The 230,686-nt window shown below is 53.7% G+C and carries 212 protein-coding genes, 2 tRNA genes and 8 pseudogenes (1 of these 222 cut by a window edge); 93 read left to right on the top strand and 129 right to left on the bottom strand.

Going from position 1 to position 230,686, the window contains the following annotated elements; translation table 11 throughout:
- Window positions 1–183 precede the first annotated feature (183 nt).
- The 4 genes from htpX to NR195_RS05850 all read right to left on the bottom strand — a co-directional run bounded on the left by htpX (window position 184) and on the right by NR195_RS05850 (window position 4,667).
- Complete coding sequence (gene htpX, locus NR195_RS05835; protein ID WP_003852678.1) at window positions 184–1,065, bottom strand: protease HtpX; 882 nt, start codon at window positions 1,063–1,065, stop codon at window positions 184–186.
- A 244-nt stretch (window positions 1,066–1,309) separates the two neighbouring features.
- A complete protein-coding gene (gene prc / locus NR195_RS05840; protein ID WP_010670770.1) occupies window positions 1,310–3,349 on the bottom strand; it encodes a carboxy terminal-processing peptidase in 2,040 nt (679 codons plus the stop codon).
- A 19-nt stretch (window positions 3,350–3,368) separates the two neighbouring features.
- Window positions 3,369–4,070 carry an RNA chaperone ProQ gene (proQ, locus tag NR195_RS05845; RefSeq protein WP_010258776.1) on the bottom strand — a complete coding sequence of 234 codons (702 nt, stop codon included), beginning with the start codon at window positions 4,068–4,070 and terminating at the stop codon, window positions 3,369–3,371.
- Between the two features lie 96 nt (window positions 4,071–4,166).
- Window positions 4,167–4,667 (bottom strand): GAF domain-containing protein, encoded by a 501-nt coding sequence (locus NR195_RS05850; protein ID WP_033787649.1) that lies wholly within the window; start codon window positions 4,665–4,667, stop codon window positions 4,167–4,169.
- Between the two features lie 214 nt (window positions 4,668–4,881).
- Here NR195_RS05850 and yebS point away from each other — a divergent pair, with 214 nt between their 5' ends.
- From yebS to rsmF, 3 genes are all read left to right on the top strand, one after another.
- Complete coding sequence (yebS, locus tag NR195_RS05855; RefSeq protein WP_022625536.1) at window positions 4,882–6,126, top strand: membrane integrity lipid transport subunit YebS; 1,245 nt, start codon at window positions 4,882–4,884, stop codon at window positions 6,124–6,126.
- Window positions 6,095–8,728 carry a PqiB family protein gene (locus NR195_RS05860; RefSeq protein WP_010258767.1) on the top strand — a complete coding sequence of 878 codons (2,634 nt, stop codon included), beginning with the start codon at window positions 6,095–6,097 and terminating at the stop codon, window positions 8,726–8,728. The genes yebS and NR195_RS05860 overlap by 32 nt, the downstream gene beginning before the upstream one ends.
- A 162-nt stretch (window positions 8,729–8,890) precedes the next feature.
- Entirely contained in the window at window positions 8,891–10,318 is a 1,428-nt protein-coding gene (gene rsmF, locus NR195_RS05865) for a 16S rRNA (cytosine(1407)-C(5))-methyltransferase RsmF (protein ID WP_256844282.1), read from the top strand.
- A gap of 1 nt (window position 10,319) precedes the next feature.
- Here rsmF and NR195_RS05870 read toward each other — a convergent pair whose 3' ends face one another.
- The 4 genes from NR195_RS05870 to NR195_RS05885 all read right to left on the bottom strand — a co-directional run bounded on the left by NR195_RS05870 (window position 10,320) and on the right by NR195_RS05885 (window position 15,154).
- Entirely contained in the window at window positions 10,320–10,967 is a 648-nt protein-coding gene (locus NR195_RS05870; protein WP_010258760.1) for a metallophosphoesterase, read from the bottom strand.
- A 305-nt stretch (window positions 10,968–11,272) separates the two neighbouring features.
- Window positions 11,273–11,485 carry a DUF1272 domain-containing protein gene (locus tag NR195_RS05875; protein WP_010258758.1) on the bottom strand — a complete coding sequence of 71 codons (213 nt, stop codon included), beginning with the start codon at window positions 11,483–11,485 and terminating at the stop codon, window positions 11,273–11,275.
- A 147-nt stretch (window positions 11,486–11,632) separates the two neighbouring features.
- Entirely contained in the window at window positions 11,633–12,982 is a 1,350-nt protein-coding gene (locus NR195_RS05880; RefSeq protein ID WP_167423287.1) for an MFS transporter, read from the bottom strand.
- 141 nt (window positions 12,983–13,123) lie between these two features.
- The gene (locus tag NR195_RS05885; RefSeq protein WP_033757898.1) at window positions 13,124–15,154 is read right to left on the bottom strand and encodes a choline transporter; all 2,031 of its coding nucleotides are present in this window, start codon (window positions 15,152–15,154) and stop codon (window positions 13,124–13,126) included.
- A gap of 255 nt (window positions 15,155–15,409) precedes the next feature.
- Between NR195_RS05885 and betI the strand changes: the two genes are divergently transcribed.
- From betI to NR195_RS05925, 8 genes are all read left to right on the top strand, one after another.
- The gene (gene betI, locus NR195_RS05890) at window positions 15,410–16,003 is read left to right on the top strand and encodes a transcriptional regulator BetI (protein ID WP_010258750.1); all 594 of its coding nucleotides are present in this window, start codon (window positions 15,410–15,412) and stop codon (window positions 16,001–16,003) included.
- 14 nt (window positions 16,004–16,017) lie between these two features.
- Window positions 16,018–17,490 (top strand): betaine-aldehyde dehydrogenase, encoded by a 1,473-nt coding sequence (gene betB / locus NR195_RS05895; protein WP_010670776.1) that lies wholly within the window; start codon window positions 16,018–16,020, stop codon window positions 17,488–17,490.
- A 23-nt stretch (window positions 17,491–17,513) separates the two neighbouring features.
- Window positions 17,514–19,196: a choline dehydrogenase gene (betA, locus tag NR195_RS05900; RefSeq protein WP_010258743.1), complete on the top strand. Its 1,683-nt coding sequence runs from the start codon at window positions 17,514–17,516 to the stop codon at window positions 19,194–19,196.
- Window positions 19,197–19,625: 429 nt separating this feature from the next.
- Entirely contained in the window at window positions 19,626–19,976 is a 351-nt protein-coding gene (gene mdtJ, locus NR195_RS05905; RefSeq protein WP_010258741.1) for a multidrug/spermidine efflux SMR transporter subunit MdtJ, read from the top strand.
- Window positions 19,963–20,292 carry a multidrug/spermidine efflux SMR transporter subunit MdtI gene (gene mdtI / locus NR195_RS05910; protein ID WP_010258739.1) on the top strand — a complete coding sequence of 110 codons (330 nt, stop codon included), beginning with the start codon at window positions 19,963–19,965 and terminating at the stop codon, window positions 20,290–20,292. The genes mdtJ and mdtI overlap by 14 nt, the downstream gene beginning before the upstream one ends.
- A 200-nt stretch (window positions 20,293–20,492) precedes the next feature.
- Window positions 20,493–21,635 carry an acyltransferase gene (locus tag NR195_RS05915; RefSeq protein ID WP_010258734.1) on the top strand — a complete coding sequence of 381 codons (1,143 nt, stop codon included), beginning with the start codon at window positions 20,493–20,495 and terminating at the stop codon, window positions 21,633–21,635.
- A gap of 151 nt (window positions 21,636–21,786) precedes the next feature.
- Complete coding sequence (locus NR195_RS05920) at window positions 21,787–22,047, top strand: hypothetical protein (protein WP_010258727.1); 261 nt, start codon at window positions 21,787–21,789, stop codon at window positions 22,045–22,047.
- 102 nt (window positions 22,048–22,149) lie between these two features.
- Window positions 22,150–22,335 (top strand): hypothetical protein, encoded by a 186-nt coding sequence (locus tag NR195_RS05925; RefSeq protein ID WP_256844283.1) that lies wholly within the window; start codon window positions 22,150–22,152, stop codon window positions 22,333–22,335.
- A 97-nt stretch (window positions 22,336–22,432) separates the two neighbouring features.
- Here the strand turns inward: NR195_RS05925 and NR195_RS05930 are convergent, their stop codons facing one another.
- From NR195_RS05930 to NR195_RS05940, 3 genes are all read right to left on the bottom strand, one after another.
- The gene (locus NR195_RS05930; RefSeq protein ID WP_010258717.1) at window positions 22,433–22,570 is read right to left on the bottom strand and encodes a hypothetical protein; all 138 of its coding nucleotides are present in this window, start codon (window positions 22,568–22,570) and stop codon (window positions 22,433–22,435) included.
- A gap of 213 nt (window positions 22,571–22,783) precedes the next feature.
- Window positions 22,784–23,806, bottom strand: a complete 1,023-nt coding sequence (adhP, locus tag NR195_RS05935; protein WP_010258714.1) for an alcohol dehydrogenase AdhP — start codon at window positions 23,804–23,806, stop codon at window positions 22,784–22,786.
- Between the two features lie 630 nt (window positions 23,807–24,436).
- Window positions 24,437–24,745, bottom strand: a complete 309-nt coding sequence (locus NR195_RS05940) for a hypothetical protein (protein WP_256844284.1) — start codon at window positions 24,743–24,745, stop codon at window positions 24,437–24,439.
- 25 nt (window positions 24,746–24,770) lie between these two features.
- Between NR195_RS05940 and NR195_RS05945 the strand changes: the two genes are divergently transcribed.
- From NR195_RS05945 to NR195_RS05960, 4 genes are all read left to right on the top strand, one after another.
- Window positions 24,771–25,229: an STM2901 family protein gene (locus tag NR195_RS05945; RefSeq protein ID WP_256844285.1), complete on the top strand. Its 459-nt coding sequence runs from the start codon at window positions 24,771–24,773 to the stop codon at window positions 25,227–25,229.
- Complete coding sequence (locus NR195_RS05950; protein ID WP_033771984.1) at window positions 25,223–25,522, top strand: DUF1493 family protein; 300 nt, start codon at window positions 25,223–25,225, stop codon at window positions 25,520–25,522. The genes NR195_RS05945 and NR195_RS05950 overlap by 7 nt, the downstream gene beginning before the upstream one ends.
- 619 nt (window positions 25,523–26,141) lie before the next feature.
- Window positions 26,142–26,321, top strand: coding sequence for a hypothetical protein (locus NR195_RS05955; RefSeq protein ID WP_256844388.1), 180 nt, complete (start codon window positions 26,142–26,144; stop codon window positions 26,319–26,321).
- 563 nt (window positions 26,322–26,884) lie between these two features.
- Window positions 26,885–27,898 carry a hypothetical protein gene (locus NR195_RS05960; RefSeq protein WP_256844286.1) on the top strand — a complete coding sequence of 338 codons (1,014 nt, stop codon included), beginning with the start codon at window positions 26,885–26,887 and terminating at the stop codon, window positions 27,896–27,898.
- A 28-nt stretch (window positions 27,899–27,926) separates the two neighbouring features.
- Here NR195_RS05960 and NR195_RS05965 read toward each other — a convergent pair.
- Window positions 27,927–28,954 (bottom strand): annotated as a pseudogene (locus tag NR195_RS05965) (phage portal protein).
- A gap of 192 nt (window positions 28,955–29,146) precedes the next feature.
- On the opposite strand from NR195_RS05965, the gene NR195_RS05970 reads away from it, so the two are divergent.
- Window positions 29,147–29,506, top strand: a complete 360-nt coding sequence (locus NR195_RS05970) for a phage virion morphogenesis protein (protein WP_256844384.1) — start codon at window positions 29,147–29,149, stop codon at window positions 29,504–29,506.
- Between the two features lie 4 nt (window positions 29,507–29,510).
- Here the strand turns inward: NR195_RS05970 and NR195_RS05975 are convergent, their stop codons facing one another.
- Complete coding sequence (locus NR195_RS05975) at window positions 29,511–30,737, bottom strand: DUF3644 domain-containing protein (RefSeq protein ID WP_256844287.1); 1,227 nt, start codon at window positions 30,735–30,737, stop codon at window positions 29,511–29,513.
- A 105-nt stretch (window positions 30,738–30,842) separates the two neighbouring features.
- On the opposite strand from NR195_RS05975, the pseudogene NR195_RS05980 reads away from it, so the two are divergent.
- Both NR195_RS05980 and NR195_RS05990 read left to right on the top strand, forming a co-directional pair.
- Window positions 30,843–31,431 (top strand): annotated as a pseudogene (locus NR195_RS05980) (phage baseplate assembly protein V).
- A 427-nt stretch (window positions 31,432–31,858) separates the two neighbouring features.
- The gene (locus NR195_RS05990; RefSeq protein WP_235188721.1) at window positions 31,859–31,924 is read left to right on the top strand and encodes a hypothetical protein; all 66 of its coding nucleotides are present in this window, start codon (window positions 31,859–31,861) and stop codon (window positions 31,922–31,924) included.
- A gap of 53 nt (window positions 31,925–31,977) precedes the next feature.
- On the opposite strand, the gene NR195_RS05995 is transcribed toward NR195_RS05990, so the two are convergent.
- The 5 genes from NR195_RS05995 to copC all read right to left on the bottom strand — a co-directional run bounded on the left by NR195_RS05995 (window position 31,978) and on the right by copC (window position 35,312).
- Window positions 31,978–32,418 (bottom strand): hypothetical protein, encoded by a 441-nt coding sequence (locus tag NR195_RS05995; RefSeq protein ID WP_256844288.1) that lies wholly within the window; start codon window positions 32,416–32,418, stop codon window positions 31,978–31,980.
- 21 nt (window positions 32,419–32,439) lie between these two features.
- Window positions 32,440–33,186: a hypothetical protein gene (locus NR195_RS06000; RefSeq protein WP_223565383.1), complete on the bottom strand. Its 747-nt coding sequence runs from the start codon at window positions 33,184–33,186 to the stop codon at window positions 32,440–32,442.
- 491 nt (window positions 33,187–33,677) lie between these two features.
- A complete protein-coding gene (locus tag NR195_RS06005) occupies window positions 33,678–34,025 on the bottom strand; it encodes a YebY family protein (protein ID WP_010258700.1) in 348 nt (115 codons plus the stop codon).
- A gap of 28 nt (window positions 34,026–34,053) precedes the next feature.
- The gene (gene copD / locus NR195_RS06010) at window positions 34,054–34,929 is read right to left on the bottom strand and encodes a copper homeostasis membrane protein CopD (RefSeq protein WP_256844289.1); all 876 of its coding nucleotides are present in this window, start codon (window positions 34,927–34,929) and stop codon (window positions 34,054–34,056) included.
- A 5-nt stretch (window positions 34,930–34,934) separates the two neighbouring features.
- Window positions 34,935–35,312 carry a copper homeostasis periplasmic binding protein CopC gene (copC, locus tag NR195_RS06015; RefSeq protein ID WP_022625524.1) on the bottom strand — a complete coding sequence of 126 codons (378 nt, stop codon included), beginning with the start codon at window positions 35,310–35,312 and terminating at the stop codon, window positions 34,935–34,937.
- A gap of 151 nt (window positions 35,313–35,463) precedes the next feature.
- Between copC and NR195_RS06020 the strand changes: the two genes are divergently transcribed.
- Both NR195_RS06020 and exoX read left to right on the top strand, forming a co-directional pair.
- Window positions 35,464–35,697, top strand: coding sequence for a DNA polymerase III subunit theta (locus NR195_RS06020; RefSeq protein ID WP_256844290.1), 234 nt, complete (start codon window positions 35,464–35,466; stop codon window positions 35,695–35,697).
- Window positions 35,694–36,365: an exodeoxyribonuclease X gene (gene exoX / locus NR195_RS06025; protein ID WP_022625523.1), complete on the top strand. Its 672-nt coding sequence runs from the start codon at window positions 35,694–35,696 to the stop codon at window positions 36,363–36,365. The genes NR195_RS06020 and exoX overlap by 4 nt, the downstream gene beginning before the upstream one ends.
- Here the strand turns inward: exoX and NR195_RS06030 are convergent.
- Window positions 36,359–38,422, bottom strand: coding sequence for a prolyl oligopeptidase family serine peptidase (locus NR195_RS06030; protein WP_256844291.1), 2,064 nt, complete (start codon window positions 38,420–38,422; stop codon window positions 36,359–36,361). The two genes, exoX and NR195_RS06030, sit on opposite strands and share 7 nt — an antisense overlap.
- A gap of 126 nt (window positions 38,423–38,548) precedes the next feature.
- Complete coding sequence (locus tag NR195_RS06035) at window positions 38,549–39,205, bottom strand: tellurite resistance TerB family protein (protein WP_010258682.1); 657 nt, start codon at window positions 39,203–39,205, stop codon at window positions 38,549–38,551.
- Window positions 39,206–39,371: 166 nt separating this feature from the next.
- Between NR195_RS06035 and purT the strand changes: the two genes are divergently transcribed.
- A complete protein-coding gene (purT, locus tag NR195_RS06040) occupies window positions 39,372–40,550 on the top strand; it encodes a formate-dependent phosphoribosylglycinamide formyltransferase (protein WP_010670798.1) in 1,179 nt (392 codons plus the stop codon).
- A 34-nt stretch (window positions 40,551–40,584) separates the two neighbouring features.
- Here purT and NR195_RS06045 read toward each other — a convergent pair whose 3' ends face one another.
- Together NR195_RS06045 and zwf are read right to left on the bottom strand one after the other, a co-directional pair.
- Window positions 40,585–41,223, bottom strand: coding sequence for a bifunctional 4-hydroxy-2-oxoglutarate aldolase/2-dehydro-3-deoxy-phosphogluconate aldolase (locus NR195_RS06045; RefSeq protein ID WP_010258674.1), 639 nt, complete (start codon window positions 41,221–41,223; stop codon window positions 40,585–40,587).
- Between the two features lie 214 nt (window positions 41,224–41,437).
- On the bottom strand, window positions 41,438–42,913 hold the full coding sequence (gene zwf / locus NR195_RS06050) for a glucose-6-phosphate dehydrogenase (RefSeq protein ID WP_010258671.1): 1,476 nt from the start codon (window positions 42,911–42,913) through the stop codon (window positions 41,438–41,440).
- 364 nt (window positions 42,914–43,277) lie between these two features.
- Here zwf and NR195_RS06055 point away from each other — a divergent pair, with 364 nt between their 5' ends.
- The 3 genes from NR195_RS06055 to NR195_RS06065 all read left to right on the top strand — a co-directional run bounded on the left by NR195_RS06055 (window position 43,278) and on the right by NR195_RS06065 (window position 47,023).
- The gene (locus tag NR195_RS06055) at window positions 43,278–44,156 is read left to right on the top strand and encodes a MurR/RpiR family transcriptional regulator (protein WP_167430293.1); all 879 of its coding nucleotides are present in this window, start codon (window positions 43,278–43,280) and stop codon (window positions 44,154–44,156) included.
- Window positions 44,157–44,263: 107 nt separating this feature from the next.
- The gene (gene pyk / locus NR195_RS06060; protein WP_033757915.1) at window positions 44,264–45,706 is read left to right on the top strand and encodes a pyruvate kinase; all 1,443 of its coding nucleotides are present in this window, start codon (window positions 44,264–44,266) and stop codon (window positions 45,704–45,706) included.
- 84 nt (window positions 45,707–45,790) lie between these two features.
- Entirely contained in the window at window positions 45,791–47,023 is a 1,233-nt protein-coding gene (locus NR195_RS06065) for an MFS transporter (RefSeq protein ID WP_256844292.1), read from the top strand.
- 119 nt (window positions 47,024–47,142) lie between these two features.
- Here NR195_RS06065 and lpxM read toward each other — a convergent pair whose 3' ends face one another.
- The 3 genes from lpxM to znuA form a co-directional block, all read right to left on the bottom strand.
- Window positions 47,143–48,117 (bottom strand): lauroyl-Kdo(2)-lipid IV(A) myristoyltransferase, encoded by a 975-nt coding sequence (lpxM, locus tag NR195_RS06070; protein WP_045139891.1) that lies wholly within the window; start codon window positions 48,115–48,117, stop codon window positions 47,143–47,145.
- Between the two features lie 125 nt (window positions 48,118–48,242).
- A complete protein-coding gene (gene mepM / locus NR195_RS06075; RefSeq protein WP_256844293.1) occupies window positions 48,243–49,574 on the bottom strand; it encodes a murein DD-endopeptidase MepM in 1,332 nt (443 codons plus the stop codon).
- Between the two features lie 13 nt (window positions 49,575–49,587).
- Window positions 49,588–50,535, bottom strand: coding sequence for a zinc ABC transporter substrate-binding protein ZnuA (gene znuA, locus NR195_RS06080; protein WP_256844294.1), 948 nt, complete (start codon window positions 50,533–50,535; stop codon window positions 49,588–49,590).
- 77 nt (window positions 50,536–50,612) lie between these two features.
- On the opposite strand from znuA, the gene znuC reads away from it, so the two are divergent.
- Window positions 50,613–51,368 (top strand): zinc ABC transporter ATP-binding protein ZnuC, encoded by a 756-nt coding sequence (gene znuC / locus NR195_RS06085; RefSeq protein WP_010258646.1) that lies wholly within the window; start codon window positions 50,613–50,615, stop codon window positions 51,366–51,368.
- The gene (gene znuB, locus NR195_RS06090) at window positions 51,365–52,150 is read left to right on the top strand and encodes a zinc ABC transporter permease subunit ZnuB (RefSeq protein ID WP_010258643.1); all 786 of its coding nucleotides are present in this window, start codon (window positions 51,365–51,367) and stop codon (window positions 52,148–52,150) included. Before znuC ends, znuB begins: the two co-directional genes overlap by 4 nt.
- On the opposite strand, the gene ruvB is transcribed toward znuB, so the two are convergent.
- From ruvB to aspS, 6 genes are all read right to left on the bottom strand, one after another.
- Window positions 52,151–53,155, bottom strand: a complete 1,005-nt coding sequence (ruvB, locus tag NR195_RS06095; protein WP_052270583.1) for a Holliday junction branch migration DNA helicase RuvB — start codon at window positions 53,153–53,155, stop codon at window positions 52,151–52,153.
- A gap of 8 nt (window positions 53,156–53,163) precedes the next feature.
- Window positions 53,164–53,778: a Holliday junction branch migration protein RuvA gene (ruvA, locus tag NR195_RS06100; RefSeq protein ID WP_003849207.1), complete on the bottom strand. Its 615-nt coding sequence runs from the start codon at window positions 53,776–53,778 to the stop codon at window positions 53,164–53,166.
- A gap of 96 nt (window positions 53,779–53,874) precedes the next feature.
- Complete coding sequence (gene ruvC / locus NR195_RS06105) at window positions 53,875–54,402, bottom strand: crossover junction endodeoxyribonuclease RuvC (protein ID WP_003849205.1); 528 nt, start codon at window positions 54,400–54,402, stop codon at window positions 53,875–53,877.
- Window positions 54,403–54,439: 37 nt separating this feature from the next.
- Window positions 54,440–55,183, bottom strand: a complete 744-nt coding sequence (locus NR195_RS06110) for a YebC/PmpR family DNA-binding transcriptional regulator (RefSeq protein WP_010258633.1) — start codon at window positions 55,181–55,183, stop codon at window positions 54,440–54,442.
- A 284-nt stretch (window positions 55,184–55,467) separates the two neighbouring features.
- On the bottom strand, window positions 55,468–55,899 hold the full coding sequence (nudB, locus tag NR195_RS06115; protein ID WP_256844295.1) for a dihydroneopterin triphosphate diphosphatase: 432 nt from the start codon (window positions 55,897–55,899) through the stop codon (window positions 55,468–55,470).
- The gene (gene aspS, locus NR195_RS06120) at window positions 55,899–57,677 is read right to left on the bottom strand and encodes an aspartate--tRNA ligase (RefSeq protein WP_010258624.1); all 1,779 of its coding nucleotides are present in this window, start codon (window positions 57,675–57,677) and stop codon (window positions 55,899–55,901) included. The genes nudB and aspS overlap by 1 nt, the downstream gene beginning before the upstream one ends.
- 211 nt (window positions 57,678–57,888) lie before the next feature.
- Here aspS and NR195_RS06125 point away from each other — a divergent pair, with 211 nt between their 5' ends.
- From NR195_RS06125 to cmoB, 4 genes are all read left to right on the top strand, one after another.
- Window positions 57,889–58,710 carry a DUF72 domain-containing protein gene (locus tag NR195_RS06125; RefSeq protein ID WP_256844296.1) on the top strand — a complete coding sequence of 274 codons (822 nt, stop codon included), beginning with the start codon at window positions 57,889–57,891 and terminating at the stop codon, window positions 58,708–58,710.
- Window positions 58,711–58,779: 69 nt separating this feature from the next.
- Window positions 58,780–59,175, top strand: a complete 396-nt coding sequence (locus NR195_RS06130; protein ID WP_010258617.1) for an MAPEG family protein — start codon at window positions 58,780–58,782, stop codon at window positions 59,173–59,175.
- Between the two features lie 81 nt (window positions 59,176–59,256).
- Window positions 59,257–59,985, top strand: a complete 729-nt coding sequence (gene cmoA / locus NR195_RS06135) for a carboxy-S-adenosyl-L-methionine synthase CmoA (RefSeq protein ID WP_010258614.1) — start codon at window positions 59,257–59,259, stop codon at window positions 59,983–59,985.
- Window positions 59,982–60,950 (top strand): tRNA 5-methoxyuridine(34)/uridine 5-oxyacetic acid(34) synthase CmoB, encoded by a 969-nt coding sequence (gene cmoB / locus NR195_RS06140; protein WP_010258611.1) that lies wholly within the window; start codon window positions 59,982–59,984, stop codon window positions 60,948–60,950. The genes cmoA and cmoB overlap by 4 nt, the downstream gene beginning before the upstream one ends.
- Window positions 60,951–60,954: 4 nt before the next feature.
- On the opposite strand, the gene NR195_RS06145 is transcribed toward cmoB, so the two are convergent.
- The gene (locus tag NR195_RS06145; protein WP_256844297.1) at window positions 60,955–61,575 is read right to left on the bottom strand and encodes a LysE family translocator; all 621 of its coding nucleotides are present in this window, start codon (window positions 61,573–61,575) and stop codon (window positions 60,955–60,957) included.
- A 154-nt stretch (window positions 61,576–61,729) separates the two neighbouring features.
- On the opposite strand from NR195_RS06145, the gene NR195_RS06150 reads away from it, so the two are divergent.
- Window positions 61,730–62,827, top strand: a complete 1,098-nt coding sequence (locus NR195_RS06150; RefSeq protein WP_033778995.1) for a glycerol dehydrogenase — start codon at window positions 61,730–61,732, stop codon at window positions 62,825–62,827.
- A gap of 30 nt (window positions 62,828–62,857) precedes the next feature.
- Here NR195_RS06150 and NR195_RS06155 read toward each other — a convergent pair whose 3' ends face one another.
- Together NR195_RS06155 and cutC are read right to left on the bottom strand one after the other, a co-directional pair.
- Entirely contained in the window at window positions 62,858–63,706 is an 849-nt protein-coding gene (locus NR195_RS06155) for a hypothetical protein (protein ID WP_010258604.1), read from the bottom strand.
- 422 nt (window positions 63,707–64,128) lie between these two features.
- Window positions 64,129–64,881, bottom strand: coding sequence for a copper homeostasis protein CutC (gene cutC, locus NR195_RS06160; RefSeq protein WP_064691404.1), 753 nt, complete (start codon window positions 64,879–64,881; stop codon window positions 64,129–64,131).
- An 85-nt stretch (window positions 64,882–64,966) separates the two neighbouring features.
- Here cutC and NR195_RS06165 point away from each other — a divergent pair, with 85 nt between their 5' ends.
- The gene (locus NR195_RS06165) at window positions 64,967–66,112 is read left to right on the top strand and encodes a MalY/PatB family protein (RefSeq protein ID WP_167423299.1); all 1,146 of its coding nucleotides are present in this window, start codon (window positions 64,967–64,969) and stop codon (window positions 66,110–66,112) included.
- On the opposite strand, the gene NR195_RS06170 is transcribed toward NR195_RS06165, so the two are convergent.
- Entirely contained in the window at window positions 66,109–66,699 is a 591-nt protein-coding gene (locus NR195_RS06170) for a VOC family protein (protein ID WP_197979775.1), read from the bottom strand. The two genes, NR195_RS06165 and NR195_RS06170, sit on opposite strands and share 4 nt — an antisense overlap.
- 284 nt (window positions 66,700–66,983) lie before the next feature.
- Here NR195_RS06170 and NR195_RS06175 point away from each other — a divergent pair, with 284 nt between their 5' ends.
- The 6 genes from NR195_RS06175 to NR195_RS06200 all read left to right on the top strand — a co-directional run bounded on the left by NR195_RS06175 (window position 66,984) and on the right by NR195_RS06200 (window position 72,086).
- Window positions 66,984–67,106 (top strand): hypothetical protein, encoded by a 123-nt coding sequence (locus NR195_RS06175; RefSeq protein ID WP_009089698.1) that lies wholly within the window; start codon window positions 66,984–66,986, stop codon window positions 67,104–67,106.
- A 210-nt stretch (window positions 67,107–67,316) separates the two neighbouring features.
- Window positions 67,317–69,047 (top strand): arginine--tRNA ligase, encoded by a 1,731-nt coding sequence (gene argS, locus NR195_RS06180; RefSeq protein ID WP_010258588.1) that lies wholly within the window; start codon window positions 67,317–67,319, stop codon window positions 69,045–69,047.
- A gap of 87 nt (window positions 69,048–69,134) precedes the next feature.
- A complete protein-coding gene (locus NR195_RS06185) occupies window positions 69,135–70,070 on the top strand; it encodes a LysR family transcriptional regulator (protein ID WP_256844298.1) in 936 nt (311 codons plus the stop codon).
- A 212-nt stretch (window positions 70,071–70,282) separates the two neighbouring features.
- Window positions 70,283–71,281 (top strand): aldo/keto reductase, encoded by a 999-nt coding sequence (locus NR195_RS06190; RefSeq protein ID WP_060680400.1) that lies wholly within the window; start codon window positions 70,283–70,285, stop codon window positions 71,279–71,281.
- A gap of 74 nt (window positions 71,282–71,355) precedes the next feature.
- Window positions 71,356–71,673, top strand: a complete 318-nt coding sequence (locus NR195_RS06195; protein ID WP_010258579.1) for a type II toxin-antitoxin system RelE/ParE family toxin — start codon at window positions 71,356–71,358, stop codon at window positions 71,671–71,673.
- A gap of 80 nt (window positions 71,674–71,753) precedes the next feature.
- Window positions 71,754–72,086, top strand: a complete 333-nt coding sequence (locus NR195_RS06200; protein ID WP_010258577.1) for a HigA family addiction module antitoxin — start codon at window positions 71,754–71,756, stop codon at window positions 72,084–72,086.
- 162 nt (window positions 72,087–72,248) lie between these two features.
- Here NR195_RS06200 and NR195_RS06205 read toward each other — a convergent pair whose 3' ends face one another.
- From NR195_RS06205 to otsB, 18 genes are all read right to left on the bottom strand, one after another.
- A complete protein-coding gene (locus NR195_RS06205) occupies window positions 72,249–72,641 on the bottom strand; it encodes a flagellar protein FlhE (protein ID WP_050679619.1) in 393 nt (130 codons plus the stop codon).
- The gene (gene flhA / locus NR195_RS06210; RefSeq protein ID WP_010258569.1) at window positions 72,641–74,734 is read right to left on the bottom strand and encodes a flagellar biosynthesis protein FlhA; all 2,094 of its coding nucleotides are present in this window, start codon (window positions 74,732–74,734) and stop codon (window positions 72,641–72,643) included. The genes NR195_RS06205 and flhA overlap by 1 nt, the downstream gene beginning before the upstream one ends.
- A complete protein-coding gene (flhB, locus tag NR195_RS06215; protein WP_010258565.1) occupies window positions 74,727–75,878 on the bottom strand; it encodes a flagellar biosynthesis protein FlhB in 1,152 nt (383 codons plus the stop codon). Before flhB ends, flhA begins: the two co-directional genes overlap by 8 nt.
- A 188-nt stretch (window positions 75,879–76,066) precedes the next feature.
- Window positions 76,067–76,708, bottom strand: coding sequence for a protein phosphatase CheZ (cheZ, locus tag NR195_RS06220; protein WP_003849160.1), 642 nt, complete (start codon window positions 76,706–76,708; stop codon window positions 76,067–76,069).
- A gap of 9 nt (window positions 76,709–76,717) precedes the next feature.
- Window positions 76,718–77,107 carry a chemotaxis response regulator CheY gene (gene cheY / locus NR195_RS06225; protein WP_010258559.1) on the bottom strand — a complete coding sequence of 130 codons (390 nt, stop codon included), beginning with the start codon at window positions 77,105–77,107 and terminating at the stop codon, window positions 76,718–76,720.
- A gap of 39 nt (window positions 77,108–77,146) precedes the next feature.
- A complete protein-coding gene (locus NR195_RS06230) occupies window positions 77,147–78,196 on the bottom strand; it encodes a chemotaxis response regulator protein-glutamate methylesterase (RefSeq protein WP_010258555.1) in 1,050 nt (349 codons plus the stop codon).
- Window positions 78,196–79,068, bottom strand: coding sequence for a protein-glutamate O-methyltransferase CheR (cheR, locus tag NR195_RS06235; RefSeq protein WP_010258551.1), 873 nt, complete (start codon window positions 79,066–79,068; stop codon window positions 78,196–78,198). Before cheR ends, NR195_RS06230 begins: the two co-directional genes overlap by 1 nt.
- A gap of 80 nt (window positions 79,069–79,148) precedes the next feature.
- Window positions 79,149–80,825 (bottom strand): methyl-accepting chemotaxis protein, encoded by a 1,677-nt coding sequence (locus tag NR195_RS06240; RefSeq protein ID WP_010258548.1) that lies wholly within the window; start codon window positions 80,823–80,825, stop codon window positions 79,149–79,151.
- A 106-nt stretch (window positions 80,826–80,931) separates the two neighbouring features.
- Window positions 80,932–82,494, bottom strand: a complete 1,563-nt coding sequence (locus NR195_RS06245; protein ID WP_010258545.1) for a methyl-accepting chemotaxis protein — start codon at window positions 82,492–82,494, stop codon at window positions 80,932–80,934.
- A 194-nt stretch (window positions 82,495–82,688) separates the two neighbouring features.
- Window positions 82,689–84,362: a methyl-accepting chemotaxis protein gene (locus NR195_RS06250; RefSeq protein WP_010670819.1), complete on the bottom strand. Its 1,674-nt coding sequence runs from the start codon at window positions 84,360–84,362 to the stop codon at window positions 82,689–82,691.
- 161 nt (window positions 84,363–84,523) lie between these two features.
- On the bottom strand, window positions 84,524–85,021 hold the full coding sequence (cheW, locus tag NR195_RS06255; protein WP_010258541.1) for a chemotaxis protein CheW: 498 nt from the start codon (window positions 85,019–85,021) through the stop codon (window positions 84,524–84,526).
- A 23-nt stretch (window positions 85,022–85,044) separates the two neighbouring features.
- Window positions 85,045–87,027 (bottom strand): chemotaxis protein CheA, encoded by a 1,983-nt coding sequence (cheA, locus tag NR195_RS06260; protein WP_181955347.1) that lies wholly within the window; start codon window positions 87,025–87,027, stop codon window positions 85,045–85,047.
- Between the two features lie 11 nt (window positions 87,028–87,038).
- Window positions 87,039–87,980, bottom strand: a complete 942-nt coding sequence (gene motB / locus NR195_RS06265; RefSeq protein WP_010258536.1) for a flagellar motor protein MotB — start codon at window positions 87,978–87,980, stop codon at window positions 87,039–87,041.
- Window positions 87,977–88,864 carry a flagellar motor stator protein MotA gene (motA, locus tag NR195_RS06270; protein ID WP_003849139.1) on the bottom strand — a complete coding sequence of 296 codons (888 nt, stop codon included), beginning with the start codon at window positions 88,862–88,864 and terminating at the stop codon, window positions 87,977–87,979. The genes motB and motA overlap by 4 nt, the downstream gene beginning before the upstream one ends.
- Before the next feature lie 133 nt (window positions 88,865–88,997).
- On the bottom strand, window positions 88,998–89,576 hold the full coding sequence (flhC, locus tag NR195_RS06275; protein WP_010258532.1) for a flagellar transcriptional regulator FlhC: 579 nt from the start codon (window positions 89,574–89,576) through the stop codon (window positions 88,998–89,000).
- Window positions 89,573–89,932, bottom strand: a complete 360-nt coding sequence (gene flhD, locus NR195_RS06280; RefSeq protein ID WP_060680403.1) for a flagellar transcriptional regulator FlhD — start codon at window positions 89,930–89,932, stop codon at window positions 89,573–89,575. The genes flhC and flhD overlap by 4 nt, the downstream gene beginning before the upstream one ends.
- A 1,019-nt stretch (window positions 89,933–90,951) precedes the next feature.
- Window positions 90,952–92,388, bottom strand: a complete 1,437-nt coding sequence (gene otsA / locus NR195_RS06285) for an alpha,alpha-trehalose-phosphate synthase (RefSeq protein ID WP_256844299.1) — start codon at window positions 92,386–92,388, stop codon at window positions 90,952–90,954.
- Window positions 92,385–93,173, bottom strand: a complete 789-nt coding sequence (gene otsB / locus NR195_RS06290; RefSeq protein ID WP_064691411.1) for a trehalose-phosphatase — start codon at window positions 93,171–93,173, stop codon at window positions 92,385–92,387. Before otsB ends, otsA begins: the two co-directional genes overlap by 4 nt.
- Window positions 93,174–93,626: 453 nt before the next feature.
- On the opposite strand from otsB, the gene eptA reads away from it, so the two are divergent.
- From eptA to NR195_RS06320, 6 genes are all read left to right on the top strand, one after another.
- A complete protein-coding gene (eptA, locus tag NR195_RS06295) occupies window positions 93,627–95,255 on the top strand; it encodes a phosphoethanolamine transferase EptA (RefSeq protein WP_256844385.1) in 1,629 nt (542 codons plus the stop codon).
- Window positions 95,255–95,935: a two-component system response regulator PmrA gene (gene pmrA / locus NR195_RS06300; protein WP_010670822.1), complete on the top strand. Its 681-nt coding sequence runs from the start codon at window positions 95,255–95,257 to the stop codon at window positions 95,933–95,935. The genes eptA and pmrA overlap by 1 nt, the downstream gene beginning before the upstream one ends.
- A complete protein-coding gene (gene pmrB, locus NR195_RS06305) occupies window positions 95,932–96,990 on the top strand; it encodes a two-component system sensor histidine kinase PmrB (protein ID WP_010258517.1) in 1,059 nt (352 codons plus the stop codon). The genes pmrA and pmrB overlap by 4 nt, the downstream gene beginning before the upstream one ends.
- Window positions 96,991–97,300: 310 nt before the next feature.
- Window positions 97,301–97,867 carry a flavin reductase family protein gene (locus NR195_RS06310; protein WP_031594590.1) on the top strand — a complete coding sequence of 189 codons (567 nt, stop codon included), beginning with the start codon at window positions 97,301–97,303 and terminating at the stop codon, window positions 97,865–97,867.
- A 59-nt stretch (window positions 97,868–97,926) separates the two neighbouring features.
- Window positions 97,927–98,460, top strand: a complete 534-nt coding sequence (gene msrA / locus NR195_RS06315; RefSeq protein WP_031594591.1) for a peptide-methionine (S)-S-oxide reductase MsrA — start codon at window positions 97,927–97,929, stop codon at window positions 98,458–98,460.
- A 264-nt stretch (window positions 98,461–98,724) separates the two neighbouring features.
- A tRNA-Ser gene (locus NR195_RS06320) sits at window positions 98,725–98,812 on the top strand.
- A gap of 170 nt (window positions 98,813–98,982) precedes the next feature.
- On the opposite strand, the gene phoH is transcribed toward NR195_RS06320, so the two are convergent.
- From phoH to putP, 5 genes are all read right to left on the bottom strand, one after another.
- Window positions 98,983–99,771 (bottom strand): phosphate starvation-inducible protein PhoH, encoded by a 789-nt coding sequence (gene phoH, locus NR195_RS06325; RefSeq protein WP_010258505.1) that lies wholly within the window; start codon window positions 99,769–99,771, stop codon window positions 98,983–98,985.
- 571 nt (window positions 99,772–100,342) lie between these two features.
- Window positions 100,343–101,620: an iron uptake transporter deferrochelatase/peroxidase subunit gene (gene efeB, locus NR195_RS06330; RefSeq protein ID WP_033778976.1), complete on the bottom strand. Its 1,278-nt coding sequence runs from the start codon at window positions 101,618–101,620 to the stop codon at window positions 100,343–100,345.
- Window positions 101,621–101,622: 2 nt separating this feature from the next.
- Window positions 101,623–102,738 carry an iron uptake system protein EfeO gene (gene efeO, locus NR195_RS06335; protein WP_256844300.1) on the bottom strand — a complete coding sequence of 372 codons (1,116 nt, stop codon included), beginning with the start codon at window positions 102,736–102,738 and terminating at the stop codon, window positions 101,623–101,625.
- Window positions 102,739–102,790: 52 nt separating this feature from the next.
- Window positions 102,791–103,615, bottom strand: coding sequence for an iron uptake transporter permease EfeU (efeU, locus tag NR195_RS06340; protein ID WP_031593440.1), 825 nt, complete (start codon window positions 103,613–103,615; stop codon window positions 102,791–102,793).
- A gap of 189 nt (window positions 103,616–103,804) precedes the next feature.
- The gene (gene putP / locus NR195_RS06345; protein WP_064691416.1) at window positions 103,805–105,289 is read right to left on the bottom strand and encodes a sodium/proline symporter PutP; all 1,485 of its coding nucleotides are present in this window, start codon (window positions 105,287–105,289) and stop codon (window positions 103,805–103,807) included.
- A gap of 450 nt (window positions 105,290–105,739) precedes the next feature.
- Here putP and putA point away from each other — a divergent pair, with 450 nt between their 5' ends.
- On the top strand, window positions 105,740–109,687 hold the full coding sequence (gene putA, locus NR195_RS06350) for a trifunctional transcriptional regulator/proline dehydrogenase/L-glutamate gamma-semialdehyde dehydrogenase (protein ID WP_256844301.1): 3,948 nt from the start codon (window positions 105,740–105,742) through the stop codon (window positions 109,685–109,687).
- 1,438 nt (window positions 109,688–111,125) lie between these two features.
- Here putA and NR195_RS06355 read toward each other — a convergent pair.
- From NR195_RS06355 to NR195_RS06400, 10 genes are all read right to left on the bottom strand, one after another.
- On the bottom strand, window positions 111,126–112,211 hold the full coding sequence (locus NR195_RS06355; protein WP_010247569.1) for an acyltransferase family protein: 1,086 nt from the start codon (window positions 112,209–112,211) through the stop codon (window positions 111,126–111,128).
- A 464-nt stretch (window positions 112,212–112,675) separates the two neighbouring features.
- Window positions 112,676–113,428 (bottom strand): L-cystine ABC transporter ATP-binding protein TcyN, encoded by a 753-nt coding sequence (gene tcyN / locus NR195_RS06360; RefSeq protein ID WP_256844302.1) that lies wholly within the window; start codon window positions 113,426–113,428, stop codon window positions 112,676–112,678.
- A complete protein-coding gene (tcyL, locus tag NR195_RS06365; protein ID WP_003854540.1) occupies window positions 113,425–114,093 on the bottom strand; it encodes a cystine ABC transporter permease in 669 nt (222 codons plus the stop codon). The genes tcyN and tcyL overlap by 4 nt, the downstream gene beginning before the upstream one ends.
- Window positions 114,093–114,893 carry a cystine ABC transporter substrate-binding protein gene (gene tcyJ, locus NR195_RS06370; protein ID WP_256844303.1) on the bottom strand — a complete coding sequence of 267 codons (801 nt, stop codon included), beginning with the start codon at window positions 114,891–114,893 and terminating at the stop codon, window positions 114,093–114,095. Before tcyJ ends, tcyL begins: the two co-directional genes overlap by 1 nt.
- A gap of 113 nt (window positions 114,894–115,006) precedes the next feature.
- A complete protein-coding gene (locus NR195_RS06375) occupies window positions 115,007–115,993 on the bottom strand; it encodes a D-cysteine desulfhydrase (RefSeq protein ID WP_010670829.1) in 987 nt (328 codons plus the stop codon).
- 218 nt (window positions 115,994–116,211) lie between these two features.
- A complete protein-coding gene (gene fliZ, locus NR195_RS06380; protein ID WP_010247591.1) occupies window positions 116,212–116,715 on the bottom strand; it encodes a flagella biosynthesis regulatory protein FliZ in 504 nt (167 codons plus the stop codon).
- A gap of 50 nt (window positions 116,716–116,765) precedes the next feature.
- Window positions 116,766–117,488 (bottom strand): RNA polymerase sigma factor FliA, encoded by a 723-nt coding sequence (locus tag NR195_RS06385; protein ID WP_003854529.1) that lies wholly within the window; start codon window positions 117,486–117,488, stop codon window positions 116,766–116,768.
- Window positions 117,489–117,632: 144 nt separating this feature from the next.
- Window positions 117,633–118,601, bottom strand: a complete 969-nt coding sequence (locus NR195_RS06390; RefSeq protein WP_010247595.1) for an HNH endonuclease signature motif containing protein — start codon at window positions 118,599–118,601, stop codon at window positions 117,633–117,635.
- Between the two features lie 305 nt (window positions 118,602–118,906).
- On the bottom strand, window positions 118,907–120,109 hold the full coding sequence (gene fliB / locus NR195_RS06395) for a flagellin lysine-N-methylase (protein ID WP_022625487.1): 1,203 nt from the start codon (window positions 120,107–120,109) through the stop codon (window positions 118,907–118,909).
- Window positions 120,110–120,268: 159 nt separating this feature from the next.
- Complete coding sequence (locus NR195_RS06400) at window positions 120,269–121,468, bottom strand: FliC/FljB family flagellin (protein ID WP_137227759.1); 1,200 nt, start codon at window positions 121,466–121,468, stop codon at window positions 120,269–120,271.
- Between the two features lie 335 nt (window positions 121,469–121,803).
- Here NR195_RS06400 and fliD point away from each other — a divergent pair, with 335 nt between their 5' ends.
- The 4 genes from fliD (at window position 121,804) to amyA (ending at window position 125,583) form a co-directional block, all read left to right on the top strand.
- Window positions 121,804–123,216: a flagellar filament capping protein FliD gene (gene fliD / locus NR195_RS06405; protein WP_256844304.1), complete on the top strand. Its 1,413-nt coding sequence runs from the start codon at window positions 121,804–121,806 to the stop codon at window positions 123,214–123,216.
- Window positions 123,217–123,227: 11 nt separating this feature from the next.
- Window positions 123,228–123,635: a flagellar export chaperone FliS gene (gene fliS, locus NR195_RS06410; protein WP_010247609.1), complete on the top strand. Its 408-nt coding sequence runs from the start codon at window positions 123,228–123,230 to the stop codon at window positions 123,633–123,635.
- Window positions 123,635–124,000 (top strand): flagella biosynthesis regulatory protein FliT, encoded by a 366-nt coding sequence (fliT, locus tag NR195_RS06415; protein ID WP_010247612.1) that lies wholly within the window; start codon window positions 123,635–123,637, stop codon window positions 123,998–124,000. The genes fliS and fliT overlap by 1 nt, the downstream gene beginning before the upstream one ends.
- Window positions 124,001–124,101: 101 nt before the next feature.
- Window positions 124,102–125,583, top strand: a complete 1,482-nt coding sequence (amyA, locus tag NR195_RS06420; protein WP_061901356.1) for an alpha-amylase — start codon at window positions 124,102–124,104, stop codon at window positions 125,581–125,583.
- 100 nt (window positions 125,584–125,683) lie between these two features.
- Here the strand turns inward: amyA and yedD are convergent, their stop codons facing one another.
- Window positions 125,684–126,157, bottom strand: coding sequence for a lipoprotein YedD (yedD, locus tag NR195_RS06425; protein ID WP_010247616.1), 474 nt, complete (start codon window positions 126,155–126,157; stop codon window positions 125,684–125,686).
- 254 nt (window positions 126,158–126,411) lie between these two features.
- Here yedD and NR195_RS06430 point away from each other — a divergent pair, with 254 nt between their 5' ends.
- Window positions 126,412–126,735, top strand: a complete 324-nt coding sequence (locus NR195_RS06430; RefSeq protein WP_061703845.1) for a DUF6388 family protein — start codon at window positions 126,412–126,414, stop codon at window positions 126,733–126,735.
- Window positions 126,736–126,937: 202 nt separating this feature from the next.
- On the opposite strand, the gene iraP is transcribed toward NR195_RS06430, so the two are convergent.
- Window positions 126,938–127,237 carry an anti-adapter protein IraP gene (gene iraP, locus NR195_RS06435; protein WP_010247621.1) on the bottom strand — a complete coding sequence of 100 codons (300 nt, stop codon included), beginning with the start codon at window positions 127,235–127,237 and terminating at the stop codon, window positions 126,938–126,940.
- A 175-nt stretch (window positions 127,238–127,412) separates the two neighbouring features.
- Here iraP and NR195_RS06440 point away from each other — a divergent pair, with 175 nt between their 5' ends.
- Window positions 127,413–127,652, top strand: a complete 240-nt coding sequence (locus tag NR195_RS06440; RefSeq protein WP_003854508.1) for a DinI-like family protein — start codon at window positions 127,413–127,415, stop codon at window positions 127,650–127,652.
- 38 nt (window positions 127,653–127,690) lie between these two features.
- Here NR195_RS06440 and NR195_RS06445 read toward each other — a convergent pair whose 3' ends face one another.
- The 3 genes from NR195_RS06445 to NR195_RS06455 all read right to left on the bottom strand — a co-directional run bounded on the left by NR195_RS06445 (window position 127,691) and on the right by NR195_RS06455 (window position 128,820).
- Window positions 127,691–127,957 (bottom strand): hypothetical protein, encoded by a 267-nt coding sequence (locus tag NR195_RS06445; protein WP_010670837.1) that lies wholly within the window; start codon window positions 127,955–127,957, stop codon window positions 127,691–127,693.
- Between the two features lie 151 nt (window positions 127,958–128,108).
- On the bottom strand, window positions 128,109–128,450 hold the full coding sequence (locus NR195_RS06450) for a hypothetical protein (RefSeq protein ID WP_010670838.1): 342 nt from the start codon (window positions 128,448–128,450) through the stop codon (window positions 128,109–128,111).
- On the bottom strand, window positions 128,437–128,820 hold the full coding sequence (locus NR195_RS06455) for a hypothetical protein (RefSeq protein WP_010247627.1): 384 nt from the start codon (window positions 128,818–128,820) through the stop codon (window positions 128,437–128,439). Before NR195_RS06455 ends, NR195_RS06450 begins: the two co-directional genes overlap by 14 nt.
- A 136-nt stretch (window positions 128,821–128,956) precedes the next feature.
- Here NR195_RS06455 and NR195_RS06460 point away from each other — a divergent pair, with 136 nt between their 5' ends.
- Window positions 128,957–129,589 carry a helix-turn-helix domain-containing protein gene (locus tag NR195_RS06460; RefSeq protein ID WP_022625481.1) on the top strand — a complete coding sequence of 211 codons (633 nt, stop codon included), beginning with the start codon at window positions 128,957–128,959 and terminating at the stop codon, window positions 129,587–129,589.
- Window positions 129,590–129,654: 65 nt separating this feature from the next.
- Here the strand turns inward: NR195_RS06460 and NR195_RS06465 are convergent, their stop codons facing one another.
- Window positions 129,655–129,903 (bottom strand): hypothetical protein, encoded by a 249-nt coding sequence (locus NR195_RS06465; RefSeq protein WP_010247633.1) that lies wholly within the window; start codon window positions 129,901–129,903, stop codon window positions 129,655–129,657.
- A gap of 319 nt (window positions 129,904–130,222) precedes the next feature.
- On the opposite strand from NR195_RS06465, the gene NR195_RS06470 reads away from it, so the two are divergent.
- On the top strand, window positions 130,223–130,423 hold the full coding sequence (locus NR195_RS06470; protein ID WP_010247636.1) for a hypothetical protein: 201 nt from the start codon (window positions 130,223–130,225) through the stop codon (window positions 130,421–130,423).
- Window positions 130,424–130,461: 38 nt separating this feature from the next.
- Here the strand turns inward: NR195_RS06470 and NR195_RS06475 are convergent, their stop codons facing one another.
- Window positions 130,462–131,349 (bottom strand): benzoate transporter, encoded by an 888-nt coding sequence (locus tag NR195_RS06475; protein WP_256844305.1) that lies wholly within the window; start codon window positions 131,347–131,349, stop codon window positions 130,462–130,464.
- 467 nt (window positions 131,350–131,816) lie between these two features.
- Here NR195_RS06475 and NR195_RS06480 point away from each other — a divergent pair, with 467 nt between their 5' ends.
- Window positions 131,817–132,173, top strand: a complete 357-nt coding sequence (locus NR195_RS06480) for a hypothetical protein (RefSeq protein ID WP_256844306.1) — start codon at window positions 131,817–131,819, stop codon at window positions 132,171–132,173.
- 177 nt (window positions 132,174–132,350) lie between these two features.
- Here the strand turns inward: NR195_RS06480 and NR195_RS06485 are convergent, their stop codons facing one another.
- On the bottom strand, window positions 132,351–132,692 hold the full coding sequence (locus NR195_RS06485; RefSeq protein WP_033787594.1) for a hypothetical protein: 342 nt from the start codon (window positions 132,690–132,692) through the stop codon (window positions 132,351–132,353).
- A 381-nt stretch (window positions 132,693–133,073) separates the two neighbouring features.
- Window positions 133,074–133,397: a phage repressor protein gene (locus NR195_RS06490; RefSeq protein ID WP_033787592.1), complete on the bottom strand. Its 324-nt coding sequence runs from the start codon at window positions 133,395–133,397 to the stop codon at window positions 133,074–133,076.
- A 519-nt stretch (window positions 133,398–133,916) separates the two neighbouring features.
- Between NR195_RS06490 and NR195_RS06495 the strand changes: the two genes are divergently transcribed.
- Both NR195_RS06495 and NR195_RS06500 read left to right on the top strand, forming a co-directional pair.
- A complete protein-coding gene (locus NR195_RS06495; RefSeq protein ID WP_256844307.1) occupies window positions 133,917–135,080 on the top strand; it encodes an acyltransferase in 1,164 nt (387 codons plus the stop codon).
- 20 nt (window positions 135,081–135,100) lie between these two features.
- Window positions 135,101–136,165 carry an acyltransferase gene (locus NR195_RS06500; protein WP_256844308.1) on the top strand — a complete coding sequence of 355 codons (1,065 nt, stop codon included), beginning with the start codon at window positions 135,101–135,103 and terminating at the stop codon, window positions 136,163–136,165.
- 1 nt (window position 136,166) lies between these two features.
- Here NR195_RS06500 and NR195_RS06505 read toward each other — a convergent pair whose 3' ends face one another.
- The 5 genes and pseudogenes from NR195_RS06505 to NR195_RS06525 form a co-directional block, all read right to left on the bottom strand.
- On the bottom strand, window positions 136,167–136,631 hold the full coding sequence (locus NR195_RS06505) for a tail fiber assembly protein (protein ID WP_256844386.1): 465 nt from the start codon (window positions 136,629–136,631) through the stop codon (window positions 136,167–136,169).
- Window positions 136,632–136,655: 24 nt separating this feature from the next.
- A pseudogene (locus NR195_RS06510) lies at window positions 136,656–137,766 on the bottom strand (IS3 family transposase).
- Window positions 137,767–137,827: 61 nt separating this feature from the next.
- A complete protein-coding gene (locus tag NR195_RS06515) occupies window positions 137,828–138,703 on the bottom strand; it encodes a hypothetical protein (RefSeq protein ID WP_256844309.1) in 876 nt (291 codons plus the stop codon).
- Window positions 138,704–138,744: 41 nt separating this feature from the next.
- A complete protein-coding gene (locus NR195_RS06520; RefSeq protein WP_256844310.1) occupies window positions 138,745–139,467 on the bottom strand; it encodes a hypothetical protein in 723 nt (240 codons plus the stop codon).
- A gap of 7 nt (window positions 139,468–139,474) precedes the next feature.
- A pseudogene (locus tag NR195_RS06525) lies at window positions 139,475–140,197 on the bottom strand (hypothetical protein); the annotation flags it as partial.
- Here NR195_RS06525 and NR195_RS06530 point away from each other — a divergent pair.
- Complete coding sequence (locus NR195_RS06530) at window positions 140,138–141,469, top strand: Arm DNA-binding domain-containing protein (RefSeq protein ID WP_256844311.1); 1,332 nt, start codon at window positions 140,138–140,140, stop codon at window positions 141,467–141,469. The pseudogene NR195_RS06525 and the gene NR195_RS06530 sit on opposite strands and share 60 nt — an antisense overlap.
- A 28-nt stretch (window positions 141,470–141,497) precedes the next feature.
- Here the strand turns inward: NR195_RS06530 and fliE are convergent, their stop codons facing one another.
- The gene (gene fliE / locus NR195_RS06535) at window positions 141,498–141,809 is read right to left on the bottom strand and encodes a flagellar hook-basal body complex protein FliE (RefSeq protein ID WP_003854485.1); all 312 of its coding nucleotides are present in this window, start codon (window positions 141,807–141,809) and stop codon (window positions 141,498–141,500) included.
- A 232-nt stretch (window positions 141,810–142,041) separates the two neighbouring features.
- Here fliE and fliF point away from each other — a divergent pair, with 232 nt between their 5' ends.
- From fliF to NR195_RS06610, 15 genes are all read left to right on the top strand, one after another.
- Window positions 142,042–143,781: a flagellar basal-body MS-ring/collar protein FliF gene (gene fliF, locus NR195_RS06540; RefSeq protein WP_010247649.1), complete on the top strand. Its 1,740-nt coding sequence runs from the start codon at window positions 142,042–142,044 to the stop codon at window positions 143,779–143,781.
- The gene (gene fliG, locus NR195_RS06545) at window positions 143,778–144,770 is read left to right on the top strand and encodes a flagellar motor switch protein FliG (RefSeq protein WP_010670853.1); all 993 of its coding nucleotides are present in this window, start codon (window positions 143,778–143,780) and stop codon (window positions 144,768–144,770) included. Before fliF ends, fliG begins: the two co-directional genes overlap by 4 nt.
- Entirely contained in the window at window positions 144,763–145,458 is a 696-nt protein-coding gene (fliH, locus tag NR195_RS06550) for a flagellar assembly protein FliH (protein ID WP_010247652.1), read from the top strand. Before fliG ends, fliH begins: the two co-directional genes overlap by 8 nt.
- A complete protein-coding gene (gene fliI, locus NR195_RS06555; protein WP_010247655.1) occupies window positions 145,458–146,819 on the top strand; it encodes a flagellar protein export ATPase FliI in 1,362 nt (453 codons plus the stop codon). The genes fliH and fliI overlap by 1 nt, the downstream gene beginning before the upstream one ends.
- A gap of 28 nt (window positions 146,820–146,847) precedes the next feature.
- A complete protein-coding gene (gene fliJ / locus NR195_RS06560; RefSeq protein WP_003854478.1) occupies window positions 146,848–147,291 on the top strand; it encodes a flagellar export protein FliJ in 444 nt (147 codons plus the stop codon).
- Window positions 147,288–148,556, top strand: a complete 1,269-nt coding sequence (locus tag NR195_RS06565; protein ID WP_256844312.1) for a flagellar hook-length control protein FliK — start codon at window positions 147,288–147,290, stop codon at window positions 148,554–148,556. Before fliJ ends, NR195_RS06565 begins: the two co-directional genes overlap by 4 nt.
- 127 nt (window positions 148,557–148,683) lie before the next feature.
- Window positions 148,684–149,172: a flagellar basal body-associated protein FliL gene (gene fliL, locus NR195_RS06570; protein WP_033778945.1), complete on the top strand. Its 489-nt coding sequence runs from the start codon at window positions 148,684–148,686 to the stop codon at window positions 149,170–149,172.
- Between the two features lie 4 nt (window positions 149,173–149,176).
- On the top strand, window positions 149,177–150,184 hold the full coding sequence (gene fliM / locus NR195_RS06575; RefSeq protein WP_003854473.1) for a flagellar motor switch protein FliM: 1,008 nt from the start codon (window positions 149,177–149,179) through the stop codon (window positions 150,182–150,184).
- Window positions 150,177–150,584: a flagellar motor switch protein FliN gene (gene fliN / locus NR195_RS06580; protein ID WP_010247669.1), complete on the top strand. Its 408-nt coding sequence runs from the start codon at window positions 150,177–150,179 to the stop codon at window positions 150,582–150,584. Before fliM ends, fliN begins: the two co-directional genes overlap by 8 nt.
- A gap of 11 nt (window positions 150,585–150,595) precedes the next feature.
- Window positions 150,596–150,994 (top strand): flagellar biosynthetic protein FliO, encoded by a 399-nt coding sequence (gene fliO / locus NR195_RS06585; protein ID WP_033769337.1) that lies wholly within the window; start codon window positions 150,596–150,598, stop codon window positions 150,992–150,994.
- On the top strand, window positions 150,994–151,725 hold the full coding sequence (fliP, locus tag NR195_RS06590; RefSeq protein WP_010247675.1) for a flagellar type III secretion system pore protein FliP: 732 nt from the start codon (window positions 150,994–150,996) through the stop codon (window positions 151,723–151,725). The genes fliO and fliP overlap by 1 nt, the downstream gene beginning before the upstream one ends.
- A 26-nt stretch (window positions 151,726–151,751) precedes the next feature.
- Complete coding sequence (fliQ, locus tag NR195_RS06595; protein WP_003854466.1) at window positions 151,752–152,021, top strand: flagellar biosynthesis protein FliQ; 270 nt, start codon at window positions 151,752–151,754, stop codon at window positions 152,019–152,021.
- Window positions 152,021–152,806: a flagellar biosynthetic protein FliR gene (gene fliR / locus NR195_RS06600; protein ID WP_010247683.1), complete on the top strand. Its 786-nt coding sequence runs from the start codon at window positions 152,021–152,023 to the stop codon at window positions 152,804–152,806. Before fliQ ends, fliR begins: the two co-directional genes overlap by 1 nt.
- Before the next feature lie 628 nt (window positions 152,807–153,434).
- A complete protein-coding gene (rcsA, locus tag NR195_RS06605; RefSeq protein ID WP_010247685.1) occupies window positions 153,435–154,070 on the top strand; it encodes a transcriptional regulator RcsA in 636 nt (211 codons plus the stop codon).
- Window positions 154,071–154,211: 141 nt separating this feature from the next.
- Window positions 154,212–155,918, top strand: a complete 1,707-nt coding sequence (locus NR195_RS06610; protein ID WP_256844313.1) for a methyl-accepting chemotaxis protein — start codon at window positions 154,212–154,214, stop codon at window positions 155,916–155,918.
- Between the two features lie 108 nt (window positions 155,919–156,026).
- Here the strand turns inward: NR195_RS06610 and dsrB are convergent, their stop codons facing one another.
- Window positions 156,027–156,221: a protein DsrB gene (dsrB, locus tag NR195_RS06615; RefSeq protein WP_256844314.1), complete on the bottom strand. Its 195-nt coding sequence runs from the start codon at window positions 156,219–156,221 to the stop codon at window positions 156,027–156,029.
- A 62-nt stretch (window positions 156,222–156,283) separates the two neighbouring features.
- Window positions 156,284–156,442 (bottom strand): YqaE/Pmp3 family membrane protein, encoded by a 159-nt coding sequence (locus tag NR195_RS06620; protein WP_010247691.1) that lies wholly within the window; start codon window positions 156,440–156,442, stop codon window positions 156,284–156,286.
- A 315-nt stretch (window positions 156,443–156,757) separates the two neighbouring features.
- Between NR195_RS06620 and NR195_RS06625 the strand changes: the two genes are divergently transcribed.
- The 3 genes from NR195_RS06625 to NR195_RS06635 all read left to right on the top strand — a co-directional run bounded on the left by NR195_RS06625 (window position 156,758) and on the right by NR195_RS06635 (window position 159,387).
- Entirely contained in the window at window positions 156,758–156,991 is a 234-nt protein-coding gene (locus tag NR195_RS06625; protein WP_010247694.1) for a DUF2525 domain-containing protein, read from the top strand.
- Between the two features lie 353 nt (window positions 156,992–157,344).
- Complete coding sequence (locus NR195_RS06630; protein ID WP_256844315.1) at window positions 157,345–158,136, top strand: mannosyl-3-phosphoglycerate phosphatase-related protein; 792 nt, start codon at window positions 157,345–157,347, stop codon at window positions 158,134–158,136.
- 30 nt (window positions 158,137–158,166) lie between these two features.
- Entirely contained in the window at window positions 158,167–159,387 is a 1,221-nt protein-coding gene (locus tag NR195_RS06635) for a glycosyl transferase (protein ID WP_010247700.1), read from the top strand.
- Window positions 159,388–159,472: 85 nt separating this feature from the next.
- Here the strand turns inward: NR195_RS06635 and NR195_RS06640 are convergent, their stop codons facing one another.
- From NR195_RS06640 to NR195_RS06660, 5 genes are all read right to left on the bottom strand, one after another.
- On the bottom strand, window positions 159,473–159,652 hold the full coding sequence (locus NR195_RS06640) for a YodC family protein (RefSeq protein WP_010247703.1): 180 nt from the start codon (window positions 159,650–159,652) through the stop codon (window positions 159,473–159,475).
- A gap of 191 nt (window positions 159,653–159,843) precedes the next feature.
- A complete protein-coding gene (locus NR195_RS06645) occupies window positions 159,844–159,975 on the bottom strand; it encodes a hypothetical protein (protein WP_003854444.1) in 132 nt (43 codons plus the stop codon).
- A gap of 33 nt (window positions 159,976–160,008) precedes the next feature.
- Window positions 160,009–160,920 carry a DUF808 domain-containing protein gene (locus NR195_RS06650; protein ID WP_033758176.1) on the bottom strand — a complete coding sequence of 304 codons (912 nt, stop codon included), beginning with the start codon at window positions 160,918–160,920 and terminating at the stop codon, window positions 160,009–160,011.
- A gap of 10 nt (window positions 160,921–160,930) precedes the next feature.
- Window positions 160,931–161,206: a hypothetical protein gene (locus tag NR195_RS06655; RefSeq protein WP_010247711.1), complete on the bottom strand. Its 276-nt coding sequence runs from the start codon at window positions 161,204–161,206 to the stop codon at window positions 160,931–160,933.
- A gap of 52 nt (window positions 161,207–161,258) precedes the next feature.
- Window positions 161,259–161,738, bottom strand: coding sequence for a very short patch repair endonuclease (locus NR195_RS06660; RefSeq protein WP_010247714.1), 480 nt, complete (start codon window positions 161,736–161,738; stop codon window positions 161,259–161,261).
- A gap of 190 nt (window positions 161,739–161,928) precedes the next feature.
- Here NR195_RS06660 and dcm (NR195_RS06670) point away from each other — a divergent pair.
- The 3 genes and pseudogenes from dcm (NR195_RS06670) to NR195_RS06680 form a co-directional block, all read left to right on the top strand.
- Window positions 161,929–163,036 (top strand): annotated as a pseudogene (gene dcm / locus NR195_RS06670) (DNA (cytosine-5-)-methyltransferase); the annotation flags it as partial.
- Between the two features lie 227 nt (window positions 163,037–163,263).
- Window positions 163,264–165,429: an ATP-binding protein gene (locus NR195_RS06675; protein ID WP_167423374.1), complete on the top strand. Its 2,166-nt coding sequence runs from the start codon at window positions 163,264–163,266 to the stop codon at window positions 165,427–165,429.
- Entirely contained in the window at window positions 165,429–166,889 is a 1,461-nt protein-coding gene (locus tag NR195_RS06680; protein WP_256844316.1) for a hypothetical protein, read from the top strand. Before NR195_RS06675 ends, NR195_RS06680 begins: the two co-directional genes overlap by 1 nt.
- A gap of 43 nt (window positions 166,890–166,932) precedes the next feature.
- Here the strand turns inward: NR195_RS06680 and dcm (NR195_RS06685) are convergent, their stop codons facing one another.
- Window positions 166,933–168,342 carry a DNA (cytosine-5-)-methyltransferase gene (gene dcm / locus NR195_RS06685; RefSeq protein WP_305848813.1) on the bottom strand — a complete coding sequence of 470 codons (1,410 nt, stop codon included), beginning with the start codon at window positions 168,340–168,342 and terminating at the stop codon, window positions 166,933–166,935.
- A gap of 420 nt (window positions 168,343–168,762) precedes the next feature.
- Between dcm (NR195_RS06685) and NR195_RS06690 the strand changes: the two genes are divergently transcribed.
- Both NR195_RS06690 and NR195_RS06695 read left to right on the top strand, forming a co-directional pair.
- Window positions 168,763–169,593: an HNH endonuclease gene (locus NR195_RS06690; RefSeq protein WP_167423376.1), complete on the top strand. Its 831-nt coding sequence runs from the start codon at window positions 168,763–168,765 to the stop codon at window positions 169,591–169,593.
- 343 nt (window positions 169,594–169,936) lie between these two features.
- A pseudogene (locus tag NR195_RS06695) lies at window positions 169,937–170,200 on the top strand (DNA cytosine methyltransferase); the annotation flags it as partial.
- 181 nt (window positions 170,201–170,381) lie between these two features.
- On the opposite strand, the gene NR195_RS06700 reads toward NR195_RS06695, so the two are convergent.
- From NR195_RS06700 to NR195_RS06710, 3 genes are all read right to left on the bottom strand, one after another.
- Window positions 170,382–171,362 carry an IS110 family transposase gene (locus NR195_RS06700; RefSeq protein WP_191921152.1) on the bottom strand — a complete coding sequence of 327 codons (981 nt, stop codon included), beginning with the start codon at window positions 171,360–171,362 and terminating at the stop codon, window positions 170,382–170,384.
- Window positions 171,363–171,686: 324 nt separating this feature from the next.
- Window positions 171,687–171,968: an Arc family DNA-binding protein gene (locus tag NR195_RS06705; protein WP_010247717.1), complete on the bottom strand. Its 282-nt coding sequence runs from the start codon at window positions 171,966–171,968 to the stop codon at window positions 171,687–171,689.
- Window positions 171,969–172,039: 71 nt separating this feature from the next.
- Window positions 172,040–172,744: a phosphohydrolase gene (locus tag NR195_RS06710; protein WP_060680449.1), complete on the bottom strand. Its 705-nt coding sequence runs from the start codon at window positions 172,742–172,744 to the stop codon at window positions 172,040–172,042.
- 611 nt (window positions 172,745–173,355) lie between these two features.
- Between NR195_RS06710 and NR195_RS06715 the strand changes: the two genes are divergently transcribed.
- The 3 genes from NR195_RS06715 (at window position 173,356) to NR195_RS06725 (ending at window position 175,167) form a co-directional block, all read left to right on the top strand.
- Window positions 173,356–174,033 carry a hypothetical protein gene (locus tag NR195_RS06715; protein ID WP_010247721.1) on the top strand — a complete coding sequence of 226 codons (678 nt, stop codon included), beginning with the start codon at window positions 173,356–173,358 and terminating at the stop codon, window positions 174,031–174,033.
- Between the two features lie 178 nt (window positions 174,034–174,211).
- Window positions 174,212–174,988 carry a DgsA anti-repressor MtfA gene (gene mtfA / locus NR195_RS06720; RefSeq protein WP_171820333.1) on the top strand — a complete coding sequence of 259 codons (777 nt, stop codon included), beginning with the start codon at window positions 174,212–174,214 and terminating at the stop codon, window positions 174,986–174,988.
- Between the two features lie 103 nt (window positions 174,989–175,091).
- Window positions 175,092–175,167: transfer RNA gene (locus NR195_RS06725), tRNA-Asn, on the top strand.
- Window positions 175,168–175,412: 245 nt separating this feature from the next.
- Here the strand turns inward: NR195_RS06725 and NR195_RS06730 are convergent.
- Window positions 175,413–175,670: a LysM peptidoglycan-binding domain-containing protein gene (locus tag NR195_RS06730; protein ID WP_187491495.1), complete on the bottom strand. Its 258-nt coding sequence runs from the start codon at window positions 175,668–175,670 to the stop codon at window positions 175,413–175,415.
- Between the two features lie 156 nt (window positions 175,671–175,826).
- Here NR195_RS06730 and NR195_RS06735 point away from each other — a divergent pair, with 156 nt between their 5' ends.
- Window positions 175,827–176,087, top strand: a complete 261-nt coding sequence (locus NR195_RS06735; protein WP_187491539.1) for a GlsB/YeaQ/YmgE family stress response membrane protein — start codon at window positions 175,827–175,829, stop codon at window positions 176,085–176,087.
- A 26-nt stretch (window positions 176,088–176,113) separates the two neighbouring features.
- Window positions 176,114–176,494, top strand: a complete 381-nt coding sequence (locus NR195_RS06740; protein WP_010670866.1) for a YidB family protein — start codon at window positions 176,114–176,116, stop codon at window positions 176,492–176,494.
- A 364-nt stretch (window positions 176,495–176,858) separates the two neighbouring features.
- Here NR195_RS06740 and NR195_RS06745 read toward each other — a convergent pair whose 3' ends face one another.
- From NR195_RS06745 to NR195_RS06760, 5 genes and pseudogenes are all read right to left on the bottom strand, one after another.
- Window positions 176,859–177,152: a barstar family protein gene (locus NR195_RS06745; RefSeq protein ID WP_256844317.1), complete on the bottom strand. Its 294-nt coding sequence runs from the start codon at window positions 177,150–177,152 to the stop codon at window positions 176,859–176,861.
- A 211-nt stretch (window positions 177,153–177,363) separates the two neighbouring features.
- On the bottom strand, window positions 177,364–177,759 hold the full coding sequence (locus NR195_RS06750; RefSeq protein ID WP_256844318.1) for a barstar family protein: 396 nt from the start codon (window positions 177,757–177,759) through the stop codon (window positions 177,364–177,366).
- 7 nt (window positions 177,760–177,766) lie between these two features.
- Complete coding sequence (locus tag NR195_RS22945) at window positions 177,767–178,048, bottom strand: ribonuclease domain-containing protein (protein ID WP_256849119.1); 282 nt, start codon at window positions 178,046–178,048, stop codon at window positions 177,767–177,769.
- A 243-nt stretch (window positions 178,049–178,291) separates the two neighbouring features.
- The gene (locus NR195_RS06755) at window positions 178,292–178,753 is read right to left on the bottom strand and encodes a hypothetical protein (protein ID WP_143789079.1); all 462 of its coding nucleotides are present in this window, start codon (window positions 178,751–178,753) and stop codon (window positions 178,292–178,294) included.
- Window positions 178,740–179,627, bottom strand: a pseudogene (locus NR195_RS06760) (polymorphic toxin type 25 domain-containing protein). The gene NR195_RS06755 and the pseudogene NR195_RS06760 overlap by 14 nt, the downstream one beginning before the upstream one ends.
- Before the next feature lie 335 nt (window positions 179,628–179,962).
- Here NR195_RS06760 and NR195_RS06765 point away from each other — a divergent pair.
- Window positions 179,963–180,205 (top strand): SymE family type I addiction module toxin, encoded by a 243-nt coding sequence (locus NR195_RS06765; RefSeq protein WP_256844319.1) that lies wholly within the window; start codon window positions 179,963–179,965, stop codon window positions 180,203–180,205.
- A 41-nt stretch (window positions 180,206–180,246) separates the two neighbouring features.
- Here NR195_RS06765 and NR195_RS06770 read toward each other — a convergent pair whose 3' ends face one another.
- From NR195_RS06770 to NR195_RS06795, 6 genes are all read right to left on the bottom strand, one after another.
- Window positions 180,247–180,582 (bottom strand): hypothetical protein, encoded by a 336-nt coding sequence (locus NR195_RS06770; protein WP_256844320.1) that lies wholly within the window; start codon window positions 180,580–180,582, stop codon window positions 180,247–180,249.
- Window positions 180,582–193,178: a hemagglutinin repeat-containing protein gene (locus NR195_RS06775; RefSeq protein WP_256844321.1), complete on the bottom strand. Its 12,597-nt coding sequence runs from the start codon at window positions 193,176–193,178 to the stop codon at window positions 180,582–180,584. The genes NR195_RS06770 and NR195_RS06775 overlap by 1 nt, the downstream gene beginning before the upstream one ends.
- A gap of 15 nt (window positions 193,179–193,193) precedes the next feature.
- The gene (locus tag NR195_RS06780; RefSeq protein ID WP_256844322.1) at window positions 193,194–194,861 is read right to left on the bottom strand and encodes a ShlB/FhaC/HecB family hemolysin secretion/activation protein; all 1,668 of its coding nucleotides are present in this window, start codon (window positions 194,859–194,861) and stop codon (window positions 193,194–193,196) included.
- Between the two features lie 412 nt (window positions 194,862–195,273).
- Window positions 195,274–195,429 carry a hypothetical protein gene (locus NR195_RS06785; RefSeq protein WP_010670871.1) on the bottom strand — a complete coding sequence of 52 codons (156 nt, stop codon included), beginning with the start codon at window positions 195,427–195,429 and terminating at the stop codon, window positions 195,274–195,276.
- Window positions 195,430–195,576: 147 nt separating this feature from the next.
- Window positions 195,577–196,689, bottom strand: a complete 1,113-nt coding sequence (locus NR195_RS06790) for a beta-propeller fold lactonase family protein (RefSeq protein WP_191922938.1) — start codon at window positions 196,687–196,689, stop codon at window positions 195,577–195,579.
- Window positions 196,690–196,885: 196 nt separating this feature from the next.
- Window positions 196,886–198,295, bottom strand: a complete 1,410-nt coding sequence (locus NR195_RS06795) for an EmmdR/YeeO family multidrug/toxin efflux MATE transporter (protein WP_010247740.1) — start codon at window positions 198,293–198,295, stop codon at window positions 196,886–196,888.
- Between the two features lie 465 nt (window positions 198,296–198,760).
- Between NR195_RS06795 and NR195_RS06800 the strand changes: the two genes are divergently transcribed.
- Complete coding sequence (locus tag NR195_RS06800) at window positions 198,761–200,215, top strand: AMP nucleosidase (protein ID WP_031591057.1); 1,455 nt, start codon at window positions 198,761–198,763, stop codon at window positions 200,213–200,215.
- A 103-nt stretch (window positions 200,216–200,318) separates the two neighbouring features.
- On the opposite strand, the gene NR195_RS06805 is transcribed toward NR195_RS06800, so the two are convergent.
- Together NR195_RS06805 and NR195_RS06810 are read right to left on the bottom strand one after the other, a co-directional pair.
- Complete coding sequence (locus tag NR195_RS06805; RefSeq protein ID WP_022625462.1) at window positions 200,319–201,863, bottom strand: methyl-accepting chemotaxis protein; 1,545 nt, start codon at window positions 201,861–201,863, stop codon at window positions 200,319–200,321.
- Window positions 201,864–203,066: 1,203 nt separating this feature from the next.
- The gene (locus tag NR195_RS06810; protein WP_256844323.1) at window positions 203,067–203,384 is read right to left on the bottom strand and encodes a hypothetical protein; all 318 of its coding nucleotides are present in this window, start codon (window positions 203,382–203,384) and stop codon (window positions 203,067–203,069) included.
- Between the two features lie 294 nt (window positions 203,385–203,678).
- Between NR195_RS06810 and NR195_RS06815 the strand changes: the two genes are divergently transcribed.
- Together NR195_RS06815 and NR195_RS06820 are read left to right on the top strand one after the other, a co-directional pair.
- Window positions 203,679–203,915, top strand: a complete 237-nt coding sequence (locus NR195_RS06815; protein ID WP_256844324.1) for a hypothetical protein — start codon at window positions 203,679–203,681, stop codon at window positions 203,913–203,915.
- Window positions 203,916–204,016: 101 nt separating this feature from the next.
- Window positions 204,017–204,535, top strand: coding sequence for a hypothetical protein (locus tag NR195_RS06820; RefSeq protein ID WP_256844325.1), 519 nt, complete (start codon window positions 204,017–204,019; stop codon window positions 204,533–204,535).
- 1,892 nt (window positions 204,536–206,427) lie between these two features.
- Here NR195_RS06820 and NR195_RS06825 read toward each other — a convergent pair.
- Entirely contained in the window at window positions 206,428–207,726 is a 1,299-nt protein-coding gene (locus NR195_RS06825) for an NCS2 family permease (protein ID WP_256844387.1), read from the bottom strand.
- Between the two features lie 422 nt (window positions 207,727–208,148).
- On the opposite strand from NR195_RS06825, the gene NR195_RS06830 reads away from it, so the two are divergent.
- Window positions 208,149–208,892, top strand: coding sequence for a response regulator (locus NR195_RS06830; protein ID WP_010247750.1), 744 nt, complete (start codon window positions 208,149–208,151; stop codon window positions 208,890–208,892).
- On the opposite strand, the pseudogene NR195_RS06835 reads toward NR195_RS06830, so the two are convergent.
- The 4 genes and pseudogenes from NR195_RS06835 to NR195_RS06850 all read right to left on the bottom strand — a co-directional run bounded on the left by NR195_RS06835 (window position 208,893) and on the right by NR195_RS06850 (window position 213,170).
- A pseudogene (locus NR195_RS06835) lies at window positions 208,893–209,591 on the bottom strand (D-lyxose/D-mannose family sugar isomerase).
- 44 nt (window positions 209,592–209,635) lie between these two features.
- Window positions 209,636–210,574 carry an ABC transporter substrate-binding protein gene (locus NR195_RS06840; RefSeq protein ID WP_010247755.1) on the bottom strand — a complete coding sequence of 313 codons (939 nt, stop codon included), beginning with the start codon at window positions 210,572–210,574 and terminating at the stop codon, window positions 209,636–209,638.
- A gap of 90 nt (window positions 210,575–210,664) precedes the next feature.
- On the bottom strand, window positions 210,665–211,645 hold the full coding sequence (locus tag NR195_RS06845) for a ribose ABC transporter permease (protein ID WP_010247757.1): 981 nt from the start codon (window positions 211,643–211,645) through the stop codon (window positions 210,665–210,667).
- 10 nt (window positions 211,646–211,655) lie between these two features.
- Window positions 211,656–213,170, bottom strand: coding sequence for a sugar ABC transporter ATP-binding protein (locus tag NR195_RS06850; protein WP_256844326.1), 1,515 nt, complete (start codon window positions 213,168–213,170; stop codon window positions 211,656–211,658).
- 147 nt (window positions 213,171–213,317) lie between these two features.
- Between NR195_RS06850 and NR195_RS06855 the strand changes: the two genes are divergently transcribed.
- On the top strand, window positions 213,318–215,936 hold the full coding sequence (locus tag NR195_RS06855) for an ATP-binding protein (protein ID WP_256844327.1): 2,619 nt from the start codon (window positions 213,318–213,320) through the stop codon (window positions 215,934–215,936).
- Here the strand turns inward: NR195_RS06855 and phnE (NR195_RS06860) are convergent.
- The 14 genes from phnE (NR195_RS06860) to phnF form a co-directional block, all read right to left on the bottom strand.
- Window positions 215,890–216,774: a phosphonate ABC transporter, permease protein PhnE gene (phnE, locus tag NR195_RS06860; RefSeq protein ID WP_010247767.1), complete on the bottom strand. Its 885-nt coding sequence runs from the start codon at window positions 216,772–216,774 to the stop codon at window positions 215,890–215,892. The two genes, NR195_RS06855 and phnE (NR195_RS06860), sit on opposite strands and share 47 nt — an antisense overlap.
- The gene (gene phnE / locus NR195_RS06865) at window positions 216,771–217,631 is read right to left on the bottom strand and encodes a phosphonate ABC transporter, permease protein PhnE (RefSeq protein ID WP_010670882.1); all 861 of its coding nucleotides are present in this window, start codon (window positions 217,629–217,631) and stop codon (window positions 216,771–216,773) included. Before phnE (NR195_RS06865) ends, phnE (NR195_RS06860) begins: the two co-directional genes overlap by 4 nt.
- A 93-nt stretch (window positions 217,632–217,724) precedes the next feature.
- Window positions 217,725–218,651 (bottom strand): phosphonate ABC transporter substrate-binding protein, encoded by a 927-nt coding sequence (gene phnD / locus NR195_RS06870; protein ID WP_010247773.1) that lies wholly within the window; start codon window positions 218,649–218,651, stop codon window positions 217,725–217,727.
- Between the two features lie 26 nt (window positions 218,652–218,677).
- Window positions 218,678–219,508, bottom strand: a complete 831-nt coding sequence (gene phnC, locus NR195_RS06875) for a phosphonate ABC transporter ATP-binding protein (protein WP_010247776.1) — start codon at window positions 219,506–219,508, stop codon at window positions 218,678–218,680.
- A 78-nt stretch (window positions 219,509–219,586) separates the two neighbouring features.
- Complete coding sequence (gene phnP, locus NR195_RS06880; protein WP_187511827.1) at window positions 219,587–220,357, bottom strand: phosphonate metabolism protein PhnP; 771 nt, start codon at window positions 220,355–220,357, stop codon at window positions 219,587–219,589.
- Window positions 220,358–220,422: 65 nt separating this feature from the next.
- Complete coding sequence (phnN, locus tag NR195_RS06885; RefSeq protein ID WP_033788396.1) at window positions 220,423–220,959, bottom strand: ribose 1,5-bisphosphokinase; 537 nt, start codon at window positions 220,957–220,959, stop codon at window positions 220,423–220,425.
- Complete coding sequence (gene phnM / locus NR195_RS06890) at window positions 220,959–222,095, bottom strand: alpha-D-ribose 1-methylphosphonate 5-triphosphate diphosphatase (RefSeq protein WP_010247783.1); 1,137 nt, start codon at window positions 222,093–222,095, stop codon at window positions 220,959–220,961. The genes phnN and phnM overlap by 1 nt, the downstream gene beginning before the upstream one ends.
- The gene (gene phnL, locus NR195_RS06895; RefSeq protein ID WP_022624938.1) at window positions 222,092–222,805 is read right to left on the bottom strand and encodes a phosphonate C-P lyase system protein PhnL; all 714 of its coding nucleotides are present in this window, start codon (window positions 222,803–222,805) and stop codon (window positions 222,092–222,094) included. Before phnL ends, phnM begins: the two co-directional genes overlap by 4 nt.
- Window positions 222,806–223,567 (bottom strand): phosphonate C-P lyase system protein PhnK, encoded by a 762-nt coding sequence (gene phnK, locus NR195_RS06900; RefSeq protein ID WP_033767653.1) that lies wholly within the window; start codon window positions 223,565–223,567, stop codon window positions 222,806–222,808.
- The gene (locus tag NR195_RS06905) at window positions 223,557–224,405 is read right to left on the bottom strand and encodes an alpha-D-ribose 1-methylphosphonate 5-phosphate C-P-lyase PhnJ (RefSeq protein WP_010247794.1); all 849 of its coding nucleotides are present in this window, start codon (window positions 224,403–224,405) and stop codon (window positions 223,557–223,559) included. The genes phnK and NR195_RS06905 overlap by 11 nt, the downstream gene beginning before the upstream one ends.
- The gene (locus NR195_RS06910) at window positions 224,398–225,474 is read right to left on the bottom strand and encodes a carbon-phosphorus lyase complex subunit PhnI (RefSeq protein WP_256844328.1); all 1,077 of its coding nucleotides are present in this window, start codon (window positions 225,472–225,474) and stop codon (window positions 224,398–224,400) included. The genes NR195_RS06905 and NR195_RS06910 overlap by 8 nt, the downstream gene beginning before the upstream one ends.
- Window positions 225,474–226,049 carry a phosphonate C-P lyase system protein PhnH gene (gene phnH / locus NR195_RS06915; protein ID WP_010247799.1) on the bottom strand — a complete coding sequence of 192 codons (576 nt, stop codon included), beginning with the start codon at window positions 226,047–226,049 and terminating at the stop codon, window positions 225,474–225,476. The genes NR195_RS06910 and phnH overlap by 1 nt, the downstream gene beginning before the upstream one ends.
- Complete coding sequence (gene phnG / locus NR195_RS06920; RefSeq protein ID WP_010247802.1) at window positions 226,049–226,495, bottom strand: phosphonate C-P lyase system protein PhnG; 447 nt, start codon at window positions 226,493–226,495, stop codon at window positions 226,049–226,051. The genes phnH and phnG overlap by 1 nt, the downstream gene beginning before the upstream one ends.
- Window positions 226,495–227,208: a phosphonate metabolism transcriptional regulator PhnF gene (gene phnF / locus NR195_RS06925; RefSeq protein WP_010247805.1), complete on the bottom strand. Its 714-nt coding sequence runs from the start codon at window positions 227,206–227,208 to the stop codon at window positions 226,495–226,497. The genes phnG and phnF overlap by 1 nt, the downstream gene beginning before the upstream one ends.
- A gap of 225 nt (window positions 227,209–227,433) precedes the next feature.
- Here phnF and NR195_RS06930 point away from each other — a divergent pair, with 225 nt between their 5' ends.
- Together NR195_RS06930 and NR195_RS06935 are read left to right on the top strand one after the other, a co-directional pair.
- Entirely contained in the window at window positions 227,434–228,063 is a 630-nt protein-coding gene (locus NR195_RS06930; RefSeq protein WP_029519617.1) for a Vat family streptogramin A O-acetyltransferase, read from the top strand.
- Between the two features lie 140 nt (window positions 228,064–228,203).
- Window positions 228,204–228,737: an AAA family ATPase gene (locus NR195_RS06935; RefSeq protein WP_201499527.1), complete on the top strand. Its 534-nt coding sequence runs from the start codon at window positions 228,204–228,206 to the stop codon at window positions 228,735–228,737.
- Window positions 228,738–228,826: 89 nt separating this feature from the next.
- Here NR195_RS06935 and NR195_RS06940 read toward each other — a convergent pair whose 3' ends face one another.
- Window positions 228,827–229,840, bottom strand: coding sequence for an OmpG porin family protein (locus NR195_RS06940; protein ID WP_201499528.1), 1,014 nt, complete (start codon window positions 229,838–229,840; stop codon window positions 228,827–228,829).
- Window positions 229,841–229,852: 12 nt separating this feature from the next.
- Window positions 229,853–230,686: the 3' portion of a glycoside hydrolase family 32 protein gene (locus tag NR195_RS06945; protein WP_187491509.1), read on the bottom strand. Its footprint extends 660 nt past the window's final position; 834 of the gene's 1,494 nt are visible here — the last part of the coding sequence; its start codon lies off the right edge, out of view; the stop codon is at window positions 229,853–229,855.

Here is a 230,686-nt window from a genome sequence, read left to right on the forward strand (position 1 = left end):
AAAGCCGAAGGTACCGCGTGAGCGGCGCGAGGACGGCCCGGCAGCAGCAGAGGTGCGCTGGCCCGCACTGAGGCTCGTTCGCCCATAAAAAAAGCTGCCACGTTTGACCGTGACAGCCTTTACAAATCTAATCTTAACTGACCAGCATTAGACCCAGGGTCGCCTTTTTTGCTCTGCTTAACGCTACTTCAGATACTGACCGCTGCGCAGTGCTTCAATACGCTTATCTAATGGCGGATGCGACATAAACAGCTCGCTGAACGATTTGCCCTTACCGTTGATACAGAACGCCATCATGCTGCTCGGCTCCTGCGGTTCGTAGCTGGTTTTCAGGCGTTGTAACGCCGCAATCATCTTCTCACGACCTACCAGCTTCGCTGAACCGGCATCGGCATGGAACTCACGGTGACGCGAGAACCACATGGTGATGATGCTGGCGAGAATACCAAACACCAGTTCCAGCACCATCGACACCGCAAAGTAGACCAGCGGGTTGCCGTTGCTGCTCTCCTCACCATCACGGTTGCCAGACATAAAGCCCGCCGCGATCTGCGCCAGAATACGTGAAACGAAAATCACAAAGGTGTTCACCACACCCTGGATCAGCGTCATGGTGATCATGTCGCCGTTGGCGATGTGTGACACTTCGTGTGCCAGCACCGCTTCCGCTTCATCACGGCTCATGTTCTGCAGCAGACCGGTTGAGACAGCAACCAGTGAGGCGTTACGCCGTGCGCCAGTCGCAAAGGCGTTGATGTCAGGTGCGTGATAGATCGCCACCTGCGGCATCGCAATACCCGCCTGCTGTGCCTGACGGCCAATTGTATCCACCAGCCAGCGCTCGGTTTCGTTGCGTGGCTGTTCAATCACTTCACCGCCAACCGATCGCAGTGCCATCCACTTCGACATCAGCAGTGAAACAAACGCACCGCCGAAGCCAAACAGGCCTGCCATGATCATCAGGCCCTGAACACTGCTTGACTGGATCCCTGTCAGGCTGAGAATCAGCCCGAATACCAACATCACAGCCAGGTTGGTCATCAGGAAAAGAGCAATACGCATCATTTTTGTTAATCTTCCTCAGTAGTTCACGCGCCTATACGCGGATCCATATCCTATGGGCATTGGGCTGCTTTTCAAGCAACCTTAACGTTTAAGTGCCTAAAAAGACATAACTTTACATTCTGACACGCCTGATGAGGAGCCCAGCCTTCAGGCACCTTCACCAGCGCTAATCATTGCTTACTGGAAACTTTTCTGAGTACAAAAAAAAGCACCGCTGAGCGGTGCTTTTTCTGGCAACAGCGGATTATTTAGCCGCTGGCGCCTCTGGCTGGGATTTCTCCAGCTGCGCAAGATCGTTAGCGATCTTCACCGTCTCATCAAGATAGGGATCCGGCTCTTTATAATCTTTCGGCAACTCATCCAGGTTTTTCAGCGGTTTTTTGCCTTCGGCCTGATAGCGCGCGTTGATCCGCTCCAGACGAGACGCATCATCTTCGTGGTTCTCTTTCTCGCGCTGAGCAAGATTAAGCGACACGATGTTGCGCTTATCTTTCAGGGCATTGTAACGGGCAATGTCCTTCATGATGTACTGGAACTCGCGATCCTGAGCAATGCGGTCAGCATGCTGCTTAGTCAGCTGCACCACCAGCGGTTTCACATCACCGGTTTTGACATAGGTCGCCGCTTTGATGCTGTCCCACGGCAGTGCGTTATCCTCAAATTTCTCACCGGTTTCAGCCGCTTCAACGCCGGTTGGCATCAGCAGATCCGGCGTGACGCCTTTACGCTGTGTACTGCCGCCGTTAATGCGATAGAACTTCTGAATAGTGTAAGAAACGGAGCCTAACGCAGGCCACTCCGGACGCAGCATCTGATCGTAGATGCGGTTCAGGGAGCGATACTGCTGAACGGTGCCTTTACCAAAGGTTGGCTCGCCAACAATCACCGCGCGACCGTAATCCTGCATCGCGGCAGCAAAGATCTCAGAAGCTGAGGCGCTGAAGCGATCGACCAGCACCACCAGCGGTCCTTTGTAGTAGACAACGCCGTCGTTATCGCTGTCTTCACGAACCCGACCATTGTTGTCGCGTACCTGAACCACCGGACCACTCGGAATAAACAGACCGGAAAGCGAGACTGCTTCGGTCAGCGCGCCGCCGCCGTTAGTACGCAGATCGATTACCACACTGTCGACGTTCTGTTTCTGCAGTTTCTGCAGCTGTACTTTCACGTCGTCGGTGAGGCCGACATAGAAACCAGGAATATCGAGCACGCCCACTTTCTGCTTGCCGACATTTTTGATGGTCAATTTAACCGCGCGATCTTCCAGACGGATTTTCTCACGCGTCAGCGTCACAGTACGGGTTTTGGTACCCTTACCGGCTGGCAGAACTTCCAGGCGCACTTTGCTGCCCTTTGGTCCTTTAATTTTTGCCACGACATCATCCAGACGCCAGCCGATCACATCTTCCATCGGCTTGCCTGGCTGACCCACACCGACGATGCGATCGCCAACGGTAATGGCTTTGCTTTTCGCGGCCGGGCCGCCTGCGACCATCGAGTTAATCACCGTATAGTCGTCATCCATCTGCAGAACCGCACCGATGCCTTCCAGTGACAGGCTCATCTCGGTGTTGAACTGCTCGGTGTTACGCGGCGACAGATAGCTGGTGTGCGGATCGATTTCGCGGGCAAAAGCGTTCATCACCAGCTGGAAAACATCTTCACCGTTGCTCTGGGCCAGACGACGGATAGCGAAGTTGTAACGCTTGGTCAGAACGTCGCGGATCTCGTTATCATCTTTGCCCGCCAGCTTCAGACTCAACTGATCATATTTGACCTTGGCATCCCACAGCGCATTCAGTTCAGACTGATCTTTCGGCCAGGGTGCTTTCGCGCGGTCAATGTCGATAGTGTCATTGCCGCTGAAATTCATCGGACGAGCCAGCACCGTCAGCGCATATTGATAGCGCTCAAAACGGCGTTTCTGCGCCAGATTATAAATATCGTAAAAGAGATCCAGCTTGCCACTGCGCAGCTCATCGCCGACGGTGGTTTTTTTGCTGGCAAACTGCGCCACATCTGACGCCAGCAGCACATTGTGGCTGTAGTCGAGCATGTTCAGATAGCGATCAAAAATTTTCGCTGAAAAGTTCTGATCCAGGTCGAACTGGCGATAGTGGGAACGGGTAAAGCGCGAGGTTACGCGCTCACTGACCGTCGGATCCTGCGGATCTTCGTGAAGCTGGGGAATCTGATCGGCTCGGGTAATGTTCTCCGCGCCGAAGGTTGGGCCTGCTAATAGCAGGCCCGCAATAAGTCCAACTTTAAAAAGGGTGTTCATGCCGGGGTTAGCCTCCGTTTCAGAACTGCAAGTGTTCTGCGCGCACAATCATTGCCATGCCGGAAGCGAGCTGGACCCGAACGCCGTCTTTTGATACTTCAAGAACGGTAGCGTCCATCGCACTTTTGCCTGCTTTAACTTTAATACTCTGGCCGGGTTGCAAAGTTGAGGTATCAGTGATGGGTCGGGCTTCCTGCTCCGGACGTGGGGCTGGCTTGCGATGCTGTGAGGCGGTCGCACGCGGTGCAGTGGTCTGCGGACGCGGTTTACGCGCGGCTTCGCCTTCTGCAGGCTTACGTGCCGCGGGCTTGCGTGGACGACGCGGTGCCGCGCCCTCTTCGCTTTCGCCTGCTTCACGACGCGCGGCGCGCTGCTGGTCACGCTGCGCCTGGACGCGTGCTTTCGCTTCTTCCAGTTGCTTGCGTGCATGCTCAACGTGTTGCTCATCCAGCACGCCACAGGCGTTACCGTCGAGATCGACACGGATAGCACCAGCTTTGATGCCGTACAGATAACGCCAGCTTGACGTATAGAGACGCAGCGCGGAACGCAGCTGTGTTTTGCTCAGACCCATTTCGCCCTGAACACGCTCGACCAGATCCTGAAAGATACCGATTTTGAGCGGACGCGCTTCACCTTCAGCGCTAAAGCAGTGCGGAAAGCGCTCCGCCAGAAAAGTGATGACTTCTTTACTGCTATTCAACTTAGGTTGATTTTCCATGAAATTTCCTGATTACAACGGGTTTGCCGACCAGCGCAGGCATGAACAGGCGACATTATAATGACAACATCGCTAAATGCCATGTGATCCAGTCGATTAGCTGCGCGTCAGCTGCAGATATTTTTCTAAGTCGCTGTTCGCAAGCACTTCACAAAGCCCATCAGTCAGTGTGACCAGCCCCGATTCGTCGTCGCTGTCAAAGCGATTGTACGCCACGCTGTCGATGTCCAGCACCCCAACCACAGTGCCATTCACTTTCAGAGGAATCACAATCTCAGCATTGCTGGCAGCGTCACAGGCGATGTGGCCCGGGAAGGCATGCACATCATCTACGCGTTGCACTTTTTCTTCTGCCAGCGCCGTGCCACACACACCTTTACCGACCGGAATGCGCACACAGGCGATTTTGCCCTGGAACGGGCCCAGCACCAGCGTATTCGCTTCCGTCAGCAGGTAGAAACCTGCCCAGTTCACGCCATCGAGACGTTCGTACAGCAGCGCGCTAAAGTTTCCCATCGCGGCGAGGAACGCCGTTTCTCCCGCCAGTAAGGCGCGCATATCGCGATTCAAATCGGCGTAAAAGGCAGTTTTGTTCATTATTTAACCGTTACCAATGACATCTGAACGGGGCATTAAAGACCGTTCGTTAAAAATAAGTTTTAAATATCCAGAGCCACAAGGTGAATCATAGCGTTAGTTGCTATACCCTTAGCATTCTGTGGATCGAAGCGTGATGCCCGAGACAGGCACACAGACAATGTCTTTATGACCGATATCTGTTACTTCTGAAGAGCGAAGATTGCATCACCCTATGAAAATTCACGCTATCAGCCAGACATTGCCTCACGCACGTTATCAGCGTTGCCCGCAATGCGATACCCTTTTTTCCTTACCGGATGTGAAATCTCATCAGTCGGCACATTGCCCACGCTGTAACGCCGAAATTCTCAGTGGTCGCGACTGGCCGATGACCCGTCTTATGGCGATGGCCGCCACCATGATTGTGTTAATGCCCTTTGCTTTTTCCCTGCCGCTGGTAGATATCCGGCTGCTTGGCATGCGCATCAATGCCAGCGTACTGGAAGGCATCATCCAGATGACCCAGCAGGGTGATGTACTGACGGCCTCAATGGTGGCGTTCTGCACCATCGGCGCGCCGGTGACGCTGGTGGCGGGTATCTGTTATCTCGGTATCGGCCACCGGCTGGGCATGAACCTGCGTCCCGTGCTGCTGATGCTGGAGAAGCTGAAAGAGTGGGTGATGCTCGATATCTATCTGATCGGCATCGCCGTGGCGTCAATTAAAGTGCAGGACTATGCTTCGCTGGAGATTGGCTACGGGCTGGCGGCTTACATCGCCCTGACGGTGCTGAGCGTGCTGACACTGATCCATCTGAATATGGAGCAGCTGTGGGAGCATTTCTACCCGCAGACGCCTGGCAATATGGCCCGTGACGATATGCAGGTCTGCCTGAACTGTCACAACACCAGCATACCCGATGAACGGGGCCGCTGCCCGCGCTGCCACACGCCGCTCGACTTCCGACGCCGCCACAGCCTGCAGAAATCCTGGGCCGCGCTCATCGCATCGATTGTGCTGTTGATCCCCGCAAATCTGATGCCGATCTCCGTGGTCTATCTTAATGGCTCACGGCGTGAGGACACCATCTTCTCCGGTATCCTGGGGCTGGGCGAAGGCAATATTCCGGTGGCGGCGATTGTTTTTATCGCCAGTATTCTGGTGCCGTTTATCAAGGTGCTGGTGATGCTGACTCTGCTGCTCAGCATTCATTTTCGCTGTGAACAGGGGCTGAGAACCCGCATCCGCTTGCTACGGTTTGTCACCTGGGTTGGCCGCTGGTCAATGCTCGATCTGTTTGTCATTTCGTTAACCATGTCGCTGGTCAACCGTGATCAGCTGCTGGCTTTTACCATGGGACCGGCGGCGCTGTTTTTTGGCGCGGCCGTCATCCTGACCATTATGTCTGTTGAGTGGCTGGACAGCCGCCTGCTCTGGGATGCACATGCAACAGGAAACGCCGACTACACCGACTAACGCAACGCTGCGTAATAAGCGCAAAATTTCGCCCTTCTGGCTGCTGCCGATTATTGCGATGCTGATCGCCTGCTGGCTGCTCTGGACCAATTATCAGGAGCGCGGCACCACCATCACCATCAATTTCCAGACGGCGGATGGTATCGTGCCGGGTCGCACCCCGATCCGCTATCAGGGCGTGGAAGTGGGCACCGTGCAGGGCATTAATCTCAGTGATGATTATCGCAGCATTCAGATTAAAGCCAGCATCAAGAGCGACATGCGCGATGCGCTGCGTGAAGATACGCAGTTCTGGCTGGTGACGCCTAAAGCCTCGCTGGCGGGTGTGTCGGGGCTGGATGCGCTGGTCGGCGGTAACTACATCGGGATGATGCCGGGTAAAGGTAAACCCAGCGAGTCGTTCACCGCGCTGGATACGCAGCCCAAGTATCGGGTGAATACCGGCGAATTGATGATCCATCTGCATGCGCCCGATCTCGGCTCGCTCAACACCGGCTCGCTGGTCTATTACCGCAAAATTCCGGTTGGCCGGGTCTATGACTACAGCATTAACAGCAAATCCGATGGCGTGTCGATTGATGTGCTGATTGACCGTCGCTTTATCAATCTGGTGAAAACCAACAGCCGTTTCTGGAATGTGTCAGGCATGAATGCTGACGTCAGCCTGAGCGGGGCTAAAGTGCAGCTGGAGAGTCTGGCGGCGCTGGTCAATGGCGCGATCGCGTTTGACTCGCCACAGGGTGCGGAAACGGCCAAAGCTGAGCAGAATTACCGGCTCTACCCCGATCTGGCACATAGTCAGCGCGGCGTGCAGATCACACTGGATCTGCCTAACGGCAACAATCTCAAGGCGGGCAGCACCCCGCTGATGTATCAGGGACTGGAAGTCGGCACGCTGACCAAACTGAACCTGCAGGATGGCGGCAAGGTCACCGGCGAGCTGACCATCGATCCCTCTGTTGTCGGTCTGATGCGCAGCGGCACCCGCATTGAGATGCACAGTCCGAAAATCAGCCTGACGGATACCAGCCTCAGCGCGCTACTGACCGGCAACACGCTGGAACTGGTGCCAGGTGAAGGCGAGCCGCAGCAGCACTACACCGTGCTGGCGTCCAATGAGACTCTGCTGCAGAAGCCCAATGTGCTGACGGTAAAACTCAGCGCGCCAGAGAGCTATGGTATCGATCAGGGCCAGCCGCTGATGCTGCACGGCATGCAGATTGGTCAGGTGATGTCGCGTACGCTGGATGAAAATGGCGTGAATTTCGTGGTGGCGGTCAATCCTGAAAATCGCAATCTGGTGCATGGCGACAGCAAATTTATCGTTAACAGTCGGCTGGATGTGAAGTTCGGTCTTGATGGCATGCAGGTATTAGGTGCCAGCGCCCGTGAATGGGTGGATGGCGGTATCCGGCTGGATCCGGGCAAAAAGGGTGAGCCAAAAAGTGCCTATCCGCTGTTTGCCGATGCTGAAAAAGCGGAAGAAGGCATTACCGGCGATGGCCCTTCTACCACGCTGATGCTGACCGCCAACAGTCTGCCTGACGTGCAGGCCGGCTCTGTCGTGCTTTACCGCAAATTTCAGGTGGGTGAGATTGTCAAAGTCACGCCGCGCGCTGACGCCTTTGATATTGCGGTACATATTCAGCCGGAATATCGCAAGCTGCTGACCAGCGAAAGCGTGTTCTGGGCTGAGGGTGGCGCACGCGTCAGCCTTAACGGCAGCGGCCTGACGGTGCAGGCATCGCCGCTTAACCGCGCACTGAAAGGCGCGATCAGTTTCGACAATATGAGTGGTGCGCAGTCGGCCAAAGGGGCCAAACGCGTCCTCTATCCGTCTGAAACCGCCGCCCGCGCGGTGGGTAGCCAGATTACGCTGCACACCTATGACGCCAGCAAACTCTCTGCCGGAATGCCGATTCGTTACCTGGGTATTAATGTCGGCCAGGTGGAGTCACTGTCGTTAAGCAAAGATAACAATCAGGTGGTGGCGAAAGCGGTACTCTATCCGGAGTATGTGAACGATTTCGCCCGTCTCGGCAGCCGTTTCTCGGTGGTTTCACCGGAGATTTCTGCTACCGGCGTGAATCATCTGGAAACCCTGTTGCAGCCTTACGTCAACGTGGATCCCGGTAAAGGTGGCGCCGCGCGCACGTTTGAGCTGCAGGAGAGCACCATTACCGACTCCCGCTACCTTAATGGCCTGAACATTTATGTTGATGCCACTGAGGCCGGTTCACTGTCGCTGGGTACGCCGGTGCTGTTCCGTGGTGTGGAAGTGGGTACCGTGACCGGCACCTCACTGGGTAATATGGCGGATCGTGTGCAGATCGCCCTGCGCATCAGTAAGAAGTACCAGCATCTGGTGCGTAATAACTCGGTGTTCTGGCTGGCATCTGGCTATAACCTGGACTTCGGTCTGGTGGGTGGCGTAGTGAAAACCGGGACCTTCCAGCAGTTTATTCGCGGTGGCATTCAGTTTGCGACGCCGCCGACGGTGCCGCTGGCGCCGCAGGCCAACCCGGATAAACACTTCCTGCTGCAGGATGAAGCGCCGAAAGATTGGCGTAACTGGGGAACGGCGATCCCGTCTCCGCGCTAAACGCTATCTCAAACGGGCAGACTGTTCTGCCCTTTTAGGCGTTTAAAGTCAGCACCGGCTCAGGGATCATACGCCTTATTCACTCCCTCAAACGGGCAGCCTGGCTGCCCGTTTCCTTTCCTCATGGTACACTGCCGCCTTTGCCTTAACTGGAATGTGCCCGTGTCAGATGCTTCTTCGCTTTTCCCCGCCGATTTTCTCTCGTTAATTCGCCAGAGCCTGCCCGATGAGGCGAGCCTCGCGCAATTTATTGCCTACAGTCAGCAACCCCTGCGCCGCAGTATTCGCGTCAATACCCTGAAAATCAGCGTGGCTGACTTTCTGAGTCAGACCGCGGGTTATGACTGGCAGCTGACGCCGGTGCCGTGGTGCGAAGAGGGATTCTGGCTCAGCCGGGAAGATGAGAGCCTGCCGCTGGGCAGCGTGGCTGAGCATCTCAGTGGCCTGTTCTACATTCAGGAGGCCAGCTCCATGCTGCCGGTGACCGCGCTGTTTGATGCTCAGTCAGAGGTCAGCGCCGTGATGGATATGGCGGCGGCACCGGGTTCTAAAACGACCCAGATTGCTGCGCGGATGGGCAATCAGGGCGTTATCCTGGCTAACGAATTCTCCTCCAGCCGGGTAAAAGTATTGCACGCCAATATCAGCCGCTGCGGCGTCAGCAACAGTGCCTTAACGCACTTTGACGCGCGGGTCTTCGGGCCAGCCCTGCCGGAACAGTTCGACGCCATCCTGCTCGACGCTCCCTGCTCAGGCGAAGGGGTGATTCGCAAAGATGCTGATGCGCTGAAAAACTGGTCGCTGGCAAGTACGCATGAGATCGCCGCGACCCAGCGCGATCTGCTCGACAGTGCCTTTCATGCACTCAAACCCGGCGGCACGCTGGTTTACTCCACCTGTACCCTGAATCAGATTGAGAATCAGCAGGTCATTGCCTGGCTGCTGGAGCGCTATCCGGACGCTGTTGAGGTTGTAGCGCTCGATGGGCTGTTTGAAGGTGCCGGACAGGCCGCGACGCCCGAGGGCTATCTGCATGTCTTCCCGCAGATGTTCGACAGTGAAGGCTTTTTCGTTGCGCGGCTGCGTAAAACTGCGTCGGTCGAGCCCTTACCGCTGCCGGGCTACAAAGTGGGTAAACTGCCCTTCTCCCACCTCAGCCGCAAGCTGGAAAGTGAGATAGCCCAGGCCGCCGCTGCTGTCTCTCTTAAATGGGATGCGTCGCTGGAGCTGTGGCAGCGTGATAAAGAGATCTGGCTGTTCCCGAAGGCCGTCACCCCGCTGCTGGGCAAAGTGCGGTTCTCGCGCATCGGCCTGAAGCTGGCAGAAACTTTTGCTAAAGGCTATCGCTGGCAGCATGAAGCGGTGATTGCGCTGGCAAAACCGGATGCGGCGCAGACTTTTGAGCTCACCGCAGCAGAGGCGGAAGAGTGGTATCGCGGCCGGGATATCTACCCGGAAACGGAACCTACCCGTAATGAGATGATTGTCACTTATCAGCAGCAGCCGCTGGGGCTGGCTAAAAAAGTCGGCAGCCGTATCAAGAACAGCTATCCGCGGGAGCTGGTGCGCGACGGACGCCTGTTCCGCTGAGTCACTTTATTTGCAGCATCGTCAGATGATTGCCAAACACTGCGCCGGTATCGATGTAGTGCAGATTGGCAATCGTCAGCGACTGTTTCAGCGGCGTGTGTCCGAAGTAAAAGGCGTCTGCGCCACGGATGCCCGCCCGTTCGCCTGACTCCATCGCCTCCAGCCGCTGACGGCTCCAGACCACCTGCTGCCAGTCGAGTGGCTTATTCAACGCATATTCCCGGGCCGGATAATCAGCATGAGCAATCACAATAATTCGCTCATCGAGCTGCAGATGGAGAATCAGCGGCAGCTCACGGCAACGCTGCAACGCGTGACGCGCCGCAATCAATGCTGCACCACGCAGCCGAAAGAACCAGTCGCCACCGTTCATCTGCCAGAGCGCCATTTCCTGCCCCTGTAATGCTGATAGCGCCATCTCCTCATGATTCCCCCGCACGCAGCGAAACCAGGGCTCCTCCAGCAGCGCCAGACAACCCAGGCTGTCGGGCCCGCGATCGATGATATCCCCCACCGAAATCAGTAAGTCCTGCTGCGGGTCAAACTGATGCTGCTGCAACAGCGCATCCAGTTCGCGGCGGCAGCCATGCAGATCGCCGACCACCCAGATCCGTCGCCACGCTGCGCCATTCAGGGATTGGTAATACATCGCTGCACCCGGCCTTTGTCTGCTGAAAACATCTTCAGAGTATAGTCAGGGCCGACACTGTACTTGCATGACGCGCTGGAAAGCAGAATGCAAATGAGGCTGGCTGAAAGGGAGCAAGGGAGCAAGGGAGCAAGGGAGCAAGGAGATCGGGCCAGGCGATTAAAGAGAGGTGAAAGGTGCGTCCCTCCCGGCGCTTTTCTCCGGCACTCAGTTAAGGTGGTAGCTCTGTCAGGGACGAAATAAATCATAATGCGATCAGGCGCGCCAGGCTATTCTGCCCCCACCATATCTGTAGTCATTTGGGATCAGCTACGCATTTTAGCCGGATATTTCTGCAGTTTCTCTGCCGGACGCACCGGGCGGCGCACCAGCTCACCGCCGCAGTTGGGGCAAAGATGAGTGAGATGTTCAGCACAGTCAGCGCAGAACGTGCATTCAAATGAGCAGATGCGTGCCGCCAGAGAAGATGGCGGCAGATCAACGTCGCAGCGTTCACAATTGGGGCGAAGTTCCAGCATGGTGTGACTCCTTAAAAAAGCGGTATGCGCCAGCTTCGCGGTTGCTGACCCGAATGTCGAGCCAGCAACCGGACAAGAGTGTGTCAGATCCGGACATCCTGCTTTAACGGTACAGCCAGCGGCGAGTGGCATCCTGCTTTGTCGCTGCTATTTGTGCCGCTGATCATCAGGAAGGTCATCGGGCAAATCCTCTTCGTCAGCTGTGTCATCGAACTCAGCACTCTCCTCTTCCGGCTCCTGACCGCCCATCGACGCATGAATCACCTCCTCTTCCAGCGTCGGGATCAGCGCGGCACCCAGTGGCGAGGTCGCCAGACTGTCAGGCATCACCACATGCGGCAACGGTACTTCGGTCGTCGGAAGCGGACCCGGCGCACGCACATAACTCAGTCCGCCAATCACCAGCGCACAGAGCATAAAGAAGAGATAGAGCATATTACTGCCCAGCGGCTGCATCAGCGCACCGACCACCAGCGGGCCGATACTGGCGCCAATACCAAACGCCATCAGCAGACAGGCGGTTAGCGAGACACGGCGATCGGCGGCGACCTGATCGTTGGCCAGCGCCACCTGCAATGGATAGAGCGCAAACTGCATCATGCTGGCGGCAAAGGCGATACCAATCATCCAGTGGAAGGTCAGATGCGGCAGCACCACCAGCGGCACGCAGGCCACGGCAAAGAGCATGGCAATAATGAATAACAGCCGCTGGCGGTCATAGCGATCAGAGAGCCAGCTTAGCGGAAACTGCGACACCAGCCCGGCAAAAATCGTGAGACTCATAAAATAACCGGTCTGGCTGGTGGTGAAGCCTTTGCTGCTGCCATAAACCGGTGCCAGGCCATAGAACGCGCCAATCGCCATGCCGGTCACCAGGGTGGTGCCGAGCAGTTTGGGAATAGTGCGGATAAAATAGCCCAGCTCCATCGGCGCCGGTGTCATAGGCCTGACGTGAGTGCGGGTGGTCAGTGCAATCGGCACCAGACAGAGCGCGAAACAGAGCGCCACAATCAGCAGCGTGCTCACCCCAAACCCCGATTGCAGGCTCAGTATCACCTGTCCGCCACTGAGTCCAAGGTAGGTGGCGACCATATAGAGGCCGAAAATCATGCCGCGCTGGGAAGATTCCGCCTGATCGTTGAGCCAGCTCTCCAGCACCATGTACTGGCACATCATGCAGAGCCCGATAATCAGACGCAGAAAGACCCACAGCGGAATAAAGTCCGTCAGCCCGTGACCTACAACCGAGGCGGTAATGATCCCGGCACAGGCCACGTAGGCACGGATATGGCCGACGCGGGCAATCAGGTTGTGCCCCACTTTGCCGCCAATCACCAGCCCGATATAGTTAGCCGCAATAATCGCGCCGATCAGCGCACCATTAACCTGCTCACTGGCCAGCCGCAACGAAACGTAGGTAGTCAGTAAACCGGAACCCAGCAGCATCAGAAGCGTAGTGGTATAGAGCGGCAGAAACGTACTGAATATTTTTCCCATATGACTCCCTGTCTACGCTTTTCAGGCATCAGGCCAGCAAAGCCCTAAAGATAGTCGATTTCGGCAGGTGAAGCGGTATTGTTCATGACGACGGTAGCGAAAAAAAAGCCCGCCAGCAATTGCTCACTGACGGGCCCTGATTTAAGCGCTTGGGAAGCTGATGTTGCTGCCCGGCGCTTCACGGTTCAGATGGATGAAGTTCAGGTGTCGCTCATACTGATCCAGTATGTCGATGATCACCTGCTCTTTGCTGTAATCCATTAAGTCATTACCCTGGCTGCCTTCCATCAGGAAGGTTTCCAGCCGGTAGTAGGTCGACTTACCGCTGCGGGCGCGATAGGTAAAGCCCGGAATCGAATATTGCTGCGGCCAGACCTGATAGATAAAGTCCTGCTCCTCGCCCAGATGGACGCGCAGATCCAGATAGCCAATCGGGTTGCTTTCATCCGCCTCAACGCTCTCAAGCGTGACCCGGCCATCCCGCAGCTCCAGCTCTTTCGCCACTTCCTGCATCGCCGGATAGATGGTTTTTTCCATCATTTGCTGGGTATAACGCGAGCCAGGGTAGTTCATCAGGCGCGACAGACGCTTCTTCCAGGTCAGGCGATCGGTCGCATGAGCCAGATAGGGCGCGGTGTCGCGCGTGGCGCTGGCCCGACGGTGATCTTCAATCTTCAGGGATTTAAACAGCCCCGCCATGACAAAGAAGATAACAAAGCTGAACGGCAGCCCCATGATCACCGTGGTGTTCTGCAAGGCAGTGATACCGTTGGTCATCAGCATGCTCAGGGTCAGTACCCCAATCGCCACAGACCAGAAGATACGCAGCCAGTTCGGTGCATCACTGTTGATATCTTTCAGTCGCGAGGTGAAGTTACCCAGCACCAGCGAGCCGGAATCCGCCGAGGTGACGTAGAACAGCATACCGGTGATCGTCGCAACCGAGGCGCTGAGTTTAAACGCCGGATACTGCGCCAGCAGGCTGTAGAAGCCGCGCTCCGCATGGTTCATCACTTCCTGCGCAAACTCCGTATTGCCGTGGATGATCTGATACAGCGCGGCATTACCGAACACTGACAGCCACAACAGCGTAAAGGTGAACGGAATAATCAGCGTGCCCAGCACGAACTCGCGGATGGTACGACCGCGCGAAATACGCGCCAGGAACAGGCCGACGAATGGCGACCAGGCCACCCACCATGCCCAGAAGAAGAGCGTCCAGCTGTTCATCCACTGGGTCGGACGATCAAAGGCAAAGGTATTGAGCGTCATGCCCATGAAGCGATTGATGTAATCCCCGACGTTCAGCACCAGCGCATTCAGCAGGAACTCGGTGTTGCCGAAGAACAGCACAAACAGAATCAGTCCCAGCGCCATGATCACGTTGAGTTCGGAGAGAAAACGAATCCCTTTATCGACGCCCGACGTAACAGAAATGGTGGCGATCACCACGGAAAGGACAATCAGCGCAGCCTGCGCGGTCAGGCCTTCCGGGATATCAAACAGCACTTTGAGGCCATAGTTAAGCTGCACGACCCCGATGCCGAGCGTGGTGGCGATACCAAAGATGGTGCCGACCACGGCGGCGATATCTACGGTGTGGCCAATCGGGCCATAGATGCGTTTACCAAAGATGGGATAGAGCGCGGAACGGATGGTCAGCGGCAGGTTATAGCGATAGCTGAAGTAGCCCAGCGCGATGCCCATCAACGCATACATTGACCAGCCGGTCAATCCGTAGTGGAACAGCGTCCAGACCATCGCCTGGCGAGCCGCTTCCATCGTCTGCCCTGCCCCCTCCGGCGGCTGCATATACTGCGTCACCGGTTCGGCGACCGAGAAGAACATCAGGTCGATGCCGATGCCGGCGGCGAACAGCATGGCAGACCAGCTAAGGACGCTGAACTCGGGTTTGGAGTGCTCTGGCCCGAGCTTGATCGAACCAAAGCGTGAGCAGGCCATATAGAGCACAAAAACAATATAGAGCGTGGCAGCCAGCATGTAGTACCAGCCGAAGGTGGCGGAAACCCAGTTTACCGCCTTGAGGATCCAGCTCGCGGCCAGTTCACTGTAGAGAATCGTCACAAGTGAAAACGTCAGAATCAATCCGGCAGAGGTATAAAATACAACGGGATTGAGTCTGTCTTTTTCACCGGCAGGTGGATTATTCATCGGTTACCTCTGGTTAATGTCCTGAAAATACGCAATGGATAAGTCTTGCCGTCCACGGCTTTCCGGCCGTGCGGCCCTGTTTCGTTCTGTCACTTCCTGTTAATCGCTCAGGCAAACCAGCCTATTTTAGCACTCATTGCCGTTTCGCTTTCGCTACATTTAAAGAACAGCATCCTAACAAAGTTTCTTTTTATATTGAACGTGCAATCAAAAAAAGTTTAAATAGGGGCTCGATTTGAGGGTGGAGCTGGAGCTATGCCAAAGGTAGGGATGCAGCCGATACGTCGTCGGCAACTGATTGATGCGACCCTGAGCACGATTAATGAAGTGGGGATTAATGATGCCACTATCGCCCAGATCGCCCGTCGGGCGGGGGTATCCACCGGCATCATCAGTCACTATTTCAAGGATAAGAACGGCTTACTGGAAGCCACGATGCGTGATGTGACGCGTCAACTGCGGGAGGCGGTACTGTCGCGGTTAGAACCGCTGGCCGGTGCCTCTGCAGAACAGCGGTTGTGTGCCATCGTTGAGGGTAATTTTGATGATACCCAGGTGCACACGGCAGTGATGAAAGCCTGGCTCGACTTCTGGTCGAGCAGCATGCATCAGCCCCAGCTTAATCGCCTGGAGCGGGTCAGCAGCCGGCGGCTCTACTCAACGCTGGTGGTCGAATTCCGGCGTGAACTGCCGCTGGAGAAGGCACGTCTGGCCGCACATGGGCTGGCTGCCCTGATAGATGGTCTGTGGCTGCGCGCCGCGCTGAGCGGTAAGCCATTTAACCCGGTCATCGCCCTCACACTGACCACCCAATTCATCCGTCAGCAACTGGCTGGCGAGCACGAATAACGGAAGGAGAAAACATGTCCCGATTCACCGAGCAGAAACTCTACATCGATGGCGCTTATGTTGCCGCAGCGTCTGGCGAAACGTTCCAGACGATTAACCCGGTCAACGGCGAAGTGCTGGCAGAGGTTCATGCCGCCGGCCAGGAAGATGTCAATCGCGCCGTTGCTGCCGCCAGAAAAGGCCAGAAAGTCTGGGCCGCGATGACCGCCATGGAGCGCTCGCGCATCCTGCGTCGCGCCGTCGATATTCTGCGTGAGCGTAATGATGAGCTGGCAGAGCTGGAAATGCTCGATACCGGTAAGCCTTACAGCGAAACCTCAGCGGTCGATATCGTCACCGGCGCAGACGTACTGGAGTATTACGCCGGTCTGGTTCCGGCGCTGGAAGGTCAGCAGATCCCACTGCGTGAAACCTCCTTTGTTTACACCCGTCGCGAACCGCTGGGCGTGGTAGCTGGTATCGGTGCCTGGAACTACCCGATTCAGATCGCCCTGTGGAAATCCGCGCCCGCGCTGGCAGCGGGTAACGCGATGATTTTCAAACCGAGTGAAATGACCCCGCTCACTGCCCTGAAGCTGGCGGAAATTTACACCGAAGCGGGCCTGCCGGATGGCGTATTCAACGTGCTGCCGGGCATCGGTTCGGTCACCGGTCAGTTGCTCACTGAGCATCCTGGCATCGACAAAGTCTCCTTCACCGGTGGCGTCGTCAGCGGCAAAAAAGTGATGGCCAATGCAGCAGGTTCAACGCTGAAAGAGGTCACCATGGAACTGGGCGGTAAATCACCGCTGATCATCTTTGATGATGCCGATCTCGATCTGGCCGCCGACATCGCCATGATGGCGAACTTCTACAGCTCCGGTCAGGTCTGCACCAACGGCACCCGCGTCTTTATTCCTGCAAAACTGCAGGCCGCATTCGAGGCGAAAATCAGCGAACGCGTTGCCCGCATTCAGGCAGGCGATCTGCGTGACCCGGCGACCAACTTTGGTCCGCTGGTCAGCTTCAGCCATCGCGACAATGTGATGCGTTATATCGAATCCGGCATCGCTGAAGGCGCACGCGTACTGTGCGGCGGCAAACGTCTGACCGGTGGCGATTTCGACCAGGGTGCATGGGTTGCACCAACCGTATTCACCGACTGCCGTGATGAGATGAAGATTGTGCGTGAAGAGATCTTCGGACCGGTCATGTCGATCCTGAGCTACGAAAGTGAAGAAGAAGTGATCCGCCGCGCCAATGACACCGAATTTGGTCTGGCCGCCGGACTGGTGACGCAGGATCTCAATAAGGCGCACCGCGTGATTCATCAGATCGAAGCAGGTATCTGCTGGATTAATACCTGGGGCGAATCGGCCGCAGAGATGCCAGTGGGGGGTTACAAGCACTCCGGCATTGGCCGTGAGAATGGCCTGATGACGCTGCAGAGCTACACCCAGGTGAAGTCCGTGCAGGTTGAGCTGACGCGTTTTCAGTCAGTCTTTTAATCACTTAACCTGAGGAACGATGAATGGAATTTGATTACATTATTATTGGAGCCGGATCCGCAGGAAACGTTCTGGCTACCCGTCTGACCGAAGAGAGCAACGTGAGCGTCCTGTTGCTGGAAGCGGGCGGCCCGGATTACCGCTTTGATTTTCGCACTCAGATGCCTGCGGCCCTCGCCTTCCCGTTACAGGGCAAACGCTATAACTGGGCTTATGAAACCGAGCCAGAGCCTTACATGAACAATCGCCGCATGGAGTGTGGTCGCGGCAAAGGTCTGGGCGGTTCATCACTGATTAACGGCATGTGTTATATCCGCGGTAACGCGATGGATCTCGATAACTGGGCCAGCGAACCTGGACTGGAGAACTGGAGCTATCTGGACTGCCTGCCCTACTACCGTAAAGCGGAAACCCGCGATATCGGCCCGAATGATTTCCACGGCGGCGATGGCCCGGTGTGCGTTGCAACGCCTAAAGCGGGCAATAACGTGCTGTTTGAAGCGATGATTGAGGCGGGCGTACAGGCGGGTTATCCGCGCACTGACGACCTTAATGGCTATCAGCAGGAAGGTTTCGGTCCGATGGATCGTACCGTCACACCAAACGGTCGTCGCTCCAGCACCGCGCGTGGCTATCTCGATATGGCCAAAGGCCGCGCCAACCTGAAGATCATCACGCACGCCACCACCGATCGCATCATCTTCGATGGCAAGCGTGCGGTCGGCGTGGAGTACCTGCAGGGCGACAGCAACACCATCAACAAAGTGACCGCGCGCCGTGAAGTGCTGCTGTGTGCCGGCGCTATCGCCTCGCCGCAGATCCTGCAGCGTTCTGGCGTGGGTTCTCCTGAGCTGCTGAAACAGTTCGACATCCCGCTGGTTCACGACCTGCCGGGCGTGGGTGAAAACCTGCAGGACCATCTGGAGATGTATCTTCAGTATGAGTGTAAAGAACCGGTCTCAATCTATCCGGCTCTGAAGTGGTGGAATCAGCCGAAAATTGGAGCGGAGTGGATGTTTAACGGCACCGGTATTGGTGCCAGCAACCAGTTTGAAGCGGGTGGCTTTATCCGCAGCCGCGAAGAGTTCAGCTGGCCGAACATTCAGTATCACTTCCTGCCGGTGGCGATTAACTACAACGGTTCCAACGCGGTTGATGCCCACGGCTTCCAGTGTCACGTTGGCTCGATGCGTTCTCCAAGCCGCGGTCATGTACGCCTGAAGTCACGCGATCCGCGTCGTCATCCGGCCATTCTGTTTAACTACATGTCGCATGAGCAGGACTGGCATGAGTTCCGCGATGCAATTCGCATCACGCGCCAGATCATTAATCAGCCGGCGCTGGACAAGTACCGTGGCCGTGAAATCAGTCCGGGACTGGATTGCCAGACAGATGAGCAACTGGATGAGTTCGTGCGTAACCACGGCGAAACCGCTTATCACCCGTGCGGCACCTGTAAGATGGGTAACGACCCGATGTCCGTCGTTGATGGCGAAGGTCGTGTGCATGGACTGGAAGGCTTACGCGTAGTGGATGCGTCGATTATGCCGCTGATCATCACCGGTAACCTGAACGCCACCACTATCATGATTGGCGAGAAGATTGCCGATAAGATTCGTGGACGCGATCCGTTGCCGCGCAGCACCGCCGCTTACTATGTTGCGGGTGATGCGCCCGTTCGCACGGTTCCGCAGCGCGCTGAATGATACGTGACAGCGTCACTTAATAATAGCCGGGCACTTCTGTTGCCCGGCTATTTTTTTCATTACGGTTTACCACACATCCTTTCCCACACGTCACCCTTTTCAAATCATCAAACCTTAACAGACATCAAACAAAGCAGCATCTGCTGTTGATTTGGTGATGTGCAGAATGCTATAAATCCAGCGTCTATTTAACCGGAGGCACTATCCGTCCACTGATGAGAAGCAACAATGTGGATGTGTTGTAAATTTTATGAGCAGAATGTTCATGTCAAACCCCCTGCATTCCCCCTCTTGCCTTTCTGGCTGGAACGCCGCCGATCAGCACTGGCGTAACGCCCTGTAGTCCCCTCACCACTTCGAACTGTTCTGAGTCTGCCCGCACATTGTGCGTTGTTGCAGGTCGTCCTTTATCGTTGCTGGAGAGCACCCATGCGCGCCTGGGTTTTATTATCACTCGCTATTGTTACTGAAATTATTGGTACCCTTTTTATGAAATGGTCCAGCCTCAATGGCAGCCATTCCGGCTACCTGATGATGCTGGGCATGATTGCCTGTTCTTATATTCTGCTGAGTTTCGCCATTAAACGTATCGCCCTGGGCGTGGCTTATGCGCTGTGGGAAGGTATCGGCATCATGCTGATTACGTTATTCAGCGTGCAGCTGTTTGGTGAAACGCTGTCAGCGCTGAAAATCTGTGGGCTGGTGACGCTGATCGTCGGAATTGTGTTGATCAAAACCGGCACCCAATCATCAGCGGAGGTTAATCATGCTCATCGCTGATCTTGTTCATGCGTCCTGGCTGGCGCTGGCTATCGTGCTGGAAATTGCCGCCAACATATTCCTTAAATATTCTGATGGGTTTAAGAAACCGCTGTACGGCCTGCTTTCACTTTGCTGTGTCCTGCTCGCATTCAGCGCACTCGCTCAGGCGGTCAAAGGTATCGATCTCTCGATCGCCTATGCGGTCTGGGGCGGTTTTGGGATTATCGCCACTGTCGCGGCCGGATGGGTGTTGTTTGGCCAGCGGCTGAACCGCAAAGGCTGGGCCGGCCTGACCCTGTTGCTGGCCGGTATGATCCTGTTAAAACTGGCCTGATCGGCCCTCTCAATCAGTGATATTGATTAAGGGTGTGCCACTGCACGCCCTTAACTTCCTGTGCTTTCCCGCCCTGTTTCGGTTGATTTTTCACTCCCACCTGTGCTCGGAATCTTCTTACTTTTGTAAAGGCCCGTTTACATATCTGTTGCCTTGAGGCTTAGTGAGCGCCGAAGGTCGGATAAAAACGAGGAATAGTTATGTCTGCAACACGAGGTTGGTCTACGGAGCTGGAGGGATTACGCGGCATCGCTTCTCTCTGGGTATTAGTTGGCCATATCAGCTTACTGGTTCATTGCCACATCACGCTTATTTCATCCCCTGGCATCGGGGTCGATCTGTTTATTCTGTTATCGGGTTATCTGATGGCGAAAAACTACGTCGAGCGTCAGCAGAAAGAGCCGTGGCAGAGCACAGAGACCATCAAGAAGTTCTGGATCCGGCGCTTCTTCCGCATCGCCCCGCTCTACTATCTGCTGTTAATCATCGCCCTGATTTATGGCCCGTGGTTTGGCGAGATGCGTGACACCATTGCTCATTTCTATTCCGGCACCGCCACTGAGTCGTCGCGTTACAACGACCAGTCGCTGGCAAACATCCTGACCCACTTCAGTTTCCTGTTCGGCCTGCTGCCCGAATATGGTTTTAATACTGTGCTGCCTGACTGGAGCATCGGGCTGGAGATGCAGTTCTATCTGCTGTTCCCGTTCATCATGCTGGTGACGCTGCGCTTTGGTTATGCCGCATCGCTGATTGGCATCATGGCGCTTTGCTGCGCTGGCCGGTATGTGCTGGCAGATTATTATGAGGCGTTTGAGATGCCTTCAATGATCCTGATAAAGCTGAATATGTTCCTGTCGGGGATGCTGCTGGCCGAGGCGATTCGCCGTAAATCCCTGCTCTACGTCGCTTTTGCGCTGCTCGGCCCGGTTGCCAGCGTGGCGATGGGCCTGGGCGCGATTAAGCTGCAGGTGATTATGGAGGCGCTGATGATCGTCGGTATGACGGCTATTCTGTGGCAATACCCGCAGGGCAGCCTGATGGCAACGCTGATTGCTCTGCCGCGTAAGCTGCTGAACAACCGTCTCAGCACCTGGCTGGGCGACGTGTCGTTTTCTGTCTACCTGCTGCATCTGCTGATTGTAATCCCGCTGATTGCACTGCTGCTCAATCACACCGACATCGAGTTTAAGAGCGACATGATGCGTTTCCTGATTGTCTGCGTCTCTGCTATCCCGGTGACCTATGCGCTGGCCTCTTTACTCTATAAGTATGTTGAGAAGCCCGGCATTCAGATTGGTAAGCGCGTGCTGAAGCCGAAGCTGGCCGATCAGACCAGCTGAGTTTTTAACGCAGGCCATCCCTTTCTTAAAAGCCCCTGACTTCGGGGCTTTTTTATTGCCGCTTCACATGGCCTCACCTGAGCGGAAGTCAGCACACCCGCTGAGGTGAACTACACTTTGCCGGTTAGCAATCTGACTCAGAGGAGAGAACATGAGCATTCAGCATCTGCTGCTATCCACCGACGGTGGCGCAGTGATCATTGAAGCAGAACAACTCGAAAGTGAGCTGGTTATCCCGCCCCACCTGCAGACCCTGACCGGCGGTGAAGCTGACAGCGATACCGGCCATCGGGTGGCGGTAACAAAGCACTACTGCAAGGGACGCTACTATGCGGTTGCCCTTGATCGTCATGCGGCCAGCAATGAAATTGACGACGTGATCGACCTGCTGCATCCGGCCCCGCTCGATTAGTCTTTGTCAGACCGAACCCGTACATGTTCCGCTGAACTGCTGGCGGGAAAGCTCAGTATTGCCGGTGTGCGGCATTTACCTATTCAGAAGAGGATAAGCATTATGCAAAAGAAGAAGTGGTTTGTTTCTTACGTGATTAAGCCCAAAGGTGAAAATCATGTCACGACTCACGCCTTTATCGAGGGCGACGATGTCGAGGAGGCGCTGGAAGCATTTATGTTCGAAACCAAAAAAAGCCTGTTGCTCGAAACCGAAGAGCTGACTCTGCTTTCGGTGAGCCTGGTGTAGACTCTGATTAACCTCGCGATTGCGGGGTTTTTTATGTCCTGTATCAGGATCAGTTATCTATTTATATTATTTATAATTTCCCTGGTGCGGCACTCAATTACTTACTGGGATACGGCCAGGCGTGATCAACGCCAGTTGATGACAGCAGACCGGTAACCGCCAGATACGCCAGTATCAGGACAAACAGCACAATCGCTGCAATTTCAATGGATTTGAGTAAGTGATGCTTAGCCATAAATAACCCTCCTTCAGATGTGTGTAATCAGACTTCACCCCATAAACTATAATGTTACCGGTAAAGTTCAAGTGAAAATCACATCATGAAACATAAAGCCGCGCTTATTAATGCTTTAACGGAATGTGCTCTTACGCATTCAGAGGGAGGGAACTGGCCTTACAGGCATAAAAAAGCCCGCACGGCGCGGGCTTCTGCGATTATCAGCACGGATTATTCAGCAGACTGACCGCTAAAGTCGATTACCATCCTGCCGCGGATCTTGCCCTGAATCATCTCATCGAAGATGGCATTGACCTCACCAATCTTCCTTTTGGTCACCTTCGGCACCACCTTCCCTTCTGCCGCAAACTGGAAAGCTTCCGCCAGATCGTTACGCGTCCCGACCAGCGATCCCACCACCTGAATGCCATCGAGCACCAGACGCGGAATATTCAGGCTCATCGCTTCCGGCGGCAGTCCGACAGCCACCACCCGACCACCGGCCCTGACCGCATCGACAGCAGAGTTAAACGCTGCTTTGGCAACCGCCGTTACCACAGCCGCATGCGCCCCACCGGTTTGCTCCTGAATAAAGCGAGCCGCATCTTCGCTGGCCGAGTTTACGACCAGGTCGGCACCCATCTCTTTCGCCAGTGCCAGTTGCCCATCGCTCACATCAACCGCGATCACTTTGGCGTTAAAGACGTTTTTCGCATATTGCAGAGCGAGGTTTCCCAGCCCGCCAAGACCGTAAATCGCCAGCCACTGACCCGGTTTTACCTCGGACACTTTCACCGCTTTATAGGTGGTGACACCGGCGCAGGTGACACTACTGGCGGCGTAAGGATCAAGCCCGTCGGGGACTTTGACCGAATAGTCTGCAACGACGATACACTCTTCAGCCATACCGCCATCGACGGTATAACCGGCATTAACGACCTCTCTGCAGAGCGTTTCGTTACCGGAGTTGCAGTATTGGCAGTGACCGCAGCCCTTAAAGAACCATGCCACGCTGGCACGATCGCCTGGCTTAAGTGAGGTCACATCTGGCGCGACTTCCTCAACAATACCGATACCTTCATGACCCAGCGTCACGCCGGTTTTATCACCGAAATCCCCGTTCTTCACATGCAGATCGGTATGGCATACGCCACAGCATTCCATCCTGAGCCGTGCTTCGCCCGTTTTGAGAGGACGTAGCGTCTTCTCAACCACTTCAACCTTGTGTTCACTGTTAGCAATTGCCGCTTTCATAAACGATGCTCCTTTTGATTGAAGACTTAAGGATAAGCCAAACCGCGGTGATGACAAGATGAGAGGTAAGCTTTGGGTGCGAGGTTGCCGGGTTGTTTCTGCTTTTGTGAATGGGGTGGGTTTTTGGGGTGAAGGCCGAACACCTTAAACTAGTAGGGTTATTTTGCATTCGCTTTTCCACTCAAATTTTAAGCTCACTAATATGTCAGGATTTTATCAATACCATCGGTTAAATTTAATATACACATAAGAAACTACGATAACCCAGGCAAAACTAAGAAGTGCTGCATACTGCGGAACAAAGCAGATGAAGATATACACGCCAGCCACAATAACTGCAGCAGGAACTAAATAGAAAAATGACTGAATCAGCCATAAAATAGCACGCTTCATTTATTCAGAATCTCATATAGGGCGTCAGCAATTTTCCCTTCGCTGTTATACATAGGCTTCACCCAATATTTTTTTATTTTTATCCTCAATTTCAACAACCTATATGAATTAAAGATTTCATAAGTAAACATCCTGTAATTCAGCCATAGAGCACCCCATAACTTATATTTACTTTTTTCACAAATCAACCCATTGGTTTCGCAATAACTAAATATCTGTAATGAGGCGCGTTGACCTTTATATATTGACAAACTCTTTGCTTTTTCTTCTCGCTGCCAAATCCTGCCATAGTAGCAATGATGAGATGAACGTTAGTAAAACTGCAGTTAAAGCATGCATCCATTGATCCGCCATTGCGATGATAGCTACTGTGGGCTGAGGGATAAGATGCATAGATCGTGCAGCGTTCAACGACCCGAGCGTGCGCATCGTGATCTTTTGATACAGCGGAGCGACAACTATGGATTTGAGAGTCGCAAAATGCATCAGATAGCGCCAGCCAGCATCTGGCAGTGACCGGAATTGATGTGATACAGTTTTGACCATTACAGTACCCATTTAAGGGAATGGTATGGATACAACTGAGCAGTTAAACGGAACTTACTTCTATGGCGGGCTTACTAACCTTTCCGCAGGAGAGCTTTATTTCTGGGTAATGATTGATGTGACTGCAGAGCACTTCAGCGGTAAAAAGGATATCATCGCTCTGGTTGCGATTTACTCGGGGCAAAATACGATTGACGTATCCGGTAAGCTAAACGGAGCATGGAAAGGCACCTCTTATGCTTCGGTCTATTCTCGAAAGCTGTTACGGGATTACCGTCTTCCATTCAGATTACCCACGTGGATACAGAACCCTAAAAACCCTCTTCAAATTAAAATGTTAATGACTCACAAGCTGGGGACGTTCGTCGGTCGTACAATCCCGGTTTTAGGCTGGGTAATTATGGCCGCTGATGTGGCAGAAATTGGCTGGAAAACTACGGCAAAATATAACCTTCTTGCTCATAAGGAAGACAAGATATGGTAAACGAGGATATAGAGAAAGCTGTATTTGCGCTGGTTGAAGATTATAACGGCAGAAGTTTGTTTACGTTCAGACGCTATAAGCTTGAACTGGATACCGATCTGAACAATGACTTTCGCATGGATCCTCTTGACGCGTATGAATTGCTAGAGCGGTATGCTGAAACATTTGGCATTAGTCCCAGTACTATCACGTTTGCCGAATATTTCCCGGAAGATTTCAATGCGCCGCACGATCCGCTGACTATTCGTCTGTTAATTGAGTCTGCACAGGCCGGACGCTGGTTGGGTAAATAATTCACGCCTGCAAACGCAGGCGTCTGTCTCTTCAGTTTGTTGCGGCTACTTTTAAAGGACAAGTGCGGAAAACGTGCCGTAGATTTGGGTTTTAAATTTAAGGACGCGACCGCGTCCTCTCGGAGTTCTGTCAATAACTCTACGGAGCCAACAGGCTCTGAAGCAGCTATCGATTTCACAAAGCCCCCTACTCGCGCCGAGCGTAGAAGGATTTTTAAACGATTAAGAGGGATGTCACCGCTGCAACAGTTGGTGCCGGACAAATATCACTCTGAACTAAGTCAGTACATATAACGGGAGGCGTTGAAAAAGAGTTTCTTTGAGATCTCAAGATTAGCACCGTCCGACAGTGAAGCTGTGCGCATGATGAAGGGCCATACCATCAAAGTTGGGGAGCTTTCTTACTGGAGCGGTACAAGCGGCTATCTGTTCCATAGACGGAACAAGAATCCTACTCCCTTAAAAAGATTTAATGCTCTTGCGAAAAAAAGCGGCATACCTGTGCCTGATTAATAAAACGGCAGCCGGACTAATCTGAGCCGCACGATTCTTTACGATTCCAAAACGCCATGATACTGATTATACATACAGTATATTTTGAATAGCAGGAGTTAATCATTTGATAGACATAGATAATCTAAGCGAGACGGTTGCACGCATCCAGTTCATTGTTGACGTATCACTGATCGCAAACTGCAAAGAAGATGAATTAAAAATGGCACTGTCGATGATAAGCGACATGGCAGGGACAATCGACACATCTGTTTTCCAAGCTGCCATATACCGCCAAGCTGAATGATTAATTGCCCCTTCCCTACCATTCACTAGCCACCTTTCAGGTGGCTTTTAGATTCTGCATCAAAGTGCATATGCTTGCATGAATCCGCATGATCCAAATTGGATCGCTAAGCGTGTGTGAAGCCGGTGCTGGCGCGTTCAGAGGTAACACATGCACCTGCATGAAAAGCGATGCATGAAGCGGGCAGGCGTGGCGGGGATAGCATTGCGCGCGAGGGGTGCAAACATGTATGCACAGCGGCGAATATTTTCAGTTCGTTGTCGTTAAGATTCGTGAGTTTAAAAATTGTTTCTTAAAGTGCTATTGATGATTCAAAGCACTTGGTTAGGTTGGTATTCGTACAAGATAGAGGCATGGAAAAGTTGGTTGTTCATACTTTAGCTTGATTTGACTAATGGCTATCGTACCCCTCAAAGTCTCGATCGAAGAAAACCAATAAAAGTACATCAAAATCAAAGGCATAATTAATTTTTGGTTTTTGTCATCAAGATACAGATTTACTGCAAATGATAAGTATGGTAAATGTCATAAAAAATTGCTTATTTATCTTTTATGGGATTTCTATGAGTGTAATCATTGATAATGAAGATGATGGTGTGACCGCTAGCGTCCCCGCAAAACGAGATATTGATAATAGTATTCAATTGTACCAACAGATATATCAGCACATTACAGGAACAACAGAAAAAACTAAGCATAGATGTGCTGATAATCTATTGATTGACCTTGATGAAATTAAGCAAGTCCATCATAAGATTGAGCAAATCTCCAGCACGCACAATGTTATATCAAAGAACGTATCAATTACAGTTCTACATTCTCATGACCGAAAAGAACAGTTCACTTCATTTGATAGATTTCTTCTCTCAACAGGTATAAGTACCAGCCCAACTCTAAGCGTTATAATTAAGTACAACTTTGCGATTTTACCAGTCAGCAGACAATTATCTCCTGCCATGGATGTTCCCAACCATTATGAAGTTACGGTTAAGTTAAACTCAAAAATAGCATTGCAAAAAGAAATGGAAGATGACGCACCGCCATTCATGAGAGGGAAGTTCATAACCTTCATGATAACTAACGCAGCTGAAGTGACCGTTGAATATGCTGACTATATTATTGCCAGAGGCTTTGTTGAAGCCTTCAAGGAGTGGACTGATGGTTGTAAAAGGGTGTCTTCAAAGGTTCCCTTAATTCAGAGATTGCAGTTTATAAGTCACTTTATACCTTCAGCAATTAAATTTATTTTTACAGTTTTAATCTTGTTTTATACATATCAATCAATAAGTCTTTATGTTAGTGAAAGTTCTACGATCGAAACCATAAGTAGGTTCATGATCATATCGTTTGGTGCTTTCTTCATCATACCTTCTATTGCTAGATCTTTTGGGGGTAATATTGAAAGAGCTATTGATAACTATGTCGCTCCTTCGTATGTGATACTCAACAAAGGGGATGAAAGATTATATGAGGAATATAAGGATAGAAATAGGAAATCCTTAGTTAAAAGTGCTATAAATATATTAATTACAATAATGCTTGGTATTGTATCTTCAAGATTAGACAAATTGTTTTAAGGGAATGGCCGCTAATGCGGCTTTTTCTTTAAAAAACATATTCTTTAAATGAAATGATTTCCAATCCAATCCAATTATTTATTTCCTTCATCCTTTCCTGTAAGGGAGTTAACTCGTTACGCACAAATACCTGAGAAGCTTTCACCGCGTCACCAAATCCGCCGGAGTTGTCCGGGATAATTCCCATCATCTGCGGCGGTACCCGGTGCGCGCTTAACAGGTCGTCGCGGCTGGCTTTCTTGATGTTAAAGAAATCGTCTTTCGTCGCGACTTCGCTTAGCAGCAGAATCTTGATCCCGTCCGGCTTTCCGTTTGGCGCGTACATGAACAGGTTCCGGAAGTTATCCAACCCTTTCGTGTCGCGCATCGCCTGGCGCATCCGGTCAACGTCGCTGCTGCTTTGCGCCGCGTCGGTCATATACAAGATGTAACCGGCGTGTGCGCCGTTCGGGTAATACTTGCGGCGGAACAGTGTCGCTGCCCCATTCAGCCATGCAGAATTAAGCGCGCTGAGGTATTCCGGCAGACCATACAGCTCCTGATTAATATCCGGCTCCAGTAGGTGAAACACACTGCCGGCCGAAAATTCATGCGGCTTTTTCCAGTCATTCACAAACCAGTAAACGCCATCTTTAACGCCTCTGCGGGTGAATTTGGCCGGGGTGGTTTCAAGGCGTAGCGGCTTACCTAGGCCATTGCGGCGCAGCTCGGCAAAGGCGTTACCGAAAACCTGATAATCCAGCGCGAAATTGCTGAACTTCTGCTGGCTCATCATCGGGTGCGGGATAAACGTTGAGGCCAGTATGTTGCGCTTCACGTAAATCGGCGAGCTGTGATGCACGGCCGAGCGCAGGCTCTTAGCCAGCCCGCTAAAGCTGACCGACGGCTCAAACCAGCGCCCGTTACCGATGCACTCTGCATAATTCAGAGTGTCTCGCGTTTATCCATGATCGCCGTCGGATCGCCAAAGGTAAACGCCTCGGCGTGCTGCTGAGGTGCGTTTGCATTTTCAGTATTGAATTGAGCTGCAGCTGAGCGTGATCGTGAAGCAGGCAGACAGCGCGATGCACGTAACACACGTCGGCGAGAATCCGCTGCCTGAGAGTGACGCGCGGCCGCTGCAGCTCAATGTTCACGATGAGCTGGTCAGCGAGTGGCAGTCATCAGCGACCTGCAGCTGATAAATGATCCCTCGAGGCGCTTATCAGCAGCCTGTCAGCCCCGGTACGTAAACAAATAGCGCGTAACATTGGCCGCAAGCTGCGCGCGAGGCAGCAGCAGAACATTAAGCGCCAGCAATCACCTGACGACACGCCGTTTAAGCCCCGCAAAATGCAGCCGGTGCGCAGCAAAAAGGGCCGCATAAGGCGCGAGCTGTTCGCAAAGCTGCGCACGGCTAAATACATGAAGACGCAGGCCAGCCCGAATGAGGCTTTGATCGAGTTTGCGGGTAACGTGCAGCGCATGGCCCGTGTGCATTACGGGCAGCGCGTCCGGCCATCGTGTAAAGGTAAAGGGGTACAGTATGAATCGCGGCTGTTACTAGGTCTTAAAAATGATGATTATGAGGCAATAATTAACTGCCTCATGGAGTTTCTTTCAATATGAACGTTCACTTTCTTGTATAATGTGCATCCATAAAATTCAGTACGGATTCACTATAGAAAAACTTAAAAATACTATTTGGATTTGAGGGTTCTAACCTTCTTTCTCGGCAGTATTTTTCACCTGAGTTTTTTATTTGCCGGTGCAATTCATGGAATTTTGCATTCCTTAAGAAATCACTATATCTTGAACTTAATTTTTGAGTAAGTGCATCATATGTGAGAGGATATCTTTTCAACATATCCTCTTCTGTAAAGGTTATTGGTGTAGCTTTAGAATCATTAGTCATCATAAATTCGATGGCTTCATCTGATGATGTTTTTATCAATTTAGTTGAGAGGCGCAAAGAAATGCTAAAGTTTGGATCTGCATCATCCTTGTGAGACTCTTCCATTTTCTCCAAATAGGATTTCAGATTATCAGCCGAGTGATTTAACACGCTAAAACTCTCAATATCACTAAGATGGTAAAGAGAGACTGGCATTAGGAAAAAATTATACTTTCTAAAGTCATAATCAAACCAATCAATAGATAATGTCATATAGTTTTTTAAAGATGCTGTTCCTATACATTGTATTTTTGTGCTAAGTGACATATCTTCATGGATGAAATGAACTGAATGGTCGCGAATTTCAATTAATAACTTAATATTGTCTTCAACAATCTTTTTAAGGCATCCATTAGCTGATAAAACATTTATTGCTTTGGATATGCTTATAGTTTTAGGTGAACCTGACTCAGATACTTCAACCGACCCCTTAGACTTCAAGTAAATTGAACTTTTATCATCTCCATTTAGTGATAGAATCTTCGCCTTTAGTAGTAACTCCCACGCGTTTATCATCAGGATTGAAAAGCTCTCTTCTCTGAATTTAAAATCTGGTTTGTTATAAACCTCAATTGCTGTAATGCATGCGGAAATTGACTTTTCTAAAATGCTTTCATAAAAAGTCTTGGGTGTATTTTCATTCTGGCTATGATGTTTAATAAAAGACGACAAATTAAAAGAATCAAACTTTGGAGAGACGAATAATTCATTATTTTCTTTTATTATAAATGTTGACCATTTTTTTGATAGGTAAGTTTTAACGGTACTTTGACCCCAACCGGTTTTGTTAGCGATCTCATCTACTGTGAAGAATTGCTTGGAAAGTTTTTTCTCTGAAAAAAAATTGAAAGCAAGTTCTATCTTTTGATTTTTATTGAAACTGGAAGGGTTTAGCTTCGTTTCCATATGCTGTTATCCCATATCTCTTATTGAATTTAAAAAAATGTACGCTCATTGCTAAACAAACAGCGTTGGGTAGTCATTGTTTGCAAACAGTTTCATCCTACTCACATGAACTCATTCGATCAAATTTCCGAAATTCAGCGCCTGCTGCGCAACCTGATCCGCATAGCAACCGTTTCGGCCGTCAATCTCGACGGCGAGTTATGCCCCGTCGATACAGGAAAAAACACAACCAACTGGCTGCTCTGGCTGAGCACCCTCGCGGGTAAAAGCCGTTCTTGAAATGCGCAGTCAGTGGGTGAGCAGGTGCTTGTTCTCTGTCTGGGCGGCGAACTCGATACCGGTTTAGTACTTCCGGGCATTTCTCAGATGACAACCCTGCTCTGTCTGCCTCGGCCGATGCGCTGCACTGGTGATTTCTCGACGGCGTGGTGATCGAGTACGAGCCGGAAACCGGTGCTCTGACCGCAACCGATATACAGACGGCTCCCAATAAAGCAGCGGTAAAATCCTGTTCGACTCGCCAGAAGCTGAATGCACAGCGCTGCTTAATACTGCACAGCTGGAAGTCACCCAGGGCGGCACGATGAAAGGCGGCGTTGTGCATACCGGCGGCAATCTTTCCTCAAAAGGCAAGGTGCTGCATTCGCATATCCAACCGGGCGACAGCGGTGGGAAAACGGGAGCGCCAGTATGACAACCGTAAAATATATTGGGATGGACAGGGAAACCGGTAGCACTTTGACTGGCCTCCATCACATCAGGCAATCTGTGCGTGACATTCTGCTGCCTCCTGTCGCCACCAGAGTGATGCACCGCCAGTATGGTTCTCTTTATCCACACTGATTGACCAGCCGTAATACGAGGAGCTGCGCCTGCAGATTATGTCGGTTAACTATAGGGTGCCTTTGAGGCGAAGCTCACCGCATACGTTATCGCGCAAAAAGGACTTGGCCGCGACCATTCGCCTGTCTGCGCTCTATGCCGCCATAAACGTTTAGAGCGTGCAGCGAGTCAACCTTATCAAGCCTTCCGCTGACGTGGTGCTCGACAAACGCAGACCGCTTACTGCACGGGTTACACGCTGACCTTGGGAGGCATCGCTTACGGCATGGATGAACTACATGCAGGCAGTACAGGTACTTGATACTGCCGCATCGAATATTGCATGGACGGAAAAACCTGAATAAAAATCCATTTTACGCCCGAATTTTTCAGTTAAAACTTTTCAATGGAAAAATGTTTAATTCTGCCATTGAATCATTTCATCCAGCCTCTTCAGAATGTCGGGGAAATAGCTTTCATCAAGGCCAAAGCTGCCTTTAACCTGAACGCTGTCGGCATGAGGCTCCGGTCGAAGGATAAAATCAATAGTAACGCTATCAATAGTATTTTCATTTGTCAGTATCATATCAAGCTGATGAATATCGCTCTGATATTTAAACGACTTTAACTTTTGCTGAGCAATTATCGCCTGATGAAAAGCTGAAAATTCTTTCTTCAACATTTTCAACTCTCCAACAGTGAACTTAGTCTTAAACGCCACCTTCAGGCCGCTTACCGAGAATTCTATCCAGGACTGTATCCAATCCCAGTGATGATTAACCGGATCGACTTCGTTATCGACAACCCGTTCAAAAGGCGACACCGCAAAAACGAATTCTTCATCTCTGATATCAAACATATGTACGTTCCTGTCGGTTAATCAAAAATACTTAAAATGAGTTATCGTCCAATCTGATACCCTTACCACAACTTCAAGAGTGTACTTCTTATACTCAGTGATATTTTTCTTACGGTGTAATTTATACATTTCCGTTTCATAACGATACATACCCTCTCCGTTGCGAGGATCGGCCATGCGTCTGCCATAGCGGATAGCTCTTTCCTGAATATGTAACGGAACATAGCGACCCGGCTCATACATGTGCCTCGCCGCTGTTTCGGTCATTTTCAGGTTACACGCCGATAAACCCGTTTTTAACCTGGCACGCAGGAACATTATTGTTGCCTGGCTGAGTCTGGCACTTATAGCAGCTCGTGTACCAGCCTCCAATAATGCGCGGCCAGCGCGGAAAATTCGAAATACACCAAACGCAAGAAGCGCTATGTCTGTAGGATCAATCAGTGGCGTTTCGAGAGGTGCCTCTTCAAGTCGAACAAAATGCCCCTGCACATCGTATATCTGCCACAGACCGGGAGCCTGAGCCACAGAATAACCAATGCACATGCCGCTGGACTCATCCAGCACCGGCTGTGCGTTTCGTGGCAGCACACGTGGTCTCAATTCAAAAAATACGTTGCCCGATAGTGGTGACTGAAATGTGTAATATCTGCCAGGTTCTGTGATTGCATTCCCTGCGTTCATTATCGTTCCCTCATTTTCATGTGACTTAATAGAGTGCCACAGGATAGTAGAGCGGTCATTACCGAGTACTGCAACGCCGTTCACTCAGCAAACTTCTCTCGCACGGGCTGCACAGCCTATACCTGATGCTCCTGGCAGGGCCTCAACCATGAGTAAAACAGGTGGCAGATTATGGCCACGGTGTCCCTTTCATTGAGAGGTAATAAAGCAGGGTTGTAACTTATATGAATAGGAAAAATGGCAATGACATAATGGAATGGCGTCTTGCAGAAGAGTGGAGAAGAACACAACGGAAAAAGACTAAGTTATTGATTGAAAATCATTAACTGATGGGCGGCATCTGACAAAAAAAGACCGAATACGATTCCTATATTCGGTCCAGGGAAATGGCTCTCAAGGAGCCGTGCGCTAAAAGTTGGCATTTATGAAGGCGATGTCGCCTTGCCATTTAACATTAGAACAGCGCGGTGGAATTGCCAGCAAACGGGAGGCGCAGGACCATAAACCGGATCAGTTTGTGATCGCAACGGCAAAAAAGAGGGGTTGGGCGCAGCGCGATGCTGCACCCGACAGGTTTATTTACCGCACAGCGCCTGGGTGCGCTCAACAATCGGCTGCAGACTCATCATCTGGCCCGGATGCGCTTTATCTTCAACCTGAATCACGCTGATCGGCTGCGCTTTCACCTGTTTGTTTTTGAACAGTGTGTCGGCGATATCGTTCAGGGGGTATGTCATCAGCGTGCTCGGGTTGATGGCAAACATCGCACCATCTTTCTCACAGGTCAGCATCACCTCTTCACGGTTAAACGGCCACTTCTCTTTACCGATCTCAAAGCGGCTGACGGTAATGATTTGTGCCGCCAGCGCCTGGCCGCATACGGATAACAACAGGATTGCGGGGATCACTTTCTTCAGCAACATAACTACCCTTTTCTCTCTTAAACCACATTCAGGCTGGCGACAGCGTGGCAAATACGCTGACCAGCCCAACCACTCCACACGCCAGCAGCAGTTCAAGCTGCGTCATGCGAATAAATTTTTGCTGCGTCCCGCTGCCCGCCAGGCGGAATCGCGGCACCAGCCAGTATCGGTTAATCAGCGCCACCAGCACCATCAGGGCAACCAGCAGCACTTTACACAGCAACAATACAATGTAGCGTGAATAGTGCCACGTCAGCGGCCAGCCCGCGATCATCACGCTGTTTATCAGGCCGCTCAGCAGCGTTAACGCCACCGCCAGATGACCGTAGCGCGAAAAGCGCATCATGGTACGGATAGCGTCGGTGCGGCGATCGATCTGGCGCGCCTCCCGCATCAACAGCAACAGAGGCAGTAATCCGCCCGTCCAAAACGCCGCGGCAATCAGATGCAGTGCATGATTGAGCTGCTGAAACAATCCCGGCCAGCCATCGCGCATCGCGGCATGACCAATCAGAGCCATGCAGGCCAGTTGCAGCACGCCCGCCAGCAGTAACACCTGATGACGCAGCCGCCCGGTCAGTAACAAACCGGCAACGGCCAGCAGGCTAAACAGGATTTCCCACAGCCACACGCCACCGAAGTGCGTGCCAATCACCGCCAGCCAGATATCGACATCGGCCAGATTGGCGCTGTCGCCGCTCATCAACACATTCTGGCAGGCCAGCATCGCCAGCGCACTCAGCAGCGCCAGCCAGGCGCTCCCTTTCACCAGCGGGTTTAATCGTCGCGCCAGTAGTGGTCGATAGCGTCCGGGTGCCAGCAGCGCACTGTAACAGGCGCTGCCGGTCAGCAGCATCACGGCGGCAAAATGCAGCGCGCGTAACAGGATCCAGAGGGTGGTCACCGGAGTTACTTCACGCTAAAGCGATAGCTTCCTGCGGTTTTATGTCCATCCACCGACAGCACATGCCAGTTAACCTGATAGCTGCCCGCTTGCAGCGGCTGAGACAGGCCCACAATCAGCCGGTTTTTCTGGCCAGATTCAACGCGGGCTTTAGCGGTGGCGACGGGCTTCTGTGCACTATCCAGCAGCGTGACGCCGCTGAATGCCGCTTCAATATCTTCACTGAAGTTCAGCGTCAGCGCATCGGTGGATGTCATTACCTGCGCTTTGGCCGCCGGGATAGAAGACTGGAGATGCGCATGCGCCGCTGCCAGCGAACTGAATGTCATCAGTCCGGCTGCCGCCAGCGCAATAACCATGCGGGAAATCAGTTTTTTATGCATAAGATCATCCTTTTAACCACCGCCAGGGCGATAAACGTGGCAAAAGGATACGCTGCTGTATTTGCACTGTCGAGGCCAGCGATGCGATCCTTTATCCTTGATTCAGACCGCCGAAAACATTACTTTTGCCCGCTATCGTCAGGAGAATATTATGAGCCATAACCTTGCCCTGCTGTCCCAGGAAGAGAAAGACAAGATTAATGTCGATTTGGCGGCAGCAGGTGTGGCGTTTAAAGAGCGCTATAACATGCCGATCGTCGCCGAAATGGTGGCGCAGGAGCAGCCCGAAGCGCTGCTTGACTGGTTTCGTCAGCGTCTGATGCACTACCGCCAGGCCTCGCTCAGCCTGTCGCGCCTTCCTTATGAACCGAAGATGAAGCAATGATATTTCGCGTTATTGATACCGAAACCTGCGGCCTGCAGGGTGGCGTAGTCGAAGTGGCGTCCGTGGATGTGGTCAACGGCCAGATTGTGAATCCGATGAGCGATCTCACCCTGCCCGACCGCCCTATCAGCCGTCAGGCGATGGCCGTGCATCGCATCACCGAAGCGATGGTCGCCGGTAAGCCGACCATTGAAGAGGCGATCCCTCGCTATCACGGCAGTGCTTTTTACGTGGCGCACAACGCCAGTTTTGATCGCCGGATGCTGCCGGAGATGTACGGAGAGTGGATCTGCACCATGCAGCTGGCGCGTCAGCTCTGGCCGGGCATTAAATATGGCAACCAGGCACTGCGTCATTCGCTGAAGCTGGATGTCACGCCGCCCGCCGACCTGCATGCTCACCGCGCGCTCTATGACTGCTATGTTACGGCAGCACTGCTGATTCGTATTATGGAGACCTCCGGCTGGAGTGCCTCCGAGATGATTGTGCGGTCACAACCTGCGGCCCAGCGCGACGACGTTCTGCCGTTTGGCAAATACCGCGGCCAGGCGATCGCGGTCGTTGCGCGCAAGGATCCGGGCTATCTGAAGTGGATGCTGGATAACGTCAGCGATCTGCGCCCGCCATTGCGGCAGGCGCTGCGTAAGTACCTGACCGAATCTCAGTAATCCTGGGCTGGCGGTAAGTTGCCCTGCGCCAGTCCCAGCAGGAAGGTGTATTCCATCGCGATCCCTTCATAGGCTTTGTAGCGCCCCGACTTGCCGCCGTGACCCGCATCCATGTCGGTGCAGAGCAGCAGCAGGTTATTGTCGGTTTTCATCGATCTCAGCTTCGCCACCCACTTGGCTGGTTCCCAGTACTGCACCTGCGAATCATGCAGGCCGGTGGTGACCAGCAGGTGGGGATAGGCTTTCGCCTCGATGTTGTCATAAGGGCTGTACTGGCGGATATAGCGATAGTACTCCGGATCGTTGGGGTTGCCCCACTCGTCATACTCGCCGGTGGTCAGCGGAATCGACTCATCCAGCATCGTGGTGACCACATCCACAAACGGCACCTGGGCAACCACGCCGTGGAACCGCTGCGGTGCCAGGTTAATCACCCCGCCCATGAGTAAGCCACCCGCGCTGCCACCCATGGCATAGAGTCGTTCCGGGTGTCCGATGCCACGCGCCACCAGCGCGTTAGTGACATCGATAAAATCGGTGAAGCTGTTCATTTTGTTCAGCAGGCGACCGCCGTCATACCATTGCTGCCCCAGCTCACCGCCGCCGCGCACCTGTATCAGCGCATAGACAAATCCGCGATCCAGCAGGCTCAGGCGGCTGACGCTGAAATCGGCATCCATACTGCTGCCGTAGGCACCGTAGCCATACACCAGCATCGGATTCTGCCCGGGCTGATAGTGTTTGCGGTGATAGACCAGCGATACCGGCACTTCGGTGCCATCGCTGACTTTGATCCAGTGATGTTCGCTTTTGTAATCTTCTGCGTTAAAGCCTTTCACCGCGCTCTGCTTCAGGATGCGGCGTTCGCCGGTATCCATATCCAGCTCAAACAGCGTGGTCGGCGTGGTCATCGACGAATAGCCGTAGCGCAGTTTGCTGGTGCGCGGCGTCGGATTGTAGGCCAGCCAGGTCACATAGGTCGGATCGTCAAAGGCGATGCCGCTGGTTTCACCGCTGGCCCAGTTGATCTGCCGCAGGCTGGTTAGGCCGCGCTGGCGCTCCTCGACCACCAGCCAGTCCCGAAACAGCTGAAAATCTTCCATCACTACCTGTTCACGTGCCGGGATCAGGGTTTCCCAGCGTGACTCGTCCAGATAGCGGCTGCGGTACAGCCCGAAGTTTTCGCCTTCCCGGTTGGATCGAATGAAGAACTGATGATCATAGTGGTCGATGCTGTACTCATGATCGCGGCGGCGCGGCAGAAACACATGGGGCTGCGCGTCGGGGAAGTTCGCATCAATCAGCTGAATTTCGCTGGTGTTGGTGCTGTAGAGGGCAATCATGATGAACTGCTTGGAGGTGGTCTTATGTACGCTAAGATGATATGTGTCATCCTGCTCTTCATAGACCAGCTGGTCGTCGAACTGCGGCGTGCCCAGTTCGTGTCGCCACACCTGATAAGAAAGCAGCGTCTGCGGGTGTTTTCGCACATAGTAGAGGGTGCGCGAGTCATTACCCCACGCGAAGCTGGAAGAGGCGTTGCTCAGCACTTCAGGATACCAGCTGCCACTCTCCAGGTTACGAAAGCGGATGCCATATTGCCGGCGAGACAGGAAATCTTCAGCCAGCGCCATGACCCGGTTATCCGGACTGATATGCAGCGCGCCCATGGTGTAGAAATCACTGTGCGAGGCGCGCTGGTTGGCATCCAGCAGCAGGCTCCACTCGCCAGACTCATCGCTCGCGGCGGGCTGGCGGTAATAGGCCGGGTATTCGTTACCGCTCTGGTAGCGGCTCTGATAACGGTAGCCATTTTTCACATAGGGCACTGAGTGATCTTCAGGCGGCAGCCGATCGATAATCTCTTTTAATACCCGGTCCTGCAGTGGCTGCTGTGACGACATGATTTTTTTGCCGTAGTTGTTTTCGGCACGCAGGTAATCAAGGACCTCGCTGTTTTCGCGCTTGTCGTCGCGCAGCCAGTAGTAGTCGTCAACGCGCGTCTCGCCGTGCAGCGTCATCTCGTGGGGTATTTTTTTTGCGATGGGTGCTTTCATCCATCCGTCTCCGTGAACGTAATGATCTGTAAGCGTAACACTTCAGCAGCGGGAAGCCAGGTATAGGTTGAGAAGCAGCCGCTGGCGGATCACATCCTGTGACCCGCCAGCGGAATATCAGAGGGATTAACTGGCGGGTAAACGGGCTTTCTCAGCCTCAAGATCCTGCTGGATGCCGTCGCGAACATCCTGAGGGATTTTCAGCGCGTCGCCCAGCGCGGAGAGATAGCTGCGCTCCATGAAGTGATCAACGTCGATGGCGGCACAGCTCAGGAAGTAGAGCTCCAGCGCCTCCTCCTCGTTTTTCACATCGGCGGCCAGCCACTGCGGATCCAGCGGGCGGTTCATCGCTTTCTGGATCAGCTGTTCCGCTTCCTGACCGTAGCCGGACTGATGAATATTCTGCTCAATCGCTGCCCGTTCCTGGTCGTCAATGTGCCCGTCGCTTTTGGCGGCAAACACCAGCGCCGTCACCAGACGCTCAGCCCGCAGGTTAACCGGCGTTTGCGCCACGCCAAAGTCAGGTTCATTCTGGTGCGCTTCGCTGACCCGCTGCTTGTATTTGTTCCATAACACCGCGCCCGCAGCCGCACCGCCACCGATAATCAGCGCCTTGCCGCCATATTTTGTCAGCAGTTTTCGCGACGATTTACTGGCAATCAGCATACCGGCCAGGCCGCCCAGCGCACCCGGCGCCAGCATGTCGCTTAAGCCGCCGCCCGATTTGCCCTCACCGCCCTTCTTCGTCAGTACCGACTGAATTTGTTGCAACCAGTTATTCATCATCCACTCCTTTTAAGATGTCAGTCCGCTATCCTGACGAAAAGGATGTCAGGAAACGTCAGAGCGGGAAAAGTAAGGCAAACGGTTGTGTCAGATGGACGAAAGATGAGAACGCAAACGTTTTCGTTTATACTTGCGCGCGAATTTTGACTGCTTAGGTGAAGAAATGACGACTCTCGGAACAGCGCTGCGTCCGGCAGCAACGCGTGTGATGCTATTGGGTTCAGGTGAACTGGGTAAAGAGGTGGCGCTGGAGTGTCAGCGTCTGGGTGTGGAAGTGATCGCGGTTGATCGTTACGCCGATGCCCCGGCGATGCACGTCGCCCATCGCAGCCATGTGATTAACATGCTGGATGGCGCGGCGCTGGCTGCGCTAATCGCTGAAGAGAAGCCTGATTTTGTCGTACCGGAAATCGAAGCCATCGCCACGGAGACCCTGGTTGAACTGGAGCAGCAAGGCCAGCGCGTGGTGCCGACTGCCCGTGCCGCGCGGCTGACCATGAACCGCGAAGGCATTCGTCGGCTGGCGGCTGAAGAGCTCTCTCTGCCGACCTCCCGCTATCGCTTTGCCGATAGCAAGGCGCGCTTTGATGAAGCGGCTACCGAAATCGGCTTTCCCTGCATTGTGAAGCCGGTAATGAGTTCATCCGGCAAAGGTCAGAGCTTTATCCGCGATGCCAGCCAGCTCGATAACGCCTGGGACTATGCGCAACAGGGTGGCCGCGCGGGTGCCGGACGCGTCATTGTCGAAGGGGTTGTCGACTTCGATTTCGAGATCACCCTGCTCACCATCAGTGCAGTCGATGGCATTCATTTCTGTGCGCCAATTGGTCACCGTCAGGAGGATGGCGATTACCGTGAATCCTGGCAGCCGCAGCAGATGAGTGATGTGGCGCTGCAGCGGGCGCAGGATGTTGCCGCGCAGGTGGTTAAGGCGCTGGGTGGCTATGGCTTGTTTGGCGTTGAGCTGTTTGTCTGCGGTGATGAGGTGGTGTTCAGCGAAGTTTCTCCGCGTCCTCACGACACCGGCATGGTGACGCTGATTTCGCAGGATCTGTCAGAGTTTGCGCTGCACGTGCGGGCGTTTCTCGGTCTGCCGATTGGCGCGATTCGCCAGTATGGTCCGTCAGCGTCCGCCGTTATTCTGCCGCAACTGACCAGCCAGAATGTGCAGTTTGTGAATGTCGAAGCGGCGCTGGGTGCCGGTCTGCAACTGCGCCTGTTCGGCAAGCCGGAAATCAGCGGCCAGCGTCGGCTGGGCGTGGCGCTCGCCAGCGGTGACAGCACCGATCAGGCGATTGCGCGTGCCGTTGCCAGCGCAGCAGCGGTCACGGTTCAGGGATAAACGTGTGCGGTGAGCAGACGCTCACCGCCATAACTTACTTCGCGCCTTCAACAGCTTCGCGTGCCAGGCGGGTGATGCGATCCCAGTCGCCCGCTTCCAGCGCGTCGTTGGGCACCAGCCAGGAACCGCCGATGCACAGCACGCTTTTCAGCGCCAGATAGTCACGGTAGTTCGCCGGAGAGATGCCGCCGGTCGGGCAGAATCGCACCTGCGGGAAGGGTCCGCCAATCGCCTGCAGCGCTTTAACGCCGCCGTTCGCTTCTGCCGGGAAAAACTTGAACTCGCGCAGACCGTAGTCCATACCGGTCATTAGCTCAGAAACGGTGCTGATGCCGGGAATCAACGGTACCGGCCCTTCAACCGCCGCTTTCAGCAGCGACTCGGTGACGCCAGGGCTGATCACAAACTGCGCACCGGCATCGGTCACTTCCTGTAACTGCTGCGGGTTAATCACCGTTCCCGCACCGACGATCGCATCCGGTACTTCTTTAATCATCGCACGTAAGGCATCCATCGCCACTGGCGTGCGCAGCGTCACTTCCAGCACTCTGACACCGCCTGCCACCAGCGCTTTTGCCATCGGCACGGCGTGTTCCAGCTTGTTCACAACGATGACCGGCACCACAGGTCCGGTGGTCAGAATCTGTTCTGCACTCGTTTTCCAGTTTTTCATCAGTTCCCCTTGCTTGATAACACCGGGATTGCGACCCGGTCATGGAGCATCGGCTCCTGCCCTGTAAATTGCGTCACTACCATACATGATCAGCTTCCTGAGCGTCTATCATCCTGCGACCATTTTGAAACGGCAGTTCAATTTTATTCGTGTCGGCTGGTCCGGATTAAGGGCGAAAAAAAAGCCCGCGTTGCGGGCTTCATCATCACTTCCGTTATTCGAACTCGTTCCACGAACGGCCATCGCGGGTAATCATCGCCACTGAGGCCACCGGGCCCCAGGTGCCCGCCTGATACGGCTTGGAAGAGTCGCCGTCCGCAGCCCAGGCGTCGATAATGGAATCGACATAGGTCCACGCGGCTTCAACTTCATCGCGGCGCACAAACAGCGCCTGGATACCACGCATGCTCTCCAGCAGCAGACGCTCGTAAGCATCGGCAAGGTGCGACTGGTTAAAGGTCTCGGAGTAGCTCAGATCCAGCTTGGTGGTCTGCAGTTTGTGTTTGTGATCGAGGCCCGGCACTTTGTTCAGGATCTCGATATCCACCCCTTCGTCCGGCTGCAGACGAATCGTCAGCTTGTTCTGCGGCAGCTCTGAGTAGGAGTCTTTAAACAGGTTCATTTCCGGGTTTTTGAAGTAGACCACGACTTCTGAACACTTGGTCGGCAAACGCTTACCGGTGCGCAGGTAGAACGGCACGCCCGCCCAGCGCCAGTTGTCGATATCGACACGTATTGCCACGAAGGTCTCTGTGGCGCTCGACTTATTGGCGCCCTCTTCTTCCAGGTAGCCTGGCACTTTTTTGCCCTGCACAAAGCCAGCGGTGTACTGGCCGCGAACGGTTTTCTCACGCACGTTGGTCTGATCGATGCGGCGCAGCGAGCGCAGCACTTTAACTTTTTCGTCACGGATGCTGTCGGCGCTGAGATCGGACGGCGGCGACATGGCGATCATGGTCAGAATCTGCAGCAGGTGGTTCTGGATCATGTCGCGCATCTGGCCCGCTTTATCGAAGTAACCCCAGCGGCCTTCGATACCCACTTCTTCGGCCACGGTAATCTGGACGTGGTCGATGGTGCGGTTATCCCAGTTATTTACGAAGATAGAGTTAGCAAAGCGCAGCGCCAGCAGGTTAAGCACGGTCTCTTTGCCGAGATAGTGGTCAATACGGAACACCTGGCTCTCATCAAAGTACTCACCAACGCTGTCGTTGATCTCCTGCGAGGTTTCCAGTGAGGTGCCCAGCGGCTTCTCCATCACTACGCGCGCCGGTTTAGCATTCAGCTTCGCGGTGCCCAGTCCCTGACAGATGGCGCCAAAGGTGCTGGGTGGCATGGCGAAGTAGTTGATGGTGGTGCGATTTTTCTGGTCCAGCATCTTGCCCAGTTTCGGAAAGTGCGTGGTGTCGTTGACATCGAGGTTGCAGAAGTCGAGACGATTGCTGAGTTTGTCCCACAGCGCTTCGTCAATCTTCTCCTTCATGAAGGTTTCCAGCGCTTCACGTACCACTTTGGTGTATTCCGCTTTATCCCACTCGGCACGGCCGACACCAATAATGCGGGTTTCCTCGTGGATCTGCCCCGCTTTCTCTAACTGGTACAGTGAAGGCAACAGTTTACGGCGTGCAAGATCGCCTTTGGCACCGAAAATCACCAGATCGCATGCCTGGGCTGTTTGTGTTACCGCCATTTTCCTCTCCTCGTTGCAGGATAGTCCGGTGGTGATGCATCCTCTGCCACCGGGTCCAGGTTATTATTTTCTTTGAGCACAATGTACTTTTTTCCCCGCGCCAGGTAAACCGACTCGCCGGGTCAACCGCATTAACTCTGTACCGGATGTGCTAAGCGCGTGTGATGACACGTGCGGATTGCCGGTTTTTTCTGTGTCTGTTGGTGTCAGGAAAATCAGGCACCGGTCAAAGTATCCCAAAAAAAAGGGCAATCGACTTGTCCGCCGTTGCGCCTGGCAGGTGCTGACACGATATAGTCTCTGTTAATCGACTCTGACGACAGGGATAATTGAAATTGGTAAAAGTGATTATGGTCATCGGCTTATGAATATGCTGGAAAAAATTGACGCGCAGTTCGCCGCGCTCAGCAATGCGGAACAGAAAGTCGCCCGGCAGATTCTGGCTGCGCCGCAGGCGGCGATGCACTCCAGCATCGCCACCCTGGCGCGTGAAGCCTGCGTCAGTGAACCCACGGTGAATCGCTTCTGTCATCGACTGGGCGCGCGCGGCTTTCCCGACTTTAAGCTGCAACTGGCGCAGAGCCTGGTGAAAAGCAGCAACTGGGTCAGCCGGGGCGTGGAGGACGATGACAGTGTGGAGAACTACAGCCACAAAATCTTTGACTCGGCGCTGGCAGGGCTGCAGCGGGTACGGGATCAACTGGATAGCGCCCAACTGCAGCAGGCCGTCACCCTGCTTACTCAGGCTGACAAACTCGCCTTTTTCGGGCTGGGGGCTTCCGCTGTGGTAGCACATGACGCCTTTACCAAATTTCTGCGCTTTAATCTGCCGGTCATCTGGTCAGACGATATTGTGATCCAGCGCATGAGTTGCATAAATAGTCGAGCCGGTGACGTTTTTGTTCTCATTTCGCATACTGGACGCACAAAAAATATGGTAGAACTGGCTCGCCTGGCCCGTGTAAACGGTTCCACCGTTATAGCCATCACCTCTGCCGATTCTCCCCTTGCCCATGAAGCAGCGATAGCTTTAGTGCTTGATGTACCGGAAGATACGGATATCTATTTGCCGATGGTATCGCGCCTGGCGCAGTTGACCGTGATCGATGTGTTGGCGACCGGTTTCACCCTGGAACGGGGTGCGCCCTTCCGGGAAAACCTGAAACGCGTGAAAGAGGCGTTGAAAGCGTCGCGTTACGAAAAGCACACAATTCGGGAAAAGGATGATCAGCAAAAAAATTAACATCACATTTACAATGTGAGTCGTATCACAACCCGTCGATCATATAGAATAGATAACCATGCTGTGTCCACAGACCAGGGCACGCTTAAATGTTTACGGAGTCCTCGATGTCAAGACGTCTCAGAAGAACCAAAATCGTTACAACCCTCGGCCCGGCCACCGATCGTGATAATAATTTAGAAAAAATCATCGCTGCCGGCGCGAACGTTGTACGACTCAACTTCTCTCACGGCACGCCAGAAGATCACCAGATCCGTGCCGATAAAGTGCGCGAGATTGCCGCAAAACTGGGTCGCCACGTGGCCATCCTCGGTGACCTCCAGGGTCCAAAAATTCGTGTTTCAACCTTCAAAGAAGGCAAAGTTTTCCTGAATATCGGCGACCGTTTCCTGCTGGATGCCAATCTGGGTAAAGGCGAAGGCGATAAAGAGCGCGTCGGTATCGACTATAAAGGCCTGCCGGCAGATGTGGTGCCGGGCGATATCCTGCTGCTGGATGATGGTCGCGTGCAGCTGAAAGTGCTGGAAGTTCAGGATATGAAGGTGTTCACCGAAGTTACCGTGGGTGGCCCGCTGTCCAACAACAAAGGCATTAACAAACTGGGCGGCGGACTCTCAGCTGAAGCGCTGACCGAAAAAGATAAAGCGGATATCATCACTGCCGCCAAAATCCGCGTCGACTATCTGGCCGTCTCTTTCCCACGCTGTGGTGAAGATATGAATCTGGCACGTCGTCTGGCGCGCGAAGCGGGTTGTGACGCCAAACTGGTCGCAAAAGTGGAACGTGCTGAAGCGGTCGCCAGCCAGGAAGCGATGGATGACATCATTCTGGCCTCTGATGTGGTGATGGTGGCGCGTGGCGATCTGGGCGTTGAGATTGGCGATCCGGAACTGGTCGGCATTCAGAAAGCATTGATTCGTCGTGCCCGCCAGCTTAACCGCACCATCATTACCGCGACCCAGATGATGGAGTCGATGATCACTAACCCGATGCCGACCCGCGCAGAAGTGATGGACGTGGCGAACGCCGTGCTGGATGGCACCGATGCTGTGATGCTCTCTGCTGAAACCGCAGCGGGTCAGTATCCGGCTGAAACTGTCTCAGCGATGGCGAAGGTCTGCCTGGGCGCGGAGAAGATCCCGAGCGTCAACGTCTCCAAGCATCGTCTGGACGTGCAGTTCGACAATGTCGAAGAAGCGATTGCTATGTCATCCATGTACGCCGCGAACCACCTGCAGGGCGTTACCGCGATCATCACCATGACCGAGTCGGGCCGTACCCCGCTGATGACCTCACGTATCACCTCAGGCCTGCCGATTTTTGCCATGTCACGCCATGAACGCACGCTGAATCTCACCGCGCTCTATCGCGGCGTGACGCCAGTGTTCTTCGACAGCAATAACGACGGTGTGGCTGCTGCGCACGATGCGGTTAACCTGCTGCGCGACAAAGGCTTCCTGGTCTCTGGCGATCTGGTCATTGTGACGCAGGGCGATGTGATGGGCGCCACCGGCACCACCAATACCACACGTGTGTTGCGCGTGGATTAATTGAGCCCGGGTTTACATTGTCGGTGTAGAATAAACGACGCGACTGCCTGGCAGTCGCGTTTTCTTTTCTGACAAGGAGGCCAGATGGCCCGTTTCCACCCCATCAGCCAGCTTACCGGCCGAATTTTACTCTTTCCTCTGGCGTTAGTGCTGTTCGAGTTTGCCACCTATATTGCTCATGACATGATCCAGCCTGGCATGCTGATCGTCACCAGTGAATTTTCCGTCGGCCCTGTATGGGTCTCCACCTCACTGACCGCCTACCTGATTGGCGGCGTGGTGCTGCAATGGCTGCTGGGCCCTCTCTCTGATAAGTTTGGCCGGCGACCGGTAATGCTCTTCGGCATCCTGTTTTTTGCCGTCGCCTGCATGCTGATGCACTGGGTCAGCTCGATTGAAGAATTTGTCAGCCTGCGCTTTATTCAGGGTATCAGCCTCTGCTTTATCGGCGCGGTCGGCTATGCCGCAATTCAGGAAGCTTTTGATGAAGCGCTGGCGGTGCGCATGATGGCGCTGATGGCCAACGTGGCGCTGCTGGCTCCGCTGGCGGGTCCGCTTGCCGGTGCAGCCTGGCTCACCATTGGCAGCTGGCGCAGCATGTTCTGGCTGTTTGCCGCCTGCAGCCTGGTCGCCTTTGTGGTGCTGTGGCGTGTGATGCCCGAAACCGCTGGTGACCGCAGTCACTCCATCGCCCTGCCCAATCTGGCGCGCAACTATGGCCGGCTGATGAAAGACCGGCTGGTAATGTTTGGTTCCTTCGCTATCGGGCTGGTGTTTATCCCGATCCTCACCTGGGTTGCCCTTTCGCCGGTGATCCTGATGCACGACGAAGGTCTGTCGCGTATGCAGTACGCCCTGCTGCAGCTGCCGGTGTTTCTGGCGATGATCGCCGGTAACCTGACGCTGAGTAAGCTGGCGGGACGCGTGCCGATTGAACAGCCGGTGAAGTTCGCCGCCTGGCCGATTCTGATTGGTCTGAGCCTGGCGCTGGTGGCGAGCCTGATGAACAGCCACGGCTATCTGCTGATAACCGCTGGCCTGAGTCTCTACGCCTTTGGCGCGGGCATGGTCAATGCCGGACTGTATCGCCTGACGCTCTACGCCAGCAACGAAGGCAAAGGCAGTGTGGCTGCGATGCTGGGAATGATCAGTATTATGACGCTGGCGGTGGGAATTGAGCTGGCGAAAAGCGGCTACTTCAGCGGCGGCACGCTGTGGTTCTGCCTGGTCAATTTTATCAGCGGCATGCTCTGGTTTGGTCTGGTGATCCTGTTTATGCGCGAGCGTAAACGTCGCAGCAGGCTGGAGGCATTATAAAAAGGCAGCCCAGCCACAGGTGTGTCCTGAGCAGGCAGCTCAGAAGCTCAAAGCAAGGGAGCACACACCTGTAGCCAGTGATTAGGAGATAAGAAAAGGCCGCTTTCGCGGCCTTTTTGCTATTTGCGCGGATAGAGATCTTTGCGCGAATAGGGCTCGATGTCACCCTCTTTGCGGGTCTTCAGCAGCTTGAGGATCCAGGTGTACTGCTCGGGATGCGGGCGGACAAACACTTCCACTTCTTCATTCATCCGGCGAGCCAACTGGTGATCGTCGGCTTCCAGCAGATCGTCCATCGGCGGACGCACATAAATCTCAAGCTTGTGCGTTTCGCTGTTATAAACCGGAAACAGCGGCACCACGCGCGCGCGGCACACTTTCATCAGTCGCCCTACCGCAGGCAGCGTCGCTTTATAGGTGGCAAAGAAATCGACGAACTCGCTGTGCTCCGGGCCATGATCCTGATCGGGCAGGTAGTAGCCCCAGTAGCCCTGACGGATCGAACTGATAAAGGGTTTAATGCCGTCGTTGCGGGCATGAAGCCGTCCGCCATAACCGCGGCGTGCGGTGTTCCACGCATAGTCCATCAGCGGATCGCTCTGGTTATGGAACATTGCCGCCATCTTTTGCCCTTCTGACGCCAGCAGCATGGCAGGAATATCCACCGCCCAGCCGTGCGGCACCAAAAAAATCACATTCTGCTGCTCCGCTTTCATCTGGTCGATAATTTCACGACCATGCCACTCTACACGTTCACGGATACGTGCCGGATCGCGCAGCACCAGCTCGGTCATCATTGCCATCGCCTGCGGTGCCGTCGCAAACATCTCATCGACCAGCGTTGCACGCTGCGCCTCGCTGAGTTCCGGCAGACAGTAATAGAGGTTAATCAGCGCACGGCGCCGTGCACCCTTTGCCAGCTTACCGGCGAATTTGCCTAACCGACCCAGCAGCGGATCGCGCACTTTCGGCGGTAGCATCGCCATCGCGGCCAGACCACCAATCGCCAGCCAGCTGCCCCAGTATTTAGGTTTGAGAAAAGAACGTTCAAAAACGGGAATAAATTCAGTGTTATTTTTTTTACGGGTTTCCATGCACTCGCCTCAAGCAATGACCGGCTAATGATAGTGACGACCTGAAAATTTGCAATCATCCTGCGCCATATAGCAAAAAACCGACGGGAAACCCGTCGGTTTTTGCGCGATTTGACGAAATTCGCTTACTTCAGACCCAGCTGAGGCAGCCAGGATTTAACCTGTGCCATGTAATCGCTGCGAGCTTTGCCCGTCAGGCCTTCCATGCGCGGCAGTTTCGCCGTTAAGGGGTTGACCGCCTGATTATTGATCCAGATTTCAAAATGCAGATGCGGCCCGGTGGAACGTCCGGTGTTGCCTGACAGTCCAATACGGTCGCCACGCTTCACTTTCTGACCTGGCTTCACCAGCACTTTCTTCATGTGCATATAGCGCGTCATATACTGACGGCCATGACGAATCGCGACGTAGTTACCCGCGGCACCGCCGTTCTTCGCCACCACTATTTCACCATCACCCACTGCCAGCACCGGCGTACCGATCGGCAGCGCAAAGTCGACGCCTTTATGAGGCGCTATGCGGCCGGTAACCGGGTTGAGACGACGCGGATTAAAGTTAGAGGAGACACGATACTGCTTAACCGTCGGGAAGCGCATAAAGCCGCGCGCCAGACCGGAGCCGCTGCGATCGTAGAACTTGCCATCTTCGGCGCGGAAAGCGTAATAGTCTTTACCCCCGCTGCGCAGGCGCACACCCAGCAACTGACTTTGCGCACTCTTGCCATCCAGCATTTCGCGTGACATCAGTACACTGAACTGGTCACCTGCACGCAGCTTACGGAAGTCCATCTGCCACTGCAGCGCTTTGATCACGGCGCTGGCTTCGGCACTGCTCAGTCCGGCACGCTGGGCGCTGGCGGCAAAACTGCCGCGTACTTCGCCCTGCATCACGCTGTTGCGCCATTCGCCCTTCTGCATCTCCGCATCCATCTTAAAGCCACCTTTAGGGGTGCGCTCATAGGTGCGGGTTTCACGGCGGGAAATTTCCCAGCTCAGGGTTTTCAGGCCGCCATCATCATCCAGCGTCCAGCTCAGCTGCTGACCAACCTGCAGATTACGCAGATCGCGGTCGCTCATCACCAGCGCATTAATGTCACTGATGTCGATGCCATACTGATTCAGGGCACTGCTCAGAGTATCGCCGGATGAAACGGTGTAGTCGTGAACACCGGCCGTTTCGGGCACGTCGGTGTCCACATCGTCCGCAGGCAATTCTTCTTCCGGTTCCGGTGTGCTCTGATCGATAGGCTCACTGGCTTCCGGCAACAGCGTGCGGAACGTGTTCTTATCCAGTTCGATGTTTTTGACGATGGGCGTCACATCATCCGAAGGATGATAAACGTAAGGCCGCCAGACAGCGACGGCCAGAGTGACTACAGTTAAAGAACCCAGCATTACGCGGTGGGGGCGCGGCAAATTATTAAATGCGAGGGCGACAGAGCGGGCTATCTGCTGCACTTTTACCTATTCCTCATGCTCCATTCAGGCAGCTTTCATACTGGCTCGACAGTTGTGAGAGGAATTTCACATAGCTGTCTTTGGCTAAGCTGATGTCTGTTCCCAGGGGATCGAGCGTGCCTTTACGCACCTGCGTTCCGCGGGCGACAGCATCGATGACTGCTGGCCTGAATTGTGGCTCAGCAAAGACGCAGACCGCCTTTTGCTCAACCAACTGTGTTCGTATCTGATGTAAACGCTGAGCGCCCGGTTGAATTTCAGGATTGACGGTAAAGTGCCCGGTGGGCGAGAGACCGTATTGTTTTTCAAAGTACGTGTAAGCGTCGTGAAAAACGAAATATCCTTTATTTCTGACCGGAGCGAGTTGTGCGCTAACGCGTTTGTCCGTGTCCGCCAAAGCTACCTCAAACTGCTGGAGGTTGGCGTCAAGTTTGGCTTTATCTTGCGGCATAAGTTCCAATAATTTTCCATGGATTGCAACCGCGGTCTTGCGCGCAATCTCTGGCGACAACCACAGGTGCATATTAAACTCGCCGTGATGATGGTGATGGGCATCGGCGTCCTGTTCTTCGGATTTTTCCGTTGTGTGTTCATCTTCATCTTCACCACCGCTAATCAATAACGGTTTTACCCCGTCGATGTTCACCATCGCGAGGTTTTTTTGGGCCGGAAGTTCAGCCGCAGACTTCGCCATAAAGGCTTCCATTTCAGGCCCGACCCATACAACTAAGTCCGCGTTTTTTAAGCGTTTTGCATCTGAGGGCCGCAGGGAATAGTCGTGTTCAGAGGCACCGTCCGGTAGCAGAACGTCAACCGGTGTGACACCATCGGCAATGGCCGCAGCGATAAACCCTACCGGTTTGAGTGAAGCCACGACATTCGCCTGAGCTGGAAGGGTTAACGAAGCTGTAACGGAGAAAGCAGTTAAGGCGAAAATTGCGCCCTTTTTATTATGTAACATATTGCGTCATTCCATCGTGACCATGAGGTGGAATGTGATATTATAACATTCGAAATTCTGTGCAACCTGTAAATACTATGACCTCACTTGTCACACTCGATAATGTTTCGATAAAGTTTAACCAGCGCAATGTGTTATCCGGTGTCAGCCTGGCACTGCAGCCTGGCCGCATCCTCACCCTGCTGGGTCCTAACGGCGCCGGAAAATCAACGCTGGTGCGTGTGGTGCTGGGACTGCTCGCTCCCACCACCGGTTCCGTTCAGCGTGATCCCGGTCTGCGAATTGGCTATGTGCCACAGAAGCTGCACATCGACCCGACCCTGCCGGTGACCGTTGAACGCTTTATGCGTCTGACCCGTGGCAGCAAAAACGCCGAGATCCTGCCGGCACTGAAACGCGTGCAGGCGGGTCACCTGCTCAACGCCCCGCTGCAAAAGCTTTCCGGTGGTGAAACCCAGCGTGTGCTGCTGGCGCGCGCTCTGCTGAATCAGCCTCAATTGCTGGTACTCGATGAGCCTACTCAGGGTGTGGATGTGAATGGTCAGGTGTCACTCTATGACCTTATCAATCAGTTACGTGTTGAACTGAACTGCGGCGTACTCATGGTCTCCCACGATCTGCATCTGGTGATGGCCAAAACCGACGAAGTGCTGTGCCTTAACCATCACATCTGTTGTTCCGGCACCCCGGAAGCGGTATCGCAGCATCCGGAATTTATCGCCATGTTTGGTCCGCGCGGCGCGGAGGAGCTGGCGATTTATCGTCATCATCATAATCACCGTCACGACCTTCAGGGACGTATCGTTTTACGCAAAGGACAGGGTCCATCATGATTGAGTTGTTATTACCGGGCTGGATAGGCGGTGTGATGTTAGCGCTGGCTGCCGGTCCGCTGGGATCGTTTGTTGTCTGGCGCAAGATGTCCTATTTCGGCGATACCCTGGCGCATGCCTCTCTGCTTGGCGTGGCATTTGGCCTGCTGTTTAACGTGAATCCTTACTACGCGGTGATTCTGGTCACGGTCTGCCTGGCGCTGGGACTGGTCTGGCTGGAGCGTCGTCCACATCTGGCTATCGATACCCTGCTGGGGATTATGGCGCACAGCGCGCTGTCGCTGGGTCTGGTGGTGGTCAGCCTGATGAAGAACGTTCGCGTCGATCTGATGGCTTATCTGTTTGGCGATCTGCTGGCGGTGACGCCAGACGATCTCTGGATGATGGGTGGCGGCGTGGTGATCGTGCTGCTGGTGATGGCGTGGCAGTGGCGGTCGCTGCTGTCGATGACCATCAGCCCGGAACTGGCCCAGGTGGACGGCGTCAATATCCAGCGTACCCGTCTGATCCTGATGCTGGTCACGGCACTGACTATCGGAGTGGCAATGAAGTTCGTGGGTGCGCTGATTATCACCTCACTGCTGATTATCCCCGCTGCGACCGCTCGTCGCTTTGTGCGTTCACCGGAAGGCATGGCGGCCGTCGCCGTAGTCATCGGGGTGATTGCCGTCACCGGCGGCCTGACCTTCTCCGCCTTCTACGACACCCCTGCCGGGCCGTCAGTGGTGCTCTGCGCCGCCATCCTGTTTATTTTCAGTATGGTCCGGAAACCAGCAGTCTAGTTACTCTTCGCGCGTGATGCCGAAGTGACGATAAGCGTGCTGCGTGGCCATCCGGCCACGCGGTGTGCGCTGAATGAAGCCCTGCTGAATCAGGAAGGGTTCAATCACATCTTCGATGGTTTCGCGCTCTTCACCAATGGCCGCAGCCAGGTTATCCAGCCCTACCGGCCCACCCATAAATTTGTCGATGATCGCCAGCAGCAGTTTACGGTCCATATAATCGAACCCTTCGCTGTCTACGTTAAGCATATCCAGCGCGCTGCAGGAGACTTCACCGCTCAGGTCACCGTTTGCCCGCACTTCGGCGAAGTCACGAACGCGGCGCAGCAGGCGATTGGCAATACGCGGCGTGCCGCGGGCGCGACGGGCGATCTCTAACGCCCCTTCGTCACTCAGCGCCAGACCCAGACAGGCGGCGCTGCGGCCTACGATGTGCTGCAAATCTTTAACCTGGTAGAACTCAAGCCGCTGCACAATGCCGAAACGATCGCGCAGCGGCGAGGTCAGCGAGCCAGCACGCGTAGTGGCGCCAATCAGGGTAAAAGGCGGCAGATCGAGCTTGATTGAGCGCGCAGCCGGGCCTTCGCCGATCATGATATCCAGCTGATAATCTTCCATCGCCGGGTAGAGTATCTCTTCCACCACCGGTGAGAGGCGATGGATTTCATCGATAAACAGGACATCATGCGGTTCAAGGTTGGTCAGCATCGCCGCCAGGTCGCCCGCCTTTTCCAGCACCGGACCTGAGGTAGTGCGAAGATTAACGCCCATCTCGTTGGCCACGATGTTCGCCAGGGTGGTTTTACCCAGTCCCGGCGGCCCGAAGATCAGCAGATGATCGAGCGCATCGCCGCGCAGTTGCGCTGCCTTGATGAAAATCTCCATCTGCTCACGCACCTGCGGCTGACCGACATACTCGGTCAGCATCTTCGGGCGAATAGCGCGGTCAATAACCTCTTCTTCGCTGATACTGACAGCGGAGATCAGGCGGTCGGCTTCTATCATGAATTACCTCAAATGGCGGCGCGTAGCGCTTCGCGGATCAGGGTTTCGCAATCCGCATCCGGTCGACCGACTTTACTGATCATACGGCTCGCTTCCTGCGGTTTATAACCCAGTGATACCAGCGCTGCAACCGCTTCGGATTCCGCATCATTGGTTTCCGGCTCGGCGCTCGGCGTGGTCAGCGTAAAGGCAGAATCGCCGCCAAACAGGTCGCCGTGCATTCCTTTGAAGCGGTCCTTCATCTCGACCACCAGACGCTCTGCCGTCTTTTTGCCCACGCCTGGCAATTTCACCAGTGACGCGATCTCCTCTTTCTCGACAGCGGTCACAAACTGCTGCGCCGACATGCCGGAGAGGATCGCCAGCGCCAGCTTGGGTCCGACGCCATTTACTTTAATCAGTTCGCGAAACAGCGCGCGCTCCTGCTTGCTGTTAAAACCAAACAGCAGCTGCGCATCTTCACGCACCACGAAGTGGGTAAAAATCACCGCTTCGTGCTGAAGTTCAGGCAACTCATAAAAACAGGTCATGGGCATATAAATTTCATAGCCGACGCCGTGTGCCTCAAGCAGCACCAGTGGCGGCTGCTTTTCCAGAATATTGCCCCGTAAACGACCTATCACCTGAACGCTTCCTTAACTAACGAATGTGGCGGATTTTATAACATAAAAAAGGCTGGATGAATATCCAGCCTGAGAGTGCGGCCTGAGCGATGACGGCTAACCTGAGCGTAACCGTCCGCGCGTCAGCACCAGCTTACTGTCACTCATGCGAGCCGCATTCTGAGCCACATGACAGTGCGTAATGGCAATCGCCAGCGCATCGGCGGCATCCGCCTGCGGGTTCGCCGGTAGCTTCAGCAGGGTTCGCACCATGTGCTGCACCTGACTTTTCTCGGCGCTGCCGATGCCAACCACGGTCTGTTTTACCTGACGGGCGGCATACTCAAACACCGGCAGATCGTGGTTTACCGCGGCAACAATCGCGGCACCGCGCGCCTGGCCGAGCTTCAGTGCGGAGTCTGCATTCTTCGCCATAAACACCTGTTCAATGGCGAAGAAGTCGGGTGAAAACTGCGTAATGATTTCACAGACGCCCGCATAAATCAGCTTCAGACGGGCGGGCAACTCGGTGGTATTAGTGCGGATACAGCCGCTGCCCAGATAAGTGAGCTGGCGGCCAGTCTGACGAATAACACCATAACCGGTGATGCGTGAGCCGGGATCGATACCCAGGATAATCGACATTACGCCTCTTTGGTTAAAGTGATTACGGTAGACGCCATTACAGCGTTTCCGCTACCTCGTCGGAGATTTCACCGTTGTGATAGACCTCCTGCACATCGTCGCAATCTTCCAGCATGTCGATCAGACGCAGCAGTTTAGGTGCGGTTTCCGCATCCATCTCTGCTTTGGTGGTCGGGATCATTGCCACTTCTGCAGTGTCCGCTTTCAGGCCGAGCGCTTCCAGTGCATCACGCACCGTGCCCATCTCTTCCCATGCGGTGAAGACATCAATCGCGCCGTCGTCATAGCTGACCACATCTTCTGCGCCCGCTTCCAGAGCCGCTTCCATCACCGCATCTTCATCCTGACCCGGCGCATAGGAGATCACGCCTTTTTTGTTGAACAGGTAAGCCACGGAGCCGTCGGTGCCCAGATTCCCGCCGGTTTTGGTGAAGGCGTGACGCACTTCGCCCACGGTACGGTTACGGTTGTCACTCAGGCATTCAATCATGATGGCCGAGCCGCCAGGACCGTAGCCTTCATAGATGATGGTTTCCATGTTGGCATTGTCATCGCCGCCTACACCGCGCGCAATAGCGCGATCCATGGTGTCACGCGTCATATTGTTCGCCAGCGCTTTATCCATCGCTGCACGCAGGCGCGGGTTTGAGCCCGGATCGCCGCCGCCCAGCTTGGCCGCTGTCACCAGTTCACGAATGATTTTGGTGAAGATTTTGCCGCGCTTGGCATCCTGCGCCGCCTTACGGTGTTTGGTATTTGCCCACTTACTGTGTCCTGCCATTTTAAATTTTCTCCGATCTTTTACAGGGTGCAGGCTATCCTGCTTGCGAGCCTGTTTACCGTCCGTACGCATACAGGTGACTGACAACCTGAATGCCCCGAGGGCGAGCTTCGCGAAGCATCCTCACGTACAAGCGTACGCTGACGACGTCGCGCGGGCGGTGAACAACCTCACGGTGCCGATTACGCCTGACTGTTCAATATGTTGGTGAAGTCCTGTTAAAACTCACCAGATTCATAAAATTTAATCTATCCGCCGCCGGAATACCGGGCGATGGCGAGCATTCAGATAAATTCTTCAATTGCCTGGCGGTTACTCCATGATCGGGTTAATGCTGCAGCGTCAGCGGGTGCCAGCCAGCGAAACGCCAGATGCTCGGTGAGCATCACATCGCGCTCCGTCGGCAGTTGCAGGCGAAACCAGTGCTCGTGATTATGGGTGACATCAGGGGCATAGCGATGGCGGAAATGGGGAAAGATTTCAAAGTCGATCTGACGCTGACAATCCTCCACCTCCAGCCGCTCGGCCAGCACGTCGATGCCGATTTCCTCATTCACTTCACGACACGCGGCCGCCAGCGGTGACTCTCCCGCCTCCAGGCTGCCGGTGACCGACTGCCAGAACGTGGGATCGTCACGCCGCTGCAGCATCAACACCCGGCCAGTATCGCGCGCCGAAATGACGACCAGCACTGAAACCGGGTGTTTATAGCCCATTATTTATTCTCAGGCTTTTCTTTTTTAACGACCTGAATGCCGAGCTCCAGCAGGGAAGCCGGATTAGCTTCGCTTGGCGCTTCGGTCATCATGCAGGCGGCCGCCGTGGTTTTCGGGAACGCAATGACGTCACGAATGTTATCGGTGCCGGTCAGCAGCATGGTCAGACGATCCAGACCAAAGGCCAGGCCCGCATGCGGTGGCGTACCGAACTTCAGCGCATCCAGCAGGAAGCCAAACTTCTCACGCTGCTCATGCTCTTCGATACCCAGAATGCTGAACACCGTCTGCTGCATTTTGCCGTTGTGGATACGCACTGAACCGCCGCCCACTTCATAACCGTTGATCACCATGTCGTAGGCATTCGCCACGGCACGGGTTGGATCGGCGGCCAGCTCTTCTGCGCTCATCTCTTTTGGCGCCGTGAACGGATGGTGCATCGCAGCCAGACCGCCCTCTTCGTCCTCTTCGAACATCGGGAAGTCGATCACCCACAGCGGTGCCCAGGCTTTCTCATCAGTGATGTTCAGCTCGCGGCCCACTTTCAGACGCAGCGCACCCAGTGCATCCGCGACTACTTTGGCGCGATCGGCACCAAAGAAGATAATGTCGCCATCCTGAGCGCCGGTGCGGCTCAGAATGCCTTCTACAATCTCTGCATTCAGGAATTTGGCAACCGGGCTCTGCACGCCTTCCAGGCCGTCAGCACGGACGTTAACCTTCATCCACGCCAGACCTTTGGCGCCGTAAATCTCCACGAACTTGCCATATTCATCAATCTGCTTACGGCTCAGCTGTGCGCCGGTCGGTACGCGCAGCGCGGCAACACGGCCCTTTTCATCATTAGCCGGGCCAGAGAAGACCTGGAACTCCACGTTTTTCAGCAGGTCGCCGACGTCCACCAGCTCCATCGGGTTACGCAGATCAGGTTTATCTGAACCGTAGCGATGCATTGCTTCCGCAAAGGTCATCTGCGGGAACTCACCGAGATCAACGCCCTGCACGTCCTGCCACAGATTGCGGATTAAACGCTCCATGATTTCACGCACCTGTGGCGCGGTCATAAAGGAGGTTTCCACGTCGATCTGGGTAAATTCTGGCTGACGATCGGCACGTAAATCTTCGTCGCGGAAGCATTTAACGATCTGATAGTAACGGTCAAAACCGGACATCATCAGCAGCTGTTTGAACAGCTGAGGTGACTGCGGCAGCGCATAGAATTTGCCTTTATGTACCCGGCTTGGCACCAGGTAGTCACGCGCGCCTTCCGGCGTCGCTTTGGTCAGCATCGGGGTTTCGATATCCAGGAAACCTTCGTCATCCATAAAGCGACGAACGAAGCTGGTGATTTTTGCGCGGGTTTTCAGACGCGTCACCATCTCAGGGCGACGCAGATCCAGGTAGCGGTACTTCAGGCGCGCTTCTTCGCTGTTGGTCTGATTCGAGTCCAGCGGCAGTGGCTCAGAGCGGTTAATGATGGTCAGTGCCTGGGCAAACACTTCCACTTCACCGGTCGCCATGTCGCTGTTTTTGTTCTTCTCATCACGCGCACGCACGGTACCGGTGATCTGGATACAGAATTCGTTACGCAGTTCAGAAGCCAGCTTAAATGCGTCCTGGCGATCGGGATCAAAAAACACCTGCACGATGCCTTCACGGTCGCGCATATCGATAAAAATCAAACTGCCCAGATCGCGACGGCGGTTTACCCAGCCGCAAAGCGTGACTTGCTGACCCACATGAGACAGATTGAGCTGTCCGCAATATTCTGTACGCATAACACTATCCTTTTAACTTCGCCGCTGCATCTGACAGCATCCGGCCGCGTTACCTGTTGCGATGCTGTCGCAAAAATGGCGGTCATTATAATGGAAAAAGCCAGACAGGATAAGCAGATCCGCGCCAAAGCGCCGATTTCCTGTGTGCATTTGCCCCCCAGCCTGACCATAGCGGATAATGGGGTATCTTAATCTGCAGCCAGGAGCGCGCGTGACACTTCGTATTGGCCTGCCCCAGTGGCAGCATTCACACTGGAAACGCTGGGGTATTGAGAGCCTGGCGGACTATGCCCGCTATTTCCATTGTGTAGAGGGAAATACCACGCTCTATGCGCTGCCGAATCCGGAAACGGTGATGCGCTGGCGCGATATGACGCACGATGCGTTTCGCTTCTGCTTTAAGTTTCCCAATACCATCAGCCATCAGGCGGCGCTGCAGCACAGCGACGACCTGCTGACCGATTTCCTGCGCCTGATGGAGCCGCTGGCCGATCGCATCGGTCAGTACTGGCTGCAACTGCCTGCCAGCTTCTCTCCGACGCAACTCGACGACTTGTGGCGCTTTCTCGACAGTCTGCCGCGCCGTTTTCACTACGGCGTCGAAGTCCGCCATCCCGCTTTCTTCGCTAAAGGGGATGCTGAACGGGCGCTGAATCGCGGCCTGCTGGCGCGCGGCATCAATCGCGTGATGCTCGACAGCCGTCCGGTTCACGCCTCTACCTCGCAAAGTCCGGCCGCGCTGGTGGCCCGCGCGCAAAAACCCCGGGTGCCGCCTCATGCATTGCGAACCGGCTCACAGCCGATGGTGCGGTTTATCGGCAGCGATAGCGTGGAAGAGAGCGTGCCGCTGTTTCAGATCTGGCGTGACAAGCTGACAGAATGGCAGCAACAGGGCGACTCCATGCTGTTTCTGCACACGCCCGATATGGGCCAGGTCTTTCCGCTGGTGCAGGCACTCTGGCCGCAGCTGCAACAGATCGACCCCGGCATAGATAGCGGACCGGACTGGCCGCAGCAGACGTCACTGTTTTGATTCCTGCCCAGGACAGCGGGCTGTGCGCCCGTTAGAATAGAAGCATTATGGACAGTCGCAGGGGTGGCAATGGTTAGCGCGTTATATGTGGTGATGGGTGCATTACTGGTGATGAAATTCACGCTGGACGTGGTCCGCTATCGCCGATTCTATCGCGTGGCGTATGGCGATGGCGGCTACCACGACCTGAAAATGGCGATTCGCATTCACGGCAACGCCATCGAAACCATTCCGCTGGCGCTGTTTCTGCTGGTGATGATGGAGATGAACGGCGCCGATATCTGGATGGTGCATCTCACGGGTCTGCTGTTCTTTATCAGTCGCCTGCTGCACGCCTGGGGTTTGCGCAGCAGCGCAATGGCAGGCCGCAAATATGGCATGCTGCTGACGCTGTTTTCCCTGTGCGGCATGGTGATTTTTAACCTGATCTATATGCCGTGGGAACTGGTGCTGACGCTGCATTAAGCTGGCCTGGGTTAAGGGGTGCAGCCCGCCCCACTTTCTGCGAGAATAGCGCCCTTTCCGTCGTCTCTTCGGATTTTCGATATGTCTGACCGCGATCAACTCTTCTCAGCGCCCATTGCAAAACTGGGCGACTGGACTTTTGACGAGCGTGTAGCTGAAGTCTTTCCTGACATGATTCAGCGCTCGGTGCCGGGCTACTCCAACATCATTTCGATGATTGGCATGCTGGCAGAACGTTTTGTTACCCCGGACAGCAAGGTTTATGACCTGGGCTGCTCGCTGGGCGCGGCCACCCTGTCGGTGCGCCGCAATATTCAGGTGCCGGGTTGCCAGATCATTGCAGTGGATAACTCCCCGGCGATGGTGGAGCGCTGTCGTCGGCATCTTGATGCGTTTCGCGCGGACACGCCGGTAACGGTGCTGGAAGCGGATATCCGCGACATTGAGATTGAGAACGCCTCTCTGGTGGTACTCAACTTTACGCTGCAGTTTCTGGAACCGCCTGCGCGTCTGGCGCTGCTGGAAAAGATCTGGCAGGGACTGAAACCGGGCGGCGCGCTGGTGCTGTCAGAAAAATTCAGTTTTGAAGATGCCGAAGTCGGTGAGCTGCTGTTTAACATGCATCACGACTTCAAGCGCGCCAACGGCTACAGCGAACTGGAAATCAGCCAGAAACGCAGCATGCTGGAAAATGTGATGCTGACTGACAGCGTTGAAGCTCATAAAGCCCGTCTGAAACAGGCCGGTTTCTCGCACGCCGAACTCTGGTTCCAGTGCTTTAATTTTGGATCTCTGGTGGCGTTGAAATGATCGACTTTGGCCGTTTTTATCAGCAAATTGCGGTGGGACCGCTGGCGAAGTGGCTGGAAGTTTTACCGGCGCAAATCAGCGAGTGGCAGCGTGAAAACCTGCATGGGCACTTCCGCGACTGGTACAAGTCGCTGGAGTATCTGCCGCTGCTGGAACCTCAAAAGCTTGACCTGCTGCACAGCGTTACTGCCGACCGCGATGACATCAGCGATCGCCATCGTCAGGGTATTGAGAAATTACTGCGCAACCTGATGCCGTGGCGCAAGGGGCCCTATTTCCTTTATGGCACCCACATCAACACCGAATGGCGTTCGGACTGGAAGTGGGAGCGCGTACTACCGCACATCTCTCCACTGGCCGGCCGCACAGTGCTCGATGTGGGCTGCGGCAGTGGCTATCACATGTGGCGGATGATTGGCGCGGGTGCCCATCTGGTGGTTGGCATCGATCCAATGCAGCTGTTCCTGGTGCAGTTCGAAGCGGTGCGTAAGCTGCTTAACGACGATCGCCGGGCGCATATGCTGCCGCTGGGCATTGAGCAGTTACCGGTGTTGCAGGCGTTCGATACCGTGTTCTCGATGGGCGTGCTCTATCACCGCCGTTCGCCGCTCGATCACCTGTTACAGCTTAAGAATCAGCTGGTCAGCGGTGGCGAACTGGTGCTGGAGACGCTGGTGATTGAGGGCGATGTGAATCAGGTGCTGGTGCCCGGTGAGCGATATGCGCAGATGCGCAATGTCTTCTTTATTCCGTCAGCTGAAGCGCTGAAAAGCTGGCTGGAAAAAAGCGGCTTTGTGGATGTCCGGATTGTCGATTTCGCCCTCACTACCACTGAAGAGCAACGCCGCACCGACTGGATGACCAGCGAGTCTCTGGCTGAATTCCTCGATCCCGATGACCCCAGCAAAACGGTCGAGGGCTATCCGGCGCCTCTGCGCGCCGTGCTGGTCGCCACCAAACCGTAATGCCCTAGCGGCGAGACAACGCCAGTTTCGCCGCAAATCCTATAAACACACAGCCGGTCAGGCGATCCATCACCTTCAGCACCCGCGGTTTGCGCAAATGACCGGCGAAATAGTGGCTGCCGCCAATCAGTACCGCACTCCAGATCAGCCCCAGCAGCATGTGTGCCAGCGCCATCAGACTACACCAGAGCGCCACCGACGCCCCCGCCGGGATAAACTGTGGCAAAAAACTCACATAGAAGATCCCCACTTTGGGGTTTAGCAGATTGCCCAGCAGCCCGCGGCTGAAGCAGGCAAGATAGCCCTGCTGCAGCGCCGGTTGTTGCGAGTCGATTGCTGCCTGGCGGGGTTTCAGCAACAATTTCAGCCCCAGATATAGTAACCAGGCGGCACCCAGCCACTTAAGCAGGTTATAGGCCATTTCGGAGGCCAGCAGCAGCGCGCCTAAACCGAATCCCACCGCGACACCCCAGACCAGACAACCAAGCGTGATACCCAGTGCCGTCACGCTGGCGCGCTTTGCGCCCTGAGCGACTGCTGAGCGCAGCACCAGCGCGGTATCAAAGCCCGGCGTCAGCGTCAGTATGGTGATGGCAAACAGAAATGAAAACAGCGTGGTGGTCATGGCGTTCTCCCTGGAGGTAACAGACGGTCAGCAGCGTATGGGTGTCCTGCCAGCGTAACAGGCCCATAGAATTATCTCACCCTGGACACTCTCCCTGTTCGTCAGCGTGTGCCAGGCTAAGGGCGGTTTAACTTCATATTAAGGAGCTGTGATTATGAGTAAATTTATCTTCTCTTCACCCCGTAAATATGTGCAGGGCGCGGGCGTGCTGGATGAGCTGGGCCCCTACGTGGCCGAACTGGGTGATAACGCTTTCCTGGTCGCGGATGATGTCGTCTGGAAATTGATTGGCGAACGCGCCCAACAGGCGCTGCAAAAGGCGGACGTTACTTTCAACTGGCACCCGTTCAACGGCGAGGCGTCGAGCAATGAAATCACCCGCCTTAGCCAGCTGGCAAAAAGTCAGGGCTGTAATGTGGTTGTCGGACTGGGCGGCGGCAAAACGCTGGATACGGTTAAGGCGGTGGCGGATGAGCTGAAGCAGCCGGTAGCCATCGTGCCTACGATCGCCTCCACCGATGCCCCCTGTAGCGCCCTGTCGGTCATCTATTCTGATAGCGGCGTATTTGAGAGCTATCGCTTCTACAGCAAAAATCCTGATTTGGTGCTGGTGGACACCGCAGTCTGCGCCAGTGCGCCAGCACGACTCTTTGCCTCCGGCATTGCCGATGGACTGGCGACCTGGGTTGAAGCGCAGGCGGTGGCGCGTTCGCATTCAAAATCAATGGTTAATGGTGATCCGACAATTGCCGGGCTGGCGATTGCCCGTGCCTGTGAAGAAACGCTGCTTACCTGGGGTTACAGCGCCTATGTTGCCGTCACCCAAAAACGAGTGACGCCCGCCGTGGAAGCGGTGGTTGAGGCGAATACGCTGCTATCAGGGTTGGGCTTTGAAAACGGAGGGCTGGCAGCTGCGCACGCTATTCATAATGGTTTCACCGCGATTGATGGTGATATCCACCATCTGACCCATGGCGAGAAAGTCGCCTACGGCACACTGACGCAGATGGTGCTTGAGAAGCGTCCGGATGAGGAAATTGCGCGCTATATCCGCTTCTATCGCTCGATCAACATGCCGACCACGCTCCGGGAGCTGCATCTGGAAAATGAGAGCTGGGAGAATCTGGTCAAAGTGGGTGCACTGGCAAACAGTGAGGGCGACACGCTGAAAAACCTTAATCCAAACCTTTCACCGGAAGATATTGCAAACGCCCTGCTGGCGCTGGATGCCTTTAGTCAGACGGTTAAATAACCACCCGACAGGCGATCATCCGATCGCCTTTTACTCCGCCGCCGCTGGCTGGTCCCAGTACTCATATTTGTAGGCGGAACTGAGATGGCGCTCAATAGTGCCGCGTGTGAAGATTTCGGTCTCATGCAGATAACTCAGGGTACAGTTACCCACCTGATCCCAGGACTGACACTCATCTACTGACCGGATGGTGCTCAGCGGTGTGGTCGCTGTGCCGTTGAGCCGCACTTCACGCCATTGGGGATCGTAGGTATAACTGTCGGTGCTGCGGGCCGATGTGGTGCGGGTCACCAGACCCTGCGGATTCCAGTGGTAATGATTTTCACCGTTGGTCAGGGGATCGCTGCCGCGCGCCACGCTCTTCTCCAGCCGGAACTGCCGATCATAACGGTAAGTCGTGTCGGTAAAGCCGCTTTTACCCATGCTGGTAAACCTGTCGGAGGCGCTGGTAATGTTGCCATGCTGACCTTTCTGCCAGTTAATCGTCCCCTGTCGGTTATCGACCACCACCTCTTTGCCCTCTTTCAGCACTTTTACCAGATACGCATATTCCGCCACCCAGCCGCCCTGAACCCGGGCAATGTGTTGCTCCATACTGAGAATCACGTTGCGCTCACTTTTGTCATAGCTGACGTCGGCAACCGTCAGATCGCCACAGGCGTCAAACTGCCCCAGTACGCGCTTTTGCGAGTTCACATCTTTGCCAAACTCACCCGCAACCACCTGCTTCACCGCGCCTTTCGCATTCCCGCCCAGCAAAATCAGGTTATTGCTGTTAGCCACAGCAGCGTTGTTCGGGCTGCATGCGCTGGCCGCAGCGCTGCCACTGCAGAGAGCAGTCAGGATCAGAGTCAGGACAGCAATCGGATTGGGTTTCATAGGATACTTTTCCAGGCGACGTTGCTTTCAGTGTAAACGCTGCGGTGATGAACAGCGGCAATCTGTGAAGATTTCAGCCTGCATCGCCTTTTAAGGTTTTAAGGACCGGAGAGGCGACACGGTTTCAGCATAACGAATAAAGCGGGTGATTACGTTGCTGCCGGGCCTGAAAGTCCTGGATGACATGTAATGATTAATAAGGAGCAGGTGATTTTTATCGAGCCAGGCGAAAGAGTGATAACTTCGCTGCAGCCAGATTTCAGATCCCTCTGACATCAATAACATGCCAGAGAAGCGCAAAACAATTTAACCGGGATGGAGTGTGTTTTAAACAAAAAGAACCCCAGCAAGGATACTGGGGTTTGGTACTTGCAAACACCACGTCAATGATCGGCGTGCTGCGCGGCAAAATCTGTTGTGGTTCAGGCGACCCGAACGGTGCTCATCTGCATCACGCTTTTCATCGCCTCAACCACATCGCCGTCTACACAGTAGCGGCTGAACTCGTCAGTCTCGGCTTCTGAACACATGGAGACCCCCGCTTTGCGGTAGCGCATCGGCGACGCCACCAGGCGGCTGGCCGAGCTGTGAACTTCATCAATCCCCATGTCGAGAAACTTTTGCAGGTTGCTGAGACGTACCCCGGCACCCGCCATAATAATAGGACCGGTGCTGGCCTCATTTAGTTCCCTGAGTAATGCAATTCCGTTTTCAGCGCTCTGCTGCTGACCGGATGTCAGAATACGCGCCACTCCCAAATCCGTTAGTTCTTCCAGCGCACGCTTAGGGCTGTGACAGAGATCGAAGGCGCGATGAAAGGTTACGGCCAGGCCGTCACACAGCGCCATAATCTGCCGCATCTGACCATGATGAATGTGAGCATCTTCATCCAGCATCCCAATCACCAGGCCAGGAAAACCGAGTTCACGGATTAACGCCACATCCGATTTCATCGCTTCAAATTCGCATGCGGTGTAACAAAAATCGCCACCACGTGGCCGGACAATAGGATGAACCGGAATCGAAACTTCTTGCCGGGCGGCATTCAGCATCCCCGCTGATGGGGTCAGGCCGCCTTCACGCGGTGCGGCACAGAGTTCAACCCGATCGGCGCCCGCCTGTTGTGCGGTCACAGCGCAATCCACGCCATAGCAGCAAATTTCCAGTGTGGTCATTCTCTTCTCCTTTACATGACTCTGGTTCAAGGCAGATTCATCAGTTAGTCTGGCTGCTGGAATGAGTTTACCGGGAAAGTTAACTATGGCATTCAATTTCGACCAACGGATAGACCGTCGTCACAGCGATAGCCTTAAATGGAACAAATATGCGGACCAGGACATTCTGCCGTTGTGGGTGGCAGACACCGATTTCCGATCGCCTGACTGCGTCATCGATGCGATTAAAACCCGTGCCGAACATGGGATTTTTGGCTATGGCGACACGCCTGTTGAATTTATCGATAGCGCGATAGCCTGGCTCGCCTCACGCTATCAGTGGCACGTTAATCCGGAATGGATTGTGGTTTTGCCGGGTGTCGTAAGCGGTCTCAATCTGGCAGTGCGCGCTTTCACCGCGCCTGACGAGCTGACGATTGCGCCAACACCCATCTATCCGCCGTTTCGCGGTGCAGCAAAACTGGCAGAGCGCGGTCAGATCACGCTGCCACTGACGCTGCAAGAGGGACGCTGGCTACTGGATCTGGCTGCGCCGGAAGGTCAGCTGGACGATAAAGCGCGGCTGTTAATGCTGTGCAACCCGCAGAATCCGGGCGGCACCGTCTATCGCCGCGAGGAACTGCAGGCGCAGCTGGAATTTGCGCAGAAGCACGATTTGATTGTCTGTTCTGACGAGATCCACAGCGATCTGCTGCTGGAACCCGGCGTTAAGCACATACCCTTTGCTTCACTGAGCGAAGATGCAGCCCAGCGTAGCGTGACGCTGATGTCGCCCTCAAAGTCCTTTAATATTGCCGGTCTTGGGGCTTCCATCGCCATCATCCCCAACGCCGGGCTACGCGCGCAATTCAACCGGGTACGACGCGGCATTGTGCCGGATGTTGATATTCTGGCACTCACGGCAGCAGCAGCGGCATGGCGCGAGGGTGAGCCCTGGCTGAATGCGCAGAATGCTTATCTGCGCAGTAACCGTGACTGGCTGGTGTCGCAGGTTAATAAGATGACCGGCCTGTCACTCGCCTCGCCGGAAGCGACCTACCTGGCCTGGATCGACGCCAGCGCGCTGGGTGTGGCCAGCCCGGCGCTCTATTTTGAAAAGCACGGGCTGGGCTTAACCGCCGGACGTGAGTTTGGCAATGACCAGTTTGTCCGGCTCAATTTCGGCTGTACCCGCGCGCTGCTCGACGAAGCCGTTGCGCGCCTGAAGCGTGCGTTAGCCGCCCGCCTTTAGTTCTGCTCGCTGGCGACAATCTCCTCCAGTCGCCACGGATGGAACTTGATTGTCGTCTGCCCATCCGTTACCGCCAGGGTCGGATTGGGCAGGCGCTCATTCTCACCCTGCGGTGAACTGGTTTTAAATGAAATACCCGGCTGCGTCAGCGCCTCATCTGACAGCAAGGCCATCGCGCGCACGCCCAGCGTCTGATGATCGCCGCGTAACACCACCTCAATATGCTCCCAGCCTTCATGGCGATAACGCTTTTCACCCGGCCATGGCAGTTCAACCACATCAATCTGCCTGCCTGCGACAATCAGCGGGTCATGGAGTTTAAACAGGCAAATCTGCCTGCCGTTGATCATCGCCGCCGAAAACTGCGTGCCAATCTGCTGCAAACCTTGCTGCCAGCGCATCGCCGTTGTGTCCTGATGGCAACGCACGGCGATATGGTCCACCTCCAGATCGGTAAGGCGCAAACCGAGCCGCTGCGCAAAACTTTGCAACGATTCTTCAAAACGTCCTAAATCTGTCTTTAAATCATCCAATTCTGCCGGAAAAGATCTCTTCACTACCCCACTTCCTCTCAATTTGTTTAGCATTTATAACCCGCCTGCCTTTTGGCGCGCCGCGTGCTGAGCATCACATAATGATAAGATTCATCTTATTTGGCCCGAAATTTAACGCTAATCCTCATAATAACATCTTTCATTTCGGATTTATCTCCTGTTTAGGACCATGAGTTCCTTGATGAAAGCATGTTAACTATATGATTATTATCAACTTCTTTAATACAATAAGACAACTCTCATTTACCTGGCAAACAATTGCAGCCCACCCCGCCTTCCTATAAATTTGACCTAACACAACTAAAAGGAATGGCTCTATGTCTATGCTCATCGTTGTCGCTGTCCTGATCGCACTGATGGGATTTGCAATCTCCCGCCATTGGAAGGTGCGTGAAGATAAAAGCGTAAAGAACCCACGCCGTCATCTGCGACGTCGTTAATGCTTCAGGGAAACATCTTATTCAGCTCTGTTTCCCCGCTTCATCCAACTGCTGACGCCCACTGACATTTCACGTATACTTTTCCCCTCATTTTTTTCCGTTTTGTCTGCCCCATCCGTTTCTGCCTCTCCGTGACGCGATGCGCTCAGGCAAGATGATGACAGCCCGGCTTTCTGGTCCGGGCGTTGCTCAGCACATGAAGGTAACTCGGTGAATATTCAGGCACTTCTTTCCGCAAAAGTCAGTCAGGCAATGGTTTTAGCCGGCGCACCCGCCGATTGCGAACCCCAGGTTCGTCAATCCGCCCGGGTTCAGTTTGGAGACTATCAGGCCAACGGCATTATGGCCGTGGCGAAAAAGCTGGGACAGGCACCGCGACAATTAGCGGAAACGGTGATTCAGCACCTCGACCTGACCGGCATCGCCAGCAAAGTCGAAATTGCCGGGCCGGGCTTCATCAATATCTTCCTTGACCACAACTGGCTGGCCAGTCATGCCCGGGAAGCGCTGCGTCTGCCGCGCCTTGGCGTGCAACTGGCCGAGCCCCAGACTATCGTCGTCGACTACTCTGCGCCTAACGTTGCGAAAGAGATGCATGTGGGCCACGTCCGCTCCACCATCATTGGTGATGCGGCGGTGCGCACGCTGGAATTTCTCGGCCATAAAGTGATCCGAGCGAACCACGTTGGCGACTGGGGAACGCAGTTCGGTATGCTGATCGCGTTCCTGGAAAAGCAGCAGAATGAAGATCATGCAGAGATGGCGCTGGCCGATCTCGAAGGCTTCTACCGTGAAGCCAAGCGCACCTATGATGAAGATCCTGAGTTTGCCGAGCGCGCGCGCAGTTATGTGGTGAAATTACAGGGCGGCGATGACTATTGCCGCCAGATGTGGAAGAAGCTGGTCGACATCACCATGAGTCAGAACCAGAAAATCTATGACCGCATGAACGTCACGCTGACGCGCAATGATGTTATGGGTGAAAGTCTCTATAACGATATGCTGCCTGGCATCGTCTCCGATCTGAAACAGAAAGGCTTAGCGGTAGAGAGTGAAGGTGCGACCGTGGTGTTCCTGGATGAATTCCAGAACAAAGAGGGTGAACCGATGGGCGTCATCATCCAGAAAAAGGATGGCGGCTACCTCTACACCACCACCGATATCGCCTGTGCGAAATATCGTTACGAAACGCTGAAAGCCGATCGTGTGCTCTATTACATCGACTCACGTCAGCATCAGCATCTGGTTCAGGCCTGGACTATCGTCCGTAAAGCGGGTTATGTGCCGGAATCTGTTCCGCTGGAGCACCATGCGTTCGGCATGATGCTGGGCAAAGATGGCCGTCCGTTCAAAACCCGCAGCGGCGGCACCATCAAGCTCTCCGATCTGCTGGATGAAGCCTATCAGCGTGCCTACACGCTGGTGCGTGAGAAGAACCCGGAGATGAGCGAAGCGGAAGTGAAAACGCTGGCGGAAGTGGTTGGCATCAGCGCGGTGAAATACGCCGACCTGTCAAAAAGCCGTACCACCGATTACATTTTCGACTGGGACAACATGCTGGCGTTCGAAGGCAATACCGCGCCTTACATGCAGTATGCCTATACCCGCGTACTCTCCGTGTTCCGCAAGGCGGGCATTGATGCCGATTCGCTGGATGCGGAGATTGTGATCAGCGAAGAGCGTGAAGCGCAGCTGGCCACCCGTCTGCTGCAGTTCGAAGAGGTTATTACGCAGGTCGCTCGTGACGGCACGCCACACGTGATGTGTGCCTATCTCTACGATCTGGCCGGTCTGTTCTCCGGATTCTACGAGCACTGCCCGATTCTCACCGCAGAATCAGACACAACCCGTCTGAGCCGACTGCAGCTGGCCGCGCTGACCGCGAAGACGCTGAAGCAGGGCCTGGATACGCTGGGCATCGACACCGTCGAGCGCATGTAACCTCTTAAACGGAGAGGGGTTTCCCTCTCCGTTGCTGAATTCGTATATCCGCTCTGATCCCCCAAATCTTCGCAGCAGGATGGTGTTATGTCTGTAGCCGCGCACCTCATCAGCAGCCACCTTCCCACCATAAAACAGTTACAGTGCTTTCTGGCTGTTGCGCACGAGCTGAATTTTCGCCGGGCCGCAGAACGTCTCAGCATGACGCAACCGCCGCTTACTCGTCAGATTCAGAGTCTGGAAGATCTGCTGGGCCACTCGCTGTTCAGCCGCACGACCCATGAGGTAACGCTCACCGATTCTGGCCGTGCGCTGGTCGCGAAAGCGGAAGCGATCCTGACTGCGCTGAGTGCCCTGAAGCAGGATGCGCAGCCCGCCGCGGCACGGCTACGCATCGGGCTGACCCGCACGCTGAACTTTGAACTGATTTCGCCACTTAACCGGCAGCTCGCCGCTTTTCATGCCAGCGAAGAGATGGAGATGCCCCGCCTGACCTCCCCTCAGCTTTTGCAAAGCCTGGCCAAAAACAGTCTGGATTTAATACTCACCGGAGAAAAGGGGTCGGATACGGAAGACACCATTCAGTACGCCTGGGTTTACCGTGAGCCGCTGCTGATTGCCATACCGTCGGCGCATCCTGCCAGTGTGGCGGAACGGGTCTCGCTGGAAGTGCTGGCCGATCTGCCGCTGTTCTGGTTTGCCCGCAGCGCCAATCCGCTGTTTTACGATAAATGCGAGCGCTACTTCGCCACGCTCAGCGTCACGTTGAAACGGGTGAGAGAGCCGGACGATTCCCTGCTGATGCTGTCACACATCGCCAGAGGAAAAGGGTTCGCCCTGATGCCGCAGTCAAAATGCACCTTTAATCAGGCAGGTCTCTGTTACCGCCCGCTGACAGAGGATGCGGCACAGCAGCTGGCGATTAATGTTTACGCGGCGATTCGCGCCGATGAAAAAAATGAGGCCGTTCTCAATGCGCTGAGAGAACTCTCTCATCCCGGGGATGCGATAAAGTCCGCATGATGCCGCGCCGCTGAAACAGAGCGAAGCACCACCACACTCTTCTTACTTGTTAATCCCCGCTCAGCCTGTTGCTGCGAGCTTAGTGTATCGGCATGCCGGATATATCTCTGAAGCCCTTTCATCCGCCTGATACTTTTTATGCATGACGGAAAGAGCAATTCATTGCTTTCACGCGGAGTGAAACAATCGCGTCTCACATACGAGGAGCGACAATGAAAAAGCGAACGTTAACTCAGGGTCTGGACGTCAGCGCAATCGGCTATGGCGCGATGGGGCTCAGCGAATTTTATGGTCAGACCGATGACCGTCATTCCCTGCAACTGCTCAATAAGCTGCGCGATCTGGATATCACCTTTATCGATACCGCCGATCTTTACGGGCGCGGTCACAACGAGCAGTTGATAGGTCAGTTTCTTGCCGGGCTCAATCGGGCCGAACGGCTGAAGTTCACCGTGGCCACCAAATGTGGCATTGAACGTCCTGCTGACGAGGCCTATGCCCGCACCATCAACAACCAGCCGGACTACATTACCCGCTGCTGCCATGAATCACTGAAACGGCTGGGCGTTGAGCGTATCGATCTCTTTTATCTGCACCGGATCAGTCCGGCGACACCGATTGAGGAGAGCATGCAGTGTCTCAGCCGTCTGGTGCAGGAGGGAAAGATTGCCCGGATCGGGCTGTGTGAAGCATCGGCTTCAACACTGAATCGGGCGCAGGCGATCCATCCGCTGGCCGCGCTGCAGACGGAGTATTCACTCTGGACGCGTGACATTGAAGAAGAGATTCTCCCTATGGTGAAAAAGCTCGGTATCGGACTGGTGCCCTATTCGCCGCTGGGCAGAGGATTCCTGACGGGTAAATACCGTAAAAACAGCGATTTTGCCGAGGGTGATTTCCGCAAAAACAATGACCGTTTCCGGCAGGAAAATATCGATCACAATCTCCAGCTTCTTAACGCGGTGACGCCACTTGCTGAGAAATATCACGCCACCACCGGGCAGATTGCGCTGGCCTGGCTACTGGCACAGTATGACAAAATTGTGCCGATACCGGGCACCAAACAGATCGCTTACCTTACTGAAAACGCGCAGGCCGCAGATATCGAGCTGGAAGAGGAAGATATCGGGTTGCTGAACGCTGTGCATCAGCAGATTGAAGTTAAAGGCGGTCGCTACTCTGAGGAGGGAATGAAGGGGGTGAACGCCTGAATACAAACTACGCACTTGCGCACTGTGCCTCGGTGCGTTAAATTGTTTTCAGTGTGATACAGGGAGGTAATGAGGTGGCGACGTTAAGGAATATTGAAAGTTTCAGGGATGACTGGCTTAAGGATTATTTTTTATATGGCAAATTTTCTAAAAGAATACCGTCAAGCCTCTCATCAGCGCTGGCGCGAAAGCTCGACATGATCAATGCGGCGATTAACTATAAGGATTTAAGGTCGCCGCCTGGCAATCGTTATGAGGAACTAAATCCGCCTCTCAAGGGATATGCTTCAATCAGGGTCAATGAGCAATATCGGCTGATCTTTAAATGGATAGAAGGTAAGGCCGTTGACCTTTACCTGGATGCTCATAGTTATAAAACGCACAAGCGATGAAAACTGAGCCTGACTGCATCAGGCGCTGTAAGACAGCATGTAACACATCAACCTCTGTCAGTAATAAAGAGAGCAAGACTATGAACCAGGCGACCCGCAAACCGACCACTGTCGGTGACGTATTACTTTACGAATATCTGGAGCCAACCGGCCTGAAGATTCTCGACTTAGCGGAGATGCTCAAAGTGCACCGCAACACCGTCAGCGCTCTGGTCAACAATAACCGGAAGCTGACGCCGGATATGGCTTTCAGGCTGGCTGCAGCTTTCGAAACCAGCGTTGAGTTCTGGCTTAATCTGCAAAACAGTGTCGATATCTGGGAAGTGATGCATGATGCCAGGGCACAGGAGGAGATCAGTCGCGTAACACCGTTGAAGGATTTTCTGGTGCAGAAAGAGAATCAGCTGGCGTGAAAAGCTTTATAACGCACTGGTCATGACGGGATTTGAAACGGGTCAATTATCTGTCAGCCGCTGGGTCAGGGTTAGCATCGGTTTACAGCCAGGGTCATCACGTAACAAGGGAGCCAGGAGGCGATCTCCGGCTCGCCTTCAGTCAATTCAGCAACGATACCCTTACTCGTAATTGACCATTACTTCACTGCTCACCACCCGTAATCCGGGTGGCAGCGCCCCGCTTCCGGCAAAACCAAACACCATGTGCAGGGTCTCACCGGCGCTCAGATGTGCCAGCCCGCGCGTGGTGCCGCTGGCCCCCTCCAGGGAAGTGCAGCGCTGTTCGCCGCACAAGCGCACCTGCAGGCCGGACGGGGCCGGTCTGCTCAGCTGATAACGCCAGTTAATAACGCTGACCTCCCCGCCAATGTCGGCGGGCGGCGTCAGCGGCTGCGCCCGTTGCCAGCTGCCGCGGTTCGCCAGCAGCGGCCCATTGGCCGTGGCACTCCAGGCACCACCGGCCGCCTGCGCCATCAGTGGCAGCATCACGAATGCCATCACCAGCCAGCGCATTATTTGCCTCCGATGGTGGCAGTCATGCGGATCTGGCGGTTGTCGCTCAGCTCCAGATTAGAGAGCACCACCAGCTGTGGCAGATTGCGGCGCAGGAAGCGCGCCAGCAGCGCACGCAGCGGATGATTGACCAGCAGCACCGGTGGCGCGCCCAGCATCTCCTGACGCTGTAATGCCGCCTGTGCCTGACTTAACAGCCGATCGGCCAGACCCGGCTCCAGTCCGCCACCGCCCTGCAACGCCTGTAACAGCAGGCGCTCCAGCGTGGAATCGAGCCCGATAACCTGCACTTCGTCATTACCCGGGAACCACTGCTGAGTAATCGCACGGCCCAGCGCCACACGCACCACGCTGGTCAGCTCCTGCGGATCGCTCTGCACCGGCGCGTGTTCCGCCAGCGTTTCGATAATGGTGCGCATATCGCGAATCGACACCCGCTCCACCAGCAGGTTCTGCAGCACCTTGTGCAGGGTGGTCAGCGAGATCACTCCCGGCACCAGATCTTCGGTCAGCTTCGGCATCTCCTGAGTCACACGATCCAGCAACTGCTGCGCTTCCTGACGGCCAAACAGCTCGCTGGCGAACTGGCCAATCAGATGGTTAAGGTGGGTTGCCACCACGGTACTGGCTTCAACCACGGTAAAGCCCTGAATCTGTGCCTGCTCTTTCAGCGCGCTATCAATCCAGACCGCCGCCAGTCCAAAGGCGGGATCAACGGTCGCTTCGCCTGGCAGACTTCCGGCAGCCGTGCCCGGGTTAATCGCCATCCAGCGGCCAGGATAGGCATCACCGCTGCCAATCTCCACCCCTTTCATCAGGATGCGATAGCGTGCCGGTGGCAGCTCCATGTTGTCGCGGATATGCACTACCGGCGGCAGGAAACCGACATCCTGGGCGACTTTCTTACGGATACTGCGGATACGTCCCAGCAGCTCACCGTTTTGCTGATGATCGACCATCGGAATCAGGCGATAGCCCACTTCCATGCCCAGCGTATCTTCCAGCTGCACATCGGTCCACGACGCTTCGGTGGCGGCTGGCGTATCCGCCGTTTTGGCGATGCCGCCCGTGACTTCCACTTTCTTCTTCGGCTGCATTTCGCGGCCGCGCAGCCACCAGGCCAGACCCAGTAAGGCGGCGGTGAACAGCAGGAAGACGAAGTTCGGCATGCCCGGCACCAGACCGAGCAGACCAATCACGCCGGCGCTCAGCATCAGCACGCGCGGATCTTTGAACAGCTGGGTGACCATCTGTTCGCCGACATCCTGATCGGTGGCAACGCGCGTCACGATAACACCGGCTGCGGTAGAGATAACCAGCGCCGGGATCTGCGCGACCAGACCATCACCGATGGTCAGCAGCGTATAGGTCTCTGCGGCATGACCCACATCCATACCGTGCTGCACCACGCCCACCAGCAGGCCGCCGATGACGTTGATCACCATGATCATAATACCGGCGACGGCATCACCACGAACGAACTTACTGGCACCGTCCATCGAACCGTAGAAGTCCGCTTCCTGGGTCACTTCGGCACGGCGGCGTTTGGCGTCATCTTCACCGATCAGACCAGCGTTAAGGTCGGCATCGATCGCCATCTGCTTACCGGGCATCCCGTCCAGCACAAAGCGCGCGCCCACTTCGGCGATACGGCCAGCACCTTTGGTGATAACCATAAAGTTGATGATGACGAGGATGATAAACACCACGATACCGATGGCGAAGTTACCGCCCACCAGGAAGTGACCGAACGCTTCAACCACCTGTCCTGCCGCGGCGGCACCCGTATGCCCTTCCATCAGGATGATACGGGTTGAAGCCACGTTCAGCGCCAGACGCAGCAAGGTAGAGAACAGCAGAATGGTCGGGAACGCCGCAAACTCCAGGGTCCGCTGGGTGAACATCGCCACCAGCAGGATCATGATCGACAGCGCAATGTTAAAGGTGAACAGCAGATCGAGGATGAACGGCGGTAATGGCAGAACCATCATCGACAGGATCATCAGGATCAGTACCGGCCCGGCCAGCACCTGCCACTGCATATCTTTAAAGTTGCCCGGTAAACGTAGTTTTGCGGCCAGGTTATTAGCCATCGTTTTTGCTCTCTCCTGCAAAGTCCATCTCTGCCGGAACCGGCAGGTTTTTTGGTTTGGTTGGGATCAGGCCGCCTTCGCGCTTCCAGCGACGCGACTGCCAGACCCACGCCAGCACCTCGGCCACGGCGGCATAGAGCGCGCCGGGAATGTGCTGACCAATTTCAGTATGTCGGTATAACGCACGCGCCAGCGGCGGTGCTTCCAGAACCGGGATGCGGTGTTCGGCAGCCAGTTCACGAATTCTCAGGGCGATCTCACCTGCGCCTTTCGCCACCACTTTCGGCGCACTCATCTTCTTCTCGTTGTACTGCAGTGCCACCGAGTAGTGCGTCGGGTTGGTGACGATGACATCGGCTTTCGGCACATCCGCCATCATTCGGCGTCGCGCTGCGGCGCGCATCTGCTGCCGGATGCGCCCTTTAACGTGCGGGTCACCTTCCTGCTGCTTATGCTCGTCGCGGATCTCCTGCATCGACATTTTCAGCTTTTTAAAGTGGCTGTGCAGCTGCCAGAAGACGTCATACCCGACCATCGGGATCAGCCCCAGCATCACCAGCGAACAGCAGACTGCGATCATCTCCATGCCGTGAATCAGCGCGGTGACGGGCGCTTCGCTGATCAACCGCAGCATCTCGGGCCAGTGGCTCCAGATGTACCACCAGCCCACCGAGCCAACCAGAATAGTCTTGAGGATGCCTTTAAACAGTTCGGTCCAGGCCTGCGCCGCAAACATTCGCTTGAACCCAGCCATCGGGCTCATCTTCTTCAGGTCGAACTTGATCGATTTACCGCTGAAAACGATACCGCCCAGCAGCATGGGCGCGGCGATTGCCACCAGCACCAGACCGCCCATCAATGGCAGCAGCGCCATCAGTGCCTGCGTGATCAGGCTGCCGATGTGGCTGACGATAATTTTGTCATCTCTGACCATGCCGTGATCAAAACGGAGTCCTGTGGCGACCATCGCCGCCAGCCGGTGCGCCATCATGTTGCCGCCCATCCACAGGATCATGATGCCGGCCAGCAGCATCAGTACGGATGTGAGTTCGCGCGAACGCGGAATCTGGCCCTCTTCACGCGCTTTCTCAAGTCGGTGGGCCGTGGGCGATTCTGTTTTGTCTTCGTCGCTATCTTCAGCCACGACAAACCTCGGTTGGCAGGAATTCTGAGCATAGGATGCCAAATCTGGCTTAAGTTAAAGCGGAGATAAGATGAAGAAAACAGGCGTTCTTTCGGGGATGGGTCTGACAATGCGGAACGGGGCCACCCGAAGGTGACCCTGTTTATTATAACCTGCAGCTGTTTTGCCCGCCCGCAGGCGGACGAAACCTAGAACCCTAAGCTGTCCAGCAGGTCATCAACCTGATCCTGGTTCGCCACCACGCCCGGTGCATCGGCGTGAATCTGCGGCCCGTTCAGCAGGCTGGTGCCTTCCTGACGCTTCTCAGCGCTGACTTCTGGCATATTCTCCAGCAGCACCATTAACAGCTGGCGCTCAATTTCCTGGATCACATCCATCATGCGCTTGATCACCTGACCGGTCAGGTCCTGGAAATCCTGCGCCATCATGATTTCAAGCAGCTGCTTGTTGGTAAAGGCGGTATGCTCTGGCACGGCGGTGAGGAATGCGCGCGTATCCGTCACCAACTCCCGCGCATCACCCAGTTCAATCGGGTTCTCAAACCACTCATCCCAACGCCCTTTCAGCTGGGTTGCCCCGGCTTCCATCTTATCCTGATGGGGTTGTGCTGCTTCAACACAGTTCAACGCACGGTCAGCGGCCTGCGCCGTCATCTGCACAACATAATCCAGACGGTCGCGGGCATCAGGAATGGCTTCAGCCGCATCGGCTATGGCTTTATCCAGCCCCAGCTCGCGCAGGCTGTCGCGCAGCATGCGCGTCAGAGAGCCAATACGTGAAATGATGTCGTGTGCCGCGGCATCCTCAGTTGGTTTCGGAAAGTCGCTCATCACATCCCCTTACATGCCCAGTTTTTCGAAAATTTTACCCAGCTTTTCTTCCAGGGTTGCCGCAGTGAATGGCTTCACGACATATCCGCTGGCACCGGCCTGGGCGGCGGCGATAATGTTCTCTTTCTTCGCTTCCGCGGTCACCATCAACACCGGCAGCGAACTCATTGCCGCGTCGGCACGAATGGTCTGCAGCAGCTGCAGGCCATCCATGTTTGGCATGTTCCAGTCGGAAATCACGAAGTCGAAACCACCCGCTTTCAGTTTGCCGAGGGCGTCCACACCATCTTCCGCTTCTTCTACGTTATTGAAGCCCAGCTCTTTCAGCAGGTTACGCACAATACGACGCATCGTATTGAAGTCGTCTACTACCAAAAAGCGCATGTTTTTATCAGCCATATCTACTCCTGAGTTGTCTCGCCCGGCGGGACGGGCCTGTTAAATACGCAATGCCTGTCCGGCGCTAATTTTCGCCAGCATGTGCTGGCTGATGTTGCTTAAATCCACGACTTCGCTCACGCCGCCTGTGGCAATGGCCTCACGCGGCATGCCAAATACCACACAGCTGGCTTCGTTCTGGGCGATAGTCCAGGCGCCTGCCCGATGCATTTCCAGCATCCCGGCGGCACCGTCGTTGCCCATGCCGGTGAGGATGACCCCCACCGCATTTCGTCCGGCGTAAGTTGCCACCGATTTAAACAGCACATCCACAGAGGGTTTGTGCCGGTTAACCGGTGGCCCTTCATTCAGTTTCACCACATAGTTGGCGCCACTTCGGGCCAGCTCCATGTGCATTGCGCCTGGCGCGATGTAGGCATGGCCTGGCAGAATACGCTCACCATCTTCAGCTTCTTTCACCGTGATCTGACACAACTTGTTCAGACGCTCGGCAAAAGAGCGGGTAAAGCCTGGCGGCATATGCTGGGTAATCAGCAGTGCCGGGCTGGTCGCCGGTAACGGCTGCAGCACATGGCGAATCGCCTCGGTACCCCCGGTTGAGGAGCCAATCGCAATCAGCTTCTCACTACTCAGTAGCGGACCCGCTTTCAGCGTCGCCGGCACCGGCATCGCTGCACGGTTGTGCAGTCGGGCACGGGAAGCTGCACGAATTTTGTCGCCAATCATCTGGCTGTAAGACAGCATCCCTTCGCGGATACCGAGCTGTGGCTTGGTGACAAAATCCACCGCTCCCAGCTCCAGCGCGCGCAGGGTAATTTCAGAGCCTTTCCCGGTCAGTGATGAAACCATCACCACCGGCATTGGCCGTAACCGCATCAGTTTTTCCAGGAAATCGAGGCCATCCATGCGCGGCATTTCCACATCCAGCGTCAGCACCTGCGGATTGAACTGCTTAATCAAATCGCGGGCGACCAGCGGATCGGGCGCCGTAGCGACCATCTCCATATCCGGATGGCTGTTGATGATTTCAGTCATCAACTGCCGCATCAGCGCAGAGTCATCTACGCACATCACGGTGATTTTGCTCATCATCTTTCCTTCGTCAGTCCATAGACGGTTTGCCCGCGCAGCCAGAACTCTTTACTGATCTGACTGAAGTTTTCTGAGTGCCCGGCGAACAGAATGCCACCCGGCTTCAGGAGCGGGACAAACCGACGCAGAATCTTCTCCTGCGTCTCTTTATCGAAATAGATCATCACGTTGCGACAGAAAATAGCGTCGAACTGACCCGGCAGCGCCCAGTCATTGGCCAGCAGGTTAAGCTGCGCGTAAGTGACCATATTGGTCAGCTCGGGACGCGCACGCACCATACCGGCATGAGGACCGGTGCCGCGCAGGAAGTAGCGCTGCATTTGCGCGGGTGACAGCGTGCGCAGCTCCTCCTGGCGATAAACACCCGCCACCGCTTTTTCCAGCACCTGGGTGTCGATATCGCTGGCATGAACCTGGAACTTGCCCGGTCCGGTGCCCAGCGCTTCCGCCAGCGTCATGGCGATGGAGTAAGGCTCTTCGCCGGTTGACGCTGCGGTACTCCAGACGCTGAAGTTGCCCTGTCGCTTACGTGCATGCTCCGCCAGAATCGGGAAGTGATGCGCTTCGCGGAAGAACGCGGTCAGGTTAGTGGTCAGGGCATTGATAAACGCCTGCCACTCGGCACTGTTCGGATCGGACTCCAGCAGCGCCAGGTAGCGACCGAAATCATCGATATTCAGCGTACGCAGGCGACGAACCAGACGGTTGTAAACCATCTCACGCTTGTGATCGGCCAGTACGATACCGGCACGCTGATAGATCAGCTGGCTGATACGACGAAAATGCGTATCGGAGAGCGGTAAACGCTGCACCATTTGCGACAGCAGCGTTGTCGTCTCATTTTGATCTAAAATTGTCGATTTTTTCATCTCTGCACCTGGCCCGAACTCAATACATTATTTGTCTGCTGCGATGCCCGGCGGCTCAATAGCGGCCGGGCCACGGGCGTTTAAAAGGTTTCCCAGTTGTCGTCGCTGCGGGTAGCAGGCGAACGACCAACGGCTAACGGTGCATCTGACTGGAGAGTTTTCATCGCCGTTGTCTTGTTAACGGCCTGAGCGACAAATTCTTTACCAATATTGAACACTGATACCGCTTGTTTTAAGTGACTTGCCTGATCTTCGAGCGCTGCAGCCGCTGCCGCTGACTCTTCGACCAGTGAGGCGTTCTGCTGGGTGACGCGATCCATCTCGGTCACGGCAAGCCCCACCTGGTCAATGCCACGGCTCTGCTCGTCTGACGCTGAGGCGATCTCACCCATGATGTCGGTGACGCGGGTGACCGCGCTGACGATGTTGCTCATGGTGTCACCGGCGCTCTCTACCAGCACCGAGCCGGTATTAACGCGGCTAACCGAATCTTCAATCAGACCTTTAATCTCTTTGGCGGCCTGGGCGCTGCGCTGCGCCAGGCTGCGCACTTCACCGGCAACGACCGCAAAACCGCGACCCTGTTCACCGGCACGTGCCGCTTCAACCGCCGCATTCAGCGCCAGGATGTTGGTCTGGAAGGCGATGCCATCAATCACACTGGTGATATCGGCAATCTTCTTGGAACTGCCGGCAATTTCTTTCATGGTGGTGACCACGCCATCCACCACTTTGCCACCCTGCTGCGCGGTTTCAGAGGCGGTCAGCGCCAGCTTGGACGCCTGACGGGCGTTTTCGGCATTCTGCTTCACGGTCGCGGTGAGCTGCTCCATGCTGGCAGCGGTCTGCTCCAGCGAAGCGGCCTGCTGTTCGGTACGTGAAGAGAGATCGTTATTGCCGATGGAGATTTCACTGGCACCGGTATAGATGGCATCAGAGCCGTCTCGAACGGTTCGCACGGTACGGACCAGCTCCTGCTGCATATGCTGCAGCGAAGTGAGTAACTCACCGATTTCGTTACGCACGCTAATCTCAACCGGCTGGGTCAGATCGCCCCGTGCGATGTGCTGGATATGCTCAATGCTCTGACGCAGCGGACGGATCAGCACCGAGCGCATCACGTTCCACACCAGGATAATCATCAGCAAGGTCACTGCCAGCGTGGCGATAACGATAGTGATGGAGCGGGTATACGCGTGCTGGTTAGCTTCCACACCCTGCTGAGACAGCGCTTTATTGTGCTCAAGCCACTCGCTGTAATCTTTCTGGAACTTGTCCTGGTAGCTCTGGGTCGGCTGATCCACAAAACCTTTGAAGTTGCCGGCGGTGAAGAAGACCATCAGCTCCGCCAGCGCATCGTGATAGGCCTTGTAGTTCGCCTGTAACGCCCGGACATTTTCGGCCGTTTTGCCTTCTTCTGACAGGTTATCGTTGAATATCTGATAGCTGACTTCAGCCTGCTTCAGCTCCTCGCCCGCCAGGGCGACCAGCTCTTTCACGCTGGCACCCGAGCCCGACATCTGTGCATCCTGCAGAAAACGGATACCGGCGCGGTTAAGGGTGTTGCGCGCCTGAACCAGCGAAACCCATGAGGTGCCCATCGCCTGTTGCAGAGTATTCAGGCGTTGGTTGTAGGCAAAATTCTCTTTATCTGAACTGACAGTTTTGAAAAACATTCCGCCGGAAAACAGCTGCAGCAGCGCAAACAGCGCCAGCACACACAGCAGGCCGGAGACGACTCGTACTCGACTAAACATAAACACCTCATTGGTTGGCGATTCGTGTGTATTTATCGGCGGAGACGGGGGGAACTTTATGCATGGCGACGGCTTTACGCCGCCGCCATGTTGAAAGAGGAAAAAATCAGGCGCGGGAAATTTTGAAAACGGAGACGGCCTGGGTCAGGACGCTGGCCTGCTGCTCCAGTGCGGCCGCAGCGGCGGCAGATTCCTCAACCAGCGAGGCGTTCTGCTGGGTCACGCGATCCATTTCGGTAACGGCCAGACCGACCTGCTCGATACCGCGGCTCTGCTCATCGGAAGCCGAGGCGATCTCACCCATGATGTCGGTAACGCGGGTCACGGCACCCACAATCTCATTCATGGTGCTGCCGGCGCTTTCAACCTGCAGTGAACCGCTGTTGACGCGTGACACCGAGTCTTCAATCAGGCCTTTAATCTCTTTGGCGGCCTGAGCGCTGCGCTGGGCCAGACTGCGCACTTCACCGGCCACCACCGCAAAACCGCGACCCTGTTCACCGGCACGTGCCGCTTCAACCGCCGCATTCAGCGCCAGGATATTAGTCTGGAAGGCGATGCCGTCGATCACGCTGATAATGTCCGCGATCTTCTTCGAGCTGCCGGCGATCTCTTTCATGGTTGTGACCACGCCATTCACCACTTTACCGCCCTGCTGCGCGGTTTCGGAGGCGGTCAGCGCCAGCTGGGATGCCTGACGGGCGTTGTCAGCATTCTGCTTCACCGTGGCAGTGAGCTGCTCCATGCTGGCAGCGGTCTGCTCCAGCGAAGCGGCCTGCTCTTCGGTGCGGGCCGACAGGTCGTTGTTACCGGCGGCGATTTCGCTGGCACCGGTAAAGATGGCATCAGAGCCGTCACGCACATTCCCCACCGTCATCACCAGCGACTGCTGCATCTCATGAATGCCTGCTGCCAGCTGGCTCATCTCATTACGCCCCTCAACCACAATCGGCTGGGTCAAATCGCCGGAGGCAATAGCGCGTATCTGTGCCAGCAGCTGTTGCAGCGGCTGAATCAGCACCTGACGCAGGCCAAACCAGCAGGTAATAATCACCGCAAGCACCGCAACACCAATCGCGGCCAGCAGCCACATCATCTGTTTAAAGGCTTTCTGGTTCTGCTCCATTCCCTGATCGGAAAGCTCAGTCTGACGCGCACGCCATTTGTTGTAGCTCTCCTGCATCGCGACCTGTTTCTGCTCAATGTTCTGTTTAAACATCCCTTCCAGGTCACGCGCCTGCAGACTTTTTACCATCGCCTTCAGGCCGTTTTCGTAGTTAGCGTAATCCGCTTCAAGCGTGTCGCCCATGGTTTCGTCAAGACCTGACGTGGTTGGCAGATGGTAATAGATTTTAAAGTGGCGATCGGCTTCCGCTAACTGGGTATTGGCTTTGTTGATCAGCTCATCAAGCTGACCACCGTTCATCTGCGAGGCCATGCTGGTCTGTAAGCGCAGCATGCCGCGGTTCAGCGTGGTACGGCTGTTGTTCAGTGAAATATAGGCGTCAGTCATCTCGGTGACATTGCGATTGGAGACCTGCGACAGCGCAAAGGACTCTTTGTCTTTATTGAGGGCTGACCAGAAAAGGCTGCCAGCGACTAACTGGAGCGCGCCAAAGATGACCAGGACTGCGATTAAACTGGTCACCACTTTTATTTTTTTTAACATCTTGTTCCCCTGCAGGTTAATTTAGGTGCAGCGGCTATATCGGCGATGTAACAGGATTAATTAACGCTATTCAGCGCTTTCAGGAGAGAAGTGGCTTTTGTAATTATTTTTATCAGCATGAGCTGCTGAGTTTGGCTTTACGCAGAGGAATCGCGAGGGGTTGCTGCGCATCCCGCAGGATGCGCAGCGTGACATCAGAAGGTTTCCCAGTGAGTATCACTGACCGGCGCCGTCAGGGCTTTGCGTGGTGCCAGCGCCGCCGTAGCGGGTGCGGCAATCGGCAGATGCTTTGTCAGCGTCTGCTGCAACGCGCCGCGTTTAATTTTGAAGACCGACACTGACTGACTTAACCGGCTGGCCTGATCTTCCAGCGAGGCGGCTGCGGCAGCGGACTCTTCCACCAGCGAGGCGTTCTGCTGGGTAACGCGATCCATCTCAGTGACCGCCTGCCCGACCTGATCGATACCGCGACTCTGCTCGTCCGACGCAGAGGCGATTTCACCCATGATGTCGGTGACGCGCGTAACCGCACTGACGATATCGCTCATGGTTTCCCCGGCGGTGCCGACCAGTTGCGAACCAACATTGACCCGGTTCACTGAGTCGTCAATCAACCCTTTGATCTCTTTTGCCGCCTGGGCGCTGCGCTGCGCCAGATTACGCACTTCGCCCGCGACCACGGCAAAACCGCGACCCTGCTCGCCGGCACGCGCCGCTTCAACGGCGGCGTTAAGCGCCAGAATATTGGTCTGGAAAGCAATGCCATCAATCACGCTGGTGATATCGGCAATCTTCTTCGAGCTGCCGGCGATTTCGCTCATGGTTTTCACGACACCCGCCACCACGTTGCCGCCTTTTTCTGCGGTTTCTGAGGCGCTGAGTGCCAGCTGTGACGCCTGGCGGGCGTTTTCGGCGTTCTGTTTCACCGTGGCTGTGAGCTGCTCCATGCTGGCCGCCGTCTGCTCCAGTGACGCAGCCTGCTGTTCTGTGCGGGCAGAAAGATCATTGTTTCCAGCAGAGATCTCGCTGGCACCGGTGAAAATCGCATCCGAGCCGTCACGCACATTGGTCACCGTGCGCACCAGTGACTGCTGCATGTCATGCAGACTGGCCGCGAGCTGAGTCATCTCGTTGCGCCCTTCCACCACAATCGGCTGGGTTAAATCGCCCTGGGCGATATGCTGGATGTGATTAATGCTGCTGTTGAGGGGTGTCATCACGATTTTGCGCAGGCCAAACCAGCAGAGCACGATCACGGCGACCACGACGGCCATGATGGTGGAGAGGATCCACATCATGCGGCTGTAAGCAGAACTGTTCTCTTCAACACCAAGCGTAGTCAGGCGATTCTGATCGGCTCGCCATTCACGGTAAAGCGTCAGAAACGCACTCTGGCTTGGCGCCACCGGGGCTTTACCGGCCGCAATCAGATCGTTTGCCTGTAGCGCCGTCTGCAACTGATCCAGCGCAGCGCCATAGTCGCTGTAGCGCTGCTCCAGCTGGTTGTTTAACTCACTATTTTGTCCCGGCGTATCGGGTGTCTCTTTAAAGACTTTGAAAAAACCGGCGGCCGCCTGCTGAAAGTTTTTGCTGTCGTCAAACAGCGTGGCGACATCGGCCGTTTTGCCTTCCAGCTTACTGGTGGCGAAACGCAGCTGAATACGGGTCAGCAGCACCCGGCTCTGGTTAAGACTCATATAGGCGTCGTTGAGCGACTGCGTATTTTGCATCGCCAGCTGCGACACGGCGAAGCTTTGCTTGTCGTGGCTTAATGCGGAGTAGAAAACAGAACCGGAGAAGGCCTGTAACAGCCCAAACACCAGCAACACCAGTAACAGGCTGGTGACAACACGGATTTTCGTTAACATGAGTAACCCTGAAGAAAGTAGGTAATTAAAGTGACTGAGGGATTATCGGCAGGTGACAGCGGGAAATTAGAGTGCAATGCGGCTTTATTCTATGAATAGAAAGGAATTATCGCTCTGTGAAACTATCACGGGCCAGCCATAACCGGCCCGTGATGATTCAATTACGCGCTACGCAGGTTATCCACCAGCGCCATCTCGTCGCTGCTCAGCAGCTTCTCAATGTCGACCAGAATCAGCATGCGATCGCCCAGCGCACCCAGACCGGTCAGGTACTCGGTGGACATGGTCACAGCGAACTCCGGTGAAGGACGGATCTGATCCTGGGTCAGCGACAGCACATCAGAGACGCCGTCAACCACGATACCGACCACGCGATTTTCCAGATTCAGCACGATAACCACGGTGTTTTCATTGTACTCAACATCGGGCTGCGCAAACTTCACGCGCAGATCGATAATCGGCACGATAACGCCGCGCAGGTTAGTGACGCCGCGGATAAATTCAGGGGTATTTGCGATACGCGTTACCTGATCGTAACCGCGAATTTCCTGAACTTTGAGGATATCGATGCCGTACTCTTCGTCGCCCAGCGTGAAGACCAGAAACTCCTGACCCACAGTTTCGCCAGCGATTTTTGTCACGGTTGCCATTCCATTCATGTTATTTACCCTTTCGTTATCAATCAGGCGGCAGCGCCAGCCACACGTTTTTCACGGTTAAGTGATTGCAGTGCTGAAACATCAACAATCAGCGCCACGCTACCATCGCCAAGAATGGTGGCGGCAGAGATGCCCGGCACTTTGCGATAGTTACTTTCCAGGTTCTTCACCACCACCTGATGCTGGCCAATCAGCTGATCGACCAGTAGCGCGTAACGTTTGCCCGCGCTTTGCAGGATTACCACGATGCCCTGAGTGGCCTCGGTTTTGGCATCCTGCACATCAAAGACGTTCCACAGCTCGACCAGTGGCAGATATTCGCCACGCACTTCCAGCACGCACTCGCCACCGGCCAGCGGTTTCAGCTCTTCGGCGCGCGGTTGCAGCGACTCCATCACCGCATTCAGCGGCAGAATAAAGACTTCATCGGCCACACGAACGGACATCCCATCAAGGATGGCCAGGGTCAGCGGCAGCAGGATACGAATGGTGGTGCCTTTGCCCTGCTTCGAGGCGATTTCGACATGACCGCCCATCTCCTGAATATTTCGTTTCACCACGTCCATACCGACGCCGCGTCCTGAAACATCCGTCACCTGCTCTGCGGTAGAGAAGCCCGGTGCGAAGATCAGCATGCCGACCTCTTCGTCGCTCATGTTCTCGTGAACCGGCAGGCCCGATGAGAGGGCTTTAGCCAGAATACGTTCACGGTTCAGACCGGCTCCATCATCAGACACTTCGATGCAGATGTTGCCGCCCTGATGTTCCGCTGAAAGCGTCAGGTTACCGGTTGCCACTTTACCGGCCACCAGACGTTTCTCTGGCGTTTCGATACCGTGGTCAAGGCTGTTACGCACCAGGTGCGTTAATGGATCGATGATGCGCTCAATCAGGCTCTTATCGAGTTCGGTTGAGCTGCCCAGCAGCGTCAGTTCGACCTCTTTGCCGAGTTTGCTGGCCAGGTCACGCACCAGACGCGGGAAGCGGCTGAAGACATATTCCATTGGCATCATACGAATCGACATCACCGATTCCTGCAGATCGCGGGCGTTACGCTCCAGCTGACCCATGCTGTTCAGCAGGTCACCGTGCGCGACCGGATCGAGTTCGCCGGAACGCTGAGCGAGCATTGACTGGGTAATCACCAGTTCGCCCACCAGGTTGATCAGCTGATCGACTTTCTCCACCGCAACACGGATGCTGGTGGATTCGCTCGATTTGGCAGGGGCCGCGACGCGCTTACTTTCACGCTTCACTGCGGCCACCGGCAGTTCGGTGACGGTGGCAGTGTGAACGTCTTCCACCACCGGTTCGGCCTCGGCAGCAACAGCAACTGGCGCGGCAACGGCTTCGTCTGCTGCCGGGAAGCGGATCTGTGCTTCGTCGATGACGAAGCAGAGCACCGCCACGATGTCATCTTTACCGACGCCATCAATGCAGACATCCAGCGTGGTGCTGCCTTTCTGTACGTTGGTCAGGGTGCCGAGATTACTCATCTCTTCCAGCATCAGATCGACCTCTTTCTCTTTGAGATCGATCAGCTGTACACGCAGGCCGCTGGTGCTGGCCGGTTCTGCGCTGGCAGTGGCAACACTGGCCGGAACATCAACCGGCAGACCTTTGGCCTCTAGCGCCAGCTGGCGCAGCGCTTCACAGATATATTTGAAGCTCTCCGCGTTAGGCTCCTGCGCGGTTTTATAAGCATCGAGCTGTTCCTGCATAATATCTTTGGTTTCCAAAAACAGGTTGATGATGTCGGTGCTGAGCTGCATCTCGCCGCGACGAGCACCATCCAGAATGTTTTCCAGGATATGAGTCGTTTCCTGTAATACCGTAAAACCAAAGGTTCCGGCCCCACCCTTAATGGAGTGAGCGGCACGGAAGATGGCGTTAAGCTGTTCCGAATCTGGCTCCTGCGGGTCTAAGCCCAACAGGTGTTGTTCCATATCCGCTAATAGCTCATCGGCTTCATCAAAAAACGTCTGGTAAAAATCGCTGATGTCCATACTCACGGGAATCACCTCGGCTGTGAGGGGGCTGCTGTATTCACCGCGCCGCCTGGTGTTGCAGGTGCGGTAATCTGTTCAATGGCCGCCGGATCGCTGATCTGGACGGCATCACTTTCTGCGTTCTCTTTTTCTATTGCCGCTTCGGTGTCGTGGTTCAACACCAGCAGGCTGATGCGGCGGTTAACGGCGTCATTACCGCCACGATTTTTCAGGCGCATGGTGTCGGCCATACCCAACACCCGTAAAATTTTTCCGCTGTCTAAGCCGCCCATCACCAGTTCACGGCGTGAGGCGTTAGCACGGTCTGTCGACAGTTCCCAGTTGCTGTAGCCTTTGTCACCGCTGGCATACTGAAAATCATCGGTATGTCCGGCCAGGCTGATGCGGTTCGGAATGTCGTTAAGGACTGGCGCTATCGCACGCAGAATATCGCGCATATAGGGCTCAACCTCGGCCCGACCGGTCTTAAACATCGGGCGATTCTGGCTGTCGATAATCTGAATACGCAGCCCCTCTTCCACCATGTTGATGATCAGATGCGGGCGCAGCGCTTTCAGACGCGGATCCGCTTCAATCAGCTGGTCGAGCTTTTCACGCAGCCGGTTAAGACGAATCTCATCCAGCTTGCGTTTCTGGGCGTCCATATCGACGACTTTGTTCACTTCGCCAATCTTTTTGGTCGGATCATCACCGCCGCCGGGGATCGGGCTCTCGCTGTCGCTGCTGCGCGCCCCGCCGGTAATCGCTACCTTCAGCGGTGTTTTGAAGTAGTCTGCTATCTGCACCAGCTCCTGCGGGTTGGCGATTGAGAGCAGCCACATCACCATAAAAAAGGCCATCATCGCCGTCATAAAGTCGGCGTAGGCAATCTTCCACGATCCGTGGCTGCCTTCATGGCCTTTATGTTTGCGCTTTTTGATCAGCACAATTGGGCGATTGCCGTGTTTCATGAAGCCTCGTCTGAAGTCTGTTTAGCCGGGTTCTTGGCGTTACGTACGTGCTCTTCCAGTTCGCTGAACGACGGGCGCTCGGCGGAATAGAGTGTCTTACGACCAAATTCCACCGCAATCTGCGGCGCGTAACCATTCAGGCTCGAAAGCAATGTCACCTTAATGCACTGCATCATCTTGGTGGTTTCCGCACACTTCTGACGCAGCACTGACGAGAGTGGAGAGACAAACCCGTAGGCCAGCAGGATGCCCAGGAAGGTGCCCACCATCGCATGCGCGACCAGCGCACCGAGTTCAGCGGCCGGACGATCGGCCGAAGCCAGTGCATGGACCACGCCCATTACCGCGGCGACGATACCGAATGCCGGAAGACCATCACCCACTGCAGCAATACTTTGCGCTGGTACGTCACACTCGTGTTCGTAGGTCTCAATCTCTTCATCCATCAACGCTTCGATTTCAAAAGCGTTCATGTTGCCGCTCACCATCAGGCGTAAATAGTCAGTAATAAAATCCACTAACTGTTTATCGGCAAGAATGCGGGGATAATTAGCAAAAATTTCACTCTGGCTGGGATCTTCAATATCGCGTTCCAGCGATAACATGCCCTGCTGACGCGACTTCGCCATCAGGCGATAAAGCAGCGCCATCAAATCCATGTAAACCGCTTTGTTGTACTTGGAGCCGCGAAATAATTTAGGCAGCGCCTTCAGCGTTTTTTTAATCGACTTACCGTTGTTGCCGACTAAAAAAGCACCGGCACCGGCACCGCCGATCATTAATAATTCGGCTGGCTGATAAAGCGCGCCCAGATGGCCACCTACCAGCGCATATCCGCCCAACACGGAGCCTAAAACAATCAGGTAACCTATAATTATCAGCACAAAAAAATCCTTACGTCCGTAACGTGTTGGTGGAAGTTAAGCCAGAGAGCCGCAGATGTTATTCCTGAACCGCAAGCAAAAAAAAAGCAGCGGTATTAACCGCTGCTGGATGGCTTCCACAGTGCGAACAAACTTAAACGGCGTGTTTAACCTGTTCATCCAGCAGTTGTGGAAACATATCGGCAGGTTCTGCAGAAAGTTTACGTCTTTTTACTGCCCGTGATGGTGGCTGGCACAGGCTGCAGGTAAAGCTGCCAACCGGCTGATGCGCATGATTAATAAAGCTGCCGTTGCAGCTTTTACAATCTGCCAGTTCCAGCATACCGCTATCAACGAATCGGACCAGGGTCCAGGCACGAGTCAGCGCCAACAGCGGGCCCTCGTCCGATTGAGGACACTGTTCAAGATACAGGCGGTAAGCTTTAATCACGGCATCGACGCCGCTGCACAACCCGGTTTTCAGCAAAAACTTCCAGGCGTTACAGAACATAGAAGCATGAATGTTCTGCTCCCACGTCATAAACCAGTCCGTAGAGAACGGCAGCATACCTTTCGGTGGCGGACTGCCACGTAATTCTTTATAGAGCTTAATGAGACGACCGCGGCTCAGTTGGGTTTCGCTCTCAAGCATCTGTAAGCGGGCACCTAATGTAATGAGCTCCATCGCGAGATGAATATCACGTGCTTCCTGAACAATACTTTTCTCACTCATGACATTGCTCTCTTTTTAGCAGGTGCATCATCTTTATCTTTAGACGCATTACGCAGTAAACGGCTCGATAATAAAATGCCGGTGTGGATTTGTTGTAAATCATCCACGCGTGATTCCTGCGTCAGGCGATTAATGGTGCTGCTATCGGTAAAACGAAACTGGCAAACCAGTTGATTGGTTTCCGCCATTTTTACCATCTCAGGCAATGTTAATTCAGATAATGCATTCGCCATTTTCTCGTCAATTCCGAGGCGAAACATTGCAGAAGCTTTATCCTGGTTAATTAAACGCTGCGCAAGCAGTAAATAAGACAAGTTGAGATCGTAAATATGTTTCAGTACTTCAGAGGTGCCCATTATTTTTCCATCCTGAGAGATGCGACGTAACTGTATCGCAGAATAAATCTGCGGTTCGAGCTGCTGTTTGTTAAATCAAAAGATGGCAAAAAAAACTTCACGTAACGTTAATGTCACCGTTTTCGCCTTCCATTTTTGTGTGGGTTTCAGACCCACCGAAGGTCGAAAATCCATGCCATTTTATTTTCGAGTTCTGGACATCTTCCGTGACGTCTTCTTACATTTTTTAGGACTATTCCGAAAACAACGCAAATCTATATCGTCTGATTTCGACATACAACGACAGTGATGTGAAATTTTAGATAAAGTGTGACGCAGATCACACTTTTAACGCAAATTTCTTCAGCAACCCTTTACCATTACTTACCGACTGGTCATTTTTTGAGCAAAAAAGCCCGATTTTAAGTCCAATTTGTCCTGAGAAAGGTTTAATAGGGGGTAAAAGCATCGCTATTCGACGCTTTGCGCAGTCCGGAATGAATATCGGGTGTTAATCGTTTTAACACCCTATTTAGAACCACCCAAAGAAAGGTTATCAGCATATTATGCTGCTGCGACGTGCGGTTATTTGCTTTTAAATTAGTTACTTAAGGGGAGTATCGCAGAGGGTGAGTAATGAAATCGTTAAGGTTTATACGGCAGCAGGTCAGATTTCTGGCAACCTGGCGTTAACAGTGGTGACCGGGTGTACAGACTCTGATTCCCAGTGTAACAAGGGGTTATATAAGAAAGTCGAATGAATTAACGAAGGGTTATGCGTTGGCACTATCACTATCGGCAGCCTGAAGAGAAACTTGAGTAAAGAAGGTAAAGAAAGCGGCAGGGGCTGACAGGACGGGGATTTCCGGGCTTACCTGCATTTATCGGGCCACTCCGGGCAGCCACTGACGTTATCAGCGTAGAATCGTAGCAAACGGTCATTAACAGATAGCAGGCGAGTTTTCTGTGACCTGGGCCGAAAAAAAAGCAGCGACGCCGTAGAGGCGCCGCTGCTTTCATAACCTGAGTCAGAACAGATATCAGGCGAGTTTTGGGAAGGTCGCGACCTTGTTAACCGTGTTGTGGTCAACGCTGCGCGGTTCAATGCGCTCCAGGTCTTTCAGGAAGCCTTCACGCCAGGCGGTAATATCATTTTTACGCAATACCGACATCATGTCGTTGTAGCGTGAAATCCTTTCGGTACGCGGCATAGTAATCGCCCTATCCAGCGCGGCGGCCACTTCATCACGGTCATACGGATTTACAATCAGCGCGGAGGTGAGCTCGTTAGCCGCACCCGCAAAGCGCGACAGCACCAGTACACCGGGATCATCCGGGTCCTGCGCAGCCACGTACTCTTTCGCCACCAGGTTCATACCGTCACGCAGCGGCGTAACCAGACCGACATCGGTCAGACGGAAGATTTTCATCAGCAGGCGACGGTCAAAATGCTGGTTGAGGTAGTAGAGCGGGGTCCAGCCCAGCGTACCGTATTTACCGTTGATGCGCCCTGCTTCGGTCTCCAGCTGATGACGAATATCCTGATACGCCTGCACATCGCCGCGCGAGGTCGGAGCAATCTGCGAGTAGCGAATTTTGCCGCGATGCTGCGGGAAGTTCTCAAGCAGCGCTTCATAGGCAAGAAAACGCTCAGGCAGACCTTTGGAATAGTCGAGACGTTCGCAGGCAATAATATTGCGTGCATCGCCCAGCTCTTTCTTCATGGCGGCCATTTTTGGTGGCAGCGGCCCTTCGGCCATCTCTTTAATACTGTCTGGCTCAATCCCGATGGGATAAACCTCAGTCATAAAGGTGTTGCCAAAGGCGCGATGTTTTTTGTCGCCCTTATTCTGCAGCTGAGTGAGCTGGCTGACGCTGTCGAGGAAGGCCACCCGATCCGATTCGGTCTGGAAACCCAGCAGGTCATATTCGCACAGCATTTCCAGAAGCTCTTTGTGCGGCGGCAGCGCATTAAATATTTCAGGCGTCGGGAACGGAATATGCAGGAAGAAGCCGATACGGTTATTAATGCCCGCCCGACGCAACGCGGCTGCAAACGGTAAAAAGTGATAATCGTGGATCCAGACAATATCATCCGGCTTGATCAGCGGTTTTAAACGCTGTGCCACCGCATCGTTAACGTCGCAATACCCTTCCCAGGCTTCCCGCTGGAACTGAACCAGGTCAAGGCGATAATGGAATGCGGGCCAGATGACAGTGTTTGAGAACTGGCAATAGTAGAGATCGTAATCGTTCTGGCTCAGCGGGAACGAGGCATACTCAATACCCTCATGTTCCTGAACCGTGACTTCTTCTACCTCTTCGCCTGTGTACTCGCTGATTTCACCGTTCCAGCCAAACCACAGTCCACCGGTGCTTTTCAGTGCATCGAGAATACCGACGGCCAAACCGCCAGCGCTGGTTTTTGACCCATCGGGCATGGCGACACGGTTAGAAACAACCACTAAACGACTCATAACCTAAACTCCTTACCGACGTTGTCTTGATCTGATAGTAATAATGTTCTTTCCAGCCAGCCGTAAACCGCATCGACATCATGAAGCCGATAATGGGCCTGGGTGGAACCTTCTCCGACTTTGATCGAGACGCCCTGCCGTGCGTTCACGGCCAGAAAGCCCTTCTCATCCGTCAGATCGTCGCCAATAAAGACCGGCGTACGTCCGGCAAAAGGGGGCTGCTGCATAAAGTCGCTGATTGCGGCGCCTTTATCGATACCTGCCGGTTTAATCTCTACCACACATTTCCCCGGCTGAAGCGCCAGTCCGGGAAAACGTTTCACTGACTGTTCAGCCAGTCGCATCACATCCTGCTCATGCTGCATCGCCTGGCGGTAGTGAAGAGCGAAAGCCATGCCTTTTACCTCCAGCTGGGTGCCAGGCCAGGATGCCATAGCATTCTGCAATTCCGCCCTGAGCGATTGCTCCACCTCGACCGGCAGGCTGATGCGTTGCAGATTACCCTCTGCATCACGGCGCTCTGCACCATGTACGCCCGCAGCCGGGCCGTGCCAGGGAGCGGCCAGCGCATCGAGTTGTTCTATGGGTCTGCCGGAGACCAGCGCCAGCGCGCCCTGCGAGAGTGCAGAGAGCTGCTGCAGTTGCGCGATGACCTGCTCAGGAATAAATACCGCTTCGGGACGGGACTGAATCGCTGCCAGCGTGCCGTCGACATCAAAAAAGAAGGCGTACTGCCCGCCGCTTAATGTCGGGTACCTGGCATGGGTGTCTGCCGCTTGGGTCACGTTACTTCTCCTGAAAATCGAATTTTAATAAAACATTGAGTTAAAACAAGAATGTCCTGACGCAGTCAGGTCAGCAAGCGGGAAATTCTGATAAAGCGGTGATTGAGGGATAAAACGCGGTAACGGGATAGGTCACTCTCCTCAAACTTGCAAGCGCATTGCTGACAATACTGGCTAACTGAGAACATCTTCACAGTAAGTGTAGTCATTAACAGGGGTTATGCCAGAAAGATGCAGGTTTCATGCCAGCCGCTGCGGTTAAGTCAGCATAAAAGCGCCATTCAATTCTGCTTCGCTTCCGATGATCAGGCCAGACACGATCCGCTGCTGACTGGAGTCACGCACGTATCGCACCCGGCAGAGTCGGCCCCCCCAAAGCTTAAGGCTCTTAAGGTATTCCTAATATTGAAAGCGCATTCTCGTGACACTTTTATTACTCTGGTTCCTGCTCACATGGCGTTTACCCTGAAGAGGCCGCTGATTAGCCGCCTTACATTGCTGATTCTGGCTGCGGTTTACATCGCGGTTTTCCTTAACGTTGCCTATTACCGTCAGGTGCTGGCGGTGATGCCGCTGAACGACCTGCACACCACGCTGGTCTTTTTATCGATGCCGCTGGTCGCCTTTAGCGTGATCAATATCGTGATTACGCTGGCCTCGTTTATCTGGCTGGATCGGCTGCTGGCCGCGCTGTTTATTCTGCTCTCCGCCTCGGCACAGTTCTTTATTCACACCTATAACATCGTGGTCGATCGCTCGATGATCACCAACATGATGGATACCACCGCCTCGGAATCCTTTGCGCTGATTACGCCACAGCTGCTTGTGACCCTGCTCACCTCGGGCGTGCTGATGACGTTGCTGCTGTTCTGGCCGCGAATCAAAAAGCAGCAGTGGCGCGGCGTGCTGGCGCGACTGCTCAGCGTATTGCTGTCAGCGGCGCTGATTGTGCTGATCGCCCTGCTCTTCTATAAAGATTACGCTTCGCTGTTCCGTAACAACCGCGAGCTGGTAAAAGCGCTGAGCCCCTCTAACAGCATCGCGGCGACGCTCTCATGGTATAAGCATGAGCAGTTACAGAACGCGCCGCTGATACGCATCGGTGAAGATGCGCACCTGCAGCCCAGCCGCAGCAGTGGCAAACTTAACCTGACGATTCTGGTGCTGGGCGAAACCTCGCGTGCGCAAAATTTCTCGCTGGGCGGTTACAGTCGTTTGACCAATCCCTTGCTGGCGAAAGATGATGTGATCTATTTCCCGCACACCACCTCGTGCGGAACGGCGACGGCGGTTTCCGTGCCCTGCATGTTCTCCAACATGCCGCGCGCCCACTATGATGATGTGCTGGCCGCCCATCAGGAGGGATTGCTGGATATTATTCAGCGCGCCGGGATCAGCGTGTTGTGGAATGAGAACGATGGGGGCTGTAAAGGGGCCTGCGATCGCGTTCCGCATCAGGACATGACCAGCCTGAACCTGCCCGGCATGTGTATTGATGGTGAGTGTTACGACGACGTGCTGTTCCACGGTCTGGATGAGTACATCAGTCAGTTAAAAGGCAACGCGGTGATTGTGCTGCACACCATTGGCAGTCATGGCCCGACTTACAGCCATCGCTATCCGCCACAGTTTCGTCAGTTTGAACCGACCTGCGACACCAACCAGATTCAGGACTGTTCGCAACAACAGTTGATCAACACCTATGACAATACGCTGGTCAATGTGGATCACATCGTCGATAAAGCCATTAACGTACTGCGTGCACATCAGGACCGCTTCACCACCAGCCTGGTCTATCTGTCTGACCACGGCGAATCCCTGGGTGAAAATGGTGCTTACCTGCATGGCCTGCCCTATGCTATCGCGCCGGACACCCAGAAACATGTGCCGTTGCTGATCTGGCTTTCCGATGATTATCAGAAACGTTATGCGGTTAATCGCGGCTGTCTGAATAAACTGGCGGCGACAGACGATTTTTCACAGGATAATCTGTTTTCAACCATGCTGGGATTAACCGGCACCGCGACCCACGAATATGTGCCTGCGGATGATATTTTGACGTCGTGTCGGAGCCAACCTTAATGAAGATACTGATTGTTGAAGATGATGCCTTGCTGCTGCAGGGTCTGATGCTGGCGCTGGAAGGCGAAGGCTATGTCTGTGATGGCGTTACGCGGGTGCGGGATGCTGAAGCGCATTTCGCCAGCGGCCTGTATAGCCTGGTGGTGCTGGATCTTGGCCTCCCGGATGAAGATGGACTGCATTTTCTGATACGACTGCGGCGGCAGAAGAAGATGACGCCGGTGCTGATCCTGACCGCACGCGACACCATCAGCGAACGCATTGCCGGACTCGACGCAGGCGCCGACGACTATCTGATTAAACCGTTCTCGCTTGATGAGTTGCTGGCGCGGATCCGCGCCCTGATCCGCCGCCACGTCAATCAGGGCGACAGTCATGTCAGAGTGGGTGCGCTGGCGCTGGATATGACCCATCGCCAGATTACGCTCAGCGACGTACTGCTGGATCTGACACCCAAAGAGTTTGCGATTCTGTCACGGCTGATGCTCAAGGCCGGGAATCCGGTTCACCGTGAAATTCTCTACCAGGATATCTATAACTGGGAGACCGAGCCTTCTACTAATACCCTGGAAGTGCATATCCATAATCTGCGCGACAAAATCGGCAAAAGCGCTATCCGCACCGTGCGCGGTTTTGGCTATGCGCTGGTGACGCAGGATGGCGTTCGTGAGGCAACATGATAAGACGTTTCGATCATCGCAGTATGCGCTTTCGTCTCATCCTGACCATCGGTCTGATCCTGCTGGTTTTCCAGGTGATCAGCGTGGTCTGGCTGTGGCATGAGAGCAAAGAGCAGATTCAGTTTCTGGTGGAAGCGCAGCTGCAGAAGCGCAACATGGACAGTCACGTTAAGCGTGAAGTGCATGAAGCGGTAGCCAGCCTGGCGGTGCCAAGTCTGGTGATGATTACCCTGACGCTGCTGCTCTGCTATCAGGCGGTGAAGTGGATTACCCGGCCGCTTTATCAGCTGCAGCGTGAACTGGAGAGTCGCAGTGAAGAGAATCTTGATCCCGTCGCCTGCCACAGTCAGGTTCAGGAGATCGATGCGGTGACGCAGGCGATAAACCAGCTGGTCGCGCGTCTGAACAGCAGTCTGGAGCGCGAACGGTTATTCACTGCCGATGTGGCACATGAGCTGCGCACGCCGCTGGCGGGATTGCGGCTGCATCTGGAGTTAATCGAACGTAACAGCGATGTCAAAGTTCAGCCGCTGGTGCAGCGCCTGGATCAGATGACGCACAGTGTGTCGCAGCTGCTGAATCTGGCGCGCGCCGGACAGTCCTTTACCTCTGGCACCTATCAGAACGTGGGGCTGATTGAAGATGTGATCCTGCCAATGGAGGCAGAGCTGAGTATCATGCTGGAGGCGCATCAGCAGACGCTGGTGCTCGATCTGCCGCAGGAGCAGTTTGTGCGTGGTGATGCCACGCTGCTGAAGATGTTGCTGCGTAACCTGGTCGAGAACGCCCATCGCTACAGTCCGGATAACAGCACCATCAGTGTGCAGCTGGTGTTAGCTCCTCAGCCGATGCTGGTGGTGGAAGATCAGGGTCCGGGAATTGATGAGAGTAAAAGTGGCGAGCTGAGTAAAGCGTTTATCCGGATGGACAGTCGCTACGGCGGTATCGGACTCGGGCTGAGCATCGTCAGCCGCATCGTCCAGTTACACCGGTTTCAGTTTTTCTTAGAGAACCGCCGCGACCGAAGCGGTTGTCGTGCCGTGGTGAAGTTTTAAGCGCTGAACCAGGCGGAGAGGAACAGAACGACCGTAGCTGCGGCAATCAGCAGTGCAGCATATTCACTCATCGGACGCGGAGCAGTCACAGACAGGGCAACAGGAGCAGTTTTCATAGCATCATCCTCAGTTAAAGCAGGCAGTATCGCGATTGCATATTAAGGAAACCTTAAGCTCGCGACACTGCCGCTGAAAATGTCTGCGCTGCCGGACACCGCCATCAACCTCGCATTTCTGCCCGCTGACACGCCTGCTGCATCCGCCCGGTGCTCTACACTTAATGGCTACGTTCCGTTTCAGGAGTTATGCCATGAGCCAACGCATGCACAAATATGCTTTTCCGGTCAGCAAAGCCCGCAAATACCTTGAGCCCGGACCGGTGCTGCTGCTCAGTTCGCAGTACGGAGATCAACATGACATCATGACGCTCGGCTGGCACACGGTGCTGGAGTTTTCTCCGTCACTGGTCGGCTGCATGATTGCCGGTATGAACCACAGCCATGAGCTGATCCGCAACAGCGGTCAGTGCGTGCTGAACATTCCTTCTGCCTCGCTGATTGATGAAGTTGTGGCAATCGGCAACAGCCACGGCGACAGCATTGATAAGTTTGAGGCCTTTGGCCTGACGCCGGAACCCGCTCAGGTGGTTGGCGCGCCGATGATTGCCGAATGTTTTGCCAGCTTTGAGTGTCAGCTTTATGACGATTCGATGGTCGCTAACTACAACCTGTTTATTTTTGAGATTGTTAAAGCGCACGTTGCCGAGCAGCCGGAATACCCCACTACCCTGCACTACACTGGCGAAGGCCGGTTCAGCGTGATGAGCGACAAAATACTGGATAAGAGCGGCGATTTTAAACCGGAGATGCTGATCTAGTTGAAAGCGCTCTGCCGCGCCCCCATTCACCTCTTTCGACCTGACAGGAGTAAATTATTATGGCAATCGAATACGCAGTTATCGCTGGCGGCTGTTTCTGGTGTACCGAAGCGGTATTTAAGGATGTGATCGGCGTAGAGTCGGTGGAAAGCGGTTATACCGGTGGTGCCCGTCCTAATCCGACTTATGAGCAGGTCTGCAGCGGTGCGACCGGTCATGCAGAAGCGATCCGCATTGGCTTCGACCCGGAGAAAGTCAGCTTTGGCGATCTGCTGGATATCAGCTTTGTGACGCATGATCCGACCCAGCTTAACCGTCAGGGTAATGATATTGGCACCCAGTATCGTTCCGCCATTTTCCCGGCCAATGCAGAGCAGGAAGCGGAGGCACGCGCCGCCATTGCCCGCGCTCAGGCTGACCATGATGTGCCGGTGGTGACCACTATTGAGCCGCTGAAAGAGTGGTATCCCGCTGAAGCTTATCATCAGGATTACTGGGAAGGCGCGGGCCAGCGCAACGGCTACTGCATGGCGGTCATTCCACCGAAACTGCAGAAGCTGCGGAAAAGTTTCGCTAACAGAGTAAAGAGCTGATTCCGGCATCAGTCGGGGCAGCGTCTGACCAGTAACGAGGTTGAGAACGCCGCCCCGGTTTATTTGCTGCCATAAAACTCACCTGACCGGGCTCATCAGTATGGCGGGATGTGGCCGGTAAAACGGCGGGTTTTATGCCGCAGTAAATCGATTCGTTCAGAGCTTAAGCGAATAGATCAAAAGAGAAAAATAGTGCTTGACCGTTTTCAGTCGACTCCCTATAGTACCGCCCCGTTGACCCATCGCGGTCAGCGAAGTAAATCTGGTGAGGTGTCCGAGTGGCTGAAGGAGCACGCCTGGAAAGTGTGTATACGGCAACGTATCGAGGGTTCGAACCCCTCTCTCACCGCCATCTTCAAAAAAGAGCCTGAACTTTTGTTCAGGCTCTTTTTTTTGCATATTTCACTCTGAGAGAGCGTAATAACTCCCGCCGGGGAACGAACACGTGCGCAGCCGCTGCCCCACAATAAGAAAACCCGGCCGGAGCCGGGTTTGGGCGCTACACTTCTACTCAATCAAACGCTAGCTATACGCGTGCAGGGTGCGCTGACACAGCGCAGAACGCACACAATCTTCTTTGCCGAAGCGTACAATGCCAACCATCTCGTCCTCTTCGAAACGCGCCAGCGCGTCTGCGAGACCGGAAGGCACCCCAGCGGGCAAGTCGCACTGGGTAATATCGCCGTTAACAATGACCGTGACGTTTTCGCCCAGTCGGGTCAGGAACATTTTCATCTGCGCGGCGGTGACGTTCTGCGCCTCGTCCAGAATTACCACAGCATTTTCGAAGGTGCGACCACGCATATAGGCGAACGGTGCAATCTCTACCTTGGCAATTTCCGGACGCAGACAATATTGCATAAAGGATGCGCCAAGACGTTTAACCAGAATGTCATAAACCGGGCGGAAATAAGGCGCGAATTTCTCAGAAATATCGCCGGGAAGGAATCCCAGATCCTCATCTGCCTGCAGTACCGGGCGCGTAACGATAATCCTGTCGATATCCTTATTAATCAGGGCCTCAGCCGCTTTTGCGGCACTGATCCAGGTTTTACCGCACCCGGCTTCACCGGTTGCGAAGATCAGCTGTTTTCTCTCTATGGCGTTAAGATAGTGCGCCTGAGCTTCATTACGGGCTTCAATCGGCAACCGGTCACGCGTATCGCGCGCCATGCCAATGGCATCCAGTCCACTCATATGCACCAGCGAAGTGACCGACTCTTCTTCACGCTGACGATGACTTCTTGAGTCACTACGAAGCACTCTTCTTGCTTCACGACGCGCTTTGATCACTGCTTTCTGTCTTCCCATAGTGGCACCTTTCAGTTGGTTTCATTTCCTGCGTCAGGCCGGTGGCCCGTTGCGATAACGTGAACGCTTTAGAGGTTTCAGTTGGCTTCCTTTTGAGCCATGACAGGACAGGATAGTGGGTATGCAGCAGCGCAATAGCGTAGCTGAACACCGGATAAAACAGGATGCGATAAAACAAAAGAGATGGTTGAAGGAAGGAAGAAATAACGAGGCAGAATTGCCCTCGCGGTCAGGCGCAATCTATTTACTGACAGTGACTTTCCATTAAAGACTCGACCCATGCGCGAACTCCAGTGTGATACATCAACACATCCGATTACGCCTGTTTAATAAAGTGCACCATTTTGTTGGGCCTTTGCAATAGTAATTTTACCTGCTGGCAAAAGAATTGCTAATCACGTGTATGTATTTCTTTTAAGGCAAAATGTAAAAGCGTTTTATTACAGTGAATTAGCTTATTTTATATATGCCAGACAACCGCTAAAACTCAGTTTAACCTCAGTCAGCAAAGCACGAAAACCGTAAAACGTGGGCGACCAGAACAGGGACGCCCACAGTGGTTGAATTTTAATCAGGCTTCCAGCAACGACTGCGCTAAATAATGGCTGGCGTCTGGTACACCGGGCAAAACAAAAAAGTAACCGCCGCCAAAAGGCCGGATATATTCTTCCAGCGCTTCGCCGTTCAGGCGCCGCTGCACCGTGAGAAAGCCGCGTTCCAGATCGTGCTGATAGCAGACGAACAGCAACCCCATCTCCAGCTGTCCCGATGCAGAGATACCCGCGGAGTAACTGTAGCCGCGCCGCAGCATCAGGCTGCTTGCCGTCTCTGGCGTGCGGGGATTGGCAAGACGGATGTGCGCATCCAGCGCAATCACTTCGCCGTCCGGATCACGGGCGTAATCCGGAACGTCGCGCTCATGCTGCATCCCCAGCGGCGCGCCACTTAATTTCTCGCGACCAAAGATAGTCTGTTGCTCGCCCAGCGGCGTGCGATCCCACATTTCGACGTGAAAGCGGATTAACCGTACAGCCTGATAGCTGCCATTGCGCGCCCAGACCGGTTCGTCCTGATCGTCTGTCACCCACAGCAGTTGATTCATCAGAGCAGGGTTGTGGGTATCGGGATTGGCGGTGCCATCTTTGAATCCCAGCAGGTTGATCGGGGTCTCCTGCCCCTGACTGCGCGCGGCGTGATCGGAGATAAAGCCTTCACGCCGCCAGCGTACGCCAAGCAGGTCAGGCGTATGCTTGATGATATCCCGCAGGGCATGAATCACCGTATCCTGGGTGTTGGCACAGAGCTGCAACAGCAGATCGCCATGACACTGACTGGCATCCAGCGAATCATTGGGAAAGCGAGTCATCGGCTGCAATTTTTTCGGTTTGTGCGGCGCCAGACCAAAGCGTTCATCAAACAGTGAATTGCCGACCGACACGGTAATCGTCAGATTATCAGGCGCGATAGTCGCCCCAAGAATGCCGGAATCCATTGGCGGCAACCGCGGATTGGTGACTACCGGTGCCGGACCGCCCGTGGTCAGGAAAGCGATACGCTGGGTCAGCAACCGGAACAGACGCACCAGCTCCGCTTTATCGCTGCTGAGCAGATCAAACGCCACCAGCATCATCGATGCCTGCTGTGGCGTCGTGATACCTGCCTGATGCTGACCATAAAACGGCTGCATCTGCTGTCGGGCCTGCGGCGTAACCGTCCCCGGCGAAAAGCTGTCGGCGGCAGCGGCATGGAACGGACAGCCGCCGCCCAGCGCCGCCGCGCCGCCCAGCAGGCCCAGTCCTTTTAGTAACCGACGACGCGCAGGCTGCGCGTCATCTTCCTTGCGACTCATGATTAATCCAGACCCAGGGTGCCACGAAGTAATGAAAGATCTTCCGCCAGTGCGGTGATCGGTCCTTTCAGCGCGTTACGGTCGGCGCTGGTCAGTTTCTCATAGGATTCAAAACCGGTTTTGGTGCGGTACTTACTCAGGATCGCATCGACTTTTTTGAAGTTGGCGTCAACCTTGGCCAGCAACTGCGGGTTCGCTTTGCTTACCATGGGTCGCAGCAGCTCGACAATTTTCTGCGCGCCATCAATGTTCGCCTGGAAGTCCCACAGGTCAGTCCGGCTATAGCGATCTTCTTCACCGGAAATTTTGCTGGAAGCGACCTCTTCAATCAGGCCGGCTGCGCCACCGACCACTTTGGCTGGCGGGAAGGCCAGTTCGCTGATGCGTACCTGCAAATCTTTCACATCTTTATTCAGCTGCTTAGCGTAGTCCGCCATGCCTTTCGTGCTGTTATCAGCAAACAGCGCTTTCTCAAGACGGTGGAAACCGGTGAATTTAGGATCGGCCGCTTTCTTCTCATAGTCATCTTCACGGGCGTCAATGCTGCCGTCGAGATCGGAGAAGAGCTCAGCAATCGGCTCAATGCGTTCATAATACTGACGGGTCGGAGCAAACAGCGCTTTGGCTTTTTCAACGTCACCCGCTTCAACGGCGTCAGTAAAGGCCTGGGTGTTGCTCACCAGCTGGTTCACCTGGTCGGTCACATAGGCTTTATATTCGGTGATCGGGCCTTCCAGCTGCATACGTGCTGAGGTGCCACTTTTTGCCGCACCCTCACCGGCTTGCACAATCAGCTTGCCTTTTGGATTGCTCAGCAGGCCACAGGTCATCTCATATTCGCCCGCCTCCAGGTTGGCGGTCAGTTTCTGACTGAAGCCCGGCGCGATATTCTCACGCTCTTCAACCACCAGCACCCCTTTGAGTATCTCCCACTCCAGCGCTTTCTGGCTGTTGTTTTTAATCAGGAACTGGGTCTTGCCGGCCTTGACCGTTAAGTTCATCGGCTCGCACTGCTTGTCAGTGACGCTTACGGTAACCTGAGGAACCGCTGCGGCCGCCGTTGCGGAGATCGCCAGCAGAGGAAGCAGCAGTGCCTTGCGGCGGAAACGCATTATCATCTCTCTTTCCCTATCATGTTGCAGGCGTAAGATGCGCCCGTTAAATGTCAAATTACACAGTGGCCGACGCAGCAGAACGCGCAGGCATAAAGAACAGAATCAGCGCCGGGATCAGGTAGGCAAAGTAAACGGTCACTTCACTGACGCTTGGGGTCTCCTGATAACCCAGCACCCCTTCCAGCAGGGTGCCGAACAGCGAATGGGTCGATAAGGTATTGCTGAGATCGAAGGCGACATCCTGAAAGCGATTCCATAAACCCGCTTCGTGGAAGGCGCGGATGGCGCCCGCTGCCAGACCCGCGGCGACAAACAGGATGAATACGCTGGTCCAGCGGAAGAAATGGGCCATGTTAAGACGGATACCGCCCCAGTAGAGCAGCATTCCCAGCACGACCGCGGTTGCCAGACCCAGCACCGCGCCAATCGGCGGCGCATAACCGACATCCTGGGTAAACGCCGCCAGCAGGAAGAACACTGACTCCAGCCCTTCGCGCGCCACGGCAAGAAACACCATCAGCACCAGCGCCAGACCGCCACGACCTGAGCGTTGCAGCGCCTGATCGACCGCCTGTTCAAGCTCGACCCTGATGTTGCGGGCGACTTTGCGCATCCAGAAAACCATTGAGGTGAGGATCACCACCGCAATCAGCGCCACGATGCCTTCAAACAGCTCCTGCTCTTTCTGCGGAAACTCACCGGTGGTGGCATTGATGAACAGACCCAGGCCCAGACAGAGCCCGGCGGCAATAAACACGCCGGCCCACATCGCGGGAAACCATTGGGTGCGCTGGGTGCGTTTGAGATAGCTGGCTATCAGGCTGACTATCAGCGCGGCTTCAAGCCCTTCGCGCAGCATGATGAGAAAAGGAACAAACATCGCCAACCTCTTGAATGTTAAGCAGCGTCAATAAACAGTAAAATAAGGTAAAGTGTAAACGATACCGATTATCATTATCGCTGAGAAAAAAACAAGTTGCCGGTGGAGATAATTTCATCTTTGAGTGGTTTATCTTTGTAACAAAAAAGCCCGCCCCTTTCGGGACGGGCCAGGCGATTAACGCCTCGCTTATTTTGTCTGGAACTCCGCCTCTGCAGCGGCAAAGCGCTGCTGCGCTTCCGCTGAAGGCTCACGGCCCATCAGCGTGAACACCACAATGGCGATGCTGGCGAAAATGAAGCCCGGGATGATTTCATACAGCCCCAGCCAGCCGTACTGTTTCCACACCAGCACGGTCAGCGCACCGACGATCATGCCCGCCAGCGCACCGTTGCGGTTCATCCGCTTCCAGCAGACACCAAACAGCACCACCGGACCAAACGCTGCACCGAAGCCCGCCCAGGCGTAGCTCACCAGGCCCAGCACGCGGTTTTCCGGGTTAGCCGCCAGCGCGATCGCAATCAGCGCCACCAGCAGCACCATCAGACGCCCTACCCATACCAGCTCTTTCTGGCTGGCATTTTTGCGCAGTAAGCCTTTGTAGAGATCTTCGGTCAGGGCGCTGGAGCAGACCAGCAGCTGACAGCTCAGCGTTGACATCACGGCTGCCAGGATCGCTGACAGCAGAATACCGGCAATCCATGGGTTGAACAGGATACGCGCCAGCTCAATAAAGACCCGCTCCGCATTGGCGTTAACGCCAACCGCCAGCGTCGGGTTGTTCTGGAACCAGGCGATACCGAAGAAGCCCACCGCTACCGCACCGGCCAGACAGAGGATCATCCAGGTCATGCCGATGCGACGTGCGGTACGGATTGAACGATGCGAATCTGCCGCCATAAAGCGCGCCAGAATATGGGGCTGCCCGAAGTAGCCCAGGCCCCAGCCGAGCAGGGAGATCACCGCGACAAAGTTCAGTCCCTTCAGCATGTCGAGGTTTTCCAGGCTCTTCGCTTCAATCACCGCCAGCGAATCAGACCAGCCGCCGACCGCGATAATCACAAACACCGGCGTCAGAATCAGCGCAAAAAACATCAGGCTCGCCTGAACGGTATCGGTCCAGCTCACCGCCAGGAACCCCCCCACCAGCGTATAGAGAATGGTCGCCGCTGCGCCCGCCCACAGAGCGGTCTGGTAACTCATACCAAAGGTGCTTTCAAACAGACGCGCACCCGCCACCACGCCCGAGGCGCAATAGATGGTAAAGAACACCAGGATGACAATGGCGGAGATCACGCGCAGGATTTTACTGTGATCTTCAAAACGGCTGGTGAAGAAGTCCGGCAGCGTCAGCGCGTTGTTGTGATGTTCGGTCTGAACCCGCAGACGTCCTGCCACAATTTTCCAGTTGAGCCAGGCACCAATAATCAGGCCAATCGCAATCCAGCTTTCAGAGATACCGGAGATGAAGATCGCACCCGGTAAGCCCATCAGCAGCCAGCCGCTCATATCGGATGCACCGGCAGAGAGTGCCGTAACCACGCTACCCAGACTGCGGCCACCGAGGATGTAATCATCAAAGTTTTTGGTTGAGCGATAAGCCACAAACCCGATTAATACCATCCCAAGAATATAAACCAAAAAGGTCACCAGCAAAGGTGTACTTACACTCATCTGTCTCTCCACTTATTATTTGATATCCCAGAGAAATCGCCAGCTACCCGCCTGCCGGAACGGGGCAAAGCGGGCCGATTTTCTTCGTCAGGGCGTCACTCATTTCCCAGCGGCGCGGTATCCTGCCGGAAAGGCGTTGTGCGCACAATGGATTTAACACAGGCGTTACAGTGATTTCACTAACCGTTTGTGAAAACGTGCTCATAGGTTGCACTCGCTCACAGTTATCCGGTTGCACCATCGTATTACCTGCCTGAAACCCGCTTTTCATCGGGTCTGCCAGACTGGCGAGGATCTTGCAGCAATATCCGTGCCGCATTGCGGGATTTAACAATCGTCGACGTTAAAAGGGTGTTAACTGGCTCACAGTTACACGGTTGCACAAAGTTGCAACTTAAGTGATAGTGCAGCCAACGCCGTATCGAACCACTATCAAGGAGCTCTGGAGTCATGGCTACAACCACCATGGGTGTAAAACTGGATGACGCGACACGCGAGCGCATCAAACTGGCTGCGCAGCGCATCGATCGCACGCCACACTGGCTGATTAAACAGGCGATCTTTAACTACCTGGGCCAGCTGGAAACCGGCGATACCGTGCCGGAGATCCCGCTTTCTGCCCAGGCGGCCGCGGAGTCCGACGACACCCAGCCAGAGGAGACGCACCAGCCGTTCCTTGATTTCGCAGAGCAGATTTTACCTCAGTCAGTGACCCGTTCAGCGGTGACCGCCGCATGGCGTCGTCCGGAGACTGATGCGGTGCCAATGATGCTGGAACAGGCACGTTTACCGGCGGCGCTGGCAGAGAAAACCCATCAGCTGGCTTACCAGCTCGCCGACAAGCTTCGGCACCAGAAAGGGGCAACCGGACGCGCTGGCATGGTGCAGAGCCTGCTGCAGGAGTTCTCTCTCTCCTCCCATGAAGGTGTGGCGCTGATGTGTCTGGCGGAAGCGCTACTGCGTATTCCCGATAAGCCAACGCGCGATGCGCTGATCCGCGACAAGATCAGCAACGGCAACTGGCAGTCACATCTGGGACGCAGCCCGTCCCTGTTTGTCAACGCGGCGACCTGGGGCCTGCTGTTCACCGGCCGTCTGGTCTCGACCCACAACGAGTCGAATCTCTCAAGCTCGCTTAACCGCATTATCGGTAAGGGTGGCGAGCCGCTGATCCGCAAAGGCGTGGATATGGCGATGCGCCTGATGGGCGAGCAGTTCGTCACCGGTGAAACCATTGCCGAAGCGCTGGCTAACGCCCGCAAGCTGGAAGAGAAAGGCTTCCGCTACTCCTATGACATGCTGGGCGAAGCGGCCCTGACGGCAGGCGATGCCAAAGCCTATCTGCTCTCTTATCAGCAGGCGATCCATGCCATTGGTAAAGCGTCGAATGGTCGTGGCATCTATGAAGGTCCCGGCATCTCTATCAAGCTCTCAGCACTGCATCCCCGCTACAGCCGCGCGCAGTATGAGCGCGTGATGGAAGAGCTCTACCCTATTCTGAAATCGCTGACGCTGCTGGCCCGCTCCTATGACATCGGCATCAACATCGATGCAGAAGAGGCGGACCGGCTGGAACTGTCGCTGGATTTACTGGAGAAACTCTGTTTCGAGCCAGAGCTGGAAGGCTGGAACGGCATCGGTTTCGTGATTCAGGCCTACATGAAACGCTGTCCGTTTGTGATTGATGAGCTGATCGATCTGGCGCAGCGCAGCCGCCGTCGCCTGATGATTCGTCTGGTGAAAGGCGCGTACTGGGACAGCGAAATCAAGCGCGCCCAGATGGAAGGCCTGGAAGGCTATCCGGTCTACACCCGCAAGGTTTACACCGATATCTCTTACCTGGCCTGCGCCCGCAAACTGCTGGCCGTGCCAAGCCTGATCTATCCGCAATTCGCTACCCATAATGCCCACACCCTGGCGGCGATTTATCAGCTGGCGGGCAACAACTACTATCCCGGTCAGTATGAGTTCCAGTGCCTGCACGGCATGGGCGAACCGCTCTATGAGCAGGTGGTCGGCAAAGTGGCGGACGGCAAACTTAACCGCCCCTGCCGTATCTATGCGCCGGTCGGTACCCATGAAACCCTGCTGGCCTATCTGGTGCGCCGCCTGTTAGAAAACGGGGCCAACACCTCCTTTGTTAACCGCATTGCTGACACCTCGCTGCCGATTGATGAACTGGTGGCCGATCCGGTGAGCGCGGTGGAGAAGCTGGGTGCCAGCGAAGGTGCCATTGGTCTGCCGCATCCGAAAATCCCCCTGCCGCGCGATCTGTATGGCGATAACCGCGTCAACTCTGCGGGTCTGGATATGGCCAACGAACACCGTCTTGCCTCACTCTCCAGCGCCCTGCTGAGCAGCGCCGCACAGCCCTGCCTGGCCGAGCCGATGATCGACGGTGAAGCGGGTGCCGGCGAGTTGCGCGACATTCTGAACCCGGCAGCGCCTGGCGACCGTGTAGGTCAGGTCCGTGAAGCCACAGAGCAGGAAGTTTCTGTGGCGCTGGATGCCGCGGTGAACAGCGGGCCAATCTGGTTTGCCACACCACCGCAGGAGCGTGCCGCCATTCTGGAACGCGCCGCACAGATCATGGAAGGCCAGATGCAGCAGCTGCTTGGCATCCTGGTGCGTGAAGCGGGCAAAACCTACAACAACGCCATCGCGGAAGTGCGCGAAGCGGTTGATTTCCTCTATTACTACGCCGGAATGGTGCGTGACGATTTCGACAACGAAACCCATCGTCCGCTGGGGCCGGTGGTCTGCATCAGTCCATGGAACTTCCCGCTGGCGATCTTTACCGGTCAGATTGCGGCTGCACTGGCAGCGGGCAACAGCGTGCTGGCCAAACCGGCCGAGCAGACACCGCTGATTGCCGCACAGGCGGTTCAGATCCTGCTGGATGCGGGTGTGCCGCCAGGCGTGCTGCAACTGCTGCCAGGTCAGGGTGAAACCGTCGGTGCACAGCTGACCGGTGACGTTCGGGTGCGTGGCGTGATGTTTACCGGTTCAACTGCGGTGGCGACACTGCTGCAGCGTAATCTGGCGGGTCGCCTTGACCAGCACGGTCGTCCTGTGCCGCTGATTGCTGAGACAGGCGGGATGAATGCGATGATCGTCGACTCTTCCGCGCTGACTGAGCAGGTGGTGATCGATATCGTCGCCTCTGCCTTCGACAGTGCCGGACAGCGCTGTTCTGCCCTGCGCCTGCTCTGCATTCAGGAAGATGTCGCCGACCATACCCTGAAGATGCTGCGCGGCGCGATGGCGGAGTGCCGCATGGGCAATCCGGAACGCTTCTCGACCGACATCGGTCCGGTCATTGATGCCGAAGCGAAAGCCAATATCGATCGCCATATTCAGGCGATGCGTAATAAAGGCTTCACGGTCTATCAGGCGGTGCAGGAAAACCCGCAGGACAGCAAAGAGTGGAATAGCGGTACCTTTGTTAAACCGACACTGATTGAACTGGATCAGGTCAGCGATCTCGATAAAGAGATTTTTGGCCCGGTGCTGCACGTGGTGCGTTTCACTCGCAATAACCTGCCGCAGCTGGTTGAGCAGATCAATGCGTTTGGCTATGGCCTGACGCTGGGCGTACATACCCGCATCGACGAAACGATTGCACAGGTCACGGCGAACGCCCGAGTGGGCAATCTCTACGTCAACCGCAATATGGTGGGCGCGGTGGTCGGCGTACAGCCGTTTGGTGGCGAGGGCTTATCCGGTACCGGTCCGAAAGCGGGCGGTCCGCTCTATCTTTACCGCTTGCTGGCGCATCGTCCGGATAGTGCGCTGCGTCTGACTTTTGATCGTCAGGATGCAGAACGCCCGGCGGACAGCACGCTGCGTCAGTCACTGCTGGCCCCGCATCTGGCACTCAGCAACTGGGCTAAGGATAAGCCTGAACTGGCTGAACTCTGCCAGCACTATGGCGATCTGGCGCAGGCGGGCGTGGTCCGGCTGCTGCCTGGCCCGACAGGCGAGCGCAATACCTTCTCACTGTTGCCGCGTGATCAGGTGCTCTGTCTGGCTGATAACGAGCAGGATGCGTTAATCCAGCTGGCCGCGGTGACCAGCGTCGGCAGTAAAGCACTGTGGCAGGATGATGAGCTGCATCGCGCCCTGCTGGCCTCGCTGCCGGATGCAGTGAAAGCGCGCATCACGCTGGCGCGTGACCCGTTAGCGGCAGAGTTTGATGCAGTGATCTATCACGGCGATGCCGATCAGTTGCGTACCCTGTGTGAACAGATTGCCGCACGTGAAGGTGCGATTGTGTCGGTGCAGGGCTTTGCCCGCGGCGAGACCAATCTGCTGCTGGAGCGTCTGCTGATTGAGCGTTCGCTGAGTGTGAATACCGCTGCGGCAGGCGGTAATGCGAGCCTGATGACCATAGGGTAAGGGGCGTTCGCGGGATTGTTCGCTGCGCGAACGGGCTGAGGTGCGGTGCTGAAGCTGGGATGGTTCGCTGCGCGAACGGGCTATGAGAAGGTTTCGTTCGCCTGGTAAGCCAGGCAGTTTCAGATTCGCCTCTGCAGGCGACCGACAAGGGGGCGCCAGTCGCCGCGCCCCCTTGACCCCGGGCTCCGGCCTGCTTCACCGCCGCTTCGCGGTTCCTTCGCTACTTCAGGATTTCTCACGGACCAGCGGGACGCGCCATCCCTGGCGCGAGCCCGCCTCTTCGCGACATCCCTGTCGCTCGTCCTGAAATCCCTCATCCGCTCAGCGGTTCTGACGGCCTCCCCACCCCCTCGCTGTTATCTTTTCTTTTTATGTTGGGTTCGCTGTCGCTGTGAGTTTGGGATTGCCTCTGACTTTCGGCTCAGCAGACCGAATGTTATTCAACCTACCCGCTGTTATCTCTTCTTGTTATGTCGGGTACTTTATCGCTGTGGGTTTTTGGGATTGTCTTTGCTATCGGGTCGTCAGACAGAATGGCATTCAACCCTAACCGCTGTTATCTCGTTTTCAGGTCACTAAGAGTGTTGCGGTGAGATTCCGGAATTGAGACTGGCTTTCGGGTCACCAGACAACGCTGCACTAAAGAAAACACAAAGAAATCACCGGCAGGGGTTTCCCAGAGGCGTCCGAAGCGCTGAGGAACAACCGGAGGCCAGGATGAGCCGACAGGACGTCGGCGAAAGGACGGTACGAGCCAGGGATGGCGAGTCCGGACGGTCCGTCGGCCGCAGGGCGTGACGAGGGCACCCCGCTACGCGGGGCGCGCAGGCAGCCGGACGCCGGGATTGTTAAGGGGCGGGCGTCCGCCCCTTGACGCGTCCGCCTGCACAGGCAACCTGAAACTCCCCATCGCCTGGCGGGCGTAACCCTCTCAGCGCTAACGCGCGGCTAAGTGAACTAAGACGCCCCATCGCCTTGCAGGCGAAACCGCTCAGTGCAAGCCCGCTACAAAGCGAAACCTTATGAATCTTTTCCCGCTTTCAGCGGCCGGAGCCCAGCCAGTCCGGGTGACAAACCCACCGGCAGGGGGTTTCCCAGAGGCGTCCGCAGCGCTGAGGAACAACCGGAGGCCAGGATGAGCCGACAGGACGTCGGCGAAAGGACGGCACGAGCCAGGGATGGCGAGTCCGGACGGTCCGTCGGCCGCAGGGCGTGACGAAGGCACCCCGCACAGCGGGGCGCGCAGGCAGCCGGACGCCGGGATTGTTAAGGGGCGGGCGTCCGCCCCTTGACGCGTCCGCCTGCTCGGGCAACCTGAAACTCCTCATCGCCTGGCGGGCGAAACCCGCTCAGTGCTAACGCGCGGCTAAGTGACATGAAACTCCCCATCGCCTGGCGGGCGAAACCCGCTCAGTGCAAGCTCGCTGCAAAGCGTAACTTACCCACCGCTCGCGCCGCCAGGCGCCCTTTTCATTAACGTCGGGAACACAAACAGCGACTGCCCGACTCCGCGATTGGTCAGCGACCAGATTGCCACTGAACAGAGCGAGCAAAGCCCCACGATGGCCACCGGATAGAAACAGGCCCAAAGAAACGAAAACCACGCCTGCTCGAACAGATGATGCCGCTGCGCGAACAGAATCGCAGACATACCAAAAAACTCGATAAAAATACGATGGATGACGTAAATCTGCAGCGTATTGCGGCCAACCCAGTTGAGATAGCGCATGCTGAAGTGCTGATTCAGCCAGCGACAGGCCGCGATACTGAATAACACCGCCAGTACACACAGGAACAGACTCTTATCCAGCCCGAATAGCACATGAATCCCGGCGGCTGCCGCCAGTAGCGCCCAGGGCATCAGATTCTCACGCCGCCATTCACTCAGGCGCAGCATCGTCTGGCTCCAGAATGCCCCTAACAGGAAGAACACAAAATATTGGGCCAGGCTCTGTGGTCCCCAGAACGGGATCACTTTTTCTGCCGCCAGATAATTCAGCAGGATCGCCACCGCCACCAGGGCCAGCTTATATTGACGGAAAACTTTGGCACAGAGGAAATAGAGTCCCAGCCCATACAGATACCACGAGGTACTCATGGCCATAAAGGTCAGCTTGAGAAACTCGAATAGCGAACCCGCATAGGCGGCATTCAGATTCTGCGAAATCCGCTGGCCGGTAATTTCAGTGGAGATACCGATAATTGACCACCACTGAATAAACCCCCACAGAATATAGAGATAAAAAAGATTGGTGATGCGACTGGTAAATACCTGCTTCCATGGCCGGTTCAGAATGCCATTGGTCGCCAGTAATCCCGAGACAAAGAAGAAGGCGGGCATACGCAGCGGCGACAGTACCGTATTAAACTGTATCCATATTTCGGCGGGGATCCATCCGGCAGAGAGATATTTCATCGTCCCTTCAAAGCCGGGTAAAACTGTGTGGTACAGGACCACCAGTAATATGCAGGCGCCCTTCAGGGTATCTACCCACAATATCTGATCTGACTTAGTCTGGTTCATTCAATGACTCCTGCTGTGTAGGTCAGAATGCTGGAAAGTAAAAGCGAGGAAATCAGTATTGCTTTTATGATTATCCGGCAATTATTCGCCATTGAACCGGTGATGAATGTAGCGAAACTCTTAAAAGCCGCTGAGTGGCCCTGTTACCACAGTTATTTACTCAGCAGAACGTTTCCTTACACTTATTAATATCGACGCAACACACTAATTAGCAGTGCCGCAGCCTGTTTAAAGGATAATATTGCTTCATAATTCAGAAAATATAATTAAGAGAAAGTGGCAACGGGAAAAGCCAATATATCCCCGATGAAAAGAAAAGATTTGTCAGATGTGCCAAAAGGTTTAACAGCAGCAGAGTTATTTATGATATTGCGCCTGCTAATAGCGTGACCATAGCCAGTGGCAGCTTAAAAAATGAGGGTTTTAAACAGGTTAAAACTGCCTTCCTGGGAAGGCAGTGTGGATTACTGATTCAGAAATTTATCAAGGAACTGACGGGTGCGCGGCTGCTGAGGGTTACTGAACAACGCTTTCGCTTCGCCCTCCTCCACAATCCGCCCCTGATCCATAAAAATGGCGCGGTCAGCCACATCGCGGGCAAAGCTCATCTCATGCGTGACGATGACCATGGTGCGTTTCTCTTCGGCCAGCGCGCGAATGGTGCTGAGCACCTCGCCCACCAGCTCCGGATCCAGCGCCGAGGTCGGTTCATCGAACAGGATCACTTCCGGCCGCATCGCCAGCGCACGCGCAATCGCAACGCGCTGTTGCTGCCCGCCGGACAGACGGCGCGGATAGCTCTCTTCTTTGCCGTGCAGCCCGACCTTCTCCAGCAGCGTGCGGGCGCGGGCTACCGCATCCGCTTTCGCTTCGCCTTTGACGATAACCGGCCCTTCAATAATGTTCTCCATCACTGAACGATGCGGAAACAGATTGAAGTTCTGGAAGACAAATCCGACCTGCTGCCGCAGACGACGCACCTGCTCTTTCTGTTTGCTCTGTGCCAGCGCCGCATCAACGGTAATCTCTCCAACCCGGATGGTGCCGCTATCCGGCACTTCCAGCAGATTGATACTGCGCAGCAGCGTGGTTTTACCTGATCCGCTGGGCCCGATAATGGCCACCACTTCACCGGCGGCCACATCAAGGTCGATGTCGTGCAGCACCGTCTGGCCGTTAAAAGACTTCACCAGCTTTCTGACTTCGATGGCGCTCATTTCGACTCCGAATCCTGACGATTAACATGCTGTTCCAGCCGGTTCTGCAACGCAGATAACACCGTTGCCATGACCCAGTAGATCAGCGAGGCTGCCAGATACATGGTAAAGACTTCCAGCGTGCGTGAGGTGATCAACTGCGCCTGACGGAACAGCTCCGGCACCTGAATGGTCGCCGCCAGCGAGGTATCTTTCACCAGGCTGATAAAGCTGTTGCCCAGCGGGGGCAGCGCGGTGCGGGCTGCCTGTGGCAGAATCACCCGGCGCAGGGTTTGCCAGCGCGTCATGCCGATACTTGCCGCCGCTTCCCACTGCCCGCGCTCAATCGATGAAATCGCGCCGCGCAGTGACTCTGAGGCATAGGCTGCGGTATTCAGGGAAAGACCAATCATCGCGGAGGGGATCGGATCCAGTTCAATGCCAAACTGCGGCAGGCCGTAATAGATCATAAACAGCTGGGCGATCAGCGGCGTGCCACGAAAGATCGAGACATAGATCCGCGCCAGCCAGCGAACCGGCCAGAAGCGCGACAGACGCATCAGCGCCAGAATAAAGCCCAGCAGCAGGCCAAAGAACATGCCGCCGATGCTGAGCTGCAGCGTAAACAGCGCGCCTTTTAATAAAAAAGGTGCTGAATCCAGCACCAGTTGAAGACTTTCCTGCATTATTTCGTCACGTCCGCGCCAAACCATTTCTGAGACAGCTTGCTCAGCGAGCCATCTTTCTGCATATCAGCAATGGCCTGGTCGATCGCTTTCAGCAGGTCGTCGTTATCTTTACGTACCGCCACGCCCGATTCCTGACGGGAGAACGCATCGCCCGCGACCGCCATGGTATCGCCCGTTTTCTTCACCAGATCCAGCGCGGCCAGACGGTCAACCAGAATGGCATTCAGACGGCCAGAGCGCAGATCCTGATATTTCGTCGGGTCATCATCATAGGTACGGATGTCCACGCCCTTCACATTCTCACGCAGCCACTGCTCGTAGTTGGTGCCCAGACCGACGCCCACTTTTTTACCGGCCAGATCAGAAGGTTTGGTGATGGTGTTCGCATTGGCTTTCATGGTCAGCGCCTGAATGCCGGAGACCGTGTATGGCGTGGAGAAGTCATACTTCTTCTTACGCTCATCAGAGATGGTGACCTGGTTGATGACCACATCGATGCGCTTCGCGTCGAGTGAGGCCAGCATGCCGTCCCATTTAGTCGGTTTCAGGCTCGCCTTGACGCCCATGTGCTGTGCCAGCTGTTCCGCGAATTCCACTTCAAAGCCGGTCAGCTTGCCCTTTTCATCCTGGAAGCTGAATGGCGGATAGGTGCCTTCCAGACCCACCAGCAGCGTGCCGCGCTCTTTAATTTTGTTCAGCAGATTTTCCGCTGCAAAGGTTTTAACGTTGACGCCAGCAATCAGCGCCACGGCCATGACGCCCATCACCATCTGACGACCTGCACGAGAAAAGGACATATTCACCCCATTATTGACAGTATTGTGTGTGTGTTCTTATAAGGGCAGCACGGCTTGTCGCTGCCAGTCCAGTAGGATAACCCACGGAGTATAAACTGTTTTATTCGCTTGTCTCAGACCGAAGGATGATAAGCAAATAACGCCGGTGCGCCGCCCGTATGAATAAACAGCAGCGGACCTTCACGGCGGAAACGATTCTGGCTCACGCCATCCAGCAGTCCGGCCATTGCCTTGCCGGTGTAGACCGGGTCCAGCAGGATCCCTTCCAGCCGCGCCAGCAGTTTCACCGCAGCCATGCCTTCATCATTGGGTTCGCCGTAGCGCGGCGCAAAGTAGTCATCCCACAGGGTAATCGGTGCCTTAGCCTGCACTTCCAGCGTCTCCGCCAGCGACTGACGCAGCCGCTCCACCAGCGGCAACTGCGCCTCAACCTGGCGTGAAACGGTAACGCCCACCAGCTCGGTTTCCGGCAGCAGATGCTCCAGACCTACCGCCAGTCCGGCATGGGTGCCGGCACTGCCCGAGGCCACGACCACGGCGGCGAAATCGACCACGCCTTCGCTCTGATGAGCAATCTCCTGCGCGCACTCTACATAGCCTAGTGCACCCAGCGCATTTGAGCCGCCGACCGGCACGATGTAAGGACGATAACCCTGGGCTTCCAGACGCGTGGCCTGTTCAGCCAGCTGTTCCGCAGGGTTATTCAGCGCATCCACCATGATCACTTCAGCGTCCATCAGATCCAGCAACAGACGGTTGCCGTTGCTCAGGTAGTTTTCAGCGTGGGTGCCAATCGGGTTTTCCAGCAATGCCACGCACTTCAGGCCAAGCCGGGCCGCGACTGCCGCCGTCTGACGCACATGATTGGACTGGATAGCGCCCGCGGTCAGCAGCACATCGGCGCCTTCACGCAGCGCGTCCGCCGCCAGAAATTCCAGCTTGCGCAGCTTATTGCCGCCCATTGCCACCGGCGTGAAATCATCGCGTTTGATGAAAATATCGCGGCCCAGATAGTCAGAGAGCCGTGGCAGATGTTCTAACGGCGTGGGTGCGCCCAGCAGTTCAAGACGTGGGAATTGGTGTAACAGATGTAAAGACAATGCTGCCTCCGTTCGGGCATTCAATTTATCCTTACAGTGTTGCAGAAGATGCGAAAAGGATCACCCTGATTCAGGTGTCAGCAGATGCGGTGAGGCAGATGCGCAGTAAAAGTTGCAGGAGAAAGAAGCGCCGTGCTCCCCCTTCCCTTCTACCCGGCTGGCGGGCAAAAGGGCAACGTGCCGCAGGCACGCGGAGGAGCAATCGGTGCAGATCAGGGTTAACCCTGCTGCCAGCCTAAGAACTGATCGTACTTGCGCAGCGCGATGCGGTAATTGTTATTACCGGCATCGGGCAGATCGCTTTCCAGACACTGATGCCAGCTATTTCCCTGAAGCCTGTCGGCCGGGAAATTTCTGGCTTTCAGCATCTCATCCAGACGACGCAGCCGCACCACATATTCACGAATCGTGCTGGGGCTCATCTCTGTCTGTTCAAACAGATACTGTTTAAACGCCATTATGTCGAAGTAATTAGGATGGGTATTACAAAAAATATCACTGCAAAAACGACAAAGCGCGGTCAGTTCGGGCTGAAGTTTCAGCCACAGCTGCTCATCAATCATCTGGTCCATCCGAGCGATGGCCTCTTTATTGATGATCTGGCCACGAAAAACGAGCGCCATTCGATCTAATACCTTGCCACAGTGTGAACAGTTGCTCTGGCTGTGTTTATAGTCTTTAAGATAACGACTTAACGGTCTGGCCTTGGTCTTGGCTCCCATTACTGAGTCCCCGGTTTTTTATAATTTTGAATCGCCAGGAACTGATACTGCTAGCGCGCTCCCGCAAGTCGGGCACGCAGGCGTTTAATCGCCTGACTGTGCAGCTGGCTGACACGGGATTCACCCACATCAAGCACCGCCCCAATCTCTTTCAGGTTCAGTTCTTCCTGGTAGTACAGTGTCAGCACCATCTTTTCACGATCGGGTAACGCTTCGATCGCTTCAATGACGCGCTCACGCAGACTCCCTTCAAGCAACTGATGAAGCGGATTAGCCTCTTCATGGCCTTCCGTCACCAGCTCCGCGCTGTCGCCGTGCTCTTCCCGATACTCGTCGTAGGAGAAAAGTTGACTGTTGTTGGTGTCCAGCAGGATCTGCCGGTACTCCTCCATGGAAACATTCAGCTGCTGCGCCACTTCCTGCTCAGAGGCAGAACGCCCCAGCGACTGTTCCACTCTGTGCATTGCTCCGGCCACCTCGCGTGCATTACGACGCACACTGCGCGGTGCCCAGTCCCGACTACGAAGCTCGTCGAGCATGGCGCCACGAATACGCTGCACGGCATAGGTGGTAAAGGCTGTACCCTGGAGCGCGTCATAACGCTCTACGGCATTTAACAGCCCTATCCCACCCGCCTGCAGCAAGTCGTCAAGCTCAACACTGGCCGGCAGGCGAACCTGCAGACGCAACGCTTCATGGCGCACCAGCGGCACGTAGCGCTGCCAGAGCGAATGCTTGTCCATCACGCCTTCGGCGGTATAGAAATCGTTCACGTTGACTACCCTGCGTTAATGAAGTTATCGGCATGATTATCCAATTCTGTAGCGTTTTCGATTGGCTGAATAGGCGGGGTAAAACGAGGCTATTTCATTTTTGTTACGTCAGAGTGCAGATCCTTCTGCACTCTTCAGAGAAGATTAACGACGGGCGCGCAGCCGTTGCCGGGTGGCGGGCGGCACTGCAGCCCACAGGCTGCAGACGCGACCCTCGAGTTCCTGATACCAGGGCGCAAGATGCTGTTGCGCCTCTTCGCCGGGATGCACCAGAATCTCGCCCGATTCACCATCAATGCTAATCAGTCGATTAATAAACAGCCGCTGCAAATCACTGCGTAAAAACAGGCCGTTATCGATGCTGTTATCTGCCAGTACACCGTCATCCCCTTCCTGCGTGTCGATATGGCAGGCTTCCACCCATGGCCAGTTATGCCGTTCGGTCAGCTCGGTGCCGGTCATCACACAGGCGCCGTAGCGGGCTTTGACACCGGCGCTGAATTCCGCCTGGCTGGCGCGCTGCAGCACCCGGGCTTTGACACGACGCCCGACCTCAGTTCCCGGCATCACCGCCGCCGGGACTTTGTGCTGCGGCGTACTCAGCACCACGATGAACTGAATGCGCTGCGACTGCGGAAAACAGGGATCCGCCTGTGGATTGAAGAGCTGCCAGTAAGCGTCTTCATCATCCTGATGCATCAGCACCAGTTTGTAGCCGCGACTGTTCAGCAGATTCTGTGCCGTGGCGGATTGCGGATCGATCATCGCGAAGACCTGGCTGCTGCCCATCACTTTCCACAGGTTGTCGCGCTTCTCGCTATCGCTGCGACGGAAATAGAGGAAGGAGAGATTCTGCTTAAGGTAGTGCTCAAAGCGACGCAGGTAATTTTTACGTTCGTTGTCATGGGAGATGAACAGCAGATCCTCCAGCGGGCTGTTGCTCTCTTCCTGCGCGAACACCGCGCGGATTTTCAGCGTGCGCAGCCCGGTTGACGGACTCAGCAAGGCGCGCGCCGTCAGCTCTTTATCATCAGGGTATTGCAGAGCATAACGCCGGGCGATCTCTTCAAAGGTCAGCCGCTCACCCGGTAACAGGTCATAATTGAAGCGCATAGACACTCCACAAAGTTAAAATCAAAAATGATGTTGTTCTGTGAGGAGTTATCGGCAGTCTGGAGGGGAACTGTAACGGGCTGGGGGGATAGCCTGGGATTGAGAGACAGGCAGCCTGCAAGGTTGTAGTCAGGAAACCGGTTTGAGGGAAGCGGGTGTTAAATTGCGTTGATTTGCCTGGAGCTGCTGGCATAAAAATAAGCCAGCACTCCAGCCGCAATTCTTTCAGCGATTAGCTAATGCCCGCACCTGGCTATCAGGGAAAAACAGGCGATGCCGATGATGCGAAGCTGGATCGCCTCAGCTCATTTAAGCAGATAAATCAGCGACAAATCGTCATTGACCTTGACCTTGTCGATCTCGGCCAGAAACGCCATCACCGATTGTGGCGTATGTTTTGTTATTGAGTGGTAGCTGTAGATGATATTAATAATATCCTCTTCACTGACGGTTCCGACCAGCTCAACATTGGCCGCAATCAGTGATTTAAGCAGGAACCATTCTGCCGTCAGAAGATATAAGCTCAGTAACGGGCTGCGATTTTCGTTATTAGGGAAGAAATCATCATAAATGCGGTACTGAATATAGTTATTCATTATCCATGGCCGTTCAGCAAGCCAGGGCATAACCTGCTTCTGCCAGACGTTGTCCAGCCGGATCATTGGCTGACTGACGTCATCGGTTTTGGCCCCTTCGGCCTGAATGTAAATCAGCTTATTAACGTAGTGATTCAGGGTAGGAAAGGCGCGCTTATCGGCCATGGTGCTGAACCAGCTTTGCAATCTCAACAGTAAAGACCATTGCAGGTTATAGTCAGGTTTAACCTGGTCAAGCTGCAGCCTGATTTCACCCTGTGTCAGGTTGTTGAGGACATCAGAAAAATGATGCTCCATCTGGACCAGCCAGTCTTCTTCAGGGCTTACTCTTTCTGCGCCCAGCAGAAAGCTGGCCAGCGCGTAAAACCCTTCATCAAGATGAATGCCGCTGAATTTAATGATGTTAAGACACATCAGATTCAGCAATTTCTTTTGTTGATCGAGATCTTTAGCTTTATTGCCGTAAGGTTGTTGCCTGATGCTCTCCCCGAACAGCATCGCGTCAGGTGAGGCTAATAATTGCCGGGTCGCCTCCGGACAGGAGAGCGCCAACGTTTTTTGCTGTTCATATTTAAAGGTGTTCGCCGCTCGGGGATAGGTCGCACAGGTGTTGCTCAGTGCGGCAGCACCCAGCCGGGAATGCACTTTGCACAGGCGATTTTCATCCATAAATGCACAGTTGCCAGAAGCATTAAGCTTCATAGTTCCCCAACTGGCAAAGCTTTTGCGGGTGGTGGTGATGTTTTCAACTGCCAGCGTTTTGATTTCAATCAGCGAGGATTTTAAATAGCGATTGACCGTGGGCTTATCCAGATGGATATCCCAGCCCTTACAGCAGTGATCGCGACACTCACTGCCAATACATTTGAAGGCGCTGACAAAGAGCGGTTCCACGACAGTAATATTTTTCATTATTTACCTGCTCAACAAAGGCATTTAAAAAAGAGTCTTAGTGTGAGGATAAAGGAACGCGGGGAGATTGATTGGCAGAGAAACAGGGCAAAAACAGGCTAATCGCAGGCATAAAAAAAACCCCGCCGAAGCGGGGTTTGTCTTTTATAAGTTGGGTGATTAGCCCTGCAGCAGAGACAGAACCTGCTGTGGAACCTGGTTAGCTTTAGCCAACACTGAGTTACCAGCCTGCTGTACGATCTGCGCTTTAGACATGTTTGAAACTTCAGTTGCGTAGTCAGCATCCTGAATACGAGACTGTGCTGCAGACAGGTTAGTGGTGGTGTTGTTCAGGTTAGTCACGGCTGAGTTCAGACGGTTCTGAATCGCACCCAGTGAAGAACGGAACTTATCAACGCTGGCAATCGCTTCGTCCAGCTTTTTCAGTGGATCAGAAGTTGAACCCGAGGTCACGTTAGACAGGCTCATGTTAGCCGTATCCAGTGTGAACGCAGCGGTATCGCCACCAGCAGTCGTTACTGCAGCCTTCGCATCAACTGCAACGTAGAAGTCCTGGTTTGCACCGTTAGCAATGTCAAAACCGTTCGCTTTCAGGCTGTTGGTCTCTGCATCGCTGGCTGATTTCACGTTAACTTTAGCGAACAGGTTGCCGTTGTCATCTTTATACACTTTGTCTGCAGTAACAGTGACGTTTGCGTTAGCAACACCCAGACGAGTCGCCAGGCTGTTAGCAGTACCTTCTGCAACAGTGGCTTTAGATACGTTACTGGTAGAACCGTAAACGCTCTGGAAGTCAGCAGCTGCAGCAGCAGTAGGTGTACCCTGTGGACCATTCACGTTGAAAGTGTTCAGTTTCAGCGTAGAAGAGTCGATTTTCTTCAGGTCGATGGTGATAGTTTCGCCATCATTAGCGCCAACCTGAATTTTCATTGAGCCATCTTTAGCCAGCACGTTCACGCCGTTGAACTGAGTCTGACCAGATACGCGGTCGATTTCGCTCAGACGGGATTTGATTTCGTCCTGGATTGAAGATTTGTCAGAAGCTGAGTTGGTACCGCTTGAAGCCTGTACAGTCAGTTCACGAACACGCTGTAAGTTGTTGTTGATTTCTGACAGTGCGCCTTCAGTAGTCTGCGCAGCAGAGATACCGTCGTTAGCGTTACGAGCAGCCTGAGTCAGGCCCTTGATGTTAGAGGTGAAACGGTTGGCAATTGCCTGACCAGCAGCGTCATCTTTCGCGCTGTTGATACGTAAACCAGAAGACAGACGCTCCATTGAAGTAGACAGAGCTGACTGGTTCTTGTTGATGTTGTTCTGAGTGATCAGCGAGAGGCTGTTGGTATTAATGACTTGGGCCATGATGAATTTTCCTGTTAATCAAGTCTTTCGGTTAAGGTGTGGGCTTCAACCCGCCGGCTTCAGCGCCGTCAAAGTTGTTATCGTCTGCCGTTTAACAACCTTTAGAATTTTTTTAGTACCAGGCGAATTTTTCTGCTTCAACCTGTCACGTTTTAAGTTATCGCCACCCGCCCGAACTTCTTTAGGCTTAATTCATTAATTTTCTAGCCGCTGAATTACCCTTCTCTATAGTGCTTATTTACCTCATTACCCTAAGGCAAATAACCTTAAACTTTCCTTATTCAAGGCCGATAACCCAGGTATCAATTTTCTGTCGACCTTATAAAGGAATTAATATGGCTAGTATAAGCAACCTCGGTGTGGGTTCCGGCCTGCCACTCAGTACCATGCTTGACAGTTTGACCACCGCTGAAAAAGCTTCACTCAAACCTATTTCTACTCAGCAGACAGCTTATACGGCCAAGCTCAGTGCTTACGCCACCCTGAAAAGTTCACTGACAACTTTCCAGGCTGCTAATACCAAGCTGAACAGTGCTGACCTGTTTACCGCTACGACTGCGGCCAGTAGCTCCACAGCGTTCAGCGCTACCACTTCTGGCAGCACCGTGGCCGGTAAATATGCCATTAACGTCACGCAGCTGGCACAGGCGCAGGTTCTGACCTCAGGAGTACAGAGTAGCAACACCGCCGCGCTGGGCGACAGCTCCGTGGCCAGCCGCAGCATCGCGATTACCTTAAAAGATGGCACAAGCAAAAGCGTAACGCTCTCCAGCGATCAGACTTCGCTGACCGGCATGCGTGACGCCATCAACGGCGCCAATGCCGGCGTCACCGCCAGCATCATTAAGGTATCAGACGGCAGCTTCCGCCTCTCAATGAGCGCCAATAAAACCGGCAGCGACAATGCGGTGGCAACCATCGCCGTCACTGGTGACAGCACGCTACAGGGGATTGTGGGCTTTGACGCATCCGCCAGCAGCAACGTGATGACCCAGAGCGTCGCTGCGCAGAATGCCAAACTGACGGTCAACAATGTTGCGATTGAAAACAGCAGCAATCAGATTAGCGATGCGCTGGAAGGGATTACTTTAAATCTGACCGCGAAGACAGTTGGCGATGAGACGCTGACGATTACCAAAGACACCTCAAAATCCTCCAGCGCCATCAGTGCCTGGGTGGATGCCTACAATACGTTGCTGGATCAGTTTAATACCCTGACCAAATTCACCAAAGTCGATACCAACAGCGATGCACAGGACTCCAGTAATGGTGCCCTGCTGGGTGACAGTACGTTACGGACGATTGAGACGCAGCTGAAAAGCATGCTCACTAATTCGCAGAGCACATCTACCTTTAAATCACTGAGTCAGATTGGTGTCACCACCGACCCCACCACCGGTTCATTAAAACTGGATTCGACCAAGCTGAACAGCGCACTGGATAAAGATGCTGCAGGTGTGAAAGCGATGATCGTAGGTGACGGTAAAACCGGTATCGCCGCTAAAATCGACAGCAAGCTGACTGACTGGCTGGCTACTAAAGGGATTATTCAGTCCGCCACCGATGGCGTGAGTAAAACACTGAATAGGTTAACCACCCTCTATAACACCACCAGCGATCGTATTGATGCCGATATCGCACGCTATAAAACGCAATTTACTCAGCTGGATATGGCCATCAGTAAACTCAACTCGACCAGCACCTATCTGACGCAGCAGTTCGACACGTCCGATTCGTCTAAAAAATAACAGGAGTGACCATGTACAGCGCTACAGGCACCAAAGCCTATGCAAAAATTGGCGTAGAAAGCGCCGTGATGAGCGCCAGCCAGCAGCAGCTGGTTGTGATGCTGTTCGACGGTGCCCTGAGCGCGTTAATCCGCGCCCGCCTGTTTATGCAGGATGGCAATATTGCAGGCAAAGGCAACTCTATCTCCAAAGCGATCAATATTATCGAAGCCGGCCTGAAAGAGGGCCTGACTGAAAACCGTGGTGATGAGCTGGCCGATAATCTGCTGGATCTTTACAACTACATGACGCGTCGCCTGTTGCATGCCAACCTGAACAATGATGTTGCAGCAGTCGAGGAGGTCGAAGGCCTGCTGCGCAACATTGCTGACGCGTGGAAAGAAGTGGTTCAACCTAACCTGATTCAGGACGCCGTTTAATGACTACTGCACCGCATCTGATTACCGTTTACCAACAGTTACTCGATCTCAGCCAGGGAATGCTGCGTCATGCAGCACAAGGCGAATGGGATGAATTGATCAGCAGGGAGATGGAGTATGTCAGTGCGGTGCAGAACTTAGCCCAATCGACAGAAGCCGTGTCGCCGTCGGCACAGACTCAGGAGCAGTTACGTCCGGTGCTGCGCCGTATTCTCGATAACGAATGTGAAGTGAAACGTCTGCTGCAGGCGCGGATGGATGAGCTGGCCTCACTGGTGGGTCAGAACAGTCGCCAGAAATCGGTGATGTCCGCTTATAGCAATCAAGGCGGCGTTGTTATGGTGCCGCACGAAACCCTCTCCTGATCCCCTGCTCTGTCACGCCGCCAGATTTATTTTTCTGCGCGGCGTCTCTTTTTTGCCGCTTACTCCATACTTGATTTTCATCATCCCCTGGAGTGTGGTACATGCAAAACCCAACGTTATTACAGTTTTTCCATTGGTATTACCCGGATGGCAGCAAACTGTGGCCGGAAGTCGCCGATCGTGCGGCCTGGCTCAGCGAAATAGGTATCACCATGGCGTGGTTGCCACCGTGCTACAAAGGGGATTCGGGGGGCTATTCTGTCGGTTACGACAGCTACGATCTGTTTGACCTGGGTGAATTTGATCAGAAAGGGGGTGTTGCCACCAAATATGGCGACAAACAGCAGTTACTGGCGGCAACAGAAGCCCTGCGCAGTCACAACGTTGGGGTGCTGCTGGATGTGGTGCTCAACCACAAAATGGGTGCCGACGAAAAAGAGACGATTAGCGTTAACCGCGTCAATCCCGATAACCGCGATGAAATCTACGACGAAGTGGTCGAGTGCGAGGCCTGGACGAAATTCACTTTTCCGGCACGCGCCGGAGAGTTTTCGAAATTTGTCTGGGACCACAAATGCTTTAGCGGCGTAGACCACATCGAAAATCCGGACGAAAACGGCGTATTCAAAATCATCAATGACTACACCGCCGAAGGCTGGAACGACCAGGTTGATAACGAGCTGGGTAATTTCGACTATCTGATGGGCGCCAACATCGATTTCCGCAACAACGCGGTCAGGGAAGAGCTCAAATACTGGGCGCGCTGGGTGATGGAACAGGTGCCCTGCACCGGCTTTCGTCTCGATGCGGTAAAACATATCCCGGCCTGGTTCTACAAAGAGTGGATCGACCATATTCAGGAGGTTGCTGAGGAGCCGATGTTTATCGTCGCGGAATACTGGTCGTTTGAAACGGAGAAGCTGCAGGAGTATGTGCATCAGGTAGAAGGCAAAACCATGCTGTTTGATGCGCCACTGCACATGAACTTCCACCAGGCCTCAACCGCGGGCAGCGCCTACGACATGAGCCAGATCTTTGCTAACTCGCTGGTGGTCGCTGATCCGTGGCATGCCGTGACGATCGTGGCTAACCACGACACCCAGCCGCTGCAGTCGCTGGAAGCACCGGTAGAAGCCTGGTTTAAACCGCTGGCCTATGCGCTGATCCTGTTGCGTGAGCAGGGTGTGCCCACCATCTTCTATCCCGACCTGTTCGGCGCGACCTATGAAGATGAAGGCGGCGACGGCGAGAAGCACAAAATTGAGATGCCGGTAATCCCTGAACTGGAAGGATTGATCCGGGCGCGCCAGCAGTATGGCTGGGGCGTGCAGACCGACTATTTTGATCACCCAAACTGCGTGGCCTTCAGCCGCAGCGGCACCGAAACACAGCCAGGCTGTGTGGTGATCATGTCGAACGGCGATGCCGGTGAGAAAAGCGTGCCGATGGGTGAAGGTTTTGCCGGTAAGGTCTGGCGCGATCATCTGGGGAATCGGGAAGAGACCATTACTGCCGACGAGCACGGCACGGCGGTCTTTGTCTGTAACGGTGGCAGTGTCAGCGTCTGGGTGGTGGCAGAATAAGGTCGTTGCCGAAGAAATGACTCAAAACTAAAACCGCCCCGGCAGGCAGAAGCGTGAAGTGCGCTCTGCCCGTCGGGGCGGTTTTGTTATGGTCCGGCTGTTATGACTTCGCGTTGTTTTCTGTAATCGGTGTGCGCAGCAGTTGCGGTTCGATGTTCTGAATCACGGCGGCTTTCGGCTGTTTCGCCACCTCTTCCAGCGCCTGCTGACACTCAACGGTCGGACGCGCCACTTTACGCAGAGTCATCCTGTCATAGCTAAGCTCGCCATTCTCCACGACCAGCGGCATCACCCGCACCTGACGCGTTACGTTGACATAATCGCCGCTTAACCGGGTCAGTTTGCCTGGCTTCGCAATCACCCGCATCCACTGACGGCAGTCCAGCGTGCTGCCATCCGCATTGATGATCACACTGGCTATCGCCTTGTCGCTGATCAGGCTGCTCTGTGGGCCGACGGTTTGCCAGGTTCCCTGCAGATCAGCGGGCGCCGGCGTTTGCACCGCATTTTCATAATCGTTGATTTGTGCACAGCCACTCAGTGCCAGCGCGGCAATCAGCATCCACTTTTTCATGTTTAATCCCTAAGATCTCATCAATGGCGGCTACGTTATAATTTTTCCACCGCGTTGCGCAAGGTATCTGGGTGTTCAAACACCACGCAGACCCTGATTGCGCCAGAATTTATCCCGCAGTGAGCTCCACGGTCAGGTTTTTGACCGGAAGTTCAGAGGCTGAACTGATGCAAACTCCGGCCTTTGTCACGCCTGACAAGCGGAAGACAACCCGCTACACTGACGCGCTGCAACAGACTTTCAGGAATATGAATATGAAAACGCCAGAAGCCTACTATGCCCAGGCGCGCGAGATGTTTTTTACCGCGCATCCCGACTTTCAGTCTGCGCTTGATGAATTAACGGAGAGCGACGCCCGTGCGGCTAACCTGTCACTGCGACAGCTGCGCGAATGGCATGCCGAACGTATCTATGCGGCCTTTTTGCGGCAGAAGAATCTGGATGGAATGATCTTTTCTATTCAGCTCGCTGAGTCGGATAAAGCGGTGGCGGCTGAAGCTATCGAGACTTATCTCAAATCTCATGCTGAGTCGCTGGGGATGAGCTGGGAAGAGTTTTGCATCAAAAACGAGCTCTAATCAGGGCCGCGCTGAAGTTGTATCTTGCACACACCTCCAACCAGTTTCGGCACTGCAGATAAAATTGTACTAAACAGGGGAAAGTGTATAACTTCGGCGTGCGACTCAGGTCGTGATTGTCCTTTAACGAATAGTGCTGATGCACTGCCTCTGCAGGTGTTGTCTCAATTCCACCTCCAGAGGCGAATTTTTTTATCCGCCCCTACCCTTCACCTTCCGTCGCTTTACCCTTTACTTCAACATAACTCGCTACCGCCAGCAGACGATTAATATGCGTCAGTAGCAGATCCACATCAGACTGCAGAAACTCGGTCGAAGATTGCGAAGCGGTAACAATGGCATCCTGCACCGTTTCTGAAATAGTCAGCGAGTTGTCCTGTTTCGCCTGCACCAGCAGCGCCGCAACCAGCAGGGACTGCGCTTCAAGCTGCGCCGTCAACTCTTTTGCATCGACGTCCATCTTTGCCAGTTTTAGCAGAATATCAATTACCAGTTGTCGCATCGCGGACCTCCTGAAAAGTAAGCCGCCATTATGTCGCGATGCGTGCGCATTTTGCTAGTCGAAGATTGAGGTTTATGCGAGATAAAAATTTACACGAAATCAGGCGCGCTGCCTTGCTACTGTTTTTATTTACAGTATTATATGTCAGCGATTTTGCCCTGAATGGATTGCCATCATGTTTGTTGAGTTGATTTATGACAAGCGCAACGTTGCCGGTTTACCGGGTGCTCGCGAGATGATTCGTGAGGAGCTGGAAAAGCGGGTGCATCGGGTGTTTCCTGACATTGAAGTTAAGGTCAAGCCGATGGAACGTAACGCGATTGATACTGATTTGAGTAAGAACGATAAAGCGACGGTTGCGCGGATTGTTGAAGAGATGTTCGACGAAGCGGAAATGTGGCTGGTGGCCGATTAATCCCTTAACGGCCACCACATCAGTTAGCGGGAGATGACTTAGCTCTCCTGCTCGCTGTGATTAACTTCAATCTCGATGTCCTGAATCGCGGCATCCAGATCTTCCAGCAGTTTACCCTGCTTATTAAGCAACGCATCGATTCGGTCGGCGTTGGTCTTGTCTTTATACTCACCCGCATCAAACGCTAACCATTGGCTGGAAAGGGTTTCGGTGTTGGTCTGAGCATAGTGACGCATCTCTTTTAGCTGAGAAGTCACGTCACGCAGATATTCAGTTTTGGTCTTGGTTTCTGTTGAATCGCTCATGCTAAATTTCCTTCTGGTCATCTATCCAAAGTGAGTAGGCTTAGCGGTTCATCAACCGGCCAATCAGCGGGCCTGCATTCAGGTACAAAATGTTGCCCGTATATTTAAAACTAGTCGATAATAGCGAAGCCGCATTAAGAATAATCGGAAGTTATGGTTTATGACCGGATTTCACGGCTGGCACCTCACTCTCAGTGACGACCTCTTTGACTTTTATGACCGTTTTGTCGGCTATGCGATCCGGTATTGCATCCAGCTTGTGCTGTATTGCTGCAACCTGATCGGTCAGCAGCTCCACTCTGTCATCACGCCGCGCCGCAATTAAGCGGTAATCCGCCCGAATCTCCTCGACCCGCTTGTTTGCGGTGTTACTGACGTAGAGAAAAATGATCGTCATCAGGATGCAAATCATCGAACAGCTCAGCAATACGCAGCCGAGGATAACTTTGCGCCGGTAAGACATCGGTGCCTTAGTGCTATTAATCGTGGCCATCACTGCGATCCTCCAGAGTTGAGATAAGCCGATCAATCTCATTACGAAATTTATCGTTCTGATCGGTTTCGGTCATTGCCAGTAAAATCCCTACCGCATTCTTGATTAACCGAAGATCCGTTTCGAGTGTCGAGATACGCCGCAGATTCCTGTCGTGCCGTTCGCGTAATTCATCGTTCTCCTCCCGTATCAGCAGGTTGCTCTCTTTCAGCAACACCACCTGCTCTTTGTAGCTGGTAATAATTTCGCCGCCGGCTCGATTACTGGTTACGATTGACGCAATTCCCGCCAATAACGGTTTCCAGAACAGTGCTGCTGCCCCCCCACCCAGAACTAACGCACCCATACTGGTAATCAGACTACTTTCCATGCCACACCCCTTTGTACGGTAAGGTCTCTGGAACTTACTGCGTGCTGTTTAGCCACGTCCCCCGCATGAAATTTAAGATTGCTTAAATACCAGGCTTAAGTATACTTAAGTCACTCTCAACCAAAAAGTCAAGCTTATGAAAAACGAAACGCTGGGTGACCGCATCCGACTCCGACGTAAATCGCTGCAGTTAACGCAGAAGCAATTGGCGCAACAGGTAAAAGTGTCCCATGTGGCGATTTCGCAATGGGAAAAAGAGGAGACGCTGCCGCGCGGTGAGAACCTGCTGCGGCTCGCCGAAGCGCTGGGCTGCGCACCGGCTTTTCTGATAGATGGGGATGGTCCTGTTTTCAGCGAAAGCGCCTGGAGTGGTTTGCACCAGATCCCACTGCTTGCACAGCGCGACGTGCCGCGATGGCTGAGCGAGGCCGGTTCCGTCCGGCATGAACTGCTGATGCACAACGACATGGCGCTTTCACAGCAGAGCTTTGCCTTCCGGGTGGAAGAACAGGCGATGACGCCCGCGATTCTGCGGAATGATGTGGTGATCATCGATCCCACGCAGTCACCTCAGCCCGGCGACTGCGTGCTGGCATTGCAGCAGCAGGTCGTGCTGCTACGCACCTGGCGTCAGCGCGGCAGTGAAAATGGCGTCATGCAGTTTGAACTGGCACCGGTCAATATCAACTTCCCTGAGCTGCAATCCAGCCGGGACAGCCTGAAGCTGATTGGTACGCTGGTGGAACTGCGACGCTACCGCCAGCCATAAAAAAACCCGCCGTGCGCGGGTTCACTTTTCATCGTACAACAGTGGCTGAGTTTATAACCGGACAGTTACAGGGCATCGGTCAGTTGATCTACCACCACTTTGCCCTGCAAATCGGTCTGCATAATGCGGTAATTCACGGGCCATGAGCGGCGGGTACTGAGTTTATCGAACAGGGTTACGCCGCCTTTTTTAACTCCCTGGCTATTTACAATAATCCATTCGGTGACCTCTTCCTGACCACGATTTTTCAGGCTCAGCGAGCGTTGTTCGATTAACTGATCTTCAGCTTCAATCTTTAAATAGTCTCTTAACATAATTTCTATCTCCTGGTAACGCAGGCCACTATATGCCTTTTGCTAATCCGTTCAATCGAATTTATTTATCGATCTGTTTATCGACGGGAATGTGACCTGCCGCAAGCGACATGGCAGGTTTGTCCATTACTGCATCAGGGATTCCCGGTTAGCATGAACCTGCTGTACACACCCAAACATCGAAAAATGACGTGTTCAGTATGAGAGAAACTCCGATTAGCCCGCCGCTGGCGGGCTTTTTTTTCTTCTTTAATCCGCTGCGCATGCGGGATGTCAGTGCTGGTCTAAACTTAAGAGACTGGAATAAAAGGAGAGAGTTATGTTTAAGCACAATACGAATGAAGAACGTAAGAAAGAAGGTGATGTCAGCAAAAGCCTGCCGGAAGCCGCTCCAAACGCTGGTAATGCTTACGAGGAAGATGATCATCCTGCCACTGATGCGCCGAAAGATCATGGCGAAGTGCCGCGCAAAAATGATGACAGCCAGGATGACAAAAAAGATCCTTACAAGGCAAGCTGATCTGCGAGAGGCGCGCCCGCTGGGCGCGCTGGTCAGCGTTAAGATTTAATGAGATCGGCAAGCTGGTACTGATTTTCAACCAGCCAGGCTGGAAAATGTTCGGATGTCACCGGCACTATCTCCATCCTTCGCGGACGATTCCAGATATCAATATTGTTCTCAACGCAGCGCCGTATATGATCCGGATTGTTAAATTCGGGGCAGTTACGTTCGGTATGAGAAATCGAAGACATTTTTTCACTGATGCGCTCATCGCTCATTACCCAGGAAAAATGCCACCCTGCATTCTTAACGGTTTTTGTCCGGAAATTTAGCCACTTCCAGCGCCACCAGTTCTCGCGTATCGGTGTACCACGACGCTTAACATTGCGAAGCAATTCCGGTTGCCCCATAAAAAAGTCTCGCAGCGTTTTACAGGTCACCATTTTCGCCAGTGTGGCACAGCGCGGTGTGCCGTCGTCATTTAAAACCCGGACATTAAATTTAAAATTGAAATATTGCTGATGTAGCGTCGTGCAAAGATGCTGATGACTGAATGCTTTTATCGCCTCGGGTCGGGGAATTTCATCGACGTCTGACACAATAACAATATCATCATCCTGCGCGCCGGCCAGCCCCTGCATAATCTGATTACGTGCAGTGGCTTCATTTTCCCAGGGATCAGTCTCACCCGCATTAACCAGAGAACTATTCGATTTAAAGGCTTCCTGATAAAATCTGGGCGCAATATCGTTAACAATATAAATAATTTTATCGCGGAAACGATCGAACTTCTCAATATCAAAATGAAGCTTTTCCCGGCGTTTTCCGGTAAAGGTATAGCGCGATTCCACAATGACAAACCGATCAACAACATGCTCAAGCGTGTTCAGACGCATCTCAAGCAAGATATCTTCATCGTAGTACAAAAAACAGTCATAAATCATAATATTCAGAGGCACTTAAGTAGTAAGGATTTTCATCAGGACACCTCAACATGCGTAACACAACAGAGGTATAACGCCTTTTGTTGGGTCGTTTTTTAGTGAACCTGATGTGTGTGTAATGTACTGCGTAAAACTATCTATGTTTATAATAAACTGGCTAACAAAGGCTGCAGGCAATGATTTTCGGGCATCCGCCACAAAGCAGACTAACGATATGATGAGCAACCATTCAGAGTGATATTTACCTGACATTCACCTGACAACGGTTAACACCAGCAGGCAGCATGAGTCATCTTATGCGGCTACCTTTTTTTTATGCTCGTTGCTTACATCATAATGCGTTGCGAAGAATGTTACATTTAGTCCGTAACGCTAGCAATATCAAGCGCAGATTTTTAATTAAAATGAGCGATACGATCAATATCCGGATATTATTGGTCAACAAAATAACTATGATGGTTTCGTTCATGAAGAAGATCATTATTGCCCTGAGCATAAGTCTGTTGGGCGGATGCGTAGATATGGGAAGGGTTGGATTACACCCGACAACAAAAACCGCTTATTTCGACGGTCATCCTTTTCAGGTTGAATCCTGCCTTAGCGTAGCAGCACAGGATCAAAGACTCTATCTGGAGCAGGATGAACCTCTGCCGGATGGCACGAAGCGATATAATCTTGAGCAGGATGATGAAACCGCAGCCTGGGTTGAAATTGCAAAGTTCAGCCATCATCAGACCAGTGCGACATTTTACTATGATCCAAAAGCATCAGATATCAGCACAGCAGTTTCAGGGATGATCGCACGGTGCAAAACATCACATTAAATGCCGCGTCGGCATGTGCGTGATGCAGGATGGATGACCAGGAGACAGAATAAGTTGTCAGGCCAGCCCGAGCACAAGCGCTTGCCTGACAACCTTTTGCACTCTTCTATTCAAAGGTTTTTATCACGCTCGCTTCCGGGCTATGCCATGTTCAGGAGTGGGCAGCCGAAGCTCAGCCTATTTAGCCGGTTCGCAATCATAAGCACCTCGTATGCGGATCTGACTCTGGCTGGTGCGGACGATTTCAGCTCTTAACAGCCCTTTGCCCTGACGGTTCGTCAGTTCCATATCCACCATCCCCGGCGCTTTGCTGTTTTTCACCAGCAGTTTGACGGTCGCGTTATCGTAATCGCCCTTCTCTTTCGCAAAGGTGACTTTCTGCGTTTTTGCGCGTTCTCCATTCACCGAGAACCAGCCGCTCTTGTCAGGTTTAAGATAGAACGGCCCGCACTGCGTGGCAGCAAAGGCTGGAGCCGATAAGCTGATTAACGATGCGATAAGGATAAGTTTTTTTAGCATTGGGCTGGCGTCCTGCTGATGGGTGATGAGGGGTCGGGTCGTCTGCACCGAAGAGTGAGTTCCCTGCTGCACGGCTCGTAATAAAGAGCAGTATAGTCAATGACACCTGCATTATCGCCAGTACAAGGTCATAGACTCAGCAAAGGGATCGGCCTTGATGCTGGCATCCCACTCCCTCATCGCCTCCACGCAGGCGTGCCTTGTTCAGCGGAATCAGCTCACTAAACCTGCATATTCATAATTTCACTTTGAATATTTAGCATAACAGGTTGATGTGCGTTGAGGCGTGGTTTTACAGAGACATACCGCAAGTCACAAACTGCCGTGGTGGTGGTATTGAGGTGATTTGCGGTATTTTTTTGTGCTACATGTGTGCTACGGCTAAATTATCGGCCTGCTTGGCTCATGCACGGACACGACCTCCGCCGTAACCTTCCCAAGCACGATAACCCCCTCAAGCCCTTCTCCGTCAATCGTCTCGCCGTCTGAGGTTATGATTCCCGTCCTGAACAGCCTGCCCAGCTGCGGGAACTCGCCTATCTGAAATGCAACCTTATCGCCATTTTCTGGCTTCACTGATTTGTCGGCCAGCACGAATCCGTCCGGCGTCTCGATCAGCATCATGTTGTTCCGGTACGGCATCAGGATGTCGTTCAGGTCGATGCGCTTTTCGATGTAGTCTGATGCTGGTGATGGAAAGCCCATAGCTACCTCACGTATCCCATGTTGCGGAGCGCCCAGGTCTTATTTTCGCTCTCCTCGGTAACCAGCTCGAAGAAGAAGTTCTGGTAACGCCGAATCTACCGGTTACACTCCTGCAGCGTCCACACGTAGTTTACGTCATCAAGACGCTTCTGGAACGCAGCAGTGGTGAGTATCTGCCTGCATCGGGGGTCCTTCGTTATCGCGCTCATGAACGCCGCCTGTATGTCACTCTCTCTCGCCATGATAAATCCTCCTCTGATAAATACTGTATGAATAAGCAGTAATATCGATCGGTACTTTTGATCAAGGCGGACCAGTTCACAGATTTGTAAAGGGATTGAGGGGAAAGAAGTTTTTGATGGGCATCGGGCGCTGGCAGTGACTAATCTCAAATCAGACCCGCAGCCTGCTGAGACTGGCGCGGTACCATCCGCCCCGTCGCCGTGGCTTTTTTATGACTACCAGTCAGAGAGATTGGTTGGTACTATCTTGCCGCTTAACATTCACATCTGAGGCCAAATGGAAAAGCTGAGACCAAACAGCGATATTGAAATTCTGCGCGCTTTCGCAATCATCATGGTTCTGGTGCAGCATTACCCTTCGCTATATTTCTGGAGTGGTCACTCATTTTTTGCAAAGGTGAATACCTTTTTGCAATTCTGGTCTGGCGTAGATTTGTTTTTATGCATTTCAGGATTTGTTGTTAGTTGCTCACTAATCCCTTTAATTGATAAGTGCAAAGATCAGGGTATTAGCTCATCAGGAGTAATAAAGTCATTCTTTATTAAGCGGGCATTCCGTCTTTTTCCTACTTCTTTTTTATGGATAGCAATAATTCTATTCATGACATTCACCTATAATATATCTGGTGCATTCGGCTCCACAAAGTGGAATTTTTATCAGGCCCTAAGTATACTTACCTACACCTACAACTTGCTGAGCCATTACATGCTTGTTAATTCATTACCAACAAGCATGGGGCCATTTTGGTCACTTAATCTTGAAGAGCAATTTTACTTTATATTGCCATTTTTTATCATCTTCACCAAAAAAGAATTTAGAACACCATTATTGATTGTTATGATATCAATACAGTTTTTTATTCTTAGGCAGGATACTTACCTGATGAACTTCAGGATGGACTCTATTTCCTGGGGGGTTGTTCTTTCAATTTTTTACATGGATGGCAGGACATTGAGGTTTGAGCCTAAACTATTAAAGAGTAAAGCCTTTTCATTGTGTGTAACTGCGGTCGCGCTGTGCTATTTAATGTTTAGCATACCAGCACTTCACGAATGCCGATTTATGGTTGGAATGCTGGCTTTAGTAAGCGCTGTTCTTGTTTTTGTCGCTTCATTCAATAAAAAATATATCTATTGCCCTGAGCCACTAAGAAAGACACTTCTCTGGATTGGATCAAGATCATATGCAATATATGTAATACACATGCCTGTCATTTATTTTATCCAAGAAAGCACGATAAGATATTACATAGCAATTGGTCAGCCGCCCTCGAAGACATTATCATTGTGCTTCATTATGACCACTATGGCAATATTAATTACCGTGTTAGTCGTAGAGTTAAATTTTAGAATTATTGAAAAGCCACTTCGTAACTATGGAAGAAAAGTAGCTTCAAAATTTACAGACGAAAATAAAAACACTCTTAAGCCTTTTAGCTGATTATTTTAGTGAGAATTCAAATGCTAAAGTCAATACATTACACACGCGGATTTGCAGCTTTACTTGTGGTTCTGTTTCACTTTTCTTTTATGTATATTGGCAAGGCTGAGCCTTTTAATACGGCATTCCTGAACGGAGGCTTCGGCGTTGACCTTTTTTTTCTGATCAGCGGATTTATTATAACCTATGTCACTGCAAAGAAAGGTAACGTGGCTGGATTCTTTCTGAAGAGATTTTTTCGAATCTATCCGTTATTTCTCTTTATACTGGTAATCTCTTCAATATTCCTGATCCGATACAACGTCCACCCAATATGGACAATGATTAAGTCAGGCATGTTTATTCTTCAGGACTATAACAGGCCAGCGCCAGAGTTCGATTTTAACTTTATCGGCCCAGCATGGACGCTTTCATACGAAATCTGGTTTTATTTTGTGTTCGGCATGGCAATGATGGCCAATCATAAGTATAGGGTTCTAGTAGCCTCAGCCATTTTGCTAGCTCAGGTGTTTCTGCTTCAGCTCACCTTCACTGGCTCAGTGTCGCTCAACTCTAGCTATGTTTCTTCCCTTGGGGATAGCTCCTATGCCGATCATGCCTTGAAGTTCTTTAGCACATCTCTTCATTTAGAGTTCCTGCTTGGCATGTGGCTTTGCGAAGCGTTCATGAGAGGATGGCTGAAATTAAGGTCAACCATATCCATTCCTATGATTATGCTATTGGCCTCCCTTTCTGGATGGCTTTACTTCTCAGAGGTGGTCTATGGATCTGGATTAACTAAATTCTATCTCATAGCGCTTCCATTATTTATTGCCATCATACTTTATGAATCTAACTTTATAATATTTAACTCAAGGGTTATATCTTTCTTCGGTGATATATCATTCTCAATATATATCACACACTTTTTTATAATGTATCTTCTTCTTGAGCATCCGCCGTTTTTTTGGGCGGAAGCTGGCAACCTGACCAAACTTATCACGTCTACGCTTTTAGCTATTGCATTTGCATACGTATTGCACAAGATGGTCGAGTTGCCGTTTATTAAAGTTGGAAGGAAGTTACAAGGGAATGCGCTGCATTAAATTAAAATGCTGGTTTGTCTGGCCACGTAACAGCGCTGGAGATATCAGCATTGATTCGACTCAGCAAGACGCGATACTTCTTCCATAATGGCAGCGCCTTTGTTTCATCATCGGTAGCCATCTCAAGGTCCACCGCATCCTGAAGGACGCTTATACGCTGACTTGCCTCGTTCATGAGAGTGGATTTCAGAGTAATGTTCATAGATGCAATTGCAGCGTCCTGGGCAGCCTTCTGTTCATCTGTAAGAGCAGGGGCTGTAAACTTCTTTGCATCATACGAATAGCCGATACTGACAGCCTCACCATCGGGAATCAGCACGGCTAAAACGTCATTTCCGAAGCTGACTTCTTCCTCGCCGTCCCACACAACCATATTGACCACTCTTTTATCTTGCACTAAAGCATAGTTAGCATTATGCGTACTCCTCAATAACAACGACGCCGACACCGCCTGCTCCGCCAGCACGGCCAATCTGTAAGTATCCCAGCTTTAGTTCCACACACTTTTTGAGATTTCCGGTTTCTCAGCCATCAGCCGGTATTCTTCCGGTGTCAGGTTATTCAGGGATTCATGGGGCCGCTCACTGTTGTATTCATTCAGCCAGCGCTCTGTGATTTCCCGTGCTTCGTTCAGCGTTCTGAACAGGTAAAAATCCAGTATTTCTGTCCGGTACGTCTTGTTAAACCTCTCAATAAACCCGTTCTGTGTCGGCTTACCCGGCTTGATAAATTCCAGCATCACACTATGGTCTTCAGCCCATTGTGCCAGAGCCAGTGATATCAGTTCGGGCCGTTATCCATCCGCATCTTCAGCGGATATCCGCGATTCGCCACTATCCTGTCCAGAACCCGCACCATTCGTTGCGCAGGAATATTCAGATCGATTTCTATCGCAAGGGCCTCGCGGTTAAAATCATCCACCACGTTGAAGGTCCGAAAACGCCGACCACAGAGCAGCGCGTCGTGCATAAAATCGATAGACCAGCCCTGATTGAGCGCTTCCGGCGTTGCCAGCGGAGCCGGATTGCGCACCGGAAGACGTTGCTTACCCTTGCGTCGAAAATTCAGTTTCAGCAGACAGTAAATCCGGTGTACGCGCTTGTGGTTCCAGACGTGCCCCTGCCTGCGCAGCAACTGAAACAGCTTCTTAAAGCCGTAGCGGGGATAGCGCTCTGCCAACCCGGTCAGCACCTGGATCACCGCTTCATCACGCCGGGTATCGGGCTGGTAACAATACACCGTCCTGCTCAGCGATAACGTCCTGCATGCCTGGCGTATGCTCATCGTAAACTGCGCGGTCAGATAGTTGACGAACTCACGCTTTATCGCTGGTTTTAAAGCTTTTTTTCGATGACATCTTTCAGTGCACGGCATTCAAGACTGAGATCGGCAAACATTTGTTTGAGACGGCGATTTTCGTCCTCAAGATCCTTCATCTTTTTGATATCAGAGGCTTCCATCCCGCCGTACTTTGCTTTCCAGTTGTAGTACGAGGCCTCAGATATTCCCGCTTCGCGGCAGACATCTTTGACGGTGCGTCAGGCTTCGACGGATTTCAGAACGGCGATGATTTGGTGCTCAGTGAATCGGGCTTTTCGCATGGTGATCTCCTCGAAGGATATAATCAGTATGTCGGAAGATCTCTAAAAGTGAATGGTCCGGTTAAGCGGGATACTTACAAATCGATGATGATTTGATTGATATAGCTCCAGAGCCACCGCCGCCATAGATTCCGTTTTCACCAGCAGTGGATGCCCCAGCCGCAACAGGATTTCCACCGCCACCAAGACTTGAAGCTCCACCTGCCCCAGAAACAATCGCGTTGCTACCGACAATACCCTGAAGGCCAGCAGATCCTCTTTGATTGAGGATATTCCCTGTAGTTGGTGCGGCGCTTGTACCACCGTTCGCGGTTACAGCGGTTAATGAGTCTGATGCTAGTGATCCGCCCCCGCCTCCAAATCCACCTGTCGCATTAATGTAGCTCCCAAATGTTGTAGTTCCGCCCTGACCGCCATTTCCACCCGCCCCCCCACCGGCAGCGCCCGCCGCCCCAGCGGTGCCGACATTAATTGATACCGGCAGAGTTAACGAAGAAATGTCTAGCATTGAGATGGCAGTATTACCCGCACCACCACCACCGCCGCATCTACGTGTGTTCGCGTCAGTTGCAGCAGAACCACCGCCGCCGCCGCCGCCAATTACTGTCACCTTAATTCTCTTTGTTCCTGCCGAAGGCGTATAAGTACCTGAAGCGGTAAAAACTCTGATTGCTGTTAACCTGCCCTGTGAAATTAAATTAAACGCAGTCTTAAGGTTAGCCAGAAGGGATGCTGTGTTGCCGTTGTCTAAAACGTCGACAGATGCGCTGCCCGCTGATAGCTGGCTGAACAGTGCAGGTGCAGGCGATTGGGTCAAAGGTCTGGATGATGCCAGGCATGGAAACGCGGATGGAGAAGATGGAATCTGACAAGGCTTTATACGCCTGCGATTCACCGCCAGCCTGTGATTGTTGTGAAACTGGCATATTTGCTCCAATAAAAAACCTGCCGAAGCGGGTTGATAAACAAGAGTTAGATTTACAATAAACCCATCTTTTCAGCTGCAACGATACTGTAAACATCGCCCCGCCCATTACAAGGAGCGGCAACACTAAGCATTCCGACATAGCCTTGACTACCTTGCTGCTGGCAAAGTTTGGTATGCATGATGGCCAGTTTCGACGCATGCTCGAAATCAATAAAGTTTCCAAACGTCGCTTCGTCTAGAGCAACTGCTTTAGTTTTATTGGGTATGCGCCTATTTTTTAACACTGCTGAAAAATCATTGAGCGCTTTTGTTAAGTTTGAAATACATAAATTCGTATAGTCAGTGTTGTTATATGCGGACACTCGCCTGCATTCCTTTGCGTACTCTTCTAAAGCTATTTGAAAGCGTCTAAGGGTCAAATCATTGGATCCGACTTTTAAGTATACATTATCAGAGGTTTGCTTATTCGGATAACGGGTTACGAATCCTAAATTATTTAATGCAGTGCCAAATTTTCCTTGTACATTATTAAATTTTGAAATGTCCATATCCCCGATGGGAACCTCAGGATGAGACGCTTTGAATTGCGCTTCAATTTTATCTTCATTTGCCTCTCGAATGGCCTTTGTCTCTGCAGCCTTGCGCTTGTTATTTATTTGCTCTTCTTTTTTTTGAGCCAGCCATTTTTCCTGAGCCTTGAATCCACCAGGATCCCAAGCACATGCGGTTAGTAATAGTGGTAGCAGTACTGAAAAAAGTCTTATTGTTTTCACTTTTCATTCATCCTAAATATCTATTCATCGCAGTTGCAGCCAGGAGGTCAACTGCGCCACGCGCTTCGCACATCATGTCCATATACCACGCCTGTCCGCGTGTATCACCAGTGTACATAATGCCACGCACGATATAAACGCCATCGGTCGCAATACTTGCGGGCTGTTGCAGTGTTCCGTTGACGCTCAGATTCCCGTTATTTTCGGTCTCAAAAATCCGCCCACCCGACCGCTGTACTTCGTCGCTGGAGAGTGCTGATCGGTACACAGAAGCCTGGTCCAGCTCTATTAAACCACTCACCCGGATATTAGGGTTAATCAGGCATCGCACGTTAACGCCAGCGCCCATGGTCTGCTGTGGCATGCCGATAAGTCCGGTGCGGCTGTTCAGTACGATCGCTTCATGGATGTACTTATCAGTGCTGACCATCTGCGCCTGACCATCAACAATCTGCCAGTTGGCATTGCACTGGTCAGCCACGTTATTCATCACGTCACGCGCCATGCCATACATCACACGCCCGCGAGGGAAAACGGTATCCGGCATCTGAGAGGTAATTCCCTGGGTGACGCTGAAGGGCTGGAAGCTCTGCATTGTGGCAGCGTGCAAATCTGCCACCGTCTAACCGGCTGCCAGCGTGGTGCTGACCTTCGCGGCAACAAATGCCTGATGACCGTCAATGGCCTGAATCAGGATATACGTGTCAGTGGGATTATCACGCCCGGTTATCCGACAGGAGTGGCTCCCAACAAGAACCACCTGAGAATCTGGTTCATGTATGAGGGGCAAAGACGGTGGGAGGCGATAGGAGTACCCGACACACCCAAAAACAGGAAGATTGCTGGGGAGCTGCGTAGCAACATCGTCTACCGCATTAAGACAGGGACGTTTGATTACCGGAGTGAGTTTCCCGACTCACCAATGTTTAAGAATGAAGTGGGTTCATTGATGTCAGTGCCGATCAGGGAGGTAGCGGATTTATGGCTGAAGCTCAAAAAGCCTGACTGGGCCAATAGCTCTTACATCACGACAGAGCGCCGCGTCAGGGTGACGCTGGATATCATCGGCAACGGAAAGGACATCCGGTCAGTCATGCAGAAAGATATTCTCAACCTGCGCATTGAGCTTCTGAATGGCAGTTACTTTACTGGCAGGAAGATGAATATAGAAAAGAAAGGGAGGACAGCGGCCACGGTTAACTCCAGCATGGCAGACCTGAAAGCTATCTTCGCCTTTGCTCATGGCAACGGGTATATAGAGGCAAACCCGATGACCGGCATCAAGCCGCTGAAGAAGTCAAATAAGCGGCCGGACCCGATAACGCGGGAAGAGTACCCTCGCCTCATCGCGGCATGCTCAACACGCCAGACGGCAAACATGTGGTCTCTTGCCATCCTGACAGGATTACGGCATGGCGAGATATGCGCGCTGGCCTGGGAGGATGTGGACCTTGAAGCGAAGAAGCTGACAGTCAGCCGTAACCTCACACCACAGGGCTTATTCACTCCACCGAAGACAGAAGCCGGAAACCGTGTCATATGCCTGATGGATGCAGCTGTCGATATTCTGCGTGATCAAAGGGAGCTGACTCGAATGTATCCTCAGACCTCATTCACCTTTCATACCAGGGAGTATGGCGAGCGAATTGAGGAGCAGAAGACGTTCGTGTTCAATCCCAGCGTGAACGCTGTCAATGGCCGATCCGGAGCATATTACTCAACAGAGTCATTAGGACAGATATGGACCGGCGCACTGAGGCGTGCAGGCCTGCGTCACAGGAAAGCCTATCAGTCACGTCATACGTTCGCATGCTGGGCTCTTTCAGCAGGCGCAAACCCGAACTACGTTGCATCGCAAATGGGCCACTCCGATGCGCAGATGGTGTACCGGGTTTATGGCGCCTGGATGTCAGAGAACAATACCGACCAGCTATCACTCATCAACACGAAAATGAGCGATCCTGTTCTACATACGTGCTCCACTAAAGTGGCAGTACGATAAACCACAACCGCTTCAGACAGTTACCCGCCTAAACCTGCATATTCATAATTTCGCTATACGCCGACACCAGCTTGTTCCTGACCTGAATACCCATCTGCATTGAGATTGATGATTTCTGCAGATCGACCATCACATCATTAAGCGCGATACCGGGTTTACCCATCTCAAAATCCTGCGCCTGGGTGCGGGCGGTGGTCTGCGTCTCGCTGATCTTATCCAGCGCCGCTTTCATAGTTGCACCGAAATCGATCTGATTAGGGGCTTCACTGCTGCGGTTGCTGGCCTGCAGTGAGGTCGCCTGAAGCTGCTGCAGTACGCCGTCAATTGCCTGAATGGACATGAACGATACCTTATAAAGGAGGATGATATTTTTTCTGTGGGGAAAATTTAGCACGTTGTCAATGAGACAAAGCTGCTAAATGACAGCAAAAAACCTACCTTATCCAGCCATCGAATTTTCCTTATCACCTAATAATGCCTGGCATTGAAGTGGAAATTTTATCTACGCAGGTCAGGGAGTCTGTTTTGCCATCTCAACTTACCCGGTCAATTACGTCAGGCAGGAATCGGTCATGAATGCGAGTACAGCCGCCACAACAGAACAAGAAAAGAAAGGCTTCGGTGACCTGCTCGCTCGCCTGCGCGCAAATCCGCGTATTCCTTTAATCGTCGCTGCCGCCGCCGTTGTGGCGATAGTGATCGCGATGGTGCTCTGGGCGAAGCAGCCCAGCTATAGCGTCCTTTATAACAACCTTACAGATGAAGATGGCGGTGCCATCGTCACGCAGCTGACGCAGATGAACATCCCTTATCGCTTCGCCGAAAATGGCGGCGCGCTGATGGTGCCGGAAGCGAACGTGCATGAGCTGCGTCTGCGTCTGGCTCAGCAGGGTCTGCCGAAAGGCGGCTCGGTGGGTTTTGAGCTGCTCGATAAAGAGAAGTTCGGTATCAGCCAGTTCAGCGAGCAGGTTAACTACCAGCGCGCGCTGGAAGGCGAACTGGCTCGTACCATCGAATCACTCGGCCCGGTTAAAAGCGCCCGTGTTCATCTGGCGATGCCAAAACCAACCTTATTTGTGCGTGAGCAGAAAGCGCCATCCGCTTCTGTCACCTTAACCCTGCAGCCTGGCCGTGCGCTGGATGAAGGCCAGATTCAGGCCATCGCCCACATGGTCTCAAGCAGCGTCGCCGGTTTACCGCCGGGCAACGTCACCGTGGTCGATCAGACCGGTCGCCTGCTGACCCGCTCTGACTCCGCTGGTCGCGACCTGAATGATGCACAGCTCAAGTATGCCTCTGAAGTTGAAGCACGCTACCAGCAACGTATCGAAGCGATCCTGAATCCGATTCTCGGTCAGGGCAATGTGCATGCGCAGGTTACCGCGCAGATTAACTTCGACACCGCCGAGCAGACCGACGAGAAATATCAGCCTAACGCTAACCCGTCGAACTCAGCGATTCGTTCGCGTCAGACCAGCACCAGCGACCAGTCAGGCAGCCCTTATCCGGGCGGCGTGCCGGGCGCGCTCTCTAACCAGCCTGCGCCAGCTAACACTGCGCCGGTGACGACGCCGAACAACAATGCCGCCAATGGCCAGAACGCCAATGGTCAGAATGCTAACGGTCAGAACAACGCGGCGAATAACGCTAACCAGACCACAAGCACCGCAGCAGCCAGTGCCGGACCGACCAACTCGCGTCGTGACGACACGGTGAACTACGAGCTGGATCGCACCATTCGTCATACCAAGGTCAACGTTGGCGACGTACAGCGTCTGTCGGTTGCGGTCGTGGTGAACTTCCGTGCAGATGATAAAGGCAAAGCGGTTGCGCTGAACGAACAGCAGCTGAAGCAGATTGAAGATCTGACCCGCGAAGCGATGGGCTACTCCCAGAACCGTGGCGACAGCATCAACGTGGTGAACTCGCAGTTCAACACCACTGAACCAGTGACCACCGATCTGCCCTTCTGGCAACAGCAGTCGTTCTTTGATCAGCTGATGAACGCCGGTAAGTGGCTGTTGATTGCCCTGGTCGCTTTCATCCTCTACCGCAAACTGGTTCGTCCGCACCTGGTTCGCAAGCAGGCCGCAGAGAAAGCCGCCGCGGAAGCCGTTGCCGCTCGTGCGACTGAGCAACCGGAAGAAGAAGCCTTTAATGTGCAGCTCAGCAAAGATGAGCTGGATCAGGAACGTAAGTCTAACAACCGCATGAGCGCAGAAGTGATGAGTCAACGCATCCGCGACATGTCAGAAAACGATCCGCGCGTTGTAGCGCTGGTAATTCGCGAATGGATGAGTAAAGAGCTATGAGTCTGACCGGAACCGAAAAAAGCGCCATCCTGATGATGACCATTGGCGAAGAGCGCGCCGCGGAAGTTTTCAAACACCTGAACCAGCGTGAGGTCCAGCACCTGAGCGGCGCGATGGCCAACATGCGTCAGGTGTCGCATAAACAGCTGACTGAAGTGTTGCGTGAGTTCGAAGCGGATGCTGAGCAGTTCGCGGCGCTGAGCCTGAACTCCAACGAATACCTGCGTTCGGTGCTGACCCGGGCACTGGGCGAAGAGCGCGCCTCCAGCCTGCTGGAGGACATTCTCGAAACGCGCGACACCACCAGCGGCATGGAAACGCTCAACTTTATGGAGCCGCAGGCTGCTGCCGACCTTATTCGCGACGAGCATCCACAGATCATCGCCACCATCCTGGTCCACCTCAAGCGTGCCCAGGCCGCCGATATTGTGGCGCTGTTCGACGAACGTCTGCGTCACGACGTGATGCTGCGTATCGCCACTTTCGGTGGTGTCCAGCCAGCCGCGCTGGCCGAACTGACAGAAGTACTGAACGGCCTGCTGGATGGCACCAACCTCAAGCGTGCGAAGATGGGCGGCGTGAGAACCGCAGCCGAGATCATCAACCTGATGAAAACGCAGCAGGAAGAGGCGGTTATCGAAGCCGTACGCGACTTCGATGGCGAACTGGCGCAGAAAATTATCGACGAGATGTTCCTGTTCGAAAACCTGGTGGCAGTGGACGACCGCAGCATCCAGCGTCTGTTGCAGGAAGTGGAGTCCGAGCAGTTGCTGGTTGCACTGAAAGGTGCCGAACAGCCACTGCGCGAGAAGTTCCTCAAAAACATGTCAGCCCGTGCGGCGGATATCCTGCGCGACGATCTGGCCAACCGTGGCCCGGTGCGTATGTCCGCAGTGGAAAACGAACAGAAAGCGATCCTGCTGGTGGTACGCCGCCTGGCCGAGTCAGGCGAGATGGTGATTGGTGGTGGCGAGGAAACTTATGTCTGATGCATTTTCTGCGCGCCCCTGGCAGCTGTGGCAGCCCACGGATTTAGGCCGTTTCGATGAGCCTGCTGAACCGGAGCTGCAGCCAGAAATTTACGAAGCTGAAGATGGCGTTGATGAGCAGCAACAGCAGCTCGAACGCCTGCAGCAGCAGATGCGCAAAGAGGCACAGGGCCAGGGTTACAACGAAGGCTATCAGCAGGGTGTGACCGAAGGCCAGAAAGCCGGCTACGACGCCGGTTTTCAGCAGGGTCTGGCCGATGCCCAGCAGCAGCAGGCGCCCCTTCAGGCGCGTATGCAGCAGCTGGTAACCGAGTTCCAGAACACGCTTGAATCGCTGGACAGCGTGATTGCGGCCCGTCTGATGCAACTGGCGCTGGAAGCGGCACGTTCGGTGATTGGTCAGGCGACCACGGTGGATGGCACCGCCCTGCTGCGCCAGATTCAGGGGTTACTGCAGCAGGAACCGATGTTCAGCGGCAAACCGCAACTGCGCGTTCACCCGGATGACTTACAACGCATTGAGCAGACCCTGGGGCCGACGCTGGATCTGCACGGCTGGCGGCTGATCGCTGACAGCACCCTGCATCCTGGCGGCTGCAAACTCAGCGCAGAAGATGGCGATCTGGATGCCAGCGTCGCGACGCGCTGGCAGGAACTCTGCCGTCTTGCCGCACCGGGAGAATTGTAATGACCACTCGTCTGAATCGCTGGCTCGGCTCGCTCGATGCCTTTGAGAAACGCATCGCCCAGGTGCAGCCGGTGCGCCGTTATGGCCGCCTGACCCGCGCCACCGGCCTGGTGCTGGAAGCAACCGGCTTACAGTTGCCGCTGGGTGCGACCTGCGTAATCGAACGCAACGATGGCAAAACCATCAGTGAAATCGAAAGCGAAGTGGTGGGATTCAACGGTCAGAAGTTGCTGATGATGCCACTGGAAGAAGTGGACGGCATTTTACCGGGTGCGCGGGTCTATGCGCGCCAGAACGGAGAGAACCCGCAGGCAGGCAAACAGATGATGCTGGGGCCGGAACTGCTGGGCCGCGTACTCGATGGCAGCGGGCGACCGCTGGACGGCCTGCCGTCTCCGGATACCGGTTATCGCGCGCCGCTGAACACCCCGCCGTTTAACCCGCTGCAGCGTACGCCGATCACCGACGTGCTGGATACCGGCGTGCGGGCGATCAACGCCCTGCTGACGGTCGGTCGCGGGCAGCGTATGGGCCTGTTCGCCGGTTCGGGTGTGGGTAAAAGCGTGCTGCTTGGCATGATGGCGCGTTACACCAAAGCGGACGTCATCGTCGTCGGTCTGATTGGCGAACGTGGCCGCGAAGTAAAAGATTTTATCGAGAACATTCTCGGTGCTGAAGGCCGCGCCCGTTCAGTCGTGATCGCCGCCCCGGCCGATGTTTCGCCGCTGCTGCGTATGCAGGGTGCCGCTTACGCCACTCGTATCGCAGAAGATTTTCGCGACCGCGGCCAGCATGTGTTGCTGATTATGGATTCCCTGACCCGCTACGCCATGGCGCAGCGTGAGATCGCGCTGGCGATTGGTGAGCCGCCGGCCACCAAAGGCTATCCGCCTTCCGTCTTCGCCAAACTGCCTGCGCTGGTTGAGCGTGCCGGTAACGGCATCGACGGCGGCGGCTCAATCACCGCCTTCTATACCGTCCTGACCGAAGGCGACGATCAGCAGGACCCGATCGCCGACTCCGCGCGCGCCATTCTCGACGGCCACATTGTGCTGTCGCGTCGGCTGGGCGAAGCGGGTCACTATCCGGCCATTGATATAGAAGCCTCGATCAGCCGTGCGATGACCTCGCTGATCGATGAGAACCACTATGCGCGGGTGCGCCAGTTTAAGCAGTTGCTCTCCAGCTTCCAGCGTAACCGCGATCTGGTCAGCGTCGGTGCTTATGCCGCGGGCAGTGATCCAATGCTTGATAAAGCGATTACGCTCTATCCGCAGATGGAAGCCTTCCTGCAACAGGGCATCTTTGAGCGCAGTGATTACGACGACGCCAGCCTGCATCTGCATGCGCTGTTTGGCTAGTCACACGAATTAACGCGAGGTAACGGCAATGAAAACTGCAAATGCCATCGATACGCTGCGCGACTTAGCGGAGCAGGATCTCGAACGCGCTGCCATCTATTTAGGCGATATGCGTCGCGGCCAGCACGCCGCGAACGAGCAGCTGACGATGCTGCTCGACTATCAGGACGAATATCGCAACAAGCTCAACGATGACATGTCGTCGGGCATTGCCAGCACCCGCTGGACCAACTATCACCAGTTTATTCAGACGCTGGAAAAAGCGATTGAGCAGCACCGCAACCAGCTTAATAACTGGAATCAGCGGCTGGAACAGGCGCTGATCAACTGGCGTGACAAACAGCAACGGCTGAACGCCTATCAGACGCTGATTACGCGCGCAGCGGAAAATGCATTACGACAGGAAAACCGTCTCGATCAGAAACGGATGGACGAATTTGCCCAACGGGCCGCATCGAGGAGAGGTGAATGATTACGCTGCCAAACATTGCTATGAAAGCGACGGTAAAAACCGACGCAGAACCCTCAGTCTCAACTGACCCTGCTGCGGGTGCCGATGCCCTGCCGCAGGACTTTCTGACCGCACTGGGAAACCAGTTGCTCGGCCTGGCTAAACAGCAGGTAAAAGCGGCGCAATCCACTGACGTTAAAGCAGAAACTGCCGATGACGCCCGCCCGAAGGCCCCGCTGAATGCCCTGATGGCAGCACTGGAAAATCCTGCTGCGCTGACCGCTCTGTTTAAGCCGGAAAATATTAAAGGTGGGTCAAAATCAGCCGATGATAAAGACAAGCCGGACGTTGCACCCTTAAGCGCCAGCGATATGCAGAATATGCAGGCACTGTTCGCCATGTTACCGGGTGTAGCGGCTGTTACAGCCACCACGTCGACCCCGGTCAGCAGTGAAGCGGGCGAGATGATCGCCCAGACCGATACCGGCCGGAAAAGCCAGAGCTCGCTGACGCAACTGCTGAACAGCGCGCAGCAGAGCCACGCACCGGGCGAAGATGAAAAGTCTGATGCCAGAAGCGACGCACAGAGCAAACCTGCCGTCACCACTGCCGCCAGCCAGAGCAACAACACGGCGCAGAGTGCGACCAGCAGCGGCCTGACGCTCGACAGCAGTTTCCAGCAGGCGCTGAGCAATATGGTTAAGCAGGATGATCAGGCTGCGATTAAAGCCAGCATCAGCGATAACGCGATCAATGCTACGCCAATCGCCACCGCCAGCAGCCTGCCTGCGCCGGTGACCGCCTCCGCGACCACCAGCACACCGTCAACGCCGATGCTGAACTCACAGCTGGGCAGCGACGAGTGGCAGCAGGCGCTGAGTCAGCAGATTGTGATGTTCAGTCGCAACGGCCAGCAGAACGCGGAATTGCGTTTACATCCGGAAGACCTTGGCGCTATCCAGATCAGCCTGAAACTGGATAACGACCAGGCACAAATTAATCTGGTTTCCAGCCATAGCCACGTCAGAGCAGCACTGGAAGCCGCGATACCGCAGTTGCGCAGCGCGCTGGCAGAGAGCGGTATCAACCTGGGCGAGAGTCAGGTGAGCAGTGACAGTTCCGCGCAGGGCCAGCAATTCCAGCAGCAGCAGGAGGCGCGCCGCGATGGACAACATGGCCGCTTCTCCCTCACCCAGGACAGTGACACCGACATTACGCCGATCGCCGTTCCCGCCGCCCTTCAGGCTCGCGTTAACGGCAACAGCGCCGTCGACACTTTCGCCTGACAGCGGCAAACGCTGAAGGTAAGCGTAAAACCCGCGTCTTTTCTACCCATTGGTTTGACTTAAGACGCGGATAATCTGTCTCGTGAGCCGAGAGGCTTGCCCATAATTCACAGGAAGTAACTGCACCATGTCTGATAACGCGAAAGCAAAAAAAGGCAGCAAACGTAAACTCTTAATACCAGTGCTGCTCATTTTGACGCTGGCCGCTTGCAGCGTGGCAGGCTATGCAGTCTGGCGAATGATGAATAAACATGAGGGCGATAAGCCTGAGGTGGCGAAAGTTGAACCGCCTCCCGCTCCGGTCTTTTTTGCACTTGATACATTTACGGTTAACCTGGTCAATCCCGACAACGATCCCGACCGCGTGCTTTACGTAGGCTTTACCCTGCGTCTGGCCGATGAGGATACCCGGCGTCGGATGAACGACTATCTGCCTGAGGTGCGCAGCCGTTTGCTGCTGCTGCTCTCGCGTCAGAGCGCTGCGGCGCTGGCGACAGAGCAAGGAAAGCAGGCGCTTGTTGAACAAGTCAAACAGGCGCTGACACCCCCGCTGGTAAAAGGTCAACCTCCGCAGGCTGTAAACGATGTGCTGTTTACTGCCTTCATTTTGAGGTGAATCAATGGGCGATAGCATTCTCTCCCAGGCTGAAATTGACGCCCTTTTAAACGGCGACAGCGGCAGTGCGGAAGAAGAAAAGAAACAAAACGGACCGGAAGGCGATATTCGTCCTTACGATCCGAACACCCAGCGCCGTGTGGTTCGCGAGCGTTTGCAGGCGCTGGAGATTATTAATGAGCGTTTTGCCCGTAGTTTCCGTATGGCGCTGTTTAACCTGCTGCGCCGTAGCCCGGATATCAGCGTCGGGGCGATCAAGATTCAGCCGTATCACGAGTTTGCCCGCAATCTGCCGGTGCCAACCAACCTGAACCTGATCCACCTGAAGCCGCTGCGCGGCACCGCGCTGGTGGTGTTTTCACCGAGCCTTGTGTTTATCGCTGTCGACAACCTGTTTGGTGGCGACGGACGTTTTCCGACCAAAGTCGAAGGCCGTGAGTTTACCCATACCGAGCAGCGCGTTATTCGCCGCATGCTGAAGCTGGCGCTGGATGGTTACAGCGACGCATGGAAGGCCATTTATCCACTGGACGTCGAGTATGTACGTTCAGAGATGCAGGTAAAGTTCACCAACATCACCACTTCACCGAACGACATCGTGGTTAACACGCCGTTCCAGGTGGAGATTGGTAACCTGGTGGGTGAGTTTAATATCTGTATCCCGTTTTCAATGATTGAACCGCTGCGCGAGCTGCTGGTGAATCCACCGCTCGAAAACTCACGTCAGGAAGATAACCACTGGCGCGACAACCTGGTCAAACAGGTGCAGCACTCTGAGCTGGAACTGATCGCTCACTTTGCCGAAACCTCACTGCGTCTGTCACGGATTTTGCAGTTGAAACCCGGTGATGTGCTGCCGATTGAGAAGCCGGAACGCATTATCGCCCATGTCGATAGCGTCCCGGTCTTAACCAGCCAATATGGCACGATGAATGGTCAGTACGCGCTCCGTGTCGAACACCTGATTAACCCGATTTTGAATTCGCTGAACGAGGAACAGCCCCATGACTGACAGTAATAAACCGTCTGACGATATCTCTGCGGACGATCTGTGGGCTGAAGCGATGAATGAGCAGGTCGGCAGCGGCAGTGCGCCGCAGACCGACGAAGTCTTTAAATCATTCGACAGCGGCAACGTCGCTGGATCGCTGCAGGATATCGATCTGATTATGGATATCCCGGTGAAACTCACCGTGGAACTGGGTCGCACCAAAATGACCATCAAAGAGCTGCTGCGTCTGGCGCAGGGGTCAGTGGTGGCACTGGATGGCCTGGCGGGTGAGCCGCTGGATATCCTGATCAACGGTTATCTGATTGCTCAGGGTGAAGTGGTGGTGGTGAACGACAAATATGGCGTGCGCATCACTGACATCATCACCCCATCTGAACGTATGCGTCGCCTGAGTCGCTAAAGAGTTACATTATGAATAGCCAGAATCAAACGCTGCAACCGGCTGCACCGCACGCTCAGGCGATCTCGACCGGCTCCATGCTGGCCCAGGTCAGCAGCGTGTTAGCCGTGATTATCTTATTGATTCTGGCCTGCGCCTGGCTGGCACGCCGTGTCGGGTTCGCGCCGAAAAAGGTCAGCGGCCAGGAGCTTAAACTCACAGCCAGCGTCTCAGTGGGCCAGCGCGAGCGGGTGGTGATTGTCGATACCGCTAATGCGCGTCTGGTGCTGGGGGTCACCGCACAGCAGATTACCCATCTGCATACTCTGCCGCCGGGTGAACCGGTCTCTGTGACGCCGGCTAACAGTGCGCCACAGGATTTTCGTCAGCTGTTACAGAACCTGGTTAAACGTCCCGGAAAACCACAATGATGCGTCGACTGCTTCCTTTATTGCCACTGTTGTTACTGGCACCGGTTGCCCATGCCCAGCTGCCGGGTCTGGTGAGTCACTCGCTGCCGAATGGCGGTCAGAGCTGGTCACTGCCGGTACAGACGCTGGTCTTTATCACTGCGCTGACCTTTATTCCGGCCGTGCTGCTGATGATGACCAGCTTCACCCGTATCATCATTGTGTTTGGTTTACTGCGTAACGCCCTGGGCACGCCCTCTGCGCCGCCTAACCAGGTGCTGCTCGGACTGTCGCTGTTTCTGACCTTCTTTATTATGGCGCCGACTTTCGACAAGATTTATCAGGATGCTTACCTGCCGTTCAGCCAGGACAAGATCAGCATGGAAGTGGCGATTGATAAAGGTGCCCAGCCGCTGCGCGAGTTTATGCTGCGTCAGACCCGTGAAGCGGATTTAGCCCTGTTTGCCCGTCTGGCGAATACCGCCCCGATTGCCGGTCCTGAAGCGGTGCCAATGCGTATTCTGCTGCCTGCCTATGTTACCAGCGAGCTGAAGACGGCTTTCCAGATAGGTTTTACCGTCTTTATTCCGTTCCTGATCATCGACCTGGTGGTTGCCAGCGTGCTGATGGCGCTGGGGATGATGATGGTCCCGCCAGCGTCCATCGCGCTGCCGTTTAAACTGATGCTGTTTGTTCTGGTCGATGGCTGGCAACTGCTGGTCGGTTCACTGGCGCAAAGCTTCTACTCCTGATCCCCCTTTTCTTACCGGAGCAACATATGACACCCGAATCAGTAATGGTAATGGGACAGGAAGCGATGCGCGTCGCCCTGATGCTGGCCGCCCCGCTGCTGCTGGCCGCACTGGTCAGCGGTTTGCTGATCAGCCTGATCCAGGCCGCGACCCAGGTCAACGAACAGACCTTATCCTTTATTCCTAAGATTCTGGCGGTTGCCACTACCGGTATCATTGCCGGCCCGTGGATGCTGAATCTGCTGCTGGACTATATCCGCACCGTCTTTACCAACCTGCCTTACATCATCGGCTGATGATTACTCTCGACAGCAGCCAGCTGGTTCAATGGGTCAGCCAGTTCTTCTGGCCTCTGGTGCGCATCATGGCGCTATTCGCCACCGCACCGATCCTCAATGAACGATCCGTCAGCAAACGTGTCAAAATCGGTCTGGCGGTAATGATCACCTGGCTGCTGATGCCGCTGTTACCTGCGGTCAATGTCACCCTGTTTTCCCCTGAAGGCTTCCTGCTACTGATTCAGCAGATGCTGATTGGTATTGCACTCGGCTTCACCATGCAGTTCGCTTTTGCTGCCGTGCGCCTTGCCGGGGAAGTGATTGGTTTACAGATGGGCATCTCATTCGCCACCTTTTTCGATCCTGGCAGCCGTCTTAACATGCCGGTGCTGGCCCGTTTTCTCGACATGCTGGCAATGTTGCTGTTCCTGACCTTTAACGGACACCTGTGGCTGATCTCGCTGCTGGCGGACAGTTTTCATACGCTGCCGATTGGCGGGCAGCCGCTAAATGCCAATGCGTTTATGGCGCTGGTGAAATCTGGCGGATTAATTTTCCTTAATGGCATGATGTTAGCGCTGCCCTTAATCGTTTTGTTACTCATGGTAAATCTGGTACTGGGTTTGTTAAACCGTGTTTCACCACAGTTATCAATCTTCGCAATTGGCTTCCCGATTACCTTATCAGTCGGAATTTTAACCATCAGCTTGCTGATGCCTCTGCTAGCCCCGTTCTGTGAGCATTTGTTCGGTGAAGTATTTGATTTACTCGCCGTGTTCCTGACAGAACTATCCCGTCCCTGAACATTAAGTTTCTAACTATCTTTGCATAACGATACTTAAGTATCGCAAAACCATCCGTGCATTTTCCGAACCATGTTTTCCAGAATGCAACTAAGGAAATTCTGATAAACGTGCGGAGAGTCTGAAAATAATTCTTATTAAACCGGGCTTCGCGTATTTTAGTGGGGTGGTTCACAGGAGCGGTCAGACTGTGAATGTGCAGGCAAAATCGACAAGACACTGAATTTACAAGAAAAAAATCTTTAAGTGATTTTTCTTGTTAAAAAATGTTTTTTCCGGCATTGTCAACGCACGCTGAGACATCACACTTTCGTAAAACAAATGTTTTTGAGAATTGTCCTATCAGAAAACTCCTCGTTTTCAAGGATAGTGACCTGGCTCCCAAAAAAATGAGTCTTACTTAACCTCCGACATTTCACTGGCATTCCCCGCCATGGCCGGAGAATGTGTGACGTCATGGCAGCACAAATTTTTTGCAGAACGGGTCAGGGATGAAGACTTTTACGGGCGTTTGCCTGTTGCCAAACTGCACGAGCAGAATAAAAAAGTACCTAAGAAATCTCTCTCGTACCGCAACGCGTATTCATCGTTGATTTAAACGGATAACAAATTGGTGAGGGTCGCTATTATGCCAACTATTATTATGGATTCCTGCAACTACACACGCCTGGGATTATCAGACTACATGTCTTTAAAAGGAGTTAAGAAGAAGAATATCTCTTCTGTCTCCGATATTGAGCAACTACAGCAAAAATGTGAGCAATTAAACCCTGGTGTCGTCTTTATTAATGAAGATTGCTTCATTCATGAATCCGATTCCAGTGAACGTATCCGCAGCATTATTACGCAGCATCCTGATACGCTGTTCTTTATATTCATGGCGATTAGCAATATCCATTTTGAGGAATATCTCTACGTTCGTAAGAACCTGATTATTACATCAAAATCGATGAAGACATCGACCCTGGACTCCTTACTCAGCACCTATTTGCAGAAGAAGCTTAACCAGTCTGCGCGTATCTCTTCGGGCATGGATGTACATCCATTAACGCTGAGCCAGACTGAGTCAAACATGCTGAAGATGTGGATGTCAGGTCATGATACCATCCAGATCTCAGATAAAATGCAAATTAAGGCCAAAACGGTATCGTCACACAAAGGTAATATTAAACGCAAAATCAAAACCCATAATAAGCAGGTTATTTATCATGTGGTGCGTTTAACGGATAATGTGACTTCAGGTATTTACGTTAATATCCGCTGATCATAACATCTGAAGAACCGGCCTCTCTGGCCGGTTTTTTTTTGCCCGGAATTGCGATCCAGATCTCACTCTTACCGCTAAGCCTTTACGCTCTTTTGCCGATGTTATGCCTTATAACAACAGCCTCAAGAGAGCAAGGATATGAACACTGCACGAGATAATAATGGACAAAAAAGCGCAGGCATCTGGCAGAATCTCCGCCTGGTGCCGCTGTTTAGCCTGATCTTCGGCGGCATTTTGCTGCTGTTCGCACTCTGTATTGGTGTCGCCAGTTACTTTCTGATTTCCGGCAATCACTCCCTCGATGATGCCACGGACGAAATTCAGGTTCGTATGGGCCTCTCTAACAGTTCAAACCACCTGCGTACTGCGCGCCTGACCATTATTCAGGCCGGTGCCGCCGCGCGTATTGGTGAAATGGACGAGTTTCGCGCCAATATTGCCGCCGCCGAAAAACGGATCCAGCAGGCAAAAGATGGCTTCGCGATTTATCAGGCACGTGAAGTTAAGACGCCCGCGGATATGGAACTGGATGCCACGCTGCAGGCTCGCTTCAACGATTACATTACCAAAGGCCTGATACCGATGATTGAATCCGGTAAACAGGGCAGCTTTGAGGGCATCATCGCTCAGGAGACCGATGTAACCCGCAAGCTGGATGACGACTATAACGCGGTGTTGCTGAAGGCGATCAAGATCCGAACTGATCGCGCCAATGCCATTACCGCCCAGGCCGATCAACAGTCGCGCATCGGCTTTATCTCTATGGCCGTGGCATTCAGTGCCGCCCTGGTGCTGGTGCTGTTGACCTTTGTCTTCCTGCGCCGCGTGGTGATTAGTCCGCTGCGTCAGTCGGTGCTGCGTATCGAACGCATTGCGCAGGGTGATCTGACCTCCGCTCCCCTGCCCCATGGCCGCAGCGAGATTGGTACGCTCATCCATAACCTGCAACTGATGCAGCAGGCGCTGGTAACCACCGTTGGTACGGTGCGTGAAGGCGCCGTCGCGATTTATCAGGGCTCCAGCGAAATTTCAGCCGGCAACACCGATCTCTCTTCACGCACCGAGCAGCAGGCTGCGGCACTGGAGCAGACCGCAGCCAGCATGGAACAGCTTACCGCTACGGTGAAGCAGAACGCCGAGAATGCGCATCACGCCAGCCAGCTGGCCGCGGATGCCTCGGGCAAAGCGCGCAGCGGTGGCGAGCTGGTGAGCAGCGTCGTGAAAACCATGACCAATATTTCCGGCAGCTCGAAAAAAATCGCTGAGATCACCAACGTCATTAACAGTATTGCGTTTCAGACCAACATCCTGGCGCTGAATGCGGCGGTAGAAGCGGCGCGTGCCGGTGAGCAGGGTCGTGGCTTTGCGGTGGTGGCCAGCGAAGTGCGTAATCTGGCCCAGCGCAGTGCGCAGGCGGCGAAAGAGATTGAATCGCTGATTGCTGAGTCCGTCACGCTGATCAGTGACGGTTCGCATCAGGTTGGCGCAGCCGGTAGCACTATGGGTGAGATTGTCGAAGCCGTACGTCGCGTTACCGATATTATGTCGGAGATCGCGGCGGCGTCAGACGAGCAGAGCCGTGGTATTCAGCAGGTGAGCCAGGCGGTCACCGAAATGGATAACGTCACCCAGCAGAACGCCTCACTGGTGGAAGAAGCCTCCGCTGCAGCGGCCTCGCTGGAAGATCAGGCGGGTAAACTGACGCAGGCGGTCGCGGCATTCCGCCTGCAGGACACCCCTGCAACCGCAGGTGTGGCTGCACGCGTCTCTTCACCATTAAAGACACCGGCTCTGGCTCCCCGTCCGGCGCTGGCAGGCGGCAGCGATAACTGGGAAACCTTCTGAGGTCATAGCGGTTAAACGTCAGCGGCTGATGTCAGCCGCGTAATCTCCGACAGCAAAAAGCCGCCTTTCCGGCAAACGGAAAGGCGGCTTTTTTATTGCGCGTCAGGCTCAGGCTTCCTGGTAAGGCTCGACGAAAATGCCATCCGGCTGGTGGGTCTCGTTAAAAAACCAGATGCCCAGCGGATAATCTTCCAGCGCCACCAGGAACATGGTGCCTTCATTAAACGGCTCCATAGCCAGAATGGTGCCAACACGACGCGGGCCGCCATCGGTTTTGACGCTGACGCGGTCATTTATCTTCATTTCGGTTCTCCAGATTATTGACTGAGTACAGTCTAAACGAAGAACCGTGGTGATGCAGCGCGTTAGCGACGGGCAATGACCCAGACGGCGTGGATGATACCGGGGATATAACCACAGAGTGTCAGCAGGATGTTCAGCCAGAAGGCGCCGCCAAAACCAACCTGCATAAACACGCCCAGTGGTGGCAGCAGAATAGCGATAATAATTCGTAAGATGTCCATAACCATTCCTTTAGGTATTGATAAAAATCAGCTTTATCGTTAACTATAGCTGAATCTGCTCTGTTTAGTCGAAAAGTCAGGTAAATCTGAGTAAGGAGAAATTTTTGCAATTCCTTAACATTTCACCGCAAGACTTCTTACGCGTCAGACCTTTAAACTCTTCTCACTGCACCACCCCATAGGTGCAGCCAACCTGAAAGTAACAAGGATTTTGCCCGCGCAGCGCGGGCTTTTTTTTGCCTGCGATCTCTTCGCTCCCGCCTTTCTGCCCTGCGTTCTATACTGATTACTCTGTTTGCTCTCAGGAGTCAGAAAATGACAGACGAAAAACAGCACGGCGATGCTCAGCCATCCGATCTGCAGATTGATGTCGAAGGTTTACTGGCGGCGATTCAGGCCAGAACGTCGGGAGAGGTACGGGAGTATATGGAGCAGGATCAGACGCCACGGCTGGAAGTAGAAGGCCGGGTTTTCCACTCCTATAGCGAACTGGCGGAGGCGTTTGAAATTGATATTTGTGATTATCGCGCCTATGAAGCGAACCGCTGAAATCGATTTCAAAAAAAAACCCGGCGGGAAGGCCGGGTAAAAATTCAATTCGTTACACCAGGGAATTCTTAACACCCCTGCAGATTACCCTTTCCCGACTCCGAAACAAGCATCAGATATGCACGTTTCTGCAACCGATCGGGTAATTATGGAGCGTCTGTTACCAAAAACATCGCGCCCGCCAGTCACTTAGCCCTGCACACTTCTTGCATACCCACTTTTACTGCGGTTTCGTTTTAAGAATTATCCTGGATTTCCAGCCGGCGTGGCAGGAAAAAAAGTGTGAGCCATATTCAACTATAATATTGAAAAATCGCCGCTTTAGTCGCGAATGTGATGAAAGGAGCCCGTAAATGCCCGATCTCCACCAGCCGTTAATGATAATTACCGATCTGGATGGTTCGTTACTCGACCATCATACCTATCGCTGGGATGCGGCCACCGAATGGCTCACCACGCTCAGGCAGTACGCTGTTCCGCTGGTGATCTGTTCCAGTAAAACGGCAGCCGAGATTATTCCGCTGCAAAAAAGGCTTGGCATCAGCGGTTCACCGTTTATTGCTGAAAACGGTGCCGTGGTGCAAACGCACGATCAGCAGCGTATCCGCCTGCCCGATAACACACTGACCTATGACGCTATCTGCCAGCGGCTGGCTGCCTTGAAAACAGCGTACCGTTTTACCGGCTTCTATGACTTCTCTGATCCGGAAGTGGCCTCGATGACCGGCCTGAGCGAGGCGGATGCAGAACTGTCGCGTCAGCGCGATGCGTCAGAAGTGATTGTCTGGCGCGACAGTGACGAGGCGTTTGACCAGTTCCATGATGCGTTACGTGCAGAGGGCCTGGCCCTGACCCAGGGCGGGCGTTTCTGGCATGTGATGCCTGCGGGCAGCGGCAAAGGCGAAGCCCTGCGCTGGCTGCTGGCGCATTCACCCGGTGAGGCACGCGTGACCATCGGACTGGGTGACGGCCCTAACGATGCGCCGATGCTGGATGCGGTTGATTATGCGGTCGTAATTAAGGGCTACAGTAAAACACCGGTGACACTCAGCCGATCCGATCAGCAGCAGATCTATCACACGGCTCACCATGGCCCAGAGGGCTGGCGTGAAGGGCTGGACTATTTTTTGACTCAACCTCAATGAGCTGCCCACGGGCATTAAAAGGATGATGCGATGAGTGACTTTTATCAGAATGGCGTAATCACCAACTTTCACAACCTCACCCACCGTAGCGTGGAGTCGCTGGAAAAAGAGATGGTACGCTTTGCCCGCAAACGCAAAATGGGGCTGATCCTGCCATCGCTGTTTTCCGAACTTGAAGGCCCGGCGCTGACGAAAATCGTCGATGAGCTGGCTAAAGTGCCCTATCTGGATGAAATTGTGATTGGGCTGGATCGCGCTGATCGTGACCAGTTCCTGTTTGCCCGCGAGTTTTTCTCCCGTCTGCCGCAACGGCATCGCATTCTGTGGAACGATGGCCCGCGTCTGAAGGCGATTGATGCCGAGCTGGATAAAGAGGGTCTGTCACCCACTAATCCCGGCAAAGGACGCAACGTCTGGTTCTGCACCGGCTATACGCTGGCGTCAGACCGTACCAGCTGTGTCGCGCTGCATGACTGCGATATCGTCACCTATGAGCGCGGAATGCTGGCACGCCTGCTCTACCCGGTGGCGAACCCGGCATTTCAGTATGAGTTCTGTAAGGGGTTCTACGCGCGCGTCGCGGATGGCAAGCTTAATGGCCGCGTGGGACGTCTGCTGGTCGGGCCGCTGCTGCGATCGCTGCAGAAAGTTTATGGCCATTCAGAATATCTGGAGTATCTGTCGAGCTTCCGCTATCCGCTCTCCGGGGAGTTCGCCATGCGGACGCATGTGCTGAACGGGATTAAAATCCCCGGTGACTGGGGGCTGGAGATTGGCGTGCTGTCAGAGATTTATCGTAACTACACCACCCGCCAGTCGTGCCAGGTTGAGATCGCCGATAACTACGATCACAAGCATCAGCCGCTGGCTGAAGATGACGGCACCGGCGGCCTGAAGCGCATGAGCAGCGATATCGTCCAGTCACTGCTGCGCAAGCTCGCCACCATGGGTGTGCCGCTGACCAGCGACTCGTTCCGGGTGCTGAAAGCAACCTATTATCGTAATGCGCTGGATATGATGGAGACCTATAACCATGAGGCGGCGATGAACGGGCTGAAATTTGATCAGCATGTGGAAGAAGCAGCGGTAGAGATGTTTACCCAGTCGATTCTGGAAGCGGGTCAGGCGTTTATTGAGCGTCCTAACGATAAGCCATTTATACCGAGCTGGAGTCGCGTCCAGTCAGCCTTCCCGGATGTGCTGCAGCGGATCTATCAGGCGGTTGAAGAAGATAACGACGGTAACGTCTGAAAACAGGGCGGCACAGGGAGCGTGCCGGGCCAGAAAAAGCAGAAACCGGGCCTGGCGGGTCGCAGAACCCACAGGCCTGACACTGTCAGCCCGCCAGTTGCTGCGCAGGATTCAGAGCGCAGAGTTCATCGCTGCGAAAGGCTTCGCTGCGCACGGCATAGCCGTCATACCAGCGGCACTCCACCATGCCACTCGCGTAGCCGGTCACCACCATCGTCTGCCCCTCTTCCTTATGCTGTACTTCTTCACTGATTGCGAAAACCATGATGCGCTCCTTTTATTAACCTGAGTGTTATTAACCTGAGTGATTATTTTCTTTATAGCAGGCGAATAACGTTCCTGCCTGTTAAGGCACGCAAAAAAAGGGCAAATTCGGAATTAATCAGCTGGATATGCGGAAAATAAAAAAAGCGGATAAAAAAACTTATCCGCTTTGATGAAGTATTGACGCTGACGTCAGATTTTACAGCCTTCGCAATCGGCTTCGTCGCCGAGATCATCCGGCACTTCGCTGGCTTTTTTCTCTGCTTTCGCTTCAGCCTGCTCCAGTTGTGCGTCGATATCAAATTCAAACATGTCGTCGTTCATCGTCATTCTCCTGACCGTAAATCACAGTGCGCTTTATACCGATTTTCCGCGCACTCTGGCAATAAGGTTGACCACTAACAGCACGATCGACCCAATGATAAAGCCGAGCACCAGGTTTGCGCCGTTGCTGAGCAGCATAGCGATCCAGCCGCTGAAGCCACTGCTGACTTCCTCGATCAGATGATGCAGTGGTGCGATGCCGTGCACCACAATACCGCCGCCGACCAGGAACATGGCGATGGTACCGACCACCGAGAGGATCTTCATCAGCCAGGGCGCGGCAGTCAGCAGCACGCTACCCAAGCCCTGCGCAAGGCGTGACGGTTTTTCACGCAGCCAGAATCCAAAGTCATCAATTTTGACGATGGCCGCCACGATGCCGTAAACGCCCACCGTAACCAGAATAGCGATGCCCGCCAGGATAATTACCTGGTTGAGCAGCGGCGATTCCGACACGATGCCTAAGGTAATCGCGACGATTTCAGCTGACAGAATGAAATCGGTGCGCACCGCGCCTTTGATCTTCTTCTTCTCAAACTCTGCCGCATTCTGATTCGCCAGCGAATCGAGTCGCTGCTGACGCGCTTCCGGTGATTTGCTCTGCTTGTCATGCTGCAAACTGTGCATCACCTTCTCCACGCCTTCGTAGCAGAGATAGGCACCGCCAATCATCAGCAGCGGCGTAATCAGCCAGGGCGCAAACGCGGAGATAATCAGCGCCAGTGGCACCAGGATCAGTTTATTAAGAAACGATCCTTTGGCAACGCCCCATACTACCGGCAGCTCACGGTTGGCTTTCACGCCGCTGACCTGCTGAGCATTCAGCGACAGATCGTCGCCCAGTACGCCAGCGGTCTTTTTCGCCGCCACTTTCCCCATGACGGAAATATCGTCCAGAAGTGTTGCAATATCATCAAGTAAAGTCAGTAAACTGGTTCCCGCCAAAATCTTATCCTTAGTCTGGTTCGTTATGTTGACAACATGGGCAGCGCTCAATTTCCGTAACGGTCATCTCGGCGATGCCCTCACAATCCCACTCTACCCGCACCGTCTCGCCTGCTGCTCCTTCAGCATGCAGATATTTGCTGACCGGGCTTTCGGTCATGCCGGTGATCTCCTCCGTGGCGACAAGCCTGTCACCGCAGTAAACCCGCGCGGTCGCTTTGGTATTCACCATCCGCTCGTCACGAATCTGGTAAAGGCGTTTTACCGTCAGTTTTATGCTGCTCATTTCAGGCTCCTGGCCACGGAGAAAGCGCAGATCTAACCAATTATGTCTGTGATTAGCAATCGGCGTTGTAATGATGAATGCCCTGATGGTCGACTTCGGCACTCTCCGGCATCGCCAGCAGCCACTCCTCCAGCCGCTCCAGCAGGTCCTGATCCGTCAGGCGCAGTTTGCCACGTAGCGCACACTCCCAGATGATCAGCACTTTCCAGCCGCTCTCCTGCAGCTGGCGCACATAACGCCGGTCACGTTCAACGTTGCTGTTGATTTTTCCGGTCCAGAATTCTGTGCGCGTCGCCGGCAGTTTAAACAGATAGCAGTGATGACGATGCCAGAAGCAGCCATGAACAAAAATAATTGCCTGATGTTCTGTCAGAACGAAATCGGGCCGTCCCGGCAGGTTTTTATCCTGCACGCGAAAGCTGAACCCCCGATCTTTCAGCAGCAGCGCAATACGTTGCTCAATGGCCGTATCCTGAGCGCGAATGGCACGCATATTTTTGCTGCGTATTTCGCTGGAGTGAACATCAGCCATAACCTCTCCTTTTTTGCTGGTACTTCAACTTTAGCCTGCGCCACGAAAAGTGAAAGCCGCCGCCCGACGACTTCACACAGTGCGCCGCAAAAACAGAACATTCCGGGGGGCTGGCACAGGGCACATCCAGGCAATTTCCTCACAGCGTCTGGAGTGATAGCATAGGCGCCTTACTGTTAAGGAAAAACGCATGCATCCCGCCGCCCTCGCTGAACCACTCTCTGCTGCACTTTCATCTGCTGATGCGTCTGAACTCTTTCAGCAGGTGCTGGCAATCTATTCGGTTCGTGATCTCACGGCCCGCCTGCAGCAGGCAGGATTTTCCTGCTGGACGCCGGCACTCCTGAACCGGATTCGTCAGGGTAAAACCGCCCTGCCACCGCTGTGTGAGGCGGAACTGTCGCTGTTACAGGGGCTGCTGCCGTCCCGTCCCGTCCCGTCCCGCCCATTATGATAATCCTGAATTTCGTTTTATCGATCTCTTTGCCGGTATTGGCGGCATTCGTAAGGGGTTCGAGGCGATCGGCGGCAAGTGCGTGTTCACCAGTGAATGGAATAAAGAGGCGGTCCGCACTTACAAAGCCAACCACTACAGCGATCCGCTGGAGCATCACTTCAATACCGATATCCGCCAGGTCACCCAGCCGGAAGGTCTGACCGACGATGAAGCGATATACCGCGCGATTGACGCGGCGATCCCCGATCATCAGGTGCTGCTGGCCGGTTTTCCCTGCCAGCCCTTTTCGCTGGCGGGCGTCAGCAAGAAAAATGCGCTGGGCCGTGCACATGGCTTTGAGTGTCAGGTACAGGGCACGCTGTTTTTCGATGTGGCCCGTATCCTGGCCGCCAAGAAGCCGCCATTCTTTGTGCTGGAGAATGTGAAAAACCTCAAGAGTCACGACAAGGGCCGCACCTTCGCCATTATCATGGAGACGCTGGATGAGCTGGGGTATGACGTTGCGGATGCGGGTGCCAGCAGCCCGGATGCCAAAGTGATCGATGCGCGTCACTTCCTGCCGCAGCATCGCGAACGCATTGTGCTGGTGGGTATTCGCCGTGACCTGAAAAAGCAGGATTTTACGCTGCGTGATATCCGCCGTTTCTACCCGGCGCAGGTACCCAGCCTGCAGAGCCTGCTGGAGAGTTCGCCGGACGACAAATATATCCTGTCACCAGTGCTGTGGCGCTACCTCTACCAGTATGCGAAAAAACATAAAGCCAAAGGCAATGGCTTTGGCCTCAACGATCCGCGTAATCCTGACTGCTGCGTGCGTACGCTGTCAGCGCGGTTTTTTAAACACAATTTAATGAAACTAACATGCTCTCAATATCTTTCTGAAAAATATAGTTTTTTGATAATTTCATTTCAAATTTTTATATGCGCAAAATATCAAAACGAATTCAATTACGTTGAAATGAACATTTACACATACTAATATTAGCATGTATAATTTTCACCCACAGCGCCATGTTTAATTAAGATATATGGCTGAATATCAAATATTGATGCTATGAAAGGTAATTTATGGCTAATGTACAGAAGGCATTTAGGCCTAAAGCTAGAATCATGGAGCTTTTAGGCGAACAACTAATAAAAAACCATACTCTAGCTTTATTTGAGTTAATAAAAAACTCATATGATGCAGATGCTTCATACGTTAAGTTATCGCTAAATAACATCAATACTGAAAATGCTAGTATTGAAGTAGTTGACGATGGCATTGGTATGGATTTAAAGACAGTTCTTGACATTTGGATGGAACCTGCACATGGTCATAAATCTATTTTTAGAGAGCGGGGGCAGCGAACTGCAAAAGGTCGTTTGCCTGTTGGTGAAAAAGGTGTTGGTCGATTTGCAGTGCATCGTTTAGGCAAAAAAATATTAATGTCTACTCGTGCTATTGATGAGGAAGTTGTCACGGTAGAAATTGATTGGGATAAGTTTTCCAAGTCAGAGTATTTAGATGAAGCTTATATTTCAATTGAAACAAGCCCTCCAGAAATAAAAAAATCAAAAAAAACAGGAACGAAAATAGTCATAAGTGATCTTAAACAAGAATGGAAGAGAGGTGATGTACGGCGTCTATATCGTGCAGTTTCTTCAATGACCTCAGCCAACTTATTTAAAAAGGAAAATAATAACGATAGCTTTATTGTTGAATTTAACCTCAATCCCGAATCGAAGTGGCTTGATGATCTTTTTGATCCTGAATTGGTAATCTCACAAGCACTCTTTGAGTTTAATTTCAAAGTTGATGATAATGGGTTAACTTATTCCTATAATTTCAATCCTTACCCAGCATTAATTGCCGACTATAGTGGTTTGATTGAGCCTAGAACTGTAGAGGTACATCTTGATAACCCAGAGTTTTTTAGATTCTCACCTACAATAAATGAAAAATCCAGAAAGAAAAAAAACAGGGATGAAAGATTTTCTCTTATTGAATGTGGTATAGGTCCTATAGAAGGAAAAATACTAGGTTTTGACCTAGACAGAGTTTTATATAATAGATATTTAAAAGACGAAACAGGTGGACTCAGCGAGTATCTCAAAGCCCAGGGAGGGTTAAAAGTCTATCGAGATAATCTTCGCGTTTATAACTATGGAGAGCCCGGCGATGATTGGTTAGGGCTAGACCATCGAAGAATTCAAAATCCCACAAAAAGAATGGGAAACCAGCAATTATTAGGTGAGATACATCTTGAACTTGATAAAAGTTTGGCATTAAAAGAAAAAACAAACCGTGAAGGGTTCGTAGAGAATAATGCTTATAATGAATTCATACATGCATTATTATCTGTAATGGCGCAGTTTGAAGCAGAAAGAAATAAAGATAAAAGAATTTTAAAAAAAGCTATTGAAACAAAGCCCGGTGGTGATTTTCGAGGTTCTGATAAAAGGAAGAGTACTGAAGAACTCTTAGATGAACTAAAGCAGGAAGTTATTTCTGATAAAAACACTTCTCCAAAAGTCGAAACTTTGGTAAGCCAAGTTATTGTATCCTTCAAAGAAACTCGAGATGCTATGCTTTCCTCAGCTGGTGCTGGCTTAGGCTTAACAACAGTATTTCATGAGTTAGAACGTGGGATTCGCAATCTCCATATGGCGATAATGGAAGGTGTTGATAACAAGCGATTAGAGAGCATCTCAGAAGAATTAGTATCATTGCTGCAAGGCGCAATGTACATGGTAAGCAAAAAAGAAAAAGAAAAAATTTCCGCCTCCAAACTTTTAACCCAGTGTGTTAACACTCAATTACGACGTTTTAAAAGACATAATATTAAGTTTCTACCGGGATTTAATAACAGCGCAAATCTTGACTTCGATATTACTGGCGTTAGAAGGATGTTTACGAGCGCGATTGTTAATATAATCGATAATGCTATTTATTGGATGGATAGTGATTCTGAAGATGAGCGTTATCTTTGGATTGGGTTAAGTTCAGAGTTTGAAGGGCCTGCGATAATAATTGCAGATAACGGCCCAGGATTTATAGATAGTGGTGATGAATTAATTCAGCCATTCTTTACCCGAAAACCGGCAGGAATGGGTATTGGCCTATATTATGCTGATATGGTGATGAAGGCACACTCCGGAAGATTGTTGTTTCCGGAAACTCACACTATTGAATTACCTAAAGTAACAAATGGTGCCTGTTTGGCTCTCGTTTTTAATAAGGACAGCAAATAATGTTTTTCAAATCAATTTCATTAATAATTGATGATAAAGAAAGCGATGGGAACTTCATTAGTGCTTATCTTAATAAAAATTTTATTCCGAGCATATTTTACTGTTATGACTCTAGTAAAGAATGGGATGATTCCCACGAAAAAATTTCTGGAGTGAGAACAATTTTTCAAGATCTATCTTTAATATCCACTTCAAGCCCCAACGCAACCGATTTTGATGCTGCAACTGACACCATACAAAATTTATTAGATGTTAATAATGGACCGTGGCTACTAATAACATGGTCAACCTGGGCTGAAAGTGAGAGTGATTCTGACTTTCCTAAAGATTTATTCAATCATTTACAAAATGAATTACCGGTTGCATTACGCCCATTTGATTACATTACAATAAATAAATCTATTTTTACTCCTGGTAACGATCATAATCCTGTTTCAGAACCAACTAATGAATCTTTGACTGAACTTCATCATTTAATTGAAGTAAAGCTTTCTGAAAGGCATGGTTTAAAGTATCTAATTGGGTGGGAACAAGCGGCTAAAAAAGCCGTATATTCAGCTTTAACAGAACTTACAACTATTGCAAATGGTCATATTGAAAGCAATAAAGTACTGCACAAAATACTCGATAATATTGCTTCATCAGCAACGGGTAAAAGTACCTGCCCTATTGCTTTAAATTCTGGGGCTAGTGAAACTTTAAGCGATATTATTAAGGATAAAATTGAGAATCAGATACCAAATAACGTTGATGATTTTACTAAAGTGATACAAAACGCTCAAGAAAATCGCGATTTAGATATGAGTGGGCTTAGTAAATGGAAAGAGGCAATTAATAAGGCTATTCACTTTGATACTTCTGAAAAAATTAACAGAACTCATAAACCAGGTATGCTTTATGATGTTGATTCTAGAGTTTTAAACTCACAAATTAGCTCGTTCCCGGAAACGTTTAATTCAACGGAACAACTATCAAAATTTAAAAGAAAGAACTTTTTTGAATTCCTTACTGAAGAGTCTTCAGTTAAACGTGAGGTGAGTACTCGATCACATTTAATTTTCCTAGACATTACGCCCCCATGCGATCATGCTAACAATAAAGCCGAGTGGAATAAATATATTGTTGGGCTTCTATTAAATGAACAAGATTCTAAATTCTGTAAATTTATACAAACTACTCGGGATGAAACAGGAAATATCCGGAAGAGAGATGAATTCGGAAGTAGACTTATAAATGACAACCTAATTTTATTGCCCAAATTTTCATATGGCTCTTCTATTACACCTGTATTTAGGATTGTGCTAAATGCTAAACTCGTTTTTTCAATACCTACAAACAAAACTCAAACATGCCTGAATGGCATGCAGACTTTGAGAATTAGAGAAAATATGCTTGCAGACATTAGAAGCTGGTTTATTAAGCAAGCAACTAGGCCAGGAGTAGTTGAACTTAGAGATTAACATTAATAGTAAGCCCACTCCTTACGGCCTGGGCTTTGTTAATTTATTTATTTACAACTTTAATTATTAACGGATAGAGCATTTCTGCTATTGCCGAAAACATAGGCACGATAACTGAATTCCCGAATTGTTTATATGCTTGAGTATCAGAGACAGGTATTTTGAATTTTTCCTCTAACGGTTTTTCGAATCCCATTATCCTTGCGCATTCTCTTGGAGTTAGACGCCTTGGCCTTTTATGCATATTATGAATGTCATTAAAATCTAACTCACCTATTTCCTTGTTCCAACCACGATCAATTAATATTTCCGAACCATCTTTATAGTAACGTGCGGAAAGAGCTCTAGTAATACTGCTGGGATTCTCAGGATCAACAAGACCAAACCCAAAACCATTCCCTTTAGCACGATGCTTTTCTGCATAGCGGTATAAATAGCTCCAGAGTGTTTTAGATAAAATATATTTATCATTTTCTTTTTCATCCAACAATTCTTTTATTGTTGGTTTGTTAACGGGGAAGTAGTTAAAAATATTGCTTAAAGTAAAATCATGTGCAATATTTAAATCCTTTCTAAATCCAACAATTACGATTCGCTCGCGATGATGAGGGAGGAAGTTTTTACCATCAATAACTTTTGGATCTTTCTCATTCAAATATTTCTCGTCACTAATTTCATACCCTAAGTCATTTAATGTTTTTAAAATAACTTGAAATGTTTTTCCACTGTCGTGACTCTTTAAGTTTTTAACATTTTCAAGTACAAATATAGCTGGTTTCTTCACATATAAAATTCTGGCAATATCAAAAAACAATGTGCCTTGAGTATCACACTCGAATCCATGTTTTTTTCCTAATGAGTTTTTTTTACTTACGCCTGCTAAGCTAAATGGTTGACATGGAAATCCAGCCAGAAGAACATGGTGATCAGGGATTAATTTTTCAATATTACTATATGCCTGCTCTTCCGGGAGGTTAGTTCTATTACTTAAAGTCACTTCTCTTATATCACGATTAAAAATATGCTTTTCGGGGTTGCAATACCAGTTTGCTTTGTAAGTTTTTACAGCATACTTATTCCACTCGCTAGTAAAAACACATTCACCTCCAATGCTATCAAAGCCACTGCGCAATCCACCAATACCTGCGAACAAGTCTATAAACTTAAATTCATATCTATGATGGCTTGGGGGTGGTTGTGGTAGCATTGATTTAAGAGCATTCAGCTCACAAAATGACAGTAATTTTTGTGTGCATTTACCATTTAACCATCGATTAAGTGTTTCCCTAGACCATTCTTTTTTAGAAGCAGCTCGTAAGGTTTGAGCTACATCATTCTGACTATAGACTTCAAGCAAAGATTTAACAAAATCAAGCTGTTCTCGCATATTTTCATAGTATGTATCTTCATTAGCGCTGGCTGAACCAGCATATAAACTATTGATATTTAACATCTTTACGCCTTGCTGGGTAAAATGAGTGACACCCTGATGCTAAGTTAATCATAATATTTTAGAAATGTAAAATACACGACGTATAAATATTGAAAATATTATATTTTATTAACGAAAAAAATTTATTATATTAAAGAACAAAGACTTTAGGTAATTCAAGCCTCTCTAGGTCCTTAAAAATATAGTCTTAAGTTATGGCAATTAATATTTAATTAGATAGCTCCCCAATAAGTTAAACCTATATGCTTTAAACTTGTAACTTACAATTAGTATAACCACACATAAAATAAATTAAATTTATAGCTTCGCATACATAAAGAATGTTTATGCTTTTGTTTTTTATTAAGAGGATTAAAATCTCATTGTTATCGTTTGTAAAAACATAGATAATATAATCAAATTAACCTTCCGAGGCAAAAAATGTACGTTTTAGATAACAATGGCATCGTACTTAATTCAGAATGCATGATTGGTGAGGAAGATGGAATTTTCGGTTTAATTTTAGAATCACAAGGACCTATCACAAGGAATAAAGATTATAACATTTCACTCGAGTACATAATCGAACGACTAATCCAGGCTGACATAAGCCATATTAAAGTATATTTAGCTTCAACCCCAGCAAGAAAAAACATAAAATCCGTTTCTTTGCGAAAAATACATTCAAGTGATTTATTTTCTTTGATCGATAGTAGTCCTTCTGAAATAAGACAAGAGTTAGGTAGATGCCAAGCCTATTTCAGTAAAGTTGGTAAAAAAGAAAACCCTTCTGGAAACAGAACTAAACGAATAATGATTACTGTGTCGGGTATCAACAGCATTGACTTTTGGGAATCAATTATATTAGGCGATAATAAAACTCTTTTTGAATCGACTGAAGATGAAATGGTGTTAATTAAAAGAGTTAGTAAGCTAGTTAAAATGCCTTTAGCTGTTCCTAAAGGCTCAATAATGCCAAAAAGTAAGAATATACATCAGACAGTCTACTTCCGCGATCCCTCTGTTAAGGCTTGGATATTACAGCAAAGTAATGGAATTTGTGAACTTTGTGGTAATAATTCGCCCTTCAAAATTAGCGGAATTCCATATCTGGAAGTTCATCATGTAATACCTCTCTCAATTTTAGGTCCTGATACCATTTACAATTGCGTTGCATTATGCCCAAACTGCCACAAAAATTTGCATTATGGTGATAATGCTCAGGAGCTTTCCGAGAGCTTATATTTAAATATAAAAAGATTGATAAAGTAACCCTTTGTTAATTCAATTGGTTACATTATATCTTTAGATAAAACTCTTCATTAAGTACGACACTTCCGTTCGGGCTGAGAATTAGATAATGAGATAATCATTTTGAAATAGTATAAAACTCATACTTTAATAATTACAGCCTTCAAAAAACTCTAGTTTTGATAACAAATTAACTTTTTATATAGAAATTTTATAATATTTTCATACGATAGTTAAAAGTCTAACTTAATTTCCCTCCCTTTAATTTTGTGTCATTATAGGAACTCAACTTAAGTAATGGATTTTTGACTATTTAATAATAGTTGTGTCTATAGTGAGATTGACTAATAATGAAGATCGCTAAAAAATCATGATCGATCGCGGCTGGGACAGTGCGCTGGGCGAAGCGGAGTTTCAGGATGCCGATAACATGGCGCGTCGGCCACGCCGCCTTTCCCCGCGCGAGTGCGCCCGTCTGATGGGCTTTGATGTGCCAGGCCGCGAGCCGTTCCGCATTCCGGTTTCGGACACTCAGGCTTATAAGCAGTTTGGTAACTCGGTGGTGGTGCCTGTGTTTGCAGCGGTGGCTCAGCTGTTACTGCCACATATTCGTCAGCTGAAGTCGTAAGCATCCTGAAATAAAAAAACCCGTCTGGCGACGGGTTTCAGGCTGATGAAGAACTCACATCAGGCGAGTCTCACAGCAACAAATAAGCTTAACTCGCAGGGAACACGGTCAGAATAGGAAAGCGTCCCGCGCCAGGGACGGCGCGGGCCGAGCATGTCAGCTACCGTCTTGATAGTCAAACTTATGCGCTGTAATTCGGGTCAAACTCCTGCTGCTTCATCAGCACTGCATAACAGATATGAACCAGCTTCCTCATCACTGCGCACAGGGCTGACATTTTAGCCTTACCAGCTTTTAACAGGCGCTCGTAGAAAATCCTGAGCATGGGATTATGTTTTATCGCCGTCATGGCGCTGAGATACAGTTTAGCCCGTAAATCGGCCGGACCCGTTTTGGTCAGGCGTGACCGGCCGTTCACTGAACTGCCTGACCGTTTCTCCCGCGGAACCAGACCCAGCCATGCCGCCGCCTGTTCCGGGCTGCTGAAGGCGTTTCCACGCAGCACTGCCAGCATATTCGAGCCCACCTGCTTACCAATGCCTTTCACCGACGTCAGGTACTTCATGTCCTGCTTCAGGTCCGGATGGTTATCAATATGGTCGTCGATCTGTTGCTGGACCGAAAGCAGCTCTGCATCCAGCGCCGCTATCATTTTTGTTACTGAAGCTTCAACGCGTGTGGAAAAGCGGGTGACGTGCAGTTTTTCCAGCCGGTTCTGCTCACGCTGCAAATCTTCCCGCAGCGCATCGCGCCTTTTCAGCAGCGCTTTCAGTTCCCGGATGGCCGGTGGCGGGGGCACCCATGCTTCCGGCTGGCGCAGTGCGCCATAGAGCGCCAGAACATGGGCATCTACGTGGTCGTTTTTCGTCAGAATGCCCATGCCTGTAGCAAAAGACCGCACACGGACCGGACTGGCAACCACCACGCGAAGTCCTTTTTCATGCAGACCATAAGCAAGATGCTCATGATAGGTTCCCGTCGGCTCCAGGATGACCTGCAGCTCAGAGAGAATGACCTCTCTGACTGCCAGCCAGTCCAGTAACTGCCGGGCCACGTCCGGTCCGTTAGAAAGCACTTTGGTTTTTTTCCTGCCCCCGGGGCCTTCCGGAAGCAGGCAGACATCAATTTTACTTTTCCCGACATCAACACCGAGCTGAATCATTTTGCGTCTCCTTTCACCTGATACCATCACGCCCGTTTCCCTTGTGCATGCGAAGTCGCTGCTCCAGGCAACCGTTCAAAGTTAATGCTGGCGTGAAAGGGGAAGCAGGAGATCTAGGCTGACACACAGGATCGAATCCTGATGGATGACACAGATTCATCCTGCTTCCTGTAGTGGGAGCTAACCACTACAGAAAACAAGATACAATGGACTGGCCTTAGCGTCTTTCCGATCTGACCGTGTTCCCTTCGCAGGCACAGTCTCACAGCGAAAAGGTCCAGCCTTTCTCCAAAGTAAAAACCCGTCTGGCGACGGGTTTCTGTTTTATTTCTTCTTCTTGCTCTGCTTCTTCAGCAGCAGCCGAATCTGCTTCAGCTCTGTTGCACTTAGTGCATCGGTCTTCACGTCAGCGGCACTGGATCCCTCAGTCCCCTCTTCAGTGATGTCCTGATTATCAATCGCCGGATGTGGATGCGTTTCCAGACTGGCCTGCAAACGTTGCACAATCTCCTGGCTCATCGAAATCTGATTTTCCAGCGCCAGCTGTTTAATCGTTTCTTTCAGCTCAGGATCAATTTTAATTGTTAAATTAACAGTTTCAGTCATCGGGCAGCTCCTTTTTGTTATTGCTACAAGCTACCGGATGACCGTTTCGATTAACATACTGTCACAAAAATTTAATATTCGGTTTGTAAAGGTGTGAAGTCCCGCAGCACACCCTCATCCATACCCACCAGATTGCCCTGTAGTTCGGCATAAAGCTTCGCCATATAGCGCACCAGGAAATCGGCGTTATGTTCAGCCAGCATGCGGCCGGTTTCGGTGTGCATGGTTTCCGGCAGACGCAACAACTTCTTCTGGAAATGATCCAGCGTCCACTTAACATCATTCAGCTCGCGATCTTTACCCAGCGGATCCTGGCTGTCGAACAACGGCCGATTCAGCGCACCGGCGGTGTAGAAGACCCGCGCCAGCCCGATCGCGCCCAGCGACTCCAGCCGATCAGCATCCTGTACAATTTTAGCTTCCAGCGTCTGAGGCGGTATGCCGGCGCTGAAACTGTGGGTTTTAACGGCATGCATCACGGCATCAATCTTTTCAGCCGGGAAATCGAGAAAGTCCTGCTGCAGAATGCGCTGGGTTTCCGTCGCGGCATAGGTAGAGGCGAGATGACGTTCCGGATGGTTCTTCGGCAGATTCACCACATCGTGAAAATAGCAGGCGGTCAGCACCACCAGCGGATCAGCGGACGTGCCGTTCATGATTCGCTGTGCGCTCATCCATACACGCCGCAGATGGGCGATATCGTGCGCGCCGTCGTCGTGGATCCAGTTCGCCTGAAACCAGCTTTCATAGCGAGATTGCCAGAGTGTAAGTGACATAATCTATCTCCCTGTAGTGATCGACAGCAGTTTTTCTGTCGCGATCAGTGCGCAAACGGCAAGCCATCATAGCGACTGGCTAATGACACTTTTTTTACAGTGCAGTTGAAAAGAGCAGCGCTGCCAGCAATTCCGGGCAGAAAAATGAGATCTGGATCATCTGTATAGCATCTCTGTTACACAATAACCGCAATTTCGGCTGTTTTCAGTCTTTCCTCAGTGAATTGCTGCTAAGAAAATTAGTTTAACAGGCGTAATGTTTGGTTCGATCTTAACCAACTTCCTGCCTCATGCTCAGCGTTTTTTTGTCACGCGATTAAGTGTAAAACTGCACGTTATGACAGGTGAAAAAGTCTGAAAAGGTTCCTATTTTTACGGTTATAACGTACTGTATCCGGGCTATTCGTCGCTTTTTGCCAGTTGCGTGATAAGCTTTGGTGCGCTTTTTGCATTTTGCTGGTTTTTAACTACTAAAGTGACAATTATACAGTGACAGTCAGCCTACAAATTATTAAGCAAAATGATTTAAAGCTTTTATGATAACTCTCAGATGTGAAGCAAATGGACTTTTACAGCAGTAACCGGGTTCTACTAATAAAAAGAGGTAATCCATGAAAGAACGGCCGATTCTTTTTTCCGAACAGCGTGTTCGTGCCCTGTTGGTTGGCCAGCAAACGCAAACCCGGCGCATTATGAAAACTCAGGCTTTCGGTCCGGGACAGGATCATCACGAGGGCGTACACGCTTTCGATGTGAGTGCTAATCATCTGCATGGTTATAAAATGATGTCGATGACGGACATCAGCTATCAGTGTCCTTACGGTAAACCGGGTGACGTGCTCTGGGTGCGTGAAACCTGGCGTGGCCCGATGGTACCCGAGCAGTATCTGGCCGATTATGAACGCGACCCGACGCCCTTCCGCCAGCCAGAATATTGCCAGTATCGTGCAGACAGCAACGAGCTGGGCCAGCATGCACTGAGCACGCCGGAAGCAGAACAGTTTGGCTGGCAAACCGCCATTCATATGCCGCGCTGGGCCAGCCGCATCAATCTGGAGATTACCGGCGTGCGCGCCGAGAAAATTCAGGACATCAGTGAAGATGACATTATGGCGGAAGGTGTGCAGACCGATTCGCACTTCCTCAACAACTTTTTCACCATGAACGTCAATTCTGAATCGCCCAAAGAGGCGTACCGTAAAGCCTGGGAAAAACAGTATGGTGCGACCAGCTGGGAAGTGAATCCCTGGGTGTGGGTGATTGAATTTCATCGTATTGAGCGCAACTGACGCCCCGGCCCCACGCTTTGCGGGCTGAATCACAGACAACGACCGTGCTAACGGGTTGAATAGACGGCCCTTAGCCCTGTCGCCAGATGAACATTGCCAGCATGGTGTTTCGATGCTGGCATTTTTATGTCTGGCGCGTCAGGATAGCGAAATAGTCCGGTTCTGTGCGGGAGTTGCGATGTTTAAATGGCCCTGGAAAACGCATAACGACGCCACCCTGGCCGCGCTGCCATGGCAGCATGGGCTGGCGCAGCCGATATTCAGCCAGCTGGATGAGGCTGAACAGCAGGCACTGGTTGAGCTGGCGCAGCGCTTTCTGCAACAGAAAAAACTGGTGCCGCTCGACGGTGTTCAGCTGGATGAATTGCGCAGTGTGCGGATCGCTCTGCTGTTCTGCCTGCCGGTGCTGAAACTGGGTCTGGAGTGGCTGGACGGGTTCCACGATGTGCTGATCTATCCCGAGCCGTTCGAGGTCGACGATCAGTGGCAGGATGACGATGGGCTGGTTCACAGCGCGCCTGCGGTTCACGCCGGACAGAGCTGGACGCAGGGGCCGGTCGTACTCAACTGGCTCGATATTCAGGACTCGTTCGATCTCTCTGGCTTTAATCTGGTGATCCACGAGGTTGCGCACAAGCTGGATGCCCGCGGCAGCGGTTACACCAGCGGTATTCCGGTCATGTCGCTGCGTGACGTCGCCCTTTGGGAGAAGGATTTGCGTGCCGCGATGGCGGAGATAGAAAGTGAAGTTGAACTGGTGGGTGAACAGGCCGCCACGATCGATCCCTACGCCGCCAGCGATCCCGCTGAGTGCTTCGCCGTGCTCTCTGAATATTTCTTTACGGCTCCGGTTCTGCTGGCCGAACGCTTTCCCGCCATGTATCAGCATCTGCGCCAGTTTTACCAGCAGGATCCCCTGGCCAGAATCGCCGCTGACACTGCGCAAACTGCTTAAATCACGATCGCTTTGCGTTAAAGCTAGCCAGTTGAATGATAATGTATTTTTTGCTGTTGACACCTTAGAGCGACGCCGTTAATATTCGCCTCGTTCACACGATTCCTCTGTAGTTCAGTCGGTAGAACGGCGGACTGTTAATCCGTATGTCACTGGTTCGAGTCCAGTCAGAGGAGCCAGATTAGAAAAACCCGCTCAGGGAAACCTGAGCGGGTTTTTTGCTTTTCAGCGATCCCAGTATTCTCTTCCTGTCTGACTGTTCATCTCAACTCGTCTGCGGTTGTTATTACCGAGACCACCGTTAAGTCTGGATCAACGCATGCTGTCTGGCGCAACCCTGCCATGGTGTTGTGACGAGATGGCTTTAAATGAAAAACCAGCCGGGCAATATTTGCGCCAGCTGGCTCATACTATTGACGAATTATTACTCAGGAATGGTCAGTACCTGACCCGGTGCAATTTTATCCGGGCTGCTGAGAAGGTTTTTGTTCGCCTCAAAGATTTTCATATATTGGGATGCATCATTGTAAAACTGCTTTGCGATGGCGCTGAGCGTGTCGCCTGATTTAACCGTATATGTTCGATTACTCCCTGTGGCGGTGACAGACTTATCTTCAACATTTTTATCCACAGCATGTAACAACTCATCGCCTATATTTTTAATATTATCCAGAATGCTCATATTTACTCCCCTATCATTTCTGATACGTTTAGTTTAATAAAGAAAACAGGATTGCCAGGCAAACACTACGCGGCGTACGATACACCTGCTTTTAATTCATGGGTTAAACCACTGCTAAACGTTGCTGTAAATAATATAAAATAGAGGATGTTAATGATGGGTATATTTTCATGGGTTGTATTTGGATTACTTGCCGGCATTATCGCCAGATGTATTATGCCAGGCAAAGAACATATGGGCATTTTCATGACCATTATTCTGGGTATTATCGGCGCGCTGATTGGCGGTGTCGTCAGTACCGCTCTGGGTTTTGGCAAGGTCGATGGCTTCAATATTTACAGCATTGCTATTTCCACCGTGGGTTCAATTATTGTGCTGTTTGTCATTCATAAAATCAGAGCGTGTAAACAGTCTTAATAGATTACGTTATAGGGGATAACAGAATGAGTTTACTGGAAACAGTACTGGCCATGTGCGGCCTGAATAATCAGACCAGCCAGGAAGTGAAAGGAGTGCTGGAGTGGGTTGAGCAGCAAGGCGGTTTACATACTATCGTGAGTCACCTGCAGAGCGGCGAGTACAGTGAGGTGGTCAACTCCTGGCTGGGCGATGAGCAGAACGTTGCGCTGAGCAGCGACCTGGTGCAGAAGATGATTAACTCTGAGGCGATTGAGCAGCTGGCTGCGCGGATGGGCATCAACACCGGCGATGCACTGAACCTGCTGGCGAAATATCTGCCGCAGCTGGTGGATAAAGCGTCAACGGCGGGCGTCGTGGATAAAAAGGCTGATCTTACCGGACTGGTGAGTCAGTTAATGCACTAAGCATGATGCTAGTGAAAGATAAAAGCCTGCTGCGAAAGTATTGGGCTTTTATCTTTTAGATTTTTGACCAGCATTGTAAGGAAATAATTAGCCAAATGGTTTGAGCTGTTAATATTAAGTTGGTTAAGGATGTGTAACTAAATAATTTACAAATGAAGCATCACCATGATGGCTGAAGCTTCATATTAGCAATATGCGCCAGAGATATCCGGGGTGTAATGACTTGATGACCATTTTGGTCATTTATTGTGGGTTTATCAGCCAGAAACGCTAAATCTATTATTAACTTAGCCAATTCAGCCACCCATATATTTAGGCGCAGCATTTAACCAGGATATCAAAGCCTCATCAAAAAATTTGAAATTCACTCGAGAGTAAATTCAAATTCTTTTTCGCTCCCTTTGCCCTGGTACCTATCTTTAGTTTTCTCAAATAGACAAACAATAACATCAAAAGTGGATCCCAATTTTTTTCGGGAAATGGAAGATTTCTTCCAATTTATACACACACCGCAAGCCATACCGGAGCTTAACATATCCCAAAGAGCATCAGTGTTATTACCATAATACTCACCAAAGTCTAAAGCATTAGCTATTACACGATGGAAATCGCGTTCTGAATCCACTTCATCACCTTCAATTATGACATTACGATACATATAGCACCCTTATTACATCCATTTCCCAATTGATGTCGCCGTTTCATAATGGTCTGAAGTGATATACAGTAACCCATCTTTAGAATATAACAAGCGTGTACCTGCTTGCCTTGCTCTGGGATAACAGAGGCAATAAGAATAGCCCGATCACCGAGGCGGGAAGATGGGCTTTAAAAACTTACAAGTAGAGAACCCGTCATAAGTCGGGATCTTACATTGAATTAATAATGTTACAAGATGGTAATAATCTTTCGATTTCACCCTGATCTTTTTCATTGAAATAAACTTCAAGTTGATGTTTTTCATCATTAACCCAATCTAGGATGCAATCTTTTAAAACTTCTAAATATATACGTAAATCAGAGTCCGGAATGCCGGGCAAAGACTCATGCACAATCATTACTTTATTTTCACTAATCCAATCCAGATCGCGTAAACAATCATAGAGGGCGTTCCAGTTGAAGCCAAAATACCCGGGAAACCAAAGTAAATAATAGAGGGATCTTAGCAACTCGTCAGTGTCAGCGATGTTTGGATCGATCCTGGCTAAAAATACAGCACCCTTTACATAACACACTGATTTATCTTCATATTTAAACACACTCATTACATAATCACCTGATTTTTATGAACGTTTTATAATGATCATTTGTATAATAAGCCTCACCATTTTGTCCAACAATAATTCTTTGAGGCCCTGGTCCTGATATGTTCGGAGTTGGATGAACATATTCTTTATAGTATCCATTAGGTTGCGTGGGCAAGCCAGATATTCCTGTCGTGCGATCAGGATAGTTTCTGAATACTGAAAAATTATTTTTATGTGGATACTTTCCGCCACTAGTAATTCTATTAGGTGTAGTTTTAAATAAAAACCCTAAGTAAATATTCCTCATAATATATCTACTTTATTATTAATATTTATTGAAAATAGCAGACTCTTGAGTTGTATTGACTGGTTTTGTCTATCCTTTACTACTGCCAGCAACAATGCCGCTTGCTCCCATCACATTCCTTTCATCATCCATAACACCAGGCTTTATTGCATTTAATGCAATGACTTATGCCGGGCGATTGCCATGTTAATGGCTGCAACTCAACATAATCACTTCCCAGAATATTATTTCCTATTACATTATTTAATTGCTAATAAATACAATTAGCCAAGTTATATACGTCAGTCTTGATAGCCAAAGAAAAATCGAGCCAAAGGATAGGTCTGACTTTGTCAAAAAAACCTTAATGAAATAAAATGGTTTTTCATCATCAGTTAATCCTTGGTGAAAATACTTTCCATAGAGTGCAAAGAGAAGAAATGAAAAACCTCCGGACAAATTAGATATTAACAATAAGTTATCGGCCTCCCTTCTATATTCAGCTATCGCTGCCGCTATATATCCAAGAACAAGAAAAACCAATGCGCAATTTGATAAAACATCTCGTTTAAAAAACATATAATTGAAATAGAGCAAGGAATCCTTACCTACCTTAGCGCCACCAAGATCCCTATAAACAAAAATAAAAAAACACCCACCCCATAAAAATAAAAAAAACAATAATATAAATGATGACGCATTTAAAACAATATCATTTGAAATCATAGTGATATATTTCCTTAGTAGAGTCACCGTTCAGATCTATTTTTTCGTCATGAGAACCAGTGGCAGAACCTCTAAAACCAATACTTGGTCCAATAGAAAAGGAAATACCAATTCCATCTTTTCCACCAGACATTCCTACAGAACCGGGACCAAAACCTATGCTAGTTGAATAATCACGATTTAAGTCTCCAAACAATCCTGGGAAATATGGGCCAAAGTCAATACCGATCGAAGCTCCAGCCTTAATACCAAATTATTTAGTGTATCCTGAAGAAATAGATAAGTAATCATTATTAATCTCAGATCCTCCTTTCAAAGCAAGTCCCACACCACCTGAAACCTCAACTTTTCCATTAGGTTTAACCTTATACTCAGTACCCCAGGAAGGCCCTTCGCCAACAGCAATACGATTCAGCCCTGCCTGTTTCTGCTCCGGAGTCAGACCATTAACTTCCGCATACTGGTTCCAGGATTTTACTGCCGCACCGTAGCTGTTCATCCCCGTACCAAAGCTCAGCGCATTATTCTCCACCGCATTTTTACCCGCAACAGCGCCCTGAATCCCACCTTCAACAGAACCAGAAGCCACTCCCGCCGACAACTGCGCGGCCAACTGGCCGAGCGCGCTGACAATCTGCTTCTCTTCCTGCGTCAGGTCGTTGGCCTGCTTGCCAGGATACATTGAGTTGAGGATAGCTCTTGCCTTCAGCTCACCACCTGCAGCACCCGCTGTTGCGCTGTTGCCCGCCAGCTGCGTCAGTACGGCACCCGCAACCGCATGCGCCATGGTGTTAGCCAGGATGTTAGTCTGCTCCTGTCCGTCGACAACTTTGCTGGTAGCTTGCTTAATTTTATTGGCGATGTAAGGCGCCATTCCACCTGCTGCGGCTGCACCCAGGTTACTTGCGCCAAGGCCACCCAGCGCGCCCGTCACCGCTGCGATAGAATAGCTGCCGAGCAGGCCTGATTTTTCCTCGCGGTGAAGCACTTCAGGAAGAAGGGATAAGTGAAATACTGCTCGGAAAAAATAATCCGTTTTACAGAGGTGCCTCGCAGTTTATTACTTGGCTTTCAGCGAGTTTATGCGGCAGAAGGTGTATATTTAAACAGGTTAAATCGGAACAGGAAGCACTTAACGAGACATTTTTAGCGCGGCTGAAGCGGGTTGGCCCCCGTTTCAGCCGCTGACCACAACTAACTGAGAAGGAGTTGAGCATTGCTACGCAGGATATTAAGCCAGAAGTGAGTATTTCAAAAGCATTACGACAGCTGAAGGTGGGATATATCAGCATCCGTCACACCGACCGGAACGACATAACCACGTATCATAGCCGCTGCCCCAGCCTTAACCTGAAGGGTCTTTGGCTGGAAGAGGCAGGGTTTGGCACTGATACCCAGGTGACCGTGGCGATAGAGCACGGGCAACTTGTGATTCGGCCATTGGCTGAGTGACAGGTAAAAAATCCCGTCTTTTGAGGGCCGGGATATTCTTTTTACTGGTCGTATTTAAAATCAATATTTATCTTGAGGGTTTCAACATTTACTGTTACTTCACAGCTATGCCAAAAAGGTTTTTCCTGTGACTTAAAAGTGTCCACAAAATAATTTCTTAACTCTACAAGCAAATCAAATAAATCACTATTTGCTTGTGCTCCAGCCGAGAACCAACCAGTATCCCCTGTATCCACGCTTATATAATCAAACTCACACCTACAATGATCATTTTCAGGTGATAAATCAGCTCTCATAATGATTTTTGATGCATTTTCAGGCGCAACAGATAGTAAGACTGAACCGATATCATTATAAATTTCCTGATCAGATCGCATTACTTACCTCCTGGTGCATTTTTAAACGTTTCAGATATCATTCTTCCGCCATTTATAGAGTACTCAACATAGAATTTATCCGGCCTTGCACTATTCCCAGTATAAGACGGTTGAATATTTACTTTAACATCTTTACCTTCACTTAAGGCCTTGGCCCAAGAATTTTCCAAACTTCTCCAAGTTCCTTTATTAAGGTTTCCATCCATTGGTAACAGGTTTAGTTTTTCACCAGGACCATTAAAGATGCTGGCTATTAAATGCCCGCCTTCATCACCAGGATTACCACATCGACCCGCCTTACACTGCTGATACCCATTCCGGTCTTTCGTATTAGCGCTAAGACTTGCTTCAACCTGAATCGGCCTAGCCAAGCTGTCAGTATGATAAGTCTTATCTCCATCAATCTTATAAACCGTGTTAGGTTCCGGTTTGTTAATCGCTTTATTCCAGGCTCCTTTTTTACCGGAGTCCACGATAACGACATTTTTTTCAGCACTTACAGGGAGTTTACTTCCTTTTCCTGCTCCTGTAACTATTCCCGCCGCACTGGTTCCAGCCGCCTGAGCCAGCGAGTTGATCGCAAGCTGCTTCGCCTCCGGTGAATCCCCAGACACCAGTGCATTATGGATCGCCGCATTTCTGTCTGCCTCTAGTTGGACAGTTGTCACTTGGAGAACAGACAGTTCGTTCTGATCTGCCGGACTTAGACCACCTGTAGTACGGGCTTTTTCCAGCAATTCACTGGTACGGCTGGCATAATCAGCCTGTAATCTGCTGACTTCATTCGCTTTATCAACACAGGCCTTAGCACCCGTACACTCCACAACGCTCTTTTGTTGTTCCGCTGAGAATTGCCTGTATTTCTCAATGACTGTTCCTTCACAAGCTTTATTGCCCTGGCATTGTGACATTTCCTCAGCACGGGATTTGTTTTGTGCAACGCTCAGCGCATTATTCTCAACCTCAGTTCTACCGGCAGATGCCCCACTACCTACCCCAGCGCTGCCATCAACCGCACCGCCCGCTGTTGCGCCTGCCAGCGTTACAATGTTGGCAATCAGCATCTTGTCATCGGCTGACAGTTCAGAAGCATCCTTGCCGTATAGCAGATGGCTGAGCGCGTCGTTGTAGCTGAGCATTCCTGCAGTCAGTCCTCCCGCCGCACCGCCAATGGCGCTGCCACCCTGCGCTTTAGCAATCAGCCCTGACGCCAGCGTGTGCAACAGCACGCGCATAGGTTCGTTACCCTGCGATACCTGCTTGACCATCTGCGCCAGCAATGGAGCTGCACCTGCCGCCACCGCGCCGCTGACGTTACCGCCCGCCAGCCCGGCAAACAGCCCGCTGATAGCCTGTGCCGCAATCTGCAGGTCTGACCCGATGCCGTACTTCTCTTCAACATTCTGATCGATTTTATCGAGTGCTTTTTTCTGATCCGCTTCTGAAAGCTTATTGAACGCAGCATCGTTTTTAAGCTTGTTTCTCTCCTGCTCCTTCTCCTGCTTCTTCAACGCATCAAAGGTCTGCTGAATCGCCTGCTGTCCGAGTACGGCCATTTCGCGCTGGATGGCAAGACTGCCTTCTGCTTTTTGCACATCAAACTTATCTTTCAGCACATTCTCCGCCGCGGCGGTGTCGCGGCTGATTTGGGACACATCCTGCTTCTGCGCATCCGGATTGCGGATCTCAATCGTTCCCGGTGAGATGGCGCTGTAGGTGGTTGAACTGGCGCGGTCTTTCGTCTGCTGCAGCGTGCCCATGGGCAGCGAGTTATCGCCCGACTGCTGGGACTGACCAGATTTTGATGTGTCGTTCCCTGAACTGTCAGATGTATGAGTGGTGTTTTTTCCCATGCTGCCGCTGACAGCTGCGCTGAAGCCGCTGCCGCCCGCATTGGCGTGGTTTTCAATATCCGTCCAGCCCAGCGTCCCGGTGCTGAGGTGATTTTTGTCCGGCGTTGCAGATGAGGCGATGATCGCGCCATCAAGCTGGGTATGGTTGCCGACGTAAATGTTGTAGCCGCCATCACCCGCGCTGATCCCGCTCTGCTGCTGTACAGAATCAAAATCATTGTAAATTTTGCTGCCGCTCATGCTGGCACTGCCCTGCACCGGTACGCCCGCACAGATAGGCGGTATGCAGATACTGGCGCTGAAGCCTGATGAGCTCTGATGGCTGTCGTAGCTTGCACGATCCTGCTGGCTGGCAATTTCCAGGTTACGGCCCGCGTTGAGGTCAACGTGATTGCCGTTGAGGTTTGCTCCGTTCAGCTTGACGTCCTGACCCGCTTTGACCGTCAGATCGCCCGCTGCGGACACTTCGCTGTTGTGATGAGTAATGCTGCTGCCATTTCCGTTTGCACTGTTCTGGCTGGCAGCCAGCTCAAGGGATAAGCCGTTCTGGCTGCCGCCCAGGCCGAATCCCACGCCGACACCGTATTTGCTGCCACCGCTGCTTGACTGCTGGCTGCTGCTGTCCTCGGCGCTGTTCAGGGCGATATCGCGACCCGCATTCAGCGAGACGTTATCACCGCTGATTTTTACGCCTTCGCCTGTGATGTCCTGCTTAGCCGTGACTGCTACGTCGCCGCCCGCCTTAAGCACACTGCCGCTCTGCTGCGTGCTTTTCTGTTCCACGGACTGATGGCTGCTACCCACGGTGGCGCTCACGGTGACTTTGACGGCTGCGGTGTTCTGGTTGTAAGCCGACAGCGCGGTCATGGCCGCCTGCGCGGCATAAATGGCCTGCAGGCGCGGATCATCACTCTGTTTGTGCGACTGAGCCACCTTGTCCGCCGCCTGCGCCATGCTCACGCCGTAGCCGGAGACCTGCGCGGTGATGCCATACTGCGAGGATTTACTGCTGCTGCTGCCTTCGTGCGTGTCTTTTGACGGATCGAGGTGGATGTTCTCACCGTTGACGCTCAGCGAATTGCCTGCATAAACGTCAGCCCCCTGCAGGTTAACGTCTTTGCCTGCATTAATTGAAACGTTACCCAGCGTACTGACGATACCGCTGCGTACGGTGTTCTGCTGCGTGCCCGTGCTGGCGTTTTTCCAGCTGTTATGACCCACGCCAACCGTTCCGCTGTAACCATCGCCGCCCAGATCGCCTATAGCGTGGTCAGACCCGGAGGTCGATGCCTGCTGGCGGTCTTCGCCTGCTACGACGCTGATCTTACCCTGCTCCGCGTTAAGCGAGACGCCGTAGGTGCCGGTCAGGGTTGAACCGCTGATTGCGATGTCACCTTTATGGCTGGTGACGTCAACACTACCGGCGGTTATCGCGGAAGTGTGTTGCGCGAGCATGCTGCTATCACCGCTCATCTGGTTGTTTTTCGAGCCGTAATTAGTCCCTGCCGAACCATTGTTCGGCGACCCGCCGCCGCTACGTGCCAGCGCACCAATTGAAGCTGATGTTGTTGCCGACCAGCTCTTACTGCTACTGCTGCTGGCAGCCTTCTGGCTGTCAGAGGCTGCGGTGATGTCAATATTACGGGTAGCGTCCAGTGAGGCTCTGGCACCGGCGTTCAGGCTGCTGCCCTCAACCAGAATGTTGCCGGTGTGGGTATCTGAATCGCCGCGGGCCTTCAGTAGCAGATTTCCGGTGGTATTGAGCGTGCTGCCGCTCTGATAGATGCTCTCGCTGTTCTGGCTGACTTTACTGCCTGAACGGCCATAGGTCAGTCCCGGCGCCGGGGAATCCAGCGAACTGGCGCCCAACTCATTGCCAGTCTGTTTCATCTGCTCGTACACCGAACTGGTGTTGTTCATGATGTCACGCAGATTGCGCACGGTGTCCAGTGGCGTTAAGTTCAGACTCAGACCAAACCCGCTGCTTTTCGACGCCTGCTTCGCAGTCTCGCGCACCTGGTCCTGACCGGCCACGATGGCGATGTTTTTCGCCGTCACGCTGATGTCGCCGTTCTGGCCGCCCGCAATAACGTCGCTTCCCTTGATCAGCGCGTTGTTACCCGCCGTCATGCTGACCACACCGTTGCCTGCACCCACCAGGCTTCGCGCATCGCTCTGCGTGACCTGGTCGCCGTTACGTTCGCTTTTAGCCGACTGTTTACCGTAACTGAGACCGAGTCCGCCACCCATCAGACCGCTTTTCTTCTTCTCTTTCAGGCGGTAGTTAGATTGAGTATTGGTGGCGGTAACAATATTCAGGTCATTGCCTGCACTCAGTGCGACGCCTTTGTCACCAGCCACAGACGAGCCCTGAACGGTCAGGTCGTTTCCGGCAATGACAGACACGGTGTTGCCGCTCAGTTGTGAAGCCTTTTCACGGGTGTCGCTGTTTTCCTGAATGGTGTGTGTAGTGGTCTTTTTCAGGAAACCTTTCTTGGTTTTGGTCTCTTCACGGTAGGCATAATCACTCTCCGTCGCAGTGGTGATATTGACGTCGTGTCCAGCCTGCAGCGCCAGATCCTTATTGGCTGTGACTGTTGCGGCCTGGCTTGTGATGTCATTGCCCGCCAGTAGCCTGGTACTGCCACCACTGGCAATTTCAGTGCCCTGCTGGCGTACCGACTCATTGATCTCAACCTTTTTGCCGGATTTGTAGCTATTGCCAGAACCGGTTTCAGCCGCCAGCAGATTGATGTCGCGTCCTGACCGTACGGTAATATCCTGTTCCGCCGCAATCGCCGCTGCGTCACTGGTAAGGTCGCGTCCGGCGGTTAACATCAGATTGCCGCCGCTGCTAATGGCAGTACGATCTATGCCGGTTTCATGGGATTCATCCCGCCACAGATTATCGTTCTGGCTGGTGTTCACTCCTTTGAGATTGAGATCGTTGGCGGCCACGAGTGCGGCATCGCCTCCTGCACTAAGGGTGCTGGCTGTGACGGTCACATCGCGACCCGCCTTAATATTCATTGCACCAGCTGATTCTAGCCTGGAAGCGGCGGAGGTTCTGCTGATGAAACTACGCCAGCCATTATTAAAAGAAGTATCGATAACGTTAGCAACAATCGACACATCGCCAGCCGCATTAAGTAAGGCATCGCCGCCGGACTGAATCGATGCGCCACGATTCATTATATTTTTACCGGCGTTGAAGATCAGATTATCGAGTGAATTTATCTTCGCCTTTTCGCCCTGTTCATCGAATAATGAACGGCTGAATGTTGAGCTGTTATCATTTTGCGTGAGCTGAGTGATATTATTAATGTTACCACTGATGCTTTCGAGCTCAACCCGCTTACCACTGATCGCTGAGCCGATATTGTTAATATCATCGAGCGCGCTGATTTTTAAATCATCACCGGCTTTAATGAGGGCGTGGTTGAGATTATCAACACCGTTCTGACTGTTAAGCGTCATGGCATTCTGTGCCAGCAGAGTACTGGCGTTATTACTTACCTGACCTGCATCAACGGTGACGTTTTTGCCAGAGATCACACTGCCGTTATTGATAGTGGTATCATTCGCAACCAGATAAAGCTTCGGCACCAGCACGGTTTCGCCATTAATCGTCGCCGCTTCCCACCAGAGAATACTGTGATCCAATGAGGCAATCTGCTCTGCAGACAGCGTTACGCCGCTTTGTAATCCCAGCGATTGCTGCGCGGCCGCAGCGTTATCCATCAGATAGCGCATCTGCTCAAGATCGGAACCGAGACTGTTGATATAGCGATTTCCCGTTTGGCTCAGCACGGTATTGCTGACGTAGCGCGTATCGAATGCGGCATCGCCCAACAGACGATAGTCATATTCTGGTTTCAGATTAAGCCTGTTCAGTAAATATGATGAGCCCAGGAACGTGTTTTTATCTGTCAAAGCCGCTGACGTTTCTATCGGGGCTTTTGAAGGTTGTTTTCCCAGTAGCTGGTTAAGCTCGCTAAATAAGCTTGTATCGAGTTTGCCTAATCCGTTTAACTTTGGGTTAAGAACAATCAGATAATGGCTTTTTATATCATTTGAGACAATAAAATAGCCGTCGCTTCCCTGCGGCAATGGATAGGCGCTGGTATCAACAGAGGTCAGTGATGGCTTTCCTACTTGTTGTCGTAAAAGATCGTAAGGCGTCTTACCCAAGGCCCCTCTTTCCTTAATTTCAGTAGATCGAAGCGGGTCGGCAGAATAGGTATTCAGGTCCGTCTGCGGCACATTTGCGGCATCCAGGCCGGTGGCGCCATTAATCTGCTGCAAGGCGCTGGCGATTTGGTCACGCCAGTCAGGCCCCCCCACGTTAACCGAAGCAACGGCAACAGCGGCAAGCGGGGACCGTGCGCCGCTTACTGATTGTTGTACAAGCGTATTAAGTCCGGGGCGCGATAGCGTTGGGGAGATGGTACCGCGAACGTCCTGAGACTCACTATCATTGATAACGTTATTGAACTGTATGCTAAGGTTGCCGTTAGACTGAACAACGCCACGAATTGTCGCGGCCTGCTCGGTGCGATAAGTCTCGGTGGCTACATAGGTTACCCTATCTTCTAAATCTGCCGCCTGCCCCTTATAAGTATATTTACCTGCGCCACTGGATTTTAAATCATCGATATTATCGGTCAGCATCGTGCTATTACCGTTTTTGACCGAGTTATAATTACTATAGCTGGGCGATGGCTTGAAAATTCTCCATACGGCCTGCGTGCCCGACAAATAAGACTTATTATTTAACATGTCGCCGCTGAGCGATAAATTTTGTCCCGCAAGGATATAGCTGCCCAGATTGTCCAGCGTACTGGCCCGCCCTGTCAGATTTTTTCCTGCAGTTATTCTTCCGGCCTGCCCCGTTACGCGCGTGCTTGACATCGTTCTGGCGACGAGTATTTCTTTGTTCTTATCCAGACTGGCCGGGATAGGTTTAATATTCCAGATCCAGGCAATAAAGGGCGGCGCGGGTGAAAGCGGGTGTTCCGTAAAGTAGTATTTCAGTTCGCCTCGTTCAAACAGGCTCAGAGGAAGTTCAACCGTACCCGGCGCAACTGATCCATAACTATTGGTGACATTTTCGGTGGTGGTTTCACCTGCGGTAATCGATTCCCACTGGTTTACTAAATGCCCGGTATTAATCGTAATATCGCCGTCCTGCGACTCAATGGTGCCGGAGGTATTGATTACTTCGCCATTAGCATTGCCTGCTGCATCGCGCTGCATCCACAGGCTGTTACCGGCCAGCACGTCGCCGCGCTGGTTTTTAATACTGTTGGCAAAAAGAGAGAGATTGCCGGCCGCATAGAGCAGCGCATTGTTAACGATGCTGCCAGGCGCACTGAGCACCAGGTTGCCGCGGGTACCGGTAAATCCGTCCAGGACAATATCGCTGCGGCTGGCTAAGTTGATATTCCCGCCGCCCTGCAGACTGCCATTCCCGTTCATGGCGATGCGGTTGCCGCTTAACGTACTGTCACCCGAACCGGTAGTGAGCTGACCATTATTAGTGAGATCGCCGCCTGCACTCAGCGTCAGCGCGCCGCCCTGCATCGTGCCCTGGTTGTCTATCGCGCCATTACTGCTGACAGAGAGTCGCCCGCCCGCAGCCAGCACATCGCGACCGGTAAAACCATTCGCGATCTCCAGTGTGGCATCACCCAGCGCCACCACCTGACCGGTCTGGTCAAAGCCATTGCTGTGAACCAGCAAACTGCCGCCACTGAACAGACGACCACTGCTTTGCTGATTGACCTGAGCGGCCATTACGCTCAGCCGGTTGTTACCCAGCAGCGTGCCGCTGTTGTTTACCTGCTGATAATTGACCTCAAGGTTGCCGCCCTGGGCCGTGCCCTGGTTGCTGAAGCCATTGCCGGTCAGCGTACCCTGGCCGTCGGCCAGCAGCGTACCGTTGTTGCTGGCATTGGTCGCATTGAGGATGAGTTGAGACGCCTGTAACCAGCCGTTGTTATTCAGCTGCGGCGTATTCAATGTCTGCGCGCCACCCGCGAGCCATCGGCCATCGTTTTGCGTTAAACCGGTTATTGTCGCGACACCGTTGCCATTGCCCTGAATCAGGCCATAGTTGAACAGTTCAGGCCCGGTCAGCGTCAGGGCGTTTTGCGTGATCATGGCGCCATTGCCGCCGTTGGTGATGCGTCCACCGGCATTGACCAGCAGGCTGTTGTCACCCTGTAAGCGCCCGTTGTTATCCACCACACCACTGGTGATCTGCAGGTCGCCGCCCTGCACGCGTCCGGCATTATTAAGCGAGGAGGACTGAAGCGTCAGCCTGCCCGCACTGAGCAGCGTTTTATCCTGCTGCTGAGTCAGTGCACCGTTAAGGCCAACAGTCAGCGCCTCCACACCGGTCACGGCGCCGTTATTGTTTAACGTGTCGCCCCGTAGCGTCAGGTTTCTGGCAATCCATTCACCCTGATTGGTCAGCGTCAGTGCCTGCAGTGCCGCAGTGCCATTCGCTGAAATCTTACTGCCAGCGCCCGCATCAAGGCGATCCGCCAGAATCAGTTGCAGCGCATCCGCACTCTGGATCGCGCCATTATTGGTCAGTTGCCGGGCATTCAGCAGGATCTGCTGTCCCTGCCAGCTGCCGTTATTCACAACGTCCCCGCCGTTGATGTTCAGCGTGCCCTGCGTCAGCAGCGATCCGCCCTGATTATTGATCAGCTGACGTGATGGCGCGGCCAGCGCTCTGAGCAGCATTCGCCCGGCCACCTGTGGCGTAGCGGCAAACGTCAATGCCTGCAGACCAATCAGGCTGCCCTGATTAATGACGCTGGCGGGTGAAATGGTCAGGGTTTTGCCCTGCACCGATCCGCTGTTATTCAGCGCGGCACCGTTCAGCCCCATCGCCCCTTCGCTGAGCAGTGAGCCGCTGTTGTTCAGCGTGTTCGCCGTAACCTGTGCGGTGTTCTGACTCATCAACGAGCCGGTGTTATGCAGTTCATTGCTGATGCTGGCGTTCAGATCTTTGCTGCCCAGCAGCGATCCCTGATGCAGCCAGTTGTCAGCGTTAACCGTTGCCTGTTCGCCCTGCAGCGTTCCCTGGGTGTTGAGCTGACCCGCGGTCAGCGTCAGTGTTCCGCCGCTCAGCGTTTTGCCACCGGCAGATTGCGTGATGTTATCGGCCTGAGCAGTCAGCGCCGTGTTGCCCTGTAACAGACCGTCGTTGTTCAGGCTGGTGCCCTGCAACCCCAGGCGGTCCGCCATTATTTTGCCGCTGTTGCGCAGCGTGGTGGCATTAAGGTCGCTCTCTCCCTGGCTGACCAGCATGCCGCTGTTGATCAGATCGCTGGCGATATTACCGCGCAAGGCGCTGATGCCATTGATGCTGCCGCGATTGTCGAGAGAATCCAGCGTGACGTCGAGTTGCTGGCCCTGCCAGCTGCCATCATTGATCGCGCTACCGCCCTTGACGATCAGTCGATCGCCGCTCAGCAGTTGCCCATTGTTGTGGTTGAGGGTCTGAGCAAATCCGAGATCCAGTAGCGTGTCGCCCTGAAGCAGCCCGCTGTTTTCCAGCGTATTACCGCTGGCGCTGAGTTGCTGTGCCGCAATCTGGCCGCTGTTACTGAGCGTTTGTGCCTGCAGGTCGGCCTGCTGGCCAGTCACGATCTGTCCCGTGCTGCTGTTATTCAGCGTATCGGCAATCTGAAGGTCGAGGTCATCGCTCAGCAGGCGTCCGCTGTTGTTGAGACGGTTGCCGTTGACTGAAAGCTTACCGTTAACCTGCAGCAGCCCGTCGTTATCCAGTTGATCTAACGTCAGCGTCAGCGGTCCTCCGGCGATTAACTGGCCGCCATGGAGGTTGTGGAGTTGCTGATGATCCAGCGTTAAGGTGCTGTTGCCCTGCAGCAGACCGCCGTTACTGAGCACTGGCGCATGCAGGCTGAGGTTATCTGCCGCCAGTGTGCCTTTGTTATCGATCTCCCCAGCCTGAAAATTCATCTGCTGCTGGCTGATCAGACTTCCGCTGTTATCCAGCACACCCCCGACCTGGGCTGTCAGTGCCTTTCCGGCGCGAACAGTGCCACTGTTCTGCAACGCCTTCGCGTTTAACGCCATCTGATCGGCCTGCATTGCGCCGCGGTTATTCAGTGAAGTGATGTTGCCGTTCAGGATGCCGTCACTCAGCAACTGTCCGCCCTGCTGATTATCCAGCTGGTCGCCCTCCAGCGTAATCTGCTGATTGCCCTGAATCAGGCCACTGTTAATCAGGTCGCCCCGCAGCGTCAGCGCCTGGGCAATCAGCCAGCCGCTGTTGTCAGTGTGATTCGCTTTCAGCGAGATGCCCTGTTGTCCCAGAATCTTGCCGCTATTGACCAGCGTGTCGCTTTGCAGGTCGGCGTCGGCTTCACTGAGGGCATTGCCGCTGTTCTGCCAGCGGTCAGTATTCAGTTTCAGCTGTTTGCCCTGCATCAGTCCGCCGTTGTCCAGCGTCTGCTGTTGCACATTCAGCTGACCAGCGCTGAGCAGCGTGCCGCTGTTGGTTAACCCGCTGCCCTGCAACGATACTGCCTTGTCACCCTGAAGTGTTCCGCTGTTATTGACCTGGCTGACGTCGCTATTCAGCGTTGCGGCGGCGATGATGCCCTGATTAGTCAGTACATCGCCGTGCAGCTGGAGTGGGTCACTGGCCAGCAGTTTGCCACCCAGCTGATTATCCAGATGCCCGTACCGGGCGCTGAGGCTGGCAGCGTTGATTTCCCCGCTGTTGTTCAGCTGGTCGCCGCTGACAACCAGTGTTTTGCCGCTGGTGATCAATCCACTGTTATTAAGCTGTGGCAAATCGAGCGCAAAGTCGTTGTCGGAGCTGATCGTCCCCGCAGCAAGGTTATCCAGCTGTCCGGAATTTAAAGAGAGCTGGTTAGAGCCCTGAAGCAGGCCGCCGTTACTGATTTGCCCGGCGGTCAGCGTCAGATTGGGTGCGGTTAAAGAGCCCATGTTACGCAGTTGTGCACTGTTCAGGATGAGTGCGTTCTGACTGCTGATGGCCCCCTGATTTTCCAGCCTGCCACGAGCGGTCAGTTGCGCGTCACCGCGTGCAGTGATGGAGCCGTTTTGTTGCAGCGTATCGCTGTTAATCACAGCATCGCCATGACTCACCATCTCGCCACTGTTATTCAGGGTCGGGGCATCGATTTGCAGACGCTGACTGACCAGATTGCCGCTGTTGCTGAAGGTGTCGGCAACACTGAACAGTGCGTTGCCCTGTGCGGAGAAGATCCCGTCCTGATTCAGACGATTAGCCGTAATCGTGGCATCACCCATACTGATCAGTTTGCCGCTGTTATCAAGAGTGCCGCTTTGAATGTTCAGGCTGCTGCCGCTGATTTCATCGCGGTTAGTCAGCTGTCCGCTCACAGCCAAAGTATTTTTACCCTGAGCCAGCAGCTTACCGTTCTGTTGCAGAGTGTTAGTGCGAACCTGCACGTCACCATTACTGGCCAGGCTACCACGGTTAGCGATCTGCGCGGCCTGGATATCGAGTGTTTTTGCGGCGGCGAGCTGACCGGCATTGTCCAGCTGAGAGGTGGCAGAGAGCTGCAGCGCGTCTACCGCACTACCGCTGCTGCTGTTATCAACACTCAGGTTAGCACCGCTGAGACGCACATTCTGGCCTGCCTTCACGCTGCTGCCTTTGAGCGTGATATTGCCCTGACTGTTGAGATCCAGCGAGGCGTCGCTGCCCAGCGAGGCCCCATTTAAGGCGATATCCTGCTGCGCTGTCAGCGCGACGTTGCCCCCGGCTTTATGTTCGCCCTGCAGGGCGATGCTGCTGCCTTTTGCAGTCAGGGTGCCGCTGGTCAGGCTGTTGTTGACGCTTAAGCGACCCTGCGCATCCAGCACCATATCGCCCTGACGGGCATTAAGATTGCCGAGATTGACGCCAACGCCGTTTTCGCTGGAAACCAGATGGATGCGGTTTGCGTACATGCCGCCCAGCGCGCCGGTATCTACAGCGACCGCTGGCGCAGCACCTTCGCCCGCGATGGGGGTCACGCTGCCATCAGCACCAACCCGGTTTGCGCCCAGCGTCACATTGAGATCTTTGGCATGGATGCCTGCGTTGATTTCGGTTGCGCGCGCAATGATCGAGACAGCATCTGCCTGGCTGCCATCCAGTCCTTTACCCTCAATGCTGATTGCGCCTTTCGTCACTTCCAGCGATTGCAGATTGCCCTGCGCATCAAGCTGCGGTTTACCGGTAGTCAGTGTGACGTTGGGCGTATTGATAAAGCCGCAGCCGTTACAGGTAATGCCATAAGGGTTAGCGACCATCACGTTGGCCGCTTTGCCCGCTACTTCGGTATAGCCCTGCAGCTGTGAACGGTTGGCACCCACCACCTCATTAATAATGGCCCGGGCTTCCTGCCCTGCTTTGAGGTTCGGGTTGTTCTGGACAAGTCCACCCAGTTGGGTCTGCGTCAACCGGCCGGTTGCGTTGTTCAGGATCAGCCCTTCCTGGCCCACGTTGTAATTCTGATACTGGTTATGCGACAGGCCCGCCGCATTCGGCGTCGCGATATTAATGACCGGAACACCATTCCCGGCAGCATCGACGTTGGTCCCTGGTGTGACGGGCGCTATCGCCGCAGAAAAGGCGGGCAGCAGTGGCTGAAACGCGATCAGCGAGCAGATGAGATAGCTCAGCAGACGACGCGGCAGTGAAAGCTTTAATTGATCATCCATAATCGGGGCCTTTGTTTAAAAAACGAGTCCAACACGCGCGTAAACGCTGAGGCGATCGGGCGCAAGATAATTGGGGTAGCTGACAGGGATACCCAGCGACAGCTGAGTGGAGACATGCGCGTTACGGGTGCCAAGTCCCAGCGAACTGCCCCACAACGTGCCTGCTGCGTAGCGATCCTGTTTGTCGCTCTGGAGCCACCCGCCGTCCAGCGCCAGGGTGGTGCTGACCTCGCCGATTGCAGGCAGGGTAAACAGCGAGTAATTCAGTTCGTTACGCAGATAGCCGCCAACATCGCCGGAAAGGTATTGCTCCTTGTAGCCGCGAACCGAGTTCTCGCCACCAATCGTCAGGCGTTCGCTGCCATAAAGGCGATCCGGCGACCACTGAGCGTAAAAACTGCTGAGCCACCACATTTTCTGAGTGACAGGCCGCTGATAGCTGCTGCTGACGCTCCATTTGCGGAATTCAGCTTTCGGAAAATCGTCGCTTTTACCCTTGTCGCTTTCCGCATCGAACCACGGCATCCCGCGGCTCAGCATCGGGTTCAGAGTGGCCACCCCACCTGCAATTTTTTGCGTATGGTTAAAACCGATCTGCAGACTGGTCAGTTTGCGGCTACTGCTTTGAAGCAGCGTCTCATTCAGCCAGTTATGGCTGACGTAATGGTTCAGCCCAACCTGAAGGCCAGTTTTGATTTGCCCGTTGCGGAACAGCACCCACGAGCCGCTGAGGCGGTTAGAGATGTTGTCGCCGTTGCTATACCAGTCGAAACTATTGGCGTTAAAGCGGCTGTGATAGTTGCTCCAGCTATAGCTGTAATCCAGCAGCCCATAGCCATAAGGCACGCTGACGCCCGCCTGGAAATTTTGCGCATCGCGCCAGTCGCTGAAAGCGCTGCTGCGACCACCGCTGACAAACCAGCGATCGGCAACACCCAGCAGGTCATTACCCACCAGCGAGCCGGAAAGCTGACCAATGCCGGTGCTTCGCTGGCCGCTATTGTCCATATTCAGCCCCAGCGTCAGAGGAAACTCGGGTGTGCTGGTCAGGTTGACAATGGAATAGCCCGGCTGAGTCGATGGGATGATTTCAATCTGAACCGGCGTAGTACGAAGCCGGTTTATCTGCTCCATACCCTGTTCAATGTCACGTAAATTTAAAATACGACCTGCACGGGTCGGGAACGCCATGTTCAGCTGACGTGCACTGGCACCCTGCAAATGAATCGCCTCAAGCTTTCCTTCCAGTACGGTGATATTTAATGTCCCGTGGGAAAGATTCTGTTCTGTCAGGAAGGCCCGGCTGGTGATATATCCACGCTGGACATACCACTCTGAAATAGCGCGTACCAGCTGATTAATACGGTCCAGACTCAGGCACTGATTGATATAGGGAGCGACAAGTCTCTTCTGTGTATCAGGCGTGATTAAGCTCGCCTGTTGCAGTGAAATCTGGTTAATTTCAAAACAGGGGCCGCTGGCTGGCGCCGATTCAGTTTTTTGCAGCTCAACCTGATGCGCCTGTGTTAATGCATCACGCTGCTGCTGATCCTGCTGCAACCGCTGCTGCTGCTGGTTTTGAATAACGTCAAGATCACCCGGCGTGACCGGTGCAGCCATGACATTGCTGATAAACAAACTGGCTCCGAAAACCAGCCACTTCCCTGTTTCAGGCATTTTCATCGAAGGATTAACAACGCTTATTGTAAGTTTTGTGTAAGCACAGACGTGCAGATTACCACCTTAACAATCGGAAGTTCCTTATTGACTTAAAATAATGATGTGGTTTTACAAAAAGTAAAATTAGCGGTGATAAAACGTTTTCTAAGCCAAATTTGTAATGACTTAGCCACTTTCTATGTGCGGAGGTCATTTACGAGTGTTAAGGGAATGGATGTAACGGCGTGCACTGATGAATACAGATCCGCGCCGGATTACTCATTCATATAACGTCGCTGGGATATTAAGTGGAATAAAAAATAATGATGTTGCTGTTTTTCGTGGTGAAGCCTGCTGGCTGAAATGACCAGCGCAATACAGATGCAAAAAGGCCCGCAACGTAGCGGGCCTTTAACCAGACAACACACAACAACCGTTATTTTTCATGGTAGCGATGCACTGCCGGATAATATTCCAGTCCATACAGCTGGCTCAGCGGCAGCAGCAGTTCCACGTTAATATCATGCACACGTTCACTCGCCACCGGGCCGCTCAGCAGCTGTTCAAACCAGGCTATCAGTTTCTGTTTCATCTCAGGCTCTCCGCATCAGTTGATGCCCTGAGTAAACCCGCTTACACGCCCGATCAGAACCAAAAATTTCTGCGCTGCTTATGCCGGAAATGGCATAAGCAGCCCCCATCTGTTTAGCCATTGCCATACGCCAGCGGCTCAAAACGGTTACTGCGTTATCAGCGTCACCCAGTTCGCGCCTTTACCAGCCGGGGCTTCAGCAACCCGTTTGAGTTCGCCGCTGGCGGGATCGATAGCGTAGCTGCCAATCACCGCGCTCTTCTCCCCGCTGACGATCAGCCATTTACCCTGCGCATCAATCGCAATACTGCGCGGCTGTTTTTCAACCGGCCAGCTGCCGATGAGTGTTAACTCACCCGACTGCTTATCAACCCGGTAGCCGCTGACGGTACTGGAGGTACGCTCGGTGACATAGATAAATTGTCCGTCCGGGGTTATTTTGATGTCTGCTGCCCAGATGCGCGGCGTGGGATCACTGTAGCCCGCCGGGCGCTGCTCGCCATGCTGCAGGTTATATTTCTTCGCCACCGCATTCGGCCAGGTTTTCAGCTCCGTCAGCGATCCATCCGCCGCGCGACGGAACTGCGTAATGGTGCCGCTCATCTCCGCGAGGTTATAGAGGAAGCGATTGTCGGGCGATATCACCGAATGCCGTGCACCGCTGTTCTTCTCGCCCTGAACAAAACCGGTTCCCAGCGGCGTTATCGCGCCGTTATCGGCAAAGGCATATTGCAGCACGCGATCCGCGCCAAGGTTGCCGACGTAGAGGGAATGATTGCTGACGTCGGTAATCACCGAGTGGGCATGCGGCCCGGTTTTCACCTCGCCTGTCACCTGTGGTGTCACAATGCCTTTGTCATCAATCCGGTTGCTGGTGACGATATCGCTGTCATAGGAGGCAGCCAGCAGATAGCGCCCACTTCTGTCGGTGGTGATCCACGGAAAGCTGGCTGCAACCGGTGTCACCGCCAGTTTCTGCAAATCACCGTGCGAACCCGAGACGCGCCAGCTGATGATCGAGTAAGGCGGACTGCGCAGCGCACCATAGAGCCGTTTACCATCCGGGCTGGCCGCCAGCGGCATAATCTTTTTACCGGCAGGCGTATCGCCACGCCATTGCAGGCTGCCATTCGCCTCGCTGAGCTGATAGCGGGAAACGGTGCCGGATTCGGCATTGGAGACATAGACAAAGGTTGTCGCCCATAACGGGGCGCTACACAGCAGCGGCAGGAGTGCCAGCGCCGTTTTCAGACGGATCATAGGGTCACCTTGATAAGTAGTGTCTGCATCATTGCGCAGCAGGCATTACGCTAACCCTGTCTGAGAAGACTGGCTTTGTGCAACTGTCTGAAATTCGGTTCGAAAGTCTGGAGATGTGACGGAGATGTTATTTTTAATGGTGCTGAAAGAGGTATGACGCCTTTCCCCACGGCGGGGGAAAGGCGTTAACAACGCGCTAACCGGTTTTCGCGATCATTTTTCGATAGCGGTTGAGCCACTTGCCGCTGTTAAGTCGCCACCAGAAGAAGATGCCACGCACCGTCCAGTCGAGGAACATCCCCAGCCAGACGCCGGTGACGCCCATCCCCAGCATAATGCCGAGCACGTAACCGACCACCACGCGGGCGCACCACATGCTGAACATCGAAACATACATGGTGTAACGCGCGTCGCGTGCGCCCTTGAGGCCGGCGGGCAGCACCCAGGATGCGGCCCACAGTGGCATAAACAGCGCGTTGAGCCAGAGCAGATGCTTCGTCACATCAATGACCTCCGGATCGCTGGTATAGAACCGCGCCAGCAACCCGGCCAGTGGCACCGTCAGCAGCGCTATCGCGCTCAGACACAACGTCGCCAGCCAGAAGACATGCCGCACCTGACGCTCTGCCTGAAACACCTGATTTCTACCCAGACGGGTGCCGGTAATAATGGTGGATGCAGAACCCAGCGCATTGCCCGGCAGGTTAATCAGCGACGCAACCGAGAACGCGATAAAGTTACCCGCAATCTCACTGGTGCCCATTCCGGCAACAAACACCTGTGTCAGTAGTTTGCCGCCGTTGAACAGCACCGACTCGATACTGGCAGGCACGCCTATTCCTAAAACTTCCATCAGAATGCTGCTGTTCCAGCGCCGAAAATAGCTCGACAGCGTAATTTTCAGTGAGGCGTTAAAGCCGATCATCAGCACGTAAATCACCGCGATCGCCCCGATATAGCGGGTGATGGTCAGTCCGAGCCCGGCACCGATAAACCCTAAACCGTCCCACGAGAAGCAGCCATAAATCAGCACGCTACTGATGATGATGTTGAGGATGTTCATGCCGCCGTTAATCAGCATCGGAATTTTGGTATTACCTGCACCGCGCAGCGCCCCGCTGCCAATCAGGGTGATGGCGGCGGCCGGATAGCTCCAGGCGGAAGTCTGCAGATAGCTCAGCGCCAGCGCTTTGACTTTTGGATCGGCGGCACCGGCAATCGCATCGACGATCAGATGGCCCCAGAACTCAATGGCGATCACCAGCACAAAGGCGAGTATCGTCATCATGGCCAGCGACTGACGCGTGGCGGCGCGGGCGCGCTTGCCGTTGCGTTTTGCCAGACTGAACGCCACCACCACCGTGGTACCAAGATCGATGGCAGCAAAGAACGAGATGATCACCATGTTGAAGCTGTCGGCCAGGCCGACGCCCGCCATCGCCTCTTTACCCAGCCAGCTGACCAGGAAGGTGCTCAGTACGCCCATCAATAGCACACAGGCGTTCTCGAAAAAGATAGGCACTGCTAATGGCGATATCTCACGCCAGTAGAGCGTGCGATACGAGCGGCGTTTCGGGTACCACGCCGTGCGCTTGATCGCCTGCATCACTGCTACGCCGGGATTTTGCAAAGGATTACCAAATCAGAAGAGACTGGACAGGAGTTCTAATGATGATAGTGGGCAGGGAAATATGCAAAGTCTTTCCGGTGCAAATTAATCATGGTTACAAACTTTTTAATGCCGCCACGGCACAATCTGCCTCACTGCCCCGCCCGCTGTAGCAAACCTGATTATTTCCCTGACGTTATGATCGGTTGGCCATGCTTTGCTGCTGGCGGTTTTTCCACCCTCTCCTCATCAGTAACGTATTAAAAAGAGGCGAATCACCGCTTCTGATAATAAAGATTTTCTTACTGGATTTCAGTGCAGCGAATCCTCACTTAAAACAGCACTGCTCAGAATTCCCGCTTCGCTGGCGCAAAAAAACGGCGATCACAGATTCTTCACCAATCTCCGCAACAAACCCGCTAAGCTTGGGGCAAATTGCGGAAAAAAATGGAAGGAGAAACCATGCCGACACTACGGAAAAACCTGACCAGCCAGCAGGCGCTGGATGAACTTGAACGCCTGTACGATGGCGCCGTCGATGCGCTACGCGAGGCGATTAAAGCCTTTACCGAAAACGGCACACTGCCCGATGCCGCCGCTCGGGCGCAGGGACTATTTGTTTACCCGGAGCTGCGCATCACCTGGCGCGGCGACGGTCCGCAGCAGAACCGCACGCGTGCCTGGGGACGCTTCACCCACACTGGCAGTTACAGCACCACCATCACCCGCCCGGCGTTGCTGCGCCACTATATTTCGGAACAGCTTCAGATGCTGGAGAAGGAGTATCAGCTGGAGATCGACGTGGGGCCCTCCAGCCAGGAGATCCCCTATCCTTACGTGATCGACGGTTCCGACCTGTCACTGGATCGCACCATGAGCGCCGGTATTGCGCGCCACTTCCCGACCACCGAGCTGTCGCAGATTGGCGATGAAACCGCCGATGGCCTGTTCCACGCCGATGCAAAATCCCCTCTGTCGCACTTCGACGCGCTGCGAACCGACTTCTCGCTGGCCCGCCTGCGTCACTACACCGGCACCAGCGTAGAGCACTTCCAGCCGTTTGTGCTGTTCACCAACTACACCCGTTATGTTGATGAGTTTGTGCGCTGGGCGATCGAGCAGGTGCGCGATCCCAGTACCCCTTACGACAGCCTGGCCTGCGCGGGCGATGTGGTGCTGACCGCCGACACCGCTGACAGTGAGTCGATGCTCTCGGATCTGGCGTGGAAGAAGCACCAGATGCCCGCCTGGCATCTCACCTCGCCGAATCGTCGCGGTATTACGCTGATTAATATTGGTGTTGGCCCGTCGAATGCCAAAACCATCTGCGATCATCTGGCGGTGATGCGTCCACATGCGTGGCTGATGATTGGTCACTGTGGCGGTCTGCGCGAGAGCCAGCGGATTGGTGATTATGTGCTGGCCCATGCCTATCTGCGCGACGATCACGTGCTGGACAGCGTGCTGCCGCCTGATATCCCGGTACCCAGCATTGCCGAAGTGCAGCGCGCGCTGTATGACGCCACCAAATCAGTGAGCGGCATGCCAGGCGAAGAGGTGAAGCAGCGGTTGCGTACCGGCACCGTGGTGACCACGGACGACCGCAACTGGGAACTGCGCTACTCCGCTTCGGCACTGCGCTTTAACCTGAGCCGTGCGGTGGCGGTCGATATGGAAAGCGCCACTATTGCCGCACAGGGTTATCGTTTCCGGGTGCCATATGGCACGCTGCTGTGCGTTTCAGACAAGCCGCTGCACGGTGAGATTAAGCTGCCCGGTCAGGCGAACCGTTTCTATGAAGGGGCGATTTCGGAGCATCTGCAGATTGGTATTCACGCTGTTGAGCTGCTGCGCGCCGAGGGCGATAAGCTGCATTCGCGTAAGTTGCGTACCTTTAATGAGCCGCCTTTCAGGTAAGCGTTAGCCGGCTGATGCGAGGAATAAGGCCGGTACTGCTGACAGGCAGTACCGGCCTCTTGCTTTGGAATTTACCCAATGCGCATGTCAGCGCCGGGATAATTTATACTTTAAAGGTCTCTACAATCAGCCTGAGAGACTGCGCTTGCTCAGAGAGAGACTGAGAAGCACTTGATGATTCTTCTACCAGAGCAGAGTTATTTTGCGTCACCCCATCCATCTGGCTGACTGCAATACTCACCTGAGAAATCCCCTGCATCTGTTCAGCCGACGACAGCGCAATAGCATCCATGGATTCAGCCAGTTCATCCACTAAATGCACGACTTTGAGAATACTCAAACCCGTATCACTGGCAACAGTGACGCCGCATTCAACCTGTCCGACAGCCTGCTCTATTAACGCTTTAATATCTTTTGCGGCAGTCGCACTACGTTGTGCAAGCGTTCTGACTTCAGACGCGACGACAGCGAAGCCCCTTCCCGTCTCTCCCGCTCGTGCCGCTTCAACGGCTGCGTTCAGGGCAAGAATATTAGTCTGGAATGCGATGCTTTCGATGACGGCGGTGATATCTCTGACTTTAGACGCGCTTTTTGAAATATCACTCATCGTATCTGACATCCGTTTGACGTCCGTTTCCCCTCGTTTTGCAATCGAGGCGGTATCTCTCGCTGAGTTGGCTGTGTCCCTGGCAGTTTTGCTGTTATTTTGTACTGTAGCGGTGAGCTGTTCCATACTCGCAGCCGTTTCCTGCAAGGCAGCGGCCTGCTGTTCAGTGCGGGATGCAAGCTCATTGTTTCCTTCAGAAATTTCATTCGCAGAAAGGGCGACTGAAGAAGAGCCTGATTTAATTTCTGAAACGATATCCCGTAACCGAACCTGCATGCTGTTTAAAGAGGCCATGAGGCTGAGAGTGTCATTTTTCTTCAAGCTAACCGGTGTGGTCAGATCCCCATTGGTGATCGCATAAGCAAGCTTCCGCGCTGTACTAGGTTCATCGCCAAGCTCGCTCATGAGTTTACGAATAAGATAGATGCTGGTGCCCGTGCCGAACAAAATAGCCGCAACTAAAAGCGTCACCAGGATGATGTAGGCTCTTTCGGTATTTTTCGCATTTTGATTAACTGAGTCATCCGACTGCTTTGCCAGGATTTCACTCATCAGGGTAAGACCTTCAAGCAGCGGAACCTGAGCGGGTCTGACTTTTTCCAACAGATACTTAACGGTGATATCACTGTTTTTAGCCAGTGCCAGCGGAACGGTGTTACTGAAGGCATCCAGAGCATTTTTCTCGCTGTCACTGATCTTCGCAAAGGCTTTATATTCTTCCGTATCGCCAGACTGGCTGATCATCGTATTCAGTTGATCCCTGCTGGCTGCAAATTTAGCCTTCAGTTTAACCAGACGATCAGACTGCTCCTGGATAAGAGCCTGATCTGAAAAGAGTGATAAATTCCTGACGGTTATCGCCATATCGCGCTGCGCCAGGGTAAGTTCATTGATTAATTTTGTTTTTTTCATATCACCCTGAACAACTGACTCAAGCGTGCTTTTAGCCTGATATAAAGAGTGAATAGCGACAACGATACATATGGAGAAAAAGATGATTAACGTGCCAAATCCGGAACCGAGGCGCGTAGAGATTTTCATTAAAATTCCTTGAAGGGGGGCGGCGATATAGATCTATCGGCATCTCTTTTTTTAACTTCAATGAATATTTATCACATAAATAATATTAACCAGAATTAATGGCACCGCTGCAAAGCATCACAAAAACTCATAAATTTGTCAGGCTTCGATGATTTCCAGTTCAACCAGAAATCGTTTTTTGTGCGTTATAAACAATCAGAACCCTTATGCTTACCGTTGTCTTAACTTATTACTGCGTTACGCTACACTGGTTTGCATGTCATAAAAATTTCATTTAACCCTTGCAGGCGCGGCTTTTAAGGCTGCTACAACCTGGATGCTTTTCGCATGCAAAAAATACCGCAATAAAAATCAGGAATACATAAATTATAATTATAAATAACGTCAGGAACTTCTGTAGATCACTTTAAACGCGGGCCGGTTCTGTGACGTCTCGCAGGATATGAATGCTTTATTAGTACGATGAATATGGCAGAACAGACCGGCATAAGGATGCTTCAGCCCGGCCGTAGCAATCCAGCCTTCAGGCAGAAAACGCGCTGAGTGCGTTGATGAGCGTGCCCGTCTGCACGATAGCCCTGGTCTGATATGCATCACGAATAAACTCTCCATCATCAGCCCTTGATACGAACGGATAGCCCGGGCAATCGCAGAGAGAAATAGATTTGCCTGACTCGCGCATCAGCTGCAGTAACAGATGAAATTAAAAGCCGTAACATAACTGAAGCATATTGCAGACGAAATATAAAAACATACACAGCAACAAAAAACATCATTATTGAGCTTGTCACTCCATAATTGCTGTGCAATATAAATAACAGCAGACTGTAGAAGCTATTTCTTAAAATTAGTGCCACATACTGGCAATGTATTCCCGCCTTTCACATAAAATAAAATAAAGGACGCATAAAGAAGAAACTCCAAAACGGAGGAAGAGTGACAAGAATTATTTGAGGGAAATTAACATACCTTTGGCAGCGCAGATAATAAATTTAATTACTCACTTAAAGAGGATTCATTGTGAAAGTTAAAAATATGACTGTGTTAGCGAGTATGGTTTTATTCTACTCCGCTCAGGGTATGGCCAGACAATTTGATATCAGTGCAGCAAACATTGACGTCAATACCTCTAAATCTTCCTTCATTCTTACTGGTGCGGGAGGTGCCGGCGGCGCAGGTGGCGCGGGGGGTGCAGGAGGAGCGTTAGGCGGGCAAGGTGGTGCCGGAGGTGTTGGCGGCGCCGGAGGTGCTGGCGGAAGTGATGGTAATGGCGCCGCTAACGCCAGCCAGAATGGTAATAATTCCAATAATGATAACGGCAGTAAAAACGGCAACGGTTCTGATCAGGGTAATAACAGTAATAACGGCACCGGGAATGCTAACGGGAGTGGTGACGGTAACGGAAATGATGCAGGCAACGGCGGTGGTAATGGAGGAGGTGATGGTGGCGGTGATGGCGGCGGTGATGGCGGCGGTGATGGCGGCGGTGATGGCGGCGGAGACTGATAGTCTGGCGTCCATTAACTAAAAAGCTCCTGTTTGTAAACGTTATAGCAGGAGCATTATCACTGTTAGCACAGGAACAGCACATGAAACTTACCAGAAGTTACCCATTATTTTTAGCCACCGTACTGACAGTGGCATGTCCGTTTTACTCCCTGGCTCAGACTGCCAGCGACATGAATACTTCATCCTCAAATACCTCCCTCCAGCCCTCAGCAGGTAAAGACGGACAACAAGGCAATGGTGAAAACGGAGGCGCGGGAGGCAAAGGAGGCGTTCCGGGAGAAGGTACTAACGGAGGAAAAGGAGGTAATGGCGGCAATGGCGGCAATGGCGGCAATAGTGGCAATAGTGGCAATAGTGGGAGTGCCGATAATCCCGATACATCAAGTAAAGGCGGTGCGGGCGGCGCAGGTGGTGCGGGCGGCGAAGGTGGTGCGGGCGGCGCAGGCGGTGCGGGTGGCGCAGGCGGTGCGGGTGGCGCAGGCGGTGCGGGTGGTGCGGGTGGCGCAGGCGGTAACGGAGGGACCGGTGGAGAAAGTTTTCTGAAAAGGATTTTCAAATGAAAACAATCACTTTGTTAGCTTCGCTAATCATCATTCCGTATGCGCATGCTGAGTACAAAACGGATATGTTGAGTTCACACCATAATGTCATTCTCATTGATGCCGCTGCAGGTTCTGATGGCGGACCGGGTCAGAACGGCGGTGCCGGGGCCAATGGCGGTCCGGGTGAAAATGGAGGACGAGGGGGAAACGGAGGTATCGGCGGAAATGGAGGGCCAGGAGGAAATGGTGGTGCCGGAGCCAATGGCGGTGATGGCGGAAATGGCGGCCTGGGAGGAAGCGGTGGAAATGGCGGGAACGGAGGTGCTGGACAGAATGGCCAGGCCGGAGGCAATGGCGGGAATGGAGGAAACGGCAGTATGGGGGGAGATGGCGGAAACGGTGGAAATGGAGGGGATGGCAGCAATGGTAGTGCTGGTGGCGCAGGGGGGAACGGAGGGAATGGTGGCAGCACGGGAGGTGACGGCGGTGCGGGAGGTAACGGTGGTGACGGGGGAGATGGCGGCGACTAAATTCAACCACGCCTTAATCTCTCTTCTCTCCTGGCAGCAGGCTTATAAAACAGGCGAGAACAGCAATTATCACGGGTTAATTCACAGCTAAAACAGGCATTTTAATAACTCTGATTTAGCGTAAGAAAACTTTCCGTCAGCTCCGTCAGCTCAACATTAAAATCAGCTTACCTGAATTAACTAAAACGCTCAGAGATCCTGTCAACGCTGAGTATGTGTGAAACTCCTCTTTTTTTACCATCAGGGAAATGCAACCTGGAGTTGGCGTACAGTGGAGCCCCGGATTTTTGATAGCCATCATGTGAGAAATAATGGAATTAAATACACCGCTGAAATGGAGTAGCGAGTAACAACAAACGCCACAAGTGAAATGCTTTTATAATTTAAACGCACAAACGAGAACAGCCGCGAATAACGACAACTCCGCCATATGCTCTCTATTGCAATGTTTAGCAGTGTATCAGACACCGCCAACCCCATAGCCCGACAGACGATACTCGCTCAGTGTTAACGCGCGGCTAAGTGATCTGAAACTCCCATACGTCTGGCGGGCGTAACCCGCTTAGTGCTAACGCGCGGCTAAATGACCTGAAACTCTCCATCGCCTGGCAGGCGAAATCCGCTCAATGTCAGCCTGCTAAAAGCGAAACCTTATGAATCTTTCCCCGCTTTCAGCGGCCTGAGCCCAGCCAGTCCGGGTAACAAACCCACCGGCAGGGGGTTTGCCAGAGGCGTCCGCAGCGCTGAGGAACAACCGGAAGCCGGGAGCCGACAGGACGTCGGCGAAAGGACGGCACGAGCCAGGGATGGCGAGTCCGGACGGTCCGTCGGCCGCAGGGCGTGACGAAGGCACCCCGCACAGCGGGGCGCGCAGGCAGCCGGACGCCGGGATTGTTAAGGGGCGGGCGTCCGCCTCTTGACGCGTCCGCCTGCACGGGCAACCTGAAACTCCCCCTCGCCTGGCGGGCGTAACCCTCTCAGCGCTAACGCGCGGCTAAGTGATCTAAAACGTTCCATCGCCTGGCAGGCGAAACCCGCTCAGTGTCAGCCTGCTACAAAGCGAAACCTTATGAATCTTTCCACGCTTTCAGCGGCCTGAGCCCAGCCAGTCCGGGTAACAAACCCACCGGCAGGGGTTTGCCAGAGGCGACCGCAGCGCTGAGGAACAACCGGAAGCCGGGAGCCGACAGGACGTCGGCGAAAGGACGGCACGAGCCAGGGATGGCGAGTCCGGACGGTCCGTCGGCCGCAGGGCGTGACGAAGGCACCCCGCACAGCGGGGCGCGCAGGCAGCCGGACGCCGGGATTGTTAAGGGGCGGGCGTCCGCCTCTTGACGCGTCCGCCTGCACGGGCAACCTGAAACTCCCCCTCGCCTGGCGGGCGTAACCCTCTCAGCGCTAACGCGCGGCTAAGTGATCTAAAACGCTCCATCGCCTGGCAGGCGAAACCCGCTCAGTGTCAGCCCGCAGCAAAGCGAAACCAGTCTGCTCCTTCCCCGCTTTCAGCGGCCTGAGCACAGTCAGTCCGGGTGACAAACCCACCGGCAGGGGTTCCCCAGAGGCGTCCGCAGCGCTGAGGAACAACCAGAGGCAAGGATGAGCCGACAGGACGTCGGCGAAAGGACGGCACGAGCCAGGGATGGCGAGTCCGGACGGTCCGTCGGCCGCAGGGCGTGACGAAGGCACCCCGCTACGCGGGGCGCGCAGGCAGCCGGACGCCGGGATTGTTAAGGGGCGGGCGTCCGCCCCTTAACGCGTCCGCCTGCACAGGCAACCTGAAACTCCCCATCGCCTGGCGGACGAAACCCTCTCAGCGCTAACGCGCGGATAAGTGATCTAAAACGCTCCATCGCCTGGCAGGCGAAACCTACTCAGTGTCAGCCCGCAGCCATGCGAAACCCGCTCATAGCCAGCCCGCTGCTAAGCGAAATCTACTCAGTACCAGCCCGCTGCTAAGCGACCTTCCCTGCCGCCAGGCAACAACTAAGCACTCAACCATCCCAGCTTAATCACAAACAGAATCGACAGGATCACCAGCGCCGCATTCACCTCTTTCGCGCGTCCGCTCAGCAGCTTCACCAGCGTCCAGGTAATAAAACCAAACGCGATGCCGTTGGCGATCGAATAGGTCAGCGGCATGGTCAGCGCGGTCACGGTGACTGGCGCGGCGGTGGTGATATCTTTCCAGTCAATCTCTGCCAGACCCGATGCCATCAGCACCGCCACAACGAGCAACGCAGGCGCGGTGGCATAAACCGGAACACTGGAGGCCAGCGGCGAGAAAAACAGGGCCAGCAGGAACAGCACGGCGACCACAATCGCGGTCAGGCCGGTACGGCCACCGGCACTCACGCCCGCCGCCGACTCCACATAACTGGTAGTGGTCGAGGTGCCGAGCAGCGAACCAAACAGCGCAGCCGCACTGTCAGCAATCAGCGCACGGCCCATCTTCGGCACGTTACCCTGCTCATCCGCCAGACCGGCGCGTTTGGTCACACCCAGCAGCGTGCCCGTGTTATCAAACACGTCAACAAACAGGAAGGCAAAAATCACGCTGATCAGGCCGACGTTAAACGCGCCGGCAATATCCAGCTGCATAAAGGTCGGTGCAATCGACGGCGGTGCAGAGAAGACCCCGGCAAAGGGCGACAGACCAATGCCCATGGAGATAAAGGTCACCAGCAGAATACCGATCAGCACTGCGCCCGTCACCCGACGCGCTTCCAGTACCACGATAACCACAAAGCCGAGCATCGCCAGCAGCGGACCCGGTTTAGTCAGATCGCCAATGCCCACCAGCGTCGCCGGGTTATCGACCACAATGCCCGCCCCTTCCAGCGCAATCAGCGCCAGAAAAAGCCCGATACCGGCACCAATCCCGGCGCGCAGCGGCAGCGGAATACTGGCAATAATCCATTCACGAATCTTAAATAGCGACATCGCGAAGAAAATCACCGCCGAGAGAAACACCGCGCCCAGCGCAATCTGCCACGTGTAGCCCATGTGCAGCACAACGGTGTAGGTGAAGAAGGCGTTCAGTCCCATACCCGGCGCCAGCGCAATCGGATAGTTGGCGATCAGCCCCATCAGCACGCAGCCAATCGCCGCCGCCAGACAGGTGGCAACAAATACCGCGCCCTTGTCCATGCCGGTCGCGCCCAGAATGCTTGGGTTCACAAACAGAATATAAGCCATCGCCAGGAAGGTGGTGATCCCGGCGATAATCTCAGTACGAACCGTCGTGTTATGCGCTTTGAGTTTGAATAGTTTTTCTAACATCATCATCTCTCGATACAGGAGACATCAGTCTCACTTGCCAAAGGGGTTTGCATGCTGATTATTCTGTTTCCGGGACACTGATGCTGGCCGCTGCATACTTGCGTGCCAGAATCGCCTGAAATCCCTGACTTACCCACTGCCCAAAGCAATTGCCATGCCATCTACCGACGCAATCGATTACCTGGCAGAGCCGGGTACGGCTAAGAGAATTCCGAACCAAAACGAGGCGCGATTATGGTGCAATGCACCGATGCCGCGCAATCGTTTTCCTGCGGCAAACAGGCAACCCCGAAAAACTCTGCGCCAGCGCACGCTTCCGCACTCTCACAGGCGAAGCTGGTCACGTTTCAGCACGCTGCCTCAGCAAGCTTTTTTGGCCTGTGTAGACTCCTGAATTAACTCTTTCGTAACACTGAGGCCGCGCAATGAAGCCAGCAATTTTGGTGGTGGATGATGATCCTGCAGTCTGCGACGTCTTGCAGGATGCGTTAAGTGAACATCTGTTAACGGTCTACCGCTGTCATCAGGGACGCGAGGCGCTATCGATGCTCAGCGAACACCCGGAAATCTCGCTGGTGATGCTGGATATGATGCTGCCCGATACCAACGGGTTACTGGTGTTGCAGCAGCTTCAGCGTCAGCGACCCGAAGTGCTGGTGATTATGCTGACCGGTATGGGTTCTGAAGCGGAGATGGTGGTGGGCCTTGAGATGGGCGCTGATGATTACATCGCCAAACCCTTTAATCCACGCGTGGTAGTAGCGAGAACCCGGGCGGCCCTGCGTCGCAGCGGACGCATTGCCCAGGCCGACCCTGAACAGGAGGGCTGGCGTTTTGGCGGCTGGCAACTGGATGATGGCCGCTGCCAGCTGTTTAATCCGCAGCGCGAGCTGGTGCCGCTGACCCAGGGGGAATATAGCCTGTTACGCGCGCTGGTTCGCCACGCCCGAAAAGTGCTGACCCGCGATCAGCTGCTGGAGCTGACCCATAGCGAAAGTCTTGACGTGTTTGACCGCACCATCGATGTGCTGATCATGCGGCTGCGCCGTAAAATCGAAACCAACCCGCACCAGCCCGACCTGATCCGCACCATTCGCGGACTCGGTTATGTCTTTTCGGCCGATGTGGTGAAACCCGATTCGACAACGCGTGCCAGTCAGATTGCCTGATTACGCCTGCCGCGCGCAGGATAACCAGTGCGCGTAATCGTTGCACAGCAGCCAGCGCGGCGCTTCATCCTCCTCCAGTGGGTTGAAACGAGCCAGCGGCGTCAGAAACACATTGTCGTTTTCGTCATCGTTGGGCATCGACATCTCGCCCACCAGCACGTCGCCGAAGCCACTTTCACCCTAGAAACTGTGCCAGATGCCCGCCTCCAGCGTCACGCTTTCACCCGGTGAGAGCCGTAGCTGTGAACCGGCGGCATGGGTCTGGCGCAGGCCATCCAGCGAAACCGCCACCAGCGAGTCAGCCAGCCCGTCACCGTTGCGGTTATGCAGTTCGACAATCAGATTTCCGCCGCCGCGATTAATGATGTCTTCCATCTTGCGCGGATGGTAGTGCATCGGCGTCTGCTGCCCTTCCCGCACGTGCATTATTTTCTCGGCGTAGGGTTTATGCCACGGCTGCCCGTTTGGTGAACCGTTGCGCAGGGTAAACAGCGTCAGCCCGGTCTGCAGAAAATCAGTCGCGCCAAAACTGGTGAGATCCCATCCCAGCCGCAACGCCAGAATCTCCTGCGCGACCTCACGATCCTGAGCCCGCCACTGGCTCACATCGAAATCGGCCCACGGCGGCAGATGCACATCCTGCTGTCGGAAAAACTCGCGCGTATGTTGCAGGTAATAATTAACCTCTGAACGTTGCATGGTGGCCTCCTGAGAGCGGCACCCTTAAGGTGCCGCACTAAAGCTTATTTCACCGTCCAGCCCTGGTAGCTGCCGATATTATTACGATCGATCAGTTTCACCGGGATCAGCACCGGTTTGTCCGGTGCCGGTTTGCCCTGCAGAATGTCATAACCAATCTCGACCGCTTTGGCGGCCATGACCTGTGGATCCTGCGCAGGCGTCGCGACGAAGAGTGAATTCTTGCGCTTCAGCGCCTCTTCACCGTCCGGCGAGCCATCGACGCCAACGATAAAGAACTCACTGCGCTGCGCCTGTTTCGCCGCTAAGTCTGCGCCAATCGCTGTCGGGTCATTGATGGCAAACACCGCATCAATCTTTGGATTGGCAGAGAGCAGACCGGTCATGACTTCCAGTCCGCCTTCACGACTGCCTTTGGCGTTCTGGTTGTATGAGAGCAGCTTGATGTCCGGATGGGTTTTCAGTTCGGTCATACAGCCTTCAACGCGGTTCTGCACCGCAGAGACCGGTGGTCCGTTGATGATCACCACGTTGCCTTTGTTCTTCAGGCGGTCAGCAATATATTTACAGGCCATCGCGCCCGCCTCGGTGTTATCGGAGGTGATGGTCGCATTCGCGCCATCGGCCGCCACGTCGACCGCCACCACTACAATACCGGCATCACGCGCCCGCTTCACCGCCGGGGCGATCCCTTTGGAGTCGGCGGCGTTGAGAATAATCATGTCGACTTTGGCCGCAATAAAGTTATCAATCTGGCCCACCTGCTGACCGAGATCGTAGCCGCTGGAGACCAGCGTCACATTCACCTTATCGCCCGCCAGCTGACGCGCCTTCATCTCTGCGCCTTTGGTGATCTGCACGAAGAAGGGGTTTGCCAGATCGCCGACCGTTACGCCGATAGATTTGAGTTCTTTTGCCTGAGCCAGGCCGGTACTGAACAGCGTCGCCGCCAGCAGCCCGGTTACAATCGGATTAAAACGCATAGACCTTCTCCTGCTGTTTTCAAGGTGCCAACCACTTAATGGCGTTTTTTAGATGGCGGAGGTGTAATGGCACATCCGCCCTTTTAAGACTCAACTCACATGATGACGGGTACGGTATTTGTCGATCAGCACCGCGATGATGATGACCGCGCCCTTGATCACCAGCTGCCAGAAATAGGAGACCCCCATCAGCGTCATGCCGTTATTCAGCGTGGCGATAATCAGTGCACCAATCAGGGTGCCGGTAATGGTACCGATGCCGCCGACAAAGCTGGTACCGCCGAGGATCACCGCCGCAATCGCATCCAGCTCATAGCCCACCCCAAGGTTGCCGTTGGCGCTGTAAAGCCGCGAGGCGCTCATCAGACCGCCCAGCCCCGACAGCAGGCCGCTCATGCCGTAGACAAACAGCAGCACCATTCCGACCTTGATACCGGTGAGACGCGCCGCCTGGATATTGCCGCCGACCGCGTAGATATGTACGCCCAGCGTGGTGCGGCGCAGGATGAACCAGCAGATGGCGATCACCGCAAAGGCAATCACAATCAGCCACGGCACCGGCCCGAGATAGCCGTTGCCGATCCACTCAAAGTTAATATCGGAGTTGATTACCGTGGTGCCATCAGCCAGCAGGTAAGCGGCTCCGCGCAGCGCGGTGTAGGTGCCAAGCGTGACGATAAAGGGCGGCAACCCGGCCCAGGCGACCAGGATGCCGTTGAACAGCCCCATCACCAGGCCTGCGCCCAGCGCCATCGGAATGGTCATGGAAGCCAGCATCGGATCCAGCGACGCTACCAGCGCTACCACCGCGGTGGTCCCCAGCATTGACCCCACCGACAGGTCGATGCCGCCGGTGAGGATCACAAAGGTCATGCCCGCCGCCAGCACGATGTTAATCGACGCCTGACGGGTAATGTTGAGCAGGTTTGCTTCGGTAAAGAAGTTCGGCGTGACGAAACCAAATATCGCCACAATCAGGATCAGAATCGGCAGGATACCCACCGTTTGCAGCAGATCGCCCATCAGGGCGCGTTTCAGCGTCGGTGCTTTGGTGCGGGCCAGTTGTGTCATGGTGGTCTCCTTAGTTTTCGCCTGCTGACGCGCTGTGCGCACCGGTTGCCAGCGTCATAATATTTTCCTGACTGATGTGGCTGCCCTCCAGCTCACCGACGATGGTGCCTTCGTGCATCACGTAAACGCGGTCGCTCATCCCGACCACTTCCGGCAGTTCGCTGGAGATCATCAGAATCGCCACACCCTGCCGCGCCATCTCCTGCATCATGCGGTAGATCTCGCTTTTCGCCCCGACATCGACGCCGCGCGTCGGTTCATCGAGGATCAGAATGCGCGGACCAATTGCCACCCAGCGCGAAATCAGCAGCTTCTGCTGGTTACCGCCCGACAGACCGCCCGCCCGGACCTGAGCGTGAGGAACGCGAATATTGAGTGAAGCGATCGCCTCATTGGCGATGGTCTGCCCTTTGCGGCGGTTCAGCATCCCGTAACTGGCGTCACGTTCCAGCGTCGCCATCACGATGTTCTCCTGCGCCGCCATCTCCAGAAACAGTCCCTGCTCTTTGCGGTTTTCGGTGAGGAAACCGATGCCGCGTGCAATTGCATCGCGCGGTGAATGGATGGTGACCTTCTCGCCATCGATCCAGATCTCGCCCTCTTTCGGCTTGTGCACGCCAAAAATCAGCTGTGCCAGCTCGCTGCGGCCTGCGCCCACCAGCCCGGCCAGGCCGACAATCTCTCCGGCCCGCACTTCAAGACTGCTGGGATGCACTTTGCCGCCGTCGGTAAGGTGATTAACCGCCAGCCGGATATCACCCAGCGGGATAGCACGGTCTTTGTTAAACAGGTCGCTGAGCGGCCGTCCGACCATCATCCGCACCAGTTCGCTGGCGTTAAGCTGGTCACGGGTCAGGCTGCCCACATACTCCCCGTCGCGCAGCACGCTGACGCGGTCGGACAGCTCATATACCTCCGCCATGCGGTGGCTGATATAGATGATCGCCATGCCTTCGCTGCGCAGCCGTTTGATCAGCGCGAACAGCTGTTCGGTTTCGCGGTTGGAGAGCGCGGCGGTCGGCTCATCCATCACCAGAATGCGGCTGTTGCGCTGCAGCGCGCGGGCGATCTCCACCTGCTGCTGCTCGGCGATGCTCAGACGGCTGACCAGATCCCAGGCGCTGAACTGCGCGCCGAGCCGGTCAATGACCCGCTGCGCCTCTTCGGCCATCTGCCGCCGCCTGACCAGCCCGCCGGGCGCGATTTCGCTGCCGAGAAAAATGTTCTCCGCCACCGTCAGGTTGGGTGCCAGGTTGATCTCCTGATAAATCAGGGTGATCCCGGCGGCCAGAGCCTCTTTCGGCCCTTTCAGCGCCCAGGGCTTGCCTTCAATTAAAATTTCCCCGCTGCTGGCGGTATAGGCACCGGCCAGAATCTTCATCAGTGTGCTTTTACCCGCGCCGTTCTCCCCCATCAGCGCGTGGACCTCACCGGGATAAACCGTGAGATCGACGCCCTTCAGGGCATAAAAGCTGCCGAAGCGCCGGGTAATTCCCCGCATTTCCAGTATCGGTGTGGCTGTCATCGCCTCGCTCCTGCGGACTGTGGATAGCCGTCAGTAAAGCAACGTCAGATAAACGGAAAATGTCAGCGCCCATTCATATTTGTCATAAACGCCCGCCTGCACGCTCCTATACTCGGCCCATCGTTGCAGTGAATAAGAGGTCGTGGGATGCAGCGCACTTATCCGTGGCAGGCCGGGGCACGTGGACGCCTGTTGCTGTTCAATCTGCTGGTGGTGTCGGTCACGCTGATGGTCAGCGTGGTGGCGATCTTCGGCTTTCGTCATGCCGGGGCGATTCAGGAGCAGGCACAGGCGCAGACCCTGGCCGACATGAACGGCAGCCTGGCGCTGGCGCGGGATACCGCCAACGTGGCGACAGCGGCAGTGCGGCTGTCACAGGTGGTGGGCGCGCTGGAGTACCAGAGCGAATCACAGCGGCTGCAGCAGAATCAGCAGGCGTTGCAGCAGTCGCTGAGCCTGCTGGCCAGTGCGCCGCTGGCGGCACGTCAGCCGGAGCGCATCGCCCGGATCCGCGCCCGCAGCCTGATGCTGGAACAGACGATTAACAGCCTGCTGCTGACCGGTCACCAGCGTCATCTGCAGCGCAACAACATGCTGAGCGACCTGTGGCAGACACAGATTCTGCTCAGCCATATCGACCAGCTGGTACAGCGGGAACAGGGGACGCTGCCGGATGCCGCGCTGCGGGAGCAAACCGAACGGCTGATCACCATCGCGATCCGCACACCCTCGCCCATCGCCGTCATCGAACAGCTCCAGCAGGTGATGGCGCAGTGGCGCAACGTGCCGCTGACGGGCGTGACCGGCGAAAACGTGCAGCGACTGCTGGCCACCCAGCAGCGCCTGCTGCCGCTGGCAGAGGCGCTGGAGCAGAGCGACCTGGCGATCGCCTATGCCACCTACCGGATTAAAGCGCTGGTGGCGATGCTGAATGAAGATATCAGCGCCTCGGTGCAGCAGGTGGCGTTACAGAGTGAGGCGCGCACCCTGGCGACCCACCGTGAGCTGGATTCCATCATCGGCTTTATCGCGCTGTTTGCGCTGCTGGCGCTGGCAATTACCGGCTATGCCGGTATCTACATCTACCGCAATCTCGGGTCGAGCCTGACGGCGATTGCCGGGGCCATGACGCGGCTGGCGCAGGGCGAGCAGAACGTCAGCGTGCCAGGGCTGCAACGTCGCGACGAGCTGGGCGAGCTGGCGCGGGCGTTTAACGTCTTTGCCCGTAACACCGCCTCACTGGCTCACACCTCACGGCTGCTGAAAGAGAAGAGTAATCAGCTGGAATCCACCTTTCTGGCGATGCGCGACGGCTTTGCGCTGTTTGATAACAACGGTCAGCTGGTGGTGTGGAACGCCCAGTATGCGGAGCTGCTCGGCATCGCGCCGCATGAACTGCATCGCGGCGTTCCCTGGCAGCAACTGCTGGCGCCGCTGGCGGTGGATCTGCACGATCCCGGTGAACCGCAGGAGATCCGGCTGGCCGATGGTCGTACGCTGGAGCTGCGCTTCAGTCCAATCCCGCGGCGCGGCATGGTCAATACCGTGCTGGACCGGACCTCGCGTAAAACGCTGGAGGAGGCGCTGCAGCACAGCCAGAAAATGAAGGCGGTCGGCCAGCTGACCGGCGGACTGGCACACGACTTCAACAATCTGCTGGCGGTGATTATCGGCAGTCTGGCGCTGACCGAAGGCCAGCTGACGCCCGGCCCGCTGGCCAGCCGGATTGATCGGGCGCGACAGGCGGCCGACCGCGCTGCACAGCTGACCCAGCGGCTGCTGGCGTTCTCCCGCAAGCAGGCTCTCTATCCCCGTGCGGTGTCGGTGGTGACGCTGGTGGATAACCTGCAGGGGCTGCTGCAGCACTCGCTGCTGCCCGGCCAGCAGCTGATTATTGATGCGCAGCGTCCCGGCTGGCCCGCCTGGATTGATGCCAGCCAGCTGGAGAATGCGCTGATGAATCTGGTGGTGAATGCCCGCGATGCAATGCATCAGCAAAGCGGCGAAATCCGGCTGCGCATCTGGAATCAGCGTCGTCTGGAGGGCGATGAGAAGCGTGACAGGGTCACAATTGAGGTGATAGACCACGGCTGCGGCATGTCGGCCGGGGTTCGTGAGCAGGTGTTTGAGCCTTTTTTCACTACCAAGGCTACCGGCAGCGGCAGCGGGCTGGGCCTGTCGATGGTTTATGGTTTTGTACGGCAGTCAGGCGGCCAGATTGAACTGGAAACCGCGCCAGGCCAGGGCACCACGGTGCGGCTGCTGTTGCCGCGTGCACCGGAAGCCGCCGCCGCAGTGATCGCCCCGCCATCACCCATTGAGGCGGACATATCGGCGGAGATTGAGGCGGCCAGTAACCGGCTGGTGCTGGTGCTGGATGATGAACCGGCGGTGCGCCAGACACTCTGTGAGCATCTGCATCAGCTGGGTTATCTGACGCTGGAATGCGGAGACGGTGAAGAGGCGCTGGCGCTGCTGCGCCAGACCCCCGATATCGACCTGCTGATCAGCGACCTGATGCTGCCCGGCGAGATTAACGGCGCGGAGGTGATCCGCCAGGCGCAGCAGAACTGGCCGCAGCTGGCGACGCTGCTCATCAGCGGTCAGGACCTGCGCCACCAGCCGGTGACGCTGCCGCTGTGCGAACGGCTGGCGAAGCCCTGGCAGCAGGCACAGCTGGTGCAGGCGTTACAGCGCGCCTGGCAGCGCAGCGAACGGCTTAATCGCGCGCAGCAGGCTGCCACAACGGCACCGGCTTCCCGCTGATGTAGCGCTTGCGCAGGCGGCTGGAGATCACATCCATCACCATCACTACCACCACCAGAATCAGCGTCAGGAACATCACCACATCCCAGTTCCACAGGCGCATATTCTCAGCGTAAACCAGACCGACGCCCCCGGCGCCGACAAAGCCCAGCACCGCCGCTGAGCGGGTATTGGACTCTATCTGGTAAAGGCTCAGCGCCAGAAACTGAGGGAATGACTGGGTGAAGATGCCGAAGCGGTGTTTCTGCAGGCTGTTGGCGCCGACGGCGCCCAGTCCGCGACCCGGTGAACGCTCCACTGCTTCGTGCCCTTCGGCGTAGAGTTTGCCGAGCAAACCGACATCCTGCAGGATGATCGCCAGCACCCCGGCCAGCGGCCCCATACCGACCGCCCGGACGAAGATCAGCCCCCAGATCGCCATGTCGATACCGCGCAACACGTCAAACAGACGTCGCATCAGAAACGCCAGCGGTTTCGCGGTTCGGCTGTGCATCACGTTGCGCGCCGCCAGAAACGACAGCGGCAGCGCCAGCAGCGAGGCAGTCAGCGTGCCGGCAAAGACAATCCCTAAGGTGATGCCGACCTGCGACAGATAGTAGCCAAACGGCCAGTTCAGGAAGTCGTGCCAGACAAACATCCGCAGGAAATAGCGCCCCAGCTGCTGGCAGCCCATCAGCAAACGCGACCACTCCAGACCAAACACCGAAAAGAAAAAGAGGTAATAGAGCAGTACCGCCAGTGTCATCAGCGCCAGGCGACGCAGATAGCGCGGCTGTGCGGCGAAGAGTTCACGATGCTGCTGCTTCATTAGCGCGATATCGGGAACGGTGCTTATCATGTCCTGTCTCCTGTCACACGGCGACGAAGCTGGCCGGAGAGCGTATCCAGCAGCGACACCACAATCAGGATCAGCAGCAGCGTAATACTGACCTGATCGTAGCGGTCCAGTTTGATGTTGGTCATCAGCTCCTGGCCGATGCCGCCTGCGCCGACCAGCCCAAGGATGGTTGAGGAGCGGAAGTTAATTTCCAGTCGCATAAAGCTGTAGGAGAGAAAGACCGGCTTAACCTGTGGCCAGAAAGCGAAGCGCATCCGCTGCAGTTTGCTGGCTCCGCAGGCCGCCAGGCCGCGTACCGGCTTATCCGACGCCGACTCAATCGCCTCGTAAAACAGCTTGGTCAGGCTGCCCACGGTGTGCAGCGCCAGCGCCAGAAAACCGGGGATCGCCCCGATGCCAAACGCCATCACAAACATCACCGCCCACGCCAGCTCCGGCATGGTGCGCAGGAAGGCGACAAAGGCGCGAATCGTCATCCGCACGCTGACCGGCGTCTGAGTGTTGTCGGCGGCGAAAAAGGCCAGCACCGCGGCCAGTGCCACCGCCACCAGCGTCGAAGCCAGCGCCAGTTGTAGTGTTTCCCAGATCAGCGGCAGCTGGATCGGCAGACGGTAGCCCCAGTAAGCCAGCGAGCCTTCGGTCTTGCCGTCGGCAAACAGCAGCGGCAGATGCAGTACCGGCAGGATTTCGTGCAGGTAGTCAAAGAAGTGCGGCAGCGACTGCCAGACGGTAAGCAGATTAAATTCTGCCACCCTGCCCGCCGCCAGGTAGAGTGCCACCAGCAGCAGTGACCAGAGCAGCGTGTCTCGTTTCTGCTGGCGGCGGATGCGTTGATAGTAGTGTTCGAATTCGGTCAAAGGGGATCTCCGGCGCTAAAGCAGCGGGACGCAGGCGAGTTTGCTGCGTCCCGCTTTCCCCGCCTGAGCGGAGAAGATAAGAAGTAGCTGGATTTAGCCGCGGCTGCCTTTCATCAGGTCGCGCTTCATATCGATGATGTTCTGATAATCGGCAACCGTCGCCTGACCGATGTGCTGCTCGCCGCCCACCGCTTTCACGAAGCAGGCGTGATCTTCCTTATCCAGCTTTTTAATCGCCGACACCACTTTCGCTTTAAAGTCAGCGGGCAGCTTGTTGCTGACCAGCACCGGACCGTTGGGGATCAGCGGTGACTGCCAGATAATGCGGATCTGCTTCATCAGATCAGGATGGTCCATGCGGATCAGACGGCCAAACGCGCCAGAGGTATAGCCGCTGTTGTAGTCACCGACCAGTGAGGTCCAGGTCACTGCGCCATCAAACTGGTTGTTCAGCACGCCCAGAATGTCCTGCTCATGGCCGCCGGAGAAGGTGACGCTGGAGAAGGTGTTGTTATATTTGTCATCCACTGAGCCGCCGAACATTTTCTTAAACGCCTGGTTCGGCATCAGGAAGCCGGACGTCGAGTCGGGATCGGCCATACCGAAAGATTTCCCTTTCAGGTCTTCCAGTTTTTTGTAGGGGCTGTCCGCTTTGACGATCACCACCGAGTGGTAGCCGCGTGACTGATCTTTGTCATCCACCACAATGCCAACCACATCCACCGCTTTCGGGTCCTGAATGTAGACCGACGCAAACGAGGCTGGCGACATGCTCAGCACCATATCAATCTTGCCACCCAGCAGACCCTGAATCACGCCAGAGTAGTCGGAGGCGTTGCGCATCTGGGTATCCACACCCAGCTCTTTATCAAAGAAGGTCTTCACACACTGATTATCGCCAATCTGCTGGGTGGCGTTCTGACCGCCCAGAATCCCCAGATTAAGCTGTTTCGGCGCATCCGCTGCGCTGACACCAAACGCCATTACACTGGTCAGGAGTGCTAAAGAAGTCAGTTTCATTCGGGGTTGTTCTCTTGCTGTGGAAGTTAATGGATTTGGTTAAGTTCATCGCCGTACAGCTGGTGCAGCAGGCTGTCGGTCAGTCCTGAAGGATGGCCGTCAAACAGCACCACGCCGCGCTGAATGCCAATCACCCGGGTGCAGTAGCTTTTCACCAGCTCAATCGAGTGCAGGTTAACCATCACGCTGATGCCCTGCTCGCTGACCTGACGCAGCACATCCATGATGCGCTTGGTATTTTTGGGATCGAGTGACGCCACCGGCTCATCGGCCAGCAGGATTTTGGGGTTCTGCATCAGGGCACGGCAGATCGCCACACGCTGCATCTGCCCGCCAGAGAGGTTTTCCGCCCGCTGCAGCGCCTGCGGCAGCATGTTCATCCACTGCAGCAGTTCGATGGCGTGCGCCCGGTCATTGTCGGAGAAGATTTTAAAGAAGGATTTCAGCGTACCGGTCTGGCTCAGACGGCCCAGCAGCACGTTGGTCAGCACGTCGAGGCGTGGCACCAGACAGAAATCCTGAAAGATCATGCCGCACTGGCTGCGCCATTCGCGCAGCTGGCGGCTGTTGAGCGTAACCACGTTACGATCCGCTTCGCCATGATGCAGACTGATAATCGCGCCGGAAGTCGCTTCAATCGTGCCGTTGAGCATGTGCAGCAGGGTTGATTTACCTGCGCCAGAGCGGCCAATCACCGCCACCAGCTCACCGGCGTGCAGGTCGAAACTGACCTGATCCAGCACCTGAGTGTCGCCGTAGGCTTTGCTCAGTTTCTGCACCGACAACACTTTTTGTCCGCTGAGGCTGGCCGGTGGCAGGTCGTTGTCGACCACCGTTTTCAGAAGTGCCTGTGCCATGGTTTCTCCGTCATCGCTGATTGCGTTCTGCGGGTTATTAAGGCGTGACGCGATGAACACGAGATGACAGTCAGATGATCAAACCGTGACAGGCCAGTGCGCGCCGCACAGCAATGTCTGGCCGTCACGGGCAGCCAGCACGCCGTCCGGTAACGGGTTCTCAGCTAACCAGTTATCCATCTCATGACTGAGATGGGTGAGCCAGGTCTGACGCGGCTGGAGCATCTCTGCTATCGCCAGCGCCTGGGTCACATCATTATGGTTACGCGGTTCTGCTTGCGGCGGATCGTTGCAGTCAATCACCAGCTGGTCCAGCGGCTGACCGCGCAGGAAGTCAGCGGTGTCGGGTGGCAATCCGCAGGTATCACACAGCCAGGCGAGCCGGGTGCCGTGCCAGTCGAACAGATAGCCATGCGTCAGCTTCGAGTGCTGCAACGGCAGCGGCGTAACCTGCAGTTCACCAAAGGCGTGTGCTACAAACGGCGTTAAGGCGGGACGGAAATCGAGCAGGCCTGGATGTTTATAGAGATCGTCACAGCCTCGCGGATCGGGTGGACCCCAGACCGGAATCGGCGCGCCCACTCCCCAGCGCAGTGCAAAAAGCCCCTGCACATGATCCATGTGGTAGTGAGTCAGCAGAATGCGCGTCAGCGTGCCAGGCGGGAAGCACAACGCCAGCAGCGGCAGACCGGCATCCAGCAGGATGCGCTCGCGACCAAACTCAATCAGCGCGCTGCAGGGCGCACGCGCATAGCCGCTGTTGAGCTGCGCACGCTGACAGGCGCGACAGTCGCAGCCCGGCAGCGGTGCGGCAGTGACCCCGCCAGTACCCAGAAAAGTGAGTTTCATTGATGCGCCTTCGGTAGCGGATGTCGATGCCGGACTGTCACCGCCGGTGCCAGGATAAGAGAGTTTCATTGATGCGCCTCCAGTATCTGACGCAGCAGGCACACGGTATCCGCCAGCGCGCCGTCGTTGTTGAGGATAAGGCAGCCATCGGGCTGCGGCTGTGCGGCGCGCGCCAGCCGCCGGGCGATCTCCGCCTCATCTTCCCGTCCGCGCTGGCGCAGCCGCGCTGCCAGCACGGCGGGTGTGACCTGCAGACAGACCGGCAGCAGCAGCGTGCCGAAACGGGCCTGCGCCTGCGCCAGATGCAGCCGCGAACCGTTCACCACCACATTCTGCCCGCGCAACAGCCACTGTTCCGTCTCACAGCCAATGCCATAGCTGAAACCGTGCGCCTGCCAGCTCACCGCGAACAGACCGAGTGCTGCGCGACGGGCAAACTCCGCCTCGGTCAGTGCCACATGGTTTTCGCCGCCCGCATCGGCGGCGCGGGTAATGTAGCGATGGGCGATCAGCAGCCGTGGCGGAGGTGCCGCCCGCAGCGCATCCAGCAAGCTGTCTTTACCCGAGCCCGAAGGACCGGTGAGCCAGATCAGCCGCGCCATCAGTACACCTGCCGGCCTTTGCTCCAGACATGCCGCACGTGCGGGTAGCCGTGTGCGGTATGCGCCAGCACCAGATCGGCGCGGCAGCCTTCGGCGATTACCCCGCGATCTTCGAGCCCTAAGGCGCGCGCCGGGTTACAGGTGACCAGCGCGATCGCCTGCGCCATGCCGAGGCTGTTGCGCTCATCATCTGCCAGCCGGAACGCTGCATCCAGCAGGCTCGCCGGATAGTAATCGGAGGAGAGAATATTCAGCAGGCCGTGTGACGCCAGCTCCCAGGCGGCGACGTTGCCGGAGTGCGAGCCGCCGCGCACGATGTTTGGCGCGCCCATCAGCACCTGCATATTGCGATAACGCGAGGCGCGTGCCGCCTCCAGCGTGGTCGGAAACTCCGCAATGCGGCTGCCCGCGGCGTGAGACTCTTCAACGTGCGCCGCGGTGGCATCATCGTGGCTGGCAATGGCGATGCCATGTTCCCGGCAGAGTCCGGCAATCGCCTGACGATTAGGCTGTGACCATTCTGCTGCCAGGGTGAGCTGGTCATGCTCGAACTGATCCATCTCCGCGTCGTTGAGCTGATATTTGCCCTGATAATATTCGCGATACTTCGTCAGCGACGCATACTGGCGCTGGCCCGGCGAATGGTCCATCAGCGACACCAGCGCCAGCTCTGGCGTGCCCATCAGCGCTTCAAACAGCGGCGCAGTGGTGGGATGCGGCAGTTCACAGCGCAGATGCAGCAGATGCTCGGCCCGGTTCAGACCTTTGCGGTTGCTGTCGCGGATGGCGTCGATCATCTTGCTGAGGTTATCCAGCCGGTGCCCGCCGTCGCGCACATCCCCGACACCAATCGCATCCAGCACCGTGGTAATGCCGCTGGAAACCATCAGCGCATCGTGGCTGCTCATCGCCGAGTGTGCCGGCCAGTCCACTTTCGGACGCGGCGTGAAAAACTTGTCGAGGTTATCGGTGTGCAGCTCCACCAGACCCGGCATCAGCCATGCGCCCTCACCGTCCAGCGCGCCCGGCTGCTGGCTGGTGGTTTCGCTGAAGCTGCTGATGCGCTCGTCGCGAAACTCCAGCGATCCGGTTACCACTTCGTTTTCCAGCACCAGTCTGACGTTATTGATGATCATGCCTGCGCTCCTGTCTCGATTGGGTGCATCAGGTGCAGCCGGTCCGCTACCCGCTCGCGCACCGCCCGATCGTGAAAAATACCGACGATGGCGGCACCACGGGCGCGCGCCTGTTCAATTAAGCTCACTACCGCCTCGCTGTTTACACTGTCGAGCGAGGCGGTGGGTTCATCCAGCAGCAGCACCGGATAGTCGGCGATAAAGCCGCGAGCGATATTCACGCGCTGCTGCTCTCCGCCAGAGAAAGTGGATGGGGCCAGCGACCAGAGACGCTGCGGCACGTTGAGCCGGGTCAGCAGTTCGGCGGCACGCGCCTCACAGAAGGCGCGCTCGACGCCGCGCTCCAGCAGCGGCTGCATCACAATCTCCAGCGTCGGCACGCGCGGGATCACCCGCAGAAACTGGCTGACCCAGCCCAGCGTGTCGCGGCGCAGGGCGATAATCTGGCGCGCCGATGCCTGCGCCATGTCGATCCACTCGCCCTGATGCGCGACCCGGATGTGGCCGCTGTCGGGCTGATAGTTGCCGTAAAGCGCGCGCAGCAGTGTGGATTTACCGCTGCCGGAGTGACCGTGCAACACCACGCATTCGCCCTCGCCTGCCGTCAGGCTGGCGTTGTGCAGCACCGGCAGCGCCGCGCCGTTCTGGTTATGCAGCACAAAGGTTTTACACAAATTCTCGACCCGCAGGCGCGGAGTGATAGTTGTCATTTAATTGAGCACCGAAGAGACCAGCAGTTGAGTGTAAGGATGATGAGGATCGTCCAGCACGCGGTCAGTCAGACCGCTCTCCACCACCCGCCCCTGCTTCATCACCAGCAGGCGATGCGCCAGCAGTCGCGCCACGCCGAGATCGTGGGTGACAATCACCACCGCCAGATTCAGTTCGCGCACCAGCGTCCGCAGCAGATCCAGCAGTCGCGCCTGCACCGACACATCCAGCCCGCCGGTCGGCTCATCCATAAACATCAACTGCGGCTGCGTCACCAGGTTCCGGGCGATCTGCAGACGCTGCTGCATGCCGCCGGAAAAGGTGGTGGGCAAATCGTCGATGCGACCGGCGTCAATCTCCACCGCCTGCAGCCAGCGGCTCGCCTCGGCGCGGATATCGCCATAGTGGCGCTGTCCGGTCGCCATCAGCCGTTCGCCGATGTTGCCGCCCGCGCTGACCTGCGAACGCAGCCCGTCCATGGGATGCTGATGCACCACGCCCCATTCGGTGCGCAGCAGGCGACGGCGATCGCTTTCACTCATCTGATAGAGGTCGCGATTCTGATAGAGGATGCTGCCCTGCTGCGGCGTCAGACGCGCCGACAGGCTCTGCAGCAGCGTGGTTTTACCGGAGCCGGACTCGCCGACAATGCCCAGCACTTCACCGGGATAGAGATCAAAACTGACCTGCTCAAACCCTTTGCCCGGCGCATAAAGGTGGGTGAGCTGGTTCACCGCAAGCAGCGGCTGTTCACTGTGCATGTTGCTGTTCCTGCTGCTGATGGCAAAAGTCGGTGTCGGAGCAGACAAACATCCGCGTTCCCTGATCGTCCATTACCACCTCATCGAGATAGCTGTGGCGCGAGCCGCACAGCGCGCAGGGTTCATCCCACTGCTGCACGGTGAACGGATGATCGTCGAAGTCCAGGCTTTCCACACGGGTGTAAGGCGGTAAGGCGTAGATGCGCTTTTCACGCCCGGCACCAAACAGCTGCAGCGCGGGCATCATGTGCATCTTCGGGTTGTCGAATTTGGGAATGGGCGAAGGATCCATCACGTAGCGATCGTTGACCCGGACCGGATAGGCGTAAGTCGTCGCGATGTGGCCGTAGCGGGCAATATCTTCATACAGCTTCACCTGCATGATGCCGTACTCCTCCAGCGCATGCATGGTGCGGGTTTCGGTTTCGCGCGGCTCGATAAAGCGCAGCGGCTCCGGGATCGGCACCTGGAAAATCAGGATCTGATCCTCTTCCAGCGGCGTTTCCGGGATGCGGTGACGGGTCTGGATCAGGGTGGCATCGGCGGTGCGCTCGGTGGTGGCAGCATTGCTGACCCGCTTAAAGAACTGGCGGATCGACACCGCATTGGTGGTGTCATCTGCGCCCTGATCGATCACCTTCAGCACATCCTGATCGCCAATCACGCTGGCGGTGATCTGGATGCCGCCGGTGCCCCAGCCGTAGGGCATCGGCATCTCACGTCCGGCGAACGGCACCTGATAGCCGGGGATCGCCACCGCTTTCAGGATGGCGCGGCGGATGGTGCGTTTGGTCTGCTCGTCGAGATAGCCGTTGTTATAGCCGGTGAGTTCAGCCATGGTTGCGCTCCTGATAATCGTGCTGCAGCTGTTTCAGCAGTTCCAGTTCCGCCTGGAAATCGACGTAGTGCGGCAGCTTGAGATGCGAGACAAAGCCTGCGGCTTCCACGTTATCGGCGTGCGACAGCACAAACTCTTCGTCCTGCGCCGGGCTGGTAACACGCTCATGCTGTTCGCGGCTTTGCAGCGCCCGGTCCACCAGCGCCATCGCCATCGCTTTGCGTTCGGCGCGGCCAAACACCAGCCCATAACCCCGGGTAAAGTGCGGCGCCGTGTCGTCGCTGTGGGCAACGCCGTTGACCATTTCACACTCCGTCAGTAGCAGCTCACCGATCTCCAGCTCAAAACCCAGCTCTTCGGGACAGATACTGACGCTGAGAGTGCCGGTGCGGATCTCGCCGGCAAACGGATGGGTGCGGCCATAGCCGCGCTGGGTCGAATAACCCAGCGCCAGCAGAAAGCCTTCGTCGCCACGCACCAGCTGTTGCAGGCGCGCGGCGCGTGAGGCGGGAAAACTCATCGGCTCGCGGGTGATATCGACAGGCTCGCTGCCGTCATCCATCTCGGCGGCGGCCAGCCCTTCATCGCTCATCATGCTGAACATGTGCGGGCACTGGTCAGGCACCGAACGATCGTCACGCGGCGCGGCGGGCGTTTCGCCATTGGCCAGCAGGGTGAAGTCGAGCAGACGGTGGCTGTAGTCGTAAGTTGGTCCCAGCACCTGGCCGCCCGGCAGATCTTTATAGACCGCCGAGATGCGGCGTTCGATGCGCATCGCACCGGTCGCCAGTGGCGTGCTCTCCGCCAGGCGTGGCAGCGTGGTGCGATAGGCGCGCAACAGAAAGATCGCCTCCACCAGATCGCCGCTGGCCTGCTTAATCGCCAGCGCCGCCAGCTCAGAATCGTAAATCCCGCCTTCGGTCATCACCCGATCCACCGCCAGTCCCAGCTGCTGCGCCACCTGATCGCAGCCGAGTTCGGCTACCGCCCGATCGCCGCGCCGCAGATCGGCCTGCAACTGGTGGGCATTTGAAATGGCTTTTTCGCCCCCTTTCACCGCGACATACATCAGCACACCTCCACAACGGTGGTGCGCGGCACGGCCATGATCGCTTCGCCACAGGTGAAGATCAGGTCCACGCCCTGTGGAAACGGATGCGGACGAGTGCGCAGATATTCCAGCACGCTTTCGGGCAGCTGTGGCGCGATGGCGCGGGTTTCCCGCAGGCCAGGGCCGGAGAGGCGCAGCGTCAGGCCGCCATTCAGCGACGGCACTTCGATAATCAGCGTGGTGCTTTTTTCTGGTGACATGTTGTCACCGGCCGCGAACTGCGTCGGGTCGGGCTGCGCCGCCGCATGGCTCAGGGCAAAAGGCGCATCCTGCTGCGTGGTGATCGGCGCACCGGTATGGAAGCGCAGATTGTTGCGCAGCTGTTCGTTGTCGATTTCCGCATCCAGCCAGACCGGGCTTTCCTGATCGACCAGCGTCAGCAGCAGCGCCGTGGCCGCCGGTGACAGTGCGCCCCAGCCCTGCTGCAGCGGCAGCGAGACCATCACGCCCGGTTCGCTCATCGCTTTCAGAATGCGGCGAAACGCGCGCTGCGCATCCGCCACCGGATGGTTAAAACTTGCCAGTAAAGTCATCAGTTATCTCCGCGAACCAGCGTAAAGAAATCCACTTTGCTGCTGGCGATCTCGCGGGCGCGCAGCTGTCGCTGCTCATCGCGCCACGCCGCCAGCGGGGTAATAATCTTCTCTTCCAGCAGTTGCCGGGTTTCCGGCTGCTGTAAAAGCGCATCCAGCAGGGCACAGCGTTCGGCATGGGCTTTGTCGCGCCCTAACAGGTAGCTGTAACCCAGAGTGCCGTCGCTGAGCTGCACCACCGCGCGCGTCACCGTGGCATCGCCCATCACAAAGCGTTTGCCGGTGGCCCCCATCCGCGCCTGCAACCGTGTCAGCCCGATCTCTGCCGGACGGATCAGGGTAAAGGCGGGCTGGAGGTTAAGCGCCTGCCAGTGCGTCTCAAGCAACGCGGCGCTGCTGTGCGCCAGCACCGACAGCCAGCGCTGGCGATCCGTTTGCTGTTCCATTAGTGCTCCAGAGTCAGTTCAATCATGTCGCCGCGCGTCAGGCTGACGGAGTATTCCGCCACCGCGCCATCACTGGTTTTGTTCAGGGTCCGCACGCAGAGCAGCGGCGAATGCAGCGCGATGTCGAGCTGCCGACACTCTTTGGCCTGCGCCCGGCGGGTGCTGATGCGGGTCTGGGTGCGTACCAGTTGCTTGCCGGTGTGCTCCACTAAGAAGTCGTGTAGCGACCCGCTGTTAAATTGCTGAAGCTGTGGCCACCAGCTGAGGTCGGCGAGGAAATGGTTGATCAGGCAGAGCGGCACGCCGTTGGCGCGTCGCAGGGTGCGCAGATGAATGACGTTGTCGCCCTCTTTCACGCCCAGCGCATTGGCAACGTCGTTGCTGGCCGGACGCAGCACCGCCAGCAGCCGTTCGCTGGTGGGATGACTGCCCTGCTCAAGCAGGTTCTGGCTGAATCGCGCCTGGGCATGCAGCGGATAGTCATAAGGGCGCATCAAAACCAGGATGCCGACGCCGTGACGGCGCTGCAGCAGCCCTTTGTGCACCAGCTCATCCACCGCCCGACGCAGCGTGTGGCGATTCACCTCATAGTGATCGGCCAGCTGTTGCTCGGAAGGAAGATAGTCGCCGCAGCGGTAGCGCTCTTTCAGCGCCTGCTCCAGTTGTGCGGCAACAGCCTGATAGACAGTGGTCGGATGTCTGGATAACTCCATCACGATGAAATCCTCACGGGTTACAGAGTGGGAACGCAGTGAAAAGACGCTGCGGGATGGTGTTAGCTTGAGGGGATCAGATGACAGAACCGTGACGCGGGGGTGAAGGAGAGGTGAATGTGGTAGTCAGGGATTTACAGCAAGCAGGCATTGAGCCTGTTCGCATAGAACGACTGGCTGCCTGGTGTACACTGGAACGAACTAACGTTGCGCTTAGGAGAGAGTATGTACGGACCGGATCCCGCTAATCCCCATCCAATGGAAGGCTTCCCACAGGTTTGTTTTATCAAAAATACGGTGAAAAACCCCAACATCATAATCGGGGATTTTACTTATTATGATGATCCTGAAGACTCAGAAAACTTCGAGCGCAATGTCCTTTATCACTTCCCCTTTATTGGTGACAAACTGATCATGGGTAAATTCTGCGCGATAGCCAGGGGCGTTCAGTTCATCATGAACGGGGCAAACCATAACATGGCAGGTTTCTCCACTTTTCCGTTTTACATTTTCGGAAATGGATGGGAAACAGCCCAGCCTCAGGCCGGCGATCTGCCCTATAAAGGCGATACGGTGATTGGTAATGATGTATGGATGGGTTATCAGGCGCTGATTATGCCAGGCGTTAAAATCGGCAACGGCGCAATAATCTCGTCACGTTCTGTTGTGACGTCGGATGTCCCGGCCTATTCGATTGTGGGTGGCAACCCGGCCAGAGTGATCAGGCAGCGTTTTACTGATGAAACCATATCCCGACTAGAGAAGCTGGCCTGGTGGGACTGGCCGGTAGAAAAGATTACTCAAAACCTACCGGCAATTATCTCCGCAGACCTTGAAGCACTGCCAGATGAATAGCCGGGCAGAAGTGGAATAAACACTGCCCGCTGCTGGCAAAGGGTGGCGGTCATCCGAAACGAGTTCGCATAATTTCGCGCAGACTGATGTATCAATGTGTTTGATTTACCGCCGGAGTGTGGGTTTAAACAGGAGTCGTTATGCTCTACATCTTTAGTGGCCTTCCGGGTAGCGGAAAAAGCACTATCGCTAAAATGTTATCTGAAAAATTAAAAGCGGTATATTTACGCGTCGACACGGTTGAACAGGCTCTGCGTAATAGTTCAGCAGCTTTCAGGGATATTGGTCCTGAAGGCTACTTCATCCTTTATGAGCTTGCGCGAGACAATCTCAGGCTGGGGTCAACTGTTATCACTGACTCGGTGAATGACCTTAACCTGGTGCGCGATAGTTTTCGTGATATCGCACTGTCATCAGGTGTTCCCTTTCTGGAGATAGAAATCCTCTGTTCGGATCCAGAACAGCATCGTGCCCGTGTAGAGAACAGAATTTCTGATATTCCTGGTTTAAAAGTGCCTGACTGGCAAGCCGTTGTGGATCGTGTTTATGAACCGTGGAGCAGAGAACATCTGAAGCTGGATACGGCTGTATTATCGCCTGCTGAGTGTGTTGATAAAATCCTTAAAGCGACCAGTGTGGGCAGATATTCACGACACGACCTCAATAATAATTAAATTATTTTTTAAACCTGACCTGCGGGAAGGTCAGGTTTTTAAATAGTGCAAAGCTTATTTATGTACCCTGTATTATCCGGACGTAATTATTAAAAATTATAATCTAGCATCAACTTATATTCAGTGGTAATAGCATCGCCGTTCTTAACCCAGCTTCCGCTCTGTTTTATCAACGAGCCCGTCACTTCTCCGGACACGGTGAAGCGATGGGTCAATGGATAATTGGCCGACACCTTCATGAAGCGATTTCGGGTATTCTGGAATACCTCGCCATCTTCAGGCTGTGCATTGTTTTTCTTATAATGCCCATACCCGCCGCTGAGCGTTGTGGATAACTTCCCCCAGTTACGCCAGACGCCGACTGACGTGGTCCAGCTTTTTTCGTCGATATCCCCCCATTGTGCCCGGTCTAAAATTGCAGACGCGAATTGCTGGCGGGCCCAGACTCCGGTGGTATTATTAATAATATACTGCACGCCAGGCTCAATCTGAAATGAACGGACGTCACGATCATTTTGTGACCCACCACTGCGGCGGTGATCAATTTGCTGGTACAAGTAGTTAAAGAATGAGAAGTTGTCCGTAAGGCGCAGATCGGTAAATAACTTTACACGTCCTTGCCAGCGGTCCTCGATTGACGCACTTCCGCCCATTACATCCCAGCCATAGCGCAGACGTTTGTAAAAGTATTCATGGCCGATAATCAACTGAGTCCATTGATTCTGACTGAGGTAAGACTGATTTTCCCACGTCCCGTTATAATTAGTTGTTCTGCCTTCAGAGAAAGCCAGATACCAACCGGGTAACGTATCGTGCCGCATCACACCTTGCACAAACGTCAGCGAATCATTCCCGTTGTGGAAATGGCTGTTACGCCAGTTATTATCCTCAATGGCATATTTCATTTTCAGTTGGCCATGAACGCGGCCACCGGTGGGATTGGAGGAGCGAGCTGAGGTCCACATGACATCTTCATCCAGATATGACCACGGATCCACAGCAACAACCTTTCCCGACGAATCTTTTATGATGCTCATGCTCGCATTCGCCAGTACGGGAAAAAGAAGAGCAAAAATAACAGACAGGGCATGATAGTTTTTCATAATAATATCCCGTTAAAGCATTTCTTTTATTTTCAACGTCGCGTGAAAACTGTCGTTTTGAGGCAGGCTAATACTCCATGGCCTCTCCTGCATGGAATACATCCGGGTACTGAATGCCGCTTTATTGTTTATATAAAAAACAGCCATAGAGTCTTGAATCAGAACGCGTAACTCAACTTTGTCCCCGATCGGAACATTCACCCAGGATTCCGCGTTAACCTGGTGAATCGACGCGAGCGGCGCATTGAAAAAATAGACTTTTCCCTTGCTCTTATTGAATACAACGTTAAGCGTCGCATCACTGACTCTGTCGCCAGCCAGGCCAAAGCTCATAACCATGCCGGCAGAGGGAACATCTATGGTTGCGCTTAACTCACCCCGTTTGGGCAGGGGTGGATACAGAGCAGACTGTAAGGGGCCGAACGACGTTGCCGTTTTAAGCGTTTTAGTGCTCGTCAAGTAGGTCACCGGACCAGGGTTGTCACTGATAACCTTCTGAAGTTCGTGGGGGGGGATGCTGTTGAGCTGACCCTGGTCATCTGCGGTGAGCTCATGAGCAACCAGATTTCCTGCCCAGTCAATATTACCGTTGTCACTGTTCCCGGCTTTCGTCGGGATCCAGCCGAAAACAAACAGCCGATCGTTTTTGAGTACCAGTTTACCCGCGTAAAAACCCGAGCCGTCGACCACATAATTGTCCAGTTTTCGCCATGGCCCATCCGGATTATCAGCAACCCGGTATTGTGTAAGGCGTAATGGCCATTGATCGCTAAAGCTGAGATACCAGCGTCCGTTGAAGTAAACCAGTGTCGGACATTCGAGGTTGGCATTGCTGGTGATGGTGTC

This window comes from Pantoea sp. Ft-CA_14, from assembly GCF_024520875.1.
GTDB classification, from domain to species: domain Bacteria; phylum Pseudomonadota; class Gammaproteobacteria; order Enterobacterales; family Enterobacteriaceae; genus Pantoea; species Pantoea agglomerans.

Bases quoted from the DNA above. Each gene is read 5' to 3' on its own strand.
- htpX (WP_003852678.1), bottom strand. From the start codon at position 1,065: ATGATGCGTATTGCTCTTTTCCTGATGACCAACCTGGCTGTGATGTTG.
- prc (WP_010670770.1), bottom strand. From the start codon at position 3,349: ATGAACACCCTTTTTAAAGTTGGACTTATTGCGGGCCTGCTATTAGCA.
- proQ (WP_010258776.1), bottom strand. From the start codon at position 4,070: ATGGAAAATCAACCTAAGTTGAATAGCAGTAAAGAAGTCATCACTTTT.
- NR195_RS05850 (WP_033787649.1), bottom strand. From the start codon at position 4,667: ATGAACAAAACTGCCTTTTACGCCGATTTGAATCGCGATATGCGCGCC.
- yebS (WP_022625536.1), top strand. From the start codon at position 4,882: ATGAAAATTCACGCTATCAGCCAGACATTGCCTCACGCACGTTATCAG.
- NR195_RS05860 (WP_010258767.1), top strand. From the start codon at position 6,095: ATGCAACAGGAAACGCCGACTACACCGACTAACGCAACGCTGCGTAAT.
- NR195_RS05870 (WP_010258760.1), bottom strand. From the start codon at position 10,967: ATGTATTACCAATCCCTGAATGGCGCAGCGTGGCGACGGATCTGGGTG.
- NR195_RS05875 (WP_010258758.1), bottom strand. From the start codon at position 11,485: ATGCTGGAACTTCGCCCCAATTGTGAACGCTGCGACGTTGATCTGCCG.
- NR195_RS05880 (WP_167423287.1), bottom strand. From the start codon at position 12,982: ATGGGAAAAATATTCAGTACGTTTCTGCCGCTCTATACCACTACGCTT.
- NR195_RS05885 (WP_033757898.1), bottom strand. From the start codon at position 15,154: ATGAATAATCCACCTGCCGGTGAAAAAGACAGACTCAATCCCGTTGTA.
- betI (WP_010258750.1), top strand. From the start codon at position 15,410: ATGCCAAAGGTAGGGATGCAGCCGATACGTCGTCGGCAACTGATTGAT.
- betB (WP_010670776.1), top strand. From the start codon at position 16,018: ATGTCCCGATTCACCGAGCAGAAACTCTACATCGATGGCGCTTATGTT.
- betA (WP_010258743.1), top strand. From the start codon at position 17,514: ATGGAATTTGATTACATTATTATTGGAGCCGGATCCGCAGGAAACGTT.
- mdtJ (WP_010258741.1), top strand. From the start codon at position 19,626: ATGCGCGCCTGGGTTTTATTATCACTCGCTATTGTTACTGAAATTATT.
- mdtI (WP_010258739.1), top strand. From the start codon at position 19,963: ATGCTCATCGCTGATCTTGTTCATGCGTCCTGGCTGGCGCTGGCTATC.
- NR195_RS05915 (WP_010258734.1), top strand. From the start codon at position 20,493: ATGTCTGCAACACGAGGTTGGTCTACGGAGCTGGAGGGATTACGCGGC.
- NR195_RS05920 (WP_010258727.1), top strand. From the start codon at position 21,787: ATGAGCATTCAGCATCTGCTGCTATCCACCGACGGTGGCGCAGTGATC.
- NR195_RS05925 (WP_256844283.1), top strand. From the start codon at position 22,150: ATGCAAAAGAAGAAGTGGTTTGTTTCTTACGTGATTAAGCCCAAAGGT.
- NR195_RS05930 (WP_010258717.1), bottom strand. From the start codon at position 22,570: ATGGCTAAGCATCACTTACTCAAATCCATTGAAATTGCAGCGATTGTG.
- adhP (WP_010258714.1), bottom strand. From the start codon at position 23,806: ATGAAAGCGGCAATTGCTAACAGTGAACACAAGGTTGAAGTGGTTGAG.
- NR195_RS05940 (WP_256844284.1), bottom strand. From the start codon at position 24,745: ATGGTCAAAACTGTATCACATCAATTCCGGTCACTGCCAGATGCTGGC.
- NR195_RS05945 (WP_256844285.1), top strand. From the start codon at position 24,771: ATGGATACAACTGAGCAGTTAAACGGAACTTACTTCTATGGCGGGCTT.
- NR195_RS05950 (WP_033771984.1), top strand. From the start codon at position 25,223: ATGGTAAACGAGGATATAGAGAAAGCTGTATTTGCGCTGGTTGAAGAT.
- NR195_RS05960 (WP_256844286.1), top strand. From the start codon at position 26,885: ATGAGTGTAATCATTGATAATGAAGATGATGGTGTGACCGCTAGCGTC.
- NR195_RS05975 (WP_256844287.1), bottom strand. From the start codon at position 30,737: ATGGAAACGAAGCTAAACCCTTCCAGTTTCAATAAAAATCAAAAGATA.
- NR195_RS05995 (WP_256844288.1), bottom strand. From the start codon at position 32,418: ATGTTTGATATCAGAGATGAAGAATTCGTTTTTGCGGTGTCGCCTTTT.
- NR195_RS06005 (WP_010258700.1), bottom strand. From the start codon at position 34,025: ATGTTGCTGAAGAAAGTGATCCCCGCAATCCTGTTGTTATCCGTATGC.
- copC (WP_022625524.1), bottom strand. From the start codon at position 35,312: ATGCATAAAAAACTGATTTCCCGCATGGTTATTGCGCTGGCGGCAGCC.
- NR195_RS06020 (WP_256844290.1), top strand. From the start codon at position 35,464: ATGAGCCATAACCTTGCCCTGCTGTCCCAGGAAGAGAAAGACAAGATT.
- exoX (WP_022625523.1), top strand. From the start codon at position 35,694: ATGATATTTCGCGTTATTGATACCGAAACCTGCGGCCTGCAGGGTGGC.
- NR195_RS06030 (WP_256844291.1), bottom strand. From the start codon at position 38,422: ATGAAAGCACCCATCGCAAAAAAAATACCCCACGAGATGACGCTGCAC.
- NR195_RS06035 (WP_010258682.1), bottom strand. From the start codon at position 39,205: ATGAATAACTGGTTGCAACAAATTCAGTCGGTACTGACGAAGAAGGGC.
- purT (WP_010670798.1), top strand. From the start codon at position 39,372: ATGACGACTCTCGGAACAGCGCTGCGTCCGGCAGCAACGCGTGTGATG.
- NR195_RS06045 (WP_010258674.1), bottom strand. From the start codon at position 41,223: ATGAAAAACTGGAAAACGAGTGCAGAACAGATTCTGACCACCGGACCT.
- zwf (WP_010258671.1), bottom strand. From the start codon at position 42,913: ATGGCGGTAACACAAACAGCCCAGGCATGCGATCTGGTGATTTTCGGT.
- NR195_RS06055 (WP_167430293.1), top strand. From the start codon at position 43,278: ATGAATATGCTGGAAAAAATTGACGCGCAGTTCGCCGCGCTCAGCAAT.
- pyk (WP_033757915.1), top strand. From the start codon at position 44,264: ATGTCAAGACGTCTCAGAAGAACCAAAATCGTTACAACCCTCGGCCCG.
- NR195_RS06065 (WP_256844292.1), top strand. From the start codon at position 45,791: ATGGCCCGTTTCCACCCCATCAGCCAGCTTACCGGCCGAATTTTACTC.
- lpxM (WP_045139891.1), bottom strand. From the start codon at position 48,117: ATGGAAACCCGTAAAAAAAATAACACTGAATTTATTCCCGTTTTTGAA.
- znuA (WP_256844294.1), bottom strand. From the start codon at position 50,535: ATGTTACATAATAAAAAGGGCGCAATTTTCGCCTTAACTGCTTTCTCC.
- znuC (WP_010258646.1), top strand. From the start codon at position 50,613: ATGACCTCACTTGTCACACTCGATAATGTTTCGATAAAGTTTAACCAG.
- znuB (WP_010258643.1), top strand. From the start codon at position 51,365: ATGATTGAGTTGTTATTACCGGGCTGGATAGGCGGTGTGATGTTAGCG.
- ruvB (WP_052270583.1), bottom strand. From the start codon at position 53,155: ATGATAGAAGCCGACCGCCTGATCTCCGCTGTCAGTATCAGCGAAGAA.
- ruvC (WP_003849205.1), bottom strand. From the start codon at position 54,402: ATGTCGATTATCCTGGGTATCGATCCCGGCTCACGCATCACCGGTTAT.
- NR195_RS06110 (WP_010258633.1), bottom strand. From the start codon at position 55,183: ATGGCAGGACACAGTAAGTGGGCAAATACCAAACACCGTAAGGCGGCG.
- nudB (WP_256844295.1), bottom strand. From the start codon at position 55,899: ATGGGCTATAAACACCCGGTTTCAGTGCTGGTCGTCATTTCGGCGCGC.
- aspS (WP_010258624.1), bottom strand. From the start codon at position 57,677: ATGCGTACAGAATATTGCGGACAGCTCAATCTGTCTCATGTGGGTCAG.
- NR195_RS06130 (WP_010258617.1), top strand. From the start codon at position 58,780: ATGGTTAGCGCGTTATATGTGGTGATGGGTGCATTACTGGTGATGAAA.
- cmoA (WP_010258614.1), top strand. From the start codon at position 59,257: ATGTCTGACCGCGATCAACTCTTCTCAGCGCCCATTGCAAAACTGGGC.
- cmoB (WP_010258611.1), top strand. From the start codon at position 59,982: ATGATCGACTTTGGCCGTTTTTATCAGCAAATTGCGGTGGGACCGCTG.
- NR195_RS06145 (WP_256844297.1), bottom strand. From the start codon at position 61,575: ATGACCACCACGCTGTTTTCATTTCTGTTTGCCATCACCATACTGACG.
- NR195_RS06150 (WP_033778995.1), top strand. From the start codon at position 61,730: ATGAGTAAATTTATCTTCTCTTCACCCCGTAAATATGTGCAGGGCGCG.
- NR195_RS06155 (WP_010258604.1), bottom strand. From the start codon at position 63,706: ATGAAACCCAATCCGATTGCTGTCCTGACTCTGATCCTGACTGCTCTC.
- cutC (WP_064691404.1), bottom strand. From the start codon at position 64,881: ATGACCACACTGGAAATTTGCTGCTATGGCGTGGATTGCGCTGTGACC.
- NR195_RS06165 (WP_167423299.1), top strand. From the start codon at position 64,967: ATGGCATTCAATTTCGACCAACGGATAGACCGTCGTCACAGCGATAGC.
- NR195_RS06170 (WP_197979775.1), bottom strand. From the start codon at position 66,699: ATGCTAAACAAATTGAGAGGAAGTGGGGTAGTGAAGAGATCTTTTCCG.
- NR195_RS06175 (WP_009089698.1), top strand. From the start codon at position 66,984: ATGTCTATGCTCATCGTTGTCGCTGTCCTGATCGCACTGATGGGATTT.
- NR195_RS06185 (WP_256844298.1), top strand. From the start codon at position 69,135: ATGTCTGTAGCCGCGCACCTCATCAGCAGCCACCTTCCCACCATAAAA.
- NR195_RS06190 (WP_060680400.1), top strand. From the start codon at position 70,283: ATGAAAAAGCGAACGTTAACTCAGGGTCTGGACGTCAGCGCAATCGGC.
- NR195_RS06200 (WP_010258577.1), top strand. From the start codon at position 71,754: ATGAACCAGGCGACCCGCAAACCGACCACTGTCGGTGACGTATTACTT.
- NR195_RS06205 (WP_050679619.1), bottom strand. From the start codon at position 72,641: ATGCGCTGGCTGGTGATGGCATTCGTGATGCTGCCACTGATGGCGCAG.
- flhA (WP_010258569.1), bottom strand. From the start codon at position 74,734: ATGGCTAATAACCTGGCCGCAAAACTACGTTTACCGGGCAACTTTAAA.
- cheZ (WP_003849160.1), bottom strand. From the start codon at position 76,708: ATGAGCGACTTTCCGAAACCAACTGAGGATGCCGCGGCACACGACATC.
- cheY (WP_010258559.1), bottom strand. From the start codon at position 77,107: ATGGCTGATAAAAACATGCGCTTTTTGGTAGTAGACGACTTCAATACG.
- NR195_RS06230 (WP_010258555.1), bottom strand. From the start codon at position 78,196: ATGAGCAAAATCACCGTGATGTGCGTAGATGACTCTGCGCTGATGCGG.
- cheR (WP_010258551.1), bottom strand. From the start codon at position 79,068: ATGAAAAAATCGACAATTTTAGATCAAAATGAGACGACAACGCTGCTG.
- NR195_RS06240 (WP_010258548.1), bottom strand. From the start codon at position 80,825: ATGTTTAGTCGAGTACGAGTCGTCTCCGGCCTGCTGTGTGTGCTGGCG.
- NR195_RS06245 (WP_010258545.1), bottom strand. From the start codon at position 82,494: ATGTTAAAAAAAATAAAAGTGGTGACCAGTTTAATCGCAGTCCTGGTC.
- NR195_RS06250 (WP_010670819.1), bottom strand. From the start codon at position 84,362: ATGTTAACGAAAATCCGTGTTGTCACCAGCCTGTTACTGGTGTTGCTG.
- cheW (WP_010258541.1), bottom strand. From the start codon at position 85,021: ATGAATGGAATGGCAACCGTGACAAAAATCGCTGGCGAAACTGTGGGT.
- cheA (WP_181955347.1), bottom strand. From the start codon at position 87,027: ATGGACATCAGCGATTTTTACCAGACGTTTTTTGATGAAGCCGATGAG.
- motB (WP_010258536.1), bottom strand. From the start codon at position 87,980: ATGAAACACGGCAATCGCCCAATTGTGCTGATCAAAAAGCGCAAACAT.
- flhC (WP_010258532.1), bottom strand. From the start codon at position 89,576: ATGAGTGAGAAAAGTATTGTTCAGGAAGCACGTGATATTCATCTCGCG.
- flhD (WP_060680403.1), bottom strand. From the start codon at position 89,932: ATGGGCACCTCTGAAGTACTGAAACATATTTACGATCTCAACTTGTCT.
- otsA (WP_256844299.1), bottom strand. From the start codon at position 92,388: ATGAGTCGTTTAGTGGTTGTTTCTAACCGTGTCGCCATGCCCGATGGG.
- eptA (WP_256844385.1), top strand. From the start codon at position 93,627: ATGGCGTTTACCCTGAAGAGGCCGCTGATTAGCCGCCTTACATTGCTG.
- pmrA (WP_010670822.1), top strand. From the start codon at position 95,255: ATGAAGATACTGATTGTTGAAGATGATGCCTTGCTGCTGCAGGGTCTG.
- pmrB (WP_010258517.1), top strand. From the start codon at position 95,932: ATGATAAGACGTTTCGATCATCGCAGTATGCGCTTTCGTCTCATCCTG.
- NR195_RS06310 (WP_031594590.1), top strand. From the start codon at position 97,301: ATGAGCCAACGCATGCACAAATATGCTTTTCCGGTCAGCAAAGCCCGC.
- msrA (WP_031594591.1), top strand. From the start codon at position 97,927: ATGGCAATCGAATACGCAGTTATCGCTGGCGGCTGTTTCTGGTGTACC.
- phoH (WP_010258505.1), bottom strand. From the start codon at position 99,771: ATGGGAAGACAGAAAGCAGTGATCAAAGCGCGTCGTGAAGCAAGAAGA.
- efeB (WP_033778976.1), bottom strand. From the start codon at position 101,620: ATGAGTCGCAAGGAAGATGACGCGCAGCCTGCGCGTCGTCGGTTACTA.
- efeO (WP_256844300.1), bottom strand. From the start codon at position 102,738: ATGATAATGCGTTTCCGCCGCAAGGCACTGCTGCTTCCTCTGCTGGCG.
- efeU (WP_031593440.1), bottom strand. From the start codon at position 103,615: ATGTTTGTTCCTTTTCTCATCATGCTGCGCGAAGGGCTTGAAGCCGCG.
- putP (WP_064691416.1), bottom strand. From the start codon at position 105,289: ATGAGTGTAAGTACACCTTTGCTGGTGACCTTTTTGGTTTATATTCTT.
- putA (WP_256844301.1), top strand. From the start codon at position 105,740: ATGGCTACAACCACCATGGGTGTAAAACTGGATGACGCGACACGCGAG.
- NR195_RS06355 (WP_010247569.1), bottom strand. From the start codon at position 112,211: ATGAACCAGACTAAGTCAGATCAGATATTGTGGGTAGATACCCTGAAG.
- tcyN (WP_256844302.1), bottom strand. From the start codon at position 113,428: ATGAGCGCCATCGAAGTCAGAAAGCTGGTGAAGTCTTTTAACGGCCAG.
- tcyL (WP_003854540.1), bottom strand. From the start codon at position 114,093: ATGCAGGAAAGTCTTCAACTGGTGCTGGATTCAGCACCTTTTTTATTA.
- tcyJ (WP_256844303.1), bottom strand. From the start codon at position 114,893: ATGTCCTTTTCTCGTGCAGGTCGTCAGATGGTGATGGGCGTCATGGCC.
- fliZ (WP_010247591.1), bottom strand. From the start codon at position 116,715: ATGGGAGCCAAGACCAAGGCCAGACCGTTAAGTCGTTATCTTAAAGAC.
- NR195_RS06390 (WP_010247595.1), bottom strand. From the start codon at position 118,601: ATGCGCTTCAATTATGACCTGTTACCGGGTGAGCGGCTGACCTTTGAA.
- fliB (WP_022625487.1), bottom strand. From the start codon at position 120,109: ATGAAAAATATTACTGTCGTGGAACCGCTCTTTGTCAGCGCCTTCAAA.
- NR195_RS06400 (WP_137227759.1), bottom strand. From the start codon at position 121,468: ATGGCCCAAGTCATTAATACCAACAGCCTCTCGCTGATCACTCAGAAC.
- fliD (WP_256844304.1), top strand. From the start codon at position 121,804: ATGGCTAGTATAAGCAACCTCGGTGTGGGTTCCGGCCTGCCACTCAGT.
- fliS (WP_010247609.1), top strand. From the start codon at position 123,228: ATGTACAGCGCTACAGGCACCAAAGCCTATGCAAAAATTGGCGTAGAA.
- fliT (WP_010247612.1), top strand. From the start codon at position 123,635: ATGACTACTGCACCGCATCTGATTACCGTTTACCAACAGTTACTCGAT.
- amyA (WP_061901356.1), top strand. From the start codon at position 124,102: ATGCAAAACCCAACGTTATTACAGTTTTTCCATTGGTATTACCCGGAT.
- yedD (WP_010247616.1), bottom strand. From the start codon at position 126,157: ATGAAAAAGTGGATGCTGATTGCCGCGCTGGCACTGAGTGGCTGTGCA.
- NR195_RS06430 (WP_061703845.1), top strand. From the start codon at position 126,412: ATGAAAACGCCAGAAGCCTACTATGCCCAGGCGCGCGAGATGTTTTTT.
- iraP (WP_010247621.1), bottom strand. From the start codon at position 127,237: ATGCGACAACTGGTAATTGATATTCTGCTAAAACTGGCAAAGATGGAC.
- NR195_RS06440 (WP_003854508.1), top strand. From the start codon at position 127,413: ATGTTTGTTGAGTTGATTTATGACAAGCGCAACGTTGCCGGTTTACCG.
- NR195_RS06445 (WP_010670837.1), bottom strand. From the start codon at position 127,957: ATGAGCGATTCAACAGAAACCAAGACCAAAACTGAATATCTGCGTGAC.
- NR195_RS06450 (WP_010670838.1), bottom strand. From the start codon at position 128,450: ATGGCCACGATTAATAGCACTAAGGCACCGATGTCTTACCGGCGCAAA.
- NR195_RS06455 (WP_010247627.1), bottom strand. From the start codon at position 128,820: ATGGAAAGTAGTCTGATTACCAGTATGGGTGCGTTAGTTCTGGGTGGG.
- NR195_RS06460 (WP_022625481.1), top strand. From the start codon at position 128,957: ATGAAAAACGAAACGCTGGGTGACCGCATCCGACTCCGACGTAAATCG.
- NR195_RS06465 (WP_010247633.1), bottom strand. From the start codon at position 129,903: ATGTTAAGAGACTATTTAAAGATTGAAGCTGAAGATCAGTTAATCGAA.
- NR195_RS06470 (WP_010247636.1), top strand. From the start codon at position 130,223: ATGTTTAAGCACAATACGAATGAAGAACGTAAGAAAGAAGGTGATGTC.
- NR195_RS06475 (WP_256844305.1), bottom strand. From the start codon at position 131,349: ATGATTTATGACTGTTTTTTGTACTACGATGAAGATATCTTGCTTGAG.
- NR195_RS06480 (WP_256844306.1), top strand. From the start codon at position 131,817: ATGAAGAAGATCATTATTGCCCTGAGCATAAGTCTGTTGGGCGGATGC.
- NR195_RS06485 (WP_033787594.1), bottom strand. From the start codon at position 132,692: ATGCTAAAAAAACTTATCCTTATCGCATCGTTAATCAGCTTATCGGCT.
- NR195_RS06490 (WP_033787592.1), bottom strand. From the start codon at position 133,397: ATGGGCTTTCCATCACCAGCATCAGACTACATCGAAAAGCGCATCGAC.
- NR195_RS06495 (WP_256844307.1), top strand. From the start codon at position 133,917: ATGGAAAAGCTGAGACCAAACAGCGATATTGAAATTCTGCGCGCTTTC.
- NR195_RS06500 (WP_256844308.1), top strand. From the start codon at position 135,101: ATGCTAAAGTCAATACATTACACACGCGGATTTGCAGCTTTACTTGTG.
- NR195_RS06530 (WP_256844311.1), top strand. From the start codon at position 140,138: ATGACCGTCAATGGCCTGAATCAGGATATACGTGTCAGTGGGATTATC.
- fliE (WP_003854485.1), bottom strand. From the start codon at position 141,809: ATGTCCATTCAGGCAATTGACGGCGTACTGCAGCAGCTTCAGGCGACC.
- fliF (WP_010247649.1), top strand. From the start codon at position 142,042: ATGAATGCGAGTACAGCCGCCACAACAGAACAAGAAAAGAAAGGCTTC.
- fliG (WP_010670853.1), top strand. From the start codon at position 143,778: ATGAGTCTGACCGGAACCGAAAAAAGCGCCATCCTGATGATGACCATT.
- fliH (WP_010247652.1), top strand. From the start codon at position 144,763: ATGTCTGATGCATTTTCTGCGCGCCCCTGGCAGCTGTGGCAGCCCACG.
- fliI (WP_010247655.1), top strand. From the start codon at position 145,458: ATGACCACTCGTCTGAATCGCTGGCTCGGCTCGCTCGATGCCTTTGAG.
- fliJ (WP_003854478.1), top strand. From the start codon at position 146,848: ATGAAAACTGCAAATGCCATCGATACGCTGCGCGACTTAGCGGAGCAG.
- NR195_RS06565 (WP_256844312.1), top strand. From the start codon at position 147,288: ATGATTACGCTGCCAAACATTGCTATGAAAGCGACGGTAAAAACCGAC.
- fliL (WP_033778945.1), top strand. From the start codon at position 148,684: ATGTCTGATAACGCGAAAGCAAAAAAAGGCAGCAAACGTAAACTCTTA.
- fliM (WP_003854473.1), top strand. From the start codon at position 149,177: ATGGGCGATAGCATTCTCTCCCAGGCTGAAATTGACGCCCTTTTAAAC.
- fliN (WP_010247669.1), top strand. From the start codon at position 150,177: ATGACTGACAGTAATAAACCGTCTGACGATATCTCTGCGGACGATCTG.
- fliO (WP_033769337.1), top strand. From the start codon at position 150,596: ATGAATAGCCAGAATCAAACGCTGCAACCGGCTGCACCGCACGCTCAG.
- fliP (WP_010247675.1), top strand. From the start codon at position 150,994: ATGCGTCGACTGCTTCCTTTATTGCCACTGTTGTTACTGGCACCGGTT.
- fliQ (WP_003854466.1), top strand. From the start codon at position 151,752: ATGACACCCGAATCAGTAATGGTAATGGGACAGGAAGCGATGCGCGTC.
- fliR (WP_010247683.1), top strand. From the start codon at position 152,021: ATGATTACTCTCGACAGCAGCCAGCTGGTTCAATGGGTCAGCCAGTTC.
- rcsA (WP_010247685.1), top strand. From the start codon at position 153,435: ATGCCAACTATTATTATGGATTCCTGCAACTACACACGCCTGGGATTA.
- NR195_RS06610 (WP_256844313.1), top strand. From the start codon at position 154,212: ATGAACACTGCACGAGATAATAATGGACAAAAAAGCGCAGGCATCTGG.
- dsrB (WP_256844314.1), bottom strand. From the start codon at position 156,221: ATGAAGATAAATGACCGCGTCAGCGTCAAAACCGATGGCGGCCCGCGT.
- NR195_RS06620 (WP_010247691.1), bottom strand. From the start codon at position 156,442: ATGGACATCTTACGAATTATTATCGCTATTCTGCTGCCACCACTGGGC.
- NR195_RS06625 (WP_010247694.1), top strand. From the start codon at position 156,758: ATGACAGACGAAAAACAGCACGGCGATGCTCAGCCATCCGATCTGCAG.
- NR195_RS06630 (WP_256844315.1), top strand. From the start codon at position 157,345: ATGCCCGATCTCCACCAGCCGTTAATGATAATTACCGATCTGGATGGT.
- NR195_RS06635 (WP_010247700.1), top strand. From the start codon at position 158,167: ATGAGTGACTTTTATCAGAATGGCGTAATCACCAACTTTCACAACCTC.
- NR195_RS06640 (WP_010247703.1), bottom strand. From the start codon at position 159,652: ATGGTTTTCGCAATCAGTGAAGAAGTACAGCATAAGGAAGAGGGGCAG.
- NR195_RS06645 (WP_003854444.1), bottom strand. From the start codon at position 159,975: ATGAACGACGACATGTTTGAATTTGATATCGACGCACAACTGGAGCAG.
- NR195_RS06655 (WP_010247711.1), bottom strand. From the start codon at position 161,206: ATGAGCAGCATAAAACTGACGGTAAAACGCCTTTACCAGATTCGTGAC.
- NR195_RS06660 (WP_010247714.1), bottom strand. From the start codon at position 161,738: ATGGCTGATGTTCACTCCAGCGAAATACGCAGCAAAAATATGCGTGCC.
- NR195_RS06675 (WP_167423374.1), top strand. From the start codon at position 163,264: ATGGCTAATGTACAGAAGGCATTTAGGCCTAAAGCTAGAATCATGGAG.
- NR195_RS06680 (WP_256844316.1), top strand. From the start codon at position 165,429: ATGTTTTTCAAATCAATTTCATTAATAATTGATGATAAAGAAAGCGAT.
- dcm (WP_305848813.1), bottom strand. From the start codon at position 168,342: ATGTTAAATATCAATAGTTTATATGCTGGTTCAGCCAGCGCTAATGAA.
- NR195_RS06690 (WP_167423376.1), top strand. From the start codon at position 168,763: ATGTACGTTTTAGATAACAATGGCATCGTACTTAATTCAGAATGCATG.
- NR195_RS06700 (WP_191921152.1), bottom strand. From the start codon at position 171,362: ATGATTCAGCTCGGTGTTGATGTCGGGAAAAGTAAAATTGATGTCTGC.
- NR195_RS06705 (WP_010247717.1), bottom strand. From the start codon at position 171,968: ATGACTGAAACTGTTAATTTAACAATTAAAATTGATCCTGAGCTGAAA.
- NR195_RS06710 (WP_060680449.1), bottom strand. From the start codon at position 172,744: ATGTCACTTACACTCTGGCAATCTCGCTATGAAAGCTGGTTTCAGGCG.
- NR195_RS06715 (WP_010247721.1), top strand. From the start codon at position 173,356: ATGAAAGAACGGCCGATTCTTTTTTCCGAACAGCGTGTTCGTGCCCTG.
- mtfA (WP_171820333.1), top strand. From the start codon at position 174,212: ATGTTTAAATGGCCCTGGAAAACGCATAACGACGCCACCCTGGCCGCG.
- NR195_RS06730 (WP_187491495.1), bottom strand. From the start codon at position 175,670: ATGAGCATTCTGGATAATATTAAAAATATAGGCGATGAGTTGTTACAT.
- NR195_RS06735 (WP_187491539.1), top strand. From the start codon at position 175,827: ATGGGTATATTTTCATGGGTTGTATTTGGATTACTTGCCGGCATTATC.
- NR195_RS06740 (WP_010670866.1), top strand. From the start codon at position 176,114: ATGAGTTTACTGGAAACAGTACTGGCCATGTGCGGCCTGAATAATCAG.
- NR195_RS06745 (WP_256844317.1), bottom strand. From the start codon at position 177,152: ATGTATCGTAATGTCATAATTGAAGGTGATGAAGTGGATTCAGAACGC.
- NR195_RS06750 (WP_256844318.1), bottom strand. From the start codon at position 177,759: ATGAGTGTGTTTAAATATGAAGATAAATCAGTGTGTTATGTAAAGGGT.
- NR195_RS22945 (WP_256849119.1), bottom strand. From the start codon at position 178,048: ATGAGGAATATTTACTTAGGGTTTTTATTTAAAACTACACCTAATAGA.
- NR195_RS06755 (WP_143789079.1), bottom strand. From the start codon at position 178,753: ATGATTTCAAATGATATTGTTTTAAATGCGTCATCATTTATATTATTG.
- NR195_RS06770 (WP_256844320.1), bottom strand. From the start codon at position 180,582: ATGCGATCTGATCAGGAAATTTATAATGATATCGGTTCAGTCTTACTA.
- NR195_RS06775 (WP_256844321.1), bottom strand. From the start codon at position 193,178: ATGGATGATCAATTAAAGCTTTCACTGCCGCGTCGTCTGCTGAGCTAT.
- NR195_RS06780 (WP_256844322.1), bottom strand. From the start codon at position 194,861: ATGAAAATGCCTGAAACAGGGAAGTGGCTGGTTTTCGGAGCCAGTTTG.
- NR195_RS06785 (WP_010670871.1), bottom strand. From the start codon at position 195,429: ATGAAACAGAAACTGATAGCCTGGTTTGAACAGCTGCTGAGCGGCCCG.
- NR195_RS06790 (WP_191922938.1), bottom strand. From the start codon at position 196,689: ATGATCCGTCTGAAAACGGCGCTGGCACTCCTGCCGCTGCTGTGTAGC.
- NR195_RS06795 (WP_010247740.1), bottom strand. From the start codon at position 198,295: ATGCAGGCGATCAAGCGCACGGCGTGGTACCCGAAACGCCGCTCGTAT.
- NR195_RS06800 (WP_031591057.1), top strand. From the start codon at position 198,761: ATGCCGACACTACGGAAAAACCTGACCAGCCAGCAGGCGCTGGATGAA.
- NR195_RS06805 (WP_022625462.1), bottom strand. From the start codon at position 201,863: ATGAAAATCTCTACGCGCCTCGGTTCCGGATTTGGCACGTTAATCATC.
- NR195_RS06810 (WP_256844323.1), bottom strand. From the start codon at position 203,384: ATGGACGCCAGACTATCAGTCTCCGCCGCCATCACCGCCGCCATCACC.
- NR195_RS06815 (WP_256844324.1), top strand. From the start codon at position 203,679: ATGGCGGCAATGGCGGCAATGGCGGCAATAGTGGCAATAGTGGCAATA.
- NR195_RS06820 (WP_256844325.1), top strand. From the start codon at position 204,017: ATGTCATTCTCATTGATGCCGCTGCAGGTTCTGATGGCGGACCGGGTC.
- NR195_RS06825 (WP_256844387.1), bottom strand. From the start codon at position 207,726: ATGATGTTAGAAAAACTATTCAAACTCAAAGCGCATAACACGACGGTT.
- NR195_RS06830 (WP_010247750.1), top strand. From the start codon at position 208,149: ATGAAGCCAGCAATTTTGGTGGTGGATGATGATCCTGCAGTCTGCGAC.
- NR195_RS06840 (WP_010247755.1), bottom strand. From the start codon at position 210,574: ATGCGTTTTAATCCGATTGTAACCGGGCTGCTGGCGGCGACGCTGTTC.
- NR195_RS06845 (WP_010247757.1), bottom strand. From the start codon at position 211,645: ATGACACAACTGGCCCGCACCAAAGCACCGACGCTGAAACGCGCCCTG.
- NR195_RS06850 (WP_256844326.1), bottom strand. From the start codon at position 213,170: ATGACAGCCACACCGATACTGGAAATGCGGGGAATTACCCGGCGCTTC.
- NR195_RS06855 (WP_256844327.1), top strand. From the start codon at position 213,318: ATGCAGCGCACTTATCCGTGGCAGGCCGGGGCACGTGGACGCCTGTTG.
- phnE (WP_010247767.1), bottom strand. From the start codon at position 216,774: ATGATAAGCACCGTTCCCGATATCGCGCTAATGAAGCAGCAGCATCGT.
- phnD (WP_010247773.1), bottom strand. From the start codon at position 218,651: ATGAAACTGACTTCTTTAGCACTCCTGACCAGTGTAATGGCGTTTGGT.
- phnC (WP_010247776.1), bottom strand. From the start codon at position 219,508: ATGGCACAGGCACTTCTGAAAACGGTGGTCGACAACGACCTGCCACCG.
- phnP (WP_187511827.1), bottom strand. From the start codon at position 220,357: ATGAAACTCACTTTTCTGGGTACTGGCGGGGTCACTGCCGCACCGCTG.
- phnN (WP_033788396.1), bottom strand. From the start codon at position 220,959: ATGGCGCGGCTGATCTGGCTCACCGGTCCTTCGGGCTCGGGTAAAGAC.
- phnM (WP_010247783.1), bottom strand. From the start codon at position 222,095: ATGATCATCAATAACGTCAGACTGGTGCTGGAAAACGAAGTGGTAACC.
- phnL (WP_022624938.1), bottom strand. From the start codon at position 222,805: ATGACAACTATCACTCCGCGCCTGCGGGTCGAGAATTTGTGTAAAACC.
- phnK (WP_033767653.1), bottom strand. From the start codon at position 223,567: ATGCACAGTGAACAGCCGCTGCTTGCGGTGAACCAGCTCACCCACCTT.
- NR195_RS06905 (WP_010247794.1), bottom strand. From the start codon at position 224,405: ATGGCTGAACTCACCGGCTATAACAACGGCTATCTCGACGAGCAGACC.
- NR195_RS06910 (WP_256844328.1), bottom strand. From the start codon at position 225,474: ATGTATGTCGCGGTGAAAGGGGGCGAAAAAGCCATTTCAAATGCCCAC.
- phnH (WP_010247799.1), bottom strand. From the start codon at position 226,049: ATGACTTTACTGGCAAGTTTTAACCATCCGGTGGCGGATGCGCAGCGC.
- phnG (WP_010247802.1), bottom strand. From the start codon at position 226,495: ATGGAACAGCAAACGGATCGCCAGCGCTGGCTGTCGGTGCTGGCGCAC.
- phnF (WP_010247805.1), bottom strand. From the start codon at position 227,208: ATGGAGTTATCCAGACATCCGACCACTGTCTATCAGGCTGTTGCCGCA.
- NR195_RS06930 (WP_029519617.1), top strand. From the start codon at position 227,434: ATGTACGGACCGGATCCCGCTAATCCCCATCCAATGGAAGGCTTCCCA.
- NR195_RS06935 (WP_201499527.1), top strand. From the start codon at position 228,204: ATGCTCTACATCTTTAGTGGCCTTCCGGGTAGCGGAAAAAGCACTATC.
- NR195_RS06940 (WP_201499528.1), bottom strand. From the start codon at position 229,840: ATGAAAAACTATCATGCCCTGTCTGTTATTTTTGCTCTTCTTTTTCCC.